Origin of the sequence: Paenibacillus lignilyticus, assembly GCF_017942085.1 — a bacterium.
Classification (GTDB): domain Bacteria; phylum Bacillota; class Bacilli; order Paenibacillales; family Paenibacillaceae; genus Paenibacillus_Z; species Paenibacillus_Z lignilyticus.
The window spans coordinates 1-230,686 of sequence record NZ_JAGKSP010000001.1 but is presented as its reverse complement, the minus strand read 5'-3'; the positions used below and the strand labels follow the sequence as shown (position 1 = coordinate 230,686).

The window sequence follows — 230,686 nt, the reverse complement described above, 5'->3', positions numbered from 1 at the left end:
AAAAGCGCATGAACGTGCTGTTCCAGCATGATAACAGCATTGACCGCAGAGGCTTGTACAGCACGGTTTACAAATACGAGAACGGCAAGCTCTATATCATTGCAGATGATGACGATGGCGTAAACATGTTTAAACCGTTCCCGTTATCGGAGGACAACCTTCCTGTCGTAGAGCAGGGGCAGGTCATGAGCGGCAGCTGGGTAGATGCGAATGGGCAATGGACCTATGCGATTGCGCCGGTGTACAACTCGAAAGGCGATATTGTCGGCATTTACGAGACTGGCCGCGATTTGAACGTCTTACGGGCGGAGAATGCGACGATTAATCAAACGATATTCAAAAATATTACGATCATTACGGTACTCATCCTATTAGTCTTTATGTTATCGTCCTACTTCCTGCTCGCGTCCTTGCGGAAGCTGCGCAAGAGCGTTACCGATATTACGAATGGCAATTGGGACGCAGAAGTCCATATTCGCTCGCGCGATGAAGTAGCAGACCTCGGTGAGCAGTTTAATCTCATGGTGCGCCATATTCGGCAATATATCAGCGATATCACAGCTTTCAGCGAGGCATCGTTCCGCTTCGTGCCTCAGCAGGTATTTAAATATTTGGGCAAACGAGGCATTCTCGATGTGCATCTCGGCGATCAGGTGCAGCAGAACATGGTCGTCATGGTGACGAAGCTGAGACAGTTCTATGAAATGTCGAAAGGGTTGACGCCCAAAGAGAATTTCAATTTCATGAACTCGTTTCTGAGTCGCTTCGGACCTCTTGTGCGTAAGGAGAACGGTCTCATTAGCAATTACCTGGGTGCAGGGTTCATGACCTTGTTCCCGAGTCGAACCGAGGATGCGATTAAAGCGGCAATCGCCATTCGGAAAGAATTGCTCGTCTATAACGGTCACAGAGCCAAAGTGAATTATATTCCGGTCGAAATCGGCATCGCGATTCATAAAGGGCCGCTTATGCTCGGTATTATCGGAGAAGAGACGAAGATGGAGAGCAATGTCATTTCGGACGATGTGACGTTGACCTCGCGTTTGGAAGAGCTTTCGGAGACGCTGGGGGTTTCCATTCTTGTGACGCGATCCGCGTTGGAGTCGATGGAAGCGCCGGAACGGTTCCAATTCCGCTGGCTTGGCCGCGTTCATATCGAAGGCAATCCAGATCCAATCGAGCTTTACGATGTCTATGAAGGCGATACGGAGGCGCTTCGCTCCGGTAAGGACAAGACGAAGAAGCTGTTCGAGCGGGGCATTCAGCTGTATCAGGAAGGCCGGTTCTTCGATGCTAGGGAGACCTTCGTTGAAGTGATTAAGTGGAACCGTCTCGATAAAACAGCCAAGCTGTACTTCTATCTATGCGATGAATATTTCCAAAGGGGCACTGCTGTCGATTGGAATGGGACGCTGGCCGTTTCATAAGGCGAAGGGAGGATTAACGAATGATACGACAAACGATCTTTCAGGTGCGACCGCTCAAGCTGGAAGTAGAAGCAAGGAAAATCAGCTCGTTCTTTCTGTCGGATGACTCGTTCGACGATGTCAACCATACGCCGGGTGAAATCCAGCATTATCTGACCAATCCGCTCCATGCGCTGACATCCGACTATGAATACCGTTTTGTTCAAAATGAACAGAACGAAATGATCGGCGTAATCGGGTATTTGCAAAATGAACAGCAGACGGGCGGTTACTACTTGGATTATCTTGTCGTCCATAAGAAGTACCGCAATCACGGCATCGCCTCACTGCTGCTGACCGACATGATCGAGGTGCTGCGTTCCAGGGCAGCTCGTTACATATTGACGTATACTTGCGACACGGATATTTACATGCCGGTGCGCAGATTGTTTGAGCGTCAAGGTTTTACGCTGGCAGGCCGCTGTCCCGATTATTATTTTGAAGGGGAAGACCGGTTAATCTACAGCCTAAAACTGAACAGCATCCGTTACGAGGAAATTATCGGATCATGAGCGTAAACAAATACAGAAGTAAAATGGTGCTTAAACGATGAATGCAATGTTACTGCGATGGATCGGCGTCAAATTCGAGGATCGGCGAAAGCTGGCATTGATGGCGCCTGTTTTTTTTCTGTGCGGCATTTCAGAGCTCTTGAACTATAACGGGTATATGACCTTGTTCAACCAGCGCTTCGGAAGTGAATATTTGCCTTATGTGTACGGAGCGGAAGCGGTTATCATGCCGCTCGAGGCTTGGTTGATGTCGTGGCTGACGAGCCGTCTCACCAAACCGCAGCTCATGCGTACGCTCTTTGCCATCATGGGCGTCATTATCGGCGTTAATGCGGTCGCATTGCTTCTGTTTAACAGCATGGACATCAGTCCGCGCGCCTATTATCCGTTTCTGTTCCTTAGCTCCAGCTTCGTAGTAAGGCAGCAAACGATACTGCTCTGGAGTCTGGCGGTAGATCTATGTCCGACTCAGCAAGCCAAACGGCTGATGCCTGTCTTTGTCTCCTCTGCCGCGCTTGGCGGCATTGCTGCAGGGGGGCTTGCGCAGGTTGTGAGCAAATGGCTGGGTGCAGATGCAGTTTACATGTTAGCGCCGCTCTTCCTCCTGGCAGGCGGAGTGAACTATTGGAAATCTATTGCAAACTACCTAGTTCCGCTGACGTTGAAGCAGGAGCGAAGCGTGGCATCTGGAGCTGTAGAAGGTGGACTGTCTCCCGGAGATTATCTCAAACGCTCGTTCACCACGCCTTATTTGCTGGTAGCAATCGGGATTATGACGTTAATGCCAGCCTTGTATTTCTTGATGGAATATGTCTTTCTGAATGTGACTCGTACGATCTACAAGACCGAATCGGAGTTTGCTTCCTTCTTCGGACTTATGACCACGCTGCTGTTTACGATTGCGTTGCTGCTTCAGCTCTTCTCGAATCGCTTAATGGCTTGGCTTGGACAAAGTAACATGCTGCCTGCGATCGCGATTGTATTTACTTGTGGGTTTGTGGCAGCGGCGGCTACGTTCGGAACATCGTTTATCCTCTATTCGTTGTCGATCGGGTACATGTTCCTCTATCTATTGCTCTATTACTTCGCGGAGCCTGCCAATCAGCTGTTCTTCAAGCTGCTGCCGATGCTTCAGCGAGATGGATACCGCTATATTGCACAGGGGGTTGCGGCGTCGTCAGGTATTCTGATTGGGGCACTCCTGCAATCGCTGCATGCTGAGCTTGGGCTTAGTCTAAGGCTGCTTGCTTGGATCGGAGGAGGCGGAGCCGTACTGCTCGTGCTGCTGACTTACATCGGCAAATCCTTATACATTCGGGAATTGATTCGCAGCGTTCAGACGATGTCGGATACGAGGCAGGATCTCGCATTGGCCTTCGATGAGTATATGCGAGAGAACAAATCGCCACTGATGCTGGATCAACTGCTGGCGAACAGCAATGACTATGCCCGCGAGGTCGCACTTGGGATGATTGGCCGAACCGGAGATGATACCTATCTGCCGAAGCTGCTGGCTCTGGTAGATGATCGCAGCGCTCGTATTCGTATCGCTTCGCTAAGGGCGATGAATCTCGAACGGGCAGAGCTCCAAGCTTTGGTCAAAGTAGCTTCATTCCTGGAGGATCCCGACTATGAGGTGCGGGCTGCCGGTGTCCGTTTGTTAGGCAGAGCTGATCATATGCGGCATCAAGCCGTATATTTCGTCAGGCTGAAGCTGCTCGATTCGAGCCCTAAGGTCGTAGCCGAAGCGGTCAAAGCACTCTATTATTTGCAATATGAACAAAGCTTCGAAGCTTGTTACGAGGTCATTCAGCGATACTTGAAAGAAGGCGGAGAACAGACCGTCTACATCTGCCGCGTTATTGCCGAACTGGAAATGTACAGTTTTCTACCGGATGTCGAGCAGCTGCTTGGCCATACCGACCCTGCCGTTCGGGCCGAGGCCATTGCCTGTATGGGAAAACTGAGGCATTTCGCCGCTATTCCGTGGCTGCTAGAGCAGCTGGAGTGGGCAGAGCCGGCTTTATATGAGGTTACGATAGATGCTTTCATCGCCATGGGAAGCGGCGCCATCGAACCGCTGACGGATGTCCTGCAGCAAGCTCAGCCGAAGGTATGGAGTGCTGCGATTCGCGCGCTTGCAGCCCTGCTGGATGAAGCGGAATGCCAGTCGGAGCTGCTGGGAGCTGCGCTATTGAAGCTGGAGGAGTTATGGAAGAGTCGCGATATAGAGGCGGCCTTGTACAAAATGGAGCTAAGCACAAGGGCGGAGCTGGCGCGGATGCGTCTGACCGAGCACAAATCCTTCCTGCTCGATGGGGTTTGGACCGTTATGGAACGAATTGCCGAAGGGGATGTAGTAATCGCAGTTCGCAGAGCGATTGAGGATGAGGACGAGGAGATCAGAGAGAGCGGGCTCGAAGCATTGGCCGAAGGATCGGCGGACAAACGGTTGACCGCCGCACTGCTCGCTTTGTTCCAAGGCTGGAGCGCTCCGCATACCGATATGCCTCATGAACAGGCCATTCAAGTGCTCCGAGCAGCGGCCGGTTTACAGGATATGTGGCTGCAGCTGCTTGCTTCCGATGCGCTGCGACGAGAGGAGAACGAACCGTTGAGTGGACAACAGGCGTTAATGGGGATGCTGGATAAAGTTGTATTTTTGAAGCAAGTGCCGTTCTTCAGTGATCTATCATTGGAGGAGCTCGGTTATATCGCCGGTATTGCGGTGGAAGAAAAACATTCGGCCGGTACCCGATTGGTCGCCAGCGGGGAGATCAACAATAAGCTGGGCGTAATCGTGGAAGGTTCTGTGCAGTTGCTGGCGTCGGGCAGTAAGCACGGGATGATTGCCGAGCTTGGTCCGAAGGATGTATTCGGCGAAACGTCGGCCATCGATGCGACGGCAGCTACAACGACGGCTCGATCCGTAGGGGAAGTTCGCATCTTGACATTGCTGGGCGAAGAAATGGCGAAGCTCATTCGGCTTCATCCCGAGATTGGAATGGGGTTGCTGAAAGCATCGCTCGCCCGCGTCCGTATGCTGGAGCAGATGATCGCTCAAACAGGCTGATTGAGTAGGATATAGAAACGGAAATAAAGGGAACTCGTCAAGAGTTCCCTTTATTTTTGACATTTAATCATGATGAATGGAAAGGGTGGTTTACCTTCCATATTCTTATGGGGCTCCACAATTTCCGATAATTCTAAGCGTCCGACATGCCCAAATTCTTGCTGGATGGAGTCGGCGTCATAAAAAAACATTTTCATGCCATCCATAATCTCGAAATAGTCTTTATCCAGCTGTATGCCTTTCCCAAACATGGGGGCGTCTTTCGAAATCGCAGTAAAAATCATATAACCGCCGGGTTTTAATTGGTTGCAGCAATCTTGAATAAACTTCGCTCTTTCCTGCTTATTCAATAGGTGAATTAATGCATAGCTAAAAATACCGTCGTAGAGCTTGTTATCAAACGGCATCTCCGTTACGGATCCATGATAAATATCGATAGCGAGACCTTCCCGCCGTGCCAGATCAATCGCGGTTTGTGATATCTCAATCCCCGTTACATGAATGCCGTTGTCTATAAAAACCTTTGCGTTTCTACCATATCCAATGCCGGGGATCAATATATCTTTTACTTTCTCCGCAAGGAAAAAGTCCTTCGTCACAATAGCAGCATCTGCAGGCTCAAAGCCCCACATCATTTGATTCTGAACAAAACTCGATTCCCAAATCTCGGTCATATTTGTTCTCCTTTAAGCTAAATAGTGGCGTCGCATGTGCCTGGCAGCATCAACTATGAATTGCCTGCCTTCATAGATACAGTATAGCCCAAATTGAGGAATTGCTGAAATTGGAACGGTTTATACGGATTGTGAAAAACAGGAGAATAAGCATAGCTTTTCAACCTGCAAGCGATTACAATGATAGGGTGATATTTTTCTGATTATTTATTCCAGTATAAGAGGAGAGGCTGACGAATGGCAGGAAATCGTGCAGTAGTGTATGTAGAATCCGGTAAAGTTGAAGTACGGGATATTTCTTATCCTGATCTGGTTTTGCGTGACGGCCCCGGTGTTAATCCGCTTAATGTCGGCAGAAAATGCGATCACGGCGTCATCCTTAAAGTAATTACTACTAACATATGCGGAAGTGACCAGCACATGGTGCGCGGTCGTACAACAGCACCGAGCGGTCTCGTGCTGGGTCATGAAATCACGGGCGAGGTTATTGAAGTCGGCCGCGATGTAGAGTTTATCAAGAAAGGCGATCTCGTATCCGTGCCTTTCAATATTGCCTGCGGACGCTGCCGTAACTGTAAAGAACGCAACACTAACGTATGTTCGAACGTGAATCCGGATCGTCCGGGCTCGGCTTACGGCTACGTAGATATGGGCGGCTGGGTCGGCGGCCAATCGGAATATGTAATGGTGCCTTATGCGGACTTCCAATTGCTGAAGTTCCCGGATAAAGAACGCGCAATGGAGAAAATCCTTGATTTGACCATGCTCTCCGATATTTTCCCAACGGGTTACCATGGTGCGGTTAGCGCAGGCGTGAAGCCGGGCTCCACGGTTTATATCGCAGGCGCAGGCCCTGTCGGCCTTGCTGCGGCTCACTCCGCTCAATTGCTTGGCGCAGCTGTTGTTATCGTCGGCGATCTGAACAGCGAACGTCTTGCTCAAGCCAGAAGCTTCGGTTGTGAAACCGTCAACTTGCGTGAGCATGCGAACTTGGCTGAACAAATCGACCAAATTCTAGGCGTGCCGGAAGTGGATTGCGCTGTTGACTGCGTAGGCTTCGAAGCGCATGGTCACGGTAAATCGCATGGTGAAGCACCAGCAACTGTGCTGAACTCCATCATGGAAGTTACGCGTGCCGGCGGTAGACTGGGTATTCCGGGCTTGTATGTAACTGGCGATCCGGGTGCGGTGGATGAGGATGCTAAAATCGGCACACTCAAAATCCGTTTCGGCTTAGGCTGGGCGAAATCCCATACGTTCGTCACAGGTCAAACGCCGGTTATGCAATATAATCGCGATCTGATGACGGCAATTCTTAGCGGCAGAGCGCAAATTGCGAAAGCGGTCAACGCGACACTGATCTCGCTCGATCAAGCTCCGGAAGCTTACTCGGCATTCGATCAAGGTGCTTCCAAGAAGTTCGTAATCGATCCGCACGGCTCTGTCCGTCGCTAATCGAACGCTAATATGCTGCCTCAAAAGTTGATCGTGACTTTTGAGGCAGCTTTTTGTTTGGAGCAGGCGGACGCGGTTAGGCGCTAAGAAGGAGTTGAGAGTTCGAAAATGAACTCTCACCGTCGAAACAGGCGTCGAAGTAGAGCTGAGAGTTCAGAAATGGAACGCTCAGCGAAGAAACTTACTATTCTGGGCTCGTGTAAGGGGGTTGAGCGTTCGAACAACGAACTCTCACCGTCGAAACCGCGTCGAAGTAGAGCTGAGAGTTCAGAAATGGAACGCTCAGCGGACAAACTTACTAATATCCGCCTCTCGACTCCAGTAACTCTCCCAAAAGGCTAGCCGCCGAGGGCTGAGAGTCGGAAAATCCGACTCTCAGCGGCGAATCTGAACAATACATGAGCTGAGAGTAGGAAAATCCATCTCTCAGCTTCAGAAACCATCCCAAACAGCCCCAGCCGAGGGCTGAGAGTCGGAAAATCCGACTCTCAGCGGCGAATCTGAACAATACAAGAGCTGAGAGTAGGAAAATCCATCTCTCAGCTTCAGAAACCATCCCAAACAGCCCCAGCCGAAGGCTGAGAGTCGGCAAATCCGACTCTCAGCGGTGAAACGGCACAAAAAAGAGCTGAGAGTAGGGAAATCCATCTCTCAGCCCCAGAAATCATCCCAAACGGCTTCAGCCGAATGGTGAGCGTTCGAAAAACGAACTTTCACCGTCGAAACCGTGTCGAAATAGAACTGATAGTTCACAAATGGAACTCTCAGAGGTGAAACTAGCCAATCTGGGCTCGTGTGAGGGGTTGAGCGTTCGAAAAACGAACTTTCACCTTCGAAACCGCGTCGAAGTAGAGCTGAGAGTTCAGAAATGGAACTCACAGCGGTGAAACTAGCCAAACTGGGCTCGCCGCGTGCGGATTCGATGTGTATTGCGCAAGAGCGCATCCGTAGGATGGCTGCAGAAACTAGTGAATCGTGGCGAAACTTTTAATAAATTATGGTATATTAAGAGAAAAGCGGCTTGTTAGCGGATTCGGGGAGGAAATCTTTCAGTGAGAACTTTCGGTTCAGGCAAATCGATTCGTAAAATGGACAAAAGCACGTTTGAGCAAGCTCCGGCCCAACGTGCCAAATTCAATTCCATGGCTCAAGTGCAGCGTGCACTGGCTAGCGGAGCGCCGCTCCAGGCAGCAGACATGCACACGCTGCAGCGATCGATAGGCAACTCGGCTGCCAGACAGCTGAACGCAGGTGCCGGAAAGCCAATCATGGCCAAAATGACGGTCAATCAGCCAACCGATGCGTACGAGCTGGAAGCGGATCAAGTCGCGTTTCGCGTAGCTAGCGACCTGCAGTCCGATTCAAAGGATGGCGAGTCGGCTGCTCAGCGGACGGAGGAGCAGGGCGAGAGCGAGGAAGAAGAGCTGCAGCTGAAGGCCGACAGCGCCGGAGCAATTCAGCGTGAGGAGCAGGGCGAGAGCGAAGAAGAAGAACTGCAGCTGAAGGCCGACAGCGCCGGAGCAATTCAGCGTGAGGAGCAGGGCGAGAGCGAAGAAGAAGAGCTGCAGCTGAAGGCCGACAGCGCCGGAGCGATCCAGCGTGAGGAGCAGGGCGAGAGCGAAGAAGAAGAGCTGCAGCTGAAGGCCGACAGCGCCGGAGCGATTCAGCGTGAGGAGCAGGGCGAGAGCGAAGAAGAAGAGCTGCAGCTGAAGCGTGATCCGTTCTCGGTTATCCAGCGTTCGGAGGATGGCGCTCCTAAAGAAGCCAGCCCGGGCGTGGAGGAAACGATAAACGAGCTTCGCGGCAAGGGACAGCCCCTGCCTGATCGTCTGCGCAAGCAGCTTGAAGATTCCTTCGGCGCAGATTTCAGCAAGGTTTCCATTCACACGGACAATGCAGCAGATGATCTCGCGAAGAAGGTCGGCGCAAGAGCGTTCACAACCGGCAACGATATCTTCTTCCGTCAAGGCGAATACAAACCGGCTACGGCAAGTGGGCTTCAGCTGCTCAGTCATGAACTCACGCATATCGTCCAACAGAACTAATTGATTGATAATTGGAGAGCAAACAATTCCGCTCAGGATGGTTGCTTTTTTGTTTGTCATATATCCGTAAGAAAGGCAATAAATAGTTACCAAACGAACCCGTGGACATGGTAAACTGATTACGGGTCAACCTAAAAGCGTACTACACTTTGTGGGAGGTCATTCGCGATGCATAATTGCACTTTAGTTACGAAACCTGCCTTAAACATGGTCGGAATCAGCTACTGCGGTCCATATTCATCGTTTCCGGATGAAGCGATTCATCTGCAAAGCGAGTTTCTCTCCAGAAAGCATGAAATTGAAGGCGAAGTAAAGACAACCGTGCTTTACAGTCCTTATTTCGGCAACGAAGTATTTGCGACGTATTGGGCATGTTTTGAGGTCCCACATCTAAGTCAGGTGCCGGATGGCATGGTGCAATTTACAATTCCGCAGCGCACCTACGCCATGGCAGCATGTACAAATAAACGCATCGGTGAAGGCTACGAGCAGCTATCGGCTTGGATGAACGAGGAGAAGCTGTTGAAGAGGGAAAATGCGGTATCCCTTGAAATCTTTTATATTGATGAACACTTGGAGGAGGAGCAGGTCGAACTGCTGATTCCCATTGTAGAACAATAAAGCTTCGTTCAGCTGGCTGCCTGCACCGTAATAAGGAGAACTGGAATCCATCATGACAGCAGCCAAATTTTTTACTCACCCGTTAGGCATAATCGGAGCTTCCATCAGCGCAACTTTGCTCTGGGGAAGCTCTTATCCGTTTATTAAACTAAGTTACGCAAGGCTGGGCATTGGCTCGCATGACACGCTGGAACAAATTTTATTCGCAGGCTACCGTTTTACATTGGCAGGTCTGCTTATTCTGGCGTATATGCTCATCCGGAAGGAAACGCTTCGATATCAGCGGGGCAGCGGCGGCATGGTTGCGTCGATTGCGTTGTTTCAAACCGTTCTGCAATACATTTTCTTCTATGCGGGATTATCGAAGAGCGCAGGCGTCGTAGGTGCGGTCATTGCCGGGACGATCTCGTTCTTCCAAATTGCATTGGCGCATTTCCTGTATAAAAATGATCGCATCAACGGTACTAAAGGTCTCGGACTTCTTGTCGGCTTCTTGGGACTGCTGGTGCTCGGCTTATCCAAGCATGACGGCAACAGCGGATTGCATTTCTCGTTAGGCGAGGTATTGCTCATTGCGGCAACATTGTTTAATGCGATTGCGAATTTACTATCCAAACGCGCCGCGGCTTCATACAGCATTCCATACATTAACGGCTATCAAATGCTCGTCGGCGGAATTGTGCTCACCGTCATCGGCGCATGGAAGCCGGGCTTGGCACCGTTTCATTTTGACGGTATCGCGCTGCTCATGCTTCTTCATTTAGCACTCGTATCGGCACTGGCGTTCATGCTCTGGAATAATGTTATGAAATACAACAGCGTAGGCAGCGTATCGATGTACCTGTTCCTGATTCCGGTATTCGGTGTGCTGCAATCGGCAATGTTCCTAGGGGAGCCGCTGTCCGCTGCTGTACTGGGAGCTTTGGCGCTAGTCAGCGCAGGAATCGTCATCGTGAATCGGCGCAAACGAGAGGTGAAGGCCGATCAAGCCGCTTAATGGATTCAAGCTAGGCATAACAGCGGGACTGATCGCAGGTCTGCTGCTCGCTATGGTGCTTAAAGGGTTCCAATCTTTAACCGGCAAGCAAGTGTACACGCTGCTGCTGAATATAGATTGGGTGCCGAACATGCCGAATCGACTGCCGGAAACCGTGGAGCTTGCGCTCCATCTTGTCGTTTCGGTACCGATCGGCATTCTTTATGTATCGTTGACTAAGAGAATGACAACTCCCCGGCGTTGGATGGTTGGACTCCTTTTCGGACTACTTACGGCGGTTACTTGGTTTCCGTTAACTGCGATATCTGATCGTGTTCCTGCAGCGACTGACCTGGCGGCTCTACTATTGTGGCTCCTTGGCCATATCTGTTATGGATTAGGGCTTGCTCTTATTTGCTCCTTACAGAGTCGCGGTAGGATAGGCAACAACATTATGGTGAAGAGGTGAATGTTCCGATGTCCATTCCGATTTCGATCGTAGATGCATTTACGTCCGTACCCTTCCGTGGAAACCCGGCTGCCGTATGCCTGCTTGATGAGGTGCGTGATGAGCAGTGGATGCAAGACGTGGCTGCGGAGATGAATTTGTCCGAGACTGCTTTCTTACAGCGGAGAGACGATGGAAGCTACGATCTGCGTTGGTTTACTCCGACAATAGAAGTGGATCTATGCGGTCATGCCACTTTGGCGAGCGCCCATTTCTTATGGGAAAATCAACATGTAGCACTTGATCGTATAGCATCCTTCCATACACGCAGCGGGTTGCTCACGGCAGAACGGACAGAGGAGGGAATCAGACTGAATCTTCCTTCTGAGCCCGCTCAACCGATGAAAGCGCCGGAAGAACTCATACAAGGGCTAGGCTTAATTCCAAGGTATGTGGGGAAGAACCGTATGGACTTTTTGGTTGAGGTCGACAGCGTCCAGACCGTTCAGACATTAAAGCCTGATTATGCAATGTTGGCAAAGGTAGAAGCCAGAGGGATTATCGTGACAAGCAAAGGAACGGGCAAGCCGGGCGATTATGATTTCGTATCACGCTGCTTCTATCCGGCATCCGGATGCGACGAGGATCCGGTAACCGGGTCAGCCCATTGCGCGCTTGCTCCATACTGGCAAAGACGTTTGCGCCAGACCAGCTTTATGGCTTACCAGGCATCTCCAAGAGGAGGAGAGCTGTTCATCGAGCTTCAGAATGACCGAGTACTGTTGTCGGGTCAGGCGATAACGGTTGTACAAGGGCAGCTTACCGGTAAGTAGGTAAAAATCCCTATCTGGATACAAGCTGCAACTTGTGCTATAATTGCATATTGCAATTGCATAAAGGGGAAGGTGTGGAACGTGACTTACGAGATTCCGAAACATATCGAGCAGTTCGGCGAAGATATTCAGGAGCATGAGCTCAGATATCATAACCGACGGGTGATCGTTTCCAAGGAATTTACTTTTGATAGCGCGCATCATTTGCATTTATATGAAGGCAAGTGCAAAAGTCTGCACGGCCATACTTATAAGCTTCAGACGATTATGTCCGGGAAGACGGATCATCGTGGACTAACCATCGATTTTGCCGATATGAAACGAATTGCGAAAGAGCGGGTCATCGACAAGCTCGATCATCGTTATCTGAACGAAGTGCTGCCTCCGATGAATACGACGGCAGAGAACATGGTCGTTTGGATTTATGAGCAAATCCACGATGCGCTTCTTGAAGAAGGGCATCATCCGAATATCCGCATTGAAGAAATTCGCTTATGGGAAACACCGACGAGCTATGCGGCTGTAACACGCGATATGATGGAGGCGGACGAGAATGCCGGATAAGGATACAGCGCCGACTGAGGGGCGCTCCATTCGGCTTCCTATGGTGGAAATTTTCGAAACGGTCGAAGGCGAAGGCACACGTGCCGGGTTTCCGACCGTTTTTGTACGTCTGTTTGGCTGTAATTTGCGCTGTGTTTGGTGCGATACGAAGTACAGCTATCCACCGGCAGAAGCAGAATTTACGATGACGATTGAAGATATTGTGTCCCAAGTGGAACTGCAATATAAAGCCGAGCATATTTGCATGACCGGCGGCGAGCCGCTGTTATACGGCAGTCGCTCGGCAGCGCTGCTGCAGGCGTTATGTGATATCGAGCGGATCAAAGATGTACATGTGGAGACAAACGGAGCGATTGATCTTGCACCGTTCCTTCGCGATATCCATTCTTCAAAAGCTCGATACATTATGGATTATAAGCTTCCGGATTCGGGGGAGAATTTCGCGATGCTGCATGATAACTTCGCATTGCTGCGGGAGCAGGATGAAGTGAAATTTGTAATTGCTACGGACCGAGACTTTGATGCTGCTGTGCAAACGCTGAAGGATTATCCGACAGCTGCGCTTGCGCTGTTTAGTCCCGTGTGGGAAAGCATGCCGCCGGCGAAGCTGGTGGAGAAGATGCTCGCAAGCGGACTAACAGGCGTGAAGCTGAACTTACAGCTGCATAAGATTATTTGGGACCCGGCTAAGAGAGGTGTGTAAGGGATATGAAGAAAGCGGTTATTATATTGAGCGGCGGTTTGGATAGTACGACTTGCATGGGATATGCCAAAGAAGCGGGGTACGAGCTATACCCGATCACATTTAACTACGGACAGCGTCATATTATGGAGCTGAACAATGCACGCGCGGTTGCTGAGTTTTATGGCGTAAGCGATCGCTTCAAAATCATTGAGCTTGGCTTCTTGCGTGATTTTGGCGGAAGCGCACTGACGGACGACACGATCGACGTGCCTAAGATGGGGGCGGATCCGGTTCCGGATGAAGTCGGCGAAATTCCGGTTACCTATGTACCCGGACGTAACCTATTGTTCTTGTCCATTGCTACATCGTTTGCGGAAAGCGTTGGCGCTGAAGCGATCTACATCGGCGTAAATGCGCTGGATTACAGCGGTTACCCGGATTGCCGTCCGGAGTTCATCGCGAAGGTGGAAGAGGTTATTGCAATCGCGACTAAAGTAGGTGTAGAAGGCAAGCCGATTTCCATCGAGACGCCGCTCATTCATCTAACGAAAGCCGGCATCGTTGCAGAAGGTATGCGTATGGGCGTTCCTTATAACCTGACTACCTCATGCTATAACGGGGAACCAGAGGCTTGTGGCGAGTGCGACAGCTGCCGCCTGCGTTTGAAAGGGTTCGCCGAAGCAGGAACGACCGATCCGATTCCTTATAAATCCTAATAAAAAGACAGTTCATGCATGGGAGGGAGTATCCCTACCGCGTGAACTGTCTTTTATTGTGTGAGCTTCAGCGGCGAAGAGGATTAAGCTTGCTGAGGGCTTTTTTTGGCTGTTTCATCGGAACCGGAGCTGCGTGTCCGCTGACGCATCGAGGAGTGGAGGGTCACTTTGTTCTTACCGGTCGTCTTCGACTGATACATCGCTTCATCGGCTTGACTAATAATCTCTCCTATAGAAGCACCTTCCCGACTTGCGCTAACGCCGATGCTGATTGTGACCATTGTTTCTTTCTCGACCCGGCTGCGGATGGTTTCCGCTACGACCTCCGGCTTTACGTTGGGAGCAGCGACGAGACCGAGCAGCTCTTCGCCGCCGTATCGGCCGGCCGTGCCGATGCTTGCCGTTTCTTCTCTCAATATTTCAGCGACCTGTTTAAGGACGCCGTCCGCTTTATGATGTCCTTGCGTATCATTCAGCTTCTTGAAGTTGTCGATATCGCAGAAAATGATGGCTATCCGCTTCGTATCCCGCAGCAGCTGTTCGGCTTTCTTATTGAAATGGCGCCGATTGTACAAGCTTGTCAAGCCGTCCGTGATCGAAGATTGGAAGGTCATCAGCAACCGCTCCAGCACCCACTCGAACAAGAGCAGGAAAAGAAGCGTATAATAGACAACAGGGAGCAAGTGGCTCAGAATGACAAGCATCGGGACAGTCCCGTGAAATACATAGCCGTCCGCCAAATCGGACAGCTGATAAATGAAGTAGACTATCAGACTGGCCGAGTAGTTGAAGCGTTGATCGATGCCGCGTAAATTAAGCAAAATAATAAAGTTCAAAATGAGTCCGTAGAAATCAATGGCCAGCAGCTGAGTTTGCGTCGTTCCGATGGATGCCTTCATGGATTCAGGGGAGAGCGAAATCTGGGCGCCGGCTACAAGAATCAGTCCGATAAACATAAGCAGAAAAGGCATGCCTTTCAATCTTGTGCTGGGTCCGGTATACAATTTCATGAAAACAAAGTTTATAATAATAAATGAGAGCAGACTGACAACCGATTGCGTCAGATCCAAGTAAGGCGATATCGATTGACCGGGAAACGACAGCCCGATGAGAATGCCGTTCTGCAAGATAACAATAGGCAGTACGATGATCAGAATTAAGTAGGTGCGATTGCGTCTGTAGCTCTTATAGAGCTTGACGGCCATAAAGAGCATGAGAACAAGTATGGTCATTACACAAGCAGATGCGAAAATTTGTCCGGTCGATCCGGCAAGCCACTGAAGAATCGTCATGTTTAGACCACCTAAGAAGAGGGTAAACGCAGGAAATAGGTATGGCGTAAAGTGTGTTTAACTCAGCTTTACAGAAACGTATGTTCTAGTATATCATGTTTTTGGCAGGTCGAGAAGTATCATGCAAGTTTGATTGAGGAGGCTTTGCACATGAACATTTTGCAGGCATTGTTTTTTCCGCCGGAGCAACCGGGCGGCGTGTCCTCAATGGTTCCTTACATTCAAGAGCGATTTAACAAGATTGGTTGGCCCATGGAATTATTCTCCCTTCCGAAACGGGTGAGGGGCAAAGGCCAAGAGCCCGTTACGTTCGAAACATTCGATATTAGCTATTACGAGGGTAATCCCATTATCGATAAATATTTGCAAACATATCGCGATTACGTCTGGTGGACGAAGCTGCGCATTCAGAAATCCTACGATCTCATTCATGCGCATCATCCGATTCCCGCGCTGGTGATGAAACAGCTTTATCCGGATACGCCGCTAGTGATGACGATTCATTCCAGTTATGAACGAGAGCTGATTCTGAACGGCAAAATCATTGAAGGCGGTATGGAGCATCGGTTCCTAACTTCAATTTATAAAGAGCTTGAGCTGAAGGCGGACCGGATATTGACGCCTTCCGAAGCATTCCGCAGCTATATGCGGCCTTATGTAAACGATGCGGATCGCATTCAGGTGATTCCGAACGGGTTTGATGAGAAACGTTTCAAACCGATTTCTCACGAGAACGAGGTCGTACAGTTGATTACGGTATGCCGCCTTGTTCCCGCAAAAGGGTTGGATATTCTGCTTCATGCTTGCGCCCAGCTGAAAGCGCGCGGACAGAATTTCGTCCTTCATATCATCGGCGACGGCCCAAGCAGACCGGAACTGGAGCAGCTTGCACAGAAACTTAACTTATACGATGACATTATCTTTTATGGCTACATGCTGCATCCTGAAGAGTTTATGCCTTTCTTCGACGTCTTTGTACTGCCGTCACGGGCAGAGGCATTCGGTTCCGTATTCGCTGAGGCCGCATTATGCTGGTTGGCACTGGTCGGTACGAATGTTGGCGGTATTGCCGAGCAGATCGACGATGGCATCAACGGTTTATTGGTAGAACCGGAGAACCCGACAGCGCTCGCGAACGCGCTCGAGAAGGTCGTATCCGATCAAGACTTCCGCTACAATATGGCCCGAGCGGCATGGAATAAAGCAAAACGCGTTTATTCCTTGCAGCGGGTAATCGCGCAATTGAAACAAGTGTATACGGAAATAAATCCGGAAGCGGACGCGACAGAATAGGGAGTTAGGACATGGGAGTCTCATTTCGATTTATTCATGCAGCGGATTTGCATGTCGACAGTCCTTTCCGCGGATTGACGGAGGTGCCTCCCCATGTGCGGGAGGGACTTGGATCCTCGACCTTTCAGGCAGTTCGTCATTTGGTAGAGGCGGCATTGCGCGAAGCCGTTGATTTTGTAGTCATTTCCGGAGATCTCTATGATATGGCTGACCGATCGCTCCGTGCGCAATTAGCGTTGCAGCGAGAGTGGCAGAAGCTGCATGCCCAAGGCGTGCGGCTATTTGTTATTCATGGCAATCATGATCCGTTGTCGGGTGCGCAGGCTAATTTGGAGTGGCCTTCGTCCGTCCATTTCTTCGGAGCGGATCAAGTAGAAGCAGTACCCGTTTTCGCGAGAAATGGAGAGTTGGCCGCTCATGTGCATGGAATCTCCTATGGGACAAGAGCTGTAACCGCTAATTTGGCTTCGCGCTACAAGCCGGCAGCCGACGGCTCGTATCAAATTGCGCTGCTGCACGGCACTGTGGATGGCCATGCCGGACATGATCCTTATGCGCCGTGCAGCCTGGCGGAGCTGGTTGGAGCGGGCTTCCATTACTGGGCGCTCGGACATATCCATCAGCGTGCCGTGCTCCACAGTTATCCGCATGTTGTCTATGCCGGCAATACGCAGGGCAGACATGCCAACGAGACGGGCGCGAAAGGTTGTTATCTCGTTGATGTAAGCGATTCATTCGAGACTAAGCTGCAATTTCTCCCATTAGACACGATTCGGTGGGCGACTTTGCATGTATCCATTGCCGGAATTACGTCCGAACAAGCATTGCTTTCCGCCATGGAACAAGCTGTCACATCAGCTGCGGCTGCCAGCGAGGGCAGATCGCTCATGATCAAGCTGCGTTTAGAAGGCAGAGGTCCGATGCATCGCGTATTCACGAATGCAGGCGTAATTACGGAGCTGCTGGGTGGATTAAGAGAACGAATCGGCGATATGGATTCAAGCGCAGCTTACATACCAGGGGCACAATGGAGCTGGATTTATCGTTTAGAAGCTGCTACCGGAGCGGATTTGGATCTGGAAGCTCTGTCCGTAGAAGATAGTTTTACAGGAGAACTGATTCGGAACAGCAATAACGTGCAAGCGGACGAGCAGGCGCTGCAGCAGCTGCTGGATGAAGCGCTTCAATCCTTAAATGGGAATGCGAGAATTCGAAAAATGATACGAGTCATGCAAACCGAACGAGCTGCAGGTTGGTTCGTGCAAGCAAGGGAGCTTGCGGCCGGGATGTTGACGGAGGATATGGACGGTCAGAGCGTTTCGTTGCCCGAGCAAGATGCAGAACAAGGAGGCGAGCGAAAGTGAAGCTTCAAGGACTTCATGTAGAAGGCTTCGGAAAGCTGAGCGACCTTCACTGCAAATTTGATGCGCCTGTGACCATTGTTTACGGACATAATGAGGCAGGCAAAAGCACCATGCTCGGGTTCATCCGCGCGATGCTGTTTGGTTTTGCCCATAAGGGCAATCCCGCTGAACGGCAGGAGCCCGTTAATGGCGGCCGGCACGGAGGACGATTGTTCTTCGAAAATGGCGCAGGACAACCTTATGTGCTGGAGCGTTACAGCAGTGCTCAAGGGAAGGTGAATATTCGCCGGCTTGAGACGGAAGGAAGCCGTGGGAGCCACGGAATCCAAGGAAGCAGCGGAAGCATTGGTGACGGAGGAAATAGCGGAAACACCGGAGGCGGTGGGGTTGAAACACTTACGCAGTCGATGTGGGAGCGGTTGTTTCTCGGCGGCGTAAATGAGCGATTGTTCCGTGAGCTGTTTGCGATCTCGTTATCGGAGCTGCAGGCCATCGGCATGCTTGAGGGGGATGAGCTTGGCAAACAGCTGTATCACGCCGGCTGGAATGGCGGCAGCGCGATTGCCAAGACAGAGAAGCTGCTGCATGCACAGCTGGACGGTTTATATCGTCCGCGAGGAAGTACGCAGCAAATGAACAAGCTGATCAAGACCATAGAAGAAATCGATGTGCAGTTACGCCAGTCGGAGGATAGCATTGCCGTATTTAATGAGCTGTGCTCGTCGCTTGCGGAGATAGAGGGCGATCAGGCGCAGGTAGAAGAGCGGCTTCCATCATCGCGAGAGAAGGAAGCGCTGCTGACAAGAGCGGTTCACCTTCGCCAAGCGTGGATCGATAGGCTTGCCCTGGTGCAGGAGCAGGAGACTTACGGCGACGCACCGAGGCTGGTGGCGGATGCACGCGCCAAGACGGAAGCTATAGCGGCTGAACTTATTCGTTTGCATGATGAACGGCAGCAGAATCGCGAATCAGCGCAGAGGCACATGCGGCAGCTTGATTTATTGTCTTACGACGAGCAGCTGATCGCTCGCGAGCACGAGATTGAAGCCTTGCTGCTCTCTGCGGAGCATATTGCAGCATCTAGGCAGAGTGCTGCCGAGCTCTCGGCAGAAATGCGCGAGCACGGAGAGACGGCTCGCCGCCTGATCCATCGTATCTCACCGACATGGACCGAGACGGAGCTGCGTTCGTTTCCGATCGGAGTTGCGGATCGGGAGCAGGTGCGTGTATTTCGCGCCGCGCTTCAGGAGAGCTCCAAGGCGTGCGGGCAAGCGGAAGCAGAGCTGCGCGCAGCCTCGCAGCAGGTTAAGGAAGCGGCCGCACAGCTTTCTGAGCTGAATGCGGACAGCGGTGCCGCGAGTTCGTTTGGAGCTTCGGCAGCTATGGCATTGCTTCCGGATTCTTCGGAAGCGCTTCGGCATGCCGCACGTCAGTTCGAAGAAGCGTGGCATGAGCTGGAATTGGCGCGGCTTCGCGCCGCACATGACGCAGCTTCGTCGTCGCTCCGTTCGGGCGAGGCGCGTATGGGGGAAGAGATCCAGTCCGCGGCACTGCTGCGGGTTGGAAGCGGCGCTTATTGGGCAGCGGCAGCCGCTACAGCAGTCGGTGCTGCCGTGCTTGTCGCTGTCGGCGAGCCGGTTGCAGCGGCAGTCTCTGGTGTTGCCGCAATTGTACTTGCGGCGCCGGGGTTGAAGAGACTTGCGAAGCCGCCGGGCAGCGCATCGCGTGGCCGAGCCGGCGGGCGCAGCCGAGCAGGACGCGGGCGTGTACGGGAGGAAGCCACCTCCGAGAGGACGGCTGCGGCTGATGCGCTGCTTGCTGACGCGGAGAAGCGCGTCGTTGCCGCGGTGCAGCAGCTTGTCCGCGAGCCGGCGGCTCTCGTAGCCGCGTTGCTTGCACAGGAGCAGGAGGCTGAGCTGTCTGCGGCTTGGCGGCAGACCGCCGCGGCGAGCGAAGGCCGCGCCTCGTCGGCGCCGGCGTCGCTTCGCGGCGCAGCTGCGCAAGTGCTCTCGCGCCTGCGCGCTGCCGTCGACGCGCGGCAGGACGAGCTCCGCGCGCGCGCCGGCACCGCTGAGCGCCGCGGAGAGCTTGCGCGCCGCCATGCGCGGCTGCGCGCGCAAGAGGACGCCGGCCTCGCCGAGGTGGACCACGCGGCCGAGGCGGCTGCAGCCATCGCGGCAAGATGGCGCGATTGGCTGCGCGATTGCGGCCTTCCGGCTGCGTTAACGCCGGAAGCGGCCGCGGAAACCTTCGATCTGGCCGAGCAAGCGCTGCTGCGGCTGCAATCGTATGACCGAGCAGCGGGCAAGGCTGCACGGCTGCAGGCGGAGATAGCCGCCTTCGAAGACGCGGCCCTGCAGCTGAGCGCGGCGTTCCCCGCGGCGGTGAATCTCGCGCATGGCGACGCGGCCGCAGCCGTCCGGATGCTGCACGCGGAAGCGAGCCGGCACGCGGCGGCAGCCAGCCGGGCCGAGGAGCTGCAAGCGCGTCTGGCGGAGCTGGAGCAGCAGGCTTCGCAGCTGGCCCGGCTCACGCTCGACTTGGAAGCGAAGCAGCAGCGGTGGTTTGCTGCCGCGCGGGTGAGCTATGAGCTGGAATGGCTGGAAGCCCTGCAGCACTCCGAGCGATTAGCGGAAATCGAAGCGGAGCGCTATCGCCTCGATGCGGAGCTGACAGCGGGTTTAACAAGTGGACAGCGCGAACTGCTGGAGACGTGGTATTCCTCTTACGATGGCAATCAGCTTGCACAGATGCAAGAGGAAGCGAAGCGCGAGCTGGAGCAGCTGGAGCAGCGCAGAAGCGAGCGGATTGAGCAGAGCGGCCGCAAGCGCCAGCAGCTCGAGCAGCTGCTGCAGAGCAGCGGCAGATCGCGCCTCATTATGGAGCGTGAGCAGGCAACGGCTGCGCTGGAACAGCTGATAGAGCAGTATGCGGTAGGTGCGATTAGCATGACGATGATTCGGCGTACCAAACGAATCATGGAGGAACAGCGTCAGCCCGGCGTGCTTCGCGAAGCGTCGCGAATGATGGGCCGACTGTCGCAAGGAGGCTACAAGCGGATTTCGATTCCGGAGGGAGAGCAAGCGATCTCGCTGGAGACGAGTGACGGCAGGCTGGTAGAAAGCAAACTGCTCAGCAGAGGGACCGCTGAGCAGTTATATCTGGCGATGCGCCTGGCGCTCGCGGATGAAGCGGCTGCTTCGAACGAACTGCCGTTATTACTTGACGATCCACTCGTTAACTTTGATCTGATAAGGCAGAAAGCCGCCGTCGAAGTGCTCGGCGAGCTGGCAGAGCGCCGCCAAATCATCCTGTTCACCTGCCATGATCACATGAGAGACTTGATACGGACAATTATTCCGCAAGCCGAACTGATTCAACTATCTTAAGTATGTAGGTTTTACCGCTATTCCCCAACCGGAGGCCTATGCTTAATCAGAAGCACCAGCCAGCCGAGGCTGATCAAGCCGAACAGCGGGTAGAGCGTGGAGAGGAGCGGGCCGAACCCGATTTGGCTCGCCACATAACAAGAAGCCAGCGTCAGGATCGTGAGCAGAGTTCGGGAGAGCTTGAGTCGTTCCTGCATTTGCAGCGTCAGTCCGTACACATCCGCAATCAGCGTGGTGAAGATCTCGGCAAAAATCAGGAAAATATAAATCCACTGAATGCCATGGCCGAGCTGGCGCGCGATCCCTCCCATTGGAATGGCAAATTGCTGGATGCCCGGCATGTACACGGACAGAGCGATGTGGCCGGCAAGCAGCATGAAGCCGATTCCGATGCCGCCGAACCATGAGCCGTACACGATCGTTTTGCGATCTCGCATTTCGGCGCCGAGCGGCACGAGCACGGCTTGAGCCATCGATAAATTGAATGCGGCATAAAGGAAGGGCGAAGCCCAGATAGAGATCGGCGAATGGTCGCTCGTTAGGAGCAGCCACCGATCCGAGCCCGGCGTTTTGACCGTATCGATAATAATGAGCACCGTGAAGAGCAGCATGACCGGTACCACGATTGAGTTTACGGTCAATATGGCATTCATCCCTTTGCGCAGCAGGAAGAAGCAGCCGACCATCGTAATCAGCAGGCCGGATTGATAGGAGATATTCCAGTTCTCCGAGAATATGGAGCCTGCGCCTGCGAGCATAACGGCACATACGCCGAATAACACAATAATCATGAAATGGCTGATCCAGCGGCCGTACCGATCGCCGAACAGCACTTTATTGACATCTTCATAGGATTTTGCCCTTACGTCACTGGCAATCAGCATCATTTTGGCACCGAGCCATACAAACATGATCGTGGCCATTAGAATGGTAACGGCTCCAAGGAAGCCAAATCGAGTAAAAAACTGCAAAATCTCTTGTCCGGTTGCAAAACCTGCGCCAACTACCGTACCCATATACGTAAACGCGATTTGCATGATTTTATTCGCTCTTTTCATACGTTCACATAACCTGCCTTTCGTACAATACCTACTAGTAAAGGTATGTCCAATCAGGGACAGGCATGACTATTATCCTTCTTATAAGAGAAAGCGGTGGATTTGCTGTTATGGCCATGGTTGTTGCCATTAGTGTTTTCTCTGCATCCCTCGTGCTGATTGTATGGAAGCCGAAAGGAATTCACGAAGCAATCGTCGCCCTTCTGGGTGCGGCATTGCTATTCGTAGCCAGGCTGCTTACACCGGGGGATGCGGCTTATATATGGAGCTTTGTTTGGAATGCGACCTTCTCTTTAATCGGCATCATGCTGTTTACGGCGCTGCTGGACGCGAATGGATTTTTTCGATGGGCAGCGCTCCATATCGTTCGAACCTTTCATCATAAGCAGCTGCGCCTGTTAATCGGATTATGCGCGCTCGCCGCGGCAATTACGGTATTCTTCAACAATGACGGCACGATCTTAATTATGATTCCGATTGTGCTGGAAGTTACGGCATTGCTTCAGCTGTCTCGCAGAAGCCGTATTGCGTTCCTTCTTGGTGTAGGCTTAATGGCAGACACAGCAAGCGCACCGCTCATGATGAGCAATTTGACGAATATTTTGACCGCGGATTTCTTTGATCTGTCCTTTGGAGAATATGCCAGAACGATGATTCTTCCGGGAATCGTAGCGATTGTGGTCACGATTGCGGTGACGGCAGGTTATTTTGGACGCAGCATTCGAGCGGAAGAAGAGAGGCCCCACGCGCCCGAATCCTTTCCTGATCCGACTTCGGCGATCGGGCATAAAGGGTTATTCTATTTATCCTGGGTCAACATCGCTGCAATCATGGGAGGATATTTGGTAGCGGATAAAATAGGGGTTCCGGTTGCGGCGATTGCCTTAACGGGAGCAGCGGTCCAGTGGCTGGCGAGTATGGCTGTCGGCCAAGGAAATGTGAAAAAGACGCTCCGCGGAGCGCCTTGGCTAATCGTCGTATTCGCATTGTCGATGAATCTTATCGTCTACAGTATGTATCTGCACGGTGCTGTGAGCTGGTTCCCTCACGCAATCGAACCTTTGACGGAACAAGGGCCTTTGATTGGCATTCTCGGCTCCGGTGCTCTGTTCTCCTTGCTCAGCGCGGCCGTGAATAATTTGCCGGCCGTGCTCGTATCCTCGCTAGCCATTGAGCAGATGGCAGGGCCGCATTATTTGCCGTACGCCAGCTTACTCGGTACTTCTGTCGGCGCGAAGCTGACGCCGATCGGTTCGCTCGCGACGCTTCTGTGGCTGCAGCTGCTGCGCAGAGGCGGCATCGAAATGTCTTGGCGGGAATACGCCAAATACGGGCTGCTGTTAACCGTGCCGATTCTGTTTAGTGCACTTGTCACCTTATGGCTTATCTACTAATAAAAAGAGCTTCATCGAAAGTACCTTTTTCGTTTGAGGATCAAGGTCCAGCTTCAGCAATGCCCCGGTCGCTTGATAAGCGAGTACGCTTGCGGTATGCGTCGTCGGTTTTCCTAATGCTGTAGTCACGGCGTTCTCGCTGTCGCCGACGCGCAGCCCGCTCAAGCCGCTTGCTACGGTTTTCTCGAATACTTCAACGAAGCGAACTTTCTTATCCGCACCGTATCCGACGGAGAAGCCGGGATATTCGAGTACGGTAATCGTCTCTTTCTCATCTTCGATCGTATAGCTGTCCGCTTGCTTGCCCAGTCTGGTATCTAAAACAAACTTGGCATCGCCAACCGAAATTCCGTGGAGCTTGGGTGCTTTCGAATCCCACTTCGGCTCTTCCTTCACGACAGCCTGCTTCGTGCCGGCTTTTCCCGTGGAGGATTCCGTCGTTGCATCTGCGATCGTCGTGTCTTGCGAGGAATTCTCCTCGAATAAAGCTTCTTGGGCATCGCCTTTCGAAACATACGCTTTCTGAGGGCTGTCGGAATGGTCGTTGACCTGCGTTCCGTCTTGCTCGGCAGTTAATCGACTCGTGTTCGCACTTTCAAGCCCTGTGACGCCAAGCGAGCAGCTTGAAAGCAGGACAAGCATCGTGCAGGCAGCGGCAGCATAGGCGATTTGTTTGGTAGTTAAGGTAGTTATCATTCGTGTCACACCTCCCAGATGTTCGTCCGGCATCCGATCACTTTCGTTGTTATACAGTTAGACGTTTGTAATGGAAAAAAGTTGCAATGAATAGCCGCTGTTTCGGTATATTTTTTGCCGATTAGTTGCGCTGTCGGTGTTCCATATGATACCTTTAACGGAAAAGATTTTTTTGGTGGAGGGAAAGCGAATGGAACTGCTAAAAGAACGCATACTGCGTGAAGCCTCTATTCTAAATCAAGATGTACTCAAGCTGGATGCCCTGTTGAATCACCAGGTCGACCCGATTCTTACGCAAGAGATGGGGAAAGAATTCGCGCGTCTATATGCAGAATCGCCGATCACGAAAGTCATCACGGTGGAATCCTCCGGCATACCGGTTGCGTTTACGACAGCTCTGGCTCTTGGGGTGCCGCTCGTATTTGCGCGTCGGAAGAAAACGCTCATCGCGGATCCGGACGCCTATTGCGAACGTGTTCCGTCATTCACGAAAGGCATTGTAACGGACATTATGGTTTCCCGTCAATTCCTAACGCCTGACGATAACGTGCTGTTCATCGACGATATTATCGCGAACGGCGATGCAGCCCGCGGTCTGATCAAAATTATCGAACGTTCCGGCGCTACCTTGGCAGGACTTGGCATCGTCGTGGAGAAATCATTCCAAGCCGGCGCACGCACGATTCGCGAACAAGGCATTCGCGTAGAATCGCTGGTGCGAATTGCTTCGCTGGATGGCGGACAGATTCGTTTCGAATAATATCCAGTTAAATACCATGAACATCATCTTTTCGAGTTGAATGAATTGGCTTATAATGATCGTAAGTGACGGATTGGAGGCACAACATATGGGACAATTATCTGCTGATTATTTAGTAACCAAATTGTCGGAAGCGAAGAACCATTTCGAACGTGCTCTTGATTGCAAGCATACGGATTTTGATGACTTGTACCCTTATATGATTGAGCATCCGCAGTTTTTCTGGTATAAACGGTATGTTGCATGGTCCGAACTCCTTACGATTGTGAAGCTCTCTACAGAGCTTGAGATGGATTGGAAAGAGCAATTCACCGAGAAGCAAGCGGAGTATATCACGAGCCGTGTGATGTCTTCTCGCGTTCTTGATGAATGGTACGAAACGAATGATTCGAAGGAACATGTTAGCTGAGCGCAGATGGATACAAGAGAATGGAAAGACCTCAATGCTGGCATTCCCTGCCGTATTGAGGTTTTTTTATAGAAATGGAGCGATTGAGAATGATATCAGAAGAACAGCTGAATCAATTTCGAGTTGAAGGTACATCGGTTCGCGTAGTAAGAGATGGCATGGAAGCAAATGATGTACTCGGTATTGTCGTCGCCTGGGATGCGGACTCCGTCGTCATTCGCAAGCGCAGCCGCAGAGTGGTGAAACTAAGCAGAAGCTATGTATATGAACCGGTGACGGCACCTCGAACAGAGCTGTAACCGAAAAAGTTGAAACAAATTGCTGGTTCATCCGTATAGGTGTAACAAACGTTACTGGAGGTTATTCCGATGAAATGTCCTGTATGTTCTGATGTTCGCATGCGCGAGATAGAGAAAGACGGCGTTCTGATCGACGTTTGCCCGGATTGCAAAGGGGTTTGGCTGGATCGCGGCGAGCTGGACAAGCTTGTACGCGGTGTCAAAGAGGTTCGCGATGACTACGATCGCTTGGAGCGCAGCGTTCATGTCAATCCTGCTTATCCGCCGAATGAAACGCATTACGATCAAGATCACGATCGGCACCGGAGCCAGGACCACAATTACAACACCGGCAAAGGCTACAGCCAAAGCGGATATGACTCGCATGGGTATGATAAACATGGCTACGACAAATACGGGAAGCCGCGCAAGAAGAAAACGATGCTTGATGTTTTCGGCGACTTGTTTGATTAAGCTATAGTTAGAAAATTTCAACTTTAGTTCATCATCTTGACTTCGCATGAAGCGGATGCCATAATAAAAAACGTGGTTGCGGCTTGTACCGCAAATACATCTGCCAGATGCGGTCGTGGCGGAATTGGCAGACGCGCTAGATTCAGGTTCTAGTGGTGTAACAGCCGTGGAGGTTCGAGTCCTCTCGACCGCACCAACTATACAAACTCAGAGAAGCCTTGCCGATGCAAGGCTTCTTTTTTTTGCTCTAATGCAAGTAATTCGCATTAACTGGGTGTGATTGTAAAATAAGAGGAAATGAGCGGAATAGCTGGGAAATTGAGGTGAGCGGCTGAAGGAAAAGATCCTTTCGGTTGCTTTTCTTTTATATAAATGTCGTGCGATAAGCCGGAATTTGTACGATAATAGAGTGCAGAGGCGTGACAGCGCTAACATATAGAGGGAGGGGGGAGGTCTGATGAAGAAGTTTTCGAGCGTGTTTCGCAGCTTCCTGGTTTCTTATATCGTTATCTTAATTATTCCCAGCATCGCGGGATTCATATCTTATCGCACCTCCATCTCGGTTACAGAGAAGCTGTCCATCCAGAACAATGTGATACAGCTCCAGAAGAGCAAGGAATTGTTGGAGCGGCGGATGGCCGAGGTTGAGGGCTTCACGAGACAGCTCGCCATCAATCCGGATTTAAGTATATTGATGAATGAGAAGAGCGCGGGTGACCAAACGAATGTATATGGGATATGGAAAATGCTGCGCAGCGTCCTTACGTTCGGACAAACCAATGATTTCCTGCAGCAGTTTTATATTTATTTGGGCAACTACAACGTGATTCTGACGCCCGGCTCAGCCTATTTCCGTCCGGAGCATTATTATGATAACTTCCGTTATACGGACCAGACGCTGGCGGAGTGGAAGCAGTCTATATTGGGGAAAACACATCGCAGTGAAATCATGCCCCTTCGCAAATTCAATAATAAAGGGACGGCAACATCGGTAGTGACGTATATGCAGTCCTTCCCGCTCGACAGCTTCAGCGGTTCATCACCTGCCGTCGCCGTCGTTATTATTGATGAGAAAACGATCGCAAATCTATTGACGGGTATCACCGACAAATACGGCGGTTGGACGCAGATCAGCGATGCCAACGGTGAAACGATAGCATCTCAAGGAACCGGGTTGCCGGACATGAAGGCGTTGTCCAAGGACCCTAAATTTGATCCGAATCAAACCAGTCAATTTTACGACGATGACCTCGTCATTACGATTCATTCGGAGACGAACGGCTGGGTGTACCGTTCGGGTATTCCGAGACATGTCTTGTTGGAGAACGCGAATCAGATCAAGTTCATGACCTGGACCATTACCGGCATTGCGCTGGCTATCGGACTGCTGGTCGGCCTATTGCTCGCCTATCGCAACAGCGTGCCTATTCATAAATTGGTGTCGGTCGTGAAGGAGCAATTCGGCAAGGTGGAGACGGCCGATCGCAATGAATACGATTTTCTACACGGGAATATCGCGGAAATGATTCGCAGCAGCAATCAGCTGGAGTCCGAGCTGCACCGGCAGCTGCCGCTCATTCGCGATGCTTTCTTGAAGCGGTTAATTTCCGGGGAGCTGCAGACACGGGAGGAGATTTTTGCCGCTGCTTCCCAAGCGAATACCGGGATTTACGGCCATTCCGGGTATGTGTGCATTCTTCATGTACAGGGCTATACCGGAATGGACAGTGTCGAGGTGCTCAATGAGCTGCATGCCGCGAGACTTATCTTGAAGCAAGCGCTTCTTGATATTGCCGGCTTCATGCTGACAACCGATTGGGGTTCGGACAGGATCGTTATCGTGTTCGCTTCCAAAGAAGCGGAGACGGGTAATACGCTTGGACGCAGCGAGATTGCCGCACTGCTGGAACAGCTGTCTCGGCAGGCTTTTGCGGAATATCGGATTACATTTACGGCTGCGCTCGGCGATCATTTCGGCTCGGAAACGGAAGTCAGCGTTTCCTATGAGCAGGCCAAGCAGACGCTGGAGCATGCGCTGCACGCCGATCGCAAAGGTGTCGTTTGGTATGACGAAACGAGCATGGAGAGCGCAACCTACTATTACCCGCTTGAATTGGAGCTTCGTCTAATCGGGACGATCCGGGCCGGGGAAACAGATGAAGCAAGGCGCATCGTCCGATCCGTGCTTTCGCTTAATACAGAACAGCGCGAGCTGTCGGTAGAAATGTGGCAGCAGCTGGTCGGAGAGGTTAAGGGAACGCTTCTGAAGCTGCTTGATCAGAAAACATTTATGGAATCCGGCATATTCGAGCAGTTGAAGGATCGGATTATTGCCATTCAAGCGCAGGATAAACGCAGCTTCCAGACGGAAATCGAGGATATTGCCGATGCGCTGTGCGCGGTAGTCGTCAGCCGCAAGAATGACAGTCATACGAGAACGGTTGACGGCATCAAAGCTTATATCGGCGAACATTTTTCGGATTCCGAGCTTACGTTATACCGGATTGCGGAGCAAGTGGAGCGGCCGGAGAAATACATTTCGCAGCTGTTTAAGGAAGTAACCGGCTCTAATCTGTCGGATTATTTGGAGCAGGTGCGAATGGAACACGCGGTGTCACTGCTTCGTGAGAATCGGTATACGGTCGATGAAATTTCATCGCGTGTCGGCTATAACAGTTCCCATTCATTCCGCAGGGCGTTCAAACGCGTCACAGGTGTGTCACCAAGCTCGTACCGGCAGATTGCCGAGGGTTGAAAGGAGGATTTGCATTGAAGATGTTTGCTCGGTCAGCTTGTACCGCAATTTCACTATGCGCAATCCTCTTCGCACTTCCTGCATGCGATCATATGAAGCAGCAGGACAAATCCGCTGCTAAACCGATCCGAATCAGCATTTTCGCGCAGCAGGATTCGGATCAAAATTTGAAAACGAATGATTTCTCGCTTTCGCTGGAGCAGAAGTTTAACGTCTCCTTCGATTGGAGGACAATTCGATATGAAGGCGCTAAGGAAAAGAGACAAATATCGCTGGCGAGCGGCAATTATCCGGATGCTTATATTTTGACAAGCTATATTGATCAGTTCACGCAGGCGGATGTTCTTCGTTACGGCAAACAGGGTATCTTCTATCCTCTGAATGATCTGATCGACCAATATGCGCCGAATATCAAAGCAGCTTTCGATCGAGAGCCGGGGCTTCGCGCGCTCAATACGGCGCCGGACGGCAATATCTATGGATTGGCCGCATTCAGCGATTGTTTTCATTGCTCTTACCCCTATAAGCTGTGGTTGAACGAGAAGTGGCTTAAGAAGCTCCACCTGGATATGCCGAAGACGACCGAGGATTTACGCGAAGTGCTTAGGGCGTTCAAGAACGGTGACCCCAATGGCAACGGTCTGGCCGACGAAGTTCCGCTCAGCGGATCGACAGAGGATTTCGGCGTGCGGGTGCTTCCGTATTTAATGAACGGGTTCGTTTACGATGATGATCGCACTTACGTTGAAGTTGCCAATGGGAAAGTCAGCTTGGCAGCGGACAAGCCTGAATGGCGCGAGGGACTGAAATACGTCAAATCTTTATATGATGAAGGTTTAATCGATGTAGGTGCTTTTACGCAAAATGCCGATGCCTATAAACAGCTGGGCGAGAATGCCGGCGCGCAGATCTTGGGATCGGGGACGGCTATGCATCCGGCGATCTTCGTTGACACGGGACTTGGCAACGAACGAGGCAGCGATTATGTGGCCGTTCCTCCGCTTCAAGGACCGCACGCTTCTTACGCCGTTTATTATCAGTCCGGCAGCACGCCGGGAGCCAAATTCGCAATTACGGACAAAGCAAGTCCGCAAGCGCGCATTGCGCTCATTCGAATTGCGGATTATCTGTATACGCCGGAAGGTCAAGCCGGTGCGGAAATAGGCAAGGAAGGACTGGATTGGCGAAGACCGCTCGATGGAGAGCAAGCGCTTGACCCCAATATCCCGGCGAAGTTCGCAAGTATTGTAGTGAAAGAGTCGGAAGCTCACCATAATACGAGATGGAGCGGGATGGGCCATTTCTATATGCCGAAGTCCTACAGGAACAGCTGGGTGCAGGATATGGACATTTACTCGCCGGCCGGCTACGAGAGAAGGCTGTATCAGGCGACGGAATTATACGCAGGACATGAGCCTAAGGAATTTTTTCCGATATGGTCCGTTTGGATCGACTCCTCTAATGCAGATGAAGAGAGTCTTCTCCAATCGAATATCAAACACGAGATTGATGAAAGCGCAATGGCGTTCATAACAGGTCAATTAGACCTCGATAAGGACTGGAGTGCATATGTTAAAGGTCTAAATGCGCTTGGCTCCAATCGCTACGTGACGATTTTGCAGCAGGCGTACAACAAATGGCTTGCACAAGAAAATACGAAATAAGCACGTTAACCGGCCGCGGCAGATGCGGTCGGTTTTTTTGCGCCTTTTTGCGAGGCGCGATTGCCCAGATGGCCGTTTTATGCGGAAATGTCCCCCTAAATTCGGGAGATCTGTACGCTAAAAGACGCAATTGTACCTTCCTTGAGGTACCTGAAATCACCTATGATCGATCCTGTAGAAAGCGCTGTCACACATCAAGGTTCGATTCATAGGAGGGGATTGTTTTGGAAGCCGCTGGCAAACGTCTCGGCGCAAGAAGAAGTTTCGCAAGACATTGGCAATTGTATCTCGTCGTCACGCCACCGCTGTTGTTCTTTATTATTTTCAAATACTACCCGATGCTGAACGCGGTATTAGCCTTCAAAGACTACTACGTGACCAAGGGCATCTGGGGAAGCCCGTGGGTGGGCTTTCATAACTTCAGATTGTTCTTTGAGAACCCGGTGTTCGGTACGATCGTGAAGAATACGCTCACACTTAGCTTCTATCTGCTGCTTGCCGGATTCCCGGTTCCGATTATACTGGCGCTCATGTTAAATGAAGTACGCGCTCAGAAGTTCAAGCGTTTCGTGCAGCTCGTCACCTTTGCGCCGTACTTTATTTCCACGGTCGTCATGGTCTCGATTATTATGCTTTTCCTAGCACCGAGGCTTGGATTTGTAAACGTATTCATGAATCATTTGGGGCTTGAATCCGTGAACTTCCTGGGTAACCCGAACATGTTTACCTCCATTTATGTATGGTCGGATATTTGGCAAACAGCCGGTTATTCCGCCGTTATCTATTTGGCAGCGCTTGCCGGGGTTGATCCAACGCTATATGAAGCAGCCAAGGTGGACGGCGCATCTCGCTTCCAGAAGATTTGGAACGTTGATTTGCCAGGTATTATGCCCACAATCTCCATCATCTTGATTCTGAATGTCGGCAACGTCATGGCAATCGGCTTCGAGAAAGTGTATCTGCTTCAAAATAAATTAAATATCGCCAGCTCAGAGATTATCGCGACATATGTGTATCAAATCGGTTTGCTGAATGCGAATTACAGCTTTGCGACGGCGGTAGGTTTGTTTAACTCCGTCATCAATCTGGTTCTGTTATTTACGGTAAACGCAATGGCACGGCGGTTTTTGAAATCCAGCATCTGGTAATGAAGAGGTGTTCACGTGGCTAAGGTAGCGACTCGAATCAAAGAATCATCAGGCGATAAAGTGTTCCTAACCGTCATTTACATCATTCTGGCCCTCGTGCTGGTGGCGGTGCTTTATCCGTTAATCTACATTTTCAGCAGCTCATTCAGCAGTCCGGCTGCCGTTTCTGCGGGACGTGTCTGGCTGTGGCCGGTCGATTTCTCGATAAAGGGCTACGAAGCCTTGTTTAAGAATCCGCAAGTATTGACCGGCTACGGCAATTCCTTGCTGTACACGGCGGCAGGCACATTGATCAGTGTCATGTTGACGGTCATGCTGGCGTACCCGCTTTCGCGGTCGACGTTCTTCGGACGAAACGTCATTATGATGCTCATTACGTTCACGATGCTGTTCAGCGGAGGACTGATTCCGACTTATTTGGTCGTGAAGAGCATGGGGATGATCGACACAAGATGGGCGCTAATCATTCCGAACGCCGTTTGGGTATGGCAGGTTATCATTGCAAGGTCCTTCTTCCAGCAGTCCATACCGGCTGAGCTTGTGGAAGCGAGCGAAATCGACGGCTGTACGGATATCCGCTTCATTCGCAGTGTCGTGCTGTCACTGTCCAAGCCGATCATTGCCGTACTCGTCATCATGTACGCGGTCGGTCAGTGGAATGCATACTTTGATGCCCTTATTTATCTCAAAACATCAAGTAAGTACCCCTTGCAGCTGATCCTGCGAAGTATCATCATCCAGAACAACAGCGGCTCCAACATGGATGCCATGAAGCAGGTGGAGAAGCAGCAGCTGGCAGAGCTACTGAAATACTCGCTGATTGTCGTAGCCACACTTCCGGTGCTGATTATTTATCCGTTCGTACAGCGTTATTTTGTGCAAGGGATGCTGGTAGGGTCGGTTAAGGGCTGATTGTAATGGAGGCTATGAAAGGGGTGATGCCGTTTACAAGCGCATCTGTTCACAGGCTGTGCTTGAACGTGATGGTATTGGTGATGGCAATAAACCAAGCAGATCTACTAAAAGGGAGCGATTACACGTGTTAAAAAAGAGAATGGTAAGCTTGCTCGCAATCGTCATGATGACCACCATGGTGATGTCGGCTTGCTCCAAAGACAACGGAAACAGTAATACGTCTTCGAACACCGAACCGACAAATGCCGCAGCGACGAATACGAACGAGCCTGCCGAAACAAACACGGCTACGCCTGCAGAACCGGTCGACATCAAGCTGTTCGCAGTACAAGAACAGGACATTAACCTGGAAACGAACAAGTTCACGAAATTCGTGGAAGATAAATTCAACATTAAATTCACGTTCGAAGCCATTCCAGGCGATGGCGCTAAAGAGAAACGTCAAATTTCCTTGGCGAGCGGCGATTTCCCGGATGCATATATGCTGACGGCGTATATCGATCAATTCTCCCAAGCGGACCTAATTAAATACGGTAAGCAAGGCGTATTGATTCCGCTGAACGATCTAATCGATCAATATGCACCGAACATTAAGGCAGCTCTGGACAGCAATGCGGATTTCAAAGCATTCAGCGTAGCGCCGGACGGCAACATCTACGGTCTTCCTGCTTACTCCCAATGTTTCCACTGTTCGTACCCGAACAAAATGTGGCTGAACACGGGCTGGCTGGAGAAGCTGAAGCTGGATATGCCGAAAACGACGGAAGATTTCAAGAAGGTTTTGGAAGCGTTTAAAAACCAAGATCCTAACGGCAACGGCAAAAAAGACGAAGTACCGCTCAGCGGCTCGACAGAGGATTTCGGCGTTCGCGTCGTTCCTTATTTGATGGATGCATTCGTGTATGATGACGACCGCAACCACTTGTTGATGAAAGACGGTAAAGTAGGCTCCGCGGCTGTAACGAACGAATGGAAACAAGGTTTGACGTACATTAAATCGTTGTTCGATGAAGGTCTGATCGATCCGGGCGCTTTCACGCAAAATGCGGAAGCCTTCAAGAAAATCGGCGAAAACGGCGATGCGCAAATTCTCGGCGCAGGCGCAGGGATGCACCCGGCTATATTCGTAAACATCGATCACGGCAACAAAAACTCCAAAGACTACAACCCGGTACCACCGCTTACAGGACCAAACGGCGTATCGCTGGCTACACATGACGGCGGCGGTGTTTCCCCCGGCGCGAAATTCGCAATCACCAGCAAAGCAAGCAAAGAAGCGCAAGTTGCACTGATTCAGCTTGTTGATTACATGTTCTCTCCTGAAGGTCAAACAAACGGCGCATCCGGTATGAAAGACATTGACTGGAGAGATCCGAAAGACGGCGAGGTAGCGCTTGGCGAAGGCGTGAAACCGATGGTTGCACCGATTCCGAGAGCGGAAGGCGAAGCGCCTCGTAACGCCGGTTGGAGCGGTATGGCTCACTTCTACATGCCGAAAGAATACCGTGACAGCTATGTACAAGGCACAGACATCTACGACTCCGCGAACTATGAGCGTCGTTTGTATCAAGCAACGCTGCAATACCAAGGTCATGAGCCGCAAGAGCTGTTCCCGCTGTGGGCAATCTGGCTTGATCCTTCCGAAGTAGATGAAGCTACAATGCTGCAAACGAACATCAAAACGTACATCGATGAGAACTCGCTGCAATTCATCACGGGTCACAAGAGCCTGGATAAAGATTGGGACAGCTACGTAAAAGGTCTTGAAGATCTGAAGCTCAATCGTTACCTGGAAATTTTGCAAAAAGCGTATGATTCCTCCACGTTCAAGAAATAAGCATGGCAAGACAACCGGGCGCATTATCGATGCATAGGCGCCCGGTTTTTTTAATGCCAATGATGCAAAGGGGATGAATGATGTGATTCAGGTTCGGGCAGGCAGAGCTTTACGCGTGTGGGTGATTGTTGTGTTGTTAATCGTTGCACAGCTTGCCGTAATCGCACCTAGAGAAAACACAGCATACGCAGCAAACAACGGGCTGGGCGCTAAACCGTACATGGGCTGGAGCAGCTACAGCATGCAGGTGTACAGCGGCAACTCTGCTTGGATTACGGCAGCGCAGATTAAGGTGCAGTCCGATGCGATGCATACGACGCTGCAATCGCATGGCTACGAGTACATCAACATCGATGCCGGCTGGAACGGCGGCATGGACGGCTATGGGCGGCCGGTGCCGAGCGCGACGCTTTACCCGAACGGTCTCGGCGAGGTGATCGATTATGTGCACAACAACGGCCAGAAGATCGGGTTGTACATGATTCCGGGTTTGGCGCCGCAGGCGTATACCGCGGATTTGCCTATTTATAACGCACCTGGCTGCTCGATGCAGGACATCGCGGTACTGCCTTTGACGACGGCAGATTACTGGGGGCTCGGCTACAAAATCGACTTCTCGAACCCATGCGCGCAGAAATATATTGATTCGATCGCGAATCTGCTGGATTCATGGGGCGTTGACTTCTTGAAGTTCGATAGCGTTACGCCGGGATCCGGACATAACGATACGTCCATCGATTCCCGCGGCGATGTTGCCGCTTGGTCGCAAGCGCTTGCTCCGCATGGCATCTGGTTCGAGCTTTCTTGGGCACTGGATCACAATTACGTTGACACTTGGAAGCAGTATGCAAACGGCTGGCGGGTCGACTGGGATGTGGAGTGCTATTGCACGAATACCGCATTGACTTCGTGGCCGAATATCGCTCGGTTATTTCCGGATGCGGCTACATGGTGGCGGGACGCAGGACCCGGCGGTTGGAATGATTTCGATTCGCTGAACGTCGGTAATGGCGCAATGGACGGCTTGACGCAGGATGAACGCCGTACGGCCATGACGCTGTGGGCTATGTCTTCTGCGCAGCTGTATACCGGCAATGACCTGACGAATCTGGACAGCTTCGGCATTAGTCTGCTGACTAACGATGAAGTCATCGCCGTCAACCAAGCGGGCCGGCCGGCGCATCCCGTGTCGACGGCAACGAATCAGCAGGTTTGGTACGCCAACAACGGAGACGGCACCTACACGGTTGGCTTGGTGAATCTCGGCAGCGCGGCGGCAACGGTGACGGTGAACTGGACCGACATCGGGTTGAACGGCGCGGCAAACGTCCGCGACTTGTGGTCGCATACCGATCTGGGCTCTTATAATACCGGTTACAGCTCAATCAATCTGCCTGCTCATGGCTCGCGGCTTCTGAAGGTAAGAGCTGCGGGCGGATCGGTTACGGCTAATGACGACGATACAGGCATCAAGTATTCGGGCAGCTGGCAGCGCAGCTACAACCGCGGACTCGGCGATTACCAGGACGATGTCCATTTCACGCAAACAAACAACGATTATTTCGAATACTCGTTTAACGGAACAGGCGTAGAACTGATTACGGAGAAGGACTCGTCCCAAGGTAATATCGATATTTACGTCGATAATGTCTTTAAAGGGACGGTCAGTACGTATAACGCAACCAGGCAGCTGCAGCAGTCCGTATATGCCATCAGCGGGCTCGCAAACGGAGCGCATACGCTGAAGGCGGTTAAGAAATCGGGTACCTATATGCTAGTGGACAAATTGCGCTTCAGCGTTCCGGCCGACATCGCTGTCAATGACACCGATACATCGATCACTTACTCCGGTACGTGGACGTATAACGGCAGCAGAGGATTTGGCGATTATCAGGACGATGTGCATTATACGTCCACGAATAACAACTACGCTCAGTATACGTTTAACGGAACCGGTGTTGAGCTGATTACGGAGAAAGAAGCGGGACAAGGGGATATCGATATTTATATCGATAACGTCTTCAAAGGCACGGTAAGCACCTATAATGCAACCCGACTGACGCAGCAAAGCGTGTACCGGATTTCCGGCCTAACGAACGGCAGCCATACGATCAAGGTCGTGAAGAAGTCAGGTACTTACATGCTTATCGACGCGTTCAAGGTGACCACGAATAAAACTCAAATCAACAATTCGGACGCAGGTCTTACGTACTCCGGAGCATGGTCGTTGAACGGAAACCGAGGCTTCGGCGATTTCAACAATGACGTTCATTTTACGCAAACGAACAATGATTACGTCCAGTATACGTTTACGGGAACCGGCATTGAATACATCACGGAGAAGGAAGCGGGACAAGGCGATGTTGATATTTATATCGATAACGTCTTCAAGGCGACAGTCAGCACGTATAATGCGACCCGGCTTGCGAACCAGGTCGTCTACCAAATCACCGGTTTGACTTCGGGCAGCCACACGTTTAAAGCCGTAAAGAAAACGGGGACGTATATGCTGCTGGATTCGCTCCGAGTTACACCTTAATAGAATGCAGGCGGCTCTTCGCGAGTTGAAATGCTGCCAGTTATGCAACATTTCTATGGATTAGCGAGCTCCGTGGAGGAAATGTTGCGATTTTTACAACATTTTATGGACGTTCTTATGCGGAGGGCCTGCCTTGTTGGAGGATCAGGGATGAATAACATGATGAACATCAATCCATATTGTACTGTGCGCGAAGGTTTGCCGCATTTTCGGAAGAAGCTGAGTCTGAACGAACCCGTTACCGTCGCTTTCCTCGGAGGGTCAATTACGGAAGGCTACGGCGCCTCTGATCCTGATCAATCCAGCTGGCGAGCGCTCACGGAGCAATACTTGCAGACCGCCTACGCATCTGCTGAATGGACCTTCATTAATGCGGGGGTCGGGGGGACGAACTCTACGCTCGGCGCGCATCGACTGCAAGCCCATGTCATGTCGGAGCAAGACATTGACCTGCTGTTCATCGAGTTTGCGGTGAATGACAGCCAGCACCGCGAGCAAACCGCTGAAGGAAGAGCGGAGACAATCCGTGGCATGGAGGGGATCGTGAGACAATGCCGCCGGCTGTCGCCGCGGGCCGACATTGTGTTTCTCTATTCCGCGGACGAGAACAACCTCAGGGAGAAGGAACCTTTCTTCATCTCTGCACATGAAGAGGTTGCAGCTCATTACGGTCTGCCTTCGGTGTCGTTCTTCGCGAGGGTGCGTGATTGGCTGTGGGCAGGCGGAGGGACATGGGAGCAGCTTGCGCCGGATCGCACGCATCCGAATGATGCCGGCTATGCTTTCTATGCGGATTTATTGCTGGCGTTTCTGGAGGCTGCTTTAGAGGAAAATACGACTGGGACGATGAACGAGATTTCATTCGACCTTCCGGTACCATTGCTTGAAGGATCTTATGAGCAAGCTGCTATGAGAAACATGTCCGAAGCCTACGACGTGAAGCTGCTCCGGAAACAGGGGAGACCGGACAACATGGTCAACTGGCGATATGCTGCGGATCATCTGGCCTCAGATTCACAGGAGGCAGCGTTCAGCTTCGACGTGAATGGACATGGAGCGGGTTTGCTGCTCCTATGCGGGCCGGATTCCGGTATGCTGGAATTCTCCGTCAACGGAGGACCGTTCCGACTCGTGAATCCGTTCGATGAGTGGTGTCCGTTGTTCCAGAGGCCGGTGCCTGTCCAACTGGTGGCACATGCGCAGGCAGAGCCGATGCGGATTAGGGTGCGCAATACTGCACGGAAGGATGAGCGAAGCATCGGGAATTGGCTTCGCGTGCTGGCGCTGTTGGAGCATTGATGGCGGATTTCAAGAAAATATTGACTTCGCCTTAACAAATATGGTATTTTAATAAACGCTGCTTCTCTTATGAAGCGACAACTGCCAGATGCGGTCGTGGCGGAATTGGCAGACGCGCTAGATTCAGGTTCTAGTGGTGTAACAGCCGTGGAGGTTCGAGTCCTCTCGACCGCACCATACGCTAACGAACAAGGGTTTCGGCAAGCTCAATCGAGCTTGCGGAGCCCTTTTTTTGTTGCCTCGAACAGAATGAATGATATGCCTTTTCCCCTTCATCTAACTCGATAGCCACTCTGTAAACAATCTTGTACATCTGACCTATATACCATATCCAAATGTACCTTTTGCAAATGGAGTATATCTTTATCGACAAAACCTGTATATTTATATCGATTTTCAGTTCGAAATTGTCAAATCTATTAAAAATTTCATAAAAAGATATATTCACTATTTACAATTCAGTAAATTAGTCATAAAATGAAAACGCAAACAAATGTCAGGTTATACCTATTTAATATAGTCAAGGTATACCTTCGAGCAGTGCGTCCAGAGAGGAGGCCATCCATACTTTAGCAGCTCAGCAAGGGTTTAGATGCAAGTAACTACTTTTTCTAACCAAGGGGAGGACAAAACAAAATGCGTAATGGAAACAAACGTAGTTTGATGGTCTCGGCAGCAGCATTGATGGTAGCTTTTTCGGTGGCAGGATGTGGCGCAAACAACACAACGAATAACACAACGAATAACACGACTTCTGAAGGAGCAGCAAATACAGACGCGGCGGCAACGACGAACGAAACCAATGCCGCGAACACAGCTGAAAACGCTCCTGCAGAGAGTGCCGGCGATCTGAAAGGCGCAACAATCAAAATCGGTCTGTGGTGGGACGGCGCTGACCCGCGTCTGATGGAAGAGAAAGATCGTGGTCCTGCGGAAGACGAGCAAATCGCGTTAATCGAAGCTGCAGAGAAGAAATATAACGGCAAAATCGAATTCGTGAAGTTCGGCGATTACGGCAAATATGTAGAGAACCTGACAACGACCTCGCTTGCAGGCGATCCGTTCGCGGATGTAGTCGTGCTTGAGCTGTTCTGGTCATTCCCGGGACTCGTAAACAAGAACTTCATCCTGCCAATCGACGATATGCTGGATCTGAGCGATTCCAAGTACATACCTTGGATGAAGAACGGCGGCAGCTTCCAAGGCAAACAATACGGATTCATTGATTCTCCTCCTTCTCCATACGGCATTTTCTATAATAAGAAGCTCGTGCAACAGCTTGGCGTTGAAGATCCATACGAATTGCAGAAGAGCGGCGCATGGACTTGGGATAAATTCCGCGAGCTTGCTAAAGCCGCAACGAAAGATCAAGACGGCGACGGCAAAACAGACGTATTCGGATACATCGGCGATATGAAAGTAAGTACGGAGCAATTCGTATACGGGAATAAAGGCTCGTTCGATAAAGACGAGAGCGGCAACATGAAGTTCTCGATGGACAGCGCAAACTCGATCCAAGGTCTTCAATTGGTAGCGGATATGTACAATGTGGATAAATCGATCCTGCAGCCGGCTCCCAAAGACGGCAATGACAAAGCATTTATCGCCGGCAAAAGCGTCATGTATGGCGGTTTTAGCTGGGAGCTTGGCGGCTTGAAGGACAACATGAAGGATACGGAGCTTGGTTATGTCTTCTTCCCGAAAGCGCCTAACGCATCAGATTACACATCCTACACGCCTTACGGCAACATGTACATGGTTTCCAAATACTCCAAGAATCCTGAAATCGCTATGAAAATCATGGATGAAATCAGCTTGCACGGAAAAAACAAAGAGCTTGCAGTAGAAAGCTGGAAAAACCAATATACGCCGGATGCACTTGATACGCGTACGCAAATGTACGACAAAATCGATTACAGCGGCAGCTACATCGCCATTCCGGATGCAGACAAATTGGTTGACAGCGTACTGAAAGATATTACGGAAGGTAAAGTAGCGCCTGCTACAGCAGTAGAGAAAGTCAAAAATCAATTTGATGCAGGCATCGCGAAGCTGCAAGCGGACTTGAAGTAACGCAATTAGCATATTTCATGTAATTTGAACGGGATACCCTCGAATCGGCTTTGATTTTCATATGAAGACGATTTGGGGGTCCGTTTTTGTGAGGGGAACTATGAGGCGATCCTATACCAAACTTATTTCGGCACTCGTAATCTTATCTGCCATCATCTGTTTTGCGGCAACAACGATAGGGGGCGGCTCCGATCAAACGGCTTCCGCCGAAGATCGCCCGCTTGACAGTGCAAGCTTAATGAAGCTGTCGTCTTCGTTCAAGAAAGGCAGCTACGATGAATATTTGTCCAAGCACAAAGACACTCCCGAGCCAAAGTCCGACATCCTGATAGAAGCCGAAAGCTTCAATGAGGCATCAGGCATGAATGCAGCCATTGTCGAGAACTACGAAGGCGAGCAAGGGAAGATGGTCTCGACGGAAGAGACGGGATCGATTTCATGGTCCGTGGACGTTGAGCAAAGCGGCTTATACCAGATCGAGATGAAGTATTTTACCGTGAAGGGCAAAGATTCGGACATCGAGAGAGGTCTGAAGATCGACGGGGAAACCCCTTTTAATGAAGCGAGAAGCCTTGTCTTCAGCCGCATTTGGAAGGATGAGAAGGCTGTATTTGACCGTGATGACAATGGCAATGATTTGGCGCCGAAGCAGATCGAAGTGTCAATGTGGCAGGAATCGCTGTTTGAAGATGCAAGCGGCTATTATGAGCAGCCCTATCAATTTTTTCTTAGTAAAGGGAAACATGAGCTGACGTTGACCTCCAGTAAAGAACCGCTGGTCATCGATTACCTGAAATTAACTAAGCCGAGTAAGACCATTGCCTACGATGAACTGGAGAAACAATACCAGCAGCATGGCTATACACCTGTCGAAGGCTCTTTTATGAAAATTCAAGGGGAAGCCTCTTCGCTGAAATCCACGCCAATGCTCCTCCCTTACAATGACCGCTCAAGCCCGGCTGTCGAGCCTTTCCACGCATCCAAGCTGCGTAACAATGCGATGGGCGGGTGGACCTGGCGTATGCCCGGACAGTGGATAGAATGGGAAGTCGAAGTGGAGAAGGACGGGTTATATCAAATCGCCTTCAAGAACCGGCAGAACTATTTGACTGCGATGTCGGCGCTGCGAACGCTGACGATCGACGGACGGCTTCCTTTCAAGGAAGCGCAGCGGATCGGTTTCGCATATGACCGCGATTGGCAGATGAAGGTACTGGGCAAGCAGAACGATAAGCCTTACTTGTTTTATATGACCGCGGGCAAACATACCATCCGGCTTGAAGTAACGCTTGGCGAGCTGGCGCCTGTGCTGCGGACCGTGGAGAACAGCGTGCTGAACCTGAATGCGATGTATCGGAAGGTCATTAGCTTTACGGGCGTCGTGCCGGATCAGTTCCGGGACTATGCGCTGGACAAGCGTATTCCGGAGATGGCTAACGTTTTCCGCGAGGAAAGCGACCGCCTCTATGCGATCGCGCGCATGATTCAAGGTCCCGAGGATGGGGGCAATGACCGTTCTGCCCTATTGAATACGCTGGCATATCAGTTGAAAGACATGGCGGATCGGCCGGATACGGTGCCAAGCCGAATCGATGCATTCAAGAGCAATGTCGGTGCACTGGGTACCTGGATGCTGATGATTAATGAACAGCCGGTTGCGATCGATTATTTAATCGTCTCGGAACCCGGTGCGGAGCTTCCGAGTCCGGAAGCGACAACCTGGGCAAAGTTCAAATCCAGCCTAGCTTCGTTCACCGCCTCGTTCTATGAGAACTATGACGATTTCAGCAGCAATGACGCAGGGGAGAAGGTCATTACCGTCTGGGTGACATCCGGACGCGACCAAGCGCAGATTCTGAAACGGTTGGTCGATGACAATTTCACCCATGACACGGGAATCAAAGTGAGCCTTAAGCTGGTTTCCGCGGATATATTGCTGCCTTCCACTGTAGCGGGCAAAGGTCCTGATGTTGCGCTGCAAGTAGGGAATGAGGTTCCGGTTAATTTCGCAACACGTAATGCGCTCCAGGATTTGTCCGTATTCTCTGACTTCCGTGAGGTTACCGAGCGGTTTAAGAGCAGCGTGATGGTGCCTTACGAGTACAACGAGAAGTATTATGGACTGCCTGAGCAGCAGACGTTCCCGGTATTGTTCTATCGGAAAGACATCATCGAAGATGAACTGCATCTGAAGATTCCCCAAACCTGGGACGATGTGTATGCCCTCATACCGGAGCTGCAGAAGCATAACCTGCAATTCGGATTGCCGCAGAGAGGTCTTAATGCGCAAGGGAATGATGTCGTTACGACCGATATCATTACGCTTCCGCCAAGCCCTACGTTTGCCATGCTGCTCTATCAGAATGACGGGCAGTTCTATAAGCATAATGATATGGCCACGGGATTGGACGAAGAAACGGCTGTCGAGCAGTTCAAGAAATGGACGGATCTGTACGTGAATTACAAGATTCCGATCCAGACTGATTTTGCGAACCGTTTCCGTACCGGCGAGATGCCAATCGGCATCGTGGATTATACGATGTATAACAAGCTATCCGTGTATGCACCGGAAATTAAGGGGCTCTGGGGATTTGCTCCTGTTCCCGGAACGAAGCAGCCCGATGGAACGATTCGTCGCGATGTGGGTACGGGAGGCACGGCAGCCGTCATGTTCGAGCATACGAATGACAAGGAATCGGCATGGTCCTTTATGAAATGGTGGACCTCCAAAGAAACGCAACTGGCGTTTGGCCGCGAGATGGAAGTTCGTTTAGGAACATCGGCCCGTTATCCGACCGCGAATATCGAGGCGCTGAAGCTGCTTTCATGGCCGGTCCAAGATTTAAACACGCTGCTCGAACAAATGGAATGGACGCGGGGGATTCCGGAAGTGCCCGGCGGGTATTTAACCGGCCGGAACATTGACAATGCCTTCCGCCGAGTAGTGGTGCAAGGCGAAGATCCGCGTGAAACGATGGACTTCTACGTTCGCTACATGAATGAAGAGATCAACGCCAGACGAAAAGAATTCAATCTTCCCTATGAGAAGTGAGGGGATTCCCAATTAGTGCGACGACGTTTAAGAAACTAAGCCATATCAAGACCGAGTTGGTCAAGAACAAGCATGCGCTTGTCTTGATGGCTCCCTATTTTCTAATCTTCACCGTGTTTACCGTCATACCGGTATTCATGTCGGTCCTTCTCAGCTTCACGTATTTCAATATGCTGGAATTTCCGCGATTTGTGGGCTGGGACAATTACGCGCAGCTGTTCGTTGCGGATGATGTGTTTCTCATTGCCGTAAAGAACACGTTCTTATTCGCCTTTATTACAGGTCCGATCAGCTATGTGGCTTGCTTTATTTTCGCATGGCTGATCAATGAATTGCCGCCTAAGCTGCGTGCAGTGCTGACGCTCATCCTGTACGCGCCATCCATCGCGGGGAATACCTATTTGATTTGGCAGACGCTGTTCTCCAGTGATTCCTACGGATTCATGAACTCGTTTCTGATGAAATGGGGCTTTATTCTGGAACCGATTCAATGGCTGCAGGATCCGCGGTATATGCTTCCGATTCTGATGGCCGTTCAATTGTGGCTCAGCTTAGGGACATCCTTCCTTGCCTTTATCGCCGGCTTGCAAAATGTCGATCGAACCTTGTATGAAGCGGGTGCGATCGACGGGATTCGGAATCGGTGGCAGGAGCTGTGGTTTATTACCCTTCCGGCGATGCGTCCGCAATTGATGTTCGGTGCCGTTATCCAGATTACATCGGCATTTGCGGTAGCCGAAATTTCGATTTATATGATCGGATTCCCGAGCGTGGATTATGCCGCTCATACGATCGTTACGCATTTGGTCGACTACGGAACCATCCGTTTCCAGATGGGTTATGCCTCGGCAATCGCGACGATATTGTTCGCGATTATGATGTTAACGAACTTGATTACGCAGAAGCTTCTGAAAAAAGTAGGTGAATAAGTCCGATGGCATTGAAGTTCCTATTGAGAAAACGGCTTAATCGCTCCTGGTCCGTCGATATTCTGCTCTTTATTCTGCTGGCAGGCGTCGCGGCATTTATGGCGGTTCCGCTGGTATATACGATTAACAGAGCCTTTATGCCGCTGGACGAAATTTTCGCATTCCCGCCAAGATTTATCGTGCGTCACCCGGAGATGAAAAATTTCACCGATCTAGTCGGCATCTTCGCGGACTCCTGGGTACCGTTCTCGCGGTATGTATTTAATACCTTCTTTATCGCGATAACGGGAACGACGGGGCATGTCATTATTGCTTCGGCAGCTGCCTATCCGCTTGCGAAGGTGAAATTCCCTTTCCGGAACGCGCTGTTCAGCCTTGTCGTCATGTCGCTTATGTTCACGCCTTACGTGACCCAGGTGCCGAACTATATGACGATCTCTTGGCTTGGCATGATCAATACGTACTGGGCGATCTTGCTTCCGGCATTCGGTTCCACACTGGGACTTTATTTGATGAAGCAGTTTATGGAACAAATTCCGGATGCTTTAATCGAAGCCGCCAAGATCGACGGCGCGACGGAATACCGGATATTCTGGCAAATTGTCATGCCAATCGTGAAACCGGCTTGGATGACGCTCATTATCTTCTCGCTGCAGAGCTTGTGGACGAACGGATCCGTAACGAGCCACAAATATATATACAGCGAACAGCTTCGTACGGTGGATGCCGTCTTCGGACAAATAGCAAGCGGGGGAATAGCAAGAACGGGCCCTGTTGCAGCTGTGACGCTGCTCATGATGTCTGTTCCGATTGCGGTATTCATCATCACGCAAAGCAAAGTCATTCAAACGATGTCTACATCGGGGCTGAAAGAGTAAGCAGGGGGGAGCCGGATTTTGACAGCCAAAAGAACGATCGTAACGTTAATGCTGGTTATGCTCATGCTCGGTGTATGCGCTCCTGCGTCCGCTGCCTCATCGGATGGGTATAACTACTCCTACTGGGGAGAAGCGGTGCCGGCGCCGGATCCATACCGCGCTGCTGAAGTCATCTACGGGCCGGATTTGAATATCGGACCCTTGGTTTCACCGCAGGATATGTATATTTCGAGTGCGGGCCTTATTTATATCGCGGATACAGGAAACAACCGAATTGTCGTGCTCGACAAGAACCTAGGCGTAGAGCGCGTTATCGCTGCATTCGACCATGCAGGCAAGCAAGATACATTTAATCAGCCCGAGGGGGTTTTCGCCGATGCGAAAGGCCATCTCTTCGTGGCAGATACGCAAAATCGCCGAATTATTGAGCTTACAGCCAAAGGCGAGTTTGTGCGCGAGATCAACGAGCCCAAATCGACGCTGATCCGGCAGGGGTTTCAATTTACGCCGATTAAACTGGTCGTTGATAAAGCGGAGAGGTTGTATCTGATCAGCCGCGGTTCTTATGAAGGGATCATGGAATTTGATTCCGATGGCGTGTTCAGCGGATTTATCGGAACGAACCGCGTGAAATTCAGTCCGATGGATCTGTTCTGGAAGCGGATCTCGACTAAGAAACAGCGCGATCAGATGGAGCAGTTTATTCCGCTGGAGTTCAATAATATCGCCATCGACAATGATGGTTTCATGTATACGACAACGGTGGAAGAAAACTCGAACAGTCCGATCAAGAAGCTGAATCCGTCCGGCGTCGATATTTTGCGGAGCAAAGGATATTTCCCGCCCAAAGGGGATATCGGCACATTGGAAGTGGGGAGCTTCCCGGGCAGCTCGATCTTCGTCGATGTCACACAGGATGTCGGCGGCATGTATAGTGCGCTGGATTCGAAGCGCGGACGTGTTTTCACGTATGACAAAGACGGTAATTTGCTCTACATGTTCGGCGGATTAGGCGCGGAGCAAGGGAAATTCCGTACGCCTTCGGCTATTGGCCTGCAGGGTGATCGCGTCATCGTACTGGATAAGGACAACAATCGGTTGACTGTTTTTGAGCCGACGCGTTACGGAAGTTTGATTCGGGATGCGGTTACTTCGCTCTACAACGGCAAAGTGGAGCAATCTACCAGCGCGTGGCAGCAAGTGCTTAAACTGAACAGCAACTTCGAGGTCGCGTACATCGGCATCGGAAAATCACTGCTGAAGCAAGGCGCTAACAAAGAAGCGATGGCGTATTTCGAGCTTGGCAACAACCGGGAGAACTATTCGGAGGCCTTCAAACGGTACCGAAAAGAGATCGTCATGGATCGTTTCGGTTCCATCGTGCTCAGCATCGCAGCTGCAATCGGTATCATTATCGCGATCGTTAAGCTTGCCAGAAGAAGGGCTGCGAGCGGCTATTATAAAGAAGTCGGCCCGCTCAAGAACCCGTTCTACACGATGCTGCATCCATTTAACGGCTTCTGGGAGATGAAGTTTGAGAAGCAGGGAAGAGTCAAGATCGCAGCCGTCATCTTGTTTTTACTCGTCTTGCTCACCATCGTGAAGCGACAGTACAGCGGATTCGTTGTCAATTTCAATAATCCCGCCGATCTGAACAGCATCAATGAACTGAAGTACATCCTACTGCCGTTCCTGCTCTGGTGTGTGGCCAACTGGTCGCTTACGACGCTCATGGACGGCGAAGGCAAATTCAAAGAAATTATAATGGCTACCGGGTACTCCTTGATGCCGTTTGTCATCCTTTATTTGCCGCAAACGCTGTACAGCAGAGTCATCACAGCTGACGAGAGCTCCTTTTATTATTTGCTGGACACCGTTGCGATTGTCTGGTTCATCGCATTGCTGTTCGTGGGCACGATGACGATTCATCAATACTCGGCTGGTAAAACGGTTCTAACGATGCTGCTTACGCTCGTTGTCATCGGGATCATGTTGTTCCTTGGCGTTCTGTTCTTCAGTATGCTGCAGCAGATGATCAGTTTCATTATGTCACTCTATCATGAGCTTTCGTTTAGAGGACGATGATTGCCGAGGAATCTTGTTTATTTGGAGGGGAACGGTTGTGATCAATAGAAAGCATGTCGTCATTGCTGCCCTCTGCGGATGCTTGGCAGCTGGCACTGCCATTATCAATTACGCTGATGGGGCTAACGCAAATGTCGGCTCAATAACGGGAGAAGCGACAGTAGGATCAACAGCTGCCGGTAGAGGAAAGTCATCGAATGGGGAAGTTTCCGTTGCCTCCTTGAATCCTGCTTCGGATACGGCTGTGCGTACGATAAACACACCAGAAGAGTTGAATGCACTTAATCAGATGGAGCAGGTATCGGAGACGGATGCGCTCGCATTATTCATCAATAAAGAAACAGCAGAGATAGCGGTGAAGGACAAACGAGACGGATATGTATGGTTCTCTAACCCGATCGGTCATCAGAAGGACACACTCGCTTCACCGCTTTATCAATCGGAGCTTTCTTCGCAGCTGCTGCTTACTTACTATAACGAGAAGGGCCAAGTCTATCGTTTCAACAGCCATGATGACAGCGTGGAGAAGAAACAGTTCGAGATTTCAGCCGCGAAGAACGGAGTGCGAATCGTTTACCGGTTCGGCAAAGCTTCCGGCGGTACCGAGAACATTCCGGCGGTGATCAGCGAGGAACGGTTCCAGAAGCTCATCTTGGACAAGCTGCCCGATGACGATGCTCGTAAGCAGGTCACCTATAAGTTCCGTCTCAATCCGGAGAAACAGGTCTATGAGATCCGTAATTTGCAGGATAACGTGAAGCAAGAGCTTGCAGGTTATCTGACCCAAGCGGGATATTCAAAGGAAGATGCTGCTCAGGATAACCAGGAGAACGGCGCTGAAGCGGCAGCTTCCGACGAGCAGGCCGCGTTTACGATACCGGTTGAATATGCCTTGGACGCGGATCAATTCGTTGTCTCCATCGCGGCGAAGGATGTCCGCTATAGTCCGGAATTTCCGCTTGCCTCCGTCCAGGTGCTGAAGCATTTCGGGGCGGCAACGGATAAGAAGCAGGGATATATCTTCGTTCCGGATGGTTCAGGCGCATTGATTCAATTGAACAACAAGAAATTAAGCGCGGAGCCTTTCAACATGCCGGTTTACGGTGAGGACGGAACGTTCGATGTGAAGGAGCGCGTGGTGACCAGCTCTCCGGTCCGATTGCCCGTGTTTGGCTTAAAGCAGAATGATCATGCAGTGCTGGGCATTATCGAGGACGGAGACGCGTTGTCCAGCGTGCTCGCCGATATTAGCGGCAGACATGATAGCTATAATACTGTCAATTCCGAGTTTCAATTTGTCGCGATGGACTATTATACGCTCAGCTCAGGGACGAAGACCAGCTCTGTTCCCATGTTCCAACAGCAGCCTTATCAAGGAGATCTTCGCGTCCGCTACAGCTTCCTCTCCGGCAGTGCTGCCGATTATGTTGGGATGGCAGGTGCGTATCGGAATTATTTAATCGATAAGCACAAGCTGAAGAAGCTCGATGAACAGGCCAATGCGCCTTTCATTCTTGAGGTTGAAGGGGCGTTCCGCAAGAAGAAATCATTCCTTGGCATTCCTTATTCGGCAACGGAATCGTTAACGACGTATGACGAAGCAGGCTCCATGCTTAAACTGCTGAAAACGCAGGGAATCGATACGATAGCGCTGCGTTATGTAGGCTGGTTTAACGATGGCATCCGTCACAGCTCACCGAAAGATGTCGAGCTCGAAGGGGCGCTCGGAGGCAAGAAAGGGCTTCAACGTCTGATCGATTTCACGAAACAGAATGGGATCGGCTTGTATCCGGACGTGGCATTCCTTGAGAAATATAAAGGAGCCAAAGACAGCGCGGACTTGCTTGATCGCCGCAGCGCAGCTGTCTATAATTACAATCCGGTCATGTACGTGCAAGACGGAGATTCATTCTCGCATTACAAATTGTCCCCGAACAAGCTTCCGAGCACGGTGGACGCCTTTATGGACGATTATGCGAAGTTTGGGATAAGCGGCTTATCGTTGCGGGATATGGGGAATGAAGTGAATTCCGACTTTAACCCGCAAGCATCGGTCGACCGTCAGGCAGCACGAAATACGATCTTGCATGAAACGGACAAGTTGAAGCAGCAAAACGGCAGGCTCATGATAAGCGGAGGTAATGCTTACACCCTTCCATATGCCGATGTCGTGGTCAATGCACCTACTTCCAGCAATCGATTAAACATTACCGATGAGGATGTCATGTTCTATCAAATTGCTCTTCACGGTTATGTGGATCTGGCCGGTGCGCCGTTCAATATGGATGCGTATCAGAACCCGCGCGCTTCCATGCTCAAGGCGCTGGAAACGGGCTCGAACATATATTACGCTTGGTACTATAACGAAGCATCGGTTGTCAAAGATACCGCTTATAACGATTTGTACGCTCTTCATTATGCGGATTGGTTGGACGAAGCAGCCAAATTATACAACGAGGCGAACCCCATATTGAAGCAAGTGCGTAATCAGGTCATTACCGGCCATCGCAATCTTGCTGATCGAGTCGTGGAGACGACGTTCGAGAATGGCATGACGATTATCGTGAACTATAATCAAACGGCAGTACAGGTGAACGGCATGGAGATCGGCGCCGAAAGCTACCGGGTAGGCGGTGAATGACGATGTTTAAGAAACCAATGACACTAAAACAGAAAAATGCATGGTTCGGTGTTCTGTTTGCATCGCCGCTCATGTTCGGGATGATCCTGCTGTTCATTTTGCCGTTGATTCAATCGTTTCGTTACAGCTTAAGCTCCCTTGATATGGTCGAAGGAGGCTTTGATGTAACCTACGAAGGCTTCGAAAATTATTCGAGCCTATTCACTTCCAATCCGGACTTCCCTCGGACCTTGGCGGAGTCGATCGGAAACATGGTCGTGAACGTGCCGCTCATTCTAATTTTCAGTTTGTTTGCAGCAGTGCTGCTCAATCAGAAGTTTGTAGGGCGTCCGTTCGCCAGAGCGATCTTCTTCCTGCCGGTCATTCTGGCCTCCAGCGCAATCGCGAATCTGGATATCAGCAGCTTTGTCGGCGGCGGCGCGATTCCGGCAGGCAATGGAGGTGAGGGGGGATCGAATGCCCTGCAAAGCTTCGAGCTAAGTAAAATGATGATCGAGTCGGGTCTGTCGCCGGTTATCGTGAATTATATTACAGGTGCGGTGGATCGGATTTACGAGATTATCAGCTCATCCGGCGTGCAAATTCTTATTTTCTTAGCCGGCTTGCAATCGATCTCTCCTTCCTTGTACGAGGCCTCCAAGATCGAAGGCGCGACAGGGTACGAGAGCTTCTGGAAAATTACGTTTCCGATGGTTACGCCGCTTATTCTAACGAACATGGTCTATTCGATAACCGATACGTTCAGCAGCAACCAGATCAACTTGTTGATCTCGGAAACAGCCTTCAAAGTATTCGATTTCGGTCTTAGCGCCGCGATGTCGTGGGTGTTCTTCCTATGCGTCGGCCTGATACTTGCCGTCTCAGTCGGCCTGATCTCACGCAAAGTGTTCTACTATGACTAAATGGGGAGGTGAGTCGATGAAATCGCCTACAGCTTACGCCGATTTATTCGTAAGACGGTACAATCCGGTGGAGAAAACGAAAGGATTCGTATGGAGATTGATACGAGCTGTCCTCATTCTCGGGTTTTGTTTCGTCATTTTGTTTCCGCTATTCTTGCGGATCTCCATCGCATTTCGCAGCAAGGTCGATATCTACGATCCGACTGTGCTCTGGATTCCGAGGCATTTTACGCTCGATAATTTCAAAATCGCCATGGAGTCCGCGCATTACTTGACTTCATTGCTGAATACGCTCTATATCACATCCAGTACGACCATTATCCAAATGGCGTCCTGCACGCTGGCTGCCTATGCGTTTGCGCGACTGAAGTTTAAAGGCAGCGAGATCTTATTCGCGCTCGTCATCTTTACCATTGTTGTGCCGCCGCAAACGATTATGATTCCGCTTTACTTGACGTATCGGTACTTTGATCTGTTTGGTCTCATTCATTTGTTTACAGGCAAGAAAGGGCTGAATTTGATCGATACCTTCTGGCCGTTTATTATTTCGGCGGGGACGGCGATGGGACTCAAGAACGGTCTCTATATCTATATTTTCCGGCAGTTCTTTAGAGGGATTCCGAAGGAAGTCGAGGAAGCTGCATTGGTTGACGGAGCAGGGGTGCTTCGCACGTTCTCCCGCATCATGCTGCCCAACGCCATTCCCGCCATCATTACGGTGCTTCTGTTCTCCTTCGTCTGGCAATGGAATGACAGCTATTACGTCAGCTTGTTCTTGAAGCAAGTGAAAGTGCTGTCCACAAGCCTCATGGATATGGGCGTTGGCCTTAAAGAACCGGACCCCGTATACACGTCAATGCTGCTTAATACCGGGGTACTCCTGACGATCGCGCCGCTTATTGCCATGTACCTGTTTGTGCAGCGATACTTTGTGGAAAGCGTGGAGCGGACCGGGATTACGGGCTAGTCCGTAATTCGTATAAAATCTGTTGGATTAGTAAGACAATAATAGCTATACTGAAAAAAATAGAACTAATTAGGCTGAGGTGTGAATTCTGTGCTGAGCGATAATAAGCCGTTATACAGTCAAATACTCGGGGTTTTGCGCGAACGCATCTCTCAAGGGGAATACGTCACCGGTCAGCAGCTTCCAACGGAACTTGAGCTAGCGGAGCAGTTCGGCGTCAGCCGCATTACATCCAAACGTGCATTGATTGAACTCGAAAGAGAAGGTCTGATCTATCGCAGAAGGGGCAGCGGCAGCTTCGTGAAGAAACAAGATGAAGCCCGTCCTGAAACGGAAGTGAGGGAGGCCGCTCCCTCCAGCCGAATCGTTTCCATGATCCTTCCTTTTGTTACCGCTCACAATACGCTCGAGCATATGCAGGGTGCGGCCAAATACGTCGAATCCAAAGGATATTACCTCAGTATCCATAACAGCGACTGGAGCAGTGAACGTGAGCGCGAGTTGCTGCATTCGCTCCCTAAACGAGGTACGTCAGGCATTATTTTATACCCGGTCAGCACGCAAAAGAATTTGGATGTTGTCCATGCGCTTCATCTCAGCGAATATCCGATCGTAACCGTCGACCAATATTACAGCTTGCTGACCATGGGAAGCGCGGTATCGGATAATTATGCGGGTGGTTACCAAGCGGCATCCAAGCTGATTGAACTGGGGCATTCGCGTATCGCTTTCATCTCCACGATCGGCATTCAGTACCGCAGTACGGTTCGTGACCGCTTCTTCGGATATAGTAAAGCGCTTACGGATAACGGACTACCGGTGGATATTGAGCTGATCTTCAGCGACTTGCCGCGGGAAGCGGAGGGGGCTCCGGCGACTCGGCGCGAATTCTACAAGGATTTGCTTGGGAAATTGATGAAGCTGCGCGTGACGGCGATTCAAACCGAACATGATATGGTCGCTTATGACTGTTCGAAGGCGGCTATTGATTTGGGGATCAAAATTCCGGAGGAACTGTCGATTGTAGGCTTCGATAACAACGATATGTCGCAGCAAGGCGATATTCAGATTACGACCATCGAGCAAAATTACGATGAAATCGGAAAACGCGCTGCAATGATGATTATCGATCAATTGGAGAACCATGTTATACAACGGGAACGTGCTGTTATTCCGGTCAAATGGATCCCAAGACAGTCGATCGGGCAAGGGCCGGACCTGAATGACTAAGAGCAGGTCCGATGTTCGCCTTCTTGTGAGCTTGATGCTCTCAAGGAGGCTTTTTTGCATTTAAGATATACTCTGTGGAATTATAGATGTCATTTGTTATATCTAATATTTACACTTTTGGCAAATGAACGGTATAATAAGAGAGGAAAATGATTGTAATGATTGAAGAAGATATAACATAATATAGGCTGGAGGCCAGATTCATGAATCTCAGCGGAGTACCGGAACCACACATCAAGAAGTATTCACCCGAGCATTACCTATGCCGAAGAGCGACAAAGCCGCTCGTGCTGGATGGCAGACTGGATAAATCGTTTTGGGCGGATGCGCCTTGGACGGCTGATTTTGTCGATATCGAAGGGGACCTGAGACCAAAGCCAAGTAAACAGACGAGAGTCAAGATGTTATGGGATGACGAGTATTTCTATTTCGGTGCCGAATTGGTGGAAGACCAAATCTGGGCTACGCTTACGGAGCGGGACTCCGTGATCTTCTACGATAACGACTTTGAGATTTTCATTGATCCTGACGGTGATTCGCACCACTATTACGAATTTGAAATCAATGCTTTGAACACCGTTTGGGATTTGCTGCTTGTGAAGCCGTACCGTGATGGCGGCCCGGCCGTTAACGCATGGGACATCGCCGGCTTGAAAACAGCGGTTCATATCGATGGAGAACTGGGCAATCCACTCGCTGCCAATCGCAGCTGGAGCGTCGAAGTGGCCATGCCGTGGAAGAGCCTGCTGGAATGTGCCTCTGAGGGACGCCGTCCGACAGCCGGACAATTCTGGCGCGTGAATTTTTCTCGCGTGGAATGGCAGGCAGAAGTGAGAGACGGACGTTATGAGAAAGTGATCAACCCTGCTACCGGCAAGTCATTCCCGGAAGACAATTGGGTGTGGTCGCCGATGGGAATCGTCAATATGCATTACCCGGAATTGTGGGGGTATGTTGTATTTGCCGGAGAAGAGGGCGCCGATAGCTTTGCACTTCCGCAGGATGAAACGATCAAGTGGCAGCTGCGCAAGTTGTATTATCGTCAACGCAACCATTTTGCGGAATCCGGTGTGTTTAGCGAGGACCTGTCCCTGCTAATGGGGGAGGACACATGGATGATTCAACCTCAAATCGAACGGACTTCGCGGTTCTTTCAAATGTCCGCGCCTTCGGTAGATGGCGGCTCGACCTATTACATTCGTGAAGATGGGAAGCTATGGAAGGAGTGAGGGGAGATGTCCTTAACAGCGGCAGGTTGTTCATTAGATGAAGAAACACGCATCACGATCGAGCGCAAGTTCAAGGAGAAGGAGCAGCTTGCCAGCGCGAGGAAGACAGAGCTGTTTAGCGTATTTGAGGAAGAGCTCAGCGAGGAAGAACGATTGGCGCTCAAGTTTCTTTACGCCTATATGCCGCTGAACGACCTGGCTGATTACGAGGGCAGCCTGTTTCTGAGCCATGTCCGGAAGACATTGGAGATTCGCCGTGAGATGCCTTGGGGCAATCGGGTGCCCGATCATCTGTTTCTTCATTTTGTACTCCCGTACCGCGTTAACAATGAGAACATTGAGGACAGCCGCGGTATTTTGTTCGATGAGCTGTACAGTCGTGTGAAGCTTCTATCCATGGGAGACGCGATCTTGGAAACGAATCATTGGTGCTACGAGAAAGCGACGTACATCGGCAATGATCCTCGCACAGTTTCACCACTGACACTGATTCGTACAACGCTGGGGCGGTGCGGGGAAGAGTCGACTTTAGCCGTTGCCGCGCTGCGCAGCCTTTGCATTCCGGCGAGGCAGTGCTATACGCCGCGCTGGGCACATTCGGACTCCAACCATGCCTGGGTTGAAGCTTGGGCGGATGGCAGCTGGCACTTTATCGGGGCATGTGAGCCTGAACCTCGCCTCAATGAAGGATGGTTCAGCGGTCCGGCTCGTAGAGCGATGCTCATTAACACGCGTGTTCCTTCGCAATATCCGGGGCCGGAATCGATAACGCTCGCGCATGAATGGTACACCGAAATAAATTTGCTGGATGGCTATGCACCATGCCGCAACATTGTTGTTCGTATCCGTGACAGTGAAGGTCAGCCGGTTTCAGGCGCTGCCGTATCGTTCCAAGTGTATAATTTCGCTGAATTCACACCGATCGCCAAACTAACGACAGATGCTAGGGGCGAAGTTACGCTAACGACAGGATTTGGAGATCTGCTTGTCCGTGCCGTAGAGGGTTCAAGATGGGGCGAAAGCAAATTATCTGTATCGGAACAAGACGCGTTTACGATCACAATCGATGAATATGAGCAGCAAGATGGCATCACCGAATTCGATATGGTTCCTCCGCCGGAGCTGCCTGCCGATGAGGCTTCTGCAGTAACAGACGAGGTGCTTCAACAGCACCGCAGCCGCATGCAGCAAGGAGCAGCAATCCGTAAACGCTTCGCGGATACGTTTGTCAGTGAGTCGCGCGCAGGCGAGATTGCTTTGGATCTTGACCTTCCGGCAGAGCGCGTATGGCAGGTTCTTCGCAAGGCGCGTGGGAACAGCCATGAAATCGCTGCTTTTCTTCAGGAGCAAACAGAAACGTATGGAGAATGGCCGCTGCGCCTGTTAGAGAGCTTAAACGAGAAAGATTTGACCGATACGTTCCGCCCTGCGCTGTTCGATCATTTGAAAGGCTCGCTGCCTTATGCGGACTTATACGATGTTGAATTGTTCTCGCGTTACGTGCTTTGTCCACGTGTCTTGTTCGAAATGATTGGTCCGTATAAGCAGTTTTTCCAAGAAACGTTGCTTGCCGCGGATATCGCGGACTATCGGCTGGCTCCATCCGGGCTTGTCAGCCATCTGCTGGAGAAGTTTGAGGTTGTCGAGGATATGACGTACTATCAGGGATCCGCGATGCCTGCCGGCAGTTATCGCCTACTGAAGGGTGATCGGATATCGCGTGACATTCTGTTCGTGGCGCTCTGCCGCAGCATCGGTATTCCGGCGCGGCTTCACCCAAGCGAGCGTAAGCCGCAGTACTGGATGAATGCCGTCTGGCATGATGCCTGTTTTGAACAAGTAAGCAAGCTTACACCGGCTGCAGGAATTGGTAGGGTGCTTCTTAAGCGTAATCCGGGAGCTCCGGCCGAGGCGGAAGAGGCGGCCTATTTCCGCAACTTCTCCTTTGCAAGACTGGAGAATGGCTGGTACCAATCGTTATTTTATCCGCATGGCCAAACCAATGTATACGATCAGCCGTTTGAGCTCGAAGCGGGTAGCTATCGCATGACTGCCGGAACAAGACTGAAGGACGGTTCCGTGCTGGTTCGTTTTACTTATTTCACAGTGCCGGATGGCATGCATGGGGAATTGCCCCTGTCATTCAGGTATCCCGTCACTGAAGTGCCAGTCATTGGTGAGGTCGATTCGGCTTGGAGGTTTACTCGCCGTGATGGAACCCATGCATCAATGGATGAATTAACTCGCGGGAGAAATGCAGTGCTGGCATGGATTGAGCCGGAACGCGAGCCTTCCAAGCATTTGCTCCGCGAGATCAAAGAGCTGGCAAGCGGCTATGATGCTCTTGGCATGCCTATTATTTTGGCTGTCCCCGAGGAAGGGTGGACGGCATCCTTCGATCCCGCTGCTTATGAAGGTTTCCTTGCCGACGTTACCTTTGTTCGCGATCGTGACTTAGTCATTCAGCAGGCAGCCGGAAAACTGCCGGGAACGGATACGGGGGCTCTGCCATTCGTATTGGTCGTAGATAGTGAAGGCAGAATTCGATATACCACGGCCGGCTATAAACTGGGTATCGGTAGAGAAGTACTTCAAACAGGGATTCGGTTAAGCCAACAGAAATGAGGAGGAATCATCAATGACAGCTAACTATATCGCGGCAGGTTATGTCGGAGATTCATGGCTTCCGAAATTAACGGAAGAAAACGCATTAAAACTAACCCATATTAACATCGCATTCGGCCATGTTGTGAACGATGGGATTTCAATTGCTCACTTGAAGCATCTGGGCAGTTTGCCAACGCTCAAAGCCTATAATCCGGATTTATCGATCTTGTTGTCCGTCGGCGGATGGAGTGCAGGCGGGTTCTCTGAAGCGGCTTCCACGCCGGAGGGGAGAAAACGGATGGCAGACACAGCCGTGGACATATTGCGGCAGCATCCAATCGACGGCATTGATCTGGATTGGGAATACCCTTGTTACGGCGTAGCGGGGATTGTTTCGAGCCCAGCGGACAAAACGAATTTCACGCTGCTCTTGAAAGAACTTAGAGAAGCGTTCGACCAATTAGGGTCTGAGACGAAGCGGCATTACTTGCTGACCATCGCAGCCGGGGCCGATCAGTACTACATCGACGGAACCGAAATGGACCAGGTTCAGCGTTATTTGGATTTTGTGCAATTGATGACCTACGACATGCGCGGCGGATTTCAAACCTTGACCGGTCACCATACGAACCTGCATACATCGACAGGTGATTTGTTCCGCATCAGCGTTGAGGCATCTGTTCGGTTGTTCCTTGCAGCCGGTGTGCCTCGCGAGAAGATCGTCATTGGCGCGGCTTTCTATTCACGGATGTGGAAGGATGTTCCGGACGTCAATCATGGCTTCCTTCAGATGACCGCCGGAGCGGGCGGCTACGGTCCGGATTTCACACGTTTAGCTGCAGACTACATCGAGAAGAACGGGTACGTTCGTCACTGGGATGATGAAGCGAAGGCGCCATTCTTGTATAATGGCAATCAATTTATTTCGTACGAGGATGAGGAATCGCTGCACCATAAATGCCAATTTGTTAAGCATGAAGAACTGGCAGGTGTGATGTTCTGGGAGTACTGCTGCGATACTACTTTCCGGTTGTTGGACGCGATTCACAAGGGCTTAGGAAACAGTAGTGCTGTGGCCAAATAGTGCGAATGCATATTCATGTTTGACACTGTGATTCTATTCGTGGTAAAGTGTTTTTACTGCTTCAAACGATAGATTGAAACAGGAACTGCCAGATGCGGTCGTGGCGGAATTGGCAGACGCGCTAGATTCAGGTTCTAGTGGTGTAACAGCCGTGGAGGTTCGAGTCCTCTCGACCGCACCAACCTTACAACGACAACCCTTCGATGAAGATCGAAGGGTTTATTTTTATTGGCCCCAATCACCCGGTTATTTTGACTTTATGTCGGGGCATTTATTAATGGCTTCTGAAGTGCGTCCACAATGGCTGCGATGATGCTTGTTGCTAAAAATACCCATTAGACGACATAATGATGTAGGTCCTGCCGCATCATCGCTGTCTGTAACTTGAGCAAGCACCCTCAAACTAACTATTCCTACTAAGATGAGGAAAATGACTGTAAAAGCACATTTCTTGATAATCTTCAAAGCTTTAAAAGATAATTCAGAGAAAGCATTGTTCTGTTCGATGTAGGTCAATAGTTTATAGGCTTGATACAACGCAACGGAAAACGCAATACAGAATCCGTATGCACATACTAAAAAGGGGATTAGAAAGCAAGCCGTATCCGGATGTACCCTTGCATCTTTAACGGCTATCCCAGGCAAGCGGATACACAAAACAAGCACTGCAATGCCTGCCAGTAAAATAATTGCCTTTTATAATTGTAATTGAAATATCCATTTCATTTCTACAAATAAAGAAAGTCAAGGAGAATGATGAGCGGTGTTGCCTACTTTGAAATTGACGAAAACTATGAACATGAAATCGTCAACGTGTACTTATACATAGCGTCTCAAATACAAGCTAAAACTGCCGGTTCCCAATGAACCCGGCAGTTTTTTTATAATTCGAATCATGGAACACAACTCGTCCACACCAAAGCAAAATCATTTTCATAGAATAGTGTATCTGGTAGGAAAGGAGTTGATTATTCATGGTGAAAATCATTGATTATAACGTAAGTGTACCGGCAGTCGTTACGAACCAAGTGCATATTCCGGTACCGCAAACACCTGCCAAAACCATATTGGCTGAGCTGGGTATCTTCATCCCGCATGAAAACCATAACAATCGCGTTGAACTGATTGCTACAATCGGCGCATCCGGCACTTCTAGTGTTGTAGATGTCTTGTTCCGTGTTTTCCGCGGCACGCAAGAAATCTACTATGCATTGCAAGGCCTTGAGACAGGATTTGAGCATTACGGTGTGGTAACGTTACAAGTCATCGACATCAATGTGCCAACCGGCGCACATGGCTATTCGCTTTATGTGGAGAAGCTTAACGCGGGCGGCGAAGCTGCCGTCATTGGCCCAATTAATCTCAGCGCAACCGTTTATGCGGTTTAATAAACGAAGTTGAGTATGCTTGAAGGACGAGGACAACCTCGTCTTTCTTGTTTCCATTACATACATTTCCCATCATTTACAAACAATGATGGTATGGTAATTACCTTTATGAACAGAAGGAGTAGTATAAAGATGCAACATAAAACTGTGCTAGCGGGTATCATCACGGCCGCTGCGTTACTTCTGGCCCCGAATACCGGGTTAACGGCGGGAGCTGTCACGAAACAATCAGAGATCAAGGGACATCGCCAGGTAGCGATTGTCATCGATGATTTCGGCAACGGCATGACAGGCACGCCGGAGATGATGGAGCTACCGGTACGATTTACCGTTGCCGTAATGCCGTTCATGCCGACAACGAAACAAGATGCGGAGCTTGCGTTCAAACGGGGCGATGACGTTATCGTCCATATGCCGATGGAGCCGGTTCGCGGCAAGCCGGAGTGGCTGGGGCCTGGCGCGATTACGACAAGCATGAGCGATGCTGAAATTAGCAAACGGGTAGAGGAAGCCATTGCAGCCGTCCCGCATGCCGTAGGCATGAACAACCATATGGGTTCTAAAGTTACGGCGGATGAGCGTGTTATGCGAGCGGTGCTGTCCGTCGTCAAGAAACACGGGATGTTCTTCTTGGATAGCAGAACGACCTATAAGACCGTTTTGCCTAAATTGACGGCAGAGCTCGGTGTTCCGCTGCTATCCAATCAAGTTTTCCTTGACGATGTGTACACGACGACTCATATCTCCAAGCAGGTCGGCGTGCTTAAGAAATATCTGGAGACCAATGACAGCTGCGTCATTATCGGGCATGTCGGACCTCCGGGTAAACTGACAGCCGCGGTGCTCAAAGACGCCATTCCGCGGCTGCAGTCAACGACCAGCTTCGTCAAACTATCCGAAATGGTCGTGCCTTCAGCGGAGAAGGATATAATTCCGCACTCCTGAAGAAATCGCCTCGGCCAGTTGGAGCTGCTTGCGAGGATTCAACAGCATCGTCCGGTCGCCTTCGTGGCTTAGAAAACCCATCTCGACGATAACGGCAGGCTGCTTCACGACATTAAGCAAATAAAACGGCGAACCTACGCGGGGGAGTTGGTGCGTATTATGCTTGCGATTCAGTGCATCTTGGATGCAGAACGCGAGCAGCGCGCTTTCTCCCTCGTTTTGATGGAGGACGAGCGGACCGTGTTCCGTTTTGTCCGGCGCCCAATTCACATGGATGCTCACGAGAATCTTCGTCTGAATTTCTTTTGTCAGCTGGCTGCGCTGAGACAAATCCCTCCGATGCCGGGAACCGGAAGGATTCCAGCGGTTATCGTCGCTTAGTGCATAATCGGCATCGCGATTAAGGATGGCTCGGATGCCATTGGCGCTTAACAGCAAGTACAGTTTCTTGGCTACGGCTAAGTTAATATCTTTCTCCAGAATATCCTCATGGTGCGCACCGCCGTCGATTCCTCCATGACCGACATCGATCAGGACTTCTGCAGTGGGAAGCGCGCGTTGATAGCTTGGCGGAGCTTCTGCTTGCAGATGGATATCGTTCGTAGGCGCATCCAGCGGATAGGCTGCCAGTATATCGGTCGAACCTAATGTAAACGAGCCAAATAAAACAGAACAGAACATCAGGAACAATCGAGTCTTTACTCGTCCAGATCGATACTCCAGCATGCTGTACCCTACCTCCAATTCCATAATGGCTATCGTTAGCGTGGCACAGACCAAGGAAACTCATTCATGTTTGAAGTAAATGATTAACGGGGACACTGTAGGTACACTAGAATTTAACGAGGAGATGAAGGACATGGCTGTTGAGAAACCCGAAGAGTACATTAAGTTCATGACCGGTAAAATGATCGAGATCATTGACACGCCGCAGGAAGCGCGGAAGGAAAGACGCAAACAAGCCAAAGCTGCAAGAGAGCCTTGGCTGACACGCTGGTTTGGTATGGGAGGATTAGGCGTCATGCAGCTGATCCGTTCTAAACCTCGAGAAGAGGGCTAACGATCCGGCCCCATCAATTATAGAAGTGGCCTTCTTGATTAAGCAGGTCGACCGGGATATATCGGGTGCCTACGGAGTCGAAAGCGACAAACAAGCTTTGATTATCCCAGCTATGGTACCCGATTGCCGGATACACGAACAATACCGTATCTCGAAACAGCTCTGCAGTGAACCGAATTTGATTGCGCTGGTCAAGCAAATCAGGCAAATGCTTGATTTGCTCCTTGGACAAAGGTGCTTTAGTCAGCCAAGGCAGCCGTTCATAAGGATCGAACGCTTGGTTCGCTTTAGCAGCAGACAGTTTCGTAAGGTGAACTGCGCCGGTAGACGCCTTTGCCGTCGCCGCACTTAATGCAGGCTTGTCCGCGATCGCAGCGAGTGCCTTGGTTTGCTCCTGCCACAACTGATCTGTAATGGGCAAGGCTTCTCCGGTCCAGGCATCCAAATAATAGGTTTCCTGATTAGACGCCACATATTTCCAAACTGCAAGTACAGGCGATACGTAGAGCCGTTCCAAGTGGAGCGGTTTTTTTATGGCTTCCGCGAAGGTGGTGAACAACCCTTGCCGCACCATGGAGCTGTACAACGTATTCGGGTCGAAAGCAGGGTGTGAGCCTGTCCCGTATTCCCCTAGGACGAAACCTCCTTCTGCGGTTGCATGAACAATCATATACCCGACGGGCAGACGATCCAGTCGAAATGTAACCAGCCAACCATGCGTACCCGGTCCGAGGGGAATAATGGTGGCCGCAGCGTTTTTCCAAGATTGAAATTTGGGCTGATCCGACAGCGCATCCGCCCAAGTTTGAACTTGCTGCTCGAGCTTGGAGGCATGCTGTACGCTTGGGGCTGTTGTGAAAGAAAGCGATGCTGCGGAGACCTGCGTGCTCGTCAAGAGGAAAGCGGCTGCTATGGCAAAAAGCGATAACCACCATCTGCATCTGTGCATCATCTGCATCACCTGCTGCTTCCTGTAGAATGGGAAAGCCGATTCACCGTCATTGTACCTTCCTGCAGTTGAAAAGGATGTAGGAACGTGTCAGGGGATTGGGACAAGCTCCGTTCTATTTTTGCCGGATAAAGAGAGATCTTGTTAGCCAATGCCCTGAAGATAGAAAATACCGCAGTTAATGGCAGAAGCCGTGACGCGAGGCTCATATTGCCAGCGGATTTCTTCTTGCCTGCGTTCGAACTGTTCCGTGATAAGCTGCTTATTCTCCTCTTCGGCCGAAGCCAGAAGAGGCTCGTAATAATGTTTGATGGTCGACAGCTCATCAGCTAATCGTTCAGCTGCTGCTTGTGCCCAAGAGTAGTCGTAGCTTCGAAGCTTACGCTCCAAGGTTTGTTCTGCAATGGTAGCCGCCTTATTCAGAGAAAGCGCGTTTTTGGCCGTATGCACGTTAGGCGGCAGCTTAGGGGTCATGCGATGTGTCAGCAGCCGATCATGAAATTGCTCGATGCATTGTCCCGTCGCAAGCGAAACGCCGAAGGAATGGATTTCCTCGCGTTTCATGTCGCAGGCGAACTCTACTTTCATATTAACCCCAAGCCACGCGCTGTAAGCAGTGGAGTGAAGCGGGTGGGCGCTTCGTTTCTCCGGTTCTTGAAACAAACAGAGGTAGCTTCCGCCGCTGCGAGCAGACTCGAAAAGCTGATTCAGCCGGCGGGAGCCATAGTACAAATCCTCGCGCGGAACGCGGATATTCGTATTCAGCGTGCCATGAATATGGCCGAAGGAGCGGCTTAATGCCGCATCTGCCGCAGCGTTCGCGGCATTGGGGGCAGGAGGAGGCGGTACCGCTGCCTGCGCCTGCTCATATTTCTGCTTATCGGTAACGAACAGCATGGACATCGTTTCCGGATCGGCGCCTGTGCGGTCGACGAAGCTCCAGTAGTATGGCCGATTTGTCAGATCACGATCAGCGCGAGGCGACAGTTTGACTTGAAAATGGGCCGGCGATTTCTCGATAATTTGACAGTTGGTCGTCTCCAGATAGCGTTGAATAAACTTATGGATTTGACGTTCGTTCATGGTCTCACCTCAATCGTCTGTCCTACGGCGTTCATGACGGCATTAATCGCCCCCATATCCATGGGCTCTTCCAATTCAACTTCGTCCCGAATACGGCTAAGTGAATTGCCAAGCTCGTCGATCTGCATGCGGAGTTTATCTTGGTTGCCGCCGGATTCCAGCATTAAACGGGCAAGCCGCTGTTCCAGCGTTTCGCTCTTCTCGAACCGCTCCAGAATATGATCCAGCTCTCCGATTACGAGCTCGAACAGATTGATTTTCTCATGCAGCAAACTGACGATATGTTCTTCAATTGTACCGATCGTACAAAGGTTATAGATGCGTACGTCGCTCGTTTGCCCGAGTCGATGAACACGGCCGATCCGCTGTTCGACCCGCATAGGGTTCCAAGGCAGATCGAAATTGATCATATGGTGGCAGAACTGCAGGTTGATGCCTTCACCGCCGGCCTCCGTTGCGATCAGCACCTGCGCGCGTCCGCGGAACAGATCCATCATCCAATCTTTCTTGCCGCGGTTCATCCCGCCTCGGTAGGGGACGGCGACCATATTATTGGAGCGGAAATATTGAAGCAGATATTCCTGCGTAGCCCGGTACTCCGTGAATATGATCACTTTATCGTTCATCTCGCGTACGAGCTCCATCGTTTTCTCTGCTTTGGTGTTGGCGTTGATGCCGCGGATGACCTCAACCAGCTCCCAAATTTTCGGGCGCAGCGGAGAGTCTTCAGCCGTCTTCTTGAACATATTGACGAGCGTAAGGAACACGGCATCGCGGCTGCTGCAAACCTCTCGTTGCAGCGTAACGAGGGAGAGGAGGCTGGACCAATCGCCTTGGCTCTCATCGACGCGATCGCGCACGAATTTGGTTACCGCATCATATAAGGCTTGCTCCTCCGCAGAGAGCGAAAGCGGGATGTTCTTCACGATTCGTTTCGTGAATTGGATGCCGCCGTCTCCGCGGCGATTCCGAATCATGACGGAGGATAACGCTTCATGCAGCTGCTCCTCGTTCTTCGGCAACCGCTTGTCCACGACGAAGTTGGCGGCAAACTCGCTCTGACCGCCTAATTGTCCCGGCTTAAGCAGGGTAATTAAGTTATACAGCTCGTCCAGATCATTCTGAACCGGCGTCGCAGTAAGCAGGAGGCAGTACTTCTTACGCAGCAGGTTCACGAATTGATAGTTGGTTGTTTTCTTGTTCTTCAGCTTGTGTGCCTCGTCGATGATGATCATATCGTAATCTTGTCCGAGCAGCTTCTCGCGATGCGGCTCGCGTTTCGCGGTATCCATAGATGCGACGACGACATCATAGGCCCAAGAGTGATCCTTCTTCTGCGCAACCGCAGAGATGCCGAACTTGGTGTTCAGCTCCCGCACCCATTGCAGCACAAGGGAGGCCGGAACCAAAATGAGCGCGCGCTTCACAAGCCCGCGTACCATATATTCTTTCAGCACTAAGCCGGCTTCGATTGTTTTGCCTAGACCGACCTCATCGGCGAGGATGGCGCGGCCGCTCATTTCATGCAGCACTTTGCGAGCTGTGCTGATTTGATGCGGCATCGGCTCGAAGGAAGGGAGGCTGCGCAAGCATTGCAAATCATCGAAGCTCTCAACCAGCTTCGATTGTTCGGCTTCAATAGCCAATTGGTACATCGTCCACTCGTCCCAAGGACCGTTACGGTCGACGCGTTCTTGCAATTGATGAAGCCATGTGCGATCAAATTGCAAATCTACGCTCGGGTGCAGCTTGCGTTTTACGGCAGAAGCTGAGCCCGGGCTTGAAGCGGGGCCTGAAAGATTTTCTCCGGTTACGGGATCATAGTTCGATTGCATAGGTTGGAGGAGCTCCTTTCTCTGACCGATCGGAAAGCATCGACTTACGGACTTGCAAAATGGTTATCCTTCGTAGGTAGTAGTATTTCCTTGCAGCTGCATTTTCATAAGATAAAGCATGAAAAAGGTCGAAAAAGCTGTGAAACCTAAAAAAGAGAAGCCATATGACATGGCTTCTCTGAACATTCGAAGGGTGAATCGAGCTTATTGGGATTGTTCCTTTTGAATTTTACCGGGATTGTTAATCTTGTAGGCAACGGGATGTTTCGTTAATTTCTTGGCCACGATTTTACATTCGAACGTGATCGTATCCCCGATGGCCAGTTCCAGCTTCTTCAGCGTATTGCTGTGACTCGACCAAGCTGCGCCAAGTTCCAGAGCCGGCTCTTCAACGGATACTTCCTCATAGATGACCACCTCATCATCCGTATCGGAGAAGTTGTTCGGAACGGTGGTGAACTCCTTGACCGTTGCTCTCATCTTCACCTTCTCTTCAGGCAGTTCCAGCTTCGGCGCTTTCTCTTTCTTCGCTTTCTTGGCAGGCTTCTCTTCAGGCTTCGCGGTTGACGCATCGACAGCCGGCTCTTCAATTGCCGAGGCGGCGGCGACCGTTGCCGAAATCGCTTCTAACGGTTCTGCCGACTCTGCTTCGACCGTCTGAGCGCTGACGGCTGCTGCATCTTCCGTTTCACCGGCTTCGTCCTCAGTCGCTGCCGCTTGTCTTTGTCCGAAGCTTGCCGTTTGCATTTCCTTCAAGTAGGAAGGGTGAATGCAGTGCTGTTTGTCATCAAGCTCTAAGACGGCTGTCATTTTATCGACGTAACCGACAATAGAACAAACGGTATGAACGCCGTTGTTTTTGTAGATAAACGTTTTTGATTTGGAAGCTTTCTCGGAGAGAAGGCCCCATTCTTTCAATTTCTGTATTTGCTCTTCTTCATTCTCGAAGGGAGTATATGTAGCTGGCGCGATCAGTTGTGCCATTTGTTCTCCGCCTTTCTTAGTGGATGCTTGTCTCATTTTAACATTTTTTTAGTGTAGGATGAAGTAAAGAAGTGTTGAATAATTAAACAATAGTATGTATATTTATACTTAATTTCTAATGAGAGGGGCTTGCTGACCTATGGATAAAATGCTAGAAGAATTGACGCTGAACGCATGGCCGTCCCTGCAGACGGTCGTTTATGACGGATGGGTGCTCCGGTTTGCTGCGGGTTATACGAAACGGTCCAATTCCGTGAGCGCGCTATACTCCGCCAACGATCATCATTTAGAAGAACGATTTGCAGCATGCGAAGCGATGTATAACGAAGCGGACCTGGATACGATTTTCAAAATCACGCCTTTCGCTCCTCCGGATCTGGATCAAACCCTGGATCAGCGCGGGTATGCCATCGCAGACCCATCCCGTGTTATGATAATAGAAAGCTTAGCCGGCGTGCCGGCACCGGAGCTGCATGGCATGAAGATAGAAGACGCGATGAGCGAATCGTGGCTCGATACGATGTGCGAGATGAATCGGATAACAGGAACAAACAAGCAGCTTGCAGCTCAAATCATAACAAGCACGAAACCGAAGCAAGGTTACTTCACATTAGCGGTAAACGATGAGCCCGTCGCATGCGGACTGGGCGTAGTAGAACGAGGTTACATAGGGTTGTATGATATTGTTACGGCGGAAGCGCATCGCAATCGGGGACATGGGGAGCAGCTGATTCGTCATATGCTTCATTGGGCGAGAGAGAATGGCGCCGAGAAGGGGTATTTGCTTGTTGTTCAAAGCAATGCAGCTGCGAACCGGCTGTATCGGAAGCTGAATTATCGAGAGAGTTATCCCTATTGGTATCGAGTGAAGAAACGGTAAGCTATGTTGAGGTGGGAGCTAATGACGATTCAATTGCGTGGGCATCATTTATTATGTTTATTAGGTTTTCGGGGCATGGGGTATTCTGCGGACTTCTCTGCGAATATGACGATTGTATACAACAAACTGCGAGATGAGCCGGCGTCTCGGATTACCATTGTCAGAGGTCCTGATGATTTATGCGCGTGTTTTCCATCCGATGTGGAGCCGCACTGCCATCATGTTTCCGTAGCGCAGCATGATGAGCGGATCTTACAAAAACTCGGGTTTGATTATGGTATGGAGCTGCTCTGGTCAGACGTTATTGAACGGGTAAGGACGAACGTAGTCCCTGAAGATATACATACGTTGTGTTACACCTGCCAGTGGCGGAGCTACGGCGTCTGCGAAGCAGGCGTTCGGATCATAAAACAAGGGGAGTGGCTTCCACCGCTTCCGCCAAAATGAATCCACCTGCAACGGCACCGTGCTAGATGCCGCTAGGTGGATTTTTTTTCAGGTTAAAGGCAGCATCGACAGAAATCGGTTGGAGGCTGCCGACAGCGGAACGCCTCGCAAGGTAGCGATTCCGATATATCGCTCCGGAAGCGGTGGCTGGAGCGGGATTTCCACCAGCTCGCCTGCGGCCAATTCATGCTCGATATAGTTGCGGATGACGAAGGCAAGTCCGAACCCTCGGATCGCGAATTGCAAGAGCAGGTCAATACTGCCAAGCTCAAGCTCCGGCTGCAGCCGGATGCCTTGCGCAGCCGCCCATTCGCTGAGGTGGTGTCTGGTGCTGCCGCCGGGCTCTAACATTAACAACGGATACCGATGCATCTCCTGTGCATCCAGCGGCCCCGAGCCTGCTAAATCCGCGTATTTCTTGCTGCCTACCAAACAATCCTGCTGAGGAAGGCTTCGCTTAATGTCGATTTTGGCGTTGCCTGCCGGTAGATTAATAATGCCGAAATCGATCTTGCCATCGGTTAACAGCCCAATCGTTTCCGGAGTCGTCCGATTGGTGACATGGATGCGTATCTGGGGATATTGTTGATGAAACTGCTCCAAATAAGGCATTAAGTAATGCTTGCATAACGTATCGCTCGCCCCGATTCGTATTTCTCCGCTCTCCAGGTTATGCATCTCCGCGATCCGTTTCTCGCCGGATTCAATGAAGCTGAACGCCTGCTCGATATAACGAAATAACACTTCGCCCTCCGCTGTCAATACAACGCCTTTAGCAGAGCGGAAGAAGAGCTGTCCGCCCAGTGCGCCTTCCAGCTGTTTTAAAATATGGCTGACTGCGGGCTGCGTAATATGCAGCTTTTCCGCGGCGCGCGACAGACTGCCTGTCTTGGCTGTCCAATAGAAGCTGCGATACCATTCTGAATTAATCGTCATTAGTTCTCCTAATATCTGATATTAGCAATATCAATTATTTTGATGTCGATAGTTTCATTATAATCAAATTAGCAAGGAAGGAACAACAATTGGGAGGCGTGGCTTTATGACGGTAACGGCCATTGTAGGCGCGAATTGGGGAGATGAAGGCAAAGGAAAGCTGACGGATGTATTAGCTGCACAGTCTTCTTATGTCGTGCGGTTTCAAGGAGGCAGCAACGCAGGTCATACGATCATTAACAACTATGGGAAGTTCGCATTACACATGCTGCCCTCCGGGGTATTTTATCCCAATGTAACGAATGTGATTGGTCCGGGTACGGCTGTTGACGTGAGGATGCTGCTGCGAGAAATCGAAGAGCTGCAAGCTCGCGGCGTGCCGAAACCGAAGGTGGTCGTTTCGGAGCGTGCGCAGGTTGTGGTGCCTATCCATGTTCGCTTTGATGAGCTGGAGGAAGATCGGCTTGCCGAGCGCAGCTTTGGGTCGACCAAACGCGGAATCGCACCCTTCTATGCGGATAAATATGCGAAGCTGGGTATTCAAGCGTCGGAGCTGTTCGATAAAGAGCGTCTGTATCGACGCTTGGATCAGATGCTCGCAGCGAAGAACGTGACGCTGCAGCACTTGTATGGGGAAAGCCCTGTGAGCGCTGACGATTATATCTCGGAGCTCGTGGCGTATGGGGAACAGCTTCGTCCTTACTTGGCGGACACGACAAGTCTGCTGCATGAAGCATGGATGAGAGGCGAGTCCATTCTGGTTGAAGGCCAGCTTGGCGCCCTCCGCGATCCCGATCACGGCATTTATCCTTACTCGACTTCCTCTTCGACTTTATCCGGATTTGCGGCTGTAGGGGCCGGAATTCCGCCTTATGCCATTGGCCATGTCATTGCGGTTACTAAAGCTTACTCCAGCTGCGTAGGTGCCGGACCGTTTGTAGCTGAGTTAAGCGGCGAAATAGCACAGGAGCTTCGGTTGCGCGGCGGCGACGCAGGTGAGTTTGGCGCGACTACGGGGAGACCGAGACGAGTAGGCTGGTTCGACGCCGTTGCGACCAGATATGGCTGTATGGTGCAGGGTGCAACCGAAGTTGCACTAACCAACCTCGACGTGCTCGGCTACCTGGAACAAATTCCGGTCTGTACCGGTTATTTGCTGGCAGATGGATCGAAGACGGAGCGTTTTCCCGTTACGTCGCAGCTTGAACATGCGACACCGGTCTTAACCTCGCTGCCCGGCTGGAAGTGCGATATTTCAGAGGCGAGAACCTTTGAAGAGCTGCCGCTTGAAGCGCGGGAGTACGTTCTATTTGTCGAAGCTTCGATTGGCGTTCGGGTGTCGACGGTCTCCGTTGGGCCGCGCCGAGAACAGTTGGTTCATCGGTAAGCCGGCACCTTACGCCTAACGCAATCAACCCGGCATAGACTAGCTGCAGGAATACTCTTGTAGGAGTCGAAATAGGTTGAGAATAGACAATGAATCTTTTTGCAAGAAGTCGATTCTCATTTCTTTGGCGGGAGTGTGCATAGCGATTATGCGGGATTTCAAAGTGACAAGCCAGCAGAAAGCATTCTTCGACACGTTCGGGTATTTGGTGTTTCGGGGGTTGATGCAAGACCGCATCATGGAGATTACGGAAGAGTTTGACGCCGTATTTACGAAACATGGGGGCAACTTCGACGGGAAGCCGCATACGTTCAAGAAAACATCCACGATCGTTGCTTTTCTCGGCCACAGTGAGAAGCTGGCTTCGTTATTGGATGATCCGCGCATACACGCGATTTGTTCCGCGCTGCTCGGCGATGACTACAATTATTTAACGAGTGCAGGCAATAAATATGTCGGAGACACCGGCTGGCATTCTGACACTTCGATGGATAAGCAGTGGCCGGGGAATCTTAAGAGCCTTAACGTGTCCTTCTACTTAGATCCGGTAACGAAAGAAACCGGTGCGCTGCGCGTCATCCCGGGCAGCCATTATATCGGGGATCAGTTTACCGAAATTCTCAAAGAGCAAATTCATGCGGCTGATATGCAGGCACAGTGGGGCATTGACCGCGCGGACTTGCCGGCCGTGCCGCTCGATATTAGACCGGGGGACTTGCTTGTCTTCAATAACTATATGAAGCATGCTGCTTTTGGCGGAGGAAATAATCGACGCGTGCTGTTGATTAATTTCTCCAGACATTACACCGAAGAGCATATGGCCGAGCTGCATGAGTATGTGAGTACCTTTGCCCCTTATTGGGTGGAGGAGCTCCATGGCGAAGCCGTGCTGCGTAACGCAAGCAGCGAGCGGCTGCGCCATCTGCGTCAGATTCAAGAGAATCAAGCGCATTTGCCCGAGCTCGCGAGACAAGCGAAAGCAGCCGCAACCCGGTCATAGCCAACTCCTTAAAAACAGGCTTTTCCGACTTTGCCGGAAGAGCCTGTTTTGCGCTTCCGTACCTTGCGTTTGAATGTCATAAAGTGTAATATCTCCATTATTATGAACTATGGCAGAAGAGGGGAATGAAGAGGGACACATGGAAAGCAAAGCATCGATCGTCGCGATGTGGATCTCTCTGATCAGCAATGTGCTTCTGACCGGAATCAAGCTCATTGTCGGTATTTTGTTTCAGAGTCAGGTTCTCATTGCGGACGGTATTCACAATGCAGGCGACGTTATCGCCACTGCGACAGCGTACAGCTCCATGCGAGTGTCAGGCAAGCCGCCGGATGAGGATCATCCTTACGGACATGGCAAGGCTGAGGTGCTTGGAGCGGGAATCGTTGCTTTTATCTTAATTGCAGCAGCTTTATATATGGGGTATCATGCCGTTCTCACGTTCTTCGAGCCGCCGACGAAAGCGCATCTCATCGCGCTTGCAGCTGCCGTCGTTTCCTTGATCGCCAAGCAAATTCTATATATGTACACGATGCGCATCGGGAAGGAATCGAAGAGCAAAGCGATGCTCGCTACCGCGTACGACCACCTTGCAGATGTCTACGCCTCCCTGGCAGCAACGGTCGGGATCGGTCTTGGCTGGTTGGGCGAAAAAATGGATATTGGCTGGCTCAGCTACGGTGATCCCGCCGCAGGGGTTATCGTATCGCTCCTAGTATTGAAGCTCGGGGTTGATATGGCGCGCGAGACGGCCGACGTTCTGATGGACAAGAGTCTAAGCCCGGAAAAAATCGAGGATATAACGGAGCATTTGCGCGAAGTTCCCGAAGTGAAACGCATTGATCGGCTGCGTGCGAGGGAACACGGCCATTATGTTTTGGTCGATGCCAGAGTCGCGGTCCTCGGGACCCTTACCATACAAGAAGGTCATGATATTATCAGAACCATCAAGAAGAAATTGATGGACGCACATCCGGAGGTGGATGAAGTATTGGTTCACTTAAATCCTTGGTATGAGAACGATGATGGATAACTTGATTCGGTCTGGACGATAGCGTCCAGATCGTTTTTTATTATTTTGTGCAACCTTTCCGTAGGTAGGCACGTCTGGAGATCATGTAGGGCCTTACAACCAATAGAACAGATCGCGAAGGGAGCAAGAAATGATGAATAAGAAGAAAATCATCATTGTAGCCACGATAGCTGGGCTACTAGGTACGACAGCAGCAGTAGAGGCATCCGGTTTCATGAAGAAAGTGAATGGGTTCCTGCGCGGTGACATCGACGTTACGGTAGACGGAAAAGCGACTTCCTTAGAGCCTGTTTTCATTAATGGCCAAGCTTATCTTCCAGCACGTTCCGAAGCGGAAGCGCTTGGTTACGAGCTGCACTATAACGCAAGAAACAAAGTTCTGGAGATTACTTCCAAGGACCAACCGGAGGAAGGCGAGTCCAATTTGATTAATGTGTCCGGCATTATCGAAGATGTTCGTCCTACCAAAGACGGTTCCGTTCAAATCAGCGTACTTGGCAGAGGCCAAAACAATTGGATCGTACTTACTGTCGATAAAGAAACCGTACTTACGAATCAAGAAGGCAAATCATTTGCCGCTAAAGATTTGAAAGCAGGCTTGGAGCTTACAGCTGAATACGGCCCAATCGTCGCGATGAGCTACCCAGGTCAATCGCATGCCGTGAAGGTTGTAGTCGGTTCTGAACGTCTGGTTAAAACGGATGTTATTCAATCCGTTGAGAAAACAAGCGACGGCTGGCAAGTGAAATTTGGCGACGGTAAAGAAACTACGCTGGTTCTTAACTCCGGTAAAGAAACAACGATCCGCGATACCGAGCGTCAACCGATCGAATGGTCGGCTTTGAAAGCCGGCATGAAAGTTACGACTTACTACGGTCCTGCGACGACAAAGAGCATTCCGCCAATCAGCGCGCTTCACTTCCTGGTTGTGGCAGACCAATCCGCCGCCTTGTCCCCGGCACAAGTAACTGAATATCGCGAGCTTGCTTGGAAACAGCTTTCCGATGATCAGAAGAAACATGTGGTAACGAAGAAAGACGAAGCAGAAGTAACAATCGTACCTGCTTCCGACGCAGCGCTCTTCCCGCAAGATGACAAGAAGAAAGCATACGAGGATTATGTAGCTAAGAAAGGCAACGTTGTTCTTGTTACTTATAAAACAGACGACGACCAGCTTCTTGGGCCGCTTACACTGGGCTTTAGCTCCGATACCAAAGAATACTTCGGTAACCGTATTCGCAGATAGTTTGTCATCATAAAGAGGATTGTCCCAAAGTCATCGGAAGGTGACGGAGGGACAATCCTCTTTATTATCGAATATAAGAGAGGAAGATCTGGATGATTATTCATTAGGAGGAAGTTACTGCAATGCTGCAACGAATTTGGAAGTACAGGATGCATTATTTACTCGTAATCCCGCCGTTATTGCTCTGGTTTATTTTCAAAGGAATTCCGCACTTCATGACGCTGTACGGTTCATTCGTCGATTTTGTCATCTTTAAAGGGCTATTCAGCAGCGACTGGGTTGGGCTGGACAATTATCGTAACCTATTTAATCTGCCTGCGTTTACGTCTGTTCTCGGCAACACGTTAACGTTGAAGCTTCTTTATACGGCAGTCAGCGGCATCTTCGCACTGGGTGCAGCGCTCGCGCTTAGCGGTATAGGTATCCGCTGGCTCCGAGGCGGATTCGCCACCTTGTTTCTGATTCCTTACTTCATTCCATCGGCTGTTATCGTCTATGTTACGATGCTCGCTCTATCGCAAAGCCAATCTCCGTTTGGCATCAAAGCGATGCCGCTCGCACATTCGGAACTGTTTCCGATGGTACTAGTTGCGGCAGAAGTGTTTAAAACCTGCGGTATTCCCATCCTTATCGCGCTTACGGCGATTGGAGCGAGACAAGCGGCGATGGATAACAGAAGCATTCGGGTCCGCAGTACCTATTTGCAAGGCAACGTCATTCCGGCAATGAAGGCGGTTACCGCATTTATGCTGATGCAGCTCGGCTCGCTTCTGACAATGGATTCAGAGCTGCAGCGATTACTGGTCAATCCGCTCGTATTTGAGACCGGGGACACCTTGGATAGCTTCGGCTTCCGAACGGTGTTTATGAATGCCGAATACAATCTGGCCGGACCTCTGGCTGTTTTTCAGTTTATCGTTCAATTTACATGCTCTCTGCTAGCTTACTTTCTCATTAAAGGTCTGTTCGCGCGTGATTTGTTTACATCTACGGGCGGAACAGCTGCTATCCAATCTACCGGCAAAGGGAAAAATAGTACGGGCATCCTTATCAGCATTGTGTTATCCTTCGCCGTGTTGATTCTACTGTACTTGCTGTTCATTTATCCGTTTTCGTTCCAATTGTCCGGTTCCGCACTGCATACGCTGCTTTCTCCCTATCGGTATGCGGTTTACATGATCATGGACTTGGGGGCAGTCACGATCTTTATGATGATTACGGCTGCGCTTGCTTTTCCTTTAACCGTCAAGGGCTTGCCGGGCAGGGGGCTGTATAAGCTTTTGCTGCTGGCACTGCTGACTCTTAGCGGCTCAACGTTTCATGAATATTTGTTTTATCGGGATTTACATATGAGCAATACAATATTCCCGTTATTCTTGACAGGGTTTTACTCCATTCTGCCTATCTTCATCTTGAAGAGCATCTTTAACAGCAAATATAGCAGTCGCAGGGAAGAGGCAGCCGCGGCAGGTCGAGGAGAGACGTATATCTTCTTCTGCGTTTATATCCCTTCGATTTGGAAGCCGCTCCTTGCGCTTGGAGCCCTTCATTTCGTCATGCTGTGGAGCTCGTTCACGCAAGCCTTCATTCATCTCACGAATCCGCAGACATTTCCGCCGCTTATGACGTTTGTTAACGCGATGAATGAAATCGGCGAAGCCGGACCCGCGTATACGCAGGCTGATTTGCTGCTCTCCGGCGCCTTATTATCGCTGCCAACGCTGTTGATACTCCTGTTGATGCGCAAATGGCTGACAGGCGAAGTCATGGTATCTACAATGAAGAATCTTTAGCTTATAGAACAAACGACAAAAGCGTTCCAATCTGCAGCTTCAGATCTGCAGCGGAACGCCTTGTTTTAGGTGTGGAGGGTGCGATATTCCGTGGGGCTTTGCCCTGTTTCTTTGCGGAAAAATTTAGCGAAATGGTTGGTTTCCTTAAAACCGATCTGATCGGCGATTTCCTTAATACTTTGCGTCGTGGTCGACAATAAGATCTTCGCTTTATCGACTCGTTTGCGGCTGACGTACTTAAGCGGCGGCACACCGAAATGCTTCTTGAAATAGGCGATAAAATAGTTCGGATGCAAATGAGCCGCCTTCGCCATATCCTCGACGCGCAAATGGCCGGCCATATGGCTGTCTATATACGCTTGAATGAACTGAATTCGTTTCAGATCCTCCGAGCGGTGCTGCAAAATCGTAATCGGCACATGCTCCAAATACCGCGCAATAATCTCCAGCATAATGGCTTTCTCACGCAGCCGCGAGATAACCGAGTCGCTTTGTCGCAGGCTGACCAGCAGCTTGAACATGGCGGTCATTTCTTCTTGATCGGCAAGGACGATGCGCAGCGGGACGCCGATCCATTGGAACAAGTCGAACGGACCGATCGAGGCCGTGAAGTGGCACCAATACTTGAGGAACGGCTTTTTCCCTTTGATTACGGAATAGGATTGTTTCGTGAAAGCAGGCATTAAGCAGATCTCGCCAGGGGATGGCAGCATCTCCTGACTATCTACCTTCAGCCAGCCTTCTCCGTCCATAATATAGTAGAGTTTATTATATTCGGGCACGTAGTCCATATCGACCCACTCGGTGGTCACTTGTGTTCGGTGAGCGGTGATGACGTCGATTTGAAGGGCGCGCAAGAGATCGGTTAAGGCATGATCTGCACGTAATATCGTCATTGGAAGTCTCCCGGCTGTAAAGCATTGAATGATTTTCTCTTATCATAGAGCATTTCGTTGGCGGATGAAACCGCAATCTTAGTTTTAGCACCTTCATTCTTATTTCTAGCCATTACATCGCTGACAGCATCCTCCTATAATCAAGTTGTAAAAGTAATTCTATAGGAGGCTCAACAGAAATGACGACTGCACAACCCCTTTTGTTGACAGATGAACAAATCAAATCGTTTATTACAGATGGTTTTCTTATTTTGAAGACCGACTTCCCGCGCGAATTTCACGAGCGTTTAGTAGAGCAACTCAATACGATTTATGATAGCGAAGGCAATCCCGGCAACAACATTCTACCGCGCATCCGCGATTTGCAGCGCGTATTTGAGAACCCGGTTATCACGGGGGCGTTGACAAGCGTGCTTGGCCCGAATTATTTGCTCCATACGCACAGACACGGCCATTATAACTCCGTACCGAAGCCGGGCGGCTGGCACAAAGACAGCTACTGGGGCTACAACCGGCTGCGCAACCATCACCCGTGGTGGGCGATGATTATGTACTTCCCGCAAGATACTCCGATTGAGCTCGGGCCAACGGGCGTTATGCCGGGCACGCAATATCAAGACAGCCGCAACTTTGTGTCGGATGAAACGGAAGAGGAAGCGACTGCAAACGGAGAAGCGGGTACGTTTGCGCTGATCCACTATGATATCTGGCATCGTTCGACGCCGAACTTGATCGGCAAGCCGCGCTTCATGCTGAAGTTCGAATTCATGCGCACCGAGGCTCCGCAATCGCCGACATGGGACAATCAAGAGCAGTCCTGGGCAGCTGTTGCGGGCGAGGAAAGCAACGATCCGATCGCGGAAGAGGTTTGGAACTGGATGTCCGGCCGTACCGCGGCGCTAGCTAATACGAAATCCGCCGATGCTGCGGAAATCGCCAGCCTCTCCGCGCGTTTGGGCGGAAGCGAAGAGCCGGATGCGTTGAATGCAGCTTACGAGCTTGCAACAAGAGGCGAAGCAGGCATTCAAGCCTTGATCGGCGCGCTCGAGCAAGAGAAGAAAGTATCCCGCATCGCTTCATACGGATTGTCCGTAGCCGGCAAGGGAGCTGTTGAAGGATTGCTGCAAGCGCTTCGCGCAGAGAATGAGGATGTCGTGAACCATGCCATCTTCGCTTTGTCGGAGCTAAGAGGTCACGCCGATCAGGCTGTGTCTCACATAGCGGCTCAGCTCGATCACCCATCCGCGAAGATCAGACGCACGGCAGTTGACGCGCTTGGCATCATCAGCGCCAATGCGAAGCTGGTCGTTCCCGCTCTGATCAAAGGCTTGCAGGACGAGGATACGCAGGTTCGCTTCACGGCAGGCCTGTCGCTTGTTCGAATCGGGAAGGATGCTGCGGAAGCCGTTCCTGCTCTGGCAGAGCAGCTGGCGCACGAGAACCGTTACGTTCGCGGCCATGCACTTGAAGCACTGCGCTATATCGGTACGCCGGAAGCCCATGAAGTGCTGATTCATGAGCTGTTCAATACGCGCTGGTGTTCGGATACAACGCCTGCGAGCACGTTCTAAATCAAACGAAAAATCCCTCGCAAGAGGGATTTTTTTCTGGCTATTCGAGAAAGTTTCTGCACGGCAGCCGCTTTTTTGTCTATACTTCATAATCAAAACTTTAACGGTTGTCAGCGAGGTGGCTGGCAACCGTTAGCTTATACAAAGGGATAATTGACTCCTAATAACCACAGTCACAACCGTTAGAGTCAGATTGCGCGCATCGCACGCCTCAGCTATGGTTGTCATGTTAGAGAGCATGATGCTTAGAAATCGCTTACCGATGGAACAAAATTTCGCAAAACCATCCGTTCAGAAGAAACTGCAACGGTTATTCCGATCCGGAGAAAGTATGTCCCAACTCATGAATCGAACATCAGACAAAGATCTCAAAATTCTATTGCTTGCTTCCGCGTCGAGAGGCTTCAAGCTGGAGACGGAGGAAGGTTATTATTTCCCGGTGGTGGACTATAAATTTTTTAAGCAATATAATCTGTTCGTCAGTCCGGATCTAGTGGACTATATTTCGCTCAAAATAACGGAGTCTTCCGCACCTGCAGTGAAACATGACGGTTTCCAGATAAGCTATACAGAACTAATAAACAGAGTACTCCGTTTTGAGCGTTTTCTGAATCAGCATCCCGACTCGAGTCAATCCGATCAAGTGAAAGACTTCATTCGAATTTATAAAGGGCTTCCTTTCAATGGCGTGAGTAACACACCACTATTTGATCCGGAGACGAATCGTTTAGTGCCGAATGCTAAGAAAGCTTTCGAAGCGGCGCTCCTTAGTAACAAACCAACTTCGAGCGATTCTTGATGAAGTTGCAAGCGTTTATGGGAGTTTTGAAGCAGCATGATTATAAACCAACAAAAGAAGTTGATCTGTTTCTGAAAGAAAACATTAAAAATGAACTTGAACCAGTGATACGAGAGAGAGAGAAGCAAGACCATTCAGACCGGATGCGGTAAACAATCGAATCCAGGCTCTTTTTCTTTCCACAAGTTTCATAGCGATCATGTACAATAGAACTAGATTGCGAATGAATGGCGTTTACCCATAGCTAATCCGGAGGGAAGAAGATGAGCATAGAAATCGTAGAAGCAACCATAGCCGATATCCAGGCTGCGATGGAACAAGGTGACATTACCTCCAGAGAATTAGTTCTGCTCTACATGGAGCGCATTGCTGATCACGATAAGAATGGCCTCACCATCAATTCCGTGCTCGAGCTGAATCCCGATGCGTTGTTTATCGCGGATGCCTTGGACGCCGAACGGGCCTCGCGCGGGTCAAGAGGACCGCTGCACGGTATCCCCATCCTGTTGAAGGACAATATTAATACCGGCGACAAAATGCACACAAGCGCAGGCTCGCTCGCGCTCGCTGACCTGTACGCCGGAGAAGATGCCTTCATTGTGAAGCAGCTTCGTAAAGCAGGTGCAGTAATACTGGGTAAAGCGAACATGACCGAGTTTGCGAATTTTATGACTGAAGGCATGCCCTCCGGGTACAGCTCGCGAGGTGGACAAGTATTAAATGCGTATAATATTTCGGAGCCAACCGGTGGGTCGAGTTCTGGCTCAGGCGTAGCGGTCTCTTGCAATTTCTGCATGGCGGCAATCGGCACGGAAACATCCGGCTCCATCATCAATCCCGCTAATTTGAGCTCTACCGTCGGTATTAAGCCGACAGTTGGACTCGTTAGCCGCTCAGGCATTCTTCCGCTCTCCAATAGTCAGGACACGGCAGGCCCGATGGCACGAACCGTAACGGATTCTGTTTTGCTGTTAGATGCGCTTGTGCAGGTGGACGACGCTGATTCGGCAATGGGCAGCAGCTTAGGGAAACGTCAGGCGAACTATGCACAGTTTCTTCAATTAGGCGGTTTGGGAGGGGCTCGAATCGGCGTCCCGCGCGATTATTATTTTGAAGAATTGACGCCTGAGCAGCTCGACATCTTCGACCAAGCGCTTAGAACGATGTGTGAGCTTGGTGCCGAAATCATTGACCCTGCCAACATTCCAACAGCTAGGCAAATTGTTTATTCCTCAGTTATCCTGAATGAGTTCAAAGCTTCACTTCATGCGTATCTGTCCGCGCTGCCATCGAACGCACCGGCACGCTCCTTGGCGGAAATCATCGCGTTCAATGAAGCGCATCCGGAGCAAACGTTGAAATACGGGCAAACCTTGCTGCTGCTCGCTGAAAATAACACTTCCGGCACATTAACGGAGACGCAATATTTAAGGGATCGACTAACGGATTTGCGGCTTTGCCAAGTTGAAGGGATCGATGCCGTAATGAGCGAGCATCGGCTGGATGCACTGCTGTTCCCGGCTGACTTTGGCTCACGCATAACCGCCCGGGCCGGATATCCATCCATTATTGTTCCGGCTGGCTACACCTCCGCCGGTGTCCCATTCGGCGTTACCTTCTCAGGCAAGGCATATAGCGAACCGCGGCTCATTCAACTGGCCTATGCCTACGAGCAGCGCAGCAAGGTACGCAGGGCGCCTTCATTGAAGAGCTTTATATAGGTTTTGGGTAGGGACCCTCTCAAAAGCGGTTTGGCGGCTTTTGAGAGGGTCTTTTTTTGTGTTGTGAGTTGGATTGGGGCTAATGAGAGGTACTGAATACCGTACATGAACGTGGAATGATGGTATGTGGTCGAAGAGAGGTACTGGGTACCGCTAATGAGCGAGAAAGTAGCTCGTCTAGGGATCTACATTGGTGGATGTGTGGGGAAAAGGGCTAAAGTAGCACACCTGGAAGTCTACTTTAGTGGGAAGTCGGGGGGATGCGAGAAAGTAGCTCGTCTAGGGATCTACATTAGCGGAATTGTGAGGAAATGGGGTTAAGTAGCACACCTGGGAGTCTACATTAGTGGGAAGTCGGGGGGATGCGAGAAAGTAGCTCGTCTAGGGATCTACATCGGTGGATGTGTGGGGAAAAGGGCTAAAGTAGCACACCTGGAAGTCTACTTTAGTGGGAAGTCGGGGGGATGCGAGAAAGTAGCTCGTCTAGGGATCTACATTAGCGGAATTGTGAGGAAATGGGGTTAAGTAGCACACCTGGGAGTCTACATTAGTGGGAAGTCGGGGGGATGCGAGAAAGTAGCTCGTCTAGGGATCTACATCGGCGGACATGTGAGGGATACATGGAAATCTGAGACATGCCAAAAAGGAGCTAAGCGATCTAAGTCGCTTAGCTCCTTCTCATCAAACAATCTAATTCAAGTTCTGCAGCGTCGGCATGCCGTCCTGAGCGCCGAATACGGTGACGGAGTAGGAGGCTGCTTTTACGGCCAGTGGCAGCGTTTGGTCCAGCGACCAGCCGCTTGCGATGCCGAAGCACAGCGCGGCATTAAACGAGTCTCCTGCGCCGGTCGTGTCTACGACCTTCACGATCGGTGCAGGCACCGTGACGATGCCATCCGCGGTTGCGCATGAAATGCCATGTTTACCGCGCGTCACAATCAAGGTTTGCTCGGGGTATTGCTTCTGCCACGCGGTCATGCGCTCGAACAGCTGCTCCTCCGATGTAATCGAAGTGCCGCAATAGAGCTCGAATTCAGTCTCGTTCGGCGTAAAATAGTCCGCCATCGCGATTTGCTCTTCCGTAAGCGGAAGGGCAGGGGCCGGGTTCAGAATCGTGCGAACGCCGGCTTCACGCGCGATCCGAAGCGCTGTCTCGACAGCAGGCATCGGGATTTCCAGCTGAACGATGAGCACATCCGATCGGCGGATCAACTCAGCATGCGCCGCGATGCTTTCCGCGGTGTTGTGCCCGTTTGCGCCAGGTACGATTACGATGCAATTATCCTCTGACGTGTGCATGATGGTCGCCGTGCCTGTCGATGCACCTTCCAGCTTGGAGATTGCTTCCGTGTGGACACCGAAATTCCGCATCCGTTCCATGATTTCCGATCCGAAGGCATCCCCGCCAACGGCACCGATCATCTTAACTTCAGCTCCGAGCCGTGCACAGCCGACGGCCTGATTCGCGCCTTTGCCGCCGGAAATGTAGTGAATCTCATCGCCTTGCACGGTTTCGCCAACCTTCGGCATCCGCTGCATTTTCAGAACAAGGTCCATATTCAAGCTTCCTGCTACCGATATCTTGGGCTGCTTTGCCACAATGGTCATCCTTTCATGCGAAGCTGATGTAAGCGTTTCTATCATTTCCTGAATATAGCATGTGCTAAATTGAAGCGTCAATGCGCCATATTGACATTTATTGCGCTTTGCGCGCGGAGTCATTCGACCTTTTCGCTCAGATGAACCTTCCTTGTACCTGAATATAACCACTAAACAGACGAAAGGTATACAAGACAAGTTTGTAGCAATGAATCTATTCCTTGTTCAGAATGGACAACAGCGTTATCGGACCTAGCAAGCGCAAGCGGTCAATTTTGACCATTAGAATAAAAATAAAGTACATTCTCTGTATTTATGGACACCAATGACCATTAGAAAGAATACTTCACGGTTTTCTATGACATTTCCCTCGCTTGTGGACACTAATGACCGCAAGAATGCTAACATTTCAATTATTCGATGTTAACGGACATTAATGTCCGAAATAGAAGCCTTGAGGGGTTCTCTCCACATGCCTCCTTGAAGTCTGGGGATGACACATGCATGGCCACCTCCGAAAGGGATGTCCGAAGCCCGAATTACTAAATGACGATGCTTACTCGAAGAGGACCTATAGCGATAGATTCAGACGCCGAGCTCATTCGCTAAGCTCCGCCCGCGCGGGCGAACCCCGAGGGTTCTCGCCTCCACGAATCATACATGCTAAATAACCAAGGCGAAATAAAAAAAAACTTGAGCTTAGGGCTCAAGGTTCTCTTCTATAACTCTATTCTATGATACATTATGTATATATGGTCGGGACGACACGATTTGAACATGCGACCCCCTGGTCCCAAACCAGGTGCTCTACCAAGCTGAGCTACGTCCCGCGGTAAGTGGTGCCGGCGAGAGGATTCGAACCCCCGACCTACTGATTACAAGTCAGTTGCTCTACCAACTGAGCTACACCGGCGCGCGTTATTACCGAAACACAAGACGTATCTTACCACAGAAAAAATAATTTATGCAAGTCCCTTTTTAAAAATTTTTATTGGCCCAATGAATTTGATTTTGCTCATCGATTGTGAAGCCGAACTTGGTGTAGAAATGACGGAGTCTCTCCAGATGCTCCTTATGTTCGGCGGCCTGCATACGTCCCACGATAGAACGAATATTCTCCTCCACAGCCCGCGTTAATAACTGTTCCATCATTAATGAACCGTAGCCTTGATTGATTTTCTCTCCCAAAATGCGAATGTACTGTAGATTCCAAGCACGCCGACCATCAACAGGTGTGATGTACATATTGAGGTCATTAAGATGACGTTTGGTTGCAATCCCCGTTGCGAACACAATTCTCGCATGGATATCAAAACCTCCGGTCGGGGAGTACAGAATGACGGTATCGCCCTGCCTCGTTTGCACAATCCGGTGTACGTAACAATTGTCGGTTGAAATGAGCTCAATCTGCGTATGGATGCAGTCTTCGATCATCATCAGTGACCTCCCGGTTTGGATGAGCATTCTTGTATGTACATATTATGTAGGGCGGAATAAGAAATGACAACCTATTGCCATATCGACGAAAGTGGCCGAATAAACTGAACTAAGAAGTAGAGTGAACTGGGCGAAAGGGTGGAAAAAGATGAGCGGCGAACAACCGGTATCCGGCGCGGAGGAATGGCTTTCGAAGGATCGGAAGTATGTTTGGCATCATATCTCGCCTCATAATGATAACCCGCTGATTTTTGTTTCCGGGGATGGCTGCTGGATAACGGATGCGGAGGGCAAAAGGTATTTCGACGGCATGTCGGGACTCTGGTGCGTAAACGTCGGCCATGGCAGAGAGACGATTGCGCGGGCTGCCTATGAGCAGATGAAGACCATCGCATATTCGCCAATGATGCAGTCCCATGTTCCGGCCATTGAGCTGGCGGAGAAGATCAACGAATGGCTGGGCAGCGATTATCGTATTTTCTATTCCAATTCCGGCTCGGACGCGAACGAAGTAGCTTTCAAGATTGCTAGGCAGCATTTTCATCAAAATGGGGAGCCGTCCCGCCACAAATTTATTGCGAGGCATCGGGCCTATCATGGCAGCTCCTTCGGCGCACTCAGCGCAACCGGTCAAGCACAGCGCAAGCTGAAATACGAGCCGCTAGGCGCAGGCTTCGAGCATGTACCGCCGCCGTATTGCTATCGCTGCCCTTTTGGACAAACCTATGGCAATTGCAAGCTGGAATGCGCCGAAGCCATCGAGGATGCGATTAATTGGGAAGGTGCGGATTCCGTCGCAGGCGTCATCATGGAGCCGGTCATAACCGGTGGGGGAATGATCGTCCCGCCGCCTGAATATTTGCCGAAGGTACGCGAAATTTGTGATAAATATGGCGTACTGCTCATTATTGACGAGGTCATTTGCGGGTTTGGCCGATCGGGAGAGCGGTTCGGACATCACAACTACGGTGTCGTGCCGGACATCGTCACGATGGCGAAAGGACTGACCAGCGGGTACTCGCCGCTCTCCGCAACGGCTGTCCGTGCGGGTTTGTACGACAGCTTCAAAGCGAAGGAGGCGAACAGTCACTTCCGGCATGTGAACACATTCGGAGGGAATCAAGTATCGTGTGCGGTTGCGCTGGCGAACTTGGCGATTTTGGAAGAGGAACGGTTGGTGGAGCGGTCAGCCTATTTGGGTCAAGAGCTGGGTCAGCGGCTTCAAGTGCTGCGAACGCATCCGCATGTCGGCGACATTCGATTGTTCGGTTCGGCATGCGGCATTGAGCTTGTGGAGGATCATGCTTCGAAGGTCCCGGCGGCGGCAGATAAGATGCTCAGCGTCATCGGGGAATGCAGGCGCCGGGGTCTGCTTGTTGGCAAGAACGGCGATACCGTTCCGGGCTTCAACAACATTATCACGCTATGTCCGCCGCTGATTACATCGGATGACGAGCTTGAATTTATAGCGGGAACCGTCATTGCGGCAATCGAGGCTTTAACCGCTTCCCAGCCTGTCAGCTGAACAAGAAAGGGGTCGAAGGCGTATGACAGCATCCGGGAGCCCGGCGATCAACAGAGAGCGACTGCATCGCAGAATCGATGAATTGGCACAGATCGGCAAGCTTGGCGATACCGGTGTTTGCCGCCTCGCGCTGTCGCAGGAGGATTTGCAAGGTGTGCTGCTTGTCAAACGATGGATGGAAGAGGCCGGATTGCAGACTCGAATCGATGCGTTCGGCAATTTATTCGGACGTCTTCCGGGCAAGGATGCCGGAAAGCCGCTGCTGATGGCCGGCTCGCACATCGATTCGCAGCCTTACGGCGGAAGATTCGACGGCGTCATCGGCGTGCTCGGCGCGCTGGAGGCGGTACAATCCATGGCAGAGCAAGGCTTTGTACCAGAGATGCCAATCGAGATTGCTGCTTTCTGCGATGAAGAAGGCTGCCGATTCAACAAAGGATTGTTCGGAGTCCGGGGCATCACCGGAAAGTTGGAAGAAGGGGAGCTTGAGCGGATAGACGCCGCAGGTGTGACCAGACGCGAGGCGCTGCTTGCTTTTGGCGGTGACCCGGAAGGTTTCGAGGCGGCCCGTTATCAAGAAGGAGCTGTTGGTGCCTTTCTGGAGCTGCATATTGAGCAGGGACCGGTACTGGAAGCGCTGGGCCGCCCGATCGGCATTGTAAGCGGGATATCCGGTCCGCTCTGGCTGACGGTCGAGATGACGGGTTTCGCAGGCCATGCCGGTTCCGTGCCGATGCCGATGCGAAGAGACGCTCTGGTTGGGGCAGCCAGCGTCATTACGGCGCTGAATGCACTGGCTCGCTCAGAGCCCGGAGCGTCAACTGTTGGAACTGTAGGCGCATTGACCGTATTCCCGAATTCACGCAACATCATTCCGGAGAAAGTGACATTCACAATCGATCTCCGGGATATCGATATGGAGCGCAGAAGAGAACGGGAGACGCAGCTTTGGCGGATTCTTGAAGAGGTGGCACAGGAGCACGGTTTAACCTACACGGTGCGCGAGGATACGAACAGCGAGGCGAGATATTGTGCGGAGCGAATCAAGCAAGTGATGCATGAAGAAGCGGCCCAGCTGCTTGAGCACACGCCGCCTGAGCTGATGAGCGGTCCGTTTCATGATTCGCTGGCGATGTCTAATGTATGCGAGTATGGGATGATTTTCGTCAGGTGCAAGGATGGAATCAGCCATAATCCGCTGGAGTATTCCACGCCGGAGGATATTGAGCTGGGAGTAGAGCTGCTGTATCGCACAATGGTACGAATGTCTAAGGTTGAAAGGGAAGGGGGATAAGCCTTGTTTATTTCGGTTGAAGCGTTAAAGCGAAATTTTGCCGAAGTTAAGGCGGGGATGCGGCCGAAGGAAGCCGTCGAAGAGTCCAACCGCTGTCTGTACTGCTACGACGCGCCTTGCATACAAGCTTGCCCGACAGGCATTAACATCCCCTCCTTCATCAAAAAAATCGCAACGGGCAACCTGACCGGTTCGGCCCGTACCATCATGGATGCGAATCCCGTTGGGGCCAGCTGCTCGCGTGTTTGCCCGACAGAGGAACTCTGCGAAGGCGCATGCGTGCTTAATCATTCCTCCAAGCCGATAAGGATTGGCGATTTACAGCGTTACGCAACCGACTGGGCGATCAAGAATGAACAGCAGCTGTTCACTGCCGGCAAGCGAAACGGGCGGTCTGTAGCTGTCGTCGGAGGCGGGCCGGCAGGATTGTCGGCTGCGCGGGAGCTGGCCCGGTTCGGGTTTGCCGTGACCGTGTTTGAAGCGAAGGAGCAAGCAGGCGGGCTGAACACGTATGGCATCGTGTCGTTCCGGCTTCCGCAGCCGATCGCGTTGTGGGAGGTCGAGCAGGTGCGCCGGTTAGGCGTGGAGATCCGCACGAACACGGCAGTCGGCCGCGACATCTCCGCTGAGGAGCTCCTCGACGGATTTGACGCGATTCTGCTGTCGGCGGGCATGTCGAAGGTGCCAATGCTGGGCATACCCGGCGAAGAGCTGGCAGGTGTATACGATGCAATCGAGCTTGTGGAGTTAACGAAAATATCGCTCACCGCGGAGCTTGGCGGCCGCAATGTCGTCGTCATCGGCGCGGGCAACACCGCAATTGATGCGGCAACCTGCTCCGTACGAATGGGCGCATCTCGCGTAGAGATTTGCTATCGCCGCTCGCAGCAGGAGATGACGGCCTATGAGTTTGAGTATGAGTTTGCGAAGAGCGACGGCGTTGCTTTTCGTTGGCTGACCGCGCCGCTTCGCATTATTGGAGACGAGCAGGGCCGTGTGAAAGGAATCGAGTGTATTCGCATGAGGCTCGAAGCCTCTGAAGAAGGCGGCAGAGCGCGGCCGGTTGAAATACCGGGCAGTGAGTTCATCATTGAGGCAGATGCGGTCGTGAAAGCGATCGGACAGTCCAGGCACGTGTCGTTGATCGATCAGTTTGGATTGGCGCATAAACGTGGCATTGTAACGGTTGATTCAACGACTTATTTAACCTCGAACCCTCGCATCTACGCGGCAGGCGATATTATTTTCGGCGATGGGCAAGGGGAAGCGATGGTCGTCTCGGCTGCTCAGCAAGGAAAACTTGCTGCTTATGCAATCTATCGTCAGCTTGCGGCGGACAGCGTCTAAATTTTAAGGAGAGGCAGGGCGTTCCGATGGCTGACTTGCGGATTAATTTGGCTGGCATCGAATCACCGAACCCGTTCTGGCTTGCATCTGCTCCGCCTACGAATACCGGATATCAGGTGCAGCGCGCGTTTGAAGCAGGCTGGGGCGGCGCGGTGTGGAAGACGCTCGGCGATCCCATAATCAATACATCCTCTCGATTCGCCGCCGTTCATTTTAACGGACAACGGGTCGCGGGCTTCAACAATATCGAGCTGATTACGGATCGGCCGCTTGAAGTGAATTTGAAGGAAATCGCGGAGACGAAGAAGCTGTTCCCCGATCGCGCGCTTGTCGTGTCTCTGATGGTGGAGCCGAAGCGGGATAAGTGGCATGAAATCGTCAAGAAGGTGGAGGCCGTCGGCGTCGACGGGCTTGAGCTGAATTTCGGCTGTCCGCATGGCATGGCTGAACGCGGGATGGGCTCTGCGTCAGGTCAGCAGCCCGACTTGGTTGAGAAGCAAACCTACTGGGCGAAGGAAGCGGCACGCACGCCGGTAATCGTGAAGCTGACGCCGAATATTACCGATATTACGGCGACGGCGCTGGCAGCCGTCAGAGGCTGTGCCGATGCGATATCGCTTATTAACACGATAAATTCGCTCGCAGGCGTCGATCTCGACACCTGGAATACGATACCGCATGTTGGCGGCAAGGGCTCGCATGGCGGATACTGCGGTCCTGCCGTGAAGCCGATCGCGCTGAACATGGTTGCGGAATGTGCAAGGCATCCGCGTATCGATGTGCCGATCTCCGGCATCGGCGGCATTTCGGATTGGCGGGATGCCGTCGAATTCATGCTGATGGGCGCAACCGGCGTGCAGATCTGCACGGCTGCGATGCACCACGGTTTTCGAATCGTCGAGGATATGATTGACGGCTTGAACAATTACCTCGACAGCAAAGGGATTGCTAGCGTCAGCGAGCTCACCGGGCGCTCGGTGGAGCGTTACACCGAGTGGGGGAACCTGGATTTGAACTATGCCGTAACGGCGCAGATCGATACCGAAGTCTGCATCTCCTGCAACAAATGTTATATCGCTTGCGAGGATACGTCTCATCAATGTATTGACCGATTGACGGATGATACGGGTCGGAGTTATTTGAAGGTGCGGGAAGAGGATTGCGTCGGCTGCAATTTATGCGCGATCGTCTGTCCGGTCGAAGGCGCAATCGAAATGATCGAGCAGCCTGCGTCAGGCATCTCCATGACATGGAATGAACGTCAAGCGGCGATTGCGACGCTTAAGCAGCGGAAGGAGGCATGAGCAGGATGGCCAAAATCATTCAAAACGGTACAATCGTAACCGCAGCGGACGTTAGCCGCGCGGATCTGCTTATCGAGAACGGGATTGTAACCGCAATCGGCAGCGATTTGCTTCGGTTAGCGCCTCAAGCGGAAGTTATCGATGCTGCGGGCTGTTATCTGTTCCCCGGAGGCGTCGATCCCCATACGCATCTGGATATGCCATTTGGCGGTACGATTACCGCTGATGATTTCGAGACCGGCACCATCGCTGCCGCTTACGGCGGTACGACGACGATCATCGACTTCTGCCTGACAGTCAAGGGGAAGCCGCTCAGCAGCGCGATTCGGACATGGCATGAGAAGGCGCGGGCGAAAGCCGTCATCGATTACGGCTTTCATCTCATGATCAGTGAGATTACGGATGAGGTGCTGGAGGAACTGCCGGCCATCATCAACGACGAAGGGATTACATCGTTCAAAGTGTTCATGGCTTACAAAAACGTCCTTCAAGCCGATGACGGCATACTTTATCGTACCTTGCTTAGTGCTAAGGAGCACGGCGCTTTGGTTATGGTGCATGCGGAGAATGGTGACGTCATCGATTATTTGATCCGCCAAGCATTGGCGGCAGGGCATACGGAGCCGATCTATCATGCTTTGACGCGTCCTTCCGTATTGGAAGGCGAGGCGACCGGGCGAGCTGTCCGGTTGACCGGATTAGCGGATTCGCAGCTGTATGTCGTACATGTGACTTGCGAGGAAGCGGTGCGGCAAATTGCGGACGGACGGTTGGAAGGACTGCGCGTATGGGGAGAAACCTGCCCGCAGTATTTGCTCCTCGATATCTCGTACTTAGAGAAGCCGGATTTCGAGGGAGCCAAGTATGTGTGGTCGCCTCCGCTGCGCGCGAAGGAGCATCAAGAGGCGTTATGGAATGCGCTGAAGAACGGGCAGCTGCAGACGGTCGGCTCGGATCAATGTTCTTTTAATTTCAGCGGACAGAAAGAGCTTGGCTTAGGCGACTTCAGCAAAATACCAAACGGCGGCCCGATCATCGAAGACAGATTCAGCTTGCTCTATTCCGAGGGAGTCGAGAAAGGCAGGCTTGGTCTCAGCCAGTTTGTTGATATTATCGCTACCCGAGCTGCGAAGCTATTCGGCATTTTCCCTCAGAAAGGGACGATTGCCGTCGGCAGCGATGCGGACATCGTCATTTTCGATCCGACTGTCAAGCGGGTTATTTCTTCCGAAACGCATCATATGAATGTCGATTACAATCCGTTTGAAGGGATTGCCGTAACGGGTGTTCCGGTATCCGTTCTTAGCCGCGGGGAGTTTATTATCCGAGATCAGCAGTTTGTCGGCACGCCGGGAAGAGGCAACTATCTGCGACGCAATAAGTTCGGTAACACTAGCGACAGCTTGAGCGAGAAAGGGTGAATCGGCGCTATGTCGGAGCACAGCGAGTTTCTGGCGGAGAAAGCGGCCATCGACGGGTATTTGGAGCAGGGATACCGCATCGTCAGCGTCATCGAGGATTTAAGCGGCGACAAACTGCTTCTCGCGCCTCCCGGTGAGGCAGGGAACGCCAAACTGACGACGCTCCATCTGCGGAATGCCAATGCACGGAAGTATTGGTCCACTCTCTTATTGACTCAAGGACAAGGATAGCTTGCGCAGCGTCTCGGATGATTCCGAGACGTTTTTAGTGTCTTTATTTTCCAAGCCATTACAGATCGTTCAAGGAATTCGACTACATAGGATCGAATTCGTTAAACATAAGGATTGCGCAATGATGTATAACCGGAGAAGGGGATTGCAATGAGTAACATCGACAAACGGAATCGTCTGGATGAGGAAGTTTTCACTTATCGGGTGACGAAGGACAATAAGGTGTTTATTTCGTATATGGGAAGGCAGGTTACGTCGTTAGTTGGTAAAGAAGCGGACAAGTTTTTGACCCGAATCAGCGGACAGGATTTCAAAGCCGTTCAGCTCGTCATGGCAAAGGTGACTGGAAATTTCAAACGTGGCAATGAGAAAGACAGCAAACGAGAGTAGTTCAGTGATGGAAGCAGCCATATCAGGCATGAAACCGACTGAAGAAACAGTCGGTTTTTTTTTTGTTTTCGAAGTCGTCGTAATACTTGTGCCATGTTCGCGAAGCGGCGCGTGCATGATAATAAAGGAGCTTGCTGCTCAACCGGCTTAACCGGGCGAGGATGTCTGTTCATCCCGCAGTACTTGGCACGATGTGCTGAAGTGTGCTGTAGGCCGGGAATGACTTCAAGCACTGAAAAGGGGTTCGATTCCCCGATCGCCTGTAAAGCGACTATGGTTTAGCTGAATTCGACGTCAAGTCGAACCTACACGATTCTGATGACGGAGCTCTCAGTCCGAAATGGACACCGAAGCAGGAGCTTGCAGTTCGCGGATACCGCATGAACTCGCCTTGCACGTTGTCCTGGAGATGAATAGGGATGGCAGAGCAGCCCTGATGCTTGATGAGGCAGCCCCTGCCACCGGAAAACCTCAGAGACGGTGCACAGCCTTTCATGCTTAAGCGCAACTCCGCTGCCTGATAGCGGGAGAGCTCTCGATCAGATTCAACTTCTCGTTCTTCAACAACCCCTAGGAGGTCTGATATACATGTTCACGAAAATCAACATTCAAAGCGACCAACGCGGAATACTATTCCAAAAAGGTAGCTACGTACGGTACTTGGAGCCGGGAGTTTACCGTTTCTCCCCTTTCAGTGATGTAAAGGTAGAGGTACTTGACATTACGAAGCCTTTTCATGTTCCCGGTAAAGATCTGGAACTCTTCCTGCATGACGAGCGGCTGCGTGCGGACCTCATCGTTCTGGATGTGTCGGACGCACAGTTGGCGCTAAGGTACGAGGACGGTAAGTTCGCTGGCTTATATCGCACGGGGAAGTATGCCTTTTGGAATGTACTCAAGCAACACACGTTTGTGCGTGTTGACTTGACCAAACCGGAGCTGACACCCCAAATTGACTTAGCAATATTGCCTCATCTAGGCAACTCGGTACAGACATTTGATGTTGGCGCGCAGGAAACAGGTCTGCTCTATTACAACAACTTATTAGAGCGGCAGCTCGGACCGGGGAAATATCATTTCTGGAGAAGCAATGTTCAGGTTATCGTGAAAACGATCGATCTGCGGAGGCTTCAGCTTGATTTGACAGGTCAAGAGATGCTGACGCAGGACAAAGTGCCGCTCCGGCTTAACTTTGTTTGCCAGTATCAAGTAACAGACCCGCTTCAAACCATTCGAATCCGTACTGTCGAAGAGCAGCTTTACATAACCTTACAGCTCGTATTGCGAGAGTATGTGGGTACATTGAAGCTCGATGAATTGCTGCAGATGAAGCGGGAGGTAAGCGATTTCGTGCTTCAACGGCTTCGCGAGAAGCAAGGGGATTACGGGGTAGAGTTTCTATCTGCCGGAGTGAAGGATATCATTCTCCCCGGAGACGTGAAGGAGATTCTAAACACGGTTATTCTGGCTGAGAAACGGGCACAGGCTAACTTCATCACGAGAAGAGAGGAAACGGCGGCAACCCGGAGCTTGCTGAACACGGCGAAGCTTATGGATGAGAATCAGACGCTGCTTCGCCTGAAAGAGCTGGAATATCTCGAGAAGATCTGCGAGAAGATCGGTACGATCTCGCTCATGGGAAGCAGCGGCGGCGGTCTGTTGGAACAGCTAAATATGCTGCTGAAACCGAATAATCCCGGCGCATAGCCGCGCCCATCGATAAGACTGGCCACGCCTTGCTTCAATGAGCAAATCCCCCATACCTTCCAGCGGTTTAACGGAGTAGTCGTCAGTCTGTTGGAGCTGGTTGGCGATGACCCAATTTCCACCTTGTTCCTTGATATAGGAGGGTGATGCGGGTCCCTTAGTGTTCACGTCAGGCTCAATCATCTGACACTCATATAGCAGGATAATAGGAGTTAATAGCAACATTCTTACTTCTGCATGACCGTGAATTTATCTACAATAAAGATGAAGTGATGTACGGTTATTATCTGCCGATTTTCTATACTTACAATTAGAAGGATCAACGACAATGATTTGGGAGGTAATTGCTTTGACAGTAAAGGTGAAAATCGGCGAATGCGAGTTGGAAATGAACGGTCCGTATTTGACGGAACTGAGAGACTCCAATGATATCCTTGACGACGAAGCGAAGCTGCGCGAAAGGCTGAAAGAAGACGGCTATCTGTTCATCAGAGATTTTCATAATCGCTCGATAGTCCAGCAGGCAAGGCTGGCTTTCCTGCAGCGCATCAATGAGCAAGGCAAGCTGATGCCTGGCACGGCGCTGGAAGAAGGCGTCATTAATGCAAGCAATAAGGCTGCAGGTTTCCAAGGGAGCGAGAATCAACCGCAGGAGCTGCTTGATGTTGTGAACAGTGAGTCGACGATGCAGTTCTTCGAACGATTCCTCGGCGGCGAATGCATCACCTACGATTACAAATGGGTGCGTGCTGTTGAGACGGGCGGATTCACCGGTGCCCATTACGATATCGTCTACATGGGGCGCGGCACGAAAAATTTATATACGCTATGGACACCTCTTGACGATATTCCGTATGAATTAGGCGGACTTGCGATATTGCTAGGCTCCCAGCATTTCGATCGCATTCGTGAAACGTATGGCCAGATGGATGTGGATCGCGATCGCGTGGATGGCTGGTTCTCGTCGGATCCGTTGGAGTTGATCAACCGATATGGCGGCCGCTGGGCGACAGCGGAGTTTAGAGCCGGGGATGCGATTCTGTTCGGCATGTATACGATGCACGGCTCCCTTACGAATCAAACGAACCGTTACCGGTTCAGCGCGGATACGAGATACCAGCTCAAGTCGGAGCCGGTCGATGAGCGCTGGATCGGCGTGAAGCCGAAAGGCCATTATGGCTGGCATGCGGGCCCGACGGTCAGCATGGAGGATGCAAGAGCGAAGTGGGGCGTATAAGAATGATCAGGAGTCTTTCGCGGTTGTAACTGCGAAAGGCTCTTTCTTGTCTGACGCTACTATGGTAAATTAGGGGAAGGCTGCAATGAGGAGAAGAGTGCAGATGGGCAAGACTATTTGCTCGAAGCCGGCAATGTCATCCAATAGGTAAAATAAACAAGACAGAATATTGAAACGAATGGATTCACTTGTCGTATTAGAGAACATGAACGCATGCGAACACCATTTTGAGGAGGAAACGAAACATGTCTGTATTTAAACGATTGCGGGACCTTACCTTGTCGAACGTATATTCTCTTATTGAGAAAGCCGAAGATCCGATTAAACTGACTGATCAATATATCCGCGATATGCAAGCGGATCTGGAGGATGCGGAGAAAGCCGTTGCATCCCAAATCGCGATCGAGAAACGGTTCAAGCAGCTGTACGAAGAGCAGGATGCACTTGTTAAGAAACGTGAAGAACAAGCGCACACAGCCGCTTCCATGCAAAATATCGAGCTGGCAAGACGTGCACTGGAAGAGAAGAAAGCAGCTGAACAGAAACGTGATGAATACAAAATCAGCTACGATCAGAACAAAGCATCCGCAGACAATCTTCGCTCCAAGCTGGGTGAAATGCGCGAGCAGCTGACTGAAATGAAGAACAAGCGTGAAACGCTCGTTGCTCGTTACAAAGCAGCGAAAGCACAAGCTGAAATTAACAAATCGATGGCGGGCTTCAGCTCCGATACGGCGATGTCCGGATTGAAGCGCATGGAAGAGAAAATGCTGCAGGCTGAAGCACAAGCGGAAGCAAGCAATGAGATGAACAGCAAAGCCAAGTCGCTGGACGATGAGTTCGAAGCGCTCGGCAAGAATAAAGCCGTTGACGATGAGCTTGCGGCGCTGATGAAGAAATACGAGAACAAAGAGTAACGGGTGGAGCTTTATCCGCAAGTGGCTGCTTAGGGAAGAACGTCTGCCGGCCGGAATCATGCACATTGCTTGATTCCACGCCCTGCGGCGTTTTTTCTTTGCAGATAGGCTGCGGCACAATGGATGCGGAGGAATAATCGAATGACATTGAATGAGATGGTAGCAATATTCGTATGGACCGGGGCCGGAGCGGTGCTGTTAGTTGTACTGATGGCAGTGGATTCCTTGTTTACCCGGTATAAGGATCTGGAAGAAATCAAGAAGGGTAACGTCGCGGTGACGAGTCGTTTTGTCATGAAACTGCTCGCGCAGGCTTATATCCTGTCGCAGTCGATCTCGACTTCGAATCATCTCGGTGAAGCGCTGCTCGTATCCGTCATTTCGTTCGTCATCTTATTGCTTGTGGAGAGTTTGGTGGAATTCGTATTGCGTTCTACGGCAGGACTTGATCTGAGCGAAGGCACGAAGGACAACAAGCTGTCGCATGCGCTGCTGGCGGGATCGCTTCACGTTGCAGGCGCACTGATCATCGGTTCGTGTCTGTAAACTTGAACAATAGGGAGTTATCGTCATGAGCTTATTCAAACGAATTAAGAATATAATGGCCAAGCCGGAGCCGGCAAAGGTGGAGAAAAGCGTCCTGACCATCGGCCCCGGCGACGTAGTCGAAGTGTCGCTCGTTACGTATCAGGTTGTCGGCAGGCTGCATAACCGTCAGCGGAATCTTATCGTATTAACGCTTCAAGACGGTTCCGCTATCCAATACTTAACCATTGAAGAGCGGGAGCGTACCGAGTATGCTATGTACAATTCCATCGATGGGCGGCTTGATTCGGTCGAGGAAGTACCGACAGAATTAGAATTGGATGACCGTGTGTTCCATTTGGAGGAGCAGTATTCAGGCCTCGTTACGGCAACAGGCAAGACGCCGTTTGTACAAGGCGGAGAGCAATACGTCTGGCAGTATCAATCTGATGATATGAAGCTGCTGCGTATTGAATGGCAGGATGGCCGATTCATGCTTTATGAAGGTGAAGATGTGCTTCCGGCCGATGTTCGCGTTCTCCGCGGCAGTTAGGAGATGATGAGTGGGATGCGCAAAGCCAGTTATTTAATCAAATTATTGCTTGTTGTAACGCTCATTGTTCCGCTTCTTGCCGCTTGCGGCATGAATAAGACCATAGAAGAGAACTATCCCCTTGAGTCCGTCAACGGCAGCGGGAATGAAACTTCCTATGTGTATCGCGCAGCGGGCGTGAGCGTACCAGAGGTGGCGAAGGCGCTCATCGATGAGTCCAAGCCGCAGCAGCAATCGCCCGAGAAAACGGACCATATGTTTCTGGTCTATTCGGATCGCGTAGTCCATCTGCAGCAGGATGCAGCTAAGCCGGAAGATACGCTGATTGAAGTGGATTCCAAAGAGTACGTCCGCAACAATTACAGCTCCAGCTTCTTACAAGGTTATTTGATCGCCAGCATTTTAGGCGATTTGTTCGATAACGGCCGTTATGGCCATGGCACTTATCGCGGTTATACGGATCGGGATAAGTACAAGCCGAAAGGCGGCACGTATCATGCGCCGTCGGTTCAGGAGAAGAAAGCCGTTCCACCGATGACGGTTAGTCGGACCGGATCAATCTTCAAACGTTCGAAGAATGCGGATACCAGCAAGGTGGGCGAAGGCGGGCTCTTCAACAAAGCTCCCCCCAAAACCGGTAAAATTACGCGTGATTCGGGCGACGGCAAGAAGTCAGGCAGCTGGCTTACGCCGCGCAAATCCTCGAAACCGAAGACCAGAGTCGGATTCGGCAGAGTCACAAGGCGACGATAAACGAAGACCGGTACTGCAGACTTAGTGCTGCTTATACCGGTCTTTTTTTGCTGGTTTTGCATGTTCTTACTTTAATTCGAATGCGGCATTAGGTATGATGGAGAGATCATTATGGCTGCTTGTAATAGGAAGGGGAACTGAAATGAAACGTTTGCTGACACCGCTGAATACGGTCGTTCTCACGCAATTTCTGAGCGCATTCGCGGATAATTTGAACTTTTTTCTTATTGTAGGCATGGTTAAGCGGCAAGGGGTCGACAATCCGGATATCGCCGTCAATTACATACAGATCGCATTCCTCTGCGCCTACGTATTCCTTGCTCCGGTCGTTGGCGCATTTGCGGATAAGAAGGCGAAATCGAATGTGCTGCTGCTAGGCAATATTCTGAAAGCGATCGGGATTGGGCTGCTGCTCTTCGGGTTACCGCCCGCACTTTGTTATGTGTTTGTCGGTATAGGGGCTGTTGTCTATTCACCCGGTAAATATGGCATCCTCACCGAGCTTACCTCGAATGAAAGCGAACTGCTGCGAGCGAATGCCAAAGTCGAGGGTTCGACCATACTGGCGATTCTGCTTGGCACAGTGGCTGGCGGTTTCCTCGCGCAGAACTCGGATCTGCCGGCCGTACTGACATGTTTGGCCGTCTATCTGTCGTCGTTGTTCATGACGCTGATGATTCCGGCCAAAGCAGGAAACAACTCTTTGCGTTACGGCAAAGAAGCGGTACAATTTCTGCGTGATTTCGCCTTGCTGTTTCGCAATGCCCGTGCTCGTTTCTCCTTAATCGGCACCGGATCATTCTGGCTCACCGCTGCAGTGCTGCGCATTGCGCTTATTGCTTGGCTGCCGCTCAATCTTGGGATCGAAGATACCGATCAGCAGTCGATGATGATTGGCGTAACGGCAATCGGCGTCGTATGCAGTGCGTTCCTAACGCCGAGGCTCGTTCCGGCAGGCAGGCTGCATCGCGCATTCTATTATGGTCTCTTTATGGTCGCGTCCGTTATGGTCGCGTCGTTAACTTATGTACTGTGGATGACGATTCTCTTGCTCTTCTTAATTGGCGTCTTCGGCGGCATCTTCGTTATTCCGCTGAATACGATGCTGCAGGAGGAGGGCAAAGCGCTGATCGGATCCGGAAAGACAATTGCGGTGCAGAACTTCGTGGAGAACATTCTTACGGTCAGCGGACTTGTGATTTATTTGACGCTCAGCCAGATGAATGTGTCCGTTAACGGCTCTGTCATCGGGATTGGACTCGTCCTGCTCCTCTTCATCCTGTTCCTGGCAACGCAGCTGGGCGGCATTAAGGAAGGCGGAGAGACCGCTCCGTTAAAGCAAAGACATGAGCACTAGATATGCTGAAGAGTCATTCCATTTCGTGAATTGGAAGGACCTTTCTTATTTGCTGGACGGAAGTCCTGTCCAAATCGAAGTGCATAACCTGCTGAGGAATTACTTTCTCTTCGAGAAGCTTCGTCCATATTCGCCCATACTAGTGGGAACTGTACCGATCGGGATTAACGTAGCAGGCAGCGATCTGGACCTGATCTGCGAAGTGACGGACTTCAATGCCTTCGAAGCCGAGATGTTTGCGGCGTTCAAGCAGGAGCAGCACTTTACAATCGTTCGAAGAGTTGTGGCAGGCCTGGAACGCATCAAGGTGAATTTCACGCTCGAGCGTTGGCCGATCGAGATATTCGCGCAATCCATACGGACTACTGAGCAGAACGGTTACCGTCACATGGTTGTCGAAGCACGGCTGTTGGCGTTGTTCGGTCATGCTTTTCGAGCGGAGATCATACAACTGAAAGAGAATGGCTTCAAAACGGAACCGGCTTTCGCGAAGGCGCTCAAGCTGGAAGGAGATCCCTATTTGAAGCTGCTGGAGCTGGCAGATTGGACGAATGAGCAGCTGCTTGCGTTGAATGTGGCTGACTAGATAAACAATTATCAAGAATCGTAGAAAAGATGTATCTCCATTAGCGAATGTCTGTTAAAATATACGGACTCAACTCTTTTGCTAGGAGGCCTTACCTTGTCGTCCGAACCGCTGCTCACCTTTCTATCACCGCCGCTGCCTTACTTCATCGAATCCAACCGCGGCTCTTATGGGCCGGGCGGCGAACATCCAAACCGTCGGAATATCGGCGTGTTCGACTTGCTGTTTGTGCATAGCGGAACGTTATACATTGGCGAGGAATCGAATTCCTGGGCAATCGGTCCGGGACAGATGCTTATATTAAGACCGGACTTATGGCATTATCCAACGAAACCATGTACAGAGGAAACCGTGTTTGATTGGGTTCATTTTCAAACCGCGGGACCTTGGGAAGAGTTAAACGAAACGAACTGCGGTACGCTTCGCGGCGATTATTATTCGTACGCCATCCGGCTGCCGAAGACGATGACGTTCTCGTATCCGGATGAAGCCATCTCGCTCTTCAGCAAGCTGCATGATGCGGCTATGGGAACTTCGCATGCAGCGTTCTGGCAGAGACAGCAGTGGTTCCTCCATCTGCTGCAGCTGTTCGATGAGGGCTGGCGCAGCGATGCGGCCAAAGCTCCGATTGCCGTAGCTGAAGAGGCAGCCGCCTACTTGAAGATGCATTTCCGAACAACCGTAACGAATTCGAAGCTCGGCGAAGTGATGGGATTGCATCCGAACTATATTGCGCGCTGCATGGGCGAAGTGTTTGATTGCACGCCTCAGCAGTACTTGCTTTCTTATCGGATGGATCAAGCGAAGCTGATGCTCATGAAAACCAATTGGCCGATTTCCAAAATCGCCGATGAAACCGGATTTAAGCAAACCCCGCATTTCTCGCGCTCTTTCGCCGAGCATGTCGGGATTACGCCGCTTTCCTATCGAAAGCGATTTACAGGAAGCAGCAGGGATAAGCAAACGATGCTGGATATGCGAAATCACGCGCTTGATCGAGAGTAATAGAAACACGCGGCCTGCGGGTCCTCGCTTATGAGGGCTGGCAGGTTTTTTGTTTTACATTGATCGAGCGGCTTCCCTTGTGTTTTGCCTGTTTACGAAGCTGGCGTTTTCATTTAAGATAACCAAAGACGTTTTCGTATTTGTTGCCGGATGAGGGATGAGGGATGGGAGTACATTGGAGAAAATAGAGAAAGCCCGACTGAATTATGAACATACCTTTCAGCAGGCTGCTACGCTGGAAGAGAAAAGCCCCGTGAAATTTCTGATTGCCCTATATCGCGGCAATTTCACGAACCTGCTGCTTTCGTTGTTATTTTACATCGTGAAGAGCGCGCCGATTTTCGTGTTGCCGATTGTTACAGCCAACATCATCAACATTGTCAGCCAGCCTAGCTCGCATTCGGAACGGGAATTATGGATAAACTTCGCCGTCATCGTAGTTGTCATCCTGCAAAATATCCCGACCCATACTTGGTATGTCTCGTACATGAGCCGTGCGATCCGACATGTCGAAGCCGGAATTCGCAGCGCGCTAGTCCGCAAGCTGCAGCAGCTGTCGATTACATATCACCGCGACCTTCAAGCGGGGAGGCTGCAGTCGAAGGTGCTTCGGGACGTTGAGGCAGTGGAGCAGCTATCCAAGCAAGTGATGCTGACGCTAATGCCTGCACTCATCAATATTATCGTTTCGATCGTGATTACCGTGCGCAACAGCTGGTCGGTCTCGCTCTTCTTCGTGATGACGATTCCGGCAGCCATTCTGCTGGTTCGGATATTCCGCAAGAAAATCAGTTCGACCAATAAGGAATTCCGTAAAGAAATCGAGAAGATGTCCTCCAAAATGTCAGAGATGGTCGAGATGATTCCGGTCACGAGAGCACATGGTTTGGAAGAAGTGGAGATCGAGCGCATTGACGGGACGCTGCGAAAGCTGCAAGGTAAGGGGCTTAGGCTGGATATTGCCGAGGCGTATTTTGGCGCTTCCAACTGGGTAACGTTCCAGCTGTTCCAGGTGTTCTGCTTACTGTTCACTGCCTTTCTGGCTTACAAAGGGCAGATCGAGGTTGGCAATATTGTGATGTACCAAGGGTTCTTCAGCATGATCCTTGGCTCGGTCTCTGCATTGATTACGACCTACCCGAATATGGCCAAAGGTTTCGAGTCGATTTACTCCATCACGGAAATTCTCAACTCGCAGGAGATCGAACGTAACGATGGCAAGCTAAAACTTCGCGAGATAAGCGGAGAGATCGCTTTCGAGGATATTCAGCTTGTTTATCCGGGCTCTGAGCATCATGTCTTGGAGGAAGTGACGCTGACGGTAAGAGCCGGCGAATGTATCGCTTTCGTCGGGGAGTCGGGGGCAGGGAAGTCGACCATTCTCAATCTGGTCACCGGCTTCCTCCGGCCTACGGGCGGCAAGCTGACGATCGACGGCGTGAACATCGATGATATCGATCTTCGGGAATACCGGAAATTCATTTCGGTTGTGCCGCAAACGAACATTTTGTTCTCCGGTACGATCCGCGACAATATCGTGTACGGCTTGCCGGATATAACAGATGAGCAAATCTATGCCGCGATTGAAATGGCGAACTTGTCTGAGATGGTAAAGCGATTGCCGGCCGGCATCCATACGAAGGTTGGCGAGCATGGCGGCAAGCTGTCCGGCGGACAGCGCCAGCGGATTGCGATTGCAAGGGCACTCATTCGTAATCCGAAAGTGATCATCCTGGATGAAGCAACATCAGCGCTCGATAATGCCTCGGAGTACCATGTGCAGAAAGCGATGCAGGAGCTGATCAAAGGCAGAACGACGTTCATCGTCGCCCATCGGTTATCCACGATTCGCGATGCCGATCGCATCGTCGTGATGAAGCAAGGCCGCATTGCCGAGATCGGTACATTCGATGAGCTGATCGCGAGCAAAGGGGAGTTCTATCACCTGAAGCAGCTTCAAATCTAAGCAAATAAAGGCTGTCCCGAACCGTATCCATCAGGATGGAGTGTTCGGGACAGCCTTATTGTTTACAGTCTTGATTTTACAGCGACAGCTCCAGAATTTGACGCACATCTGCTTCGTTTAGCTTCTTGAAGTTGCCAAGCGGCCCGAAGAGAACGGCTTCTTTGGCCATCGTGTCTAAGTTATCGCGGCCGATGTTGTAGTAAGCCAGCGTTGCAGGTGCGCCGATACGCGTGAAGAATGCACGGGTTGCTTCGATGCCGGCAAGTGCCAGCTCCTCGTCCGTTTTGTTTCCGCGTTCAATGCCCCATACGCGTTCTGCATATTGCGTGAAGCGGTCAATCCGCTCCTGATACACATATTTCATCCAGTTCGGGAACACAATGGACAGTCCGGCGCCGTGCGGGATGTCATAGATGGCGCTGATTTCATGCTCGATGCCGTGAGAAGCCCAATCATTCTGCGTGCCGACACTGATCAAACCGCCGTTTAGAGCCAGTGTACCGCAAAGCATCAGGTTCGCGCGCGCCTCGTAGTTCTGCGGGTTCTCCATCGCAATCTCCGCATTCTCGATAACCGTCAGAAGGATCGATTCGCAGAGACGTTCTTGCAGCGGAGCATTCGGCGTTAGCGTAAAGTACTGTTCAAATACATGCGACATGATGTCCACTACGCCGTTTACCGTTTGGTCGCGTGGTACCGAGAACGTAAGCGTCGGATCCAAAATCGAGAAACGCGGATACGCATGTATGCTGCCGAATGCACGCTTCTGCTTTGTTTCCCAGTTCGAAATAACGGCATTGCCGTTCATCTCGGAGCCTGTAGCCGATAAGGTCAGGATCGTGCCGATAGGGAGGGCGTCGCGAATAACGGCTTTTTGCATCATGAAATCCCAAACATCACCATCGTACAGCGCGCCGGCTGCAATCGCTTTGGCTGCATCGAGCACGCTTCCGCCGCCGACAGCAAGCACGAGGTCGACCTTCTCGCTGCGGCACAGCTCGATCCCGCGGTTCACGGAGGTCAGGCGAGGGTTCGGCTCGATACCGGACAGTTCCACGACCTTCGCGTCGATGGATTTCAATTGCGCCATGACTTCATCATATAAGCCGGTTTTCTTAATGCTGCCGGATCCGTAAACGAGAAGAATCGACTTGCCGTAAGCTTCCGTCAGCTTGCCTAATTGACTGACCGTACCGCTGCCGAAGACGATTTTCGTTGGGTTTTGAAAAGTAAATGAATTCATGTCGCACCTCCATAAGTTGGTTACACCATGCTTATCTTATCGATAGTGGAGGAGTGAAGTCAAGGAGACGGAAAACCGGGCGTTGTACTGCATGAATTACAGCCGCAGGCTATGATTCAATACTCAAGCTGGCCGCTTGGTATGGCTAAATGCGCGATTAACAGCCCGAAATATAGCAAAGTACATTTTGTACTGTTTCCGCTGCGATGAAAAGTATGACAAAATGAAAGCGCTTCACAAAAGAAACGGAGGAGGAATGAAGTCATGATTCAAGCAGTACCTATTCGCCGTGTTAGTTTGTCTTTACTCTCGCTTGTGCTCGTATTGGGGATGTCGCTCGGGATGTTTGTTTCGGCCGCATCTGCTGCCGGCAACTATTATGTGAGTCCCAGCGGAAGTGACTCTACAGGAACAGGGACACAGGGAAGTCCGTGGAAAACGATCGCGTACGCGGCGGCTCATGTACCGGCAGGTGCAGGCAACACGATTGTGCTGACAGCAGGAACATTCACCGAGACACAAGCGATTCTGCTTCCCTTGGGAGTCAACGTAGTAGGAGCGGGAACTTCGCAAACGACAGTTAATGCCGGTTCCCTCTCCAGTCCGGGCACCGGAAATTCGTTATTATTCCAGCTTGTCTCTACTTCGCATGAGGCAGGCAACCAGTCTCTCGGCGGCTTCACGATTAACGGCCAGAGCAAGGCGCTGGAAGGCGGCATTCATGTGCAAGGCCGCGATAATGTCGTCATCCGCGACGTGAATGTGACGAACACGGCCCATACGGCGATTCGCGTTATTGCCGGATGGAGCGCGACGGATACGGTGGCTCCGCCGTTTTACTTAACAGGCATCGAGGTTTACAACTGTACGCTGACAAACACGTCTCATGATCTGGCGGGCTGGACTTCCGGTGCGCTTTCACTCGGAGGACTGAATGGAGCGTTAATTCATCATAACACCATTAATGAGAATCAAGGCTACGGCATCAAGTTCGAGAATAATGGCTGGTTCAAGGGCATCAAGGTGTACAATAACACGATTAACACGAACAATATTGATGCGCTTTGGGCCTCGGATGCGACAATCGAGTTTTGGAATATTTATGACAACAGCGAAATTTACAATAACAACTTGAACAACTGGGTATCGATCGTGAACCGTTTTGCAGGAACGGGCACGACGTTGCTCTTCCATGACAACACCGAAATCGTTACGAACGATAACAATAAGACGGCCGGTATCGAAGTGGCTGCGGGCAATACGAAGGTTTACAATAACTACTTCGAGCAAACCCGCTGGGGCGTCGGCTTCTGGCAGGAGAAATACAACAGCAACAACATGGTGTATAACAATGTGTTCTATAATCGAGTTCTGCCGTCTGAAGAGTGGAACTCCGGGGTTTATTTCGAGAATGCGAATGTCGGCTATGCTTATGATAACAACCAAATTTTTAATAATTTATTTACCCGCTTCGAGCAGGCTGTATGGTATAAATGCGTCGGCAATGCGCCAATTACGAACACGAAATTCCAAAATAATATCGTGACGGATATGCAATATGCTTTCATCCTGACTGCGAGCAACACGGAATATCTGAGCAATACGACGATGACGAATAACGTGCTGCACAATGTGCCAACTCCGCTCATTCGAGCGTTCGGCGGAACACCGGTCAACCTTGTCATGTCGAACAATCCGGTAGGGAATCCCGGTCTGACAGGAACAGGCGCAAAGCCGGATCCTTATTTCCGTCCTGCGTCAGCGGCTAGTCTCGTTGTGGATGCCGGAACAAATGTCGGTCTGCCGTACAGCGGCTCTGCGCCTGACATCGGTCGCTATGAATGGAGCGGCGCAGGCGGCGGGGATACACAGGCTCCAACGGCTCCAACCAGCCTCGCTGCACCTGGCAAAACGGATACGACGGTGTCGCTGACGTGGTCTGCTTCAACCGATAATGTCGGCGTAGCGGGCTACGATGTTTACCGGGGGACAACCAAAGTAAACACTTCGCTCATCGCGGGAGCGACGAATTATACCGTTACCGGCCTAACCGCAAGCACGGCTTACACGTTCACGGTTAAGGCGAAAGACGCAGCGGGCAACGAATCAGCGGCTAGCGGTTCGATTGCGGTCACAACGAATGCAGCATCTGCGGTCGGCTTTGTGAAAGGGATCAATTTTAACGGAGCTGCAGCTACGATTAACGGCAATGCTTGGCTCGCTGAGAGCGCCGCGGGATTAACGCTTAGCACGGTCAGTCGCGCATCGACATCTGTTACGCCATCCCCGGCAGTGGACAGTGCTGCAAGCGGCATGCTGAATACGGCCATTTGGAATAGCGCGAATTTCTCCGTGGATCAAGCGCTGGCTAACGGCTCCTATAGCGTGTATTTGTGGGTCATGGAAAACCATCAGAATAACTACCGCTCCTTCAATGTCAACCTTGAAGGCGCACTGGCAAATCCGTCGCCGATCGGCTCACTCGCTCTTGGCGGATGGCAGCGTTACGGACCTTATGCAATCACCGTCAGCGACGGCGTGCTCGACATGGATGTCATCAAAGTGACAAATGATCCGCATCTGATGGGCATGGAGATCTATGGGAGCGGAGGCGGAGGAGCCGATACGCAAGCGCCGACAGCGCCTTCGAATCTGGCATCTCCGAGTAAGACCGATACGACGGTAGCTCTGACATGGACCGCTTCTACAGACAATGTTGGTGTATCCGGCTACGATGTCTATCGAGGAACGACAAAAGTAAATACTTCGCTCATCACAGGGGCGACGAGCTATTCGGTAACGGGCCTTACGGCAAGTACGGCGTATACATTCACCGTGAAGGCCAAAGATGCGGCAGGCAATGAGTCCGCGGCCAGCAGTGTGCTGAGCGTGACCACGAACTCGGCTCCTGTGAGCAGCTTCGTCAAAGGGATTAATTTTAACGGCGGCGCGGTTACGATCAATGGCAATGCCTGGCTCGCCGAGAGTGCCGCAGGCTTGACGCTCAGCACGGTAAACCGCGCTTCGACAACAGTAACGCCTTCACCTGCCGCAGACAGCGCTACGAGCGGCATGCTGAACACGGCGATATGGTATAATGCGAATTTCTCCGTAGACCAAGCGCTTGCTAACGGCACCTATAAGGTTTATCTGTGGGTGATGGAAAACTATCAAAATAACTATCGTGCGTTTCATGTCAATTTGGAAGGGACACAAGTTACTTCCTCTCCGATCGGCTCATTGGCGGCAGGGGGCTATCAACGGTACGGTCCTTACAATGTAACGGTCAGTGATGGTGTACTCGATATGGATCTGATCAAGGCTACGAACGATCCGATCATCATGGGCATGGAGATTTACACAGGGCCGTGATGAAGGCAAAATAGTGCGGAGAGCAGGTTGCTGCGAGCTCATCGCTGCTCGAGAAGATGAAGATGGCTCCTTTTATGTTGAGGAGGCCATCTTTTCTTTATGCTGAGGGGAGTGAACGAGCCTGCGGGATCGGCAAATGTGGCATCGTAAGTGCTAACGAATCGTACAAGCCTTATTTCGAAGAAAATGGCCTCTCGGAAATGCTAACGAATCGTAGAGACGCTATTCGGCTAAAAATGGCGGCTGGGCATGGGATATACGCTAAATAAGACCTGTGGGATTCGTTAGAATTTTAAATATCCCATTTTGGGCCAAATAAGACCTCCTGGATTCGTTAGAATTTCATGAGGTGTCAAAGTAGGTGCGTATATTCAAAAGGCAGACCTACGAGCAAATAGCATGGAATAATGATTGGTCAGACGTTCGTGTGAGCAGCAAATTTTCGAGCCAAGATAGAAGTTGAGGCTGTCTCAAAAGTGCGATTTACGACTTTGAGGCGGCTTTTTTCATGCACGAAACGCGACTATACAGCCGAATAGCGCCTGCCAAACAGCAAAGTGCATTTTGTACAGTAGACGCAGCGCGTAAACTTCATTTCGTACAGTATCGGAAACCGGCGAATTCATTGCATATTGGAATCAGCCAAGGCGGCACAGAAACGAACCCCGACATCAGAAAGAGGTGACCACCAAACAAATGCTCAAACGATTATTTCCCTTTGGCAAAACAGGCGAGCTCAACCTGCTGTTTCTACCCGGATTTCTGTATTTCCTCATTCTGGCTTATGTGCCGATGGTCGGCGTCATTATTGCCTTTAAGGATTACAACCTTCGCTTAGGCATCTTTGGCAGCGAATGGGTCGGATTTCAGAATTTCAAGTTTTTCTTCGCCAGCGAAACAGCGTGGAGGGTCACGCGCAATACGCTGCTCTACAGTACGAGCTACATCGCAATTAGTACTGTTGTTGCACTTGCTTTCGCCATCATGCTGAACGAGCTGTCAAGGCGCTGGATCAAAGTCCATCAAACCGTGCTGTTCCTGCCGTATTTTCTATCCTGGGTGCTTGTCTCTTACATCGCCAATGCATTCCTCGATCATCAAAGCGGCTTTCTCAACGGCGCTCTGCTCGCAATGGGGATGGAGAAGATCAAGTGGTATTTCAGCCCCAATTACTGGCCTGTCATTCTTAACTTGGCACATCTGTGGAAAGCTGTAGGGTTTGCGACACTCATGTATTATGCGGGCATCATGGGCATCGATCAATCCTATTATGAGGCCGCGAGAATCGACGGGGCAGGAAAGCTGCAGATGGTGCGATATATTACGATTCCGCTCCTAACGCCGCTCATTACGATTCTGTTGATTCTATCGATCGGCAGCATGTTCCGAGGCGACTTCGGGCTCCACTATTTTGTGACGAACAATACGGGGCTCATCTATTCCACGACAGACGTCATCGATACGTATGTATTCCGTGCGCTGCGCACGATCGGAGACATCTCCATGTCGGCTGCCGTCGGCTTCTTCCAGTCTATCGTCGGGCTGGTGCTGGTGCTGGCGTCGAACTTAATCGTCAGAAAAATAAATGATGAAAATTCGCTATGGTAAGGGGTGAACCAACCGACAATGGAGCATGCTCAAATTACAATCCGACCACTCTCCCGTGCCTCACAAATCACGGGACAAGCGGTTCACCGGCATGTCATTAACGTTTTCTTCTGTTTCATTTCGGCACTTGTCTTTATTCCGTTTCTGCTTGTTGTGATTTCTTCGTTCTCGGATGAGCAATCCATCATTCATAACGGATATCGGTTCATTCCGGAGCGGTGGTCCATCGAGGGCTATAAACTGGTCTTTCAATCGCCGACGCTGCTGCTCAAGGCATACGGCATCACAATTGTGATCACGGCGATCGGCACGATAGCGGGTTTGCTGTTGACGGCGATGACCGGATGGGTGCTCTCGCGGCGTGATTATCGATATAACAGACAAGCAACGTTCTATGTATTCTTCACGATGCTGTTCAGCGGTGGTCTTGTGCCGTTCTACATCCTCATGACCCAATATTTGCATCTGAAGGACAGCTTGCTCGCAGTGATCATTCCGGGCTTGCTGAATCCGTTCTACATCATGATCATGAAAGGTTTTTTGTCGAAGCTGCCTTACGAAATGATCGAGTCTGCCAAAGTCGACGGCGCTAGCGAAATACGCATCTTCTTCACGATGGTGCTGCCGCTCTCCACGCCTGCACTGGCCACGCTTGGACTGACGATTTCATTCAACTATTGGAACGAATGGTTTAACGCCATGCTGTTTATCGACAAACCCAATTTGGTTACCCTGCAGCTTCTGCTCGTTCGCATGCTCTCGACGATCGAATATTTGACCTCGAATGCCGAATTCGTCAAGCAGCTGAACATCCAGTCGGCTGAGCTGCCTAAATACAGCGTCCGCATGGCAATGGCTATTCTGGCAGCCGGACCGATGCTCTGCGTATTCCCCATGTTCCAGCGCTACTTCGTGGCAGGGCTGACGCTTGGCTCCCTCAAAGGCTGAGTTCACTTCAGGAATCGATGACGGATTGTCAATCCGGACATTTTCCAACATAATAAAAATAGATCAGGGAGGTTGTTTAATTGAAAAAGTGGTATCTGGTCCTTATCTCGCTCGTTGTTTTTACTCTTATTGCAAGCGCTTGCGGTGGCAACAACAACAACAACGGAGGCAGTGCCTCGAACAAGGGAAGCGACAATTCGACAGCTGCAACAACAGAGAATACGGCAGAAGAAACGAACGCCGCTGCTGCGGAGCCTGAAGCGGAAGCGGCACCGGCATTGGAGCCGGTTACTTTGAAATGGTACTACGTGCAGTTTGGACTGCCGCAGGATCAGGAAACCGTTGCGAAAGCCTTTAACGAGATGACGCAAAAGCTGATCAATACGACGGTTGAGCTGGTTCCGATTGATTTTGGCGATTACGAGAACAAAATGAATACGCTCGTTGCCTCCAACGAGGAGTTCGACTTGGTCTGGACGTCGAGCTGGGCGTTCAAGTATAACGATAACGTGAACAAAGGCGCGTTTATGGAAATTACAGACGAGATGTTGGACAAATACGCACCGACCATCAAGAGCAGCTTCAGTCAAGTCGCATGGAACGATACGAAGGTCAACGGCAAAACCTATGCCATTCCGAACTTCCAAACCTTCACGAAGACACCGGGCTTCGTCATTCAGAAGCGTTTCGTGGACAAATACGGCTTCGATACCACGAAGGTGAAGACCTATGCCGATTTGGAGCCGCTGCTTGAACAAATCAAGAAAGATGAGCCGGATATTGTGCCGTTTGCGATGAACAAAGACCAATCCATGCTAAACGAAGCCTATGGATTGCAATGGCTCGGCGGTGTTCATTATTATGTGAGCGATCCGTTCAAAGCGGTCGATATTCTGGAAACACCGGAATATAAGACGCATGTCGATTTGATGAAAAGCTGGAATGAGAAAGGGTACATCAACGAGGATGCCGCTTCCGTCGCCGATTTGAAGCCGATGCTTGCATCCGGCAAGGTTGCGGTTGCACAGGACTTCACACTAGCTCCGGGAAGCGAAGCTGGTAAGAAGAACGACTTTGGCGGTAACGAGGTTGTGTACGCTCCGATTGCTGAGCCGACTTTCACAGGCGTAACACCGACGATGAATGCGATCAGCTACAATTCCAAGCATGCCGATCGTGCGCTAATGCTGCTGGAGCTCTTGAATAACAACTCGGATTTGTTTAACCTGCTCACTTTCGGCGTCGAAGGCAAACATTACACCAAAGTAGGTGACAACACGATCAAGATTATCGATAACAGCGGATACACGAACAACACGGGCTGGATATTCGGAAATGTGACGAACGGGTATTTAATTGAAGGACAACCGGCAGATACATGGGAACGCGTGAAGAAGCTGAATGATACGGCTACGGTTCCCGCGCTCAGCGGATTTAACTACAATGGCGAGAATACGAAGGCGGAAGGCGCGAACATGGATTCCGTTTACAAGGAGTATGCGCCGGGGCTCGAAACCGGTACGATCGATCCGAACAAATACGTGCCTCTGTTGGTCGAGAAAATGAAGAAAGCGGGCTTGGATACCGTGATGAAAGACAGACAGAAGCAAATTGACGAATGGGCTGCCGCAAACGGCAAGAAATAGGAAAGGTTCAGGGGCGTTTCCTTCGGGAGACGGCCCTTGAGCTTTGTTCTGCAACCACTACTAAGAATCGGGTGAGGCACATGTCTTTGATCTCGGCATTCAAATCGAAACGGTATTTAACTCGTATTTGGTTGACCGTTACACTGTTGACGGTAATACTGCTGCTTGGCACATCGTTCTCCATTATGTTCACGTCCGAGAAGACCGTGCTTCGTGTGCAGCAGACCGCCAGCGAGAAAGTCATGGGTCAAATTCGGTATAACGTGCTGCAGATGAACGAAGTCGTAGGCGATACGGCGCAGTCGTTGTTTCTGAACAGCGATGTTAAGGTGCTGCGCTATAACAAAGGCGACGACGAGCTGCTCTATCAGCGGATCAATGATTTGGACACGTTTGTCGGCATGTCTTCTTTCCTGCATTCCGTATTTATCTACAACGGAAGCGTAGGGCGTTGGTACATTGGTAACGGTACGATTCGGGCGGTGTCGAAGCCTTATGAGATCAAATTCAATGCCTTGCTGGCGAAACCTGACGAATGGAAGAAGATGCAGCTGATTCCCGTCGATCTCGACCGGAGCGGAAGCGGGTTTCAGAAGGTGGACTTCTTCTCCTATATCATGTTTGATGGCTACAGCGGCAAGAATCCGAACGATTTGATGATACTTAATGTCAAATCCAAGTGGTTATTCGATAATCTCGATATTATGGCGCGAGATGAAGGGAAACAGACGGGCCAAGCATATCTTATGGATGATCAAGGACAAATCCTGAACGCAAGAAGCAAAGTGGAATCTTCCTTGCCCGAGCTGACAAGCGGCCTGCTGCCTTCCGTTAAGAACGGGATAACGAGCGGATACCGGATCATGAAGATCGATGGGGAGAAACAGGTCGTTTCGTACATGCAGACCGGATTTCAAAATTGGACGATTATTCATACGCAGCCCTACTCCGAGGTACTAAGCCAAGTGCAGCGGCTCCGCTGGACGATTCTGCTCCTGACCGTCGGCTTCCTGATCTTGGCGCTGCTCGTAACGGTGATTATATCGAAGCGGTTGTACCGTCCGTTTGACCTCATGTTTCGTTCGATCGTCTCTAATACGCCTAAAGATATGTATTCCGAAGAGACAGCCGGGAAACAAGCAGATGAAATTGCCGTGCTCAGCGGGCTGTACGGCCATATGCTGGATCGGTTGAAAACTGCGGATTCGAGCCTGTCTGCGAACAAATGGATCCTGAAACGGTATGCGCTGCGCAGACTGGTGCAGGAAAGCCGCGGGTTATCGCCGGAGGAATGGCGAGAGGAAGCCATGAAGAACGGTTTAGCCATATCGGCAGAAGGAGAATTCCGCCTGTGCGTTGCGAGGGTGGATGAAGCGGCAAAACGGTTTTCAGGCGAGGAATACTCCGAGCACAAGCTAATTCATTACGCCATCTCGAACATCTCGGAAGAGATTCTGGCAAGAAGCTACCGGATAGAGATTGTGGATCTAAGGCCGGATCATCTCGTAATTCTCCTTCAAGCGAAGGAAGCACAAGAGGGCGATGGCGAGCGGTTAACGGCTATGCTGAAGGAGATTCAGCAGGTGGTGAAGCTGTATTACCGCGTTTCGTTCTCCGTCGCGGTGAGCGACCTCTTCACAGACTGCCGCCAATGGTCGGCAACCTACGCACAAACGCTTGAATATGTCCAGTACCGTCTGTTTTATGGCCAAGAATCGGTTATGGATTCGGAGCACATAGCCGAGCGTGAGCGAACAGGCGGCGATCCGGCTGTTCCGCTTGAGCTTGAACGCAGATTGGTCGAGGGAATTCGTTCCGGAAACGGTGATCAGCTGGAGGCCGCGTTGGATCGCTTCTTCGAGCTGGCGGGCAAGATGGCGTATGATCCTTGCATGCACGCGTTGTCGAATCTAACGATGCTGATCAAGCGAACGGTTGCGGAAGTCAATGAGAACAAGCTTAGACCGATCTCGCTTGATTTGTACCGGCTGCATGCCGCCGTGCTGGAGCAGGAAACGTTGAGCGGCATGCATGAGGTGTACCGTCGGATTGTGCAAGAGCTGTGTTTGACGAGGAAGGAAGAACAGAATCTTGATCATAATGATATCCTGATGGAGACGATCAAAGAGATTGTCAGCGCCAATTACCGCGATATGAATCTTTCGTTGCAGAGCATTTCCGATATGCTCAAGATGTCCTCCGTATACGTCGGCAGACTGTTCAAGAAAGCGGAGAATCAATCCGTAGCGGAGTATATCAACGACGTGCGGCTGCAGCAAACGATGCTGCTGCTGGAGAAGGGGAATTTCACCGTCAATGAAATTATGGAGCTTGCCGGATTTAGCAATCAAAGCCATTTCTTTAGATTGTTCAAGAAAAGGTTCGGCACGACGCCGCGCGAGTATCGAATGAAGAAAATATTGTCCTGATTCTCCCATTATATTAAAATATTAACTGTCCTTTTCGGGGCAGTTTTTTATTCATTTACGCCATATTTTTACAAAATTTTTTCTTGACAAATATAACATCTAGATAACAAAGGGTGAAATAGTGGACGAATCAAAATTTTCTGAAAATAGGGTGCCAACTTTAAAAAGAGAGTGTATAATGAAATAAAAATCGCGCCTGCGTTAGTAAACATGACAATACCTTTACAAGTAGCTACACTAGGGAGGTGCATGCCACTATGGCTAATGCGGCTGCAATCGGACTTTCTTTGCGCGATTTATATCTTTTTAACAAAGGAAATTTGTTTCATAGTTACCGTACTTTCGGCGCGCATCCGATCCGACTCGGCGACGAAACCGGCGTACGATTCACCGTTTGGGCACCTAATGCCAAGCGCGTCCGAATTGTTGGTTCGTTTAACGATTGGAACGGGTACCAGCATGAAATGGAGCTTATTGGCGAAACAGGCGTATGGAGCTTATTTGTTCCGAGCATCGGGCCGGGAACGGTGTATAAGTATGAAATTCAAACCCCTGACGGCGCTCTGCTGCTGAAATCGGATCCGTATGCGTTTCAATCCGAGCTGCGGCCAAGCACGGCATCGGTTGTTGCGGAAGTATTCCATTTTAACTGGAATGATGGAGACTGGCATCAGCGTAAGCTAGAAGACAGTCCTTATCACGAAGCGATGCTCACGTATGAAGTCCACCTCGGTTCATGGCGCAACCGGGGCAAGGAGCTGTTCTGGACCTACGATGAGATGGCAGGCGCGCTTGTTGATTACGTCGCCGAGATGGGGTATACCCATATCGAGCTGCTTCCCATTACCGAGCATCCGCTCGACCAATCATGGGGGTATCAAGCAACCGGCTATTATGCGCCAACGAGCAGGTATGGTACACCCGAGCAGCTCATGCATCTCGTCGACCGCTGCCATCAGCGCGGCATCGGCGTCATCTTGGACTGGGTTCCCGGTCATTTTTGCAAGGATGATCATGGATTGCGGCTGTTTGACGGGACGCCGATTTTCGAAGGAAAGAACTGGAAGCTGGCTGAGAAACCGCTATGGGGAACGCTGGCTTTCGACTTTAGCTGTACGGAAGTGCAAAGTTTTCTCATTTCCAATGCGATCTATTGGATGGATGTATTCCATATCGACGGTCTGCGCGTAGATGCCGTTGCCAGCATGATCGATCTTCATTTTGACAAACCTCCTGAGCTTTACACCTATAACGCATTTGGCGGCACGGAGAATACCGATGCCATCCGTTTTCTGAAACGATTGAACGAAACCGTTTTTCAGTATTTCCCGGATGCCTTAATGATTGCCGAAGACTCTTCTTCTTGGCCGGCCGTCACCTCACCAACCTACATGGGCGGACTCGGCTTCAACTTCAAATGGAATATGGGTTGGATGAACGACATGCTACGCTACATGGCGCTTGATCCGAATGATCGCATGCGTCACCATAACCTCATCACCTTCTCTCTCGTATATGCATTCTCTGAAAATTTCGTATTGCCGCTTTCACACGACGAGGTCGTTCACGGAAAGCGTTCGCTCTTGAACAAAATGTCCGGCACCTATGAACAGAAATTTGCGCAGCTCCGCTTATTCTACGGCTATTGGATGACGCATCCGGGCAAGAAACTGCTCTTTATGGGCGGTGAGTGGGGGCAGTTTGACGAATGGAAAGACGCTGAGGCACTGGATTGGCAGCTTCTTGACTATCAAGCTCACGGGAGCATGCACCATTATGTAAAAACCCTTAATCATATTTACAGCGCGCAGCCTTCCCTTTGGGAGAGGGATTGCGATCCCGGCGGATTTGAATGGATCGACGTCCACAACGCCGCCCAGAGCGTCATCGTCTTCATGCGCCGCGGACATGCGACTGACGAGTTCATGATTGTTGTCTGCAATTTCTCCTATCATCACTACTCCGACTATCGAATCGGCGTACCGGAATCCGGCGAATACCGGATCGCTTTGCACAGTGAGGCGGCAACCTTCGGTGGTGTCTTAACGGACATTCCGGAAGTTCTATATAGCAAGCCGACACCTTGGCATGGAAGGCCTTGCAGCATCTCGCTTGAACTTCCGCCGCTATCCATACAATTGCTGGTGGTTGCCAAGGGTTCACTTGACCGCAATGATCGCTTTACCACGTAGCACGGATTGACAGCAATCATTACACCTACTGCAGCTAGCCGTTGCAGTAAAGAAGGAGAGTGTGTCCATGGGCAGAAAACGTATGGTGGCCATGCTTCTTGCCGGAGGAGAAGGGAAAAGGCTCGGCGTGCTGACGAAAGATGTGGCAAAGCCGGCGGTCCATTTTGGCGGGAAGTACCGAATTATCGATTTTACTTTAAGCAACTGTGCACATTCGGGCATCGACACAATCGGCGTTCTGACGCAATATCAGCCGCTGGTCCTGAACACCTATCTCGGAATCGGCACTCCTTGGGGATTAGACCGACGCGACGGCGGAATGGCAATACTTCCTCCTTATGTCAAGCAAAAGGGCGGTATGTGGTATAAAGGCACCGCAAATGCAATCTATCAAAATATGGGGTTCATCGATCGGTACGACCCCGACTATGTATTAGTGATCTCAGGCGATCACATTTATAAAATGGATTATGAGCTCATGCTGAGAGAGCATGAGGAGCGTGGTGCCGATGTGACGATCGCATGCATTGAAGTGGGCTGGAAGGAAGCAAGCCGCTTCGGGATCATGCATGTTGACGATGAAGGTGCCATCACTTCGTTTGAAGAGAAACCGAAAGTGCCTACGAGCAATTTGGCATCGATGGGTGTTTATATTTTCTCCTGGCCGGTATTGCAGCAGTATTTGGTTCGCGATGAAGCGAATCGGCTGTCCGGCAACGACTTCGGCAAAGACATCATCCCGGCTATGCTGCAAGACGGCGTGAAGCTGCAGTCCTATACGTTCAACGGATATTGGAAAGATGTCGGTACGCTTGAGAGTTTGTGGGAAGCCAATATGGATCTGCTGTCGGAGAAGCCTGCGCTTGATCTGAACGACCGCGATTGGCGGATTTACTCCGTTAACCCGAATCGGCCGGCTCATTATTCCGCGTCTACAGCGGATATCGTAGACTCGCTCATTACGGAGGGCTGCTTAATAGAAGGGCTGGTCCATCGATCGGTGCTGTTCCATGGGGTGCAGTCCGGCCTCGACAGTCAAGTGCGAGAATCGGTCATTATGCCGAACGTTAAGATTGGCAAAGGGGCTCGAATCTACCGCGCCATCATCGGCGAAGGGGCGATCATCGGGGACGGGGTCGTGATCGGAAGTCCGGATTCCAGCTCGGTTACGGTTATAGGAAGTGATGAACTCGTTACGGCTACTCATTCGTTGCAGGAGGTAGAGCAGTCATGAACTCCAACATACTAGGTGTCATAAATCTTATACACGAATCAGATGAACTAGAGACTTTGACGACAAGCCGCTGCTTGGCTACTGTTCCGTTTGGAGCGCGGTTTCGGCTTATCGATTTCACGCTTTCCAGCATGGTGAATTCCGGGATTACGAAGGTAGGCGTGTTCGCGCAAACCAAATACCGTTCTCTTATTGACCATTTGGGCTCCGGCAAGCATTGGGATTTACATCATCGTCAGAGCGGGCTGTTCATCATGCCCCCTGTCACGGATGACGTGAATGAAGTACGCCGCGGAGACTTGTATCACTTCTATCAGCACCGCGATTACTTCACGCGCTCTTCGCAAGAGTATGTATTGATAACTCGCAGTCATATGGTTTGTAATGTGGATTTTGACGCCATGCTGTCTTCGCATAAAGCGAGCGGGGCGGACATTACGGTCGTGACGAAAGAGCAAACGGAACTGTTTGGCGGTAAAGCGCGCAAGCTGCAAACCGACGAGAAAGGACGCGTCACGGCTATGCAGGATCATTATGGCCGGCTGGAGAGCGATCTGATCTCGATGGAAATGTATTTGATGCGCAAGGAGCTGCTGCTTGAGCTTGTGGACACTTCGCTTGCGCAAGGGCAAGATCATCTTGTCCGCCACGCGATTATGTCGCGAGTGAACGAGCTTCATATTCAGAGTTATGCCTATGACGGTTATCTCGGCATCGTGAATACGCTGAACAGCTATTACAAAAACAACATGCAGCTGCTTCGTCCGGAAGTGTGGAGGAGCCTGTTCTTTGAGCCGGGTCCGATCTACACGAAGGTCAAGGATGAGCCTCCTGCCCGCTACGCAGAAGGGGCTAAGACTTCAAATTCCCTCGTTGCCAACGGCTGCATCATCGAAGGAACGGTAATCAACAGCATCTTGTTCCGAGGCGTTCATGTACGCAAAGGAGCCGTAGTGCGCAACAGCATCGTGATGCAGAACGGTGTCATCGGAGAACATAGCTTCGTGGATCATGTCATCCTCGACAAAGATGTCACCGTGGAACGCAGTCGCGAGCTGCGCGGTGCCGAAGTATCGCCATTCCTGGCCGTTAAGCGGAAAGTAATCTAAACCCTATCGTTGTCGGTATTAGTTGCAACTATAGAGAGATAGAAAGTTGAGTAGAGGTGAAACCATACGATGAATGTATTATTCGCTGCTTCTGAAGCGGTGCCGCTCGTTAAGACGGGCGGCCTCGCTGATGTAGCCGGCGCACTGCCGAAAGCACTGCGTTCTAAAGTCGGCGCGGATGTCCGCGTCATTCTGCCCAAGTACGATACGATCCCGGCCGAGATGGCGGAACAATTCGAGACGATCGCCACGTTTAACGTACGGCTTGGCTGGCGGGACCAGTACTGCGGCCTGCTCAAGGCCGAGATCGACGGCATTGTCTACTATTTGATCGATAACGAATTTTATTTCAAGCGCGGCGTGTTGTATGGATATGGCGACGATGCGGAGCGGTTCGTATTTTTCTGCTTTGCCGTAATGGAGTCGCTCTACCATATGGATTTCCGGCCGGCTATAATTCACTGCCATGATTGGCAAACCGGACTTATTCCGTTCCTGCTCAAAACCAGATACAAACACGACCCGGCATGCCGCGACATCGCTTCCGTGTACACCATACATAACCTGAGATATCAAGGGGTGTTCGGCAGAGAGCTGCTGAAGGACCTGCTTGGTTCCGGGGACGAATTGTTTGGCTCGGAAGGCATTGATTTCTATGGGGCGGGCAACTGCATGATGGGAGGTTTGCGGTACGCGGACAAGCTGACGACCGTAAGCCCTACCTATGCGGAGGAAATCAAGACGGAAGCCTATGGGGAGAAGCTCGAAGGGCTGCTGCGTTACCGCTCGGAGGACTTGGTCGGTATCGTGAACGGAATCGATACGGAGCTGTTTGATCCGATGAATGACCCGGCTGTGGAAGTTCCGTATCGAGGCTCATTGCCTCGCAAACGGAAGAATAAGCTTGCGCTGCAGCGTGAGCTGGGACTGAAGGAATCGGAGACAACGCCGCTAATCGGTATCGTTTCCAGGTTGGTCGATCAGAAGGGTCTTGATCTGATTGAAGCGGTGCTGGAGCAGATCTTGAAGGAAGATGTGCAGCTCGTCGTGCTTGGTTCCGGCGATTGGCATTTCGAGCAAATGTTCCGCCGTGCCGAGCAGAAGAAGCCGGGTCAAGTCACGACTTGGTTTGGGTTCAACGATGGTCTGGCTCGCAGAATCTACGCCGGCAGTGACATGTACTTAATGCCTTCGCAGTTTGAACCTTGCGGACTTAGCCAGCTTCTGGCGCTGCGTTATCGGTCTGTGCCGATTGTTCGCGAGACAGGTGGATTAAAAGACACGGTTAAGGCATATAACGAGTTTACCGGTGAAGGCAACGGATTCAGCTTTACGAACTATAACGCGCACGATCTTCTTTATACGATCCGCAGAGCGCTCCAATTCTATCGGGATGAAGAAGTGTGGCAGCGCATTGTGGCCAACGGCGCCAAAGACGATATCAGTTGGACGCGTTCAGCGAAAGCCTATATGTCGTTGTATAGCGCGATTGCGCCTAATCGAAAGGAGAGTCATCCATGGCCCGTCATCTCGTAATTGGCAATGGTAAAATACTGATTAATTTGGACCGAAACAATTACATCCGTGACATCTACTATCCATTCGTCGGTCAACTGAATCATGTGGGCGGCCAATATTGTCGATTTGGGATTTGGGCAGGCGGTCAATTCTCTTGGCTGGAAGATCCGGAATGGAAGTTTGAGCTGTCTTACATCGAGGATTCGCTCGTGACGAACGTTATCGCGCGCAATGAACGCCTTGCTGTAGAGCTGCATATGAACGACGGCATCCATCAGCGGGAATGCATCTACATTAAGCGCGTGGTCGTGCGTAACCTGGGTTCGGATCCGCGTGAAATCCGTTTGTTCTTCCATCATGATCTCATGATTGATGGCTCGGAGGTAGGGGACACGGCCGCATATTATCCGGAGAACCATACGCTCTATCATTACAAACGCTCGTCATACTTCATGTTCAACGGGTTTTCGGACGAAGGCGGCATCATGCAGTACACGACCGGGATCAAACGATTCCAATCCGCAGAAGGAACATGGCGGGATGCCGAGGACGGAACGCTGATGGGCAACTCTATCGCGCAAGGTTCCGTTGATAGCACAATCAGCTTCCGAACGGTAGTGCCGGCAGGCGGTGAGAAGACAGTCTATTACTGGATGTCGATCGGCAAGAACTTGGAAGAGGTCAAATCGCTGAATCAATATGTGCAGGAGAGTCATCCGGAGAAATTGCTAAGCCGGATCGTGATCTACTGGAAGCACTGGCTCCATCGTGCGGAGAATAATCTGGGTGATCTGAATGAGGAAGCGGCGAATATGTTCCGCTTAAGCTTGCTGCTCGTTCGGACGCAAACCGATGAGCGGGGAGCCATCGTCGCGGCGAATGACACCGATATTCTGCAGTACAACCGCGACCACTACAGCTATATGTGGCCGCGCGACGGAGCGTTGATCGCCGATGCGATGTCCGCTGCAGGGTTCCAGAGCGTGATCGCGCCGTTCTTCCAGTTCTGCGCGCAGACGCTGTCGCCGGACGGGTATTTGTTTCACAAATACAATCCCGACGGAACGGTAGGCTCCAGCTGGCACCCGTATATTGTGCAGGGCAGCCGGCGCTTGCCGATACAAGAGGATGAAACTGCGCTGGTGCTCTTCGCCCTGTGGAGGGACTACACGCGGCATCAAGTCATCGAGCTGCCGCAGTCGCTCTATAACAATTTGATCCGCAAAGGCGCAGCTTTCTTGAGCCAGTATATGGAGCATAGCTTGTCACTGCCTAAGCCCAGCTATGATCTGTGGGAAGAACGTTACGGGATATGGACCTATACCGTTGCTTCCGTATACGGTGGATTAATGGCGGCGGCCTTCTTCACGGAGCTGTTTGGGGATTACGAACGAAGCGACCATCTTCGCAACACGGCGCAATCCATCAAACACGGCATGCTTACGCATCTCTGGGATGAAGAGTCAGGCAGATTCGCGCGCGGCTTAATCCAGAAGGATAACCGCTGGGTGAAGGATATGACCCTGGAGAGCAGCTTGTTCGGCGTCTGGGAATTCGGCGTGCTGCCTGTCGAGGACGTGCGCGTCATCAAGACGATGAATGCGATTCGCGACGGGCTGACAATCCGAACAAGCGTCGGAGGCGTTGCGCGTTACACGAACGACTATTACTTCCAGCAGTCCGGAGATATCGAGAATGTGCCGGGTAATCCATGGATTATCTGTACGCTGTGGATTGCAAACTTCGAAATCGAATCGGCGAAGCAATTAAGCGATCTTGTTCGTCCTCGCGAAACGATCAATTGGGTGGTCGAACATGCGCTTTCAAGCGGAGTCCTGCCAGAACAGCTTCATCCGCTTGACGGCAGCCCGCTCTCCGTAGCGCCGCTCACATGGTCCCATGCGACTTACGTGCAGACGGTGACGCGGTACGCAGAGAAGTATGCGGAACTCTCCGCCAAGGCATAGAACAAACAGCAAACAGCAGCTATTGCGGCTCATACGCCGTGGTAGCTGCTGTTTGCCGTTTGCTTCCGAATCGGGACTTGAATCTCAAACATAACCTCATTCGGATTATCGGTAATCGTAATGTCTACCTGCATGATTTGCAGCGCATCCCCCGTTATTACATAACCGTCCTCTACAAGCTTGCGGCATAAGGTGTCGAGACTCTCGCTGCGATTCCACAGTTCCCCGTAATAGCGAATACAGGCGAACGATCCTGCCGGGATGGTTACGAGATTCACCTTCGGAAGTGATGTAGCCCGCTTGGCCACTACGAAGATCGTTGACGGTGATTCGAACCGGCGAGCTTCGAGGTCTTCCTGCGAGAGCAGGACGCCAAGTCTGTTGCTGGCTAGTATCGGAGCTGTCTCCGTAAGCCTGTTCTCCAGCCCCAGCACGCCATAACACAGCTCCAGGTTACTGTTAATCTTCTGATGCAGCGTGAATAGCTTCCTGCGCCCCAACTGTCGAATGGTGACGGCCGGGCTGCCTACCTCGGCGATGACCTCCCTAAGAAAAGCCAGCTTATCCCGGATATTCTCCTCGAGTGCCGTCATTTCTTTGAGCTTACGGACGAGCTCTTCGTGTTTGGCCGCTAATATATCGGTTGAATTTTTAATATTGCGTTCATTGAAATACTGTTTCACTTCGTTTGTGTTCATCCCCAGCTGACGCAGCTCTTTAATCGTGCCAAGCACCTCGTATTGAAAAATCGAATAGTACCTGTAGCCGGTATGGGGATCGACATGTTGCGGCTTAAACAGATCGATTCGGTCATAATGACGAAGCGTTTCGGCAGAAATCCCGCGCAGTTGTGCCATTTCGCTAATCGAAAGCCGTTCTTTCATCGGCGAATTCCCCCTTTACAGCTCAACTTCACCACTCATGTTATAAAATATAACATTGCGATTGACTTTTGTGTAGCACAAAGGTTTACAATCGCTTTAAGTTAATCGAGTGGAGGGAACAAACCATGAAAAAGCGTGTATTATCCATCCTTACAACATGCATGATGGCAGGTTTTCTGCTCAGCAGCTGCGCGAGCAACAATGGCGGCGGCACGGAGAAATCCGGCGATCCGCTCAAAATCGGCCTGAATCCGTTCCCGACCTATTTCCTCTGGTATGTGGCGCAAGAGAAGGGGTACTTCGAGAAACACGATGTTGATGTAGAGCTCGAATGGTTCCCCAGTTACAGCGACGGTTTGTCGGCTCTGAATTCCGGCAATGTAGACGCCAACAGCCAAACTCTCAGTGACACCCTGCCGCCGGTTGGTAAAGGAATTAAGCTGCAGATTCCGATGATTATCGATTACTCGGACGGCGCTGATGGTTTTGTCGTCGACCCCTCGATCAAGAGCTTCGAGGATTTGAAAGGGATGCGAATTGCCACGGAGCTGGGCACGGTGGATCAGTTCTTCATGCTGACAGTCCTTAAACAGCACGGTTTAACGGAAAAGGATATTAACTACTTCAACATGGCAATTGCGGACGCAGGCTCATCCTTCCTTGCGGGGAAAATCGACGCCGCTGTCATCTGGGAGCCATTCCTGAGTGAAACGTTAAGCTCCGGCAAGGGGAAGCTGCTCTTCTCCTCCAAAGAAACGCCGGGATTGCTGATGGACGCCATCGCTTTTCGCGAAAGCATCATCAAGGATCGCCCAGAGGACGTGAAGAACGTGATGGCCGCATGGTTTGACGCCGTAAGCTTCCTGAAGGACAGTCCGGACGAAGCGATCGCAATTATGGCGAAACACGCAGAGATTACGCCGGAGGAATTCAAGATCTCCCTTGAAGGCGTGAAAGTATACGATTTGAACGATAACGTGGCAGCACAGAAGGAAGAAGAGGCGTATACGTCCGTCAAATATAACGGCGAGCAGGTCGGCGCTTTCCTGAAGGATTTGAAATTTATCGATGAGCTGCCGGATATGAGCAAGCTGTACAATCCATCTTTTATCAATCAACTGGCTGATGAGAAATAGGGAGGAATAACACATGAATATTTTAGTAACCGGCGGTATGGGGTTCTTAGGTTCGAATCTGGTTCCGATGCTGAGAGAGAAAGACTACCGTGTCGTCAGCTACGACCGCAGAGTGAAGGATAACGGAGGAGATGAATCGCTCACCTATATCCAAGGCGATTTGCTGGATTTGCCTCTCATTCTGGAGACGATCCGCACGTATAAGATCGACCGCATTATTCATACGGCCGCAATCTCCCATCCCGTGACTGCCATAGATATACCGTATCAGACGGTCATGACCAATGCGGTCGGCACGACGAATATATTCGAAGCGGCGAGGCTTTCCGGTATTAAACGAGTGGTCAACCTGAGCTCGGAGTACGCCTACGGCAACAATGCTGAGCTGGGCACGGTGACCGAGGATGTGCCGCTTCATCCGAGCGGCGTGTACGGGGCTACGAAGGTGTTCACGGAGAAGCTAGCCTACGGCTATCGTAATCTGTACGGCTTGGAAATCCCATCGCTGCGACCGGGCTGGCTGTACGGGCCGGGACAGTTTATGCAGTGCTACATGAAGGATCTGATCGTAAATGCGATTAAGGGAGTGCCAACCTACCTGAAGGAAGGCCGGGACTACGGCTTCCAGTACGTGCATGTGAAGGATGTGGCGCAGGCCTGTATCTGTGCGATGGAAGCGGAAGACATGAAAAGCTACGTATACAGCATAACTGCCGGCTATAAAACAACGTTCGGCGAGTTGATCGCATTCGTGCAGGAGCTATACCCGGATGCTGTAATCGAAGTCGGAGAAGGCCGCTTCTCGGAATTGGATCATTACGGCACCTTCGACATTACGAAAGCGCGCGAAGAAATCGGCTACGTGCCTTCGCGGCCATTCTATGAAAGTGTGCGCGAATATGCTGGTTGGCTGGAGTTCAATCCCTATTAACCCATTAGAAGAGCGAGGTGCCAGACGATGAAAACAGAGACGAAGGGTGCGCCGGCTTACAGCCATGCCAAATCGCTGCTCCGCGAAATGCGGGAGAGCTTGAAGGAAGGGATTATTCCCGTTGGCATCTTCAATGACCGCGAGCTTTATGAGCTTGAAATGGAGAAGATTTTTACGAAAAAGTGGATCTATGTCGGGCATGAATCGGAAATTCCATCCGCCGGCGATTACGTTCTTCGTTATATTGGCGAAGATCCGTTTATCGTGAATCGCGACGAGTCCGGAGAGATTCGCGTCATGCTGGATGCCTGCGTTCATCGCGGCGTTCGGGTATGCCGGGCGGAGAAGGGGAATGCCTCGCATTTTCGCTGTCCCTACCATGGCTTTATCTATAAAAATAACGGGAACCTGATCGGAATGCCTGCTCAGCAGCATGCTTACAACGGGCTGAACAAGAAGGATTGGGGGTTGCTTGCGGCGCGCTGCGATACGATTCACGGGTTGATTTTCGCCTGCTTGGATAAGGAGACGCCGCCGCTCGAGGAATATCTTGCAGACAGCAAGTACTACCTGGATCTGCTGTTCGGTTTGCAGGATGAAGGGCTTGAAGTCATCGGCGAACCTCAGCGCTGGATCGTGAACGCGAATTGGAAGGTTGCGGCGGAGAACTTCAGCGGCGATGCGTATCATCTGATATTCCTTCACCATTCCGCGTATGAAGTGGGATCCTCGCCATTCTCCATGCTGGCGAATATGAACGGCGAACAAATCCTTGCCGGCAACGGACATTGCGTCGACATTTCGCTGGATAAGACGGAGCAGGTCATCGAGATGCCATATTGGAATTTTCCGCAGGAAATCGTCGACACCTTCCGGCTGGATCGGCTGGAGCCGAAGGGGCTGGAGATCGTCCGGGACTCCAAGGAAATGCTCGGCAACATATTTCCAAACAGTTCATTTTTGCTAATGACCGTTACGCCTGAGCGGGATTTGCCCCCCGTACCGTTCATCAGCATGCGCCAGTGGCGTCCGAAGGGCCCGGATCAAATCGAAATATGGAACTGGTTCCTCATGTTTAAGAATACGCCGCAGGAATTCAAGGAAGCTTCCTATCGCGCCGGCTCGGCAACGTTCAGCCTGGCGGGGATATTCGAGATGGATGATTCGATGACATGGGAAACCATTACGCAGACGGCAGGCAATCGATTTGCGAAGAACCATTTGAAGCTCAATTTCCAAATGGGGATGAATGGGATGGGCAAGGCCAAACGAGACGAAGAATGGCCGCTTCCGGGGATCGCTTACTATCCGCGATATGGGGAAGGCAATCAGCGCTATTTCTATGAATCGTATGTGAATACGATGCTTGACGATGAAGAATGAATCTAGCATCTGGGGGAAGGATTGGGGCTGTGATGGGAGAAGAAACAGTGATCGTTGAACGTGGGACCGAACAGTTGTTGCAGGAGGGGCAGCATTTCCTGATCCACGAGGCTGAGCTGCTGGACAACGGTAAATACGCCGAATGGATGGCGCTGCTGACGAGTGATATCCGCTATCAAATCCCGATCAGGCTGACCCGCGAACGTCATGCGCCAAGCCCGTTCAGCGATCAAGCCTTTCATATGAACGAGAACCTGGCATCCATCCAAATGCGTGTGGAGCGTACATTCTCTGATTACAATTGGGCGGAGGATCCTCCGTCCCGGACGAGACATTTTCTGACGAATTTCCGGATGGCCGAAGTGCGCGAGAGCAGTGAAGGTGCGGTTGAAATGGTCGTCGTCAGCAACTTGCTGCTGTTCCGCAGCCGCTTTGACAGCCCTGCATACGACTTGGTGTCAGGCGAACGCGAAGATACCATTCGCGGATCCGGCAGCGCAGGCGGCTGGAAACTGGCGAAACGGTTCGTAAGGCTGGATCATACGACGATGGGCATCAGCAGTTTAGGTATTTTCTTGTAGAAGGGGGTGGCAGGATGTCTGCTGAACAAGAAATTCGGATTGCCAATGAATTTGCCAGCGTGACGGTTCGGAAGATTAGAACGCGCAACGGGGAGCGGCTGGAGATTATATCCAATGGGCTCGGCCTGCAAGTAAGTCTTGATCCATTGTCACTGGAGAGCTTGACGTGGCAGCATGCGGACATGTATTCTTCCCTGCTGCAAACGCCGCTTGAACCCTATCCGTTTAGCGCGGATATTCCTCCGCCTGCCGAGAAAAATGAACGCAAGGAGGAGAGGGAGTCATGCTAACGTATCAAACAGAGGGCATCTCTGTATTTCAAAGCGAGCTCTATCAGACCAACTGCTTTGTTATCGAGACGGAAGATCTTGTGCTGATCGTAGATCCGAATTACTTGCCATCTGAGCTTGCCGCGATTCGGAAGCATGTGGATGCAGTGAAGGGAAATCGGCCGCTGTATCTGTTTTTCACCCATACTGATTTTGACCATATCGTCGGTTATGGCTCCTTCACGGATTGCAGGATCATTGCAGGGACGGCGTTTGCCAATCATCCGGATAAGGCGGAACGGGTATCGGTTGTTGAGCGGCTGGATGATGAATTCTATATTAGCCGGCCATACGGCATCGTATTTCCGCGAGTGGACCATGTCATCGAGCAAGAAGGCGAGCGGCTCGTCATCGGTGAAACAATCCTGACCTTCCGCACGGCATACGGACATAACGGAGACGGGTTGATGTGCCTCGTTGAACCGATTGGGGCGCTCATTACCGGTGATTATGTATCGGATATCGAATTCCCGTTCGTGTTCGACACCTTCGCCTCTTACCGGAGCACATTGGAGAAAATCGCATCCTATGCATGGTCGGTTCCTCATCTGCAATTGCTTCCCAGTCATGGCAGCGTGACATCCGATCAGGATGAAATCATGCATCGGGCGGAAGTTTCGGAGCAATATCTGAAGCTGTGCGAAGAGCAGCTTGAGCTTGGAGAAGTGTCGAGCCGGTTCGAATCGTTTATGGATGTGCAAGATTATCGGTTCAAAATCGGATTCCGGAAGCGGCATGCAGCGAATATGGTGCTGCTGGCGAATGAACAGAGCATATTGCCTAACTTGAAGTAATCTGAAAATTATGCGAATACCTCTTGAACTTTGTTCGGATGGACTCTATAATATGGAACACAGCAACATAGCAGGCGAAGACCAAAGACATGATTCCCATACGTCAGGCTGCACAGAGAGAGGGGCGATTGCTGCAAGCTCCTTCCGTCCTGAGATGCGGAGTTACCCCTTTGCAGCCGTAACATTGAACCCGTCGATTCCGTGTCGCGGTTGTAAATGGCACCGATTAATCCCCGTTACCGGATGCTAAGAAGGACCCCGCGCCTGATCGCGATCGGCTGGGTCGAATTAGGGTGGAACCACGAGTCTGAACGCACTCGTCCCTTGGGACATGTGCGTTTTTTTGCGTTCAATTTATCGAATGGAGGAAGACTCGTGGAAAATGGGATTAAGGTAAAGCTGCAAGACGGCGGTGTAAGAAGCTTTGATGCAGGCGTTTCGGTTGCGGACGTGGCGAAGGCAATCAGTTCAGCGCTGGGGAAGAACGCGGTGGCAGGCAAGGTGAATGGAAGAGAGGTCGATTTAAGTTATCGGCTGGAAGCGAATTGCGAGGTTGAGCTGATTACGCCCGATAGCGATGCGGGGGCAGCCATCCTGCGTCACAGTACAGCGCATCTGATGGCGCAGGCGATCAAGCGGATTTACGGTGACGAGGCGGTGCAGCTGGGCGTAGGGCCGGTAATCGAAGACGGGTTTTACTACGATGTCGCGATTGAGCGTCCGCTCACGCCTGCTGATTTGCTGGGCATCGAGAAAGAAATGGACCGCATCGTGCAGCAGAATCTGCCGATTGTTCGCCGAGTAGTTGAACGAGAGGATGCGCTTGCTTGTTTTGAAGCGCAGGGAGAGTTTCTGAAAGTGGAGTTGATCCGCGACTTGCCGGAATCGGCAGCCATTTCGATCTATGATCAAGGCGAGTTCGCTGATTTATGCCGCGGACCTCATCTGCCGTCCACTGGCCGGATAAAGTCGTTTAAGCTGTTGTCGGTCGCAGGCGCTTACTGGCGGGGAGACGCAGAGAACACCGTGCTTCAGCGAATTTACGGTACAGCGTTCCCGAAGAAGGCGCAGCTTGAAGAGCATCTGAACAGGCTCGAGGAAGCGAAGAAACGAGATCATCGCAAGTTAGGCAAAGAACTCGGGCTGTTCATGTTCTCGGAAGAGGCGCCGGGCATGCCGTTTTATTTGCCCAAAGGAATGACATTGCGCAATGAGCTGGAGCAGTTCTCGCGGGAGCTGCAGCGGGAGCGCGATTACGACGAGGTGCGGACGCCGTTAATGCTGAATCAACGGCTGTGGGAGCAATCAGGGCATTGGGACCACTACAAAGATAATATGTATTTCACAAAGGTGGATGAAACTGCGTTTGCGCTTAAGCCCATGAATTGTCCGGGCCATATGTTAATTTACAAAAACAGCCTGCACTCCTATCGGGAGCTGCCGATTCGAATCGCTGAATTCGGCCAAGTGCATCGCCATGAGTATTCCGGCGCGCTAAACGGAATGATGCGCGTGCGGACTTTTTGCCAGGATGACGCCCATCTCTTCGTGAGACCGGATCAGATCGAAGCTGAGATCGGACGCGTCATATCGCTTATCGACGACATTTACGCCGTTTTCGGTTTCGAGTATCGGATCGAGCTCTCGACTCGGCCGGAGGATTCGATGGGGGAGCCGGAGCTGTGGGATCAAGCAGAAGCCGCGCTTGCACAGGTGCTGAACAATCGCGGAATTGCTTATCGCGTGAATGAAGGCGATGGCGCATTCTATGGACCGAAGATTGATTTCCATATTCTCGATGCGCTTAAGAGGAGCTGGCAGTGCGCGACAATTCAGCTTGATTTTCAAATGCCGGAGAAATTTGATCTGTCGTACATTGGGGAGGATGGTCAGAAGCGTCGCCCGATCGTCATCCACCGAGCCGTCTATGGATCAATCGACCGCTTCATCGGCATCTTGACAGAGCATTATGCCGGAGCGTTCCCGCTGTGGCTGGCGCCGGTTCAGGTGAAGATCATACCGGTCTCAGGGATTGATCAAGACTACGCGTATGAGCTGAAACAGGTGCTCGAGCAGTCAGGCGTGCGTGCAGAAGTGGATTTCCGCAGCGAGAAACTGGGTTACAAGATTCGAGAGGCGCAGCTAGAGAAAGTGCCTTATATGCTGGTGCTCGGTGAAGCGGAGCGCCATTCCAACTCGGTTGCGGTAAGGCAGCGGGGGCATGGGGATATCGGCTCCATGCGAATCGAAGCATTGATCGAGCGGTTGCGTGAGGAGATTTCTTTAAAGAAGTGATGATACAAGACGTAGTGAATGAAGTACGGAGCCCTGCGAAATAAACGGCGGGGCTTCCGCTGCTAAATTTAAGCTTGACGGACAAGGTGATGGAAGCTAGTCTATTGCTGAACACCAAAGATTGGAAAAACTCGGCTTATCTCGCGAATGGGGGTATTGTGCTGTGAATTCAATTGATGATGTACAGGAAGTTGCGCTTCCCGAGCGGCATTATGTCGGGATGGCGATTACATCCGTTTTTGCCAATCACGATCCGAAGCGGATCGAGCAGCACTTGAAGGCTTTTATCGCCCGCAGATTCGAAATCAAGCATCTCGTGGATGCCGGCTCCTATGTTTGTCCATCGTTCGCCAGCGATCAGCTGTTCACTTATTTATCCTGCATGGAGGTTCACGCCTTGCCTGCGGTTCCCGAAGGCATGATCGGGTTTACGATTCCGGCGCAGCGTTATGTCAAGGTCCGCGTGGAACAAGGCGATCCTTACGAGCTTCTCCATGCCTATATCAAGGCGAAAGGATTAGGGAATAACAAGCGCGGACTGTCACTTGAAGTTTATCAAGTACACAAGCCGCTCTGGCCGTCTGAGGTGGACGTGTATATTCCGTTGCTATAGCAAGTTCGGATGCACCAACGCCCACCGCGATCGTACGATAAATGCAAAAACCGGTCTTGCCCGAAGGCAAGACCGGTTTTTGTTTATGGGACTAACGGGATCAATAGAAGCCGCCGCGAAGAACGATAACGAGCAAAATATAAAGTACAAGAATTACGCCTGCACTAGTCCAAAGCACGCCCGGTCCGCCACCGCAACCTACTCCTGCGCCGCCTACACCTTGCATATATCCCACTGTACATACCTCCTGAGTGGTTAATTTGTGATGTTTCATATCACATTTGTAATATATGCCTTTGAGACGGAATCGATTGGACGTTTGTACGGGGTGCATTCGTAATTACGCATTCGCCCAATTGGGACAATAGCGGCTATGCGGGGGAATCAGCCTGCTGCGACAGCAGCCTATAAAAACATTAGCGCGGAGGTCCGGCAACAGAACTGCCGGTTGGCATCGAACGTGCATATTGCCGGATATGTTTGACTCTCGATTCCGCGCGCATCTTCAGCCCGTTGCCGATAAGCACATTGGCCGCGCTGCTTACAGCTATGATTTCGATGCAGCCGACGCTGATGGTTGGCTTCAGGTTGGTTGTCCGAATGAACGCAGGCACGTCATCGGACGCAATGCCAAGCGGGTCCCAGCTCGGCGTTGCGCGATCGAATATGGAATACGATTCGAAATAAACTTTGCCCGATTCGATATGATCCGCCGCGCGTTGTACAGCCAGAGCGCGAAGCGAAGCGTTCACTTCTGCCCGATCGCCGATTTGCACCACAGAAGCACTGCCCACGCTCGTTAAGTATAGCCCGCCTACCTCGGAAACCCTAACGGGGTAGTCCGAATTTTCTTCGCTGTAAGAAGGAAGAGGGGGATTGCTTCTCATAATCCCAGCTCCTCCAGCTTCTCGATCGTTTCTTTCTTGAACACATCCGCTTCCCCTTCGGCACGGCTTGCGCCTTGCGGTTCGTCAAGCGGCGCAATCGGACCGACGATAACGGATTCCGGCGGCGTATCGAACATGGAGATGAGCGTAATCTCCTCGGTATCGCCGATTTGAAGTATCGATGCGCTCGCTACGCCGGTTAATTGAATACTGCCGACAGCGAGCACATGATTCACTACATGCATCTGCATAGTAAGAAAGCTCCTTCTTACGAATTTTGCAATCGGGACAAGTAGCCGCGGAGCGCGGCATGGATGTCGCGCGTCGTCTTCCCGATGATCGTCTCTTGGATTTGGGCATCGCTTAGCGTGTGATTTCCTTCAGAGGAAGAGCTGCCCTTTCTCTCATGTTCTGCGGCTTGAATGTAGAATTGGATTCGGGCACTCATTTGCTTGCGAATATCTTCAATGATGAGTTTGCGGTGATACGGATCGAGTGAGATCCCGAGCTCCGCTTCGAGCTCGCTGAGCTGCTGCAGGGCATTCTGATCCAAGTAGCGATCAATCACTAAGCGGATTTCCGGATAGGGCGAATCGGGTAAAACGGATCCGGGGCCGGGAACGGTGTTTCCGGGCTGTGCCGGGAATACGTTGGGCTTGAGATTGTTCATGGGCGGGTTGTCGTTGATCGCTTGATGGCCGGGATCGTTGACAACTACCGTGCTGTTTCCGTTAGGCATCACAATTTGGCCGATTTCTTTGATCTGTTCCTCGTTAGGCGGCGTCAGCCCGATGTTCAGCGTACCATCGAGCTTCTCGACCTTTAACTGGTCGAAATGATATTGAATGGTATCGATATGGTAGCTTGGCTTCGACTCCGCGGCATCCAAACGGGCATTCAGCGCCTCGAGCTGCTTGCAAAGCCGGTTGATGACAGCCTGCTGCTCGTCAAGCTGGCATTGCAGCTTATGAATATGCTGGTGAAACGCGTTCCATAGTTGCCAAGGAGTAGGCGGTGTGTTAGCCGGTTGCATACGCTCGTAGGCACCTCCTTGTTAATTCGGATTTGGCAACGGAACGAAGTTCAGCGGATTCTCTGTGCTGAGCTCTTCGTTAAGAAGCGGTGCCGGCTCTTTAAATCCCCCTGAGTTGTACATCTGCGAGAGGGAAGAAATCGCTCCAGCCGTCCCAACCTGCAGGACGGAGGAGTTTGCTACGCTGTCTACGCGAAGCTGGTGGATCGTAATGGTTTGATGAACCGTAAGCTGCATTAGATGTTCACTCCGTTAGCAACCTCATTATTCGTATTGTCTTGGACATCAGGATCGCTGGTATTCGTCGAACTGACGGCATTGTTCGAGTTGGTCAAACCGCCGGTGAGGAAGGAGCCTGATCCCGCATACGTTTTGGATGAGCTGGACGGAGAGATTTGCACAGAATCGCCGAATTGAACGACAGCGCTGGATCCGACACTGATTACTTTGACGAAGCCTACAATAGCGGGCATGATGACTCACTCTCCCTAGTCTGGTTTTCAGCGAGCATTTGTTACATCGTATGCGGCAAATGCCCAGATGTGACTTTTCGGCACCTTCACCCTAACGGTTACGCCAAATCACAATCCTGCAGTAGCGCCTATAAAGCTGCCCGCATAAACTGGATGCTATAACGGCATTAGGCGGAGGTGCGTCGGTATGTCTTCGAAATCAAAGTGGGAAGAGCTGGAGGACTGGATGGATGGGCAGCAGCTGCCCAAAGGATTCGACATCTTCCGCCAATCCGATTGGATCGAGAATTACGTCCGCAGTATGATGAACAAAGCATTGCCCGCCGTATCCTCGGCGCTAAATCCTGCTTCATCTAATATTGTAGAAACGAAGAGATATGTCATCCTAACGTATCCGCTCGGAGAATCGGCAGATCTGTCTGACATCCGTCTGGTCGTGAAGGAAGATCGCGTGAAACTAAGCGGTATCGCCGGCAAAAGTGATGAAACCATTAAACTGCCGAAGCTTGTGCTGCCGCGTTCCTGCCATGCTGAGTACGATGGCGCAGTGCTTAAAATTAAGCTGCGTAAGCGCCCGTCAAGCAAACGCGTACATCATGCAACCATTCATGGGCTGTAAGGGAGCCTTTCATCATAGAATTGTCACCAATTTGTTCGAACTTCCTATGATCCCCTGCTGGCTATACCTCACAGGCTTGGCTATAATGCAAGTAAAGACTTGCATAGGGAGTGTTATTCGTGACTCTGGTTGACGTTAGTGCCATATCTGCAGCCTTGTTTATTACGGGCGCGGTGTTTATTATGCTGATATTCGGATTGCTGAGCTTCGGCATCGTGAAGATGTTCGAGCAGCGCATTCGTGCAGGCGTATACAGCTTTGCCGGAGCGGTTGTCAGCGCGGTTTCGTTTGGCATTATTTTGAAAGAATGGTTTGTTTGATCCGGAAATAGGCGGAATATTGGTACAAAGCAGGCTGTCTCAGCGACTTATTCACTAAGTCTGGGGCAGCCTTTTTGCGCGAAAAAGTTTGTTTGTCCAATTGGGCTCGAAAAGGCGAAAAATAGTCAATAATCCAAGTTGCCAGAACATAAGATGGAGTATAAGATAATCATATGAGAGAATATTCAGAACATTTCGTCAATGAGGCCAAACGAAGGGAGGGATTGCCGATGAACAAAAGTTATGAAGTTGAATACTGCAATTTGGAGCTGCGTTTCGACAGACGGCAAATCCAAAATCTCATTCGGGATTTAATCCAGGAGGGATATTCGCTTTATTGGAGCGAAACGGACGTCTATTTTCTCATCTCTGTACGCAGCGGGCGCAAGCTTGTGAAGCTTCGGTTTCAACGGGTCCGCAATCGGTACAAAATCGTCGGTGATTATCTAATCAAGGATGAGAAGTTGTCGGATTTATTGGAGAAGCTGATTAACGATTCCCGCGGTCATGCAGTCGTCAAACGGTTCAAAGACAGGCAAATTGTCATTGAAAGCATTATGTTTGGTGAAATTATTCGACTTGTGGAGGTGTCCGGCATGGAACATCGCATCATCTATCAGAAGAAACCTTTTGTTACGGTAGAAGAAGTCATTCAGGCGTTTCAGTCGAAAAGGGCTGAGGAGCGAGCGTCAGTGCTACGATATGAGCTTGATTATGAGCTATCGGTCCTCCATGAAGCGATCACGGAGGGACGAGAAGCAGACATGACGCAGTCCAAGGAAAGACTGCAATCCCTTAGAACTGAGATGATACAGCTTGAGCTTTGAAATAACCAAGATTAAAGATAGGAAATAAACCTCCGGGATGCCAGCAAACCGGGGGTTTATTTTGTTTGTGTGGTAATATATAGGGGGAATCGACATTTTTCTGATGAAGAAGGTTTTCATTCCTGTCCAAAAGGAGTAAAATAGGATCATTGTATCCGCAAGCGAAGGTTGTTGCTTCGCCGTACTGTGTCATTACTATAACAGAGAAAAGGTGTGGAGAATCAAATGTCTAAGCAGCAAATCGGCGTTATCGGTCTTGCCGTAATGGGTAAGAACCTTGCACTTAATATTGAGAGCAGAGGATTTACGGTATCGGTTTATAACCGTTCCCGCGAGAAAACAGACGATCTCTTGAATGAATCGGTTGGCAAAAACCTCGTCGGTACATATACGGTCGAGGAGTTTGTAGCATCGCTTGAAGTCCCTCGCAAAATTCTAATCATGGTCCAAGCCGGCGCAGGCACAGATGCAACAATTGATGCACTCGTTCCGCTTCTGGATGAAGGCGATATTATTATTGACGGCGGCAACGCTTATTTCCCTGATACGCAGCGCCGCAGCAAAGCCCTTGAAGCACGCGGTCTTCGTTTCATCGGTACAGGCGTTTCCGGCGGCGAAGAAGGCGCACTGAAAGGACCGTCCATTATGCCAGGCGGTCAAGAGTCTGCTTATAAACTTGTTGAGCCTATCCTTACAGCGATCTCCGCGAAAGTTGGCGGCGACGCTTGCTGCACATACATCGGACCGGACGGTGCCGGCCACTACGTGAAAATGGTGCATAACGGTATCGAGTACGGCGATATGCAGCTGATCTGCGAAGCGTATGACCTGCTCAACCGGGTTCTTGGCGTTAGCACGGAAGAATTGCAGTCGATCTTCACGGAATGGAACAAAGGGGAGCTCGACAGCTACCTGATCGAAATTACAGCTGATATTTTCTCCAAATATGATCCGGAAACGAAACAGCCTATGGTTGACGTCATCCTTGACTCCGCTGGACAGAAGGGTACCGGTAAATGGACAAGCCAAAGCGCGCTTGATCTTGGCGTGCCGCTGTCGATCATTACGGAATCCGTCTTCTCCCGTTTCTTGTCCGCACTTAAAGACGAGCGCGTAGCAGCAAGCAAACTGCTGAAAGGACCGCAATCGGCTCCTTACCAAGGCGACAAAGCTGCTTTCATCGAAGCGGTTCGCAAAGCGTTGTTCGCAAGCAAAATTTGCTCGTACGCACAAGGCTTCGCACAAATGCGCGCAGCTAGCGACGAGTATGGCTGGAACCTGCGTTACGGCGATATCGCGATGATTTTCCGCGGCGGCTGCATCATCCGTGCAGGCTTCCTGCAAAACATCAAAGATGCGTACGACAAAAACCCGGGATTGACAAACCTGCTTCTTGACGACCACTTCAAAGAAATCGTGGAATCGTACCAAGGCGCATGGCGTGAAGTAATCGCAACCGCGGTAACGCAAGGGATTCCGGTACCGGCATTCTCGAGCGCGCTGTCCTACTACGACAGCTACCGCACAGAGCGTCTGCCTGCGAACCTGCTTCAAGCGCAGCGCGACTACTTCGGCGCACACACGTTCAAGCGTGTGGACAAAGAAGGATCATTCCACTTCAATTGGATTCAATCGTAAGACCCGTTATTACATCCTGTAAGCAGCTTCGCAGCCTGTCGGACTCTTGCCCGCAACCGCTGCGCTGCTGCTTAAGCAGGAATAACGAGGCTTCTGCAAAGCTTTGAAATTTTTTTAATAAGAGTGGCTGAGGAAGACTGAGTAATTCAGGCGCTTCGTCAGCCATTTTCTTTTTCATATACTCTAGGGTCCACAGCACGTCTTCTCGGGAAAGCGGATAATCGGGATTAAAAATCCTGTCCACGCGATACTGGGCGGAGAAAGGCTCGGGGATTGGAGCCATATCGAGGTCACTCCTTCATGGATTTATAGGCATCGGTACTATCAACTCTACGGAAGAAACCATTTTTTTATACCCGTTAATCTGTAATAATGATATAATCACGGGAAAATGTTTTTTGTTATCGCATAGATTGGGATGGTGTTTTTTCAATGACGAAGGAAAAACCGCTTCATCATGTTGTCCTCATCGGCTTTATGGGAACCGGCAAATCGACGGTCAGCAAGCAGCTGGCAGAGCTTCTGAAATGCGGTACGGCTGACATTGACGCCGAGATTGTCCGGCGTGAAGGACAGGCGATTGCGGATATTTTCGCAGCGCGTGGCGAGGCGGATTTCCGGCTTGCCGAGACTGCCGCACTGGCAGAAGTACTGGGGAGCTCAGATCCCTTAGTGATCGCGACGGGCGGCGGTGCTGTCTTGTCGGAGCGCAACCGTGCGATGATGCTGCAAGATAGCTTCGTGGTTGCTTTAACGGCAGATCCGGAGCAAATTATTGCCCGTGTGAGCGAAGATGCCGCACGTCCGCTGCTTCAAGGCGACGTGCGCGAACGAGTTTATAAATTGCTCGAAGACCGGAAACATGCGTATGCGTTTGCCCATTTGACGGTTGACACGTCAGATCTCAGCGTCCGGCAGGTTGTAGAGCTAATTGAGCACGGCATCAAGATGCGTTTCTAACACTTACATATAAAGGAGACCGACTTAAGATGGATGTACTCGTAACCCCGACACCGAAGCTGCAAGGCGAGCTTCAAGCGCTATCTTCGAAGAACTACACGACGCGTTACCTGCTTGTTGCCGCTCTCGCGGAAGGCACCAGCACCATTTATTACCCCGCGCATAGTGAAGACAGCGATGCGATGCGCCGTTGTATTCGCGATCTTGGCGCAGTTATTGAAGAAGATGACGAGAAAATTACGATTACAGGCTTTGGTCGCAATCCCAAAGACGTGAAAGAGCTGGATGTGGGAAATGCGGGAGCCGTGCTTCGTTTCCTCATGGCCATTACCGCCCTTGCGCCTGATGTTACATTCATCAACCGGTACCCGGATTCATTGGGCAAACGCCCGCATGATGATCTGATCGACGCGCTTGGCCAAATCGGCGTAGATGTTCAACATCAGAATGGCAGACTGCCGATTACGATTCGCGGCGGCGCAGCCAAAGGCGGCAAAATTCAAGTATCCGGCAACGTGAGCTCGCAGTTCCTCAGCGCATTGCTGTTCTTGACGCCGCTGCTGGAGGAAGACAGCGAAATCGAAGTGCTGCATGACCTGAAATCCAAGGTTGTTGTGGGACAAACCCTTGAAGTTCTTGCACAAGCAGGCATCGTGATAGAAGCAAGCGAAGACTTGATGCACTATCGCATTGCGGGCGGACAACGTTATGAAGCGAAGAAATACGTCGTTCAAGGCGACTATCCGGGTTCCGCAGCCGTTCTGGCAGCTGCGGCAGTTACGCAATCCGATGTCATTCTGCATCGCCTGGAGGAGAACAGCAAGCAAGGCGAACGCGCCATTGTCGACGTGCTGCGTATGATGGAAGTACCGCTGACGCACGAGAATGGCATCGTGCATGTGCAAGGGACCGGCAAGCTGAAAGCGGTTGAGTTCGATGGCGATAAAGCAACGGATGCTGTACTTGCCATGGTTGCTGCAGCGGTATTCGCAGAAGGAACTTCCCGATTCTACGATGTTGAGAACCTGCGTTATAAAGAGTGCGACCGCATAACGGATTACTTGAATGAGCTGCGCAAAGCCGGCGCGAACGTCGAAGAGCGTCAGAGCGAAATTATCGTTCACGGTCGTCCGGAAGGCGTGGAAGGCGGCGTGGAAATCAATGCGCACTACGATCACCGCGTTATTATGGCGCTTACCGTCGTTGGTCTGCGTGCCAAACAACCGCTTCGCATTCGTGATGCCCATCATGTGGCGAAGTCCTATCCGATCTTCTTCGATCATTTGAAGGCGCTCGGCGCGAATGTCGAATGGATTGAGTAGGAAATTGGCAGTCTAAGCTAAGGAAACGAAACGTTAGAAGGGAAGGGATTCACATGGCCCATACTAATCCTTCAAGAGATGAAATCAAAGGGATTCTCGAAGCAAGCTCGGTTATCGCGGTAGTCGGTTTATCTGACAAACCGGACCGTACGTCACACATGGTTTCGGAAGCGATGCAAGCGAAAGGCTACCGCATCATTCCCGTTAACCCGGCAGGGGCGGATACGATTCTCGGCGAGAAGAATTACGCCTCGCTGAAGGATATTCCGTTTCCGGTTGATGTGGTTAATGTCTTCCGGCGCAGCGAGCATACACCTCCTGTTGCGGAAGAAGCAGTCGCAATCGGAGCGAAGACCTTATGGCTGCAGCTGGGCATCTCTAATGAGGAAGCGGCGGAAATTGCGGAACGCGGCGGGCTGAACGTCATTATGGACCGCTGCATCAAGGTAGAAGACTCCATCTTGCTGCCGCAAGGGAAGTCCAAAGGATAGAAGTTTTCGGCTCATAATCGAATGAAGCGGCGGACCACGAGGTCTGCCGTTTTATTTTGACAAAGACGGTAACAACCCTTACGATCAGGAGTAGAGGTTTTTTGGGAAATGTCAGATTCAAGAGAGGGGGGAACCTATGAACATAATGGGGCAACTGCAGCAGCTTGGCCGTTCCTTCATGCTTCCGACGATCGTGCTGCCAGGCGCAGCCATATTCCTGAGTTTGAGCGCTTTGCCATGGGACGCGATGGGACTTCCCAGCATCCATACCCATCTGCAAACCGCAGGGGATACGCTGTTTACGTTTCTGCCCTATTTATTTGCATTTGGCATCGCAATGGGGATGACGAGCAATGCGGGTGCGGCAGGGTTGGCAGCCATTGCCGGCATGTTTATTTATACAAGCATCATCAATGCGAGCCATTATGAGCTGGAACCAACCGTGTTTACGGGGGTCATAATCGGGATCGTGACCAGTATATTTAATGAACGCTTCAAGTCGATTAAATTCCCGGAGTATATACAGTTTTTTGGCGGGCCGCGGTTTATTCCGCTCATCGTGAGCGTATTCTCCACGATATGGGCCATCGTCATGGTGCAGCTCGCACCTTATATTCACAGCGCTTTAATCGAGCTTGGCGAAATTATCGATTCCGGCGGCGGCTTCGGCGTGTTTCTGTTCGGTTTCGTTCTTCGCATTCTGGTTGTGTTCGGGCTGCATCATCTGGTCAGCCACGTTTTCTGGTTCCAAGTCGGAGGCTACAGTACTCCGGACGGTTCCGTCGTTTTCGGAGATTTGCCCCGTTTCTTCGCAGGGGATCCTACAGCCGGTGGATTTATGGCAGGCTTGTATCCGACAATGATGTTTGCGCTGCCTGCGATCGCGTTTGCGATTATTCACGAGGCGCGCGAGGATTTGAAGCCGAAAATTCGCAAAACGTTTACCACGGCAGCACTTGCTTCATTCCTAACCGGAGTCACGGAGCCCATTGAGTTTGCATTTCTCTTTGTAGCGCCTTACTTATTCGTTATCCACGCGCTTCTGTCAGGCGCGATGATGTGGTTTACATACGAGCTTGGCATCAGGCATGGCTTCTCGTTCTCAGCAGGAGCGATCGACTTCCTCATTAATGAGCATCTGGCCACTAGGGGCTGGCTGCTCATCCCGATCGGAATTCTGTTCGGTTTGCTCTATTATTTCTTATTCCGATGGGCGATTCAGCGTTTCCAAATTCCAACTCCCGGGCGGGAAGAAGGTTCGCAGCTGGACGAATGGGCAGGAGATATCCCTTATCGCGCACCGCTCATCCTGCAAGCCATCGGCGGCAAAGAAAACATTGTGCAGATGGAAGCTTGCATCACTCGTCTTCGCTTGAAGGTATCCAGCGATAAGCTGGTAGACATCAACGCTCTTAAACATTTAGGCGCGGCAGGCGTCATCCGGCTGGGCGGGGGCAATGTCCAGATCGTATTCGGTACCTATTCCGAACTGATACGGGAGGAAATGGACAAAGCAATACGAAGGGATATATCTAGGGTTCTGTTTTGTTCCCCTGTTCAAGGACGGATGCTGCCGCTCTCCGAAGTGCCGGATCCGATTTTTGCGGGGAAGCTTGTCGGAGATGGCGTAGCGTTCATGCCGGATAAAGGCGAGCTCGTCTCGCCTGTCCAAGGGAAAGTCATTCATGTATATCCATCGATGCATGCCATCGGCATTCGCACGCCGGAAGGGCTCGAGGTGCTGCTGCACATTGGCATCGATACCTCCCAGATGAAAGGACATGGTTTCCATGCTGTCGTCCAAGAAGGGGATCAGGTGAAACCGGGTCAATTGCTTATTACCTTTGACATGCAGAAAATACGCAAAGGGAGCAAGTCGCTCGCTACACCAATGGTCATTACGAACTCCGATTTGGTCAGTTCTTGGAGCTTTGCTCCGTTTAAAGGGGTTAAAAAGGGCCAGGCTTCCGTCATGTCAGTTGTGCTAAAAGAGAGAAGCGGTGGAGGGGAAACAGCGTGATTCAAGGAATTGGAGCATCATCCGGCATTGCAATCGGCAAGGCGTTCGTACTGCCGAACTGGGAATGGGATTTGCCGGAGCAGAAAATCGATGTCGCTGATCTGGCGCGCGAGTTTGATCGATTGTATGAAGGCATTCGCACCTCGAAGGTCGAAATCGAGCAAATGAAAGATGAGCTGCGCGAGGTTGTCGGACCTGAGGAAACGAGCATCTTCGATGCCCATTTAGCGATATTGGATGATCCGGTCTTTATGAACGAGATCCAGGGTATCATCCAGCGTCAATATAAAGCAGCGGAAGTGGCGGTAAAAGAAGCCATTGATCATTTTGTGACGATGTTCGATCTATTGGACGATGAATATATGAAAGAACGCGCGCTGGATATCAAGGACGTAGGTAACCGGCTGCTCAAGCATTTGCTTGGCGCACCGGAAATTACGCTGCCTTCCGATACACAGCCTTTCCTGCTCATCGCCAGAGAGCTCTCCCCATCGCAGTTGGCTCATTTGAATCCCAATCACGTTCTGGGCATTGCAACTTTGGCGGGAAGCACGACCTCGCATTCTTCCATCATGGCAAGAGCGCTGGGTGTTCCGTTAGTAGTCGGTATTGAATCTAAGCTTGAAGAGACGATCCAAACCGGCGATTTGCTTATTATCGATGGAGACCTGGGCGTCGTTCATATGCATCCTGAGGAATCGCTGGTCGATCATTATACAGGGAAGCAGCTTCGTCAACGGGAGAAGAAGCAGCAGCTCAAACAGATTGTCAGCGTCAAGCCGGTTACGCAGGATGGTAAGGAATTCGAGCTCAGCGCCAATATCAGCTCTCTGAAGGAGCTGGATGTCGCTTTAAGCAGCGGAACCAATGGCGTAGGGCTGTTTCGGACGGAGTTTCTCTATATGGACCGCAACCGACTTCCGAAGGAAGAGGAGCAATTTGAAGTATACCGCTCGGTCGCGGAGAAGCTGGATCATAAACCGCTCATTATTCGAACGCTGGATATCGGCGGCGACAAGCAGCTGGATTACTTCGAACTGCCGGAAGAGAGCAATCCGTTTCTGGGTTACCGGGCCATTCGGATTTGTCTCGACAAGAAGGATTTGTTCAAAACACAATTAAGAGCGATTCTCCGCGCGAGTCACTACGGCAACGTGAAGATCATGTACCCGCTCATCTCTTCGGTTGAAGAGGTGAGAGCAGCCAATGCCCTGCTGGAAGAATGCAAATCGGAATTGAAGGCGGAAGATATCCGCTTTGCTGAAAATATCGAAGTCGGCATTATGATTGAGCTGCCCGCCGCCGTTCTTATCGCGGACATTCTTGCCGAAGAAGTCGACTTCTTCAGCATCGGCACGAACGATTTGGTCCAATTCACGCTTGCCGTCGACCGGATGAATGAGCAAATTTCTCATCTGTATGAGCCGTATCACCCAGCCGTCCTGCGGATGCTGAAGCTGACGATCGAAGCGGCCAAACGCAGCGGCATCCACGTAGGCGTCTGCGGCGAGATGGCCGGCGATCTTCATGCATTGCCGATCTGGCTCGCACTGGATGTCGACGAGCTGAGTATGTCCGCCCATGCGATATTGCCTGTAAAGGAGCGGCTTCTCTCCCTGAAGCAGGAGGAATGCCGCGCCTTGTTCGATGAGCTGCTACGCTGCAGAACGAGCGCAGAAATTCATGAGCTGCTGGACGTTTCGCAGGATGCGCCAATCGCTGCGGCACGTGAACGCGCCGCCGTTTCGAAGCCGTTATAAGCTCGAACGTTGAGAAGGGCGGCAACCCTTGGGTTGCCGCCCTTCTTCTGCGCCATCGTTGATATCGGACAACGCTACTTGGAAGCCTCTGGTAAACGAGTTTTAGTTGCCGCGAAGCGCGTCCACGAAAGCTTTCGCATAAGGCGGCAAGTCCGGCGGACGACGCGACGATACGATATGTCCGTCTACGACGACCGGCTCATCAATCCATGTTGCGCCGGCATTCTCCATGTCATCGCGAATGCCCGGGGTGGATGTAACCTTGCGGCCTTGCAGAATTTTCGCGGAGATCAGCACCCAGCCGGCGTGGCAGATCTGACCGATCGGCTTCTGCGCCGTATCCATCTCTTTCACCAGCTGCAGCACCTTCGGGTAGCGGCGGAGCTTGTCCGGTGCCCAGCCTCCGGGTACGAGCAGACCGTCGATCTTGCTGCCGTCGACTTCGTCGAAGGACAGGTCCGCTGTGGCAGGAACGCCGTATTTTCCAATATGAGTGCGGCCTTTCTCAGGACCTGCGAACAGGACGGTTGCGCCTTCCTCGCGAACTCGGTAAACGGGGTACCATAGTTCCAAATCCTCGAACTCGTCGTCGAGCAGGCAAATAATTGTTTTTCCTTGTAAGGACACCTGTTTTCCTCCTTTGGCAGTTGCGTAGTGGTTTACATTCATAGATTCATCAAGCTCTTATCCATTGTAACGAAGGTGATAGTATGAAGCAAACGACAATGAGGCGGCTTCGCTTCCTCCCGGCGATAATCATTATGGCAACCATTTTTCTGCTTTCTTCACGTACGAATGATGAATTGAATACGTTTCTCCCATGGTTCCAGAAGCTTTTCCCTCAGATGAGCAGCTTTGATTGGGGACATTTTATCGCTTATTTCGTGCTCGCTTTAGCTTTTGATTATGGATTTGCACGTCGAGCAAGGCGTTGGACCTTCAAATTGGCAATCGTGCTCCTATGTGTGCTGTACGGTCTTACGGATGAGTATCATCAATCGTTCGTTTCCGGACGAACACCTGATATTGCGGATATCCGGCATGACGGGATCGGCGCGGCACTTGCCGTCGTTCTTGTAGCGCTTCCACTCATCCGTAAGCCATGGCGCAGACTGGTTGCGATATCCGAATGATGCAAAAATTACAACTCGCTTAGAAGCAGGACTTTTTTCGCAAATGGTCGAATATCTTTAACGTCGAGCAGCACCTGTTGAACTCTTTAAGGTGTTGCTGCTGTTTAAGAGAAGGAGTGGACCACTTTGCAAAAGCGCTGTTCTTGCGGCGACGACATGCCAATGAAGCTGCGTACCGTTATTTATTCGAATAAGGTTGAAATCGATAATGTTCCGATCTACTCATGCAAGTCGTGCAACCGCAGTGAAGTGTTTCCGGAAGTGAAGCCGGATTTGACCGGTTTAATCGGAAAACTAGGTGCTCATCCAGTAAAACAGACGTTTCTGTTTAACGAATGGAATGAATGGGCAAATTTGTTGGTAGAGGCTTATCACGATCGCAAGCTGACCGATCCTTCTATTATGCGGCGCATGACCGAAGAGAGGATCGATATGCTTCTGGATTTGTTTGCTGTGGCGCAAGCTGCGGGCGACGAAGCTTGGACTGCTGAAATACATAAGCGGCTGGCTCAATTGAGCCGCAGCATGCTGCAGTACGGAAGCCGAACCTGAAGGGAGTGAGGGAATGAAGTTACCCCCTCCGATGACAACCGAAGCGCAGTGGGAAGAGGCGTACAGCGGTTCTTTCCAACAGCCTTTGCTGGTCTTTAAACATAGTACAAGCTGCTCGATCAGCAGCGGTGCCTATGACGAATTATCCAATTGGTTGGAAGATGCGGCAACGCTTTCACTCCGGCCTGTGATGGTTTTAGTGCCGGACAATCGTCCGCTTTCAACCCTCATTTCAGAGAAACTCAGCCTCAAACACGAGTCACCCCAGCTTATATTAGTGATCGACGGCAAGGTGTCCTGGCATGCATCTCACTGGCGCATTACCTACTCAACATTAGACGAGCATCTCGGTACTCATTGCGAAAAGTAATATTTTGTCGTATCATTACGGTAAAGTAATGCGGCGCGAGATAAAAATTTGAACTAATGGAGAGAAGGACTGTGACGGTAACCATTTATGATGTAGCAAGAGAAGCAGGCGTTTCCATGGCGACAGTGTCGCGGGTTGTCAATAACAATCCAAACGTCAAGCCTCAGACACGGAAGAAAGTATTTGAAGCCATCGAACGTCTTGGCTATCGTCCAAATGCTGTAGCGCGCGGCCTGGCAAGTAAGAAAACAACGACCGTAGGCGTAGTAATTCCGGATATTTCGAATGCGATCTTTGCTGAAGTGGCACGGGGCATCGAAGATATTGCTAATATGTATCACTACAATATTATTTTGTGCAATGCCGATAAGAAGAAAGATAAAGAGATTCGCGTCATCAACACCTTGCTTGAGAAGCAGGTGGATGGTTTGCTGTTCATGGGCGGCGCTGTAACGGACGAGCATTTGCAGGCGTTTAAGACAGCTAATGTGCCGATCGTGCTTTGTGCTACGACTGACGAGAACGGTACGATTCCTTCGGTTGATATCGATCACGAAGGTGCTGCATTCGATGCGGTTCAAACGCTCATTAAGAGCGGACATACGCGCATTGCGATGATTTGCGGTACGTTGCAGGATCCATCGAACGGCTATGCCCGTTTCCAAGGCTACAAACGTGCCCTGGAAGCAGCAGGCTTGCCTTACGACGAAACTCTTGTACGCATTGGCAACTATCGCTATGAATCCGGTGTTGATGCGATGAAATATTTCTTGGAGCTGGAAACCGTTCCGACAGCTGTATTCTCCGCTACGGATGAAATGGCAATCGGTGCGATTCACTGCATTCAAGATGCCGGTCTGAAAGTGCCGGAGCAAATCTCGGTCATCAGCGTGGATAACAGCCGTATGGCATCCATGGTTAGACCGCAGCTTACTGCAGTTGCCCAACCGATGTATGACATCGGCGCCGTTTCGATGCGATTGCTGACGAAGCTGATGAAGAAGGAAGCCGTTGAGAACCCAAGAGTTGTGCTTCCGCATGAAATTGTGAACCGTCAGTCGGTAGGGAGTAAATAATGACAGCATCGTATAACAGAATCGGCATCATGGGTGCCATGGTAGAAGAGATCGATCTGCTGCACAAGCATGTCGAGAAGACAGGCTCGTTTGTGAAAGCAGGGATTGAATATGTAGAGGGTACGCTGCACGGCCGCAATGTCGTGTTCTGCAAATCCGGCGTAGGTAAAGTGAATGCTGCGGTATGTACACAGTTGCTTATTGATGCCGGTGTTGATTGCGTATTGTTCACGGGAGTTGCCGGTGCTGTTGAGCCTAGCTTGAACGTTGGAGACATTGTCGTTTCGACGTCATGCCTGCAGCATGATATGGATGTTACACCGCTTGGGTTCGCGCGCGGTCAAATTCCGTTTCAAGAGGTATGGGAATTTCAAGCCGCTGCCGATCTCGTAGAACTTGCGAACCATGCGTGCGAGTCTCTATTCCCGGGACGCAGCGTGACGGGCAAAGTACTTTCCGGCGATCAATTTGTCGCCGATCGCGCTGAAGTGCAGAAGATGCACGAAGAGCTTGGCGGCGCATGCACAGAGATGGAAGGTGCTTCGCTTGCGCAGGTGTGCGTGATGAATAACATTCCGTTTGTCGTCATTCGTTCCATGTCCGACAAAGCAGACGGATCCGCTCATGTGAACTTTGCAGAATTCACGGTACAAGCTTCGGTTAATTCGCACCGCATTATTGATGAAATGATTCAGCACATGTAAGTGGTGCTATATAGAAAGGCAGTTTCACCTGAATTCCCTCGCACACGCGGGGGAATTCAAGTGGAACTGCCTTTTTTGTTATAACTGCGATAACGCAAGCTCTGCGGTCGCTTTATTACGTGCTTCAATCTCTTGTCTGCGAGGCATAGGCTGCCAATCCTTACTATTGTCCATCCAATGCGTTGGCAAGGGATCGCTGCTCTGTTGAGACCATTTGGCCAGCCACTTCGCAGGCAGCGGCTCATTCGCGTCAGAATCGCGCAGGACGGCGGCCAGTGGGTGATCGGACATCTCCAGCCAGACGAGTGCCCACGCCCGTGGAACGACGCGCCAGAGGTCGTAGCCGCCGCCTCCGATCGCAATCCATCGACCGGCCGCATAGGTATGGGCCAATTGATGGATAATGGCTGGCATGGCTTGATAAATGCGCATGCTGCAATGAATGTGCGAGAGGGGATCATAGGCATGGGCATCGCAGCCATGCTGGCTTACGATGACATCCGGTTTGAACACCTCGGCGGCTTTGGCAACGGTTTCACTAAAGCATGCAAGCCAGGATTCATCTTCCGTGTAAGGATCAACCGGAACGTTAATACTCGTTCCGTAGCCTGCATCGATACCTCGTTCATGGACGAAGCCGGTTCCGGGGAATAGAAACTTCCCGGTCTCATGGATCGAATAGGTACACACGTCGGGATCCGCATAGAATGTCCATTGCACGCCGTCGCCATGATGGACGTCCGTATCGATATATAAGACACGCGCGCCATACTGCTTGCGAATATGTGCGATCGCTATCGCTGCATCGTTGTAGACGCAGAAGCCGGATCCCCGCTCAGGAAACGCATGATGCAGTCCGCCGGCCATATGATAGGCGTGTTTAGCTTCTCCACGCATCACCAGGTCTGCGGCAAGAACGGAACCGCCGACAATTGCAGATGCTGCTTCATGCATCCCGGGGAAGAAAGGGGTGTCTTCTGAATCCAATCCGTATTGAGCAGCTCGTTTAACGGCTTCAGGAGCCGGTGTATCGCGGCTAAGCTCGCGTACGGCGTCAATATAGTCTGCACGGTGAACAAGCTTGATTAGCTCCTCTGACGCGGTCTCGGAAGCCATGTATTGCGAAGCATCAATCGCGTCTGCTGCTTCCAATAAATCTTGCGTAAGCGCCAAGCGAATCGGGTCGAACGGGTGGTCTTTATTGAATTTATACCGTCCTGCCTCGGGATGATGTATGTATACGGATTTATCCGCCATGATGCGTCCGATCTTCCTTTCCGCCGCTTGCTGCAGCCTGCTAATACATAAACCGCTGCCTGAAGCGGACACGGTCGAATTGCTCGATCGAGCTGATAGGAACTTCTTTACCGACTCTGACCATTAAACAATTCGCAGGATGCGCGCATATTTCAGGGTCATCGGTTGCTACCCACTCCATCTCGACGGATTTCATCAGCTTCTCCATCATAGCACGGTATTCCCAGACGCTCAGCTTCGTGCCTTCCAGATCCCAGTGCCAATAATATTCCGTCGTATATACGATGACGTTCTCTAGTTGTTCCTGCGAGAAGGCGAGCCTGATCATCCGTTTGCCGAGTCCAAGCGAGCGGTAATCATCGGAAACTTCCACCGCACCCAGCTCGATGAGATCGATCATTCCGCCCTCGGACCAGCGTTCCAGTTCGTCCGGATAGTGGAAGGTGACATAACCGATGATGATTTCGCCATCGCGGGCGGCAATAATTCGTCCTTCCGGCAGCTCAGCAATCTCGATAAGTGCTTTCATTTGTTCTTCCGGTCTGCGAAATGCATCCAATTGGGGATGAAGCTTAAGCCGTTTCAGCGCATCTGCGGGCAATGGCCCTTCCACGACGATTTCTCGATCCTGATAAGGCAATCGCTGCGCTTGCATCCTTTTGCGATGTTCCAATGATGTTGGCTCCTTTCGCGTTCTATTTAACTTATAACAAAAAAAAGTCAAGTTGAAAAGCATGGTTGAACGAGACACAGCGTGATATAATATGAAAGCGTATTCCTAAGAGGAAGCCGTTACGGAGGCCGACCTCGCTAGAAAATGTTGCACAATGGGCAGGAGGATGATGAAAGAATGACTAACATGCATCAAGAACGGATTCCGGCTACGGCATCCGGCTCCAACATGACAAGCTACGATGAAACATACGGTAACTTTAGTTTTGAACAGCTTGAACAACAGTTTTCATGGTCTGAAACAGGCAAGGTCAATATGGCCTATGAAGCGATCGATCGTCATGTAGCAGCGGGACGAGGCGACAATGTCGCTCTCTACTATAGCGATAACAATAGAGACGAATCGTATACGTTCCAAGAATTATCCAGTCAGTCTAACCGTTTTGCCAATGTGCTTCGCGGACTTGGAATCGGGAAAGGCGAGCGGGTATTCATTTTCATGCCGCGTACGCCCGAGCTTTATTTCAGTCTGCTTGGCTCGCTTAAAGTCGGTGCGGTGGTCGGCCCTCTATTCGAAGCGTTCATGGAAACGGCCGTCAGAGATCGCTTGCTTGACAGCGGCGCAACTGCCATTGTGACGACACCGGCATTGCTCTCACGAATTCCGCGCAGTGAATTGCCGGATTTGAAGCATATCATCGTTTATGGTGAAGGCGTTCAAGCGGGAGAAGGCATCGTTGATTTCAAAGAAGAGATGGCAAAGGCAGCGGATGAAGCCGAGATCGAATGGCTTGATCGTGAAGATGGCCTTCTGCTTCACTATACATCGGGCTCCACAGGCAAACCTAAAGGTATTTTCCATGTCCATAATGCGATGATTCAGCACTACTTCACAGGACAAGTTGTGCTTGATTTGAAGCCTAACGATGTGTACTGGTGTACAGCCGATCCGGGCTGGGTAACAGGGACATCATACGGTATCTTCGCGCCTTGGCTTAACGGTGCTGCCAATGTCATTCGCGGCGGACGTTTCAGCCCGCAGGACTGGTATTCCACCATACAGAAATACGGCGTTACCGTATGGTACAGCGCACCAACGGCGTTCCGCATGCTGATGGGTGCAGGAGACGATGTCGTTCAGAAATTCGACCTCTCCAGCCTGCGTCATGTACTTAGTGTCGGTGAGCCGCTTAATCCGGAGGTTGTTCGCTGGGGGCTTAAAGTCTACAACCAGCGTATCCACGATACGTGGTGGATGACCGAAACCGGCGCGCAGCTGATCTGTAACTATCCGAGCATGGATATTAAACCGGGCTCCATGGGTAAACCGATTCCGGGCGTGCAAGCCGCGATCATCGATGACAGCGGAAACGAGCTTCCTCCATACCGGATGGGTAACCTGGCGATTCGCACACCTTGGCCATCCATGATGCGCAAAGTGTGGAATAATCCGGCCAAATACGAAGAGTATTTCCGTTTAGAAGGCTGGTACATTTCAGGCGACTCCGCTTATCAAGACGAAGACGGCTACTTCTGGTTCCAAGGCCGTATTGATGACGTTATCAATACAGCGGGCGAGCGTGTTGGACCATTCGAGGTAGAGAGCAAGCTCGTCGAGCATCCGGCCGTTGCCGAAGCAGGTGTAATCGGCAAACCGGATCCGATGCGCGGCGAGATCATCAAAGCATTCGTTGCTCTTCGTGAAGGCTATACACCATCGGATGAACTGAAAGCGGATATCGCGAAGTTTGTCAAAGAAGGGTTGTCCGCTCATGCAGCCCCTCGCGAAATCGAGTTCAAAGATAAATTGCCGAAGACGCGCAGCGGGAAGATTATGCGCCGCGTCCTGAAGGCATGGGAGCTTAACCTCCCGACAGGTGACCTGTCGACAATTGAAGACTAAGCTTCGAAGTAAACAAAAGCCGCCAAGTGCATCGGAATGATGCGCTTGGCGGCTTTCTTGTTTGTACCTATTTGATTCCGACCGGAGTGGATGTGCCGGATTCGCCTGCTTCGTTGACCGCGCTCACTTGGAAGTAACCTGCGGACATGGGGGAGACATATTCGAATCTGGCCTCATCGGTGGAGCCGATTTTACGATATCTGCCGTTCTCGGTCGTGCTGTAGTAGACATTGTACTGCATGACTTGCTCTGAGGTTGCGTTATCGGCCCAGGTGAGCTTAATACCGATATCGGTGCTTTCAAGCTTCACGTTCATCGGGACCGAAGGAGCGGCTAAGCCGCTCTCGCCGGTCGTTGACCCGGGATCAGGAAGCAGAATTCCGCCCGTATCATCGCCCGTACCTTGAACATTACCTTCATCCGTGAAGTCCGGAGTAGGCGGAAGCGGATTGCTTCCGCTGCCTGACGCTACGATGCCGCTCGGTGCAGATTCTCTGCCCGCTACATCAACGGATGTGACATAATAGCTGAACGTTGCCGAACCGCTCACGTAATTGACGAAACGGCTTTCCTGGCCCGTCATAACCGGACTTCCGGTGTAAGTGAAAGGCCCGTCGTTAATAGCGCGGTATAAACGGTAGCCGACAATATCCTTCTCATGAGCCGGAGCAAATACGATACGGTACGCATTCGACTTGCTCACGGTTTCGAGCCGCACATTAGATGGAGCCGAAGGAGCTTTGCCGTCTTCAACTCGCGGATCGACGATCGATGGCGCATCCTGCCCCGCATCCGGCGGCAGGTACATGCTCATCGGCCTGCGGCTGTCTTCCGGCAATTTGGCTTGAGCAGCCTCGATTTCCTGCATGAGCACGTCAAGCGGCTTCTCGCGTTTGACGACCGTGAGTTCCTTGATCATATCCGCCGGCGTTGAAGGCTGCGGAATGTAGTTGACTCCGTTGAATGAGATCACGGCCATTTTGACAAGCGCGTCATCGGATTCCTTCGGCAGGAATTTGCTGTTGAACCAATCGGTTACAAGCCTGCCGCTGCTCCGCGTAAGCTCAGTAGGAAGCTTGCCGCTAACGCTCGATACCGTAGATTTAACAATGCCTGAAGGCATGCTGAACTGTTTCGTAGGGAATAACTCAGGCCGTTCATCCGTCACTTCATTCATAATGAGGGACCAGATGTTCTTGGCATGATTTCTTCCGTCTTTCGACAGCGAGTAAGCTTGCTTCTCATATCCGACCCACACGCCAAGCGTGACATCCGGGGTGTAGCCCTCGAACCAAACATCGCCATAACTTTGCGTGGAGCCTGTTTTACCGACGACTGGGATTTTTCCGTAATTTTTGAACTTGGACGCCACGGCATGACCGGATCCGTTCGGATCAGAAATGACTGTTTTGAGCATATCCGTCATAAGGAAGGCGGTTTGCTGCGAGAATACCCGAAGCGGCTTCGCTTCATGCTTAAAGACAATATCGCCGTTGGCATCGGTAATTTTGCTGATCATGTAAGCATCGTTAAAGACGCCGTCATTCGCAATAGCGCCGTATGCATTCGTAAGCTCTTCAACCGAAACACCGATGCTCAGACCGCCGATTACGCCGGTTTGCGCATACTCATCTTCAGGTTTCAGTGAAGTAATGCCGAGCTTTCTGGCGAACTTCCAAGCTTCCGGAATCGTCACCACTTGGTTGAACAGCTTAAGTGCCGGCAAGTTCAAGGAGCGGTTTAACGCTTCACGCGCTGTAACGAGTCCATAGAACTTCTTATTGAAGTTCATCGGAATATGGAAGCCCTTCTGTCCATCTTTAAGCACCATCGGAGCATCATCCAGCACGCTGGCCGGTTGAATTAAGCCCTTCTCGATGGCAGGAAGGTAAGCCGCGATTGGCTTCATCGTAGAACCGGGCTGCCTTGTCATCTGAGTGGCATGGTTCATCTGCTCGGTGTAGAAGTCGCGGCCTTCCAGCATCCCCAGAATGGCGCCCGTCTTATGATCGAGCATAACGGCAGCCGTTTGCTCCATGCCTTTCTCTTCGCTGTCCGGATCGAAGTTCTCCGGGTTTGTGCCTACTTTATGCATGGCATTATACACACGCTTGTCGATCGTCGTATAGATGTGATAACCGCCGCGCAGCAGGCGCTCCCGCGCTTCTTCAATAAGAGGCGCGTTCTCCTTCTTGCGGACATCCGCAATGGTCAGGTTCGGATTCTCCTGCATGAGCAAAATCTCCGCTCCCTGACGTTCTGCTTCGAGCATCAAGTACGGGAAGGTAGAGTACGCTTTCTCCGTAGGCTTGGCCAGCGAGCCTTTGATATCGAAGGCTAGCGCCTCATCGTATTGTTCTGCGCTGATTCGGCCCGTTTCGAGCATCCGCTTAAGCACAATGTGCTGGCGGTCGATCGAAAGCGCGAAGCCGGATTCGTTGAATTTGCCTTTGCTGGTGAATGCCGTATAGGCGGACGGTCGCTGCGGCAATCCGGCCAAATAGGCGGATTGTGCCGTGTTCAGTTGATTCAGGTCCGTAATATTGAAGATCCCTTTAGCGGCTGCTTTAATACCATATAGATTATAGCCGCTGTTACCTGTACCGAACTGTACCTTGTTCAAGTAAGCCGTCAAAATTTCATCCTTGGTCATAAACCGTTCCAGCCGCAGGGCGAGGAAGATTTCTTTCGCTTTACGACTGTCCGTCTTGTCCAAGGTGAGAAACACTTGGCGAGCCAGCTGCTGCGTGAGCGTACTGCCGCCTGTTTGTGTTTCTTCGTTAAGTACTTTCTGTTTCACGGCGCGCGCCAAACCATTGAAATCCACGCCGATATGTGAGTAGAAATTGTTGTCCTCCGTAGCGAGGACGGCATTTACGACTTGTGGAGGGATGTCAGCTCGCTTAATGAGCCGGCGGTCCTCTTGCGTACGTAATTGTCCGACAGGTGTTTGTCCATCATTAAAATAGACAAAGCCCGTTATGGCGTTCTCGTTTATTTTGGTTTCAATATCAGTGCGGGGGCGTACGGGTTCATCCTTAACGAAGGATGCGACGTAACCTGCGACGGTCGCTCCGGCAAACAATCCGATTAATAATCCGAAAATGAATAGCCATTTGAAGGTTACGAGCGTCACGATTCCAAAAGTCCGCCATTTGCTGTATCCTTTTGTTTTCTGTTGACGGTCTTGATTCATAAAATGATTAGCCTCCTCCGATTAACAGTGCTATTATAGCATAAATCGCCATACGGTTTGCAGTGGAGAACGTGTTTTTGTCCAAACTTAAAGACAAACCAGCTTTCCGTTGACTTTTGCTAAGGCCGTATGATATAACCTAAAACAAGAAAAGTTCATATTGAAACGTGTTGACAGGCATCAGTAGAGCTGCTGATCGACGATTCCAGAGAGCCGGTGGGTGGTGTGAACCGGCACGCGCTGCAGTTTGAATTACCGCCTCGAGCTGATCGGACGAACGAGGCCTCTTTTAAGTCGTTATTAAAGAGGCTCTGCCAGTAGTCTGTTTCCGGATAGAATCCGTTATGAAATGAAGTGAGAGCCGCCATATGGGCATCCGCGTCAGTCCAACTGACGTCCGGTGCCGGCGGCACTAACGAGGGTGGTACCGCGAGCAAATCCTTCTCGTCCCTTGAGGACAGAAGGATTTTTTGTTATTTCGCGGAGGGAGTGCATCGTAATGGTAAAATGGGATCAGCTTACGCCAGAACAGCAGCAGGAAGTAGAAAGACAACTGAACGTCATCCGCCGTGGTGTCGTTGAAATTGTACCGGAGGATGAACTGAAAGCGAAGGTAGCGGCCGCGGTTGCGACGGGCACGCCGCTGAAAGTAAAGCTGGGGCTTGATCCTTCAGCACCGGACATTCATATCGGACACACGGTTGTGCTTCACAAGTTAAGACAATTTCAACAGCTTGGCCATACGGTGCAGCTCATTATCGGCGATTTCACCGGACGGATCGGGGATCCTACCGGTAAATCCGAGACACGCAAGCAATTGACCGAAGAAGACGTAAAGCGCAACGCGGAGACGTATAAGAAGCAAATTTTCAAGCTGCTGGATCCGGCGAAAACGACCGTTTACTACAACTCGGAGTGGCTTAGCCCGCTGCATTTTGCAGATGTCGTAACCTTGTCGGCGAAAGTCACGGTTGCGCGTATGCTCGAACGGGATGATTTTACAAAACGCTACCAATCCGGCCAGCCGATCAGCATCCACGAGTTTTTCTACCCCCTGATGCAAGGTTATGACTCAGTCGCGCTGGAAAGCGATGTTGAGCTTGGCGGAACCGATCAGAAGTTCAATCTGCTCATGGGGCGTACCCTGCAGAGAGAATATGGCAAGAACGCTCAGGTCGCCATTATGACACCGCTTCTCGAAGGTTTGGACGGCGTCAACAAGATGAGCAAGAGCCTTGGCAACTACATCGGGATCGATGAGGAGCCGAATCAAATTTACGGGAAATCCATGTCCATTCCGGATGAGCTGATGATCAAATACTATGAGCTCGCAACGGATATGACCAATGAAGAGCTGCAAGCATTGAGAGACGGACTGGAAGGAGGCAGCGTACATCCGCGTGATGCAAAGATGAGGCTTGGTCGGACGCTAGTACGAATGTATCATGGCGAAGAGGCCGCTGAAACGGCAGAGCAGCATTTTATAACCGTATTCCAGAAACGCGCGCTTCCTACTGATATTGAAGAAGTGCCGCTTTCAAGCCATATCCTTGAAGAAGGCTCCATCAGTATCTTCAAGCTGCTTACGACCCTTGGACTGCAGACCTCTTCCAGTGAGGCGAAGAGGAGCGTTCAGCAAGGCGCTGTGCGTATCAACGAGGTTAAGGTTGAAGACTGGTCAGTCGCGATTACTCCGGTGTCCGGTGATATCGTGCAAGTTGGCAAACGTAAAATTGTTAAAATCGTGCTGGAATAACAAATAATAGAAGCCCGTTTGACGAAGCGATTCGCAGGCGGGCTTTTTCTATTTTTCGACAAGGCTTGTCCGTGTTGTCGTTGTCCATCGAAACTTATGCGAAGAACCTGCGTAATAAATACCGGATGTTCTGCTAGAATATGGTTCATTTTATAAATGAAGGGGGGACTGCTTTGGAAGGTTTATTCATGGGCTGCCTGGTTGGCGGCATTTTATTTGCGATTGTAAGTGTCGTTCTTGGCGACTGGCTTAGCGCTTCGCTCGACGGTATGCTTGATTTCTTGTCCCTGGATGGACATCCGATCTTGCAGCCGATGGCCATCGTCGGCGGCATTACGGTATTCGGCGGCGCCGGCCTGCTTCTGGATAGACATACCGGACTGGGACCGGCAATTGTACTGGTTTTATCGATTCTGTGTGCGGTTGCGGCCGCACTGGGCGTGTATTACTTCTATGTACGCCCGATGCAGAAGACTGAGAATTCAACCGGGTATTCGATGAAGGAGCTTGCAGGTACGATTGGGGAAGTTTCCGTTCCGATACCGGCGAAAGGGTATGGGGAAGTAATGATTCGCGTAGGTGCGGGCCTTACCAGTCATATTGCTTCCAGTCATGATGGCGTCTTGATTCCGAATGGTTCACGCGTCGTTGTGATTAACGTTGAAGGTCATTCGTTAATGGTTTCATTATTGGAGCTGTAATTTTACAACCGAGAGGGGATTTTTATTTGATTCCAGATTACTTAGTCATTCCAGCAGTCGTAGTTGGTGTTCTCATCGTGCTTGGCCTTGCCTTTTGGGCGCGTTACCGCACCGTTGGCCCTGACAAAGCGATGATTGTTACGGGTACATTCCTTGGCGGTCGCAACGCAGCCATTGACGAGACCGGACGCCGGATCAAAATCGTACGCGGCGGCGGGGCATTCATTCTGCCGGTATTCCAAAAAGCAGATTTCCTCTCGCTGCTCTCTCATAAGCTGGATGTATCGACGCCTGAAGTATATACCGAGCAGGGTGTTCCGGTTATCTGTGATGGTGTTGCCATCATTAAGATCGGCGGCACAGTAGAAGATGTTGCCACGGCAGCAGAGCAGTTTCTCGGCAAGCCTACAGAATCGCTCAAAGGCGAGGCGCAAGAAGTATTGGAAGGTCATCTTCGTGCCATTCTCGGCTCGATGACCGTGGAAGAAGTGTACCGGAACCGCGATAAATTCGCGCAGGAGGTACAAGGGATTGCAGCGCTTGATTTGAAGAAAATGGGGCTGCAAATCGTTTCGTTCACAATCAAGGATGTTCGCGATAAGCATGGTTATCTGGATGCACTGGGTAAGCCGCGTATCGCAGCTGTAAAGCGAGACGCAGACATTGCGGAAGCGGAAGCCGTTCGGGATTCGCGGATTCAGAAGGCGAAAGCGGAAGAACAAGGACAGAAGGCCGAGCTGCTTCGGGATACGAACATCGCGGAAGCGTCCAAAGCGAAGGAGCTTAAGGTAGCTTCCTTTAAGAAAGAGCAGGATTCCGCTAAAGCGGAAGCGGACCAAGCTTACGCGATTCAAGAAGCGAAAGCGAAGCAGCAAGTGGTCGAAGAGCAAATGCAGGTGGAGATCGTCCGTAAAGAGCGTGAGATCGATATCGAAGGCAAAGAGATTTTGCGCCGCGAGAAACAGTACGATGCGGAAGTGAAGAAGAAGGCGGATGCGGACCGCTATGCAGTGGAACAAGCCGCTGAAGCGGACAAATCGAAGCGGATGCGCGAAGCAGATGCTGCGCAGTACAAGATCGAAGCCGAAGCGCGTGCAAATGCGGAGCAGAAGCGACTTGAAGGTATGGCGATAGCAGATGCGGAGCGTGCCAAAGGTACTGCTGAGGCAGAGGTTATCCGTCTTCGCGGTTTGGCAGAAGCGGAAGCGAAAGAAAAGCTGGCGAGAGCGTTCGAACTCTTCGGCGAAGCAGCCGTTCTCGACATCATTGTGAAGATGCTTCCTGAATTGGCCGGTAAAGTGGCCGATCCGATTCGCGCGATCGACAAGCTGACGATCGTGGATACCGGACACGGGGAAGGTGCGGCACGTTTAAGCAACTACGTGACTTCTTTGATGGCAACAGCGCCGGAAATGCTGAAGAGCGTCTCCGGAATCGATCTGAACGCCTTCGTAAGAGGGTTAACAAACAAATCGCAGCTTACTTCCGATGCTGCGGCAACTGCAGTATTACCCGATTCCCTAGTCCAAGAAGTAGCGGCTAAATTAGCAAAACCAACCGAATAAGCATAAAAAAGAGCGGTCCGAATATTCGGACCGCTCGATTAATTAACGGCTGTAGAACTCGACGATTTGTTTCTCGTCGATCTCTTGTGGAAGTTCAGCACGTTCTGGAAGACGAACGAATTTACCTTCAACAGCGCTGTCGTTGAACTCAAGGTAGTTCGGTAGGAAGTTACGTCCTGCCAAAGCTTCTTTGATCGATTTCAATGCACGGCTGCGCTCACGAAGACCGATTACATCGCCGATCGATACTGTGTAAGAAGCGATGTCGACTTTCTTACCGTTTACAGTAACGTGACCGTGGGATACAAGCTGACGAGCGCCTGCACGGGAGTTTGCGAAACCAAGACGGTAAACCAGGTTGTCCAGACGGCTCTCAAGAAGCGCCATGAAGTTTTCACCGGCAATACCTTTTTGTTTCGAAGCTTTGTCAAACAGGTTACGGAATTGTTTTTCGTTCATGCCGTACATGTGACGAAGCTTTTGTTTTTCTTGCAATTGAATGCCGTAACCGCTCATTTTCTTGCGTTGTCCCGGACCGTGTTGGCCTGGTGGGAATGCGCGTTTCAATTCTTTACCTGTACCGCTTAGGGAAATGCCGAGGCGACGGCTAAGTTTAAATTTAGGACCTGTATATCTTGACATGTGTCGTAAAACTCCTTCTTCAAATGGGATGTTTGAAATGGGTGTTTCGCCGAGTGCTGTCTACGCTGCATTGTTTGCACAATGAAGTCCTATCAGGTATGTTCAGCCGCAGACCTGGTAGCGACAGTCTCTTGAGGGTGACACAAAACCGTTCCCATGTATTCAACTATAAATATTATATAAGTTGAGCGTCGAATGTCAAGCGAATCGGCTTAGAAACTTGCCAGGGAATTTCATGAATCGCATCCCGGAAATTCGCTGTATCGCAAGACCTACTTATCTAGTGCCAAAAGTAGTGCATTTCAATAATTTATCAAGTATAGTTGTAGAATGGTAGTGACAAATTTCAACATGGAAATCGAATATGGAATGAGGTGATGCTGCGGTGAAATCCATCGATTCTGATTGGATGAATAATACGAACTATAAGGCTGATATTCGCTTGAATACGCAGCAGCCAACGTCATCATTTCCTCCAGGTGATATCCATGAAAGCAGCGATTCAACGGTCATTTCCCTACTAAAGGAAAGCTTCCAACATTGGTTGGAGGAAGCGAAGGCAATGAAGTCGCCCTTGCTTGATTATGAGCTTGCTCTGTATAGCGCTGCCGGACAAGTTATTGCGCAACATGGGCAAGCGGTAAATGAGATTCAGTCCGTTCGGTTGGAGGTTTCGTTACTTAATCGTTCGACCGAGCCGCAAAGCATTGCGACATTGGTGCTCGTTAAACGTGAGAAGAGCGATGCGCTTCATTCCCTGCTGCATACGTCCGCGCTCTTGATTCGCCAAATGTTCTATCACCGGTTCGATGTGAGGGTCGTCAGGGATTTGCATAACAGACAGAAGCTGAGCGAGAAGGAAGCCAGGCATCAAGATACGATGTTCAATGTTGCGAAGAGACTGCATGATCAGAATGACGTTTCGATGGTGCTTCAGGTTTTACTGCAGGATATGGCCGAACTGTATCCGCTCGCAGACGTGAATTTATATTTGTCGCAAGACCATGTGAATAATGATCCGCGGGTCAAACCGCTTATGCTTAGGCACAGTACGGAAGATATCTATGCGAGATCGTTTCTTTCCGGACAGCCGATCGTCAGCTCTGAGGAGAACAGCACGAAGGTAGCGATCCCGATGAGCGGCAAACAAGCCGTATACGGCGTTCTTAGCTTAGTTATGCAAGCTGCACACTGGGAAGATGCCGAGATTCGGGCGCTTGTCATGTTGGCAGATACGGCAGGCTCTGCATTTGAGAATGCCAAGCTTTTTGAGCAATCCAACTTGTTAATCAGCGAATTGCAGCTCATTAATGAGTTAGCGAAACGACTTAATCAATCGCTTCGTCTCAATGAAGTATTCGATTTCGCGTTGACGGAACTGCTGCATATTTTCAAAGCGGATTACTGCCATTTGATCCAATTGACCAATGAACAGCAAAGCTTCCAAATCGCGGCGAGCAATTTGCCTTCCGTGGTAGGTGAGAAGTGTCCCACAGCTTACGGTTTCTGCGGAATCGTTCATAGCACGAAAGAGCCGCTCATCATATCCGACTACTTGGCTACGCGAGTGGTTGAATCGAAGCTGATGGACGAAACAGGCTCGAGATCACTTATTGCTGCGCCGGTCTTGTCCGGTTCGGAACTGTTTGGTGTGATCATGGTCTCCGATAAGAGCGCAAACTATTTCTCTTACGAGAACTACAAGCTGCTTCAGGTGCTGACCACCCACATCGGACTGGCGATTTCCAATGCATCCTTGCATGCCGAAGTAAGGCGGATGGTCATTACGGATAACTTGACCGGATTATATGCCCGGAATTATTTGAATGAGCAAATTCAATATCGTCAGCGGAAGGATCCTTGCGGCTCGCTCGTCTTGGTGGATATCGATCACTTCAAGAAAGTGAACGATACATACGGCCATCTCATCGGAGACAGCATTCTCGTGATCGTGAGCGAAGTGATTCGCTCCTGTATTCGCGACAGCGATATTGCTGCGAGATGGGGCGGCGAGGAGCTTGCCGTTTATTTGCCTCAAATTAGATCGATGCAAGCTTACCGTATCGCAGAGCGTATCCGCAATATGGTGGAAGAGCACACAGAGCCGAAGGTGACCGTATCCTGCGGACTTTCGGAGTGGACGTTCGAGGAGGAGAAAATCAGCGTCGAATCTTTATTTTATCGGGCGGATATGGCGCTGTACGAGGCGAAGAAGAATGGGCGCAATCGCATCATGATCGGATAATAGCGGTTAAACGAGTAACGGCGGCGACTTTTATGGCTGCCGTTTTTTTGTTGTTTCGTTACATAAAGACAAGCGATGCAACAGACGCTAAGTAAGATAGGCACAAAGGGATGGGCTGGAGGCGAATGGAATGAAAATAATGAAATGGATGACATGTTGTTTAATTATGATTACGGTAATCGGCTGCAATTCAGCAGTAGACAATAAATCGCCGGGAGAGCTGCTTTCCTTATCCGTATCAGGCTTGTCCGGCGTTGATCGGTATGCATTTACAGGGGATACGGGCATCGGTCTAACCGGCTTATCACCGATAAAGGCGATGACATTTCAAGGAACGGTTGAAAATCATAACAATGTGAAAGTGAAAGCTAACAATCCGGATTCGCTTGGGGGATCGATCCATCCGCTCGATTATCTCAGACAAGTGGAAAATAATGCTCAGACTACGGAATTAGTGCCCTCAGAATCAGGAAATCGCACCGCGGTACTACGCATTACTTCGAATGAGGCGAAAGCGAAGGCGACTTGGGTACAAACGCTGCGAGACGAATTTAGCGTTCTTGAGAAGAAAGTGCCCGCTGCTTCTGCTTCCAAGAATACCATGCAAAGGAAACAGGCATCAGGAGCTGAAGGTTCGCTTGAGAGAGAGTGGAATGAAGAACTCAGCCGTTCCAAAGCACAGCTTGAAGCGATGCTGTCCACGCTTCGCGTGCAATCCAGCTGCCGCATGGTCATTGACCGCAAGAAACTGCTGCCTCTGCAATTAGAGGAGAAGACGACGCTCCAGTATAAAGCAGAAGGGCAGGACCGAAAAGAGTCACGCGTCACGAAGATCGTGTTTACCCGTCTCGGAGGGGGCCAACTGTAGCCTTCGTGCATCACAGCTTGAAAAATGGTAGGATAGGTTATGAATTTATTAACTGGAGGTTATTGAACAATGCGCGATCCTCGTATGCAGAAGCTTGCAGAAAATTTAGTCGGATACTCCATCAATGTACAGCCTGGAGAGAATGTCCTTATCGATATGATTGGATCGGAGCGAGAGCTTGCGAAATGCATCGTCGAAGAAGTGGCTAAGAAAGGCGGACGTCCTTTCGTTGAGACAAGTGACCGTTCCGTATTGCGTTCGATGCTGATGAATGCGACAGAAGAGCAAATTAAGCTGTGGGCATCGTTTGACTTGAAACGAATGGAAGCCATGGATGGATACATAGCGATTCGCGCCGGAGAGAACATTAATTCCCTGGCTGATGTGCCGAGTGACAAGATGAACCTGTACGAAAAATATTACCGTCACCCGATCCACTCCGAGCAGCGTGTAAAGCATACGAAGTGGGTAGTTCTGCGTTACCCGAACGATTCCATGGCGCAATTGGCGAACATGAGCACGGAAGCGTTCGAGGACTTCTACTTTAACGTATGCAACCTTGACTATGCGAAGATGGACAAGGCGATGGACCCGCTCGAAGAGCTGATGAAGAAAACCGACAAAGTACGCATCGTTTCCCCGGGAACGGATCTGACGTTCTCGATTAAAGGGATCGGTGCAGAGAAATGTTCCGGTCAGAAGAACATTCCGGACGGCGAAGTGTTCAGCTGTCCGATTCGTGATTCCGTCCAAGGTACGATCACATACAACTCGCCATCGGTATATTCCGGCGTCACGTTCGAGAACATTAAGTTTACGTTCAAAGACGGCAAAATCGTCGAAGCGACAAGCAACAATACCGAGAAGCTGAACGAAATTCTGGACATGGATGAAGGTGCGCGTTACATTGGCGAGTTCAGCCTTGGCTTTAACCCGTACATTCTGCATCCGATGAAAGATATTTTGTTCGATGAGAAAATCGCAGGCAGCCTGCACTTTACTCCGGGACAAGCTTACGAGGAAACCGATAACGGTAATCGTTCCGCAGTTCACTGGGATCTTGTCCTCATTCAAAGACCGGAATACGGCGGCGGCGAAGTGTATTTCGATGATCGTTTGATCCGTAAGGACGGGCATTTCGTCATTCCTGAACTGGAAGGCCTCAATCCGGAAAACTTAAAGTAAAATTCCCTTGAAGGAATACAAGAATCGGGTTATGATGAATGAAGCTAGCGAAAATAACTAAATTATGGAGGGATTCCCATGTCCAATAACGCGGCAATCGTTGATATTTCCCAAACGGCCAACAAATTCCAATCGTCCATTGTACTCCAAGCCGAGAATAAATACATTGACGTTAAGAGCATCCTCGGTCTATTCACGACATTGGTCGGCGGACATTCCTATGAGCTCCACGTCCATGGTGCTGACGCTGAAGAAGCGAAAGCGGCACTGGCAGCAGTGTTCGAGAAACATAATCTTAAAGTAAACGTAGTTGAATAGCTGTTCCTTATAATCACATATAGCGCCTCGCCGAGATATCGGCGAGGCGCTTATTGTTTTGACCTTGTACATTCCGTTGATTTCGACTAATATAAAGAATAGATAAATGGATTAGTATCACGCATTAAGGAGGAGTACGATGTCTTCATCCGATGTTCTTATTCATCTGCATCAAAAAGCGCTCAATCTCCTTCACGAGGATGCCACCAAAATCGAAAAGTTGATCGAAGTGCAAATGGAAAATTTGGCGACGAGAAAATGTCCGCTTTATGAAGAAGTATTGGACACTCAAATATACGGCTTTTCCAGAGAAATCGATTTTGCGATTCGTGCAGGACTTGTCGGCGAAACGGTCGGCAAAGAAATTATCAACAAATTGGAAAGAAACTTGGCGCAGTTGTATGAGGCGTTAAACGGGTAGCCGCGATTTCGCAGCTGCTCTTTTTTTATACTAAACCAAAAAGACGTTCCGTCAAATGACGGAACGTCTTTTTGCAGGCTAGACCAGGTAGAATGAAATACCCAGAATGATGTAAACGATCAAGAGCAACGCGCCTTCATACCAGTTCGTCTTGCCGTCCTTGGAGATGGACTTGGCAATAAAGACGGATACGGCAATCGCTGTAAGCTCAATCGGAGTGAACACGATATCCATCGTAGGTCCAAACAGTGTACTGACCAGGATAAGAACCGGGGCAACAAACAAGGCGATTTGCAAACTGCTGCCGACTGCAATTTCTACTGCGGCTCCGATTTTGTTCTTCATCGCGAGCAAGACGGCTGCACTGTGTTCTGCCGCATTACCGACGATCGCAATCAGGAAGGCACCGACAAACACTTCAGAGAAGCCGAAATCAGCTGTAAACGTATGTAGGGTGCTAACGAGCCATTCGCTGACGAAAGCCGTCATAACGGTCGCAAGGATGAGGAATATGACGGACGTATTTTTCGACCAAGCGGGTTCTTCGCCGTGATCGGGTGTAGTTTCTTCGACATCCTCGAGAATGTCCTTGTGCGTGACCATTGAGAAAATGAGCCAGAGCACATAAGCGACTATGAGAATGATCGCAATCGTAATGCTGAGGAATTTGGTGCTGTCCGCTGAGAAATGCTGATTGGTAATAAAGATCGCAGGAATGGCAAGCGCGATGACAGCCAGGATCATGAGCGAAGAGTTATGGCTGGCAAGCTGCACATTGAATTTCTGCTCTTTATACTTCAAGCCGCCAAGCAGAACGCTGGCACCCAGTACGAGTAGAAGGTTACCGATAATGGAACCGGTGATGCTGGCTTTTACCATATCGAATAGTCCTTCGCGGACAAGGAATATCGCAATGATCAATTCCGCCGCATTTCCGAACGTAGCATTCAGGAAGCCGCCAAGCCGCTGACCGGCATAGTGCGCGACGCTCTCGGTAGCTTTGCCCAGAAAGCCGGCTACAAACAAGATCGCAGCTGCTGAAATGATAAATTCAACGGTCGTGCCGAAATGCGCATAGTGACTTATTCCGCTTAATACAAACAGTCCGATTAGCAAAGTAAAAAACAATTTCTGATTCACAGTCAAGGCACCTCGTTCTTCAAGTGGTAATATTGGAAATCTGTTAACACTATAGCTGAAAATGGCGAATGTGTAAACTTGGTAATCGACAACATTCAAAGAAGATTGACAATTTCAGGGGGAGACATTTATGTTGGAATAATATAACAGGTAATGGAAAGGGAGAGCTGAGTTTCTTGTATGATCATTCGTTATTCTCACGTAAAGTCGGAGGAATATTCATCGCAATTATTCTGCTGCTCGGAACACTGTTGATACCTGGCGAGGAGGCAGCTGGGGACGCCTCCGGAAATGATCCATTTATCCGCCAGGAATGGAATATCGCGGTTCCCGGATACATAGGCAATCTGAAGATGTCATCGCACGGTCTGCTATATGTTATCAGTTCAGAGGATCATGAAGCAGGAACCTTATATGCAATCACAAAGGACGGCAAGATTGTATGGAAGCGCTACTTGCCTCTGGCATCCAGAACGCCGACCATAGATGATAGCACTAAACGTATATATGTAGCTGACGGTGCACTGCGGGCATTGGATGCAGCAACAGGCGAGCTGCTGTGGTCCTTTGCGCCGCCTAATGATACGACGACCGGAGTGCCTACCGTCGATCATGATGTGATCTTTACGGTCTCGAACTTAACAGGCACAGTCTATGCGGTTGATCGTAATGGGAAGCTGCTTTGGAAGGATCAGATAACGGAGGCTGGTGTATTATCGCCTGTAGCCGTGTCCGACTCAGGTATAACGGTGGTCCTGCGGACGGTTCTGCGAGTAGAAGTCGATGCAAAAGATCCATTGGCGTATCAAATCTATCAGGAGGATGGGTCCACCAAATCCTTTGTGGATATTTCCACTCTGCATGCTTTTGATCAAGATGGGTTCCCGTTATGGCGAACTGAGCTCCGTGGCATGGGAGTGCTCAGGGAGGCGCCTCTTGCAATTGACGGCGGTTTTGCAATCGGTGGAGAAGCCTTTTACATCGTCTCGGATAACGGTCAAGTGCTGTATAAGCCGGAGACGATTTCTCCATCAAATCCCGGACAGACGAGGTTGATTGACGGCGTGTTATATTATCCATCCGGGAACCAGATCGAAACGTTCGATATGACAGGCAAACGATTGACGACGTTACATACAGGCGGCGTTGCCGGCAACGCCGTTAAGGATAGTGCGGGACGGATTGTGTTCTGGCAAGAATTCGGAAGAATTCTAATGGTCAATCAAGACGGATCCTGGCGAATATTGTTGACGCCGGATTCGGGCTACCCATCCGGCTCACTCGTACTGGATGAAGACGGAACGTATTTTACGGTATACTCCGGTCAATCAAGCAGCCATATTATGGCCTTCAAAGATACTTCCGTTAAGCAGCCTCAGGCTAATAATGGGTTAAAGCTGTTGCTCGACGGTCAGCCGCTGCGTTTAACAACCGAACCGGTCGTCGCGCGAGGGAGGCTGTACTTGCCGATGAGAGAACTGTTCACAGCGCTGGGAGCTACAGTGAATTATGATGTACGCAGCAAAACGATTACGGCTAAGAGAGGCAGTACGGTCATTACTTTAACGATTGGAAAATTGCAGGCCGTAGTAAATGGAAGGAGCGTCACATTAGATGCACCGGGCAAACTGTTAAACGGTCATATGATGATTCCGTTAAGATTCGTAGGGGAGAGCTTCGGTTATACCGTTAGTTGGGATCAGGATGAGCAGACGATTCAGATTGCTTCCTAAATCATCCGGAAACAACCAAACAACATTGTATTTGCCTTGCTTCGGATGTGCCGTTCCATTACAATGGAAACATAAGGTGAACGAGGAGTGAGTGGCATGACAGAAGAGCTTCAAACCGGCATCATACGTATTTCAGACGACGTAGTCGCCACCATCGCGGGACTGGCTGCACTTGAGACTCCGGGCATTGCTGCTATGTCTGGAGGTATTTCCGAAGGGCTGGCGAAACGCCTGAGCGGGAAGAACGCACAAAAAGGCGTATCGGTCGAAGTGGGCCAGCTGGAAGCCGCGATCGATTTAAGAATCATCGTGAAATATGGCATTCCGATTCAAGAAGTTTGCCGTCAACTGCAGGAGAATGTACGCGAAACGGTTGCGAACATGACAGGACTTCACGTCGTTGAAGTGAACATCAAGGTTGAAGGCGTAGCCTTCAAGGAAGAAGAAATCGAAGAGCTTGCAAGGCTGAAATAATGGATTGGAACAAGAAAGGCATGCCCCTGGGGGCATGCCTTTCTTGTATTATCGACTGCGTCGCTGTTGCTGCGGCTTATCCGGCTTGTTATATTCACGCGAGATGCTGAGCAGTATGCCCATGCTTAGCAATGAAACAATGAGCGAGGAGCCGCCATGGCTGACAAACGGGAGCGTTACACCCGTGATCGGAATTGCGCCGGTCACACCGCCGATGTTAACGAGTGTTTGAACGGCGAACAACCCGACGATGCCGACCCCGACGATGGTACCGTAGCTATCGGGACATCGAACGGCAACGAGTAATCCTCGCCAGAGGAAAAATAAATAGAAGAGCAGGAAGAGCAGACTTCCGATAAAGCCGAATTCTTCGGCGATGATGGAGAAGATGAAGTCGCTGTAAGGATAAGGCAAATATTTCAGCTTCTGTACGCTGTGCCCGAAGCCAGCGCCGGTAATGCCGCCGTGCCCAAGCGCTTGCAGAGAGCGCGATAAGTGAAAGGTGCTGTTCTGTTCATCCGATAGCGGATCCATAAACGCCGTGAAACGATTGATCCGGTACTGCCAGTCGTCATGATCATTCATGATTGAAATGCTGGCCCAGGATGCGACAACGGAACAAATAATAATGCCTGCGAGAAATAATTGCTTTAGGTTGGCCCCGCCGGCAACGATGATAATTATGGAGCAAGCACCGATAACGATACAAGCACCCAAATCGGGCTGCATCATGATGATTAAGCAAATGATTCCGATAATGACGAAGACCGGGACGAGCCCTTTTTTGAAATCTCTAAACTTCTCGCCTTTCTTGGCAATCAGTGAGCCTAAATAAAGGATGAGACCCAGCTTGACGAATTCGGTGGGCTGAATGCCGATCGGCCCGATATAGAGCCAGCTTTGAGCACCGTTTAATTCTTTGCCGACAAAAGGGACCAAAATGAGCGTAATCATAACGGGGATGAAGTAGAGGATGAAGCCTTTTTTGAACACGGTATAGGGGATGTTCATCACTACGAACATCGAGATCGTTCCTAAGACGGCCCACATCAGCTGTCGCTTCGTATAATACAAGGCGTCGAAATTCGAGGCTTTCGAAATCACAGCCGTGTTTGAACTTGCGCTGAACACCATAACAAGACCAAAGCCGACTAAAAGCAGCGTGAGCACCAGAAGCAAGAAATCCGGCCTGCCGCGCAGGCCGAGTGTCTTTGTTTTCGTCGTTTGTGGCTTCATAGCCAACTAGGCAAGCAATTTCTTCAATTCTTGCAGACGTTGAGTTGCCGCATTCAGAATCGGCTGAGGTACAGGCGATTCATAGTCCAGACCATGCGGGAACGTAGCTCGTCCGATATAAACGGATTCCACTTGCAGCACAGCGTGAGAGGACTCCAGCTTACCTTCAATTGCGCGGACATTGAAGCGCAGGAAGTATTCTTCACGATTTGTGCGGTCTTCCAGCTTCAGGTCGTACGTAGCGCGGTAATATTCCCATTGCCAGCGAACAAAGCCAAGCTTCTCCGCCGACTCGTCAAGGTGCGCGAGTTCGCTAGTCATGCCGTTCAGGCCTGTATTCTCAATAATCATAGGGTGATCCTCCTTCAAGCTTCAGAACAGGTTTTCTTCTTATTCATGATAGTATTTTTCATGCACCAGTGCAAGCCTAACTCCCGTTGCCTCAAGGCGCAAAAAGTGACATATTTACGAAAAATGTTGCCTAAAATCGCCAAAAAACAAATTTCAGTTCACTCTCTCATTCTGGTACAATAGAGCATAAGTCAATTGTGAGCGAGGGGGTTTGTAAGCGTGAGTATAACAAACAAGATGGAAGCACAGCTGCAAACTGTCTATCCGAATATGGTGCAGTGGCGCAGGTATATGCATCAGCATCCGGAATTATCTTTTCATGAGAAGGAAACATCTCGCTGGATCGAGCAGCAGCTGGCAGAGATAGGCTGTGAAGTGAAGACCAGAGTCGGCGGAGGTTACGGATTGGTCGCTTCCATATATGGCGATAAGCCGGGACCGGTCATTGCACTTCGAACCGATATCGATGCACTTCCCATCCAAGATGAGAAACAAACGGCGTACATTTCGAAGGTACCCGGTGTTATGCATGCTTGCGGTCATGACGCGCATACAGCAACGATGCTTGCTATTGCCCGCTTCTATAGTGAAAATAAAGAACATTTCGCAGGGGAAAGAAGATTGATCTTCCAGCCTGCCGAAGAAGTATCGCCCGGCGGTGCGATGGGGATGATCGCGGGCGGGGCGCTCGACGGCGTTGATGCTATCTATGGCGTACATCTCTGGACACCGCTTCCATATGGTCTGGCCGCAACGAAACCGGGGCCGTTCATGGCAGCGCCGGATGAAATTTATATCGATATTACTGGCAAAGGCGGACATGGCGGACTACCGCATGAAACCGTCGACGCAGTCTTGGTCGCATCGGCCATTGTACAAGCGATCCAGTCGATCGTAAGCCGAAACGTGAACCCGTTAGATCCTGCCGTTGTGTCGATCGGTTCGATCCATGCAGGCTCGACGGCCAATGTCATTGCGGAACGTTGCCGGATGACGGGGACAGTTCGCACGTTCACCGATGAGGTCCGATCCTTTATTCAAAGCAGGCTGAGAACGATCGTGACACAAACTGCGGCGATCTATGGCGCAACGGCAGAACTGGAGTACCGGGATGGGTATCCTCCCGTAGTGAATGATCCGGAAGAAGCAGCACGATTCTTCAAGGTGGCACCTGAGGTATTTGGCAATGAAGGTGTACAGGAATCCGCGCTGATTATGGCTGGGGAAGACTTCACCTACTATTTGCGCGAAGTTCCGGGCTGCTTCATGTTCGTAGGCGCTGGCAATGAAGCTTGCGGAGCTGCTTATCCGCATCACCATCCGAAGTTCGATTTGGACGAACGGGCGATGCTGAAAGCGGCGAAGCTCATGATTGCAATGGCGGAGGACTTTGCGGCACAAGAGTAAGAACGTCAAAGCTTCATTCATAAAAAGTCGACAAACGGCAACCCTAGTGTTGAAGTCCATGCATACGTCGAACGTGTACGTGCGATTCATCAAGGAGGGAACTGCAATTATGGCGCGACTGGTGAAGGAATTAATGTCTACCGACTGTGTGACTGCGACACTGCTGGATAATGTGTATGAGCTTGCCGTATTGATGAAGGATCATAATATCGGCTTTGTCCCCATCGTGGATGGGAAGAAATTAATTGGCGTTGTAACGGACCGCGACTTGGTTGTTCGCGGCTACGCCGAGAAACATTCCGGTTCTACAGCAGTAGCGGAGGTCATCACGAAGGATGTCGTGACAATCGATGCGAAGACGACGGTAGATGAAGCGGGCAAACTGATGGCTTCCCATCAAATTCGCCGTCTGCCGGTGGTCGAGAATGGGAATTTGGTCGGAATTGTTGCGATCGGCGACTTGGCGGTTCGAGAAGTATTCGTCGATGAGGCGGGCGATGCACTCAGCAGCATTTCGCAGGAGATGCATAATGAGCAGCAAACGATTGTCCATTAATGCAAGAACAAGCGATTTGGCATTAACTGCCGAATCGCTTTTTTTGTATGCATAATCCGGCCGGAAACTTTCAATACTGAGGGAAGAAACATTAGGCGACATGCATGCCAAATGCGCGAGTCAAGGAGATGATGGGATGTATAAACGCGAGCTTCGCCCCTTATGTGTCCAGGCTGATTTTACCGTGCTTCTTGATGAAAGGCATCAGGATGCGGAAGCAGCCAGGGAACAGCTAAGCCGGTTTGCCGATCTGGTGAAAAGGCCCGGACATCTACATACGTACCGAATTACGCCGATGTCGCTCTGGAACGCAGCTTCCGCAGGGATGACGCCTCAGGATATGATTCAAGCACTCACGGAACATAGCTGCTACGAGATTCCGCTTCAAGTGGCAAGCGGGATAAGAAAGCTGGCAGATCGATATGGCAAGCTCATGCTGCAGCAAACCACAGAAGGAGAGCTGCTGCTGCTGGGTGAAGAGGAATTGCTGAAGCTGCTTAGTTCAAATAAGACGATCTCTGCATTTCTGCTGCCTGCCGGCAGCGAAGAGAAGAGAGCGGTCCGGCCGGAAGCCAGGGGACTGCTTAAGCAGGAGCTCATTCGATCGGGGTATCCGGTTATCGATTTGGCCGGGTATCGGCATGGTGAAGCGCTCGATGTGGAAATTCGGGAGAAAGCCGTGAGCGGCAAATCATTTCAATTGCGCGATTATCAGGAACGAGCCGTTAATCTGTTCTACCGCGAAGGTCAAGCTGATGGCGGGAGCGGCGTACTAGTGCTGCCATGCGGCGCGGGCAAGACGATTATCGGCATTGCGGCTCTTGCGCGATTGCACTGTGACACGTTAATTCTGACGTCAAACGTGACTTCGGTTAACCAGTGGAAAGCGGAGCTTATCGATAAGACGACGTTAACCGATCAGGAAATCGGAACGTACGCCGCGGCAGCCAAAGAAGTACGTCCCGTGACGATTGCCACCTATCAAATTCTGACCAGCCGCCGGCGAAAAGGCGATGAATACAGCAATATGAGACTGTTCGGAGAGCGGAATTGGGGGCTAATTATCTACGATGAGGTACATTTGCTCCCTGCCCCGGTGTTTCGCATGACGGCGGACTTACAGGCGACGCGGCGTCTGGGCTTAACGGCGACTCTCGTGCGCGAGGATGGCCATGAGGAAGACGTTTTCTCGTTAATTGGCCCGAAGCGCTTTGACCTGCCTTGGAAGACGCTGGAGTCTCGTCAGTGGATCGCATCGTTAGCCTGCACGGAAATTCGGCTGCCTCTGGCTCATGAGGAAGTCGAACGATATGTCGCAGCTACCGAGAAGGAGAAAGTAAGAATAGCAGGCGAGAACAAAGCCAAAATCAAAGTTGTTCGAGAGCTGCTTCAATTCCATGAAGGGAAGCCGGCGCTCGTTATCGGTCAATATTTAACGCAATTGCATCTGCTGGCCGAGGAATTAGGCGCACCTGTCTTAACCGGCGAGCTGCCTCATGAAGAGCGTGCAGTGCTATATGAAGCATTCAAGGCCGGTCAAATTCCCGTTCTGGTCGTTTCGAAGGTGGCCAACTTTGCCGTTGACCTGCCTGATGCCGCCGTAGCCATTCAAGTATCGGGAAGCTACGGTTCGCGCCAGGAGGAAGCGCAGCGGATAGGCCGGATCCTTCGTCCGAAGCGCGGGGATAACCAAGCCTGGTTCTATACGATTGTATCCCAGGGAACCAAGGAAACGGACTATGCAAGCAGAAGACAGCTCTTCCTGCTCGAACAAGGCTACAGGTATGCACTTCACGAATGGTCTGATATGGAGCAGTTATTGCAAGAAAAGTCGATTGAGGGTCTTCGGGAGGCCGCGCTGTGAAGGTTCAAGAAATAGTGAATCGCCTTACTGAAACGCAAATCGGGGAAATTAGCGCTTGTCCCGTATGGCATTCGAGTGAAACTGAAACGTGGCCGAATGTCATGATGAGCCGATCGGGTTCTGAGTCAGCATGGGCGGCTTTATCGAAGCAAGCTGCGATTGCTTTAGAGGTGGTGCTCTGCGCGTTCGGTCCGTTGCCGTTTAGCGAGGAGCAGCTGCTCCTTGCAGCTCGTTCGGGAGTAGCGGGAGCGGAATTGCGCCACGGACTGCTTCAGCTCATGGAAGCGGGAATTATCTTTGCAGTGCGCAAGGGCTGGGGAGAGAAGCAATATTTGCTGCCGAGTGATATGTATCTTACCTGGTACGAAACGATGATCAGCATGCAGCACAAGCGCAGGTCCGAGATCATACCTGTTCCGATGGAGATTGAATCGAGGCATATCGTTTCCATGGAGGAGAGCGGTTATACGCCGCCTCTAAGCCTTCAATGCTTACATGTGATGGCAGAGCTGCTCCATACCGGCATGAAACGAACAACGAAAGGCATCCTGACGAAACGCACGATCTTAAAATGCACGGAGCAGCTTGCTGTGGATAGCAGTCAGCTGAACGCAGTCGCTGAATTATCGCTTGCTGCATCCGGAGAGGTTTATCCGCTGCAGCTGGCTTTTTTTCTCGATATCGCCTGGAAAAATCAGTGGCTGTATGAGCTGCAGAACTCGTACGCCATCCATGAAGAAATGTGGAACAGTTGGCTTGATTGCGATCCATTGGAGCGGGAAACGGAGCTGCTTAAGCAGATTATCGGGATTTTTCTGGAGAGAAGTCCATCAGCAGCAACAGGAATGGCATTGCTTTGCATGCTGCCTCCTTACCGGTGGTTTCGAATCACGGATTTAGATGTACAGCACATGCTCCGACAGGAATTCCTCTCAAAGCCGCAGTCTTCAGCCATTTCCGCATGGTGCGGTTTGTTATGCGCATTAGGGTGGATGGAAGCTGCGTTCGACGAGCAGGGCGGCAAAGTACTCCGTTGGCTCATACCCCCAAGCGCCTCGAAGACTGGCGATGCTTTATTGGAGGGGCAAGCCAGACCAGAGGGTCAGGTGCAAATTACGCCGGATGGCGATGTTTATGTTCCAAGTGATTGCGCATATCGCACAATCTGGCAGATTGAACGGCTGGTAACGCGGAAACGTACCGACCACATGGCTGTGTATCGGCTGGATTCTCGAGGCTTTAAACAAGATGCGCTGCTTCAAGAGGCCGGTGAAGGGGTAATTGGTTTCTTGGAGAGCGCATCAGGGGAAGCGCTGCCTGTAACCGTTCGGGCCATCATCCTGCAAGCATTCGCAGCTACAACACCTACAAGCGGGCGTCCCGGAAACAACCCGATTAAAACTGTAGATATCTCTGAATACATAGAACCACTGCCGCTGATTCAAAATGGCAATGTCGTGCAGACCTTTGAATTGTTAACCGAAAGGCAGCCTTTGAAAGCCATGTTCAGCGGCATTGAGGATGTGCCGACGATGTGGCTGAAGCAATTCAGAGCGTATCACAGCTCCACGCGAAGGGAACTGATGGAACTGGCGTTAAGCTGGCGAACTCCGGTTAAACTAAGCTGTGAAGGCGCTGTAAAGCCGTTTGTTCCCGAACGTATCGTGGATGTGGACGGCCGATGGAGTGTGATGGGACATTTTGTTCTTGAAGAGAGTTATGCTCCCGCAAACCTTTTGCCAGAGATGTGGCAGGAAATGATGCTTGTTCTTCCAACTGAAATTGGTAGTTTTTAGCTCGGGGCTACAGCCTTCCTCTACCTTTTTCGGTGATTGATATGGTATGATAACAATTAGGCACAAGCCGAGTGTTCATAAAGGGGCGGATATCATGCAAACCATGCCATTATCAGACCCTATAGAGCTTGAAATGAATGATCATTCCTCGCTTGATATGGGACAGCTGTTATTAAACGCCTATGAAATTGGCGATATGGTAAACCAATCGGTCGAAGTGGCCGAATATGCATATTGGAAGACAGTAGTAGATCAAGATGAGCAAGTTCATCAGCTCGTCAAGCAATTTGATAAAGCGAAAGAGCAGTTCGTCGATTGCGAGCGGTTCGGACGTTTTCATCCGGATTTCAATGCCGCTAAAGATAAAGTGGAAGCGATTCAGCGGCAATTGAATGAGATTGAATGCGTCAGCCGATTTAAGGCCGCCGAGCAGCAGGTTGATGATTTGCTGCACGAAATTGCCAAGCAAATCGCGAGCTCGGTCTCGGAAACGATTAAGGTGCCGAGCAATGATCCGCTTCCGAAGGGTGGCGGCAGCTGTGGCAGCGGCGGTTCTTGCAGCTGCAGCAGCGGGGGCTGCGGATAAGCAAAGAGAGAGAAACGGGGGAGCTTGCATGTTTTCGGAACGCGTCGGATATATTGTATGGGTCAGTGATCTCAAGGCTGCCCGTTCGCTGGAGAAATATGGAACAGTGCATTACATGTCTCGCAAAATGCACTATGTAGTCATGTATATGAACGCAGACCGCGCTGACGAGGTCGTTCGCAACATGGGGCGCCTTCCGTTCGTGAAGCGAATCGAACGTTCATACCGGAATGAAATTAAGACCGAGTATACGCAAGGCGTGCCGGACAAGACGCGATTCTATAGTTTGTAGGAAGAAGCCCTGACTGTAATTGCAGTTGGGGTTTTTTCCTATATTTATAACAGCCATATAATTACATTTTTGGTGAGACTTTATTTTAATATTGAAAAATGTGACAGGCATGCTACAATTAAATGGAAAGTACATATAGATCATAAGGCCTACTGCCGGGGAGGAGGGGTGGATCGCGATGAAAGACAAGATGACGGATAGATGGAACACTTATGAGTCGTTCCACGTCGTGCTTGGAGACAAGAAAGTGGCAGATATCGTCATCACGAACCATGCCAAGAGCCGATGGTCAGATCGCGTTGAAAGCGCTAAGACCGGCTTTGAAGATATTGCGGACTATATGTGGCAATGCTTGAAACAAGGGAGAATTGAGCCTTATTACCGGAATGAGCAGGATGTGTACCTTATCGATGACGATCTCGTTTTTGTTGCCGAGTTTGCGGTGCTGGAGAAAGAAACCGATTTGACCGGGAACCCGCTGCACAAGATGATTGTAGTCACGTTTCTCGGCCGAATGTCTGAGACTATTGAACTACGTGACTTGAAGTCCTATTACTCTTGGCTCAGACATTCCAGAAGAATGACATTAATTAAAAATAGTAGGAAACGGAAATAATATTTCTCAATTATAGAAAAAGCATGAGTGTTCGCACTCATGCTTTTTAATTTGAGAGCGAGTTTTCGCCGCGGTTTGTTGTATAATGAGTGTTAACAGAAAGGAAGGGATGCCCTTCATGGCGCTCAATTTTCATCAACTCCATATTTTCTATACGGTCGCAGAACGCGGAAGCTTCTCGGCGGCCGCGCAAGCGCTGCATATGACTCAGCCGGCCGTGACGATGCAGGTGCAGTCGCTCGAAGATTATTTCGGCACGAAGCTGCTTCAGCGTTCCACGAAGCGAATCGAATTAACGGAAGCAGGGCGTGCCTTAATGCCTTATGCCCAGCGCAGCATTGATCTGATACGCGACACGGACGTTCAAATGTCCAAATTTACGACGCAGCTCAAAGGCAGGCTGCAGCTCGGAGCCAGCTTAACGATTGGCGAATATATTTTGCCGCGTCTGCTGGGGCCGTTCGGACAGGAATACCCGCATATCTCCATTAGCATGAAAGTAATGAATACGGCGCAGATCATGGAAGAAATCGTCAATCACCAGTTGAATTTCGGGTTGATCGAAGCGCCGGTCAATCATCCGGACATGCATATGGAAGCGGTAATGAGCGATGAGCTGCAGCTCATTGTCGGCAAGTCGCACCCTCTGGCCGATGCGGAAATCGTCGATCTGGAGGAAGTGATGAGCTATCCGTTCGTCCTGCGTGAGCAAGGCTCGGGTACTCGTCTTGTGATGGAGGAACAGCTCAGAGTGAAGAACATGGATCTGTCAGAAATGAAGATCGTCATGGAGCTTGGCAGTACGGGAGCCGTAAAGTCCGCCGTGGAAGCAGGACTGGGCATTTCCTTTGTATCGAGCTCTTCCATCAAACATGAAGTTGCCTTAGGTTTAATCAAGGCGATCCCGATTAGGGATGTTCGATTTAAACGGCAGTTTTATTCCATCTTTTTGAAATCGGCGCTGCTGCCGATATCTGCGGTGACCTTCCTCAGCTTCTTGAGAGAAAGAGATTTAAATCAATGGCTGTAATGCGCTTACGTGCAGATTTGCACACGCATACAACAGCTTCCGACGGCATGCAGCGGCCGGCGGATAATGTTGAAATGGCTAAGGCCCGCGGCCTTGGAGCCATCGCGATCACAGACCATGACACCGTGGACGGACTGGCCGAAGCGCTTGAAGCGGGAGATCGGCTTGGGGTTACGGTTGTGCCCGGCGTAGAAATAAGTACTGTCGCAGAAGGACGCGACATACATATACTGGGATATTACATTAACTGGGATACGAAAGTTTGGAAAACGAAATTAGCATCGTTGGGCGATACCCGAGAACAGAGAAACGTGATGATTATTGCTAAGTTATGTGAACTCGGTCTCCCCATAACGATGGAAGAAGTCATGGAAGCGGCTCGTGAGCAAGGGAAGGATGGCGGCTCGATCGGTCGTCCTCATATCGCAGCGGTGCTTGTAGCCAAAGCCTATGTCAGCACGATGCAGGAGGCTTTCGACCGGTACCTCGGGGATGAAGGTGCAGCATATGCCAACCCGCCGAGACTGCATCCCTTTGAAGCATTGGAATGGATTCGGGAAGCAGGCGGAACGAGTGTTATTGCGCATCCCGGAATCTATGGAAATGATGTGCTTGTGGAGTCGATCATTAATCAAGGGGCAAAGGGAATCGAGGTCTATCATCCGGATCACTCGGCCGAAGATGAAGAGCGATATCTAAAGCTGGCATCACAATATAATCTGATCGTTACCGGAGGATCCGATTTTCACGGCGAACGCCATGGCGTCGTATTTCACGGCGAAATGGGAAGCAAAACTGCCCCGTTGGACGTACTGAGTCAACTCAATCCTTCACGGAGGTAGATGCCATGATTGACGGGCTTTACACAATCAAAGAAGTCTCCTTGCTGACTGGGCTGTCTACGCAGCTCATCAGGAAGTGGGAGAAGAGGTATGAGGCGGTGAGTCCGCTGCGTATGCCTAATGGCTATCGCGGTTATACAGCGCAGGATATTGAAATCATTCGTTGGTTGAAGTCCCGGGTCGAAGAAGGCAGACCAATTGGTATGGCGGTTGCGGAGCGTAAGCGGAATATGGGCGACTCAGACTCGAAGGAGTCAAGAGGATTCTCCGCAGTAAAAGCAGAAGTGGATGCCGGAGGTCCCGTCGATATTCTGATGCATTATTTGGATAAAGTAGATCTGCGCGGCGCAGATCAGGTGTATCGACAAGTGAGAGCACTTCATTCCATGGAACAGCTGGTTTCACAAGTGATTAAGCCAGCGCTGCTTGAGCTCGGAGAGAAGTTTGAGCGTGGCGAGTTATACGACTGCAAAGCATGCTTCTGCAGTCAATATATCCGTGAGGTTGTCATGACAAGCAGAATTGGCAGGGAATAAGAAAAGGGGTTATCTGAGCCATGCCGGCGTTTATTCGGCAGGTGAGATAACCCCTTTTTTTTGCTTTTGTCCGTCAACCTATGCCTTGATGTGGGAAGGCAGGTCTTTCAAGCGCTGTTCATCCGGCGTGATATACAATGTTTTCTGATGATCGTAGATAACGTACCCCGGCTTAGCTCCGCTTGGCTTCTTCACGTGGCGAATCAGCGTGTAATCGACAGGCACGGAGCTGGAAGATTTGGCTTGGCTGAAATGAGCGGCAAGCATCGCGGCTTCTTCCAGGGTTTGATCATTGAAAGCCGTGCCGCGAATGACCACATGGGAGCCGGGAATATCTTTGGTATGCAGCCAGGTGTCATTCGGAGCTGCGGTCTTATTCGTTAAGAAATCATTCTGAGTGTTGTTCTTGCCCACATAGATGGCCACGCCCTCAGATGACGTATAACATAGCAGCGCAGGCTGCTTCGGTTTCTTCTTCTTCGCACCGCGCTTCTCGCGAGCGCGCATATAGCCTTGTTCGGCGAGCTCGTCACGAATTTCGTCGATATCCGACAACGACGCGCTTTCGAGCTGCTGAAGCAGCGAGGCCAAATATTGAATTTCCTCGCGCGTGCGCTGCATTTGCTCGGCAACGATCGTAAGACTGTTTCGATACTTCGCATATTTCTTGAAGTACCGCTGCGCATTCTGAGAAGGCGTAAGCTGAGGATCTAGCGCAATGGTGATCATCGGCTGCTCTTCCTCGTAATAATTGATCGTTTCCAAGGAACTGTCTCCGCGCTTCAAAGTATGCAGGTTTGTCGTCAGCAGCTCGCCTATAATGCGCAAATGATCGGCGTCGCTCGCTTCTCGAAGCGTTTCTTGCAGCTTCTCCAGTTTCTTCTCATTCTTGTTACGCTCATTCTGGAGGAAACGAATGAGATCCGAAACACGCTGCTTTACCGTATCGCGCAGCGCTTTATCGCCATAGAAGGCTTCCAGTAAGGCGCTAACGGACGGATAATCCGTCTTCTCGCCGGCTACATGGGAGAGAGCGGTGACGGAGAAAGAAGCTTTGCCGTTGCCGGAAATCGTGACAAGCTGCGGCTCGTACTTATGCTCCGTGAATTGCTGCATCATTTCGCGGAATGCCGGCCAGATCAGCAGCGCCGCAGCCTTTACGTCTCCACTGGGCTCATTGGCATGTGCCAAGCTGCCGTTCGACGCGCGGTAAACCAGCTCTTTGGCAAGCAATGGGCTGATCCCGCTAAATGCCGCGACCAGCAGCATATCCGCCGTGAGGGAGCTTGGCGGAAGCGGCTTTGGTGCTGTACCGAAGTGGATGCTATCCTCGTCCGGAACCGGCGGGTTAAGCAGCGTATCTGCCGCAGTAATCAGCGATTGCGTGAATTGCTCGACATCGCGAACGGACAGCGGATCATCCTTCCCCTGTTCAGGCGGCGCTACATAGGCAGTACCGGGCATGACGACGCGGAAGCTGCTGATCGCGGGCGTAACATGATGAATACCGTCATGAATCGTCTCCGAAGCAACATCCACCAAAATAATATTACTGTGTCGCCCCATCAGTTCGATGACGATTCGTTTATAAAACATATCGCCAAGCTCGTCCCGCTGGCGGATATCGAAGTGGATGATTCGCTCGTTGCCGACTTGACGCACCGCTTCAATGACGCCGCCTTCGCAATATTTGCGAAGCAGCATACAGAACATCGGCGCTTCCAGCGGATTGATATAAGACTGCTCGGTCCAGTGGACACGCGGATAGGTTGGGTTTGCCGACAGCAGCAGCTTGCCCTGCGCACCGTTCCCTCGTATTTGCAAGACCAGGTCATGTGAAGTGGGCTGATGTATTTTATAAATGCGCGCACCGATTAAGGTTTGCAGGTCATGCGTGACGGCGCGTGTAACGATTCCATCTAAGGCCATGATGCTCTTTATCCCCTTTGTTTCTGTTTCATTTCACTATCATGCCATATTCGAGACAAAAACTTAAGTCCCAAGCTGGGATATTTTGCAGTTTGTCCGAATACATTTAGGCCATATAGGCTGTCCGTCAGGCGGCAAGTAACAGGAGGAGGGCGGGGCATGGAACAAGGTAAGTGGCACCAGATGGAAACAAGCGAACTCGCTGAGGCGCTTCAAGCTTCTTTGGATACCGGACTTACACCAAGTGCGGCAGCAGAACGTTTGCGTGAAGTCGGTCGAAATGAGCTGACGGAGGGGAAGAAGGTTCCTCCGATTATGCTGTTCCTCGGTCAGTTCAAAGATTTTATGGTGCTTGTGCTCATGGGGGCGACATTAATATCCGGTTTGCTTGGCGAATACTTGGATGCAATTACGATTGTGGCCATTATCGTCATCAACGCGATATTGGGGTTTGTGCAGGAATTCCGGGCAGAAAAATCGCTCCGCGCACTTAAGGCATTATCCGCACCGCTGGCGAAGACGCTGCGTGGCGGCGAGTCCGTAGTTGTTCCTGCAAGCGAGTTGGTGCCAGGGGACTTGGTCGAGCTTGAGAGCGGAGATCGAATTCCGGCCGACATTCGCTTCATCGAGGCGAACAGCTGTTACGCGGAGGAATCGGCTCTGACAGGCGAGTCCGTTCCGGTCAACAAGCACTGCGTCGTGATTCAGGCCGATGAGCTTCCACTCGGAGATATGCGCAACATCGGCTTTATGGGAACGATGGTTACCCGAGGCACGGCAAAGGGGATCGTCATTCGTACCGGCATGAACACCGAGATGGGCAAAATCGCAAATCTCATCCAGCAGACGGAAACCATGGAAACACCGCTTCAGCATCGTCTGGAGCAGCTCGGCAAAATTCTCATCGTCGTCGCTCTGGCATTGACCGTCATGGTGGTTGTTGCAGGGATATTGCACGGACAACCTGCATATGAGATGTTCCTGGCGGGAGTCAGCTTGGCCGTTGCCGCGATTCCGGAAGGCTTGCCGGCAATCGTGACCATCGCACTCGCCCTTGGCGTTCAGCGCATGATTAAACGCCGAGCCATCGTTCGTAAGCTGCCTTCCGTGGAAACCCTCGGCTGCGCGTCGGTTATTTGTTCGGACAAGACAGGAACGCTTACGCAGAACAAAATGACCGTGACGAAGCTATGGATCGGCGGTCAGGGCATGGATGTTACCGGAGACGGCTACGAGCCGACAGGTTCTTGCTTCGAAGGCGGCAAAGCAGTCGATCTCAAGCAGCATCAACCGCTGCGCAGGCTGCTGCAAATCGCGGCTCTGTGCAACAACGCATCTGTTACCCGCATCGATGAGGAGCAGGATGCGAAACGCAAGAAGTCCAAGACGACATTCGTTCAGGACGAGTGGGTGCTAAAGGGCGATCCGACAGAAGGAGCTTTGACTGTCCTTGCATCGAAGCTCGGCGTCACGATGAAGTCACTCGAAGGATTGTATCAGCGGGTAAAAGAATTTCCGTTTGATTCGGAACGGAAACGGATGTCCGTGCTCGTCAGTCACCAAGGCGGCCGCCTGGTATGCACCAAAGGGGCGCCCGATGTGCTTATGGAGCAATGTACGTATATTCTATGGGACGGCAAAGTCGTTCCTTTCACGGCTACATTGAAGCAGAAGGTTAACAACGCCAGCGAGGACATGGCGCAAGCGGCATTGCGTGTCTTGGGTTTCGCCTACCGGGATCTGCGGTCCCATGATGCAGCCGAAGACGAAGCCGATGTAGAGAATCAGCTGATCTTCGTAGGTCTCTCCGGTATGATCGATCCGCCGCGCCGTGAAGTTCGTGAATCGATTGCAAATTGCCGCCGCGCCGGAATCAAGACCGTAATGATCACGGGCGATCATCAGCTTACCGCGGAAGCGATTGCCGGACAGCTTGGCATCATGCCAAGAGGCGGCATCGCGATCAGCGGGCAGCAATTGAACGGAATGAACGAAGAACAGCTGGATCGCTTGATCGATAATATCTATGTGTATGCAAGGGTGTCTCCGGAGCATAAGCTTCGTATTGTCAAAGCGCTGCAGCGCAAAGGCCATGTTGTTGCCATGACGGGTGACGGCGTTAATGACGCACCTGCCATCAAAGCCGCGGATATCGGAATTGCGATGGGCATCACCGGCACTGATGTATCCAAAGAAGCATCGTCGCTTGTGCTCAGCGATGATAATTTCAGCAGCATCGTGGCAGCAATCGAGGAAGGCCGCGGCATCTATGAGAACATCCGCAAATTTATCCGCTATCTGCTGGCTTCCAACGTGGGCGAGATTTTGACGATGTTCTTGGCCATGATGGCCGGGCTTCCGCTTCCGCTCGTGCCGATTCAGATCCTCTGGGTCAACCTTGTTACAGACGGGTTACCTGCGATGGCGCTCGGTGTCGACCAAGCCGAGAAGGATCTCATGCAGCAGAAGCCGCGTTCGGCGAAAGAGAATATTTTCGCAAGGCGATTGGGCTGGAAAATCATCAGTCGAGGCATTCTGATCGGTGTTTGTACGCTGGCAGCTTTCTGGATCACGCTCCGAACAGCGCCTAACAGTCCGACTAATCTCATCCATGCCCAAACGGTAGCTTTTGCCACGCTCGTTATGGCGCAGCTGATTCATGTCTTTGACTGCCGCAGCTCTCGTTCGATCTTCCACCGTAATATTTTGCAAAATAAATACTTGCTGTTCGCGGTACTGTCGTCCGTTCTGCTGATGCTCGGCGTGCTCTACATCGAAGCTCTGCAGCCGATCTTCAAGACCGTTCCGCTCGGTTTCCGCGATTGGTGCCTCGTCATTGTGGCAGCGGGCATTCCGACCTTCATGATGGGGATCGGCAGCGTACTCGGCACAACCGAGAAGAAGAAAAAATCAAATTGGCCGCTTAGCGGGCCAAAATCAGTGACCAGATAAGTGTCGAAACCGGCAGCCGCGCGCTGCCGGTTTCTTTTGCGATCGATTAACCTTCACCTTAGGTTATAGTTTATACTGGGTGAAGGAGGCGGAGCATGAAAATCAACGACTTGGCGAAAAGATTGAATGTCACACCCCGAGCCATTCGATTGTACGAATCGAAGGGGCTTATGAAGCCGGAACGCGGACAAGAGAATGGGTACCGCTACTACTCGGAAAGCGAAGCATGGCGATTGCAAACGATATCCTCTTTGCGCGAGCTGGGGCTAAGTATCGAACAGATAAAAGCATTAATGACAAAGCTGGATCAAGGGGATTCGGCTACCGTGCACCACTATCTCGAATTACAGCGAATGGCGCTTACCGCCAAGTGGGTGGAGTGGAAATATGCGATTGGCATGCTGGATGAGCTAATCGCAAGGTTCGAGCAGAAGCAGCAGCTGGATGTGGAAGATCTGTTTCAATTGACAGGGGAGCTGAAGGGGATTCAGCACAGCCAATCTACTTGGATGGATACATGGGACTTCGATCGGCTCGCAGCCGTCTACGATCGCTCTGAGGCGATGCTCTCGACGGGATCCGTGTTATCCCAAGCCGAATATGAAACGGCGCTTGATTTCATTGTACAGTGGGTGTCGCCCAAGTCAGGCGAGCAGGGGCTTGATATCGGGACAGGCACAGGCAATCTGGCGGGCAAGCTGTTAGCTCTTGGAGCAGCCATGTCGGCCTTGGATCAGTCCAAAGAAATGCTGGCTAAATGCAGGGAAAGGTATCCGGCGATGACCGCTAAGCTGGGGAATGCACTGGCTCTTCCTTTTATGGACAAGCAATTCACGCTAATTGTGTCGGCCTTCGCGCTGCATCATCTGAATGGGCAGCAGCAGCTGCTAGCGCTTGATCAAATGGATCGGGTGCTGGCGCCGGGCGGCAGAATATGTATTGCGGGTCTCATGTATGAGGGAGAATGGAGTTCAAGTTCCATGCCGCCGGATACTACGAAACATTCAACGAATCGGCAGGAGCTGCTCGAATGGTTTAGAAACCGTGACTTTATCACCGTATCCCAAGCCGTGAATCCGTGGATACACGTCGTCTATGCGGTACGAAAACATTGAGTTGACCTTCACCCTGCGTCAGCCCTTAAGCTTGCGTCGAAAGCTAATTTAGGAGGGAAACGCATGCCTGACCATGACCATATTTATCAAAGTGAAGCGGAACGTTACGACCAGCTTATTTCGTTCGAGGATGTCCAGCACAATCTGCTGAAAACGATCAATCGAATCGTGCCCCATCTTTCCGAGGCAGCGATACTCGATATCGGCGCCGGGACAGGCCGATTAACGACCATGCTTGCACCGCTTGCGGCATCCATTACCGCAACCGACGCCTCCGGCGCAATGCTCGAAGTGGCGTCAAGTAAGCTCTCAGCCCTTGGTTTAACGAATTGGCAGACTGCGGTTGCCCAGCATGATCAGTTACCTTTACAGGATAATAGTGTAGACCTGGTAACGGCAGGCTGGACCATTTGTTATGCCGCGAGCAGCAATGTTGAGGGCTGGAGCGGGAATCTATCCGCGATTATGGAAGAAATCCGCAGAATATTGAAACCCGGAGGAACCTGTATCATCTTCGAAAACTTCGGCACCGGCTCTTCGGTCCCGAATCCGCCGGACTTCTTGAGAGCCTACTATGCGGCTCTCGTAAACGAATATGGCTTCGAGCACGAAGCCATACGAACCGATTATCTATTCGACTCCGTAGCCGATGCCGTCTCCATCACCGACTTCTTCTTCGGCGATTGGCTCAGCGCACAGGTGCAAGCCAACAACAGCCCATCGGTCGAGGAATGGACCGGCGTCTGGTGGAAGAGGTTTGATTAGGTAAGAGCGAAAGAGCGGATAAGCTAAAGTACCGAATCCCGGGCTGCTCGAGAAAGTCTCGACAGCCATTTTCTTGTCCAAGCTTCATGTACAAAGCTTTAAAGGTTGTCAGCGTGGCTATTTGGTGAAAATAAGCCTTTTTGAAAACACCTAACGGATGTGACAGACGTTATTTGGGGCAAATCGGTCGATTCCCAGTGGAAAACGTTCAAATAAGCTCGCTGGCAACCGTTGACTGAATAATTGGGTAAATTGATGCCAAATAACCGCTGTCACAACCGTTAAAGTTGGAATGCGACAAAGCATGTGATCATCGCGGATGTACACCAAATTCTAAAGTTTGCTCGCGTGCCGTGCCTGAAGCTATAGAATCCGGGAGTCGCAATTATAGCGACTCCCTTTTCTTGTGTGCCGAAACGAAAGTAACATCGGCACATAGATTGCCAGGCTGCGCAAAGGCCGCCCGGCAATCTACCCCAACCAACTTCTCCGCCAGGTAACAGGCGGCCCGTAGGATTGCCGCCCGGCCGCGTAGAGGCCGAGTCGGCAATCCAACCAAAAGCCGCCAGAATAACAGGCGGCCAACGATTGCCTGGTCGGCGAAGTCGGCCACTGGCAATCCAGCCCTGTGCCCCTCGCCTTTCCATGCGCCAAAAGTTAAGCGTGTCCCGAATGGGACGAAAGCGACCCCAGCACGCACGGGATCTGATGCGCCTCTAAGGCGGACTACGTTATGATGGTCCCGAAGGGACACCAGGTGGATAGTAAGCGCCAGAAGTAAAGGCGTTTCCCGAATGGGACGAAAGCGAGGACTAGCACGTATGATCACGGGAGCGCTTCTCTGCTGCACAGACGTTATTCATTCCGGGTGTCCAGAGGGCGGGAGTCCTCGGGGTCCCCCTTTCCAAGGGGGATTTAGGGGGATGTTAGTACAACAAAGTGATGCAATAATGCAAAGATTAAGGTACACTAAATAAATTATAATGGAGTGAATAATAGAATTTATTTGATTTCGATCGGACAAAAGGGAGTGCGAGTAGATGAATTTCACGAAGATGCATGGACTGGGCAATGACTTTATTGTTGTCGAAGGAGAAACGAAATTACCGGATAACGCAGCCGAGCTCGCAGTACAGCTTTGCAATCGCTTTTTCGGCATTGGTGCCGACGGACTTGTTTATATTTTACCATCTGAGCAAGCTGATTTTCGGATGCGCATCATGAACTCCGACGGCTCCGAAGCGGAGCAATGCGGCAATGCCATTCGCTGCGTAGCGAAATATGTATATGATAACGGTTTAACAGATAAAGAAACGTTGACCATAGAAACGCTTGGAGCAGGTGTCCAAGAGGTGCAGCTGACAGTCGAGAACGGCAAAGCCGTGCTGGTGCGGGTCAACATGGGACAACCGATCCTTGAAGGCTTGAAAGTACCCACAACAATTGATGCCAATCCGGTCATTAATCAATCGATCGAAGTGGATGGACGCGAGTTCAAATTCACGGCCGTATCGATGGGCAACCCGCATTGTGTCATTTATGTGGACGATGCCGTGAATTTTGATCTGGCAGCATGGGGGCCGAAGCTTGAAGTTCATCCGATGTTCCCTCGCAAAATCAATGTCGAGTTCGTAACGGTTCGCTCCAAAGACTTCACCGATATGCGGGTATGGGAACGCGGCGCTGGACCTACTCTTGCATGTGGAACCGGAGCGTGCGCGACAGTGGTCGCATCCGTGTTGAACGGATACACAGATCGTACGGCAACGGTATCGCTGAAAGGCGGAGACCTGTTGATCGAGTGGAACGAGGAAAACAATCATGTCTACATGACTGGCCCGGCAGCAGAAGTTTTCCGTGGTACAGTATAAGGATTGAAATGAAGGAGTTTTGAAAATGAAACCGGATTTACGGGAAGCGCTACAAGCGCGCATCTTGACCGGGGACGGCGCGATGGGAACCTATCTCTACGGGATGGGGTTCCCTGTCGGCGTTTCATACGAAGAATTTAATGTCTTGCGTCCGGAGGTCATCGCAGATGTGCACCGTCGTTATTATGAAGCGGGAGCTCGTGTCATCGAGACGAATACGTTCTCGGCGAATCTGGCAAGCCTCTCGCATTATGGACTGGATCATGAAGTCGAGGCGATCAATCGCGCAGGTGTTCAGATTGCCAGAGACGCGGTGGGCAGCGATGCCTATGTAGTCGGAGCCGTCGGTTCTATCCGTGCGGGTAAACGCAAGAACATCGCAACAACGCAGCTGGAACAGCTGTTTCATCAGCAAATGGATGCTCTTCTGAATGCCGGCGTTGATGGCATTTTGCTCGAGACGTTCTACGATCTCGAGGAAGCATTGCTGGCGCTGCGAATCGCTCGCAAACTCTCGGACGTTCCGGTCATCGCCCAATTTGCGGTGGAGAAAGAAGCGGTTACCCAAGACGGTCATCCGCTGGCCATCGCGTTCAACCAATTGAAGCAAGAAGGCGCAGACGTGGTAGGCTTCAACTGCAGAAGCGGCCCGAACGGCATTATGCGTGCAATTGATTCGATCGTCGGCGACATCGTCTTGCCGCTCTCTGTTTTTCCGAATGCGGGTATTCCGGATTATGTGGATGGCAAGTACATGTTTTCGGCGACGCCGGAATATTTTGCGCAATCGGCCCGTAAATTCGCGGACCGAGGTGCTCGGATTATCGGCGGCTGCTGCGGTACAACGCCGGAGCATATCGCGGCCATTGCCAAGTCGCTGGAAGGATACACTCCGCAACCGGTTCAACCGGAGGCCCAGCAACTTCCGGTTCAACGGGAACGTATCACCTTGCAATCGGAGCAGCAGCCTGTTTCGGAACCAACGATTGTGGATTTGGTGCAAGAACGCCATACCGTAATCGTAGAGCTTGATCCGCCGAGGGACCTCAACATTCAGAAGTTTATGGATGGCGCGAGAGCGCTCAAGGAAATCAAAGCGGATGCCGTGACAATGGCAGACAACTCGCTGGCAGTTACTCGGATGAGCAACATCGCGCTCGCGTCGCTCGTTCAGCATCAAGTCGGCATTCGTCCGCTTGTGCATATCGCTTGCCGCGATCGCAACTTGATCGGAACGCAGTCGCACATGATGGGGCTTGATGCGCTTGGCATCGATCATGTCCTGGCCGTGACCGGCGACCCGGCTCGTTTCGGTGATTTGCCGGATTCCAGCTCCGTGTACGATCTCACTTCCTTCGAAATGATTCGGATGATTAAACAGCTGAATGAAGGTGTCGCATTCTCGGGCAAAGCGCTTAAGCAGAAAGCAAACTTCATCACGGGCGCAGCCTTCAATCCGAACGTCAAATATTTGGACAAGGCGATTGCCCGTCTGGAGAAGAAAATCGATTCCGGTGCTGATTACATCATGACGCAGCCGGTTTATGATAAAGAGCTGATCGTCCGCATCGCGGAAGCAACAAAGCATTTGTCCGTCCCTATCTTCATCGGCATCATGCCGCTGGCAAGCGGACGTAACGCGGAATATTTGCATAATGAGGTACCCGGTATTCAGCTATCCGATGATGTTCGCAGACGGATGGCGGGATTGGAAGGCGAGGAAGGACGAGCGGAAGGCGTACGAATCGCTGAGGAATTGCTGGATACCGCATTGGAATACTTCAAGGGCATTTATCTGATCACGCCGTTCATGTTCTACGAGATGACGGTGCAACTGACAGACTATGTCTGGAGAAAAACGAGCGGGAAAACGGGTTAAGCCCGTTTTTTCTCCATATTTCAGACCGGATCCCGACCTATCCGAAACGGCGCTGAATGGACTCCAAGAAGAAACTTGCTGCATCGTTTATGGACGGCGCCAGCCGTTTCTTCTTGTGTTTATGCAATAACACTTGTTCGTATTGTAAAAATGAATTAGAATAGTCCTTGGATGCACTTGCCATGCCGCTTCGGATGCGATAGAATAGGGGACCTGACTATCGCTTCATCACTTGTAAGCAATCGGCTGGCCGAACGTATGCTCCGGACATTTTTCGTCAAGAATAATGCAATATTCTGTCATCAAACTTTTAGGTTCCGGCAGAAGATTCGACTCCATCATTCTTGCGCTTATCTATACATCGTGTTTAATTGCATGATCATGCACGGGAGATACCGGAGGGGAACAGAAATGGCCATTAAGCTCATTAATATCGGTTTCGGAAATATCGTTTCCGCCAATCGAATCATCTCGATTGTAAGTCCGGAATCGGCGCCGATTAAACGGATTATCCAAGAAGCTCGCGACCGTCATATGCTTATTGATGCTACATATGGACGCCGCACACGCGCTGTTATTATTACGGACAGCGATCACGTTATTCTTTCGGCCGTACAACCGGAGACGGTTGCTCATCGGTTGTCGACTAAGGATGACGATCACGACGAATAGTGACGGGGAGTATTATGAACAGAGGATTGTTAATTGTATTATCCGGCCCATCGGGCGTCGGCAAGGGAACGGTTTGTTCCGAACTTCGGCATAAGCAGAGTGACCTTATTTATTCCGTTTCGGCAACCACACGCTCACCCCGTCAAGGTGAGATCGACGGCATTAATTATTTTTTTAAATCAAGAGAACAGTTCCAAGATATGATCGCGAAGGATGCGCTTCTGGAGTATGCGGAATATGTCGGTAATTACTACGGCACGCCGCGTGATTTTGTTGAGCGTACGCTTGCTTCGGGCAAAGATATCATTCTTGAAATTGAAGTGCAAGGCGCGTTAAAAGTAAAAGAGAAGTTTCCGCAAGGTGTCTTTATTTTCTTGGTGCCGCCTTCTCTTGATGTCCTTAAACAGCGCATTACCGGACGCGGAACAGAGAATGCCGATATTATTGACCATCGCATGAACGTAGCGGTGGAAGAAATGAATCTTATTCATTATTACGATTATGCAGTCGTGAATGATCAGATTGACGCTGCGTGTCATCGCATACAGAGCATCATCGTAGCAGAGCATTGCCGGCGTGACCGATTTATCGCAGAGCTTGGGGAAGTGAAGGAAGCTTCCGAGAAAGCCTAGCATGAGTGAGGTGAAGGAACGTTGTTATATCCATCTATTGATGAAATGATGAAGAAGGTCGACAGCAAGTATTCCTTGGTTGTCGCAGCATCGCGTCGTGCAAGAATGCTTCGTGACGGAAGCAAAACAGAAATTCGTTCCCCAAGATCCCATAAGTACGTGGGTATTGCCCTCGAAGAAATCTACCAAGATATTCTTGTGGTAGAGAGCACGCTGAACAAGAAAGACTAAGAAATTGATGAAGAACAACGATAACAACCCTTGCGGTTGTTATTTTTTTAACATTTTCGGATTTATCAATCCATGATGCTACAGCGTAAGAGGAGTGATCATAGGTGCTGAAAGGGAAAACAATTGTACTTGGCATCTCCGGCGGAATCGCGGCCTACAAAGCGGCGACCGTGTGCAGCAGGTTGGTGCAAACGGGTGCGAATGTGCGAGTCATCATGACGGAATCGGCAACGAAGTTCATTGCGCCGCTTACGCTTCAAACCTTGTCGCGGCATACCGTATATACGGATACCTTTGACGAATTCGATCCATCGGTTGTCGCGCACATCAACGTGGCGGACAGTGCGGATTTGGTCGTGATCGCGCCGGCTACAGCCAACGTATTGGCGAAAATGGCGCATGGCATCGGCGATGATATGCTGAGTACGACGCTTCTGGCAACGACAGCGCCGATTCTTATCGCACCCGCTATGAACGTCCATATGTACGATCATCCTGCTGTCGCTCATAATATGGCGCTGCTCGCGGAACGCGGGGCACGCTTCGTGGAGCCGGGAACAGGTTTGCTTGCGTGCGGCTATGTTGGCAAGGGTCGTCTTGCGGAGCCGGAAGATATCGTACAGGCTGTTAAGCAGTGGTTCGAGCAGAGCCAAGATTTAGCCGGCAAGCAAGTCATCGTTACGGCGGGCGGAACCGTGGAGCGTCTGGATCCGGTGCGCTTCTTGACCAATGACTCCTCCGGGAAAATGGGCTTTGCTCTTGCGGAAGCGGCAGCGAATCGCGGAGCGAATGTCACGCTAATCGCAGCTCGTACAAGCGCGGAGCCCATACAAGGCGTGAACATCGTCCACGTTGAATCGGCGGAGCAGATGCTGCAGGCTGTGCTGGAGCGATATGATTCAGCTGATTTGGTCATTAAAGCAGCGGCAGTCGCGGATTATCGGCCGGTTGCACGGGCGAATCACAAAATCAAGAAAAGCGAAGAGAAGCTCGTCATCGAGCTGGAGCGGACGACGGACATCCTAAAGACGCTTGGCGAGAAGAAGAAACATCAATTTCTGGTTGGCTTTGCGGCCGAGACCGAACAAGTGGCGCATTATGCGATGGATAAGCTGGTTCGCAAGCATTGCGATCTCATCGTTGCAAACGATGTATCGCAAGAAGGCGCAGGCTTCAATGTGGATACGAATATTGTGCAGCTGTTCGGTGAGGAAGGACTTCTGGAAGCGATGCCGATGCTTCGCAAACGTGAAGTGGCCGACCGTTTGATGAGCATCATTACACAGCGGATGCAAGCCAAGGCTGCAGCGGCCAAGGGGGCCGCTGAATGATTGCCAAAGTCATCGTAGATGTGCCGAGCCGCGCGACGGATCGGCCTTTTGACTATACGATACCCGCTGGTCTGATTGGTTGGGTGGAGATTGGCAGCCGGGTAGGTGTCCCATTCGGAGGACGCGTATTGCAAGGTTTCGTAATTGGGCTCGCTGATTACGCGGATGTCGACGTAAGCAAGCTAAAGCCGATTGCCGAGCTATTAGACCACGTCCCGCCTTTATCACCTGACTTAGTCGAGCTGGCGCAATGGATTAGCGAGAAGTATTTCTGCGCGCTTACCACCGCCCTTCAAGTGATGATTCCTGCAGCGCTCAAAGGGAAAGCCGACTCCGTCGTGACGATTTCGGAGGAAGAACAGGATTATTCTTGGCTTCATGCGGGTGAAGGCGATGCTCCATGGCTTGCGTTTATTCGTGCCAGCGGCGGACCGGTTCGCATGGCAGCGCTGCAGGAACGTTTCCCGGATGACGCAGCCGCTATCAAGCAGGCGATTAAACTGGGGATTTTGACGGAGCAGGTTTCGATTAAGGATCGGTTGTCCGTACGTAAAGTGCTGACGGTATATCCACCGGATAATGAAGCATTGGCTCAAGAAGCGTTAGCGAATTACTCTGCCCGTGCTGCCAAACAGCAAGAGGTGCTTCGCTACATGCTGGAAAACCGCGAACCGATTACGATGTCAGCGCTGGTAGAGACGCTGTCCACGACATCCGGCACCATTCGCGCAGTTGCGGATAAAGGCTTGATTACGCTGCGGGAAGTCGAGACGCAGCGCGATCCGTACGCAGGGCGCAATTTCAAACGTACCGAGCCGCTTCCGTTAACGGAAGGCCAGCAGGCCGTTTATGAAGAAATCGCGGAAGCGCTGGATGCGGAGGCGTCGCGCGTATTTCTGCTCCATGGTGTAACAGGCAGCGGCAAAACAGAAGTGTATTTGCAAACGATCGAGCGCTGCTTGCAATATGAACGGCAAGCAATCGTGCTCGTGCCGGAAATTGCCCTCACACCGCAGATGGTGGAGCGCTTCAAAGGCCGTTTCGGCGATTCGGTTGCCGTCTTACATAGCCGCCTTTCTAACGGGGAGCGTTACGATGAATGGCGGAAAATTCGCGAAGGCCGCGCACAAGTTGCGGTCGGTGCGAGATCGGCCGTATTCGCTCCGTTCCAGCGAGTAGGCTTAATTATCATTGACGAAGAACATGAGTCTTCCTATAAGCAAGAGGAAAGTCCGAAGTATCATGCGCGAGACGTTGCGGTAAGACGTGCCAGGCAGCACGGTGCTGCGGTTGTACTGGGATCTGCAACCCCTTCATTGGAAAGCTTCGCTGCTGCTTCAAGAATACTATCGGCGGCTTCGGCTTTCTCCGTGTCAGATGATAGTGCTAAATCATCAGGCGGAGCCGCACTTCTGCCGATGCCTCACCGGGTCGGCAATCGGCCTATGCCCAAGGTTCATCTGATTGATATGCGAGACGAGCTCAAAGCAGGGAATCGCTCCATGTTCAGCCGGCAGCTCCATGAGGCGCTGCTCGATCGCTTGGAGAAAGGCGAACAGTCGGTGCTGCTACTCAACCGCAGAGGTTATTCGACCTTTGTTATGTGCCGCTCATGCGGTTATACGGCGCAATGCCCGCATTGCGACATTTCGCTCACCTTCCATCAGAAGTCGCGCGTGATGCGCTGTCACTATTGCGGTCATGCCGAACAGGCGCCTGAGAAATGCCCGACTTGCGAAAGCGAGCATATACGTTTCTTCGGAACGGGCACGCAGCGGGTGGAAGAGGAGCTGGCCAAGCTGTTTCCCGGCATTCGCGTCATCCGGATGGATGTGGATACGACGACCGAGAAAGGCTCCCATGAGAAATGGCTGACCATGTTTGGCGAGCGCAAAGCAGATGTGCTGCTCGGCACTCAGATGGTAGCCAAGGGGCTTGATTTTCCATACGTTACTTTAGTAGGCGTTATTGCCGCAGATACATCGCTGCACTTGCCTGATTTCCGCGCCGCGGAGAAAACGTTCCAGCTGCTGACGCAGGTTGCGGGCCGGGCCGGGCGGCATGAACTGCTTGGCGAAGTTATCGTGCAGACGTACAATCCGGAGCATTATGCGATCGTTTCTGCCCAGCATCATGATTATGCCGCATTCGTGCAAGAGGAGCTGAAGCATCGTCGCTTCATGTCGTATCCGCCATTTTGCAGGCTTATTGTAGTGACCTTATCGGATGAACAGCTGACCCTTCTCATTACGGCAGGCGATAAACTCGCATCCACGCTGCGACAGCTGGCCTATGAGTCCGGCGTGAAAGGCTGGATCGATAGCGACGGCAGCCGTTTTATTGATATTTTGGGGCCGGTGGCATCTCCCATTCCGCGCATGAAAGATCGCTATCGTTTTCAATGTATGATAAAATATCGTGGAAACGTCGGGGCCATCGACCTGTTGAAGCAGGCGATCAGCATGATATCGGGACCGCAGGGTCAACCGCCGGTACAGATCAGCGTTGATGTAGATCCGCAAGTGATATTATAAGTAGAATTTTATAATAGGAGGTCATAAGATTGGCTATTCGACTGATTGTTCAAGATCCCGATCCGGTATTGCGCGAGCGCGCGGTAGTGGTGACCAAATTTAATGCGAATTTGCATAAATTGCTTCGCGATATGGCGGAGACGATGTACGACGCGGACGGGGTAGGTCTGGCTGCACCGCAGGTAGGCATCTCCAAACGCGTAATCGTTGTTGATGTTGGGGATGATCACGGCTTAATTGAAATGGTCAACCCGGAGATCATCGAGTCCGAGGGAGAACAGCTTGGACCGGAGGGCTGCCTCAGCATTGCCAAAATCAGCGGTGACGTTAACCGCGCCCAGCGCATTAAACTAAGAGGGCAGGACCGCAACGGCGTAACGTTTGAGATGGAAGCGACTGATTTTTTGGCGCGCGCTTTTCAGCATGAGGTCGACCATTTAAATGGCGTATTGTTTACGGATATTGCGGTTTCGATCTACGATACGGCGAGCCGTCCTCCCCGAAATGAGAGTGAATAGATGCGAATCGTATTTATGGGAACGCCTGAATTTGCCGTTCCATCTTTAGAGGCTATTCTTGCCGCAGGACATACCGTAGAGCTGGTGGTCACACAGCCTGATCGCCCGAAAGGCCGCAAAAAAACGTTGACGCCGCCTCCGGTTAAGGAAGCGGCTCTTCTTCGCGGCCTGCCTGTCGCACAGCCGGAACGTCTGCGCGGATCCGATACCGTGCAGCAAATTGCCGAGCTGCAGCCGGATCTCATCGTTACCGCGGCATACGGACAAATTCTGCCGAAAGCCGTGTTGGAAGTACCGCGTCTTGGCTGCATTAATGTTCACGGCTCCTTGCTTCCGCGTTATCGCGGCGGCGCTCCGATCCAGCGCTCCATTATCAATGGCGAGCGCGTGACCGGCGTGACCATTATGTATATGGCAGAAGGATTGGATACCGGCGACATGATCAGCGTAGTTGAAGTTCCGATAGCGGACGATGATACTTCAGGCACGCTGTTCGAGAAGTTAACGGCAGCCGGCGCGAAGCTGCTGGCCGAAACATTGCCGGCTATCGAGGCCGGAACGGCGAATCGAATCGTACAAAATCATGATGAAGCTACATATGCGCCAAATCTGTCACGGGAGGATGAACGGATCGACTGGAGCCGAGAGGCAGGTCAGATTTATAATCAGGTTCGCGGACTTTCCCCGATGGCAGGCGGTTTCACGATGTGGAATGGAGAGCCGTTCAAGGTGTGGGGCTGCCGAGCAGTCGATCGCAGCCATGCTGCAGCAGCGCCCGGCACGGTAACGAACCTGTCCGATGAAGGTATCCTTGTCCAAACAGGCAAAGGATCACTGCTTTTGACGAATATTCAACCTGCCGGGAAGAAAGCGATGGATGCCGTGGAATGGCTGAAAGGTGCAAGGCTTGAAGCAGGCACTGTGTTCGGCGGTGGCGAAGCATGAGCAGCGGACCGAACAATCGCGGTAAAGGATCCGGAGGCGTCGCAACCGGGCAAGGTCGGAACGGCAAGAAACCAAACGGCGCAGCTAATGGCGTGAAACAGCAGAAACAACAGCAGCCAAGACGTAAAACGGCGCGCGAGGTTGCGCTTGATACGCTTGTCAAGGTGGCAGAAGCCGGAGCGTACAGCAACTTGCAGCTCAATCGCGCGCTTCAGGACGCTCAGCTTTCGCGGCAAGATGCCGGGCTGGCAACGGAGCTGGTTTACGGCACCATCCAGCATCAGCGTCTGCTCGATGACAGGCTGAACATCCTTGTAACGAAAGGATTCAACAAGCTGACACCTTGGGTGCTCGTATTGCTTCGCATGAGTGCATACCAATTGCTCCTGCTTGATCGGATACCGGCGCATGCTGCCGTGAACGAAGCGGTTACCATTGCAAAGCGGCGCGGCCATAGCGGGATATCGGGCATGGTCAATGGCGTGCTCCGCAATTTGGAGCGCAGCTTGTCCGAGCTGAAAGAGCCGATTGAAAATGCGAATCCGGTCAAACGGATCGGCATTACGCATTCATATCCGGATTGGCTCGTCAAACGCTGGATCGACAGCTATGGCGAGACTGTAGCGGAGCAAATTTGCGCATCCGGCAATGAACCGCCTCACAGCAGCTTGCGCGTGAATCCATTGCGCTTATCTCGTGACAAAGCGATTAGCCTTCTCACGGACAATGGTTACGACGCAGTTGCATCGAAGCTCTCTGATGCGGCGGTCATCGTTAACGGTGGCGGAAACCTTGCTCAGTCAGAGGGTTATCAATCCGGACTCTGGACACTCCAAGACGAGAGCTCGATGCTTGTTGCTGAAGTGTGCGCGCCGGCGCCGGGCATGAAAGTGCTGGATTGCTGCGCGGCCCCCGGAGGCAAGACGACGCATCTGGCGGAGCTGATGGAGGATCGCGGACACGTATTCGCAAACGACGTTCATCCGCACAAGAAGCAGCTCATTGAAGAGCAAGCCGCGCGCCTCGGACTGAACGCAGTAGAAGCGATTACCGGCGATGCTTTGGAGCTTGCTTCACGCTTCGAGCCGCAAAGCTTCGATCTGGTATTGCTGGATGCGCCATGCTCCGGCTTCGGTGTTATCAGACGCAAGCCGGAAATCAAATGGACGAAGAGCGAAGCGGATGTTCACGCGATTGCTGATTTGCAGACGGATCTGCTTCGGGTAGCGGCCAAGCTCGTAAAGCCGGGCGGTACGCTCGTGTACAGTACGTGCACGATAGAACGGGAAGAGAACGAAGGGCAAATCGAGAAGTTTCTCGCGAATCAGCCTGCGTATAAACTCGATGCGGATTGGTCTTCCCACATTCTGCAGCCGCTTAAAGAAGGTCAAGTTATAGATGAAAGCTTTAGTGGCATGGTTCAGCTGCTGCCGCAGCAGTTTGGCAGCGACGGGTTTTTCATTGCTCGTTTGAAGCGAGTTCGATAAACCGTTACAAACCGTAAAAAACGCCCATGACAGCATCAAGTGGCCTGTTATGGGCGTTTGTGGTAAAATAATCAGGGGCACTCCTATCAAGAGGGCTCAGCACATATTTTGATAAAAGAAACAGGTGTAAAAACGATGAAACCGTTCATCTACGACTATACGTTAGATCAATTGCAAGACTGGATGAAAGAGAATGGCGAGCCCGCTTTCCGTGGCACGCAGCTGTTTGAGTGGCTTTATGCGAAACGTGTGAAGAGTTTTGAAGAGATGAGCAATCTCTCGAAGGGGCTCCGCCAGAAGCTGGAGGAGCAATTTGCGTTCGTTACGTTAACTGAGATTACGAAATTCGAATCGAAGGACGGTACGGTGAAGTTCCTATTCGGTCTGCATGACAATCATGCGATCGAAACGGTTATTATGCGTCACAACTACGGAAACAGCATCTGTGTGACGACGCAGGTCGGCTGCCGGATCGGCTGCACGTTCTGTGCTTCGACGCTTGGCGGTCTGAAACGCAACCTAACGGCCGGTGAAATCGTGGCGCAAGTAGTCGTTGCTCAGCAAATGCTTGACGCGACGAAAGAACGCGTATCGAGCATCGTCATCATGGGTTCCGGTGAGCCGTTCGAGAACTATGACGCGACAATGACGTTCCTTCGCAACATGATTCACGAGAAAGGGCTGAATATCGGCCAGCGTCACATTACGGTTTCGACAAGCGGCATCGTGCCAAGCATGTACAAATTCGCCGAAGAGAACACGCAGATCAATTTGGCGATTTCCATTCACGCGCCTAACGATAAGCTCCGTTCGAAGCTGATGCCGGTTAACCGCCGCTTCCCGTTCGAAGAAGTGATGGAAGCTTGCCGCTACTATATCGCCAAGACCGGCCGCCGAATCACGTTTGAGTATGCATTAATCGGCAGCGTGAATGATCAAAGCGAGCATGCTCAAGAGCTGGCGGACGTACTGAAAGGCATGCTTTGCCACGTGAATTTGATTCCGGTCAACCATGTGCCGGAGCGCGACTATGTGCGGACCCCGCGCGAGCAGATTTTCGAGTTCCACCGCATTCTGGAGAAGAACAATATCAATGCCACCATCCGCAGAGAACAAGGTCATGACATTGCAGCAGCTTGCGGACAACTACGTGCTAAACATATGGAGTCTACGGCGGGGTGATGAGTTGTGAAAATCGCTTATCGGAGCGATGTTGGGCGTATTCGATCCATTAATGAAGACACGGCTTGGTCGGACTCTTACGAGTTCGGCCTGACTGTGGCCATAGTTGCCGATGGCATGGGCGGTCACAAAGCAGGTGAAGTGGCAAGCCAGTTGGCGGTAGATACCTTCCGGGAGGCGCTCCAGGGCGTTTCTGCTGCGCTGTCTTTGGAAGAGCGTAAGCTGCTGATGAGCCAGGCTATTCTGCAAGCGAACGAAGTTGTTTTTGACATGGCGTCCAATAACGAGCAATTTCATAATATGGGAACAACAGTAGTTGCCGCACTTATACAAGACGATAACGGAGTCATCGGTCATATCGGGGACAGCCGGGTTTACAAATGGAGAGAAGGCGTACTGACTCAGCTGACTGAGGATCATACGCTTGTTCAAGAACTGGTGAAATCGGGTCAGATCACGCTTGAAGAAGCGGCGGTCCATCCGAGAAGGAATGTCATTACGCGTGCACTCGGCACAGATGAAGAGGTTGAAGTAGATATCATTTGCACGTCCTGGCGAGCCGGTGATTTGCTTATGTTATGCAGCGATGGGCTGACGACTATGGCGAGTACTTCGGCAATCATGGAGACATTAGGGCAGGATGATCTCAATTTGGATCAAAAAGCAGATCGGCTCGTTCAGCTGGCATTGGAAGCCGGCGGAGACGACAATATTACAGTAGTGCTGCTGCATCATGCCGAAGACACAGAGCTCGAGGGGTGATCGACATGATAGGACATGAATTAGGCGGAAGATATGAAATTATTACGCGCATCGGCGGAGGCGGGATGGCGCTTGTTTATAAAGCCCACGATATCCTGCTCAATCGTAATGTTGCGGTTAAAGTGCTGCGTCAGCAGTTTGTACATGACGAGGAGTTTATTCGTCGCTTCAGACGCGAGGCGCAATCGGCTGCCTCTTTGTCGCATTCCAATGTCGTAAGCATCTATGATGTTGGACAAGAAGATGATACGCATTACATCGTGATGGAGTACGTTGAAGGCAACAATCTTAATGAGATCATAAAAGAACGCGCACCTTTGCAAACGGAGGAAGCCGTTCGTATAGCCATTCAAATTTGCGATGCACTTGAGCACGCGCATTATAATCAAATCATTCATCGTGATATCAAACCACATAATATACTCATCGGTAAGAATGGACGCGTGAAAGTAACCGATTTCGGCATTGCACGCGCGGTAACCTCTTCGACGATTACCCAAACCGGTTCTGTGGTGGGCTCTGTCCATTATTTCTCACCGGAACATGCGAAAGGTGTCGTAACCGGAGAGAAGTCCGACTTGTATTCGCTTGGCATCGTGCTGTACCAAATGGTGACGGGAAAGCTGCCTTTCTTAGGTGAGAGCCCGATCAGCGTAGCGCTGAAGCATTTGCAAGAAACGTTCGCCGAGCCAAGAACCATTAACCCGTACATACCGCAAAGTGTAGAGAATGTCATTTTGCGCGCGATGCGGAAGAATCCGGGTGAACGATACGCGTCCGCCAAGGAGATGCTCCTCGATCTGGAAACTTGCTTGCAGCCTGAGCGGTTGAAAGAGCCGAAGGCTACATTCGCTAATTCGGATTTTGACGAGACCCGTGTCATGCCTGCCATTCGCGGCAGCATTGCCGATACGATGACAGACACGATTTCGAGTGTAAGAACCGAGCAGAATGGCGCACCGATTGAGAAAGCGAAAATATCAGCCGATCAGTCGGATCAGGATCGTTGGAATTCAAGCGGTCTTGAAGAGGAGCCGCGCAAACGCAGATGGGTCAAGCCTGTCGTGACGGTGGCATCAACATTGATTATCATTGCTCTTGTTTATTGGGGGGCCATGACCGTTCTAAGCTGGTTCGATATTGAAGAGGTAGATGTGCCGTATGTGGTCAACATGACGGAAGCGGAAGCCCGCACCACGCTGGAAGGGGCCGGCCTCAAAGTGGAAGAGCCCTCGATTTATACCGATAAAGAAGGGGTTGCGAAGGACATCGTCTATGAGCAATCGAAACCGAATCAACGGGTGAAGGTAGGCTCATTCATAAAGCTGTACGTTAGTAAAGGGCCGAAGCTGGCGACGGCCAGCAACTACGCGGGCAAGTCTTATGAAGATACGGTCGCAGCGCTGGTTGCTCTGGGCGTAGCCCAAGACAGCATTACCAAAGATGAAATTTTCAGCGATGAGACACCTGGTACCGTATTGGAACAGAGCCCTGAGGAAGGCGCCGAATTTGATCCGAAGACGGTGAAATTCAATTTAACGGTCAGCCAAGGGAAAGAAACGTTCCCGATGCCGAAATTGATTGATAAGTCGGAGAAAGATGCAATTGCGCTCATCAAGTCCAAAGGTCTTAAAATTAACGAGGCCGACATCGTACGTGAACCAAGCTACAAAGAGAAAGGCACCGTTATTGCACAGTATCCTTTCGATCCCGAGGCACCTGTATCCGAGGGAGCCGATATCACACTAACGGTTAGCTCCGGATTGCCGGAGGAAGCGATCGAATACACGTTCAATATCGTCATTTCACCGGCGGTGGCCGGCAAAACGAGCGAAATTCGCATTACGTATACCGATGCCCGCGGTGAGAATATTGAGTGGGGTAAACGGAAAATTAAAGATACGCAGTCCTTCCCGGTTAAGGTCGTGCTCGATCCGAACACGGAAGCGATGGTTACCATTTATCGAGACAATCAATTTACCGACACCTTCTCCAAAACGTATGAAGATGTAAAATCAGGTGAAACTGGAGCGCCGGAAACGGTCCCAGGCACTGAAACGCCGCCGGCAGATCAGCCGGCGCAAACTGAGGAGAATCCGACTGATGGCAATACGACCACAAACGAGACCGTCCAATAACAAGACCGAGTTGACAGGAAGAATCGTCAAAGCGTTGAGCGGCTATTATTATGTAAGGCCGCTCGATGCTGCCTCAGATGTAGCGCCGATCCAGTGCAGAGCCCGCGGCATCTTCAAGAAACGCGGCGAATCGCCGCTCGTAGGTGATGTTGTCGCATATGAAGAGACGGAGAACGGCGAAGGAGCCGTAAACCGAATTCTGCCGCGCAGCTCGGAGCTGATTCGGCCGCCTGTCGTGAATATTGATCTTGCCGTACTGGTCTTCTCGGTGACGGAGCCGGCGCTGAACCTGCAGCTTCTTGATAAGTTTCTTGTTCATATTGAGCATGCCGGCATCCAAGCGGTACTTTGCCTTAGCAAGCAGGATCTCGCTGAGGACGGCGAGGATTCAGAGGAAGCACGTACTGCCATGAGCGACGTGCTTCGCATTTATCAGCCGATCGGATACGAGGTTCTGGTGACGAGCTCAAGGCAAGGGGAGGGAACCCCGGCACTGTCAGAGCGCCTGCAAGGCCATCTGGCGGTGTTCGCCGGTCAATCGGGTGTTGGGAAGTCTTCGCTGCTTAATGCGCTCGTACCCGGTCTCACGCTCGAGACAAACGCTATCAGTAGCCGACTTGGCCGCGGTAAACATACTACCCGCCATGTAGAGCTTGTCGACATTGGCGGCGGTTATGTTGCGGATACACCCGGCTTTAGCCAGCTTGATTTTGCCGAGCTTGGCATCGAAGAATTAGGAACTTGTTTCAGGGAGATGCGCGAGCTTTCTTCGGGATGCAAATTCCGCGGCTGCACACATATTCATGAACCGGAATGCGCGGTGCTGGAAGCGCTGGAGCGCGGGGAAATCGCGCCCAGCCGCCATAGCAATTACGTGCTGTTCATGGAGGAAATGAAAGAGAAAAAGCGGAGGTACTGAAATGTCTATCATAGCACCATCGATATTGTCGGCTAATTTTGCGACACTTGCAGACGAAATCAAAGACGTGGAGCGTGCCGGAGCGGATTGGATTCATATTGATGTCATGGACGGCCATTTCGTCCCGACACTGACGTTTGGCCCCCTGGTCATTAGCGCCGTTCGTCCATCCACGAAGCTTGTGTTCGATGTGCATCTGATGATCGAGCGTCCGGAGCTGCACATTGCGTCTTATGTGGCTGCAGGAGCTGACCGTATTACGGTACATGCCGAGGCATGCGTTCATTTGCACCGCGTTATTCACCAAATCAAAGAAGCCGGATTGCCTGTCGGCGTTGCGCTGAATCCGGCTACGCCGATTAACGTGCTGGAGAATGTGCTGGACGATCTGGATATGGTGTTAATTATGACCGTAAACCCGGGCTTCGGGGGACAGCAGTTCATTCCTCAATCTCTGCAGAAGATCCGCCAGCTGCGTGGGCTGCTTGAATCACGCGGTCTTGGAGACATGCTCATCCAGGTCGATGGCGGCATTAACGCAACGACTGCGAAGCTTGTCAGAGAAGCGGGTGCTGATGTATTCGTTGCCGGCAATGCCGTATTCACTGAACAGGATCGCGCAGCGGCTATTTCAGCACTGCGTTAGGAGGACGACTAAAGATGCCCGATTGGTTAAAGAAAGGTCTGCTATGCACGCTGTTCAGTATGGGCTGCGGACTGATGCTGGCGATATTTCCGAATGTAAAGACCGGCGTCAATTTTCTGTTCTCCATTCTTGCACTGGTTATTGCAATCTTCTATTTTAAGCGGTTTACATCATTGCGGTCGCGAATCGTATTTGGTGTGATGTCGTTGCTGTTCTTTCTGTTCTTTACCATTGTGATCGCCGTTGTGCTTTACGCTAGGGCGCATCCAATGACTACTGCCTAGAGCCGGCGGATGACCCCTTGTTTGGAATAGGACAAACATAGATCGCATAGGATGGTTACATGAACGAACGTTCTTGTAGCCTTTTTTATTTGTCTGATGAAGGCTGAGAGGACCGTTACGGATGTTTATTCAGCATACGAAGAACGTTTTGCTCACGCACACGCACATGCAAAACTAGAGCTTATGCTTATGAACGGTTTTGCTGAGGCAAAACTCTTAGGAGGGGTGGAGCATGAAATTTTACACGATCAAGCTGCCGAAGTTTTTGGGTGGCTTCGTGAAGGCGATTCTGAATACGTTCCAAAAGAACTAGCGGCTGCTGGCAAGGTATGAAGTCGCGCTAAGGAACGGTTCGACATGCAGCATCCTGAGCACAGAGCACAGCATTTGGTCCCTCCTGTGCCTAGACATGCAAAAAAGCACCTGATGGAATCAGGTGCTTTTTGTCCATGGCTTAATGCCGTTATACACGAGTCACTTTGCCGGCTTTCAGAGCACGAGTGCTGACATAAACACGTTTTGGTTTGCCGTCAACAAGAATTCTAACTTTTTGAACGTTAACGCCCCAAGTGCGGCGAGTTTTGTTGTTAGCGTGCGAAACATGATTGCCTACCCCTGGACCTTTGCCAGTAATGAAACATTTGCGAGACATGAAATACACCTCCCTTGAAGAATCACTGCAAATAAACAGACTCCAATATAATAACATAACAAATCACATTCATCAAGCATTTGAAGATTCCATCCCTAAGGTATATAAAGCGCTTAAAATGCAGAAAATGGTCGTAAAATGGGCATTGGGCTTCAAAATCGTCATTATTTATAGTACAATGTTGTTTAGTCCATAATAATAACGGTGAAGGAGTGGTTTTCCATGCCCCTGCAGATTAATTCGGAATTAGGCAATGTATTCATAACCGACCATGTTATCTCCGTTCTTGCCGGCTCAGCGGCACTGGATTGTTATGGACTGGTAGGTATGGCTTCAAGAAAGCAGCTGAAAGACGGCATTGCCGAGCTGCTTGGTCGAGATAATTTATCGCGCGGTGTTGAAGTCCACCGAGAGAACGACTACTTACACATTGATTTGTACATCATCGTTAGCTACGGCACAAAAATTTCCGAGGTCGCACATAATATTCAGTCGAAAGTGAAATATGTGATGAATGAGGTCATCGGCGTCAAGGTAGACGTCATCAATATTTTTGTCCAGGGCGTACGGGTATCTCGGTAGGAAGGGGTAATACGTTTGATTAAACGCTTTATTAACGGCTCAGACTTTGCGAGTATGGTACTGAGCGGAGCGGAAAGTTTGCAAAGAAATGTTGAGCGCATCAATGCGCTGAATGTGTTCCCGGTTCCGGACGGTGATACCGGGACGAATATGAATTTAACGATGACGTCAGGAAAACGCGAGCTGCAGAGCAAATCCTCCCCAGCAATAGGCAAAGTTGCGGAAGCGCTTTCTAAGGGATTGCTGATGGGTGCACGCGGGAATTCCGGCGTTATTTTGTCACAGTTATTCCGGGGGTTCGCCAAAAGTATCGTCAACTCGGATCAGATCGATCCGGTGCAGTTTGCTGCAGCACTTCAGAACGGTGTAGACATGGCTTACAAGGCTGTCGTCAAGCCGGTTGAAGGGACGATTCTAACCGTCGCGAAAGATACGGCTAAACATGCAGTGTCGATCGCCAAGCGCACGACAGATATGACAGAGATGATGCGCGAGGTTGTTACCAAATCAAATGAATCGCTTGCACGTACACCTGATTTACTGCCGGTACTTAAACAAGTAGGTGTAGTGGATTCCGGCGGTCAGGGACTTGTATGTATTTATGAGGGTTTCCTACAGGCATTAAACGAAAACGTGGGCTCTGCGGATGACAGCCATTTCGGTTCGGAGGCAGCATCACCTGAGCTGTTCCCGGCAATGAAGGCTGTACCGGCACCATCGGTTCCGCGTCCCAACCAAGTGCTATCCAGCGCGCAATCGCGCTTGGAAACCGAGAATATTGAATTTTTATACGATATGGAATTTTTCATTAATCGAAAGCTCGCGGCTCGCAATGCACTTCGCTTCGATGAAGCTTTGTTCAAAGGCATGCTAAGCAGGGACGGGGATTCGATTCTTGTCATTGCGGACGATGAAATCATTAAAGTTCATGTTCATACGCGCAAACCGGGGGATGTGCTGAATTACGCGCTGCCCTACGGAGAGCTAACTGAAATTCATATTCTTAATATGCGCGAGCAGCATCGTGAGCTTCTTCATGAAGAAGCCGCTCATTTAAACAGCAGCTCATCAACAACACCTGCAATCCAAGAGGATCCATTGAAGGAAACGGCAATCGTAGAGGAAGCTGCGCTTGGTCTTGCGGTTTCGGAAGTGCTGACAGGCACGCCGGCAGCGTCCATCACGGCGGAATCGGCTCATGAGTGGGCAGCATTCGGCATCATTGCAGTCGCTATGGGCGAAGGGATTGCATCGATCTTCATGGATAACAATGTGGATGTCGTGCTATCCGGCGGACAATCGATGAACCCATCGACGGAGGATTTCGTCAATGCGATCGAATCGCTGTCGGCCGAGCATATCTATTTACTGCCGAATAACGGCAACATCATCTTGGCTGCGCAGCAAGCCGCAGAACTATGCGAGCGGAATGTAACCGTTATCCAAACGAAGAATATCCCGCAGGGTCTGGCAGCTGTCCTGGCCTTTAAGGAAGACGGTACTGCAGAAGAGAATACGGAAGCGATGGGCGAAGCTGCGAAGCAGGTACGTTCGGGCCAAGTAACGAATGCGGTACGGAATACTTCGATCGACGGCATTACGATTCATGAAGGCGATTATATCGGCATCATGGAGAAAGCCATTGTGACGGCTTCCCCGAGCTTACAGGAAACTTGCCGGGAGCTGCTCGCCAGAATGCTTGAAGACGGCGGTGAGCTGGTTACGATTCTCACAGGCGAACAAGCAGACGCAGCGGTAACTGCGGAATTCGTGCAATGGGTAACCGATACCTTTGCGCATGCAGAGCTTGAAGTACACGAAGGCGGACAACCGCTTTATCCATATCTATTTGCAGTGGAATAGGGGGTGCTGGAATGGGTGCGATCAAGATCATAACGGACAGTACGGCGGATATTCCAAAGCGTGTTCGTGAGCAGCATAATATCGAAATGGTACCGCTTAAGGTGCTTTTCGGCGAGGACACGTATCTCGATTCAGTCACCATTACGAACAATCAGTTCTATGAGCGATTGGCCAAAGCGGATATGCTGCCAACCACTTCACAGCCCTCACCGGTAGAGTTTATGGAAGCGTACGAGCGTGTGCTTGGTACAGGTAGTGATACATCCATTATTTCCATTCATCTGTCTTCTGCGCTAAGCGGCACTTATCAATCGGCGGTTCTGGGCTCAACCTTACTTGATATGCCGGGCGATATTACGGTGATCGATTCCAAATCCGCATCCTATGGCTGCGGTATGTTGGCTGTTAAAGCAGCTGAGATGGCAGCGGCGGGTGAAACCAAAGAAGCCATTGTCACTAAAGTGGAGAACATGATTAAAGACCGCAAAATGTATTTCTTGCTGGATACGCTTGAGTATTTGCAGAAAGGTGGTCGAATCGGCAAGGCAGCGGCTTTGTTCGGTTCGATTCTCAACATCAAGCCGATTTTGACGATCGACGGCGAAGGCGAAGTAATGGCCGTTGACAAAGTGCGCGGGACGAAGAAAGCGATGCAGCGCATCATCGATTTGTTCAAGAACGACTTTGGCAATGATCCGATTGAAATGACAGTTGGGTGGACACATAAGAATGAGCTGGCGCTTGAGCTTGCAGCTCTTGCGCAAGGACAGCTGAACATACGCAGCATCCGGCAAACAGAGATCGGCTCTGTTATCGGAACACACGCCGGTCCGGGTGCCGCTGCATTATTTATTACGCGGGTGTGAGGTAATGGGGATGAAGCTGGATCAAATAACGGTCCGGCAAATGAAAGGCGTGAGTGCTCAGAAGGAATTAGAGCTTCACGCCTTTGGCGTTCATACGATCGCAGATTTGCTGGATTATTTTCCGTTTCGATATGAAGACTATCGGATTCGGAGCTTAGGGGAAACGAAGGATGGGGAGAAAGCGACCGTGGAAGGCAAGATTATGGGCAATCCGCTTCTGCAGCGGCTTGGCCGTTCCAAGACTCGCTTAACCTGTAAAATAGTGATCGACGGCATATTAGTAACGGCGGTATGGTTTAATCGGCATTTTCTGCAGGAGCAGCTGATTCCCGGCCGGGATATCGTGCTGACGGGCAAGTGGGAGCAGCAGCGGCTGCAAATTACCGTGTCGGAGTCCGAGTTCCCTGATAAAGGCGCTTCCCGCTCAGGGACACTCCAATCCGTCTACTCCGTTGGAGGCAGTGTGACACAGCCGTGGATACGCAAAATCATGACGCAGGCGCTGCTTCAATACGGGCCGATGGTGGAAGAGATTCTGCCAGTCGAATTGATGGACAAGCATGGCCTTATGCTGCGCCGCGATGCGGTGAAACAAATTCACCAGCCTGAGGATATTGCGCAAGGGCAAGCTGCCCGGCGGCGACTCGTTTATGAGGAGCTGTTCTTGTTTCAATTAAAGCTGCAAGCATACCGAACGCTTAATCGTAAACGTATGGATGGCGTCGCACATGTGGTTGATGCGGAATCGATTCGGGTTTTCGTTCGTACGCTGCCCTTCGAGCTGACGGATTCGCAGAAGAAGGTTGTCAACGAAATCTTGATCGATATGCGTCATCCTTCCTGTATGAACCGGCTGTTGCAGGGCGATGTTGGATCCGGGAAAACCGTCGTAGCGGCTATCGCGCTGTTTGCCGCTTACAAAGCGGGCCACCAGGGGGCGTTGATGGTGCCGACGGAGATATTAGCGGAGCAGCACTACCGTTCCTTACAGAAGCTGCTGGGCGGCGTTGGGCTGCAGGTAGCCTTATTGACAGGCAGTTTGACGGAGAAGAAACGAAGAGATGTGCTGGCAGGGCTGCAAATGGGTCTTATTGATGTAATCGTTGGCACGCAGGCCATTATTCAGGAAGGCGTGAACTTCCGCAGTCTCGGGTTGGTTGTTACGGATGAACAGCACCGATTTGGCGTTAACCAGCGGAGTGTACTGCGCCGCAAAGGGATGAATCCGGATGTGCTCACGATGACAGCGACACCGATTCCAAGAACGCTCGCCATTACGGCATTCGGCGACCTTGACGTGTCTACGTTGCGTGAACGTCCGCAAGGCCGTAAGCCGATTCAGACGAATTGGGTGAAACACAATATGTTGGACCGGGTGCTCGGCTTTATTCGACGAGAGGTGGAGGCAGGGCGACAGTGTTATTTTATATGCCCGCTCATCGAAGAGTCCGAGAAGCTGGATGTGCAGAATGCGATCGACCTACATATTCAAATTCAGCAAGCCTTTCCGGATTTGCGAATTGGACTGCTGCACGGACGACTAACGACCCCGGACAAAGATGAAGTCATGCGCGCATTCAGCGAGAATGAAGTGCATGTACTCGTTGCGACCACTGTCGTAGAAGTCGGGGTCGACGTGCCGAACGCAACATTGATGGTCATTATGGATGCGGAGCGGTTTGGCTTGTCGCAGCTGCATCAGCTGCGCGGGCGGGTAGGACGCGGCGGGCACCAGTCCTACTGTGTCTTGATAGCCGATCCGAAGTCGGAAATCGGTCGGGAACGGATGAAAATCATGACGGAGACGAATGATGGCTTCGAGGTATCGAGACGGGATTTGGAGCTGAGAGGGCCAGGGGACTTCTTCGGGACGAAGCAAAGCGGCGTACCGGACTTTAAGCTGGCCGATATGGCGGCCGACTTTGCGGTGCTTGAGGAAGCTCGGGATGATGCGGCTGACATGACGGCGAAGCCGGATTTCTGGACGGCAGCGGCCTATGCGAGACTGCGCGACTTGCTCAAGAAAGAGCAACTTTTTCAAGGGGAACTCTTGGACTAGTTTTGAAAGCGTCTGTCTTGGCATATAGTACAACGAATGGCTTTAAGAAGCCGGACGGAGGTGCTAGCCATAAGATGAGCTACACGAAATATGGTATTCGGCCCGAGCTGGTCGAGCGCGTGAAATTGAAAATGAAGAATCCGGTCGTGAAGGATCGTATGAAGATGCTGTTAAATGGTGTGACCAAATATGATTTACAGGATCGCACGAAAGTAAAGAAACTCGTCAAGACGTCATCGGGCATCTTACAAGAGTCGCTTACGGAGCAGCAGGAAGAGCAATTAATTGCATTCATACTTGGTCAGAAAATCGATCCTTCAAACACAATCCACCTCATCAAACTATGGGCGATGTTCCGCTGATCCTTGGATCGGCGGTTTTTTTTCTTCAAGTGCGTTCAAATAGGCGCGATGCAAGATGCATCGTTATTCGCCACGCTGCCGACCGTTTTGCCAACCGGATATGCCTCCAGAAGTTCTGATGGATAAGGGGTAAGGAGCGCATGAAGCTGTTGTTGATCTTGCATCGAACGGTTAAGCCACATCGCTTCATGCTCTTCATGGAGGATCACCGGCATCCGATTATGGATTGGAGCCATCAGTTCATTTGGCGAAGTTGTGAGAATCGTACAGGTGCTCAGTTTAATCCCGTCCGGGGAAACCCAAGTATCATATAGCCCCGCCATGCTGAAAAGCTTGCGGTCTCGCTTTACGATGCGCATCGGCTGCTTGTCCTTCTCGTCCTGACGCCATTCGTAGAAGCCATCAGCCGGAATGATGCAGCGTTTGCGGCGTATGAGCTGCTTGAAGGCAGGTTTCTCCCATACCGTTTCGGAGCGGGCATTGAGCATTTTGTTACCGACCTTCGGACTGTCGGCCCAGGAAGGGACAAGTCCCCATTTGAGCTCACCGAGCCGGTTCTGCGTTCCGTCACTAACGATGGCGAATACCATTTGACCTGGGGCAACATTATATTTGGGCTGATGATAAGGCACATTCGTGGAAGAAATCCAATAACGTAACATTAGCTCTTCCAAAGATACTGTAATGGTATATCGTCCACACATCGTCTGCAGACCTCCTGCACATATTCGTCCTATTCTCTTCAGTATACTACGGGCGGCTAATTGATTGTAGAGAAGCCCATACTAAAATGTATACCCGTGGACAAGAAGAAACGGATGTCGCCCCAGAATGAAAGGAGTGGCGAAGCGCATGGAGCATCAAGGTAGCACTAACCCTTCAGTAATGAAGCGCGTCATACTTGTACTGCGAAGATTGCCTGCTCATATTGTCGCTTATGTAGCAGCGAAACGGTGGGCGAAACGAGCGTCCTCAAAGCTGGCTCAGCACGCGATTCCAATGGAGCTCAAGCAAGAATTCGTCCGAGAGCTGCGAGCAGGTTGGAAGTCACTTGGCGAGCAGCGCACAGAATCACCTATTGAGGCTTTATCCGAGATATATAACGAGCAGGAACGAGCAATCATTCATCGGATTCGCCACGAAACGGAGATCGCCAATCAGAACAATGTAACGCGAACGGAGGCGTATCGCGCGGTATATTTTCGCTGTCCGGAACTGCACTGGGCGTTGCTGGCCCATCTGGTTTCCCGCAATGGCGGCTGGAATATGACCGATTTGCAAGGGGAGCTGCTGCCGCGGCTGCTTGATCGCGCTTATCGCAAGCAGACATTTCTGATGCTGGAACGGGCGAATGCCATGATTTTTCAAGATGCTTATCCGCAGCTGTTGCTTTACGAGGCTTCGCGGAAGGAAGGGCGTGAGCTCTTCTCGTTGTTGCCTGCCTTCGGCGTGTCTGGATTCATGCGTCCGGTTTGGTCTCAGTTCTGGCGTCGCAAGGATGCTGCCATGCTAACCACCGCGCTTATTGTCAATGAGCAGCATGTCATTGAAGTTCCCCTTGTCCGCAGCGCGTACTTCAAGGAGCATGTCACTCGCAAGCCTGCCTTCCTCTTGCAGACGCCGCTCCAAACCAATGCCGTATTTATGCCATATGGCGCGCCGAACGAAGGAGCTATGAAGCTTGCGGGGCTGGTGCTTGAGAATTTCCGCAGCTTGGAGGAGCGGATCGAATTCGGTAAACGATTGTATGCCATTCTCTATGGCGTTCCGGAAGTGCATCGAGGTGTACTGGCATTTGTGCGGGCCGTGCATCATTCCGGCTCAAGAGCCGATTATGCCCCGCATCTATTTACGAAGCAATTGCGCTCCCAATCGACGAGAAGTTATGTGGAGAAGCTGGACGGCTGTAAGCTGAAGCGGGGAGCGAAGAAATTAGCGAGTCCGGAGCTGACCGCAGCTTGGCAGGATGTACCGGTAGAGATTGGCGGCCGAGAAGATTGGTTTCAGGAAACAAGCGAGGTGGAAGGCTACTTCGAACAGCTGCTGATACCGGAGGTGTTTGTCATTTCTGAAGAGCACTGTCGCGCGATAAACAAAATCGAGCTGGCCGTATTGGCTGCGCAGCGGCTGAAGCCGAGCTCGGCACAAGATAAAAGGCGATAAAGATCAGCTGCAAACAGCTTGTCTCTATCGCCTTTTTGATTTGCGCGGTAATTAACCTTTGCGGTGCAGCAATTCCCAGCGGTACACGTATTCGAACAGAAACTCGAACGCTTCCAGATGGCGTTTCGCTTCAAAAGCGTTTGCGCCCCAAGCGTAAATGCCATGCTTTCGCAGCATAATGCCCGGTATACGCGGATCAAGCCGTTCCGTAACTTCCGGTACGATGCTTGGGATATGCGTAAAGTTGGACACAATCGGGATATCAATATGGGCTTCATCTTCCCAAATATTGAAAGCTTTTATGAGCTCAACGCCGTCAACCGGGATCGCTTTACGCTCCCAGAATAGCTCGGATACGATACTGTTATAGACGGAATGAATGTGGAAAATAGCGCCGCAGCCCGTTTGACGGTAGATTTCGCAATGGATCAATGTTTCAGCCGAAGGCTTGAGGCGAGTGGGCTCACTCGGTTTACCGGCTTGATCCACGAACAGAAAATCCTCCGGCGTCGACAGCGATTTATCCTTGCCGCTTGCCGTAATGGCGAAATTAAAGTCCTCCGGCGAGTAGTCGCCGACTCGGATCGAAAGATTGCCGCTCGTTCCCGGGAACCAGCCGCGGGAAGCGAAAAGGCTCTTCACTTCAGTAAGCTCAGCAAGCACGCGTTGCTTGTCTTCTAATGCAATCTGTGCAAATGACATCGTTAAGTTGTCGCCTCCTGCAATTTCAATACATCGATGACGTCGTGGAACGTCTTGAACTCGTGATAGGAAAGTCCGAGTTCTTTGCATTTCTGCGTTAAATGAGAGCGTGCGAATACCACATCAGCAAGCTTTGCTCCTTCGAAATCCGTCACGCTGTCGCCGATTAGAATGCGCTCGTACTGACTTTTTGGGAAGCGGCGAATAATGGTTGTTTTGCACATGCCGCAGTCGGTTTTACATTCGCCTTCGCATGGGTGAGGCCATGTAATCGCGATCTGTTCGCCGGAGAAATCACTGCCGTTGCAGTAAATATGATTCTCCGGAATGTTAAACTGCGCCAGAAGCGGGTAGACGAAGAAGTCGATGCCGCCGCTCGTCACGTAGAATTCAATATCATGATCTTTGCAGTATTGCAGCAAATCGGCAAAACCGGCGCGGATGGTCGCATTCGAGATGGCATAGTCGACAACTTCCCGTTTCATCGATGAGGGCAGCAATTGGAACAGCTCACCGACACCTTGACGAATCGTCTTGCGCTGTCCGACGATGTCGTTCACGATCGCTTCCCAGCCGGGCGGATTGAAATGTTTGATGATTGCAACGATGTTATCGTTCTCGGTAATCGTGCCGTCGAAATCGCAAAAAATAACGCGCTGCGGTGCTCTGGATGTCATGTTGTTCATGCTCATTATTCTTTGTACCCCCAGCTGTCGATCGCCGCTTGCAGCGCTTCGTTACCCGGCTTCGCTGCGGCTTCGGGCAGCGAAATGCCTGCTCTTGCGGCTTCAATCGCCATACGGAACGCATGTCCGCCAGCCGCTGTTCCCATCGGATGACCATGGATGCCGCCGCCTGCATTGACGACGACATCGGTGCCGAAGTCCCGAAGAATAAGCGGGACTAGTCCGGGATGAATGCCTGCTGATGGAACCGGGAAGCTCGGCGCTACCGGCAATGAAGGATCAATTAAAGCAGCTTGCACGGCTAAATTCTCTTCTCGCGGCATGACGACAGAGCCGTAAGGCGAAGGGAAGAGAACGAGATCGGCACCGGCAAGTCTCATCAGCTTGCCAAGCAGCAAAGGTGCGGCGATGCCGTAGTGAACGGAAGGGTATAAGGCGCCGGCCATTGCAGGGTGAGCCGCAATGGGAACCGAAATTTCCGGATCGCCGCTCAGCTCGTGCAGGACATCGTAGCCGTAGGCAAGCACGTTGAACAGGAGTGCATTCGCGCCGGCATTGATCGCCTTTTTCGCTTGCGAAGCAAGCTTGGAAGTGGGGCCGGTCAAGTTCACGGCGTAAAGCAGTTTCTGCCCTGTAACTTGTTCGGCTTGGCGTGCGGCTTCCATACAGGCTTCTACCCGTTTCTCTAGCGGGGTGAGCGGGTTCTCGAACAGGATTTCGTCGTCCTTGATCAGGTCTACGCCGCCTAGCGCTTGTTGATAGAACTGCTCCCGCAGGTTAGGCAAATCATGACCGATAACGGATTTGAAAATGCTCATTAACAGCGGACGTTCATTCGCAGCTAACAGCTTACGGACACCCTCGATTCCGAATTTCGGTCCCGGAAAAGCAGAAACAAAGCTGCTTGAGAAATCGAGATCGAGCAGCTTGATTTTGCCATCCATGGACAGCTTTCCAAATACCGTAACGAGAAGGGCAGGGAGGTCACGGCTGAAGTTCACATCCGGATAGGCGATGCGCAGGTCGGCATAACGCTCTTCCGGCGCGGAACCTTCATGAACGTCCACGGAAATGACGCGGCCCAGATGTTTCTCCATCTCGGCTTTACGCGCTTCCGGCAAATCTGTCCAGCTGCCGACCGTCAGGCCAACGGCAATGCCCTGTGCTTTTTTATGAAAATCTGCTTTGTGATCGTAACAACGATAAGTTGCTATACATACAGCTTGCTCACTCATGATGTCGCTTTCCTTTCAATTTCTGCACCCATCTCTGCAGCACGTTCCGCAGCGCGCGCAATCGCACTGATCACGGCTTGCGAGAAATGGTTTGCATCTAGTTTCTCAATTGCGGCTTGTGTCGTGCCGTTAGGCGAAGTCACTTTACGGCGCAGATCCGCCGGGTTCTCCCCAGTAGCTTTCACCATATGTGCGGCTCCTAGTACGGTTTGAACGGTCAGTTCGCGCGCGGCTTCCTCAGTCAGTCCAAGCTGGCTGCCGGCAACAATCATAGCTTCCATTAGGTAATAGACATAGGCAGGTCCACTGCCTGATAACCCGGTAACCACTTCAAGCAGCTGTTCTTCCACGACTGCCGTTAAACCTACCGCTTGAAACATCGTCTCGGCGAGGTCGCGCTGATTGCCTGTGACGGAAGCGGAGAAGCTGATTCCGGTCGCGCCAAGTCCGATTGTGCTTGATGTATTAGGCATTGTACGTACAATCGGCATCGGCTTGCCAAGCAGTGTTTCCAAGGTGCGAATGGTCATGCCGGCAATAACGGAGATAACCAATTGGCCGGGATGAAGGAGGTCACGCACTTGAGAGATCGCTTCCGCAGCATCCTTCGGTTTCATCATAAGAAAAACAATATCGGCATCCTGCAGCATGACGGATTTCTCCGCTTCCAGCGAGGAGGTGTTCACGCCGTATCGAGACGCGAGCTCTTCCATCCGAGCCACGTTTTGCCGATTCATCATGCTGATTTGACCCGGCTCGGTCAAGCCGCGGTCGAGCAACCCGCGAACCATCGCTTCCGCTATGGAGCCTGCACCGTAAAAACACATTTTGAGCGATCCGATTGCAGTTGAAACACTAGAAGATGAAAGTATCGTCATGATCGTGAATCCTCCTGTTCTATCCGCGAATTTGTCCGCTGCCGTAAATGCGGAATTTGGTTGATGTCAGTGCAGGGAGTCCCATTGGTCCCCTGGCATGGAGCTTTTGCGTGCTAATGCCGATTTCGGCGCCGTAGCCGAATTCGAAACCATCCGTGAAACGAGTGGATGCGTTATGGTATACCGCAGCCGCATCGATCTGCTGCATGAACTGATCCGCGTGCTCTTGATTCTCCGTAACGATACATTCAGAATGCATCGTGCCGTATTTGCCAATATGCTGCATGGCTTCATCGATGCCGGAAACGATATGAATATTCATAATGTAATCATTATATTCCGTTGCATAATCCGTTTCGGTAACCTCGTTAGCTTCAGGAATGATGGCGCGCGTTCGTTCACAACCGCGGAGCTCGACGTTAGCCCGAAGGAACCGGTCAGCCAATTCACGAAGATGACGTTCGGCGAAAGCTTCATGGACAAGCAGCGTCTCCATGGAATTACAGACGGAAGGGCGCTGCACCTTGGCGTTGAATGCGATATCCGATGCCATAGCAGGCTGTGCGCTTTCGTCCAAATAAGTATGACAAATGCCGGCACCTGTTTCAATGACAGGTACGGTCGCATTTTCAACAACATTTCGAATTAACGAGGCTCCTCCGCGGGGGATCACAACGTCAAGCAAGCCGTTTAACTTCAGCATCTCGTCGACGGAAGCGCGCGATGGGTCTTCAATCAATTGGAGCGCTTCAGCAGGCATTGAAGTGGAGGCAAGCGCACCGCGCAGCACTTCGACGATACGGCGGTTGGATTCCAGCGCAGCAGAGCCGCCTCGAAGGACGACCGAGTTGCCTGTCTTGAGGCATAACCCGGCCGCATCGACCGTTACATTGGGACGAGCTTCATAGATCATCCCGATAACGCCGAGCGGTACAGAGATTTTGTCAACGCGAAGTCCGTTAGGGCGTTCGAATGATTCCAAAGTAATGCCGACAGGATCGCTCAGCCTCACAACCTGGCGAAGTCCTTCAGCAATATCTTCCACCCGTGCCGATGTAAGCGTCAGCCGGTCCAATAAGGATTCGCTCGTGCCGTTAGCGCGTCCGCGTTCGATGTCGATCCGGTTCGCCTCGATAATTGAATCTTGATGGCGGATGAGCGCATGCGCCATTTCGAGCAGGGCTTCATTCTTCTGATTCGTCGTCAATCGGTTCATAATGCCCGCTGCCTGTTTGGCAAGGGCCGCTTTCTCCCGCACTTCGCTCATATGGTCTCTCTCCCTCATAAGTCCTTGTCGTTTATGCTCTTAGCGTGACCCACTCATCACGGTGGATGACTTCTATTCGAGTTACTTCAACGCGTCTGCGAACTTCCTCCGTACTTAAACCGGCAACGGCTTGGACCTGCCAGGCTGCATAGTTGACGACACCGCGGCCAAGCGATTGCTGCTGTTCATTAAACACTTCGACGACATCGCCGGGATGAAAATCACCTTCAATGGCTCGAATGCCGGCAGGCAGCAAGCTTTTGCCGCCTTCGAGCAATGCTCGTTCAGCCCCATGATCAACGAAGATACGGCCTTGCGGCATGGAATGGAAGCCAAGCCATTGTTTCTTTGTCGTCAGATTGTGCTGACTCGTTTCGAAATACGTCCCTTTGCCTACACCGGATACGGCTAGATTCAAATCGCCGGGCTCTACGACACGGCCGATGAATACCGGAACGCCGCCGCGCATCGCGATACGTGCCGCTTCAATCTTCGAGCGCATGCCGCCCGTTCCGACGGATGATCCTGCTCCGCCTGCGACACGCAGAATGTCATCGGATATTTGCTCGACTCGGTCGTAACGAACCGCATTCGGATTCTTACGAGGATCTTCCGAATACAGGCCATCCATATCGGTCAAAATAATGAGCCGTTTCGCTTTCACGAGATTGCCGACAAGCGCGGATAACGTATCGTTCTCGCTGAACTTCAATTCATCCGTTGCCACGGTGTCGTTCTCGTTCACGATCGGGAGCATGCGCCGATGGAGCAGCTCTTCAATGGTCATCAGTGCATTCTGAATCCGTTTGCGATTGGAGAAATCGGCCCGGGTAAGCAAAATTTGGGCAACGCCCACTCCGCCATTACCGCCATACGACGCGAAGGCTTCTTGATACGCTTGCATGAGAAGGGCTTGACCGACGGCCGCGGCCGCTTGTTTCTCATGGACGAGCTTCGGACGGGTATGATAGCCGATTTTCTTGAATCCGGCGGCGATGGCACCGGAGGTGACAAGCAGTACTTGGTAGCCTGCTTCATGGAGGGCAGCGAGCTCGTGCGCAAAGAAGGCGATTCGTTCCCGATTAATGCCGCCTTCATCGGAGGTTAAGGAGCTGCTGCCGATTTTGACTACAATGGTATCTGTCATATGTCTCCCCAAACCTTTCCTAGAAAATAAAAAAAACTCTCATCCTTGTATATACAAAGGACGAAAGTTTAACTTCCGCGGTACCACCTTTATTAACGGCTATGTTTGGCATGCCGTTCCGCTTTCTTAGACCTGATAACAGCAGGTCGCTGTCCGACTCATCGCCGGCCGTTCCGGGGAAGGTTTCTGCAGCAATAACGGTAAATTCTCACAGCGAACGAATTTACTCTCTGGTCGCATTGCGGAGTGCATACTTGGCCCCATCAAGACGTTAATGGTTTTTAATTAAAGAGAATCATACCATGTTCTGCCTCGTACTGTAAAGTAAAGAAAAGCCCATAAAGACAGGCTTTATGGGCGAAGGGAAGATTATTTTTTGATTATTCGAACAGACCCAGTTTACCGATGCGGCGAATGGCTTCTTGCAGCCGTTCTTCAGGGGCAAGCAGACCCAAACGCACGTAGTTCTCACCATGCGTGCCGAATCCGACTCCCGGCGCAAGTACGACATCAGCTTTCTCCAATACCAGATCGGAGAAGGAAGAGGAGGTATAGCCTTTAGGCACCGGCAGCCAGCAGAAGAAAGAACCGCTTGGCTTCGAAGCCTTCCAGCCAATCTCGCCCATTGCGCCGAATAACGCGTTACGCCTGCTCTCATAGGCAGCAGCAAGATCCGTTACGCATTGCTGCGGCCCTGTCAGCGCAGCAGCTGCGGCAGCTTGAATGCCGCCGAACAAACTGCAGTAGTAGTGATCTTGAATGAGATTGATCAATGAAATGATTTCGGGATTGCCGAGCGCAAAGCCGACGCGCCAGCCGGCCATGTTGTAAGTTTTCGACAGCGTATAGAATTCAACGCCAACTTCTTTGGCTCCGGGTGTTTGCAGGAAGCTTACGGGTTGTTTTCCGTCAAAACCGATAGCCCCGTAAGCAAAATCGCTCGCCACAACGATGCCATGCTTTGCCGCGAATTCGACGGTTTGCTTGTAAAACTCCGGACCGGCTGTTGCTCCGGTCGGATTGTTCGGATAGTTGATGAACATAAGCTTTGCTTTATCCGCAATGTCCGGAGATACCGCGCTGTAATCCGGAAGGAAAGCATTGTCTGCCGTCAGCGGCATATATTCCATCTTGCCGCCCGCAAGTGCAACGCCGGACCAATAATCCGGATAGCCGGGATCAGGTACGAGGCAAATATCGCCCGGATTCAGCAAACATTGGCTTATTTCGATAAGTCCTGTTTTTCCGCCGAACAAGATGGCGACTTCTTTCTCCGGATCGAGTTCCACGCCATAATCTTCCTTATACCGCTGCGCGACCGCTTGTTTGAGGAAAGGATATCCGCTGAAAGGCGGGTAACGATGGTACATCGGGTTCGGAGCTGCCTCTTGAAGTGCAGCTACAATATGAGGCGGTGTAGGCTGATCGGGATTGCCCTGCCCCAAATTGATGACATCGCGGCCTTTGGCTGCTTGTGCATTCGCTTTGCGGACGAGTCCGGCAAAGAATTGTGCCGGCAAACCGGTCATCCGGTCTGCCGGACTGATTTGAACTGTTTTGATTCCATCCATTGTTATCACTCCACCGTTAATCTAAGCCTAAATGTAGCATAATGTTGGAATGAGTGTCGAGCGCCCGGTTCCTAAAGCGGCGAGGTGGAGTGAACGATGTTATAGAGCTGTGCAAACCTCCTACAAATCCATCGCTTTTAGGAAAGGCTTGATATTCGCTTTGAATTGGAGCAAATACGGCTTACGGTTCTCGTCAAAAATAAGCAGCAGCTGCGGTTTCTTCGGACAATAGAACAGGAACACATCCTGCGTCATTACCTGCAGCGCTCCTGCTTTGACAGCAGTCGGTTGATCAAGCGGAATACGGAACACATACCCGCATTTGTCTTCGGCCTGCAGTCTTGGCGATAAGCCGGTAACGGAGTTTAACCATGACTTCGCGTAGCCTTGAAACTCGGCATTGTTCGGGACGCTCTTAACAACCTTGCCCGCAACGACATCGAAAGCCTGCACCGGCCGCTGCATAGCACCGCCGTCATCCAGTGCTCCGGCACTGGCCACAGCAGGAAGAACCAGAAACAAAAGCAGTGCCAAGGCTGATACAATTTTTGTACTCCATTTTCTCATTTACGCAGTCTCCTTAATCGATACAGGATAGTTTCCTCCTTACAGTGCCCATCTTGACAGCGAAGCATGAGACGATATGATTAGGTAAAACTGAGCAATTCAGGAGGCAATCGAATGAGTGAGAGGAAATTAAAGCTTGCGATCGTGCAAATGCACGTCGATGCGGGATATCCCGAGGCGAATTTTGCAAGGCTGGAGGAGAGGCTGCGCGAAGCCGTTCAAGGGCCGGTTAAACCGGATCTGATCATGTTCCCGGAGATGTGGAACACCGGTTACGCGCTTGAGCAGATCGAACAGATCGCGGATCAAGACGGAGAGCGCACAAAGGCGTTGCTGTCTGCTTTTGCCCGCGGGCATCAGGTTCAGATTATTGGGGGCTCTATTGCGGAGAAGCGCGATGGCGGCGTTTATAATACGATTTACGCGTTCAATGAGAACGGAGAAGTGGTGTCGGATTATTCCAAAATTCATTTGTTCCGTCTTATGGATGAAGAGAAACACTTGCTGGCAGGGGAGAAGCTAGGAACCCTTGAAGTGGCCGGCTCCGATGCCGGAATGATGATTTGCTACGACATTCGATTCCCGGAGCTGGCACGCAAGCTCGCGCTTGGCGGCGCTAAAGTATTATTCGTTCCGGCGCAGTGGCCGAATCCCAGATTGCATCATTGGCGGACTCTGCTAACGGCAAGAGCCATTGAGAATCAAATGTATGTGATTGCTTGCAATCGCTGCGGTACGAGCGGAACGAGCACGTTCTTCGGCCATTCCTTAATCATTGATCCTTGGGGCGAAATTGTGGCGGAAGCGGGAGAAGAGGAAGTCATCATGAGGGCGGAAATCGATTTGGACCTCGTAGACGCCGTCCGCGCCAAGATTCCGGTATTCGAAGACCGCCGTCCGTCACTTTATTAATGCAGCTTTCATGGTTTCGATAAAAGCCTCGGCCGCTCTCGACAGATAGCGGCCTTTACGGCTTGCTATGACAAGCGTGCGAATCGGTGTGGGAGCGGAAATCGGCAAGTAGACAGGTGTTCGTTCGTCGCCTTTATCCCTGATGAGCATCTTCGGTACGAAAGTGATCCCCATGCCTGCTGCGACGAGGGATTGGATGGTTTCGATATTCGTGCTCTCAAATACGATGCGCGGCTCGAAGCCCGCTCGTTCGCACAGCTCCAATACATTTTGCCGGAAGCCTTGGCCTTTCTTCAATACGATAAAAGGTTCGGCAATCAGCCTTTCAATATGAATCGGTTCATTCAGCTTGGCCAGAGGGTGATCAGGAGGAACCGCCAGCACGATTTCCTCTTCAATAATCGGAACCCACTCCAGCGAAGGCTCGAATAGCGGCAGCGCAAGTAAGCTGAGATCGGTTTGACCGCTTGCGGTTAATTGCTCCAGCTTGGACGGCGTATCTTCGACGAGGACGACTTCGATTTCGGGATACCTTTTATTGAAGATTGGCAATACGGTTGGCAGCACGTGGGAGCCGGTAATGGATAAACTCCCCACAACGAGCTTTCCTTTGCGCATATGAGCAAGGTCATCGAGCTCCTGCTTCAATTGTTCGATGTTGTCTAAAATGTTCTGCGCTTTATCTACAAACACAGCCCCTGCATGCGTCAGCTCAACGGAGTTTGTGGTCCGGCGGAATAAGAGCACGCCGATTTCCTTCTCCAGCTTAGACAGCTGCTGGCTGAGCGAAGGCTGTGCGATATGCAGCTTCTCCGCCGCGCGCGAGAAATTCTTTTCTTTGGCAATTTGGATCACGTATTGCAGTTGACGAAATTCCATGATTGACCACTCCAGAACCAAGTTTTTACAGGTTTCATCTTCATAGGCCGTACCTATTGCTGTTATAGATATTATATCTTAGATCAATGAAGAAAGAAATGTTATGATGACTTCATTGAATTATTGCTACGAGCAAATGAACTTATGAGGTGAATATAATGACGAAAAGAACGATGTTTGAGAAAATTTGGGATAATCACGTCATTCATTCGGATGCAGGTAAACCGAGCGTAATCTATATCGATTTGCAGCTTGTCCATGAGGTTACTTCTCCGCAAGCGTTTGAAGGCCTCCGCATGACGGGCCGCAAAGTACGACGTCCGGACCTTACATTCGCAACAATGGACCACAACGTCCCTACGAAAGACCGTTTCAACATTACAGATCCGATTTCGAAGCAGCAAATTGATACGCTGACGCAAAACTGTAAAGATTTCGGCGTTACGTTGTTTGACCTCGACAGCATCGACCAAGGCGTAGTTCACGTTATGGGACCTGAGCTTGGCCTTACGCATCCGGGTAAAACAATCGTTTGCGGCGACAGCCATACTTCCACGCACGGCGCTTTCGGAGCTCTTGCTTTCGGTATCGGTACTTCCGAGGTTGAGCATGTTCTTGCAACGCAGTGCTTGCAGCAATCCAAAGCAAAAACAATGGAAATCCGTTTCACGGGCAACCGTAAGCCCGGCGTAACCGCTAAAGATATGATTCTTGGCGTCATTGCAAAATACGGTACGGATTTCGGTACCGGTTATGTAATGGAATTCACAGGCGAAGCGATCAGCAGCCTGTCGATGGAAGAGCGTATGACGGTTTGCAACATGTCCATCGAAGCAGGCGCACGCGCTGGTTTGATCGCTCCAGACGACACAACTTTCAACTACCTTCGTGGCCGTGAATACGCACCGCAAGGCGAGGCGTTTGATCGTGCAATCGCAATTTGGAAAGAGCTTGCAACGGATGAAGGCGCTGAGTTCGATACCGTTCTTGAGTTCGATGTTGATTCTTTGATCCCGCAAGTAACTTGGGGTACAAGCCCGGGGATGGGTACAGACATCACGAAGAACGTACCGGTACCTGCTGAGCTTCCAACTGAGAACGAGCGTAAAGCGGCTGAGAAAGCACTTGAATATATGGGACTTACTCCGGGTACGCCAATGAGTGAGATCGACATCGACTACGTCTTTATCGGTTCTTGCACCAATGGTCGGATTGAAGATTTGCGCGCCGCTGCTGAAATTGCCAAAGGCTATAAAGTAAGCGACCGCGTTACGGCGATTGTCGTTCCAGGTTCGGGCCGCGTTAAGATTCAGGCTGAAAAAGAAGGCCTTGATGTGATCTTCACCGAAGCAGGCTTCGAATGGCGCGACGCCGGCTGCTCCATGTGTCTTGCGATGAACCCAGACGTTCTGCAACCGGGCCAACGCTGCGCATCGACATCCAATCGTAACTTCGAAGGCCGTCAAGGCCGCGGCGGACGTACGCACTTGGTTTCCCCGGCAATGGCCGCAGCTGCTGCGATCATGGGTAAATTCACAGACGTTCGCGACTGGAAAATCAAATCCGAAGTACTGAACTAGTAGCAAGAGAGACGAGAGGAGTTAACGATCATGGAAGAATTTAAACAGCTAACGGGTCTTGTTGCCCCGGTAGATCGTGTAAACGTAGATACAGATGCCATTATCCCTAAACAATTTTTGAAGCGCATTGAGCGCAGCGGTTTCGGCCAGTTCCTCTTCTTCGAATGGCGCTGGGATGAGCAAGGTAACGTCATTGATTCATTCAGCCTTAACCAGCCTCGTTACCAAGGATCGGAAGTATTGATTTCCCGTGCTAACTTCGGCTGCGGATCTTCACGTGAGCATGCGCCGTGGGCGATTCTCGATTATGGCTTCAAAGTGGTTATCGCGCCTTCGTTCGCGGATATCTTCTATAACAACTGCTTCAAGAACGGCATTCTTCCAATTCGTTTGAGCGAAGAGCAAGTAGAAGACTTGTTCCAACGCACGACGAAGACAGAAGGCTACAAGCTGAACGTTGACTTGGAAAATAAAACACTGACTGATGATGCTGGTCTGCACATCGACTTCGACCTCGATGAGCACCGCCGTCAATTCCTGCTTCAAGGCTTGGATGACATCGGCCTAACGCTTCAGCACGAAGACAAAATCTCCGCATACGAAGCAAGCCGCGTCGCATTTTAATTGAAGGAAAGCTGCCCAAATAGGGCAGCTTTTTTTGTGGCTCGATTTCGCGGTTGGTGGGAGTCTGAAAGTTCGGAAATCGAACTCTCAGGTGAAGCGAGCCACGATTTCACTGCCTTTGTGCCGCTGAGAGTGCCGAAATCGATCTCTCAGTGGAGAAAACGGCGAAATAACAGGTCGAGAGTTCGAGAATTGATCTCTCAGGCTGATAGAAGTTCGATTTCATCACCTTCGTACCGCTGAGAGTGCTGAAATCGAACTCTAAGCGGAGAAATCGGCGATAAAACGGGTTGAGAGTCGGAAAAACCGACTCTCGGTAGTGTAAACGGCGATAAAACAGGCTGAGAGTCGGGAAACCCGACTCTCAGCCTGTTTTGGCCTCAACTTTACTGCCAGATTGATGGTGAAAGTCGGAAAAACCGATTCTCGGAGGAGAAAACGGCGATAAAACTGGTTGAGAGTCGGAAAAACCGACTCTCGGTACTAACTTCGCCACGAAGAAAGGCAGAACGGCAATTTGATTACTGTAGTGGATATTGCTCCGTTTACAGAACCCAAACCAGCTGTTTTCTCCGTGATATCGACATGCGCTCTAACACTTCGCTGGACCGCGAAAAACCACTCTTCACAGGCGTAAAACGCACAATAAGCATAATTCATAAGCAATAGTTACAAATTTCCTGAATACGCAACTTTTTCTGACAAACTGCGTCTAACTAATGTCTACAGTTTGCGTCACTATTAGGCTGGCTGTCAGGGCGAAATAAATAGTTTTAGAGGTGAAAGATGAAGAAGTTTGTGTCCGCTGTGTTGCTGTTGTCGCTCTTGATCTCTATGTTCCCCAGTCTAGTGGGAGCAGCGGAAGCACCAAAGCTTTATCTGAATGGAAAACAGCTTCAAAGTGCCGCGGAGCCCCGCATTGTTGGCGATTCGACACTCGTTCCAATCCGAACGGTGACGGAAGGGCTTGGTTTTGATGTGGCATGGGAGAAGCCGAACGTAACAATCTCCAATGGCGAAACGAACATGGTACTGACAATTGGCGGTAAGAATGCCATTGTGAACGACCGGGAAGTCTCTCTTGACGCGCCGGCTCTCAATACAGATGGCTCTACGATGGTACCGCTGCGTTTTGTCAGTGAGCAATTCGGGTTAAGTGTATATTGGGACAAGCTATCCCGTTCCGTCCATCTCTTTCAGCAAACCGTAGTGACACCGCCTGTTGTAGATCCGCCGACTGAAACACCGGACCCGGGAACGGATCCAGGTAACGGAGAAGGCCCGGTAGTAGATCCGCCGCCGACAGATAGTTCTGCAAGTCTCAAATCAATCGAGTATAATGGTTTAGGCAGTATTTACCTATCCTATGAAGGCGATTTCAAAGATGTCAAAACAGAAGTGCTGCATAACCCAGAGCGTGTTGTCATCGATCTGCCTTATATGAACTTTAATTCTGCTTTTACGCCTGCCTTCACGCAGCTGAACAGCGCTACGAAGCTTGGCGAAATCTTAATCGATTCGCACCCGACTCTTCAGAAGGTACGTTATTCTTATTATTCGGACAAGCCGGATACGGTTAGGATCGTTCTTGACCTGCTGGCACCGACAAATGTGCAAACGGTTGAAGAAGATCAAGCCATTCGGATCGATGTCTTGGAGCAAACCGGTCCACCGCCCGTTACTCCGCCGGTAACGCCGGGGGATAAGGTGTATAAAGTTGTACTGGATGCAGGTCATGGGGCAAAAGATCCGGGCGCACTCAGTGTAAACGGTCGTCAGGAGAAGGAATACAACCTTGCCATTACATTGAAGGTGAAGGCGCTCCTTGATCGAGAAACGAAGATCAAGCCATATCTGACGCGTTCCAACGATACATTCGTGGAGCTTGACGATCGCGCAGCTTTTGCAAACAATCTCAAAGCCGATCTGTTTATCTCATTCCATGCGAACAAGACGGAAAGTGCAACGGTTACCGGATCAGAGACGTATTACTCACGCGGGGACAGTATCGCGTTGGCGAAAATTTTGCACAAGTATTTGGTTATAGGGACAGGCTTCAAGGATCGCGGAGTAAGACAAGCTGATTTCAGAGTAATTAAGAAGACGACGATGCCGGCCGTATTGCTTGAAGCTGGTTATCTCTCGAACAGCGGAGATTCTTCCGTACTCTTCAATGATGCGAAACAGAACAAGATTGCTGCGGAAATCGTAGCGGGGATTAAAGAATATTTAAAACTAAGCTAGGAGAATGCCGATGAAACGTCATATTACTACATCATTATTATCGGTAATCGTTGCTGCCGCACTTATCGTACCACTTAGCGCTTGCGGCAATCGGACAGAACCGCTGACGCAAGGCGGAGCAGTTCAAGAACAGCCGGCAGAAGGAACGAACAATACTTCAACTGACCCAGAACAGGATCAAGATCAGGAAGCCAATAACGCTCAAACGGATCCAGCACAGCCGGAAGCACCTGCGCTTGTTAAAGAGCAGATATCTGTATTCTATACGGATGACGATATGATGGAGCTCCATGAGCAGAAGTCGGACATCGAATACGGCGATCCGCAGGAGAAGTTGAAAGCGATGTTTACGGCGCTCCAGCAAGATGGATTAAAAGGCGAAGCTTCCTTATGGAAACATGCCGAGCTGCTTAGCGCAAAACAAGAAGGAGCGGCGGTTACCCTTGACCTTCATTTGCCTGACGAAGCAAGGCTTGGCGCGCCGGGTGAGATGCTTGCCATTCAAGCACTGACACGTACCTATTTCCAATTGCAGGACGTTACGTCCATCGATCTGTTGGTCGATGGGGAAGCAGTCGATAGTTTAATGGGCCATGAAGAAATCGATCATCCCATTACTAAACCATAAGGAGGAGCTCTCAGAATATGCCGCAGCAGAAGAAATGGGTCAAAGTAGTTTCATCGATGTTGGTTTTCTCAGTACTTACAGGGTTTTCTGCGGTAGGCGGTTCGTTAGCGTATGCGGATTCAGCTTTGCCTTCACGATTTAGCGATGTTCCTTCCGGCCACTGGGCAGAGAAGCATATTGCTAAGCTAGCGACACAAGGGATCGTCAAGGGAACGAATGGCGCATTCAAGCCGTCTGATAATGTGTCGCAGCAAGAAGCGATCGCGCTTGCCATCCGTTTTATCGGTAAAGAGCAGGACGTAAAGGTGGATGATGCCATCGTCTTCCCGGATACGTTCGAAGTCAGCACTTATTTTAAACCTTATATCATTCTTGCTTTCCAAGCAGGCTTGCTGGATCAGAAGGAAGAATTCGAACTGGCGGAGGCGAACCCGAAATCGGCATGGGGAACGCAGAAAGCAACGCGTGAATGGATTACGAAGCTGATCGTGAAGGCGATCGGCAAGCAAAAGGAAGCCGAAGCGCTTGCCAATGACGCGATTAGCTTCTCCGATGGAAGTAAAGTAGGATCCGACTACAAGGGGTATGTGAATGCTGCCGTATCCTTGCAGTTGATTAAAGGAATTACAGCGGATCGTTTTGATCCGAAAGGATTCATTACGCGCGCATCAATTGCCACGATCTTCAGCAGAGCAGAAACGCAATTCCCGGTTAATTACACGGGTCAGCAAACCGCTGTCATGACTAGCATAGATGCAACCTCGGTTCATCTCTATCAAAACGACAAAGATTCTGCAATTGAGATGACGCCTGACACTTACGTGTACCGCTTCGATTCCGAGAAACCGTCGAAGGTGGCAGATCTTGAACCAAACACGAAACTTCTCGTTATATCGAGCGGGAACAAAGCCCTTTATGTCGAGCAGCTGGATGCCGCTAAGCAAGTTGAGAAGCTTAAAGGGACAGTAGATCGCGTCCTCGTAAACGATAGTAAGATTTGGGTATGGATTAATGATGAGCCGGTAGCCATTACGTATAACAGCGCGACAGTCGTGACGGATGGAGCGGGAGCAGTCATTAAACCAAGTGCACTTGCGAAAGACAGCGAAGTGGAGATTACGCGCGATACATACCGAACGAAACCACAAGCGCTCTCCATTAAAGTCCAATCTGCACCGATTAACAATAATGGTCAAGGTACAATCAGCACGGTTGATACGGCTTCATCCGCAGTAACCGTGAAAGACAGCGTAACGGGAACCGAATACAAATATAATGTTTCTCCGCAAGTGGATGTCATTTGGCAAGGACAGATTTTGGACGGCGGCTTGTCTCAGCTCCGTGTTGGCGATGCGATTTCATATGAAGTGAAAAATTCGCTGGTGACCAAAATCACGATTACACAAACTTCGGCAAAATTGATCCGCGGCGAATTCTATTCCGCGAGCAGCGACGGGAAGACGATCCAGTATGTGAAAAATTCCGGAACTGCTCAAAGCGCTCTGGAAGCGAAGTTTGTATCTATTCTAGTCGATGTAACCATCGATGGTCTGACGGGTACAACCATTGCTGACCTTGTCAAAGGGGATATCCTGGATATCTCGCTCAATTCCAATGATCAAGTTGTTGCGATCAAAGTAGTGAATCGTAATGTAACGCTGATGATTGGCGCAACGGTTCGCAATTATGAAAGCGACACGCGGATTCTGGATTTTAAAGATAAAGACGGTAATCCGATGTCGGTGTATTTAACGGACAAAACAAGAATTGATCTAAACGGATCCACCGTTGCCGTGAGTGCTGCCGGTTCGTTGCTGGTTAAGAACAGGAAGCTGACCATCGGAGTAACGGACAATAAAGCGGTTCTCATACAATTCGTATACAAATATAGCGGAACAGTGGCAGCTATTAATACGAGCCAAGTTTCGATTACGCAAAGCAATGGTGCCATCATCACATTGCCGCTAGAGCTGCCGAATAGTATTGAAATTGCCGGTAAATCATCCTCTACTGTATCCGATGTTAAAGCAGGCGATACCGTAACCGGTTTGTTGAATGCGAATCAAGACAAAGTGATCACTTTGCAGGTTCACACGTCTCTGCAATCGAGTGTATTCTCAACAGATGTCGCTGGCAAACGTTTGAGGGTGAAAACATCGGATGGTTCCATTCTGGATTTGAATGCGGCTGCGATGGATATTTACAATGAACGCGGTGACAAAATCACACTGGCTGATTTGAAAGCCGGCCAAACCGGCAATGTTCAATATGTCGGCTTGACTCCCGTTGCGTACAAGCTCGTAAAAGTCACATACGGCAAGCTTACTGCAGTGAACGCAAGTTCCTTGGCGATCGTTGACAATAGCGGAGTTGTTACCAGCGTGACGCTGGGCGATTCTTATACCGTAGTGAAGAACGGACTAACAGGCAGCTCTTCCGCAGTTCTTCAAGTCGGCGACCGCGTCGAAGTGAAGAAGGATGCTAAAGACCGTGTCGTCGTTACGGTAAACAGCGGGATTAGCAAGAAGTTCTGGAAATATAATGCGGCTACAGGCGAGCTTTCCGTGAAGCGAGCTACGCTAACAGAGCTAAACACGTATGCCGTAACGTCGGCTACGAAAGTTACCCAAGGCGACCAGCAAATCGCGATCTCTCAATTGAAAGATGGCGATGCGATTCTGCTGTATTTCTACCAGAACGTATTGGTAGAAATCGCGAAGGTGTAGACACAGCATGAATGACGGATGTCCCGGTGTATTCGGCCGGGACATTTTTATTTTGCAATTCTGTGAAATCCTGCACGAATTCAGTCATTTAAGGTTCATTTGCGGTTGATTAATGCGACAATATTCGCTACACTTTGATTCGATGGTTCAATTAGGAGTGAGAGATCGGTTGAAGGCGAAAGAGAAAATGGATCATTTTTTGAGTGTGGTCGGCGAGATGTTCCCTGACGCACATTGCGAGCTCCATCACCGCAATCCGTTCGAGCTAACGATCGCAGTTCTGTTGTCTGCGCAATGCACGGATGAAACAGTCAACAAAGTAACGGCGGATTTGTTCCAAAAGTACCAGACGCCTGCCGATTATTTGGCTGTTCCGCTGGATGAGCTGGAGCACGACATTAGGCGCATTGGGCTTTTTCGCAACAAGGCTCTGTTTATCCAGAAGCTATGCCGGATGCTCTTAGAAGACTATGGCGGAGAAATACCGCAGCAGCATGAGGAACTGACGAAATTGCCGGGCGTAGGCCGAAAAACAGCAAATGTCGTAGTATCCAATGCGTTTGGGGTACCGGCAATTGCAGTGGATACGCATGTGGAGCGTGTATCCAAGAGGCTTGGTTTTGCCAAGGCTGATGATAGCGTGCTTGAAGTCGAGAAGAAATTGATGAAGCTGGTTCCGCGAGCCTTATGGACCGAAACCCATCATCGATTGATTTTCTTCGGACGATACCATTGCAAGGCTCAGAATCCGAATTGTCCGGTTTGTCCAATGGTAGATGAATGCAAAGAAGGCAAACAGCGTATGAAACCTGCTCTAAACCGAAAGGCTAAGTAATAAGACGTTTGACCCAAAACATAATGGATAAGGATGATCCCACATGAAATGCATTTCCGTATACACGAAAGACTTCGCTTTATTCTCTGATATCTATGAGCAAATCATGGAGTCCCCACCGCAAGAAAATGAAGAAATTATTGTGGAAGGCGTGACAGTAAGCGGAGCAGGCGACGTTCCGGATCAATATATTGAACGTATGAGACTTAAACCTGAATGTGTCGTCATGAAAGAGAAAGAGCGCAACATCACGATTCTTCAACATGGCGAAGTGTTTGAGATTTGCGTGCCTGCGGTACAACTGGTATAACAGCCGGTACGTTGAAATTCGTTTGAATGAGTAGGAAACAGGGAGAGAGAGAAATGAGCCAAACGATTGAAAAAGCTGCTCATTCGCTGGACACCTCGCTTGCAGAAATATCGCCGATCATGGCAGCCGCCGGGGATGCGCAAGACGCAGCGCGGCTGCTTGAGCTGCGAGATAAGCTGGGGAACGGGAAGTTGACCGTAGCCTTCTGCGGACATTTCTCAGCGGGGAAATCTACTCTCGTCAATCGGCTATGCGGCACGCAGTTGCTGCCGTCAAGTCCGATACCGACGAGTGCGAATGTCGTCAGTATTGTGAACGGGGAAGCGAAAGCGACCATTAAGAAGCTGGTAAACGGGCAAGAGCAAACGCTAGAGGTGCCTGTTAACGAAGTCAATGAGTATTGCAAAGACGGCGAAACCGTATTGTCCATTTCCTTGTCCTATCCGATCCCGCGTCTGGGCACGCACACTGTGCTGCTTGATACGCCGGGTATTGATTCCACTGACGACGCGCACCGGATGGCGACCGAATCGGCGCTTCATTTGGCAGACGTCGTTTTTTATGTCATGGACTACAATCACGTGCAGTCCGAAATCAATTTCACGTTTGCCAAACAACTCAAGGAGTGGGGCAAGCCCTTATATCTGATTGTGAATCAAATAGATAAGCATCGCGAGAACGAGCTTACATTTGAGGCGTATAAACAAAGCGTTGACGAAGCGTTCGGGAACTGGCATTTGGAGCCGAGCGGTATCGTCTATTTGTCGTTGCGCGAACCTAATCATCCGCATTCGGAATGGGCAGCACTTGAAGGATTGTTCGATTCGCTTGCCGATATTCGGGGACCGCTGGCGCTGTGCAGCGTAGATGCATCCGCCCGTTATGTCGTTCGGATGCACGGAAAAGCGATGGATGAGCAGGCAGAACCTGAACGCGAGCGGCTGCTGGAAGAAGCAGGCGGCGAAGGCGAAGCTGAGCGGGTTCGCGATGAAATCGCGGGACTTGAGGAGCAGCTGCGTGTTCACGCGGCTGAAGCGGAGAGCCTGCGCGTCAAGACCCGTCTGGATGTGCAAAGCATCCTCGATAATGCGAATATTACGCCGGCGGCTACGCGGGATCTGGCGCAAACTTTCCTGGAAAGCCGTAAGACCGGTTTTAAAGCAGGGCTTCTGTTTGCGGGAGCCAAAACCGCGGCCGAACAAGAGCGCCGGCTTCAAGCTTTCTTCAACGATTTGGCCGATCTTGTCCAGGCTGGAATCGAGTGGCACGTCATTGACCTGATGAGACGTACAGCGGATCGTTTGGGCTGGCGGGACGAAGCGCTAGAGAAGCAGTTGAAGGAAACGTTCGGCGGGTTATTGACGCCGGACTTATTGATCTCACTCGTTAACCCTGGGGCTGTCATGGGGAACGAGTATACGATGACCTACAGCCGCGAGCTTGCAGCGGCTGTGAAGGGGCTGTTCCGCAAGAGCGCGATGCCGCTCATCGACGCGCTCGGCGACCGCGCAGCAGCGGCCGCCGAAGCTGCCGCTGCGCCGCTGCGCGCACGGCT

Annotated in this window: 199 protein-coding genes, 5 tRNA genes, 1 pseudogene and 1 other annotated feature (1 of these 206 cut by a window edge); of the genes and pseudogenes, 160 read left to right on the top strand and 45 right to left on the bottom strand. The window is 51.0% G+C overall.

What is annotated here, in order from left to right; genetic code table 11:
- The 3 genes in view from I8J30_RS01035 to I8J30_RS01025 are tightly spaced (at most 37 nt apart) and all read left to right on the top strand, a layout consistent with a single transcriptional unit that may run on beyond the window.
- Nucleotides 1–1,427 carry the 3' portion of an adenylate/guanylate cyclase domain-containing protein gene (locus tag I8J30_RS01035; protein ID WP_210654634.1) on the top strand. The gene continues 1,255 nt to the left of window position 1, outside the view, so 1,427 of the gene's 2,682 nt are visible here — the last part of the coding sequence; its start codon lies beyond the left edge, outside the window; it ends in the stop codon at nucleotides 1,425–1,427.
- Between the two features lie 20 nt (nucleotides 1,428–1,447).
- Entirely contained in the window at nucleotides 1,448–1,978 is a 531-nt protein-coding gene (locus I8J30_RS01030) for a GNAT family N-acetyltransferase (RefSeq protein ID WP_210654632.1), read from the top strand.
- Between the two features lie 37 nt (nucleotides 1,979–2,015).
- Nucleotides 2,016–5,051 carry a cyclic nucleotide-binding domain-containing protein gene (locus I8J30_RS01025; RefSeq protein WP_210654630.1) on the top strand — a complete coding sequence of 1,012 codons (3,036 nt, stop codon included), beginning with the start codon at nucleotides 2,016–2,018 and terminating at the stop codon, nucleotides 5,049–5,051.
- Between the two features lie 50 nt (nucleotides 5,052–5,101).
- Here the strand turns inward: I8J30_RS01025 and I8J30_RS01020 are convergent, their stop codons facing one another.
- Nucleotides 5,102–5,725: a class I SAM-dependent methyltransferase gene (locus I8J30_RS01020; RefSeq protein WP_210654628.1), complete on the bottom strand. Its 624-nt coding sequence runs from the start codon at nucleotides 5,723–5,725 to the stop codon at nucleotides 5,102–5,104.
- A 237-nt stretch (nucleotides 5,726–5,962) separates the two neighbouring features.
- Between I8J30_RS01020 and fdhA the strand changes: the two genes are divergently transcribed.
- The 9 genes from fdhA to queC all read left to right on the top strand — a co-directional run bounded on the left by fdhA (nucleotide 5,963) and on the right by queC (nucleotide 14,068).
- Nucleotides 5,963–7,180: a formaldehyde dehydrogenase, glutathione-independent gene (gene fdhA, locus I8J30_RS01015; protein ID WP_090977975.1), complete on the top strand. Its 1,218-nt coding sequence runs from the start codon at nucleotides 5,963–5,965 to the stop codon at nucleotides 7,178–7,180.
- A gap of 1,052 nt (nucleotides 7,181–8,232) precedes the next feature.
- On the top strand, nucleotides 8,233–9,225 hold the full coding sequence (locus I8J30_RS01010; protein ID WP_210654626.1) for an eCIS core domain-containing protein: 993 nt from the start codon (nucleotides 8,233–8,235) through the stop codon (nucleotides 9,223–9,225).
- 168 nt (nucleotides 9,226–9,393) lie between these two features.
- On the top strand, nucleotides 9,394–9,846 hold the full coding sequence (locus I8J30_RS01005) for a GyrI-like domain-containing protein (RefSeq protein WP_090977979.1): 453 nt from the start codon (nucleotides 9,394–9,396) through the stop codon (nucleotides 9,844–9,846).
- A gap of 52 nt (nucleotides 9,847–9,898) precedes the next feature.
- Complete coding sequence (locus I8J30_RS01000) at nucleotides 9,899–10,843, top strand: DMT family transporter (protein WP_210654624.1); 945 nt, start codon at nucleotides 9,899–9,901, stop codon at nucleotides 10,841–10,843.
- Entirely contained in the window at nucleotides 10,830–11,291 is a 462-nt protein-coding gene (locus I8J30_RS00995; RefSeq protein WP_338044806.1) for a DUF6789 family protein, read from the top strand. The genes I8J30_RS01000 and I8J30_RS00995 overlap by 14 nt, the downstream gene beginning before the upstream one ends.
- Before the next feature lie 8 nt (nucleotides 11,292–11,299).
- Nucleotides 11,300–12,103 carry a PhzF family phenazine biosynthesis protein gene (locus I8J30_RS00990; protein ID WP_210654620.1) on the top strand — a complete coding sequence of 268 codons (804 nt, stop codon included), beginning with the start codon at nucleotides 11,300–11,302 and terminating at the stop codon, nucleotides 12,101–12,103.
- A gap of 81 nt (nucleotides 12,104–12,184) precedes the next feature.
- The gene (gene queD / locus I8J30_RS00985; RefSeq protein WP_210654618.1) at nucleotides 12,185–12,667 is read left to right on the top strand and encodes a 6-carboxytetrahydropterin synthase QueD; all 483 of its coding nucleotides are present in this window, start codon (nucleotides 12,185–12,187) and stop codon (nucleotides 12,665–12,667) included.
- On the top strand, nucleotides 12,657–13,370 hold the full coding sequence (locus I8J30_RS00980; protein WP_210654616.1) for a 7-carboxy-7-deazaguanine synthase QueE: 714 nt from the start codon (nucleotides 12,657–12,659) through the stop codon (nucleotides 13,368–13,370). The genes queD and I8J30_RS00980 overlap by 11 nt, the downstream gene beginning before the upstream one ends.
- A 5-nt stretch (nucleotides 13,371–13,375) precedes the next feature.
- Nucleotides 13,376–14,068, top strand: coding sequence for a 7-cyano-7-deazaguanine synthase QueC (queC, locus tag I8J30_RS00975; protein WP_091215130.1), 693 nt, complete (start codon nucleotides 13,376–13,378; stop codon nucleotides 14,066–14,068).
- 83 nt (nucleotides 14,069–14,151) lie between these two features.
- Here the strand turns inward: queC and I8J30_RS00970 are convergent, their stop codons facing one another.
- The gene (locus I8J30_RS00970) at nucleotides 14,152–15,360 is read right to left on the bottom strand and encodes a GGDEF domain-containing protein (protein WP_210654614.1); all 1,209 of its coding nucleotides are present in this window, start codon (nucleotides 15,358–15,360) and stop codon (nucleotides 14,152–14,154) included.
- A gap of 150 nt (nucleotides 15,361–15,510) precedes the next feature.
- Here I8J30_RS00970 and I8J30_RS00965 point away from each other — a divergent pair, with 150 nt between their 5' ends.
- From I8J30_RS00965 to I8J30_RS00955, 3 genes are read left to right on the top strand one after another with little or no spacing between them, the layout of a single operon-like run.
- Entirely contained in the window at nucleotides 15,511–16,653 is a 1,143-nt protein-coding gene (locus I8J30_RS00965) for a glycosyltransferase family 4 protein (protein WP_210654613.1), read from the top strand.
- 11 nt (nucleotides 16,654–16,664) lie between these two features.
- On the top strand, nucleotides 16,665–18,017 hold the full coding sequence (locus tag I8J30_RS00960) for a metallophosphoesterase family protein (protein WP_210654611.1): 1,353 nt from the start codon (nucleotides 16,665–16,667) through the stop codon (nucleotides 18,015–18,017).
- Nucleotides 18,014–21,406: an AAA family ATPase gene (locus tag I8J30_RS00955; protein WP_210654610.1), complete on the top strand. Its 3,393-nt coding sequence runs from the start codon at nucleotides 18,014–18,016 to the stop codon at nucleotides 21,404–21,406. The genes I8J30_RS00960 and I8J30_RS00955 overlap by 4 nt, the downstream gene beginning before the upstream one ends.
- Nucleotides 21,407–21,423: 17 nt before the next feature.
- Here the strand turns inward: I8J30_RS00955 and I8J30_RS00950 are convergent, their stop codons facing one another.
- Complete coding sequence (locus I8J30_RS00950; RefSeq protein WP_210654609.1) at nucleotides 21,424–22,464, bottom strand: YkvI family membrane protein; 1,041 nt, start codon at nucleotides 22,462–22,464, stop codon at nucleotides 21,424–21,426.
- A 110-nt stretch (nucleotides 22,465–22,574) separates the two neighbouring features.
- On the opposite strand from I8J30_RS00950, the gene I8J30_RS00945 reads away from it, so the two are divergent.
- Nucleotides 22,575–23,858 (top strand): ArsB/NhaD family transporter, encoded by a 1,284-nt coding sequence (locus tag I8J30_RS00945; protein ID WP_210654608.1) that lies wholly within the window; start codon nucleotides 22,575–22,577, stop codon nucleotides 23,856–23,858.
- Here I8J30_RS00945 and I8J30_RS00940 read toward each other — a convergent pair.
- Nucleotides 23,841–24,554: a hypothetical protein gene (locus tag I8J30_RS00940; protein WP_210654607.1), complete on the bottom strand. Its 714-nt coding sequence runs from the start codon at nucleotides 24,552–24,554 to the stop codon at nucleotides 23,841–23,843. The two genes, I8J30_RS00945 and I8J30_RS00940, sit on opposite strands and share 18 nt — an antisense overlap.
- A 190-nt stretch (nucleotides 24,555–24,744) precedes the next feature.
- On the opposite strand from I8J30_RS00940, the gene I8J30_RS00935 reads away from it, so the two are divergent.
- The 26 genes from I8J30_RS00935 to I8J30_RS00810 all read left to right on the top strand — a co-directional run bounded on the left by I8J30_RS00935 (nucleotide 24,745) and on the right by I8J30_RS00810 (nucleotide 58,490).
- Nucleotides 24,745–25,314, top strand: coding sequence for a xanthine phosphoribosyltransferase (locus I8J30_RS00935; RefSeq protein WP_210654606.1), 570 nt, complete (start codon nucleotides 24,745–24,747; stop codon nucleotides 25,312–25,314).
- Between the two features lie 88 nt (nucleotides 25,315–25,402).
- Nucleotides 25,403–25,723 (top strand): hypothetical protein, encoded by a 321-nt coding sequence (locus I8J30_RS00930; protein ID WP_090978009.1) that lies wholly within the window; start codon nucleotides 25,403–25,405, stop codon nucleotides 25,721–25,723.
- Between the two features lie 89 nt (nucleotides 25,724–25,812).
- A complete protein-coding gene (locus I8J30_RS00925) occupies nucleotides 25,813–26,022 on the top strand; it encodes a hypothetical protein (protein WP_091215147.1) in 210 nt (69 codons plus the stop codon).
- A gap of 69 nt (nucleotides 26,023–26,091) precedes the next feature.
- The gene (locus I8J30_RS00920) at nucleotides 26,092–26,475 is read left to right on the top strand and encodes a TFIIB-type zinc ribbon-containing protein (protein ID WP_210654605.1); all 384 of its coding nucleotides are present in this window, start codon (nucleotides 26,092–26,094) and stop codon (nucleotides 26,473–26,475) included.
- Nucleotides 26,476–26,584: 109 nt separating this feature from the next.
- Nucleotides 26,585–26,671, top strand: a tRNA-Leu gene (locus I8J30_RS00915).
- A 261-nt stretch (nucleotides 26,672–26,932) separates the two neighbouring features.
- Complete coding sequence (locus I8J30_RS00910; protein ID WP_210654604.1) at nucleotides 26,933–29,230, top strand: helix-turn-helix domain-containing protein; 2,298 nt, start codon at nucleotides 26,933–26,935, stop codon at nucleotides 29,228–29,230.
- A 20-nt stretch (nucleotides 29,231–29,250) separates the two neighbouring features.
- Nucleotides 29,251–30,894, top strand: a complete 1,644-nt coding sequence (locus I8J30_RS00905) for an extracellular solute-binding protein (protein WP_210655992.1) — start codon at nucleotides 29,251–29,253, stop codon at nucleotides 30,892–30,894.
- A 224-nt stretch (nucleotides 30,895–31,118) separates the two neighbouring features.
- Nucleotides 31,119–32,042 (top strand): ABC transporter permease, encoded by a 924-nt coding sequence (locus tag I8J30_RS00900; RefSeq protein ID WP_210654602.1) that lies wholly within the window; start codon nucleotides 31,119–31,121, stop codon nucleotides 32,040–32,042.
- 15 nt (nucleotides 32,043–32,057) lie between these two features.
- The gene (locus tag I8J30_RS00895) at nucleotides 32,058–32,954 is read left to right on the top strand and encodes a carbohydrate ABC transporter permease (protein WP_210654600.1); all 897 of its coding nucleotides are present in this window, start codon (nucleotides 32,058–32,060) and stop codon (nucleotides 32,952–32,954) included.
- Between the two features lie 142 nt (nucleotides 32,955–33,096).
- Nucleotides 33,097–34,794 carry an extracellular solute-binding protein gene (locus I8J30_RS00890; RefSeq protein ID WP_210655990.1) on the top strand — a complete coding sequence of 566 codons (1,698 nt, stop codon included), beginning with the start codon at nucleotides 33,097–33,099 and terminating at the stop codon, nucleotides 34,792–34,794.
- An 82-nt stretch (nucleotides 34,795–34,876) separates the two neighbouring features.
- Complete coding sequence (locus I8J30_RS00885; protein ID WP_338044758.1) at nucleotides 34,877–37,333, top strand: glycoside hydrolase family 27 protein; 2,457 nt, start codon at nucleotides 34,877–34,879, stop codon at nucleotides 37,331–37,333.
- Nucleotides 37,334–37,483: 150 nt separating this feature from the next.
- Entirely contained in the window at nucleotides 37,484–38,632 is a 1,149-nt protein-coding gene (locus I8J30_RS00880) for an SGNH/GDSL hydrolase family protein (RefSeq protein WP_210654596.1), read from the top strand.
- A 90-nt stretch (nucleotides 38,633–38,722) separates the two neighbouring features.
- Nucleotides 38,723–38,809, top strand: a tRNA-Leu gene (locus tag I8J30_RS00875).
- A gap of 459 nt (nucleotides 38,810–39,268) precedes the next feature.
- Entirely contained in the window at nucleotides 39,269–40,705 is a 1,437-nt protein-coding gene (locus I8J30_RS00870) for an ABC transporter substrate-binding protein (RefSeq protein WP_210654594.1), read from the top strand.
- 100 nt (nucleotides 40,706–40,805) lie between these two features.
- A complete protein-coding gene (locus tag I8J30_RS00865) occupies nucleotides 40,806–43,757 on the top strand; it encodes an extracellular solute-binding protein (protein ID WP_210654592.1) in 2,952 nt (983 codons plus the stop codon).
- A complete protein-coding gene (locus I8J30_RS00860) occupies nucleotides 43,754–44,686 on the top strand; it encodes a carbohydrate ABC transporter permease (RefSeq protein ID WP_338044757.1) in 933 nt (310 codons plus the stop codon). The genes I8J30_RS00865 and I8J30_RS00860 overlap by 4 nt, the downstream gene beginning before the upstream one ends.
- A gap of 5 nt (nucleotides 44,687–44,691) precedes the next feature.
- On the top strand, nucleotides 44,692–45,564 hold the full coding sequence (locus I8J30_RS00855; protein ID WP_091215166.1) for a carbohydrate ABC transporter permease: 873 nt from the start codon (nucleotides 44,692–44,694) through the stop codon (nucleotides 45,562–45,564).
- An 18-nt stretch (nucleotides 45,565–45,582) separates the two neighbouring features.
- Nucleotides 45,583–47,649, top strand: coding sequence for a YIP1 family protein (locus I8J30_RS00850; protein WP_240547725.1), 2,067 nt, complete (start codon nucleotides 45,583–45,585; stop codon nucleotides 47,647–47,649).
- A gap of 37 nt (nucleotides 47,650–47,686) precedes the next feature.
- Nucleotides 47,687–50,290, top strand: a complete 2,604-nt coding sequence (locus I8J30_RS00845; RefSeq protein ID WP_210654590.1) for a DUF5696 domain-containing protein — start codon at nucleotides 47,687–47,689, stop codon at nucleotides 50,288–50,290.
- A 2-nt stretch (nucleotides 50,291–50,292) separates the two neighbouring features.
- Nucleotides 50,293–51,192: a carbohydrate ABC transporter permease gene (locus I8J30_RS00840; RefSeq protein ID WP_210654588.1), complete on the top strand. Its 900-nt coding sequence runs from the start codon at nucleotides 50,293–50,295 to the stop codon at nucleotides 51,190–51,192.
- A 16-nt stretch (nucleotides 51,193–51,208) separates the two neighbouring features.
- Nucleotides 51,209–52,159, top strand: coding sequence for a carbohydrate ABC transporter permease (locus I8J30_RS00835; RefSeq protein ID WP_210654586.1), 951 nt, complete (start codon nucleotides 51,209–51,211; stop codon nucleotides 52,157–52,159).
- Between the two features lie 90 nt (nucleotides 52,160–52,249).
- A complete protein-coding gene (locus I8J30_RS00830; protein WP_338044756.1) occupies nucleotides 52,250–53,389 on the top strand; it encodes a GntR family transcriptional regulator in 1,140 nt (379 codons plus the stop codon).
- 203 nt (nucleotides 53,390–53,592) lie between these two features.
- Nucleotides 53,593–54,618 carry a carbohydrate-binding family 9-like protein gene (locus tag I8J30_RS00825; RefSeq protein ID WP_210654582.1) on the top strand — a complete coding sequence of 342 codons (1,026 nt, stop codon included), beginning with the start codon at nucleotides 53,593–53,595 and terminating at the stop codon, nucleotides 54,616–54,618.
- A 6-nt stretch (nucleotides 54,619–54,624) separates the two neighbouring features.
- A complete protein-coding gene (locus tag I8J30_RS00820) occupies nucleotides 54,625–57,243 on the top strand; it encodes a transglutaminase domain-containing protein (RefSeq protein ID WP_210654580.1) in 2,619 nt (872 codons plus the stop codon).
- 13 nt (nucleotides 57,244–57,256) lie between these two features.
- The gene (locus tag I8J30_RS00815) at nucleotides 57,257–58,309 is read left to right on the top strand and encodes a glycoside hydrolase family 18 protein (RefSeq protein WP_210654578.1); all 1,053 of its coding nucleotides are present in this window, start codon (nucleotides 57,257–57,259) and stop codon (nucleotides 58,307–58,309) included.
- A gap of 94 nt (nucleotides 58,310–58,403) precedes the next feature.
- Nucleotides 58,404–58,490 (top strand) — tRNA-Leu (locus I8J30_RS00810).
- Nucleotides 58,491–58,566: 76 nt separating this feature from the next.
- On the opposite strand, the pseudogene I8J30_RS00805 reads toward I8J30_RS00810, so the two are convergent.
- Nucleotides 58,567–58,999 (bottom strand): annotated as a pseudogene (locus tag I8J30_RS00805) (DUF2975 domain-containing protein).
- 284 nt (nucleotides 59,000–59,283) lie between these two features.
- Here I8J30_RS00805 and I8J30_RS00800 point away from each other — a divergent pair.
- Both I8J30_RS00800 and I8J30_RS00795 read left to right on the top strand, forming a co-directional pair.
- On the top strand, nucleotides 59,284–59,697 hold the full coding sequence (locus I8J30_RS00800) for an exosporium protein C (RefSeq protein WP_210654577.1): 414 nt from the start codon (nucleotides 59,284–59,286) through the stop codon (nucleotides 59,695–59,697).
- 132 nt (nucleotides 59,698–59,829) lie between these two features.
- The gene (locus tag I8J30_RS00795; RefSeq protein WP_240547724.1) at nucleotides 59,830–60,642 is read left to right on the top strand and encodes a divergent polysaccharide deacetylase family protein; all 813 of its coding nucleotides are present in this window, start codon (nucleotides 59,830–59,832) and stop codon (nucleotides 60,640–60,642) included.
- Here I8J30_RS00795 and I8J30_RS00790 read toward each other — a convergent pair.
- Nucleotides 60,610–61,368, bottom strand: coding sequence for an N-acetylmuramoyl-L-alanine amidase family protein (locus I8J30_RS00790; RefSeq protein ID WP_240547723.1), 759 nt, complete (start codon nucleotides 61,366–61,368; stop codon nucleotides 60,610–60,612). The genes I8J30_RS00795 and I8J30_RS00790 overlap by 33 nt on opposite strands.
- A gap of 133 nt (nucleotides 61,369–61,501) precedes the next feature.
- Here I8J30_RS00790 and I8J30_RS00785 point away from each other — a divergent pair, with 133 nt between their 5' ends.
- On the top strand, nucleotides 61,502–61,702 hold the full coding sequence (locus I8J30_RS00785; RefSeq protein WP_210654573.1) for a YqzE family protein: 201 nt from the start codon (nucleotides 61,502–61,504) through the stop codon (nucleotides 61,700–61,702).
- Between the two features lie 13 nt (nucleotides 61,703–61,715).
- Here the strand turns inward: I8J30_RS00785 and I8J30_RS00780 are convergent, their stop codons facing one another.
- The 4 genes from I8J30_RS00780 to I8J30_RS00765 form a co-directional block, all read right to left on the bottom strand.
- Entirely contained in the window at nucleotides 61,716–62,654 is a 939-nt protein-coding gene (locus I8J30_RS00780; RefSeq protein WP_210654571.1) for a hypothetical protein, read from the bottom strand.
- 141 nt (nucleotides 62,655–62,795) lie between these two features.
- Nucleotides 62,796–63,734, bottom strand: coding sequence for a YqhG family protein (locus I8J30_RS00775; protein WP_210654569.1), 939 nt, complete (start codon nucleotides 63,732–63,734; stop codon nucleotides 62,796–62,798).
- Complete coding sequence (locus tag I8J30_RS00770; RefSeq protein WP_210654567.1) at nucleotides 63,731–65,569, bottom strand: DEAD/DEAH box helicase; 1,839 nt, start codon at nucleotides 65,567–65,569, stop codon at nucleotides 63,731–63,733. The genes I8J30_RS00775 and I8J30_RS00770 overlap by 4 nt, the downstream gene beginning before the upstream one ends.
- A gap of 204 nt (nucleotides 65,570–65,773) precedes the next feature.
- Nucleotides 65,774–66,553, bottom strand: coding sequence for a hypothetical protein (locus tag I8J30_RS00765; RefSeq protein ID WP_210654565.1), 780 nt, complete (start codon nucleotides 66,551–66,553; stop codon nucleotides 65,774–65,776).
- Nucleotides 66,554–66,692: 139 nt separating this feature from the next.
- Between I8J30_RS00765 and I8J30_RS00760 the strand changes: the two genes are divergently transcribed.
- Nucleotides 66,693–67,433, top strand: coding sequence for a GNAT family N-acetyltransferase (locus I8J30_RS00760; RefSeq protein WP_210654563.1), 741 nt, complete (start codon nucleotides 66,693–66,695; stop codon nucleotides 67,431–67,433).
- Between the two features lie 21 nt (nucleotides 67,434–67,454).
- Nucleotides 67,455–67,880, top strand: a complete 426-nt coding sequence (locus tag I8J30_RS00755) for a DUF1284 domain-containing protein (protein ID WP_210654561.1) — start codon at nucleotides 67,455–67,457, stop codon at nucleotides 67,878–67,880.
- Nucleotides 67,881–67,928: 48 nt separating this feature from the next.
- On the opposite strand, the gene I8J30_RS00750 is transcribed toward I8J30_RS00755, so the two are convergent.
- Complete coding sequence (locus I8J30_RS00750; RefSeq protein ID WP_210654558.1) at nucleotides 67,929–68,816, bottom strand: LysR family transcriptional regulator; 888 nt, start codon at nucleotides 68,814–68,816, stop codon at nucleotides 67,929–67,931.
- A gap of 106 nt (nucleotides 68,817–68,922) precedes the next feature.
- Here I8J30_RS00750 and I8J30_RS00745 point away from each other — a divergent pair, with 106 nt between their 5' ends.
- The 5 genes from I8J30_RS00745 to I8J30_RS00725 all read left to right on the top strand — a co-directional run bounded on the left by I8J30_RS00745 (nucleotide 68,923) and on the right by I8J30_RS00725 (nucleotide 75,275).
- Nucleotides 68,923–70,203: an adenylosuccinate synthase gene (locus I8J30_RS00745; RefSeq protein WP_210654556.1), complete on the top strand. Its 1,281-nt coding sequence runs from the start codon at nucleotides 68,923–68,925 to the stop codon at nucleotides 70,201–70,203.
- Nucleotides 70,204–70,279: 76 nt separating this feature from the next.
- The gene (locus I8J30_RS00740; protein ID WP_210654554.1) at nucleotides 70,280–71,203 is read left to right on the top strand and encodes a phytanoyl-CoA dioxygenase family protein; all 924 of its coding nucleotides are present in this window, start codon (nucleotides 70,280–70,282) and stop codon (nucleotides 71,201–71,203) included.
- Between the two features lie 139 nt (nucleotides 71,204–71,342).
- Nucleotides 71,343–72,236 carry a cation diffusion facilitator family transporter gene (locus tag I8J30_RS00735; RefSeq protein WP_210654552.1) on the top strand — a complete coding sequence of 298 codons (894 nt, stop codon included), beginning with the start codon at nucleotides 71,343–71,345 and terminating at the stop codon, nucleotides 72,234–72,236.
- Nucleotides 72,237–72,366: 130 nt separating this feature from the next.
- Entirely contained in the window at nucleotides 72,367–73,482 is a 1,116-nt protein-coding gene (locus I8J30_RS00730; protein ID WP_210654550.1) for a hypothetical protein, read from the top strand.
- Nucleotides 73,483–73,604: 122 nt separating this feature from the next.
- Nucleotides 73,605–75,275, top strand: coding sequence for a hypothetical protein (locus tag I8J30_RS00725; RefSeq protein ID WP_210654548.1), 1,671 nt, complete (start codon nucleotides 73,605–73,607; stop codon nucleotides 75,273–75,275).
- Nucleotides 75,276–75,340: 65 nt separating this feature from the next.
- On the opposite strand, the gene I8J30_RS00720 is transcribed toward I8J30_RS00725, so the two are convergent.
- Nucleotides 75,341–76,171, bottom strand: a complete 831-nt coding sequence (locus I8J30_RS00720; protein WP_210654546.1) for a helix-turn-helix domain-containing protein — start codon at nucleotides 76,169–76,171, stop codon at nucleotides 75,341–75,343.
- 179 nt (nucleotides 76,172–76,350) lie between these two features.
- On the opposite strand from I8J30_RS00720, the gene I8J30_RS00715 reads away from it, so the two are divergent.
- The 3 genes from I8J30_RS00715 (at nucleotide 76,351) to I8J30_RS00705 (ending at nucleotide 80,262) form a co-directional block, all read left to right on the top strand.
- Nucleotides 76,351–77,742, top strand: a complete 1,392-nt coding sequence (locus tag I8J30_RS00715) for a HEAT repeat domain-containing protein (RefSeq protein WP_210654544.1) — start codon at nucleotides 76,351–76,353, stop codon at nucleotides 77,740–77,742.
- A 343-nt stretch (nucleotides 77,743–78,085) separates the two neighbouring features.
- On the top strand, nucleotides 78,086–78,541 hold the full coding sequence (locus I8J30_RS00710; RefSeq protein ID WP_210654542.1) for a hypothetical protein: 456 nt from the start codon (nucleotides 78,086–78,088) through the stop codon (nucleotides 78,539–78,541).
- 263 nt (nucleotides 78,542–78,804) lie between these two features.
- On the top strand, nucleotides 78,805–80,262 hold the full coding sequence (locus tag I8J30_RS00705) for an amidase family protein (protein ID WP_210654540.1): 1,458 nt from the start codon (nucleotides 78,805–78,807) through the stop codon (nucleotides 80,260–80,262).
- Between the two features lie 690 nt (nucleotides 80,263–80,952).
- Here the strand turns inward: I8J30_RS00705 and rbsK are convergent.
- From rbsK to I8J30_RS00685, 4 genes are all read right to left on the bottom strand, one after another.
- A complete protein-coding gene (gene rbsK, locus I8J30_RS00700; protein WP_338044754.1) occupies nucleotides 80,953–81,861 on the bottom strand; it encodes a ribokinase in 909 nt (302 codons plus the stop codon).
- A gap of 753 nt (nucleotides 81,862–82,614) precedes the next feature.
- Nucleotides 82,615–82,691 (bottom strand) — tRNA-Pro (locus I8J30_RS00695).
- 7 nt (nucleotides 82,692–82,698) lie between these two features.
- A tRNA-Thr gene (locus I8J30_RS00690) sits at nucleotides 82,699–82,774 on the bottom strand.
- A gap of 65 nt (nucleotides 82,775–82,839) precedes the next feature.
- Nucleotides 82,840–83,298, bottom strand: a complete 459-nt coding sequence (locus I8J30_RS00685) for an N-acetyltransferase (protein WP_210654535.1) — start codon at nucleotides 83,296–83,298, stop codon at nucleotides 82,840–82,842.
- A gap of 148 nt (nucleotides 83,299–83,446) precedes the next feature.
- Between I8J30_RS00685 and I8J30_RS00680 the strand changes: the two genes are divergently transcribed.
- The 17 genes from I8J30_RS00680 to I8J30_RS00600 all read left to right on the top strand — a co-directional run bounded on the left by I8J30_RS00680 (nucleotide 83,447) and on the right by I8J30_RS00600 (nucleotide 101,416).
- Complete coding sequence (locus I8J30_RS00680; protein WP_210654533.1) at nucleotides 83,447–84,823, top strand: aspartate aminotransferase family protein; 1,377 nt, start codon at nucleotides 83,447–83,449, stop codon at nucleotides 84,821–84,823.
- A 22-nt stretch (nucleotides 84,824–84,845) separates the two neighbouring features.
- A complete protein-coding gene (locus I8J30_RS00675; protein WP_210654531.1) occupies nucleotides 84,846–86,117 on the top strand; it encodes a M20 family metallo-hydrolase in 1,272 nt (423 codons plus the stop codon).
- Between the two features lie 3 nt (nucleotides 86,118–86,120).
- Complete coding sequence (locus I8J30_RS00670; RefSeq protein ID WP_210654529.1) at nucleotides 86,121–87,464, top strand: NAD(P)-dependent oxidoreductase; 1,344 nt, start codon at nucleotides 86,121–86,123, stop codon at nucleotides 87,462–87,464.
- Between the two features lie 26 nt (nucleotides 87,465–87,490).
- Nucleotides 87,491–88,768, top strand: coding sequence for an NAD-dependent dihydropyrimidine dehydrogenase subunit PreA (preA, locus tag I8J30_RS00665; protein ID WP_210654527.1), 1,278 nt, complete (start codon nucleotides 87,491–87,493; stop codon nucleotides 88,766–88,768).
- A 5-nt stretch (nucleotides 88,769–88,773) separates the two neighbouring features.
- Entirely contained in the window at nucleotides 88,774–90,189 is a 1,416-nt protein-coding gene (hydA, locus tag I8J30_RS00660; RefSeq protein ID WP_210654525.1) for a dihydropyrimidinase, read from the top strand.
- 9 nt (nucleotides 90,190–90,198) lie between these two features.
- Nucleotides 90,199–90,420, top strand: a complete 222-nt coding sequence (locus tag I8J30_RS00655; protein ID WP_210654523.1) for a hypothetical protein — start codon at nucleotides 90,199–90,201, stop codon at nucleotides 90,418–90,420.
- A 150-nt stretch (nucleotides 90,421–90,570) separates the two neighbouring features.
- Nucleotides 90,571–90,810, top strand: a complete 240-nt coding sequence (locus tag I8J30_RS00650) for a hypothetical protein (RefSeq protein WP_091215266.1) — start codon at nucleotides 90,571–90,573, stop codon at nucleotides 90,808–90,810.
- A gap of 588 nt (nucleotides 90,811–91,398) precedes the next feature.
- Nucleotides 91,399–92,517, top strand: a complete 1,119-nt coding sequence (locus I8J30_RS00645) for a slipin family protein (RefSeq protein WP_210654521.1) — start codon at nucleotides 91,399–91,401, stop codon at nucleotides 92,515–92,517.
- A gap of 349 nt (nucleotides 92,518–92,866) precedes the next feature.
- Entirely contained in the window at nucleotides 92,867–93,754 is an 888-nt protein-coding gene (locus I8J30_RS00640; RefSeq protein ID WP_240547722.1) for a phytanoyl-CoA dioxygenase family protein, read from the top strand.
- 245 nt (nucleotides 93,755–93,999) lie between these two features.
- A complete protein-coding gene (locus I8J30_RS00635) occupies nucleotides 94,000–94,671 on the top strand; it encodes a PspA/IM30 family protein (RefSeq protein WP_210654517.1) in 672 nt (223 codons plus the stop codon).
- Between the two features lie 141 nt (nucleotides 94,672–94,812).
- Nucleotides 94,813–95,217 (top strand): DUF350 domain-containing protein, encoded by a 405-nt coding sequence (locus I8J30_RS00630; RefSeq protein ID WP_210654515.1) that lies wholly within the window; start codon nucleotides 94,813–94,815, stop codon nucleotides 95,215–95,217.
- Nucleotides 95,218–95,242: 25 nt separating this feature from the next.
- Complete coding sequence (locus I8J30_RS00625; protein ID WP_210654513.1) at nucleotides 95,243–95,749, top strand: DUF4178 domain-containing protein; 507 nt, start codon at nucleotides 95,243–95,245, stop codon at nucleotides 95,747–95,749.
- Nucleotides 95,750–95,764: 15 nt separating this feature from the next.
- Complete coding sequence (locus I8J30_RS00620; protein WP_210654512.1) at nucleotides 95,765–96,502, top strand: DUF4247 domain-containing protein; 738 nt, start codon at nucleotides 95,765–95,767, stop codon at nucleotides 96,500–96,502.
- Nucleotides 96,503–96,644: 142 nt separating this feature from the next.
- Nucleotides 96,645–97,859, top strand: coding sequence for a lysophospholipid transporter LplT (gene lplT / locus I8J30_RS00615; RefSeq protein WP_210654510.1), 1,215 nt, complete (start codon nucleotides 96,645–96,647; stop codon nucleotides 97,857–97,859).
- Between the two features lie 25 nt (nucleotides 97,860–97,884).
- Nucleotides 97,885–98,445, top strand: coding sequence for a DUF4269 domain-containing protein (locus I8J30_RS00610; protein ID WP_338044753.1), 561 nt, complete (start codon nucleotides 97,885–97,887; stop codon nucleotides 98,443–98,445).
- A 96-nt stretch (nucleotides 98,446–98,541) separates the two neighbouring features.
- Nucleotides 98,542–99,450, top strand: coding sequence for a helix-turn-helix domain-containing protein (locus tag I8J30_RS00605; protein ID WP_210654506.1), 909 nt, complete (start codon nucleotides 98,542–98,544; stop codon nucleotides 99,448–99,450).
- 175 nt (nucleotides 99,451–99,625) lie between these two features.
- The gene (locus I8J30_RS00600) at nucleotides 99,626–101,416 is read left to right on the top strand and encodes an ABC transporter ATP-binding protein (protein ID WP_240547721.1); all 1,791 of its coding nucleotides are present in this window, start codon (nucleotides 99,626–99,628) and stop codon (nucleotides 101,414–101,416) included.
- 76 nt (nucleotides 101,417–101,492) lie between these two features.
- Here the strand turns inward: I8J30_RS00600 and I8J30_RS00595 are convergent, their stop codons facing one another.
- Entirely contained in the window at nucleotides 101,493–102,659 is a 1,167-nt protein-coding gene (locus I8J30_RS00595) for an iron-containing alcohol dehydrogenase (RefSeq protein ID WP_210654502.1), read from the bottom strand.
- A 264-nt stretch (nucleotides 102,660–102,923) separates the two neighbouring features.
- On the opposite strand from I8J30_RS00595, the gene I8J30_RS32755 reads away from it, so the two are divergent.
- The 10 genes from I8J30_RS32755 (at nucleotide 102,924) to I8J30_RS00535 (ending at nucleotide 120,682) form a co-directional block, all read left to right on the top strand.
- Nucleotides 102,924–106,031, top strand: coding sequence for a fibronectin type III domain-containing protein (locus tag I8J30_RS32755; RefSeq protein WP_240547720.1), 3,108 nt, complete (start codon nucleotides 102,924–102,926; stop codon nucleotides 106,029–106,031).
- 696 nt (nucleotides 106,032–106,727) lie between these two features.
- Entirely contained in the window at nucleotides 106,728–107,639 is a 912-nt protein-coding gene (locus I8J30_RS00575; RefSeq protein WP_210654500.1) for an ABC transporter permease, read from the top strand.
- Nucleotides 107,640–107,657: 18 nt separating this feature from the next.
- On the top strand, nucleotides 107,658–108,587 hold the full coding sequence (locus I8J30_RS00570) for a carbohydrate ABC transporter permease (protein ID WP_210654498.1): 930 nt from the start codon (nucleotides 107,658–107,660) through the stop codon (nucleotides 108,585–108,587).
- 80 nt (nucleotides 108,588–108,667) lie between these two features.
- Entirely contained in the window at nucleotides 108,668–110,233 is a 1,566-nt protein-coding gene (locus I8J30_RS00565) for an ABC transporter substrate-binding protein (RefSeq protein ID WP_210654497.1), read from the top strand.
- A gap of 80 nt (nucleotides 110,234–110,313) precedes the next feature.
- A complete protein-coding gene (locus I8J30_RS00560) occupies nucleotides 110,314–112,662 on the top strand; it encodes a helix-turn-helix domain-containing protein (RefSeq protein WP_210654495.1) in 2,349 nt (782 codons plus the stop codon).
- Nucleotides 112,663–112,919: 257 nt separating this feature from the next.
- Nucleotides 112,920–114,854, top strand: coding sequence for a 1,4-alpha-glucan branching protein GlgB (gene glgB, locus I8J30_RS00555; RefSeq protein ID WP_210654493.1), 1,935 nt, complete (start codon nucleotides 112,920–112,922; stop codon nucleotides 114,852–114,854).
- A gap of 67 nt (nucleotides 114,855–114,921) precedes the next feature.
- Nucleotides 114,922–116,088, top strand: coding sequence for a glucose-1-phosphate adenylyltransferase (locus I8J30_RS00550; RefSeq protein ID WP_210654492.1), 1,167 nt, complete (start codon nucleotides 114,922–114,924; stop codon nucleotides 116,086–116,088).
- Entirely contained in the window at nucleotides 116,085–117,197 is a 1,113-nt protein-coding gene (glgD, locus tag I8J30_RS00545; RefSeq protein WP_210654490.1) for a glucose-1-phosphate adenylyltransferase subunit GlgD, read from the top strand. The genes I8J30_RS00550 and glgD overlap by 4 nt, the downstream gene beginning before the upstream one ends.
- Before the next feature lie 69 nt (nucleotides 117,198–117,266).
- Nucleotides 117,267–118,733: a glycogen synthase GlgA gene (glgA, locus tag I8J30_RS00540; RefSeq protein ID WP_210654488.1), complete on the top strand. Its 1,467-nt coding sequence runs from the start codon at nucleotides 117,267–117,269 to the stop codon at nucleotides 118,731–118,733.
- Entirely contained in the window at nucleotides 118,715–120,682 is a 1,968-nt protein-coding gene (locus I8J30_RS00535; protein WP_210654486.1) for a glycoside hydrolase family 15 protein, read from the top strand. The genes glgA and I8J30_RS00535 overlap by 19 nt, the downstream gene beginning before the upstream one ends.
- Nucleotides 120,683–120,711: 29 nt before the next feature.
- Here the strand turns inward: I8J30_RS00535 and I8J30_RS00530 are convergent, their stop codons facing one another.
- Entirely contained in the window at nucleotides 120,712–121,566 is an 855-nt protein-coding gene (locus tag I8J30_RS00530) for a MerR family transcriptional regulator (protein WP_210654484.1), read from the bottom strand.
- A 125-nt stretch (nucleotides 121,567–121,691) separates the two neighbouring features.
- On the opposite strand from I8J30_RS00530, the gene I8J30_RS00525 reads away from it, so the two are divergent.
- From I8J30_RS00525 to I8J30_RS00490, 8 genes are all read left to right on the top strand, one after another.
- The gene (locus I8J30_RS00525) at nucleotides 121,692–122,702 is read left to right on the top strand and encodes an ABC transporter substrate-binding protein (protein ID WP_210654482.1); all 1,011 of its coding nucleotides are present in this window, start codon (nucleotides 121,692–121,694) and stop codon (nucleotides 122,700–122,702) included.
- Nucleotides 122,703–122,715: 13 nt separating this feature from the next.
- On the top strand, nucleotides 122,716–123,633 hold the full coding sequence (locus I8J30_RS00520) for an NAD-dependent epimerase/dehydratase family protein (protein WP_210654480.1): 918 nt from the start codon (nucleotides 122,716–122,718) through the stop codon (nucleotides 123,631–123,633).
- A gap of 27 nt (nucleotides 123,634–123,660) precedes the next feature.
- The gene (locus tag I8J30_RS00515) at nucleotides 123,661–125,016 is read left to right on the top strand and encodes an aromatic ring-hydroxylating oxygenase subunit alpha (RefSeq protein WP_210654479.1); all 1,356 of its coding nucleotides are present in this window, start codon (nucleotides 123,661–123,663) and stop codon (nucleotides 125,014–125,016) included.
- A 47-nt stretch (nucleotides 125,017–125,063) separates the two neighbouring features.
- On the top strand, nucleotides 125,064–125,597 hold the full coding sequence (locus I8J30_RS00510) for an aromatic-ring-hydroxylating dioxygenase subunit beta (RefSeq protein ID WP_210654476.1): 534 nt from the start codon (nucleotides 125,064–125,066) through the stop codon (nucleotides 125,595–125,597).
- Between the two features lie 14 nt (nucleotides 125,598–125,611).
- Nucleotides 125,612–125,887: a dihydrodiol dehydrogenase gene (locus I8J30_RS00505; protein ID WP_210654474.1), complete on the top strand. Its 276-nt coding sequence runs from the start codon at nucleotides 125,612–125,614 to the stop codon at nucleotides 125,885–125,887.
- Nucleotides 125,881–126,720, top strand: coding sequence for an MBL fold metallo-hydrolase (locus I8J30_RS00500; protein ID WP_210654472.1), 840 nt, complete (start codon nucleotides 125,881–125,883; stop codon nucleotides 126,718–126,720). The genes I8J30_RS00505 and I8J30_RS00500 overlap by 7 nt, the downstream gene beginning before the upstream one ends.
- 375 nt (nucleotides 126,721–127,095) lie before the next feature.
- Nucleotides 127,096–129,015 (top strand): threonine--tRNA ligase, encoded by a 1,920-nt coding sequence (gene thrS, locus I8J30_RS00495; protein WP_338044749.1) that lies wholly within the window; start codon nucleotides 127,096–127,098, stop codon nucleotides 129,013–129,015.
- Between the two features lie 163 nt (nucleotides 129,016–129,178).
- Nucleotides 129,179–129,628: a GyrI-like domain-containing protein gene (locus I8J30_RS00490; RefSeq protein ID WP_210654470.1), complete on the top strand. Its 450-nt coding sequence runs from the start codon at nucleotides 129,179–129,181 to the stop codon at nucleotides 129,626–129,628.
- A gap of 100 nt (nucleotides 129,629–129,728) precedes the next feature.
- Here I8J30_RS00490 and I8J30_RS00485 read toward each other — a convergent pair whose 3' ends face one another.
- From I8J30_RS00485 to I8J30_RS00460, 6 genes are all read right to left on the bottom strand, one after another.
- Nucleotides 129,729–129,854 (bottom strand): sporulation protein YjcZ, encoded by a 126-nt coding sequence (locus I8J30_RS00485; protein WP_143111642.1) that lies wholly within the window; start codon nucleotides 129,852–129,854, stop codon nucleotides 129,729–129,731.
- A 190-nt stretch (nucleotides 129,855–130,044) separates the two neighbouring features.
- Nucleotides 130,045–130,515, bottom strand: coding sequence for a spore germination protein GerPE (locus tag I8J30_RS00480; protein ID WP_210654468.1), 471 nt, complete (start codon nucleotides 130,513–130,515; stop codon nucleotides 130,045–130,047).
- A complete protein-coding gene (locus tag I8J30_RS00475) occupies nucleotides 130,512–130,766 on the bottom strand; it encodes a hypothetical protein (protein ID WP_177245873.1) in 255 nt (84 codons plus the stop codon). Before I8J30_RS00475 ends, I8J30_RS00480 begins: the two co-directional genes overlap by 4 nt.
- A gap of 17 nt (nucleotides 130,767–130,783) precedes the next feature.
- Complete coding sequence (gene gerPC / locus I8J30_RS00470; protein WP_210654466.1) at nucleotides 130,784–131,548, bottom strand: spore germination protein GerPC; 765 nt, start codon at nucleotides 131,546–131,548, stop codon at nucleotides 130,784–130,786.
- 21 nt (nucleotides 131,549–131,569) lie between these two features.
- Nucleotides 131,570–131,785 carry a spore germination protein GerPB gene (locus I8J30_RS00465; protein WP_210654464.1) on the bottom strand — a complete coding sequence of 72 codons (216 nt, stop codon included), beginning with the start codon at nucleotides 131,783–131,785 and terminating at the stop codon, nucleotides 131,570–131,572.
- Complete coding sequence (locus tag I8J30_RS00460) at nucleotides 131,785–132,021, bottom strand: spore germination protein (protein WP_090978156.1); 237 nt, start codon at nucleotides 132,019–132,021, stop codon at nucleotides 131,785–131,787. The genes I8J30_RS00465 and I8J30_RS00460 overlap by 1 nt, the downstream gene beginning before the upstream one ends.
- Before the next feature lie 187 nt (nucleotides 132,022–132,208).
- Between I8J30_RS00460 and I8J30_RS00455 the strand changes: the two genes are divergently transcribed.
- From I8J30_RS00455 to gndA, 4 genes are all read left to right on the top strand, one after another.
- Nucleotides 132,209–132,640 (top strand): Hsp20/alpha crystallin family protein, encoded by a 432-nt coding sequence (locus I8J30_RS00455; protein ID WP_210654462.1) that lies wholly within the window; start codon nucleotides 132,209–132,211, stop codon nucleotides 132,638–132,640.
- A gap of 119 nt (nucleotides 132,641–132,759) precedes the next feature.
- On the top strand, nucleotides 132,760–132,960 hold the full coding sequence (locus I8J30_RS00450; RefSeq protein WP_091215342.1) for a hypothetical protein: 201 nt from the start codon (nucleotides 132,760–132,762) through the stop codon (nucleotides 132,958–132,960).
- Nucleotides 132,961–133,190: 230 nt separating this feature from the next.
- Nucleotides 133,191–133,787, top strand: a complete 597-nt coding sequence (locus I8J30_RS00445) for a hypothetical protein (protein WP_091215345.1) — start codon at nucleotides 133,191–133,193, stop codon at nucleotides 133,785–133,787.
- 225 nt (nucleotides 133,788–134,012) lie between these two features.
- A complete protein-coding gene (gene gndA / locus I8J30_RS00440; RefSeq protein WP_210654460.1) occupies nucleotides 134,013–135,425 on the top strand; it encodes an NADP-dependent phosphogluconate dehydrogenase in 1,413 nt (470 codons plus the stop codon).
- Here the strand turns inward: gndA and I8J30_RS00435 are convergent.
- Nucleotides 135,406–135,708: a hypothetical protein gene (locus I8J30_RS00435; protein WP_210654459.1), complete on the bottom strand. Its 303-nt coding sequence runs from the start codon at nucleotides 135,706–135,708 to the stop codon at nucleotides 135,406–135,408. The genes gndA and I8J30_RS00435 overlap by 20 nt on opposite strands.
- A 149-nt stretch (nucleotides 135,709–135,857) precedes the next feature.
- Here I8J30_RS00435 and I8J30_RS00430 point away from each other — a divergent pair, with 149 nt between their 5' ends.
- The 5 genes from I8J30_RS00430 to ptsP all read left to right on the top strand — a co-directional run bounded on the left by I8J30_RS00430 (nucleotide 135,858) and on the right by ptsP (nucleotide 141,978).
- Complete coding sequence (locus tag I8J30_RS00430) at nucleotides 135,858–136,385, top strand: shikimate kinase (protein WP_210654458.1); 528 nt, start codon at nucleotides 135,858–135,860, stop codon at nucleotides 136,383–136,385.
- Between the two features lie 29 nt (nucleotides 136,386–136,414).
- Nucleotides 136,415–137,707, top strand: coding sequence for a 3-phosphoshikimate 1-carboxyvinyltransferase (gene aroA, locus I8J30_RS00425; RefSeq protein ID WP_210654457.1), 1,293 nt, complete (start codon nucleotides 136,415–136,417; stop codon nucleotides 137,705–137,707).
- Between the two features lie 53 nt (nucleotides 137,708–137,760).
- Nucleotides 137,761–138,198: a CoA-binding protein gene (locus I8J30_RS00420; protein ID WP_210654456.1), complete on the top strand. Its 438-nt coding sequence runs from the start codon at nucleotides 137,761–137,763 to the stop codon at nucleotides 138,196–138,198.
- Nucleotides 138,199–138,334: 136 nt separating this feature from the next.
- Nucleotides 138,335–140,218 carry a glucose PTS transporter subunit IIA gene (locus I8J30_RS00415; protein WP_210654455.1) on the top strand — a complete coding sequence of 628 codons (1,884 nt, stop codon included), beginning with the start codon at nucleotides 138,335–138,337 and terminating at the stop codon, nucleotides 140,216–140,218.
- Nucleotides 140,215–141,978: a phosphoenolpyruvate--protein phosphotransferase gene (gene ptsP / locus I8J30_RS00410; RefSeq protein WP_210654454.1), complete on the top strand. Its 1,764-nt coding sequence runs from the start codon at nucleotides 140,215–140,217 to the stop codon at nucleotides 141,976–141,978. Before I8J30_RS00415 ends, ptsP begins: the two co-directional genes overlap by 4 nt.
- A 102-nt stretch (nucleotides 141,979–142,080) precedes the next feature.
- Here the strand turns inward: ptsP and I8J30_RS00405 are convergent, their stop codons facing one another.
- Nucleotides 142,081–142,605 carry a type 1 glutamine amidotransferase domain-containing protein gene (locus I8J30_RS00405; RefSeq protein WP_091215368.1) on the bottom strand — a complete coding sequence of 175 codons (525 nt, stop codon included), beginning with the start codon at nucleotides 142,603–142,605 and terminating at the stop codon, nucleotides 142,081–142,083.
- Between the two features lie 83 nt (nucleotides 142,606–142,688).
- On the opposite strand from I8J30_RS00405, the gene I8J30_RS00400 reads away from it, so the two are divergent.
- The 5 genes from I8J30_RS00400 to I8J30_RS00380 all read left to right on the top strand — a co-directional run bounded on the left by I8J30_RS00400 (nucleotide 142,689) and on the right by I8J30_RS00380 (nucleotide 145,813).
- Nucleotides 142,689–143,111, top strand: coding sequence for a VanZ family protein (locus I8J30_RS00400; RefSeq protein WP_210654453.1), 423 nt, complete (start codon nucleotides 142,689–142,691; stop codon nucleotides 143,109–143,111).
- A 126-nt stretch (nucleotides 143,112–143,237) separates the two neighbouring features.
- Nucleotides 143,238–143,663, top strand: a complete 426-nt coding sequence (locus I8J30_RS00395) for a hypothetical protein (protein WP_091215373.1) — start codon at nucleotides 143,238–143,240, stop codon at nucleotides 143,661–143,663.
- Nucleotides 143,664–143,676: 13 nt separating this feature from the next.
- Nucleotides 143,677–144,033 carry a bacillithiol system redox-active protein YtxJ gene (ytxJ, locus tag I8J30_RS00390; protein WP_210654452.1) on the top strand — a complete coding sequence of 119 codons (357 nt, stop codon included), beginning with the start codon at nucleotides 143,677–143,679 and terminating at the stop codon, nucleotides 144,031–144,033.
- A gap of 71 nt (nucleotides 144,034–144,104) precedes the next feature.
- Nucleotides 144,105–145,109 carry a catabolite control protein A gene (gene ccpA / locus I8J30_RS00385; protein WP_091215378.1) on the top strand — a complete coding sequence of 335 codons (1,005 nt, stop codon included), beginning with the start codon at nucleotides 144,105–144,107 and terminating at the stop codon, nucleotides 145,107–145,109.
- The gene (locus I8J30_RS00380; protein ID WP_210654451.1) at nucleotides 145,109–145,813 is read left to right on the top strand and encodes a 5'-methylthioadenosine/adenosylhomocysteine nucleosidase; all 705 of its coding nucleotides are present in this window, start codon (nucleotides 145,109–145,111) and stop codon (nucleotides 145,811–145,813) included. Before ccpA ends, I8J30_RS00380 begins: the two co-directional genes overlap by 1 nt.
- A gap of 78 nt (nucleotides 145,814–145,891) precedes the next feature.
- On the opposite strand, the gene I8J30_RS00375 is transcribed toward I8J30_RS00380, so the two are convergent.
- Nucleotides 145,892–147,070, bottom strand: a complete 1,179-nt coding sequence (locus I8J30_RS00375; protein ID WP_210654450.1) for an acetoin utilization protein AcuC — start codon at nucleotides 147,068–147,070, stop codon at nucleotides 145,892–145,894.
- A 40-nt stretch (nucleotides 147,071–147,110) separates the two neighbouring features.
- Complete coding sequence (locus tag I8J30_RS00370) at nucleotides 147,111–147,743, bottom strand: GNAT family N-acetyltransferase (RefSeq protein ID WP_276316062.1); 633 nt, start codon at nucleotides 147,741–147,743, stop codon at nucleotides 147,111–147,113.
- 177 nt (nucleotides 147,744–147,920) lie between these two features.
- Here I8J30_RS00370 and acsA point away from each other — a divergent pair, with 177 nt between their 5' ends.
- Nucleotides 147,921–149,645 carry an acetate--CoA ligase gene (gene acsA, locus I8J30_RS00365; RefSeq protein ID WP_210654449.1) on the top strand — a complete coding sequence of 575 codons (1,725 nt, stop codon included), beginning with the start codon at nucleotides 147,921–147,923 and terminating at the stop codon, nucleotides 149,643–149,645.
- Between the two features lie 67 nt (nucleotides 149,646–149,712).
- Here the strand turns inward: acsA and I8J30_RS00360 are convergent, their stop codons facing one another.
- Nucleotides 149,713–152,841, bottom strand: coding sequence for a transglycosylase domain-containing protein (locus tag I8J30_RS00360; RefSeq protein WP_210654448.1), 3,129 nt, complete (start codon nucleotides 152,839–152,841; stop codon nucleotides 149,713–149,715).
- Nucleotides 152,842–153,002: 161 nt separating this feature from the next.
- Nucleotides 153,003–153,296, top strand: a binding site (T-box leader).
- A 44-nt stretch (nucleotides 153,297–153,340) separates the two neighbouring features.
- On the opposite strand from I8J30_RS00360, the gene tyrS reads away from it, so the two are divergent.
- The 3 genes from tyrS (at nucleotide 153,341) to I8J30_RS00345 (ending at nucleotide 156,863) form a co-directional block, all read left to right on the top strand.
- The gene (gene tyrS / locus I8J30_RS00355) at nucleotides 153,341–154,597 is read left to right on the top strand and encodes a tyrosine--tRNA ligase (RefSeq protein WP_210654447.1); all 1,257 of its coding nucleotides are present in this window, start codon (nucleotides 153,341–153,343) and stop codon (nucleotides 154,595–154,597) included.
- Between the two features lie 173 nt (nucleotides 154,598–154,770).
- Nucleotides 154,771–155,298 carry an NfeD family membrane protein gene (locus tag I8J30_RS00350; RefSeq protein ID WP_210654446.1) on the top strand — a complete coding sequence of 176 codons (528 nt, stop codon included), beginning with the start codon at nucleotides 154,771–154,773 and terminating at the stop codon, nucleotides 155,296–155,298.
- A 29-nt stretch (nucleotides 155,299–155,327) separates the two neighbouring features.
- Entirely contained in the window at nucleotides 155,328–156,863 is a 1,536-nt protein-coding gene (locus tag I8J30_RS00345) for an SPFH domain-containing protein (RefSeq protein WP_210655976.1), read from the top strand.
- A gap of 42 nt (nucleotides 156,864–156,905) precedes the next feature.
- On the opposite strand, the gene rpsD is transcribed toward I8J30_RS00345, so the two are convergent.
- Complete coding sequence (gene rpsD / locus I8J30_RS00340; RefSeq protein WP_091215399.1) at nucleotides 156,906–157,505, bottom strand: 30S ribosomal protein S4; 600 nt, start codon at nucleotides 157,503–157,505, stop codon at nucleotides 156,906–156,908.
- A gap of 385 nt (nucleotides 157,506–157,890) precedes the next feature.
- On the opposite strand from rpsD, the gene I8J30_RS00335 reads away from it, so the two are divergent.
- From I8J30_RS00335 to I8J30_RS00315, 5 genes are all read left to right on the top strand, one after another.
- Complete coding sequence (locus tag I8J30_RS00335; RefSeq protein WP_338044744.1) at nucleotides 157,891–159,750, top strand: sensor domain-containing diguanylate cyclase; 1,860 nt, start codon at nucleotides 157,891–157,893, stop codon at nucleotides 159,748–159,750.
- Between the two features lie 130 nt (nucleotides 159,751–159,880).
- Nucleotides 159,881–160,618 carry a hypothetical protein gene (locus I8J30_RS00330; protein WP_210654445.1) on the top strand — a complete coding sequence of 246 codons (738 nt, stop codon included), beginning with the start codon at nucleotides 159,881–159,883 and terminating at the stop codon, nucleotides 160,616–160,618.
- A 69-nt stretch (nucleotides 160,619–160,687) separates the two neighbouring features.
- Nucleotides 160,688–161,803, top strand: coding sequence for an aminopeptidase (locus I8J30_RS00325; RefSeq protein WP_210654444.1), 1,116 nt, complete (start codon nucleotides 160,688–160,690; stop codon nucleotides 161,801–161,803).
- Nucleotides 161,804–161,881: 78 nt separating this feature from the next.
- Complete coding sequence (locus tag I8J30_RS00320) at nucleotides 161,882–162,121, top strand: HPr family phosphocarrier protein (RefSeq protein WP_091215406.1); 240 nt, start codon at nucleotides 161,882–161,884, stop codon at nucleotides 162,119–162,121.
- 139 nt (nucleotides 162,122–162,260) lie between these two features.
- A complete protein-coding gene (locus tag I8J30_RS00315; protein ID WP_091215409.1) occupies nucleotides 162,261–162,542 on the top strand; it encodes an Fpa/YlaN family protein in 282 nt (93 codons plus the stop codon).
- A 78-nt stretch (nucleotides 162,543–162,620) separates the two neighbouring features.
- Here the strand turns inward: I8J30_RS00315 and cax are convergent, their stop codons facing one another.
- Complete coding sequence (gene cax, locus I8J30_RS00310) at nucleotides 162,621–163,682, bottom strand: calcium/proton exchanger (protein WP_210654443.1); 1,062 nt, start codon at nucleotides 163,680–163,682, stop codon at nucleotides 162,621–162,623.
- A gap of 176 nt (nucleotides 163,683–163,858) precedes the next feature.
- Here cax and I8J30_RS00305 point away from each other — a divergent pair, with 176 nt between their 5' ends.
- Together I8J30_RS00305 and I8J30_RS00300 are read left to right on the top strand one after the other, a co-directional pair.
- Entirely contained in the window at nucleotides 163,859–165,415 is a 1,557-nt protein-coding gene (locus I8J30_RS00305; RefSeq protein WP_210654442.1) for a stalk domain-containing protein, read from the top strand.
- 96 nt (nucleotides 165,416–165,511) lie between these two features.
- Nucleotides 165,512–165,889, top strand: a complete 378-nt coding sequence (locus I8J30_RS00300) for an Asp23/Gls24 family envelope stress response protein (protein ID WP_210654441.1) — start codon at nucleotides 165,512–165,514, stop codon at nucleotides 165,887–165,889.
- Between the two features lie 48 nt (nucleotides 165,890–165,937).
- Here I8J30_RS00300 and ftsW read toward each other — a convergent pair whose 3' ends face one another.
- Nucleotides 165,938–167,125: a putative lipid II flippase FtsW gene (gene ftsW, locus I8J30_RS00295; protein ID WP_210655973.1), complete on the bottom strand. Its 1,188-nt coding sequence runs from the start codon at nucleotides 167,123–167,125 to the stop codon at nucleotides 165,938–165,940.
- A gap of 6 nt (nucleotides 167,126–167,131) precedes the next feature.
- Complete coding sequence (locus I8J30_RS00290) at nucleotides 167,132–167,476, bottom strand: YugN family protein (RefSeq protein ID WP_090978214.1); 345 nt, start codon at nucleotides 167,474–167,476, stop codon at nucleotides 167,132–167,134.
- Between the two features lie 219 nt (nucleotides 167,477–167,695).
- Between I8J30_RS00290 and I8J30_RS00285 the strand changes: the two genes are divergently transcribed.
- The 10 genes from I8J30_RS00285 to I8J30_RS00240 all read left to right on the top strand — a co-directional run bounded on the left by I8J30_RS00285 (nucleotide 167,696) and on the right by I8J30_RS00240 (nucleotide 177,001).
- Nucleotides 167,696–168,883, top strand: coding sequence for an amidohydrolase (locus tag I8J30_RS00285; RefSeq protein WP_338044743.1), 1,188 nt, complete (start codon nucleotides 167,696–167,698; stop codon nucleotides 168,881–168,883).
- 109 nt (nucleotides 168,884–168,992) lie between these two features.
- A complete protein-coding gene (locus I8J30_RS00280) occupies nucleotides 168,993–169,439 on the top strand; it encodes a CBS domain-containing protein (RefSeq protein ID WP_210654440.1) in 447 nt (148 codons plus the stop codon).
- A 136-nt stretch (nucleotides 169,440–169,575) separates the two neighbouring features.
- Nucleotides 169,576–171,303, top strand: a complete 1,728-nt coding sequence (locus I8J30_RS00275; protein WP_210654439.1) for a DNA repair helicase XPB — start codon at nucleotides 169,576–169,578, stop codon at nucleotides 171,301–171,303.
- Nucleotides 171,300–173,099, top strand: coding sequence for a hypothetical protein (locus I8J30_RS00270; protein ID WP_210654438.1), 1,800 nt, complete (start codon nucleotides 171,300–171,302; stop codon nucleotides 173,097–173,099). The genes I8J30_RS00275 and I8J30_RS00270 overlap by 4 nt, the downstream gene beginning before the upstream one ends.
- Nucleotides 173,100–173,193: 94 nt before the next feature.
- Nucleotides 173,194–173,685 (top strand): YlbF/YmcA family competence regulator, encoded by a 492-nt coding sequence (locus tag I8J30_RS00265; RefSeq protein WP_338044741.1) that lies wholly within the window; start codon nucleotides 173,194–173,196, stop codon nucleotides 173,683–173,685.
- Nucleotides 173,686–173,713: 28 nt separating this feature from the next.
- Nucleotides 173,714–173,977, top strand: a complete 264-nt coding sequence (locus I8J30_RS00260) for a YlbG family protein (protein WP_090635781.1) — start codon at nucleotides 173,714–173,716, stop codon at nucleotides 173,975–173,977.
- A 178-nt stretch (nucleotides 173,978–174,155) separates the two neighbouring features.
- On the top strand, nucleotides 174,156–174,593 hold the full coding sequence (locus I8J30_RS00255; RefSeq protein ID WP_090978221.1) for a hypothetical protein: 438 nt from the start codon (nucleotides 174,156–174,158) through the stop codon (nucleotides 174,591–174,593).
- A gap of 118 nt (nucleotides 174,594–174,711) precedes the next feature.
- The gene (locus I8J30_RS00250) at nucleotides 174,712–175,623 is read left to right on the top strand and encodes a selenium metabolism-associated LysR family transcriptional regulator (protein ID WP_210654437.1); all 912 of its coding nucleotides are present in this window, start codon (nucleotides 174,712–174,714) and stop codon (nucleotides 175,621–175,623) included.
- The gene (locus I8J30_RS00245) at nucleotides 175,614–176,465 is read left to right on the top strand and encodes a PHP domain-containing protein (RefSeq protein WP_210654436.1); all 852 of its coding nucleotides are present in this window, start codon (nucleotides 175,614–175,616) and stop codon (nucleotides 176,463–176,465) included. The genes I8J30_RS00250 and I8J30_RS00245 overlap by 10 nt, the downstream gene beginning before the upstream one ends.
- 5 nt (nucleotides 176,466–176,470) lie before the next feature.
- Nucleotides 176,471–177,001, top strand: coding sequence for a MerR family transcriptional regulator (locus I8J30_RS00240; RefSeq protein ID WP_210654434.1), 531 nt, complete (start codon nucleotides 176,471–176,473; stop codon nucleotides 176,999–177,001).
- A gap of 78 nt (nucleotides 177,002–177,079) precedes the next feature.
- Here I8J30_RS00240 and I8J30_RS00235 read toward each other — a convergent pair whose 3' ends face one another.
- Nucleotides 177,080–178,930 carry an Rqc2 family fibronectin-binding protein gene (locus tag I8J30_RS00235; protein WP_210654432.1) on the bottom strand — a complete coding sequence of 617 codons (1,851 nt, stop codon included), beginning with the start codon at nucleotides 178,928–178,930 and terminating at the stop codon, nucleotides 177,080–177,082.
- 159 nt (nucleotides 178,931–179,089) lie between these two features.
- On the opposite strand from I8J30_RS00235, the gene I8J30_RS00230 reads away from it, so the two are divergent.
- The 20 genes from I8J30_RS00230 (at nucleotide 179,090) to spoVM (ending at nucleotide 202,106) form a co-directional block, all read left to right on the top strand.
- Nucleotides 179,090–181,882 carry a calcium-translocating P-type ATPase, SERCA-type gene (locus tag I8J30_RS00230; protein ID WP_210654430.1) on the top strand — a complete coding sequence of 931 codons (2,793 nt, stop codon included), beginning with the start codon at nucleotides 179,090–179,092 and terminating at the stop codon, nucleotides 181,880–181,882.
- Nucleotides 181,883–181,977: 95 nt separating this feature from the next.
- Nucleotides 181,978–182,997 carry a MerR family transcriptional regulator gene (locus I8J30_RS33470; protein WP_210654428.1) on the top strand — a complete coding sequence of 340 codons (1,020 nt, stop codon included), beginning with the start codon at nucleotides 181,978–181,980 and terminating at the stop codon, nucleotides 182,995–182,997.
- 63 nt (nucleotides 182,998–183,060) lie between these two features.
- The gene (locus I8J30_RS00220; RefSeq protein WP_210654427.1) at nucleotides 183,061–183,762 is read left to right on the top strand and encodes a class I SAM-dependent methyltransferase; all 702 of its coding nucleotides are present in this window, start codon (nucleotides 183,061–183,063) and stop codon (nucleotides 183,760–183,762) included.
- Between the two features lie 1,040 nt (nucleotides 183,763–184,802).
- Entirely contained in the window at nucleotides 184,803–185,633 is an 831-nt protein-coding gene (gene dapF / locus I8J30_RS00215; RefSeq protein WP_210654425.1) for a diaminopimelate epimerase, read from the top strand.
- A 25-nt stretch (nucleotides 185,634–185,658) separates the two neighbouring features.
- On the top strand, nucleotides 185,659–187,512 hold the full coding sequence (locus I8J30_RS00210) for a bifunctional homocysteine S-methyltransferase/methylenetetrahydrofolate reductase (protein ID WP_210654423.1): 1,854 nt from the start codon (nucleotides 185,659–185,661) through the stop codon (nucleotides 187,510–187,512).
- A gap of 411 nt (nucleotides 187,513–187,923) precedes the next feature.
- Nucleotides 187,924–188,184 carry an extracellular matrix/biofilm regulator RemA gene (gene remA, locus I8J30_RS00205; protein WP_020615370.1) on the top strand — a complete coding sequence of 87 codons (261 nt, stop codon included), beginning with the start codon at nucleotides 187,924–187,926 and terminating at the stop codon, nucleotides 188,182–188,184.
- A 14-nt stretch (nucleotides 188,185–188,198) separates the two neighbouring features.
- Nucleotides 188,199–188,816, top strand: a complete 618-nt coding sequence (gmk, locus tag I8J30_RS00200; protein ID WP_210654421.1) for a guanylate kinase — start codon at nucleotides 188,199–188,201, stop codon at nucleotides 188,814–188,816.
- A gap of 21 nt (nucleotides 188,817–188,837) precedes the next feature.
- Nucleotides 188,838–189,047, top strand: a complete 210-nt coding sequence (rpoZ, locus tag I8J30_RS00195; RefSeq protein WP_090978245.1) for a DNA-directed RNA polymerase subunit omega — start codon at nucleotides 188,838–188,840, stop codon at nucleotides 189,045–189,047.
- Nucleotides 189,048–189,151: 104 nt separating this feature from the next.
- Nucleotides 189,152–190,378 carry a bifunctional phosphopantothenoylcysteine decarboxylase/phosphopantothenate--cysteine ligase CoaBC gene (gene coaBC, locus I8J30_RS00190; RefSeq protein ID WP_210654419.1) on the top strand — a complete coding sequence of 409 codons (1,227 nt, stop codon included), beginning with the start codon at nucleotides 189,152–189,154 and terminating at the stop codon, nucleotides 190,376–190,378.
- Nucleotides 190,375–192,912, top strand: coding sequence for a primosomal protein N' (priA, locus tag I8J30_RS00185; RefSeq protein WP_210654418.1), 2,538 nt, complete (start codon nucleotides 190,375–190,377; stop codon nucleotides 192,910–192,912). The genes coaBC and priA overlap by 4 nt, the downstream gene beginning before the upstream one ends.
- Before the next feature lie 29 nt (nucleotides 192,913–192,941).
- Nucleotides 192,942–193,430, top strand: a complete 489-nt coding sequence (gene def / locus I8J30_RS00180; protein WP_210654416.1) for a peptide deformylase — start codon at nucleotides 192,942–192,944, stop codon at nucleotides 193,428–193,430.
- On the top strand, nucleotides 193,431–194,375 hold the full coding sequence (gene fmt / locus I8J30_RS00175) for a methionyl-tRNA formyltransferase (protein ID WP_210654414.1): 945 nt from the start codon (nucleotides 193,431–193,433) through the stop codon (nucleotides 194,373–194,375).
- Entirely contained in the window at nucleotides 194,372–195,862 is a 1,491-nt protein-coding gene (gene rsmB, locus I8J30_RS00170; RefSeq protein WP_210654412.1) for a 16S rRNA (cytosine(967)-C(5))-methyltransferase RsmB, read from the top strand. Before fmt ends, rsmB begins: the two co-directional genes overlap by 4 nt.
- A 135-nt stretch (nucleotides 195,863–195,997) precedes the next feature.
- Nucleotides 195,998–197,044 carry a dual-specificity RNA methyltransferase RlmN gene (rlmN, locus tag I8J30_RS00165; protein ID WP_210654410.1) on the top strand — a complete coding sequence of 349 codons (1,047 nt, stop codon included), beginning with the start codon at nucleotides 195,998–196,000 and terminating at the stop codon, nucleotides 197,042–197,044.
- Between the two features lie 6 nt (nucleotides 197,045–197,050).
- Nucleotides 197,051–197,806, top strand: a complete 756-nt coding sequence (locus tag I8J30_RS00160; RefSeq protein WP_210654408.1) for a Stp1/IreP family PP2C-type Ser/Thr phosphatase — start codon at nucleotides 197,051–197,053, stop codon at nucleotides 197,804–197,806.
- A 5-nt stretch (nucleotides 197,807–197,811) separates the two neighbouring features.
- Complete coding sequence (pknB, locus tag I8J30_RS00155; protein WP_210654406.1) at nucleotides 197,812–199,944, top strand: Stk1 family PASTA domain-containing Ser/Thr kinase; 2,133 nt, start codon at nucleotides 197,812–197,814, stop codon at nucleotides 199,942–199,944.
- Nucleotides 199,910–200,863, top strand: a complete 954-nt coding sequence (gene rsgA, locus I8J30_RS00150) for a ribosome small subunit-dependent GTPase A (RefSeq protein ID WP_210654404.1) — start codon at nucleotides 199,910–199,912, stop codon at nucleotides 200,861–200,863. Before pknB ends, rsgA begins: the two co-directional genes overlap by 35 nt.
- A gap of 1 nt (nucleotide 200,864) precedes the next feature.
- Nucleotides 200,865–201,509 (top strand): ribulose-phosphate 3-epimerase, encoded by a 645-nt coding sequence (rpe, locus tag I8J30_RS00145; RefSeq protein ID WP_210654402.1) that lies wholly within the window; start codon nucleotides 200,865–200,867, stop codon nucleotides 201,507–201,509.
- A gap of 14 nt (nucleotides 201,510–201,523) precedes the next feature.
- A complete protein-coding gene (locus I8J30_RS00140; protein WP_210654401.1) occupies nucleotides 201,524–201,793 on the top strand; it encodes a hypothetical protein in 270 nt (89 codons plus the stop codon).
- 232 nt (nucleotides 201,794–202,025) lie between these two features.
- Entirely contained in the window at nucleotides 202,026–202,106 is an 81-nt protein-coding gene (spoVM, locus tag I8J30_RS00135; RefSeq protein ID WP_010345573.1) for a stage V sporulation protein SpoVM, read from the top strand.
- Between the two features lie 150 nt (nucleotides 202,107–202,256).
- Here the strand turns inward: spoVM and rpmB are convergent, their stop codons facing one another.
- Nucleotides 202,257–202,445 (bottom strand): 50S ribosomal protein L28, encoded by a 189-nt coding sequence (gene rpmB, locus I8J30_RS00130; protein WP_091215486.1) that lies wholly within the window; start codon nucleotides 202,443–202,445, stop codon nucleotides 202,257–202,259.
- Between the two features lie 222 nt (nucleotides 202,446–202,667).
- Between rpmB and I8J30_RS00125 the strand changes: the two genes are divergently transcribed.
- The 5 genes from I8J30_RS00125 (at nucleotide 202,668) to I8J30_RS00105 (ending at nucleotide 208,177) form a co-directional block, all read left to right on the top strand.
- A complete protein-coding gene (locus tag I8J30_RS00125; RefSeq protein WP_210654399.1) occupies nucleotides 202,668–203,027 on the top strand; it encodes an Asp23/Gls24 family envelope stress response protein in 360 nt (119 codons plus the stop codon).
- 54 nt (nucleotides 203,028–203,081) lie between these two features.
- Nucleotides 203,082–204,890, top strand: coding sequence for a DAK2 domain-containing protein (locus I8J30_RS00120; RefSeq protein ID WP_210655969.1), 1,809 nt, complete (start codon nucleotides 203,082–203,084; stop codon nucleotides 204,888–204,890).
- A gap of 11 nt (nucleotides 204,891–204,901) precedes the next feature.
- The gene (locus I8J30_RS00115) at nucleotides 204,902–205,756 is read left to right on the top strand and encodes a DegV family protein (protein ID WP_210654397.1); all 855 of its coding nucleotides are present in this window, start codon (nucleotides 204,902–204,904) and stop codon (nucleotides 205,754–205,756) included.
- A 10-nt stretch (nucleotides 205,757–205,766) separates the two neighbouring features.
- Nucleotides 205,767–207,815, top strand: a complete 2,049-nt coding sequence (recG, locus tag I8J30_RS00110) for an ATP-dependent DNA helicase RecG (RefSeq protein WP_210654395.1) — start codon at nucleotides 205,767–205,769, stop codon at nucleotides 207,813–207,815.
- A 74-nt stretch (nucleotides 207,816–207,889) separates the two neighbouring features.
- Nucleotides 207,890–208,177, top strand: coding sequence for a stage VI sporulation protein F (locus tag I8J30_RS00105; RefSeq protein WP_210654392.1), 288 nt, complete (start codon nucleotides 207,890–207,892; stop codon nucleotides 208,175–208,177).
- A 35-nt stretch (nucleotides 208,178–208,212) separates the two neighbouring features.
- Here I8J30_RS00105 and I8J30_RS00100 read toward each other — a convergent pair whose 3' ends face one another.
- Nucleotides 208,213–208,881 carry an SOS response-associated peptidase gene (locus I8J30_RS00100; RefSeq protein ID WP_091215496.1) on the bottom strand — a complete coding sequence of 223 codons (669 nt, stop codon included), beginning with the start codon at nucleotides 208,879–208,881 and terminating at the stop codon, nucleotides 208,213–208,215.
- Nucleotides 208,882–209,029: 148 nt separating this feature from the next.
- Here I8J30_RS00100 and I8J30_RS00095 point away from each other — a divergent pair, with 148 nt between their 5' ends.
- Nucleotides 209,030–210,340, top strand: a complete 1,311-nt coding sequence (locus I8J30_RS00095; protein WP_210654390.1) for a DUF2515 family protein — start codon at nucleotides 209,030–209,032, stop codon at nucleotides 210,338–210,340.
- 51 nt (nucleotides 210,341–210,391) lie between these two features.
- On the opposite strand, the gene mtnB is transcribed toward I8J30_RS00095, so the two are convergent.
- The 8 genes from mtnB to I8J30_RS00055 all read right to left on the bottom strand — a co-directional run bounded on the left by mtnB (nucleotide 210,392) and on the right by I8J30_RS00055 (nucleotide 218,393).
- Complete coding sequence (gene mtnB, locus I8J30_RS00090) at nucleotides 210,392–211,042, bottom strand: methylthioribulose 1-phosphate dehydratase (protein ID WP_210654388.1); 651 nt, start codon at nucleotides 211,040–211,042, stop codon at nucleotides 210,392–210,394.
- Between the two features lie 2 nt (nucleotides 211,043–211,044).
- On the bottom strand, nucleotides 211,045–211,728 hold the full coding sequence (locus I8J30_RS00085; RefSeq protein WP_240547784.1) for a 2-hydroxy-3-keto-5-methylthiopentenyl-1-phosphate phosphatase: 684 nt from the start codon (nucleotides 211,726–211,728) through the stop codon (nucleotides 211,045–211,047).
- A 5-nt stretch (nucleotides 211,729–211,733) separates the two neighbouring features.
- Nucleotides 211,734–212,963 carry a 2,3-diketo-5-methylthiopentyl-1-phosphate enolase gene (locus I8J30_RS00080; protein WP_210654386.1) on the bottom strand — a complete coding sequence of 410 codons (1,230 nt, stop codon included), beginning with the start codon at nucleotides 212,961–212,963 and terminating at the stop codon, nucleotides 211,734–211,736.
- Nucleotides 212,960–213,841: a pyrroline-5-carboxylate reductase gene (proC, locus tag I8J30_RS00075; protein ID WP_210654384.1), complete on the bottom strand. Its 882-nt coding sequence runs from the start codon at nucleotides 213,839–213,841 to the stop codon at nucleotides 212,960–212,962. The genes I8J30_RS00080 and proC overlap by 4 nt, the downstream gene beginning before the upstream one ends.
- 19 nt (nucleotides 213,842–213,860) lie before the next feature.
- Nucleotides 213,861–215,108, bottom strand: a complete 1,248-nt coding sequence (locus tag I8J30_RS00070; protein ID WP_210654382.1) for a glutamate-5-semialdehyde dehydrogenase — start codon at nucleotides 215,106–215,108, stop codon at nucleotides 213,861–213,863.
- 31 nt (nucleotides 215,109–215,139) lie between these two features.
- The gene (gene proB, locus I8J30_RS00065) at nucleotides 215,140–216,255 is read right to left on the bottom strand and encodes a glutamate 5-kinase (RefSeq protein WP_210654380.1); all 1,116 of its coding nucleotides are present in this window, start codon (nucleotides 216,253–216,255) and stop codon (nucleotides 215,140–215,142) included.
- Between the two features lie 380 nt (nucleotides 216,256–216,635).
- Nucleotides 216,636–217,826, bottom strand: coding sequence for a pyridoxal phosphate-dependent aminotransferase (locus I8J30_RS00060; protein WP_210654378.1), 1,191 nt, complete (start codon nucleotides 217,824–217,826; stop codon nucleotides 216,636–216,638).
- A 120-nt stretch (nucleotides 217,827–217,946) separates the two neighbouring features.
- A complete protein-coding gene (locus tag I8J30_RS00055) occupies nucleotides 217,947–218,393 on the bottom strand; it encodes a hypothetical protein (protein ID WP_210654376.1) in 447 nt (148 codons plus the stop codon).
- A gap of 114 nt (nucleotides 218,394–218,507) precedes the next feature.
- Between I8J30_RS00055 and I8J30_RS00050 the strand changes: the two genes are divergently transcribed.
- Nucleotides 218,508–219,305, top strand: a complete 798-nt coding sequence (locus I8J30_RS00050) for a carbon-nitrogen family hydrolase (RefSeq protein ID WP_210654374.1) — start codon at nucleotides 218,508–218,510, stop codon at nucleotides 219,303–219,305.
- Here the strand turns inward: I8J30_RS00050 and I8J30_RS00045 are convergent.
- Nucleotides 219,294–220,184: a LysR family transcriptional regulator gene (locus tag I8J30_RS00045; RefSeq protein WP_210654372.1), complete on the bottom strand. Its 891-nt coding sequence runs from the start codon at nucleotides 220,182–220,184 to the stop codon at nucleotides 219,294–219,296. The two genes, I8J30_RS00050 and I8J30_RS00045, sit on opposite strands and share 12 nt — an antisense overlap.
- A gap of 158 nt (nucleotides 220,185–220,342) precedes the next feature.
- Between I8J30_RS00045 and leuC the strand changes: the two genes are divergently transcribed.
- The 8 genes from leuC to I8J30_RS00005 form a co-directional block, all read left to right on the top strand.
- The gene (leuC, locus tag I8J30_RS00040) at nucleotides 220,343–221,764 is read left to right on the top strand and encodes a 3-isopropylmalate dehydratase large subunit (RefSeq protein ID WP_210654369.1); all 1,422 of its coding nucleotides are present in this window, start codon (nucleotides 220,343–220,345) and stop codon (nucleotides 221,762–221,764) included.
- A gap of 30 nt (nucleotides 221,765–221,794) precedes the next feature.
- Complete coding sequence (leuD, locus tag I8J30_RS00035; RefSeq protein WP_091215530.1) at nucleotides 221,795–222,388, top strand: 3-isopropylmalate dehydratase small subunit; 594 nt, start codon at nucleotides 221,795–221,797, stop codon at nucleotides 222,386–222,388.
- Nucleotides 222,389–223,174: 786 nt separating this feature from the next.
- A complete protein-coding gene (locus I8J30_RS00030; protein ID WP_210654366.1) occupies nucleotides 223,175–224,632 on the top strand; it encodes an N-acetylmuramoyl-L-alanine amidase in 1,458 nt (485 codons plus the stop codon).
- Between the two features lie 10 nt (nucleotides 224,633–224,642).
- Nucleotides 224,643–225,260, top strand: a complete 618-nt coding sequence (locus I8J30_RS00025; protein ID WP_210654364.1) for a GerMN domain-containing protein — start codon at nucleotides 224,643–224,645, stop codon at nucleotides 225,258–225,260.
- A gap of 17 nt (nucleotides 225,261–225,277) precedes the next feature.
- Nucleotides 225,278–227,986, top strand: coding sequence for an S-layer homology domain-containing protein (locus tag I8J30_RS00020; protein ID WP_210654362.1), 2,709 nt, complete (start codon nucleotides 225,278–225,280; stop codon nucleotides 227,984–227,986).
- Nucleotides 227,987–228,173: 187 nt separating this feature from the next.
- A complete protein-coding gene (gene nth / locus I8J30_RS00015) occupies nucleotides 228,174–228,821 on the top strand; it encodes an endonuclease III (RefSeq protein ID WP_210655965.1) in 648 nt (215 codons plus the stop codon).
- 43 nt (nucleotides 228,822–228,864) lie between these two features.
- A complete protein-coding gene (locus tag I8J30_RS00010; RefSeq protein WP_091215539.1) occupies nucleotides 228,865–229,131 on the top strand; it encodes an NAD/NADP transhydrogenase alpha subunit in 267 nt (88 codons plus the stop codon).
- Nucleotides 229,132–229,184: 53 nt separating this feature from the next.
- The coding region (locus tag I8J30_RS00005) for a dynamin family protein (protein ID WP_210654360.1) at nucleotides 229,185–230,686 on the top strand (1,502 nt) is incomplete at its 3' end.

Coding starts and splice junctions, on each gene's coding strand:
- I8J30_RS01030 (WP_210654632.1), top strand. CDS start 1,448: ATGATACGACAAACGATCTTTCAGGTGCGACCGCTCAAGCTGGAAGTA.
- I8J30_RS01025 (WP_210654630.1), top strand. CDS start 2,016: ATGAATGCAATGTTACTGCGATGGATCGGCGTCAAATTCGAGGATCGG.
- I8J30_RS01020 (WP_210654628.1), bottom strand. CDS start 5,725: ATGACCGAGATTTGGGAATCGAGTTTTGTTCAGAATCAAATGATGTGG.
- fdhA (WP_090977975.1), top strand. CDS start 5,963: ATGGCAGGAAATCGTGCAGTAGTGTATGTAGAATCCGGTAAAGTTGAA.
- I8J30_RS01005 (WP_090977979.1), top strand. CDS start 9,394: ATGCATAATTGCACTTTAGTTACGAAACCTGCCTTAAACATGGTCGGA.
- I8J30_RS01000 (WP_210654624.1), top strand. CDS start 9,899: ATGACAGCAGCCAAATTTTTTACTCACCCGTTAGGCATAATCGGAGCT.
- I8J30_RS00990 (WP_210654620.1), top strand. CDS start 11,300: ATGTCCATTCCGATTTCGATCGTAGATGCATTTACGTCCGTACCCTTC.
- I8J30_RS00980 (WP_210654616.1), top strand. CDS start 12,657: ATGCCGGATAAGGATACAGCGCCGACTGAGGGGCGCTCCATTCGGCTT.
- queC (WP_091215130.1), top strand. CDS start 13,376: ATGAAGAAAGCGGTTATTATATTGAGCGGCGGTTTGGATAGTACGACT.
- I8J30_RS00970 (WP_210654614.1), bottom strand. CDS start 15,360: ATGACGATTCTTCAGTGGCTTGCCGGATCGACCGGACAAATTTTCGCA.
- I8J30_RS00965 (WP_210654613.1), top strand. CDS start 15,511: ATGAACATTTTGCAGGCATTGTTTTTTCCGCCGGAGCAACCGGGCGGC.
- I8J30_RS00960 (WP_210654611.1), top strand. CDS start 16,665: ATGGGAGTCTCATTTCGATTTATTCATGCAGCGGATTTGCATGTCGAC.
- I8J30_RS00950 (WP_210654609.1), bottom strand. CDS start 22,464: ATGAAAAGAGCGAATAAAATCATGCAAATCGCGTTTACGTATATGGGT.
- I8J30_RS00945 (WP_210654608.1), top strand. CDS start 22,575: ATGGCCATGGTTGTTGCCATTAGTGTTTTCTCTGCATCCCTCGTGCTG.
- I8J30_RS00940 (WP_210654607.1), bottom strand. CDS start 24,554: ATGATAACTACCTTAACTACCAAACAAATCGCCTATGCTGCCGCTGCC.
- I8J30_RS00935 (WP_210654606.1), top strand. CDS start 24,745: ATGGAACTGCTAAAAGAACGCATACTGCGTGAAGCCTCTATTCTAAAT.
- I8J30_RS00930 (WP_090978009.1), top strand. CDS start 25,403: ATGGGACAATTATCTGCTGATTATTTAGTAACCAAATTGTCGGAAGCG.
- I8J30_RS00925 (WP_091215147.1), top strand. CDS start 25,813: ATGATATCAGAAGAACAGCTGAATCAATTTCGAGTTGAAGGTACATCG.
- I8J30_RS00920 (WP_210654605.1), top strand. CDS start 26,092: ATGAAATGTCCTGTATGTTCTGATGTTCGCATGCGCGAGATAGAGAAA.
- I8J30_RS00910 (WP_210654604.1), top strand. CDS start 26,933: ATGAAGAAGTTTTCGAGCGTGTTTCGCAGCTTCCTGGTTTCTTATATC.
- I8J30_RS00905 (WP_210655992.1), top strand. CDS start 29,251: ATGTTTGCTCGGTCAGCTTGTACCGCAATTTCACTATGCGCAATCCTC.
- I8J30_RS00890 (WP_210655990.1), top strand. CDS start 33,097: ATGGTAAGCTTGCTCGCAATCGTCATGATGACCACCATGGTGATGTCG.
- I8J30_RS00880 (WP_210654596.1), top strand. CDS start 37,484: ATGAATAACATGATGAACATCAATCCATATTGTACTGTGCGCGAAGGT.
- I8J30_RS00870 (WP_210654594.1), top strand. CDS start 39,269: ATGCGTAATGGAAACAAACGTAGTTTGATGGTCTCGGCAGCAGCATTG.
- I8J30_RS00865 (WP_210654592.1), top strand. CDS start 40,806: ATGAGGCGATCCTATACCAAACTTATTTCGGCACTCGTAATCTTATCT.
- I8J30_RS00855 (WP_091215166.1), top strand. CDS start 44,692: ATGGCATTGAAGTTCCTATTGAGAAAACGGCTTAATCGCTCCTGGTCC.
- I8J30_RS00840 (WP_210654588.1), top strand. CDS start 50,293: ATGTTTAAGAAACCAATGACACTAAAACAGAAAAATGCATGGTTCGGT.
- I8J30_RS00835 (WP_210654586.1), top strand. CDS start 51,209: ATGAAATCGCCTACAGCTTACGCCGATTTATTCGTAAGACGGTACAAT.
- I8J30_RS00825 (WP_210654582.1), top strand. CDS start 53,593: ATGAATCTCAGCGGAGTACCGGAACCACACATCAAGAAGTATTCACCC.
- I8J30_RS00820 (WP_210654580.1), top strand. CDS start 54,625: ATGTCCTTAACAGCGGCAGGTTGTTCATTAGATGAAGAAACACGCATC.
- I8J30_RS00815 (WP_210654578.1), top strand. CDS start 57,257: ATGACAGCTAACTATATCGCGGCAGGTTATGTCGGAGATTCATGGCTT.
- I8J30_RS00800 (WP_210654577.1), top strand. CDS start 59,284: ATGGTGAAAATCATTGATTATAACGTAAGTGTACCGGCAGTCGTTACG.
- I8J30_RS00795 (WP_240547724.1), top strand. CDS start 59,830: ATGCAACATAAAACTGTGCTAGCGGGTATCATCACGGCCGCTGCGTTA.
- I8J30_RS00790 (WP_240547723.1), bottom strand. CDS start 61,368: ATGCTGGAGTATCGATCTGGACGAGTAAAGACTCGATTGTTCCTGATG.
- I8J30_RS00785 (WP_210654573.1), top strand. CDS start 61,502: ATGGCTGTTGAGAAACCCGAAGAGTACATTAAGTTCATGACCGGTAAA.
- I8J30_RS00780 (WP_210654571.1), bottom strand. CDS start 62,654: ATGATGCACAGATGCAGATGGTGGTTATCGCTTTTTGCCATAGCAGCC.
- I8J30_RS00775 (WP_210654569.1), bottom strand. CDS start 63,734: ATGAACGAACGTCAAATCCATAAGTTTATTCAACGCTATCTGGAGACG.
- I8J30_RS00770 (WP_210654567.1), bottom strand. CDS start 65,569: ATGCAATCGAACTATGATCCCGTAACCGGAGAAAATCTTTCAGGCCCC.
- I8J30_RS00765 (WP_210654565.1), bottom strand. CDS start 66,553: ATGGCACAACTGATCGCGCCAGCTACATATACTCCCTTCGAGAATGAA.
- I8J30_RS00760 (WP_210654563.1), top strand. CDS start 66,693: ATGGATAAAATGCTAGAAGAATTGACGCTGAACGCATGGCCGTCCCTG.
- I8J30_RS00755 (WP_210654561.1), top strand. CDS start 67,455: ATGACGATTCAATTGCGTGGGCATCATTTATTATGTTTATTAGGTTTT.
- I8J30_RS00750 (WP_210654558.1), bottom strand. CDS start 68,816: ATGACGATTAATTCAGAATGGTATCGCAGCTTCTATTGGACAGCCAAG.
- I8J30_RS00745 (WP_210654556.1), top strand. CDS start 68,923: ATGACGGTAACGGCCATTGTAGGCGCGAATTGGGGAGATGAAGGCAAA.
- I8J30_RS00735 (WP_210654552.1), top strand. CDS start 71,343: ATGGAAAGCAAAGCATCGATCGTCGCGATGTGGATCTCTCTGATCAGC.
- I8J30_RS00730 (WP_210654550.1), top strand. CDS start 72,367: ATGATGAATAAGAAGAAAATCATCATTGTAGCCACGATAGCTGGGCTA.
- I8J30_RS00725 (WP_210654548.1), top strand. CDS start 73,605: ATGCTGCAACGAATTTGGAAGTACAGGATGCATTATTTACTCGTAATC.
- I8J30_RS00720 (WP_210654546.1), bottom strand. CDS start 76,171: ATGACGATATTACGTGCAGATCATGCCTTAACCGATCTCTTGCGCGCC.
- I8J30_RS00715 (WP_210654544.1), top strand. CDS start 76,351: ATGACGACTGCACAACCCCTTTTGTTGACAGATGAACAAATCAAATCG.
- I8J30_RS00710 (WP_210654542.1), top strand. CDS start 78,086: ATGAATCGAACATCAGACAAAGATCTCAAAATTCTATTGCTTGCTTCC.
- I8J30_RS00705 (WP_210654540.1), top strand. CDS start 78,805: ATGAGCATAGAAATCGTAGAAGCAACCATAGCCGATATCCAGGCTGCG.
- I8J30_RS00685 (WP_210654535.1), bottom strand. CDS start 83,298: ATGATGATCGAAGACTGCATCCATACGCAGATTGAGCTCATTTCAACC.
- I8J30_RS00680 (WP_210654533.1), top strand. CDS start 83,447: ATGAGCGGCGAACAACCGGTATCCGGCGCGGAGGAATGGCTTTCGAAG.
- I8J30_RS00675 (WP_210654531.1), top strand. CDS start 84,846: ATGACAGCATCCGGGAGCCCGGCGATCAACAGAGAGCGACTGCATCGC.
- preA (WP_210654527.1), top strand. CDS start 87,491: ATGGCTGACTTGCGGATTAATTTGGCTGGCATCGAATCACCGAACCCG.
- hydA (WP_210654525.1), top strand. CDS start 88,774: ATGGCCAAAATCATTCAAAACGGTACAATCGTAACCGCAGCGGACGTT.
- I8J30_RS00655 (WP_210654523.1), top strand. CDS start 90,199: ATGTCGGAGCACAGCGAGTTTCTGGCGGAGAAAGCGGCCATCGACGGG.
- I8J30_RS00650 (WP_091215266.1), top strand. CDS start 90,571: ATGAGTAACATCGACAAACGGAATCGTCTGGATGAGGAAGTTTTCACT.
- I8J30_RS00645 (WP_210654521.1), top strand. CDS start 91,399: ATGTTCACGAAAATCAACATTCAAAGCGACCAACGCGGAATACTATTC.
- I8J30_RS00635 (WP_210654517.1), top strand. CDS start 94,000: ATGTCTGTATTTAAACGATTGCGGGACCTTACCTTGTCGAACGTATAT.
- I8J30_RS00630 (WP_210654515.1), top strand. CDS start 94,813: ATGACATTGAATGAGATGGTAGCAATATTCGTATGGACCGGGGCCGGA.
- I8J30_RS00625 (WP_210654513.1), top strand. CDS start 95,243: ATGAGCTTATTCAAACGAATTAAGAATATAATGGCCAAGCCGGAGCCG.
- I8J30_RS00620 (WP_210654512.1), top strand. CDS start 95,765: ATGCGCAAAGCCAGTTATTTAATCAAATTATTGCTTGTTGTAACGCTC.
- lplT (WP_210654510.1), top strand. CDS start 96,645: ATGAAACGTTTGCTGACACCGCTGAATACGGTCGTTCTCACGCAATTT.
- I8J30_RS00595 (WP_210654502.1), bottom strand. CDS start 102,659: ATGAATTCATTTACTTTTCAAAACCCAACGAAAATCGTCTTCGGCAGC.
- I8J30_RS32755 (WP_240547720.1), top strand. CDS start 102,924: ATGATTCAAGCAGTACCTATTCGCCGTGTTAGTTTGTCTTTACTCTCG.
- I8J30_RS00575 (WP_210654500.1), top strand. CDS start 106,728: ATGCTCAAACGATTATTTCCCTTTGGCAAAACAGGCGAGCTCAACCTG.
- I8J30_RS00570 (WP_210654498.1), top strand. CDS start 107,658: ATGGAGCATGCTCAAATTACAATCCGACCACTCTCCCGTGCCTCACAA.
- I8J30_RS00560 (WP_210654495.1), top strand. CDS start 110,314: ATGTCTTTGATCTCGGCATTCAAATCGAAACGGTATTTAACTCGTATT.
- glgB (WP_210654493.1), top strand. CDS start 112,920: ATGGCTAATGCGGCTGCAATCGGACTTTCTTTGCGCGATTTATATCTT.
- I8J30_RS00550 (WP_210654492.1), top strand. CDS start 114,922: ATGGGCAGAAAACGTATGGTGGCCATGCTTCTTGCCGGAGGAGAAGGG.
- glgD (WP_210654490.1), top strand. CDS start 116,085: ATGAACTCCAACATACTAGGTGTCATAAATCTTATACACGAATCAGAT.
- glgA (WP_210654488.1), top strand. CDS start 117,267: ATGAATGTATTATTCGCTGCTTCTGAAGCGGTGCCGCTCGTTAAGACG.
- I8J30_RS00535 (WP_210654486.1), top strand. CDS start 118,715: ATGGCCCGTCATCTCGTAATTGGCAATGGTAAAATACTGATTAATTTG.
- I8J30_RS00530 (WP_210654484.1), bottom strand. CDS start 121,566: ATGAAAGAACGGCTTTCGATTAGCGAAATGGCACAACTGCGCGGGATT.
- I8J30_RS00525 (WP_210654482.1), top strand. CDS start 121,692: ATGAAAAAGCGTGTATTATCCATCCTTACAACATGCATGATGGCAGGT.
- I8J30_RS00520 (WP_210654480.1), top strand. CDS start 122,716: ATGAATATTTTAGTAACCGGCGGTATGGGGTTCTTAGGTTCGAATCTG.
- I8J30_RS00515 (WP_210654479.1), top strand. CDS start 123,661: ATGAAAACAGAGACGAAGGGTGCGCCGGCTTACAGCCATGCCAAATCG.
- I8J30_RS00505 (WP_210654474.1), top strand. CDS start 125,612: ATGTCTGCTGAACAAGAAATTCGGATTGCCAATGAATTTGCCAGCGTG.
- I8J30_RS00500 (WP_210654472.1), top strand. CDS start 125,881: ATGCTAACGTATCAAACAGAGGGCATCTCTGTATTTCAAAGCGAGCTC.
- I8J30_RS00485 (WP_143111642.1), bottom strand. CDS start 129,854: ATGCAAGGTGTAGGCGGCGCAGGAGTAGGTTGCGGTGGCGGACCGGGC.
- I8J30_RS00480 (WP_210654468.1), bottom strand. CDS start 130,515: ATGAGAAGCAATCCCCCTCTTCCTTCTTACAGCGAAGAAAATTCGGAC.
- I8J30_RS00475 (WP_177245873.1), bottom strand. CDS start 130,766: ATGCAGATGCATGTAGTGAATCATGTGCTCGCTGTCGGCAGTATTCAA.
- gerPC (WP_210654466.1), bottom strand. CDS start 131,548: ATGCAACCGGCTAACACACCGCCTACTCCTTGGCAACTATGGAACGCG.
- I8J30_RS00465 (WP_210654464.1), bottom strand. CDS start 131,785: ATGCAGCTTACGGTTCATCAAACCATTACGATCCACCAGCTTCGCGTA.
- I8J30_RS00460 (WP_090978156.1), bottom strand. CDS start 132,021: ATGCCCGCTATTGTAGGCTTCGTCAAAGTAATCAGTGTCGGATCCAGC.
- I8J30_RS00455 (WP_210654462.1), top strand. CDS start 132,209: ATGTCTTCGAAATCAAAGTGGGAAGAGCTGGAGGACTGGATGGATGGG.
- I8J30_RS00445 (WP_091215345.1), top strand. CDS start 133,191: ATGAACAAAAGTTATGAAGTTGAATACTGCAATTTGGAGCTGCGTTTC.
- gndA (WP_210654460.1), top strand. CDS start 134,013: ATGTCTAAGCAGCAAATCGGCGTTATCGGTCTTGCCGTAATGGGTAAG.
- I8J30_RS00435 (WP_210654459.1), bottom strand. CDS start 135,708: ATGGCTCCAATCCCCGAGCCTTTCTCCGCCCAGTATCGCGTGGACAGG.
- I8J30_RS00430 (WP_210654458.1), top strand. CDS start 135,858: ATGACGAAGGAAAAACCGCTTCATCATGTTGTCCTCATCGGCTTTATG.
- aroA (WP_210654457.1), top strand. CDS start 136,415: ATGGATGTACTCGTAACCCCGACACCGAAGCTGCAAGGCGAGCTTCAA.
- I8J30_RS00420 (WP_210654456.1), top strand. CDS start 137,761: ATGGCCCATACTAATCCTTCAAGAGATGAAATCAAAGGGATTCTCGAA.
- I8J30_RS00415 (WP_210654455.1), top strand. CDS start 138,335: ATGAACATAATGGGGCAACTGCAGCAGCTTGGCCGTTCCTTCATGCTT.
- I8J30_RS00400 (WP_210654453.1), top strand. CDS start 142,689: ATGAAGCAAACGACAATGAGGCGGCTTCGCTTCCTCCCGGCGATAATC.
- ytxJ (WP_210654452.1), top strand. CDS start 143,677: ATGAAGTTACCCCCTCCGATGACAACCGAAGCGCAGTGGGAAGAGGCG.
- I8J30_RS00380 (WP_210654451.1), top strand. CDS start 145,109: ATGACAGCATCGTATAACAGAATCGGCATCATGGGTGCCATGGTAGAA.
- I8J30_RS00375 (WP_210654450.1), bottom strand. CDS start 147,070: ATGGCGGATAAATCCGTATACATACATCATCCCGAGGCAGGACGGTAT.
- acsA (WP_210654449.1), top strand. CDS start 147,921: ATGACTAACATGCATCAAGAACGGATTCCGGCTACGGCATCCGGCTCC.
- I8J30_RS00360 (WP_210654448.1), bottom strand. CDS start 152,841: ATGAATCAAGACCGTCAACAGAAAACAAAAGGATACAGCAAATGGCGG.
- tyrS (WP_210654447.1), top strand. CDS start 153,341: ATGGTAAAATGGGATCAGCTTACGCCAGAACAGCAGCAGGAAGTAGAA.
- rpsD (WP_091215399.1), bottom strand. CDS start 157,505: ATGTCAAGATATACAGGTCCTAAATTTAAACTTAGCCGTCGCCTCGGC.
- I8J30_RS00330 (WP_210654445.1), top strand. CDS start 159,881: ATGAAAATAATGAAATGGATGACATGTTGTTTAATTATGATTACGGTA.
- I8J30_RS00325 (WP_210654444.1), top strand. CDS start 160,688: ATGCGCGATCCTCGTATGCAGAAGCTTGCAGAAAATTTAGTCGGATAC.
- I8J30_RS00320 (WP_091215406.1), top strand. CDS start 161,882: ATGTCCAATAACGCGGCAATCGTTGATATTTCCCAAACGGCCAACAAA.
- I8J30_RS00315 (WP_091215409.1), top strand. CDS start 162,261: ATGTCTTCATCCGATGTTCTTATTCATCTGCATCAAAAAGCGCTCAAT.
- I8J30_RS00300 (WP_210654441.1), top strand. CDS start 165,512: ATGACAGAAGAGCTTCAAACCGGCATCATACGTATTTCAGACGACGTA.
- ftsW (WP_210655973.1), bottom strand. CDS start 167,125: ATGAAGCCACAAACGACGAAAACAAAGACACTCGGCCTGCGCGGCAGG.
- I8J30_RS00290 (WP_090978214.1), bottom strand. CDS start 167,476: ATGATTATTGAGAATACAGGCCTGAACGGCATGACTAGCGAACTCGCG.
- I8J30_RS00280 (WP_210654440.1), top strand. CDS start 168,993: ATGGCGCGACTGGTGAAGGAATTAATGTCTACCGACTGTGTGACTGCG.
- I8J30_RS00275 (WP_210654439.1), top strand. CDS start 169,576: ATGTATAAACGCGAGCTTCGCCCCTTATGTGTCCAGGCTGATTTTACC.
- I8J30_RS00265 (WP_338044741.1), top strand. CDS start 173,194: ATGCAAACCATGCCATTATCAGACCCTATAGAGCTTGAAATGAATGAT.
- I8J30_RS00260 (WP_090635781.1), top strand. CDS start 173,714: ATGTTTTCGGAACGCGTCGGATATATTGTATGGGTCAGTGATCTCAAG.
- I8J30_RS00255 (WP_090978221.1), top strand. CDS start 174,156: ATGAAAGACAAGATGACGGATAGATGGAACACTTATGAGTCGTTCCAC.
- I8J30_RS00250 (WP_210654437.1), top strand. CDS start 174,712: ATGGCGCTCAATTTTCATCAACTCCATATTTTCTATACGGTCGCAGAA.
- I8J30_RS00245 (WP_210654436.1), top strand. CDS start 175,614: ATGGCTGTAATGCGCTTACGTGCAGATTTGCACACGCATACAACAGCT.
- I8J30_RS00240 (WP_210654434.1), top strand. CDS start 176,471: ATGATTGACGGGCTTTACACAATCAAAGAAGTCTCCTTGCTGACTGGG.
- I8J30_RS00235 (WP_210654432.1), bottom strand. CDS start 178,930: ATGGCCTTAGATGGAATCGTTACACGCGCCGTCACGCATGACCTGCAA.
- I8J30_RS00230 (WP_210654430.1), top strand. CDS start 179,090: ATGGAACAAGGTAAGTGGCACCAGATGGAAACAAGCGAACTCGCTGAG.
- I8J30_RS33470 (WP_210654428.1), top strand. CDS start 181,978: ATGAAAATCAACGACTTGGCGAAAAGATTGAATGTCACACCCCGAGCC.
- I8J30_RS00220 (WP_210654427.1), top strand. CDS start 183,061: ATGCCTGACCATGACCATATTTATCAAAGTGAAGCGGAACGTTACGAC.
- dapF (WP_210654425.1), top strand. CDS start 184,803: ATGAATTTCACGAAGATGCATGGACTGGGCAATGACTTTATTGTTGTC.
- I8J30_RS00210 (WP_210654423.1), top strand. CDS start 185,659: ATGAAACCGGATTTACGGGAAGCGCTACAAGCGCGCATCTTGACCGGG.
- remA (WP_020615370.1), top strand. CDS start 187,924: ATGGCCATTAAGCTCATTAATATCGGTTTCGGAAATATCGTTTCCGCC.
- gmk (WP_210654421.1), top strand. CDS start 188,199: ATGAACAGAGGATTGTTAATTGTATTATCCGGCCCATCGGGCGTCGGC.
- priA (WP_210654418.1), top strand. CDS start 190,375: ATGATTGCCAAAGTCATCGTAGATGTGCCGAGCCGCGCGACGGATCGG.
- fmt (WP_210654414.1), top strand. CDS start 193,431: ATGCGAATCGTATTTATGGGAACGCCTGAATTTGCCGTTCCATCTTTA.
- rsmB (WP_210654412.1), top strand. CDS start 194,372: ATGAGCAGCGGACCGAACAATCGCGGTAAAGGATCCGGAGGCGTCGCA.
- rlmN (WP_210654410.1), top strand. CDS start 195,998: ATGAAACCGTTCATCTACGACTATACGTTAGATCAATTGCAAGACTGG.
- pknB (WP_210654406.1), top strand. CDS start 197,812: ATGATAGGACATGAATTAGGCGGAAGATATGAAATTATTACGCGCATC.
- rsgA (WP_210654404.1), top strand. CDS start 199,910: ATGGCAATACGACCACAAACGAGACCGTCCAATAACAAGACCGAGTTG.
- rpe (WP_210654402.1), top strand. CDS start 200,865: ATGTCTATCATAGCACCATCGATATTGTCGGCTAATTTTGCGACACTT.
- I8J30_RS00140 (WP_210654401.1), top strand. CDS start 201,524: ATGCCCGATTGGTTAAAGAAAGGTCTGCTATGCACGCTGTTCAGTATG.
- spoVM (WP_010345573.1), top strand. CDS start 202,026: ATGAAATTTTACACGATCAAGCTGCCGAAGTTTTTGGGTGGCTTCGTG.
- rpmB (WP_091215486.1), bottom strand. CDS start 202,445: ATGTCTCGCAAATGTTTCATTACTGGCAAAGGTCCAGGGGTAGGCAAT.
- I8J30_RS00125 (WP_210654399.1), top strand. CDS start 202,668: ATGCCCCTGCAGATTAATTCGGAATTAGGCAATGTATTCATAACCGAC.
- I8J30_RS00120 (WP_210655969.1), top strand. CDS start 203,082: ATGGTACTGAGCGGAGCGGAAAGTTTGCAAAGAAATGTTGAGCGCATC.
- I8J30_RS00115 (WP_210654397.1), top strand. CDS start 204,902: ATGGGTGCGATCAAGATCATAACGGACAGTACGGCGGATATTCCAAAG.
- recG (WP_210654395.1), top strand. CDS start 205,767: ATGAAGCTGGATCAAATAACGGTCCGGCAAATGAAAGGCGTGAGTGCT.
- I8J30_RS00105 (WP_210654392.1), top strand. CDS start 207,890: ATGAGCTACACGAAATATGGTATTCGGCCCGAGCTGGTCGAGCGCGTG.
- I8J30_RS00100 (WP_091215496.1), bottom strand. CDS start 208,881: ATGTGTGGACGATATACCATTACAGTATCTTTGGAAGAGCTAATGTTA.
- I8J30_RS00095 (WP_210654390.1), top strand. CDS start 209,030: ATGGAGCATCAAGGTAGCACTAACCCTTCAGTAATGAAGCGCGTCATA.
- mtnB (WP_210654388.1), bottom strand. CDS start 211,042: ATGTCATTTGCACAGATTGCATTAGAAGACAAGCAACGCGTGCTTGCT.
- I8J30_RS00085 (WP_240547784.1), bottom strand. CDS start 211,728: ATGAACAACATGACATCCAGAGCACCGCAGCGCGTTATTTTTTGCGAT.
- I8J30_RS00080 (WP_210654386.1), bottom strand. CDS start 212,963: ATGAGTGAGCAAGCTGTATGTATAGCAACTTATCGTTGTTACGATCAC.
- proC (WP_210654384.1), bottom strand. CDS start 213,841: ATGACGATACTTTCATCTTCTAGTGTTTCAACTGCAATCGGATCGCTC.
- I8J30_RS00070 (WP_210654382.1), bottom strand. CDS start 215,108: ATGAGCGAAGTGCGGGAGAAAGCGGCCCTTGCCAAACAGGCAGCGGGC.
- proB (WP_210654380.1), bottom strand. CDS start 216,255: ATGACAGATACCATTGTAGTCAAAATCGGCAGCAGCTCCTTAACCTCC.
- I8J30_RS00060 (WP_210654378.1), bottom strand. CDS start 217,826: ATGGATGGAATCAAAACAGTTCAAATCAGTCCGGCAGACCGGATGACC.
- I8J30_RS00055 (WP_210654376.1), bottom strand. CDS start 218,393: ATGAGAAAATGGAGTACAAAAATTGTATCAGCCTTGGCACTGCTTTTG.
- I8J30_RS00050 (WP_210654374.1), top strand. CDS start 218,508: ATGAGTGAGAGGAAATTAAAGCTTGCGATCGTGCAAATGCACGTCGAT.
- I8J30_RS00045 (WP_210654372.1), bottom strand. CDS start 220,184: ATGGAATTTCGTCAACTGCAATACGTGATCCAAATTGCCAAAGAAAAG.
- leuC (WP_210654369.1), top strand. CDS start 220,343: ATGACGAAAAGAACGATGTTTGAGAAAATTTGGGATAATCACGTCATT.
- leuD (WP_091215530.1), top strand. CDS start 221,795: ATGGAAGAATTTAAACAGCTAACGGGTCTTGTTGCCCCGGTAGATCGT.
- I8J30_RS00030 (WP_210654366.1), top strand. CDS start 223,175: ATGAAGAAGTTTGTGTCCGCTGTGTTGCTGTTGTCGCTCTTGATCTCT.
- I8J30_RS00025 (WP_210654364.1), top strand. CDS start 224,643: ATGAAACGTCATATTACTACATCATTATTATCGGTAATCGTTGCTGCC.
- I8J30_RS00020 (WP_210654362.1), top strand. CDS start 225,278: ATGCCGCAGCAGAAGAAATGGGTCAAAGTAGTTTCATCGATGTTGGTT.
- nth (WP_210655965.1), top strand. CDS start 228,174: ATGGATCATTTTTTGAGTGTGGTCGGCGAGATGTTCCCTGACGCACAT.
- I8J30_RS00010 (WP_091215539.1), top strand. CDS start 228,865: ATGAAATGCATTTCCGTATACACGAAAGACTTCGCTTTATTCTCTGAT.